Annotated in this window: 217 protein-coding genes, 1 tRNA gene and 2 pseudogenes (2 of these 220 only partly in view); 117 read left to right on the top strand and 103 right to left on the bottom strand. The window is 64.9% G+C overall.

Going from position 1 to position 226,244, the window contains the following annotated elements; genetic code table 11:
- The 3 genes in view from ACOGXH_RS08480 to ACOGXH_RS08470 are tightly spaced (at most 40 nt apart) and all read left to right on the top strand, a layout consistent with a single transcriptional unit that may run on beyond the window.
- Positions 1-314: the 3' portion of a sodium-translocating pyrophosphatase gene (locus tag ACOGXH_RS08480; protein WP_419928674.1), read on the top strand. The gene continues 1,780 nt to the left of window position 1, outside the view; 314 of the gene's 2,094 nt are visible here — the last part of the coding sequence; the start codon falls outside the window, past its left edge; it ends in the stop codon at positions 312-314.
- A 40-nt stretch (positions 315-354) separates the two neighbouring features.
- Positions 355-1,143: an alpha/beta fold hydrolase gene (locus ACOGXH_RS08475; protein ID WP_419928673.1), complete on the top strand. Its 789-nt coding sequence runs from the start codon at positions 355-357 to the stop codon at positions 1,141-1,143.
- Between the two features lie 29 nt (positions 1,144-1,172).
- Entirely contained in the window at positions 1,173-1,703 is a 531-nt protein-coding gene (locus ACOGXH_RS08470; protein WP_419928672.1) for a DnaJ domain-containing protein, read from the top strand.
- Here the strand turns inward: ACOGXH_RS08470 and ACOGXH_RS08465 are convergent.
- The 4 genes from ACOGXH_RS08465 to ACOGXH_RS08450 all read right to left on the bottom strand — a co-directional run bounded on the left by ACOGXH_RS08465 (position 1,690) and on the right by ACOGXH_RS08450 (position 4,940).
- The gene (locus tag ACOGXH_RS08465; RefSeq protein WP_419928671.1) at positions 1,690-2,787 is read right to left on the bottom strand and encodes a Zn-dependent alcohol dehydrogenase; all 1,098 of its coding nucleotides are present in this window, start codon (positions 2,785-2,787) and stop codon (positions 1,690-1,692) included. The genes ACOGXH_RS08470 and ACOGXH_RS08465 overlap by 14 nt on opposite strands.
- 19 nt (positions 2,788-2,806) lie before the next feature.
- Entirely contained in the window at positions 2,807-3,565 is a 759-nt protein-coding gene (locus tag ACOGXH_RS08460) for a 3-hydroxyacyl-CoA dehydrogenase family protein (RefSeq protein ID WP_419928670.1), read from the bottom strand.
- Positions 3,562-4,278 (bottom strand): dienelactone hydrolase family protein, encoded by a 717-nt coding sequence (locus ACOGXH_RS08455; RefSeq protein WP_419928669.1) that lies wholly within the window; start codon positions 4,276-4,278, stop codon positions 3,562-3,564. The genes ACOGXH_RS08460 and ACOGXH_RS08455 overlap by 4 nt, the downstream gene beginning before the upstream one ends.
- 95 nt (positions 4,279-4,373) lie before the next feature.
- Positions 4,374-4,940 (bottom strand): nuclear transport factor 2 family protein, encoded by a 567-nt coding sequence (locus tag ACOGXH_RS08450; RefSeq protein WP_419928668.1) that lies wholly within the window; start codon positions 4,938-4,940, stop codon positions 4,374-4,376.
- A gap of 81 nt (positions 4,941-5,021) precedes the next feature.
- Between ACOGXH_RS08450 and ACOGXH_RS08445 the strand changes: the two genes are divergently transcribed.
- Positions 5,022-5,324: a DUF2510 domain-containing protein gene (locus ACOGXH_RS08445; protein ID WP_419928667.1), complete on the top strand. Its 303-nt coding sequence runs from the start codon at positions 5,022-5,024 to the stop codon at positions 5,322-5,324.
- An 8-nt stretch (positions 5,325-5,332) separates the two neighbouring features.
- On the opposite strand, the gene ACOGXH_RS08440 is transcribed toward ACOGXH_RS08445, so the two are convergent.
- Complete coding sequence (locus ACOGXH_RS08440; protein WP_419928666.1) at positions 5,333-6,616, bottom strand: branched-chain amino acid ABC transporter substrate-binding protein; 1,284 nt, start codon at positions 6,614-6,616, stop codon at positions 5,333-5,335.
- A 131-nt stretch (positions 6,617-6,747) separates the two neighbouring features.
- Between ACOGXH_RS08440 and ACOGXH_RS08435 the strand changes: the two genes are divergently transcribed.
- Complete coding sequence (locus ACOGXH_RS08435; protein WP_419928665.1) at positions 6,748-7,491, top strand: hypothetical protein; 744 nt, start codon at positions 6,748-6,750, stop codon at positions 7,489-7,491.
- Positions 7,492-7,510: 19 nt separating this feature from the next.
- A complete protein-coding gene (locus ACOGXH_RS08430; RefSeq protein ID WP_419928664.1) occupies positions 7,511-8,635 on the top strand; it encodes a zinc-binding dehydrogenase in 1,125 nt (374 codons plus the stop codon).
- Between the two features lie 3 nt (positions 8,636-8,638).
- Here ACOGXH_RS08430 and ACOGXH_RS08425 read toward each other — a convergent pair whose 3' ends face one another.
- The gene (locus tag ACOGXH_RS08425) at positions 8,639-9,805 is read right to left on the bottom strand and encodes an amidohydrolase family protein (RefSeq protein ID WP_419928663.1); all 1,167 of its coding nucleotides are present in this window, start codon (positions 9,803-9,805) and stop codon (positions 8,639-8,641) included.
- Between the two features lie 70 nt (positions 9,806-9,875).
- Here ACOGXH_RS08425 and ACOGXH_RS08420 point away from each other — a divergent pair, with 70 nt between their 5' ends.
- On the top strand, positions 9,876-11,144 hold the full coding sequence (locus ACOGXH_RS08420) for an alpha/beta hydrolase family protein (protein ID WP_419928662.1): 1,269 nt from the start codon (positions 9,876-9,878) through the stop codon (positions 11,142-11,144).
- Positions 11,145-11,170: 26 nt separating this feature from the next.
- Here ACOGXH_RS08420 and ACOGXH_RS08415 read toward each other — a convergent pair whose 3' ends face one another.
- A complete protein-coding gene (locus ACOGXH_RS08415; protein ID WP_419928661.1) occupies positions 11,171-12,130 on the bottom strand; it encodes a hypothetical protein in 960 nt (319 codons plus the stop codon).
- Positions 12,131-12,143: 13 nt separating this feature from the next.
- Here ACOGXH_RS08415 and ACOGXH_RS08410 point away from each other — a divergent pair, with 13 nt between their 5' ends.
- Complete coding sequence (locus tag ACOGXH_RS08410; RefSeq protein WP_419928660.1) at positions 12,144-12,968, top strand: sugar phosphate isomerase/epimerase family protein; 825 nt, start codon at positions 12,144-12,146, stop codon at positions 12,966-12,968.
- Here ACOGXH_RS08410 and ACOGXH_RS08405 read toward each other — a convergent pair.
- From ACOGXH_RS08405 to ACOGXH_RS08395, 3 genes are read right to left on the bottom strand one after another with little or no spacing between them, the layout of a single operon-like run.
- A complete protein-coding gene (locus tag ACOGXH_RS08405) occupies positions 12,965-14,002 on the bottom strand; it encodes a Gfo/Idh/MocA family protein (protein WP_419928659.1) in 1,038 nt (345 codons plus the stop codon). The genes ACOGXH_RS08410 and ACOGXH_RS08405 overlap by 4 nt on opposite strands.
- Positions 14,003-14,015: 13 nt before the next feature.
- Positions 14,016-14,777 carry a 3'(2'),5'-bisphosphate nucleotidase CysQ gene (locus ACOGXH_RS08400; protein ID WP_419928658.1) on the bottom strand — a complete coding sequence of 254 codons (762 nt, stop codon included), beginning with the start codon at positions 14,775-14,777 and terminating at the stop codon, positions 14,016-14,018.
- Positions 14,774-15,760 (bottom strand): acyl dehydratase, encoded by a 987-nt coding sequence (locus ACOGXH_RS08395; protein WP_419928657.1) that lies wholly within the window; start codon positions 15,758-15,760, stop codon positions 14,774-14,776. Before ACOGXH_RS08395 ends, ACOGXH_RS08400 begins: the two co-directional genes overlap by 4 nt.
- Positions 15,761-15,828: 68 nt before the next feature.
- Here ACOGXH_RS08395 and ACOGXH_RS08390 point away from each other — a divergent pair, with 68 nt between their 5' ends.
- Positions 15,829-16,728 carry a 3-keto-5-aminohexanoate cleavage protein gene (locus ACOGXH_RS08390; RefSeq protein ID WP_419928656.1) on the top strand — a complete coding sequence of 300 codons (900 nt, stop codon included), beginning with the start codon at positions 15,829-15,831 and terminating at the stop codon, positions 16,726-16,728.
- 4 nt (positions 16,729-16,732) lie between these two features.
- Here the strand turns inward: ACOGXH_RS08390 and ACOGXH_RS08385 are convergent, their stop codons facing one another.
- Positions 16,733-17,557, bottom strand: a complete 825-nt coding sequence (locus ACOGXH_RS08385; RefSeq protein WP_419928655.1) for a fumarylacetoacetate hydrolase family protein — start codon at positions 17,555-17,557, stop codon at positions 16,733-16,735.
- Positions 17,558-17,573: 16 nt separating this feature from the next.
- Positions 17,574-19,580: an FAD-dependent oxidoreductase gene (locus ACOGXH_RS08380; RefSeq protein ID WP_419928654.1), complete on the bottom strand. Its 2,007-nt coding sequence runs from the start codon at positions 19,578-19,580 to the stop codon at positions 17,574-17,576.
- Between the two features lie 174 nt (positions 19,581-19,754).
- Between ACOGXH_RS08380 and ACOGXH_RS08375 the strand changes: the two genes are divergently transcribed.
- From ACOGXH_RS08375 to ACOGXH_RS08365, 3 genes are read left to right on the top strand one after another with little or no spacing between them, the layout of a single operon-like run.
- Complete coding sequence (locus ACOGXH_RS08375; protein ID WP_419928653.1) at positions 19,755-20,702, top strand: ABC transporter ATP-binding protein; 948 nt, start codon at positions 19,755-19,757, stop codon at positions 20,700-20,702.
- Positions 20,702-21,496: an ABC transporter permease gene (locus ACOGXH_RS08370; RefSeq protein WP_419928652.1), complete on the top strand. Its 795-nt coding sequence runs from the start codon at positions 20,702-20,704 to the stop codon at positions 21,494-21,496. Before ACOGXH_RS08375 ends, ACOGXH_RS08370 begins: the two co-directional genes overlap by 1 nt.
- On the top strand, positions 21,493-22,326 hold the full coding sequence (locus ACOGXH_RS08365) for an ABC transporter permease (protein ID WP_419928651.1): 834 nt from the start codon (positions 21,493-21,495) through the stop codon (positions 22,324-22,326). The genes ACOGXH_RS08370 and ACOGXH_RS08365 overlap by 4 nt, the downstream gene beginning before the upstream one ends.
- Positions 22,327-22,333: 7 nt before the next feature.
- Here the strand turns inward: ACOGXH_RS08365 and ACOGXH_RS08360 are convergent, their stop codons facing one another.
- Complete coding sequence (locus tag ACOGXH_RS08360) at positions 22,334-22,705, bottom strand: hypothetical protein (protein WP_419928650.1); 372 nt, start codon at positions 22,703-22,705, stop codon at positions 22,334-22,336.
- An 18-nt stretch (positions 22,706-22,723) separates the two neighbouring features.
- Here ACOGXH_RS08360 and ACOGXH_RS08355 point away from each other — a divergent pair, with 18 nt between their 5' ends.
- From ACOGXH_RS08355 to ACOGXH_RS08335, 5 genes are all read left to right on the top strand, one after another.
- Complete coding sequence (locus ACOGXH_RS08355) at positions 22,724-23,929, top strand: amidohydrolase family protein (RefSeq protein WP_419928649.1); 1,206 nt, start codon at positions 22,724-22,726, stop codon at positions 23,927-23,929.
- 122 nt (positions 23,930-24,051) lie between these two features.
- Positions 24,052-24,567, top strand: coding sequence for a SigE family RNA polymerase sigma factor (locus ACOGXH_RS08350; protein WP_419928648.1), 516 nt, complete (start codon positions 24,052-24,054; stop codon positions 24,565-24,567).
- Complete coding sequence (locus ACOGXH_RS08345; RefSeq protein WP_419928647.1) at positions 24,564-26,576, top strand: hypothetical protein; 2,013 nt, start codon at positions 24,564-24,566, stop codon at positions 26,574-26,576. Before ACOGXH_RS08350 ends, ACOGXH_RS08345 begins: the two co-directional genes overlap by 4 nt.
- A 169-nt stretch (positions 26,577-26,745) precedes the next feature.
- Entirely contained in the window at positions 26,746-28,443 is a 1,698-nt protein-coding gene (locus tag ACOGXH_RS08340) for a hypothetical protein (RefSeq protein ID WP_419928646.1), read from the top strand.
- Positions 28,444-28,478: 35 nt separating this feature from the next.
- Complete coding sequence (locus ACOGXH_RS08335) at positions 28,479-29,639, top strand: amidohydrolase family protein (RefSeq protein WP_419928645.1); 1,161 nt, start codon at positions 28,479-28,481, stop codon at positions 29,637-29,639.
- A gap of 13 nt (positions 29,640-29,652) precedes the next feature.
- Here the strand turns inward: ACOGXH_RS08335 and ACOGXH_RS08330 are convergent, their stop codons facing one another.
- The 4 genes from ACOGXH_RS08330 to xylA all read right to left on the bottom strand — a co-directional run bounded on the left by ACOGXH_RS08330 (position 29,653) and on the right by xylA (position 33,722).
- Positions 29,653-30,330, bottom strand: a complete 678-nt coding sequence (locus ACOGXH_RS08330) for a hypothetical protein (protein WP_419928644.1) — start codon at positions 30,328-30,330, stop codon at positions 29,653-29,655.
- 24 nt (positions 30,331-30,354) lie between these two features.
- Positions 30,355-30,810 (bottom strand): glycine/sarcosine/betaine reductase selenoprotein B family protein, encoded by a 456-nt coding sequence (locus tag ACOGXH_RS08325; protein WP_419928643.1) that lies wholly within the window; start codon positions 30,808-30,810, stop codon positions 30,355-30,357.
- Between the two features lie 28 nt (positions 30,811-30,838).
- Positions 30,839-32,317 carry a xylulokinase gene (gene xylB / locus ACOGXH_RS08320; RefSeq protein ID WP_419928642.1) on the bottom strand — a complete coding sequence of 493 codons (1,479 nt, stop codon included), beginning with the start codon at positions 32,315-32,317 and terminating at the stop codon, positions 30,839-30,841.
- Between the two features lie 67 nt (positions 32,318-32,384).
- On the bottom strand, positions 32,385-33,722 hold the full coding sequence (xylA, locus tag ACOGXH_RS08315; RefSeq protein WP_419928641.1) for a xylose isomerase: 1,338 nt from the start codon (positions 33,720-33,722) through the stop codon (positions 32,385-32,387).
- Positions 33,723-33,859: 137 nt separating this feature from the next.
- On the opposite strand from xylA, the gene ACOGXH_RS08310 reads away from it, so the two are divergent.
- The 24 genes from ACOGXH_RS08310 (at position 33,860) to ACOGXH_RS08195 (ending at position 60,957) form a co-directional block, all read left to right on the top strand.
- On the top strand, positions 33,860-35,557 hold the full coding sequence (locus ACOGXH_RS08310) for a formate--tetrahydrofolate ligase (RefSeq protein ID WP_419928640.1): 1,698 nt from the start codon (positions 33,860-33,862) through the stop codon (positions 35,555-35,557).
- 71 nt (positions 35,558-35,628) lie between these two features.
- Positions 35,629-37,548 carry a molybdopterin oxidoreductase family protein gene (locus ACOGXH_RS08305; protein WP_419928639.1) on the top strand — a complete coding sequence of 640 codons (1,920 nt, stop codon included), beginning with the start codon at positions 35,629-35,631 and terminating at the stop codon, positions 37,546-37,548.
- Positions 37,541-39,292 carry an NADH-ubiquinone oxidoreductase-F iron-sulfur binding region domain-containing protein gene (locus ACOGXH_RS08300; protein ID WP_419928638.1) on the top strand — a complete coding sequence of 584 codons (1,752 nt, stop codon included), beginning with the start codon at positions 37,541-37,543 and terminating at the stop codon, positions 39,290-39,292. The genes ACOGXH_RS08305 and ACOGXH_RS08300 overlap by 8 nt, the downstream gene beginning before the upstream one ends.
- Complete coding sequence (locus ACOGXH_RS08295) at positions 39,289-40,128, top strand: 2Fe-2S iron-sulfur cluster-binding protein (RefSeq protein ID WP_419928637.1); 840 nt, start codon at positions 39,289-39,291, stop codon at positions 40,126-40,128. The genes ACOGXH_RS08300 and ACOGXH_RS08295 overlap by 4 nt, the downstream gene beginning before the upstream one ends.
- A gap of 53 nt (positions 40,129-40,181) precedes the next feature.
- Positions 40,182-41,783, top strand: a complete 1,602-nt coding sequence (locus ACOGXH_RS08290) for an alpha/beta fold hydrolase (protein WP_419928636.1) — start codon at positions 40,182-40,184, stop codon at positions 41,781-41,783.
- Between the two features lie 139 nt (positions 41,784-41,922).
- Positions 41,923-42,306, top strand: coding sequence for a hypothetical protein (locus ACOGXH_RS08285; protein ID WP_419928635.1), 384 nt, complete (start codon positions 41,923-41,925; stop codon positions 42,304-42,306).
- Between the two features lie 6 nt (positions 42,307-42,312).
- A complete protein-coding gene (locus ACOGXH_RS08280; protein WP_419928634.1) occupies positions 42,313-43,197 on the top strand; it encodes a DUF222 domain-containing protein in 885 nt (294 codons plus the stop codon).
- Between the two features lie 94 nt (positions 43,198-43,291).
- Positions 43,292-44,149, top strand: coding sequence for a bifunctional 5,10-methylenetetrahydrofolate dehydrogenase/5,10-methenyltetrahydrofolate cyclohydrolase (locus tag ACOGXH_RS08275; protein ID WP_419928633.1), 858 nt, complete (start codon positions 43,292-43,294; stop codon positions 44,147-44,149).
- Between the two features lie 63 nt (positions 44,150-44,212).
- On the top strand, positions 44,213-45,367 hold the full coding sequence (locus ACOGXH_RS08270) for an acetyl-CoA C-acetyltransferase (RefSeq protein ID WP_419928632.1): 1,155 nt from the start codon (positions 44,213-44,215) through the stop codon (positions 45,365-45,367).
- A gap of 33 nt (positions 45,368-45,400) precedes the next feature.
- Positions 45,401-45,934: a VOC family protein gene (locus tag ACOGXH_RS08265; RefSeq protein ID WP_419928631.1), complete on the top strand. Its 534-nt coding sequence runs from the start codon at positions 45,401-45,403 to the stop codon at positions 45,932-45,934.
- A gap of 24 nt (positions 45,935-45,958) precedes the next feature.
- Positions 45,959-46,957 carry an LLM class flavin-dependent oxidoreductase gene (locus ACOGXH_RS08260; protein ID WP_419928630.1) on the top strand — a complete coding sequence of 333 codons (999 nt, stop codon included), beginning with the start codon at positions 45,959-45,961 and terminating at the stop codon, positions 46,955-46,957.
- 53 nt (positions 46,958-47,010) lie between these two features.
- Complete coding sequence (locus ACOGXH_RS08255; RefSeq protein ID WP_419928629.1) at positions 47,011-48,396, top strand: phytoene desaturase family protein; 1,386 nt, start codon at positions 47,011-47,013, stop codon at positions 48,394-48,396.
- A gap of 49 nt (positions 48,397-48,445) precedes the next feature.
- Positions 48,446-49,606: an acyl-CoA dehydrogenase family protein gene (locus ACOGXH_RS08250; RefSeq protein WP_419928628.1), complete on the top strand. Its 1,161-nt coding sequence runs from the start codon at positions 48,446-48,448 to the stop codon at positions 49,604-49,606.
- A complete protein-coding gene (locus ACOGXH_RS08245; RefSeq protein WP_419928627.1) occupies positions 49,606-50,409 on the top strand; it encodes an SDR family oxidoreductase in 804 nt (267 codons plus the stop codon). Before ACOGXH_RS08250 ends, ACOGXH_RS08245 begins: the two co-directional genes overlap by 1 nt.
- Entirely contained in the window at positions 50,406-51,296 is an 891-nt protein-coding gene (locus ACOGXH_RS08240) for a CoA transferase subunit A (protein WP_419928626.1), read from the top strand. Before ACOGXH_RS08245 ends, ACOGXH_RS08240 begins: the two co-directional genes overlap by 4 nt.
- A gap of 52 nt (positions 51,297-51,348) precedes the next feature.
- The gene (locus ACOGXH_RS08235; RefSeq protein ID WP_419928625.1) at positions 51,349-52,164 is read left to right on the top strand and encodes a CoA-transferase; all 816 of its coding nucleotides are present in this window, start codon (positions 51,349-51,351) and stop codon (positions 52,162-52,164) included.
- A gap of 55 nt (positions 52,165-52,219) precedes the next feature.
- Entirely contained in the window at positions 52,220-53,326 is a 1,107-nt protein-coding gene (locus ACOGXH_RS08230) for an LLM class flavin-dependent oxidoreductase (protein WP_419928624.1), read from the top strand.
- Positions 53,323-53,694: a nuclear transport factor 2 family protein gene (locus ACOGXH_RS08225; RefSeq protein ID WP_419928623.1), complete on the top strand. Its 372-nt coding sequence runs from the start codon at positions 53,323-53,325 to the stop codon at positions 53,692-53,694. The genes ACOGXH_RS08230 and ACOGXH_RS08225 overlap by 4 nt, the downstream gene beginning before the upstream one ends.
- Before the next feature lie 62 nt (positions 53,695-53,756).
- On the top strand, positions 53,757-54,734 hold the full coding sequence (locus tag ACOGXH_RS08220) for an ABC transporter ATP-binding protein (protein WP_419928622.1): 978 nt from the start codon (positions 53,757-53,759) through the stop codon (positions 54,732-54,734).
- The gene (locus tag ACOGXH_RS08215; RefSeq protein ID WP_419928621.1) at positions 54,731-55,507 is read left to right on the top strand and encodes an ABC transporter permease; all 777 of its coding nucleotides are present in this window, start codon (positions 54,731-54,733) and stop codon (positions 55,505-55,507) included. Before ACOGXH_RS08220 ends, ACOGXH_RS08215 begins: the two co-directional genes overlap by 4 nt.
- A 108-nt stretch (positions 55,508-55,615) precedes the next feature.
- A complete protein-coding gene (locus ACOGXH_RS08210) occupies positions 55,616-57,172 on the top strand; it encodes an FAD-dependent oxidoreductase (protein WP_419928620.1) in 1,557 nt (518 codons plus the stop codon).
- A gap of 331 nt (positions 57,173-57,503) precedes the next feature.
- Positions 57,504-59,144: a YfbK domain-containing protein gene (locus ACOGXH_RS08205; protein WP_419928619.1), complete on the top strand. Its 1,641-nt coding sequence runs from the start codon at positions 57,504-57,506 to the stop codon at positions 59,142-59,144.
- Positions 59,145-59,162: 18 nt separating this feature from the next.
- A complete protein-coding gene (locus ACOGXH_RS08200; protein WP_419928618.1) occupies positions 59,163-59,987 on the top strand; it encodes a class I SAM-dependent methyltransferase in 825 nt (274 codons plus the stop codon).
- A 115-nt stretch (positions 59,988-60,102) separates the two neighbouring features.
- Positions 60,103-60,957: a DNA-methyltransferase gene (locus ACOGXH_RS08195; protein ID WP_419928617.1), complete on the top strand. Its 855-nt coding sequence runs from the start codon at positions 60,103-60,105 to the stop codon at positions 60,955-60,957.
- Positions 60,958-60,975: 18 nt separating this feature from the next.
- On the opposite strand, the gene ACOGXH_RS08190 is transcribed toward ACOGXH_RS08195, so the two are convergent.
- Positions 60,976-61,968: an HNH endonuclease gene (locus ACOGXH_RS08190; RefSeq protein WP_419928616.1), complete on the bottom strand. Its 993-nt coding sequence runs from the start codon at positions 61,966-61,968 to the stop codon at positions 60,976-60,978.
- Between the two features lie 527 nt (positions 61,969-62,495).
- Positions 62,496-62,717, bottom strand: a complete 222-nt coding sequence (locus tag ACOGXH_RS08185) for a hypothetical protein (protein ID WP_419928615.1) — start codon at positions 62,715-62,717, stop codon at positions 62,496-62,498.
- Between the two features lie 430 nt (positions 62,718-63,147).
- On the opposite strand from ACOGXH_RS08185, the gene ACOGXH_RS08180 reads away from it, so the two are divergent.
- Positions 63,148-64,788: an AMP-binding protein gene (locus ACOGXH_RS08180; RefSeq protein ID WP_419928614.1), complete on the top strand. Its 1,641-nt coding sequence runs from the start codon at positions 63,148-63,150 to the stop codon at positions 64,786-64,788.
- 160 nt (positions 64,789-64,948) lie between these two features.
- Here ACOGXH_RS08180 and ACOGXH_RS08175 read toward each other — a convergent pair whose 3' ends face one another.
- Positions 64,949-65,533 (bottom strand): VOC family protein, encoded by a 585-nt coding sequence (locus ACOGXH_RS08175; RefSeq protein WP_419928613.1) that lies wholly within the window; start codon positions 65,531-65,533, stop codon positions 64,949-64,951.
- A 64-nt stretch (positions 65,534-65,597) separates the two neighbouring features.
- Between ACOGXH_RS08175 and ACOGXH_RS08170 the strand changes: the two genes are divergently transcribed.
- On the top strand, positions 65,598-66,380 hold the full coding sequence (locus ACOGXH_RS08170) for a class II aldolase/adducin family protein (protein WP_419928612.1): 783 nt from the start codon (positions 65,598-65,600) through the stop codon (positions 66,378-66,380).
- An 11-nt stretch (positions 66,381-66,391) separates the two neighbouring features.
- Complete coding sequence (locus tag ACOGXH_RS08165; protein ID WP_419928611.1) at positions 66,392-68,005, top strand: AMP-binding protein; 1,614 nt, start codon at positions 66,392-66,394, stop codon at positions 68,003-68,005.
- A gap of 186 nt (positions 68,006-68,191) precedes the next feature.
- On the opposite strand, the gene ACOGXH_RS08160 is transcribed toward ACOGXH_RS08165, so the two are convergent.
- Complete coding sequence (locus ACOGXH_RS08160; RefSeq protein ID WP_419928610.1) at positions 68,192-69,415, bottom strand: cytochrome P450; 1,224 nt, start codon at positions 69,413-69,415, stop codon at positions 68,192-68,194.
- Between the two features lie 67 nt (positions 69,416-69,482).
- Here ACOGXH_RS08160 and ACOGXH_RS08155 point away from each other — a divergent pair, with 67 nt between their 5' ends.
- The 3 genes from ACOGXH_RS08155 to ACOGXH_RS08145 are packed head-to-tail and all read left to right on the top strand — an operon-like array spanning position 69,483 to position 71,920.
- Positions 69,483-70,352: a CoA transferase subunit A gene (locus ACOGXH_RS08155; protein ID WP_419928609.1), complete on the top strand. Its 870-nt coding sequence runs from the start codon at positions 69,483-69,485 to the stop codon at positions 70,350-70,352.
- Positions 70,349-71,146 (top strand): CoA-transferase subunit beta, encoded by a 798-nt coding sequence (locus ACOGXH_RS08150; protein WP_419928608.1) that lies wholly within the window; start codon positions 70,349-70,351, stop codon positions 71,144-71,146. Before ACOGXH_RS08155 ends, ACOGXH_RS08150 begins: the two co-directional genes overlap by 4 nt.
- Positions 71,147-71,149: 3 nt before the next feature.
- A complete protein-coding gene (locus ACOGXH_RS08145; protein ID WP_419928607.1) occupies positions 71,150-71,920 on the top strand; it encodes an SDR family NAD(P)-dependent oxidoreductase in 771 nt (256 codons plus the stop codon).
- Here the strand turns inward: ACOGXH_RS08145 and ACOGXH_RS08140 are convergent.
- Genes ACOGXH_RS08140 through ACOGXH_RS08125 form a run of 4 tightly spaced genes read right to left on the bottom strand, consistent with a single transcriptional unit; the run spans position 71,917 to position 75,284 of the window.
- Entirely contained in the window at positions 71,917-72,675 is a 759-nt protein-coding gene (locus ACOGXH_RS08140) for an SDR family NAD(P)-dependent oxidoreductase (protein WP_419928606.1), read from the bottom strand. The two genes, ACOGXH_RS08145 and ACOGXH_RS08140, sit on opposite strands and share 4 nt — an antisense overlap.
- Positions 72,672-73,898 carry a cytochrome P450 gene (locus ACOGXH_RS08135; RefSeq protein WP_419928605.1) on the bottom strand — a complete coding sequence of 409 codons (1,227 nt, stop codon included), beginning with the start codon at positions 73,896-73,898 and terminating at the stop codon, positions 72,672-72,674. The genes ACOGXH_RS08140 and ACOGXH_RS08135 overlap by 4 nt, the downstream gene beginning before the upstream one ends.
- Before the next feature lie 4 nt (positions 73,899-73,902).
- A complete protein-coding gene (locus tag ACOGXH_RS08130; protein WP_419928604.1) occupies positions 73,903-75,054 on the bottom strand; it encodes a thiolase family protein in 1,152 nt (383 codons plus the stop codon).
- A complete protein-coding gene (locus tag ACOGXH_RS08125) occupies positions 75,051-75,284 on the bottom strand; it encodes an OB-fold domain-containing protein (protein ID WP_419928603.1) in 234 nt (77 codons plus the stop codon). The genes ACOGXH_RS08130 and ACOGXH_RS08125 overlap by 4 nt, the downstream gene beginning before the upstream one ends.
- 285 nt (positions 75,285-75,569) lie before the next feature.
- Between ACOGXH_RS08125 and ACOGXH_RS08120 the strand changes: the two genes are divergently transcribed.
- From ACOGXH_RS08120 to ACOGXH_RS08110, 3 genes are all read left to right on the top strand, one after another.
- Positions 75,570-76,382: an SDR family NAD(P)-dependent oxidoreductase gene (locus tag ACOGXH_RS08120; protein WP_419928602.1), complete on the top strand. Its 813-nt coding sequence runs from the start codon at positions 75,570-75,572 to the stop codon at positions 76,380-76,382.
- Between the two features lie 4 nt (positions 76,383-76,386).
- Positions 76,387-76,794 (top strand): nuclear transport factor 2 family protein, encoded by a 408-nt coding sequence (locus ACOGXH_RS08115; RefSeq protein WP_419928601.1) that lies wholly within the window; start codon positions 76,387-76,389, stop codon positions 76,792-76,794.
- A 71-nt stretch (positions 76,795-76,865) separates the two neighbouring features.
- Positions 76,866-78,425, top strand: a complete 1,560-nt coding sequence (locus ACOGXH_RS08110) for an AMP-binding protein (protein WP_419928600.1) — start codon at positions 76,866-76,868, stop codon at positions 78,423-78,425.
- Positions 78,426-78,472: 47 nt separating this feature from the next.
- On the opposite strand, the gene ACOGXH_RS08105 is transcribed toward ACOGXH_RS08110, so the two are convergent.
- The 8 genes from ACOGXH_RS08105 to ACOGXH_RS08070 form a co-directional block, all read right to left on the bottom strand.
- Positions 78,473-81,469: a M16 family metallopeptidase gene (locus ACOGXH_RS08105; RefSeq protein ID WP_419928599.1), complete on the bottom strand. Its 2,997-nt coding sequence runs from the start codon at positions 81,467-81,469 to the stop codon at positions 78,473-78,475.
- Positions 81,470-81,588: 119 nt separating this feature from the next.
- Positions 81,589-83,133 (bottom strand): sugar ABC transporter ATP-binding protein, encoded by a 1,545-nt coding sequence (locus ACOGXH_RS08100; RefSeq protein WP_419928598.1) that lies wholly within the window; start codon positions 83,131-83,133, stop codon positions 81,589-81,591.
- Entirely contained in the window at positions 83,130-84,155 is a 1,026-nt protein-coding gene (locus tag ACOGXH_RS08095; protein ID WP_419928597.1) for an ABC transporter permease, read from the bottom strand. The genes ACOGXH_RS08100 and ACOGXH_RS08095 overlap by 4 nt, the downstream gene beginning before the upstream one ends.
- A 116-nt stretch (positions 84,156-84,271) precedes the next feature.
- Positions 84,272-85,348, bottom strand: a complete 1,077-nt coding sequence (locus tag ACOGXH_RS08090; protein ID WP_419928596.1) for a sugar ABC transporter substrate-binding protein — start codon at positions 85,346-85,348, stop codon at positions 84,272-84,274.
- Between the two features lie 93 nt (positions 85,349-85,441).
- A complete protein-coding gene (locus tag ACOGXH_RS08085; protein ID WP_419928595.1) occupies positions 85,442-86,659 on the bottom strand; it encodes a cytochrome P450 in 1,218 nt (405 codons plus the stop codon).
- A gap of 54 nt (positions 86,660-86,713) precedes the next feature.
- The gene (locus ACOGXH_RS08080) at positions 86,714-87,904 is read right to left on the bottom strand and encodes a lipid-transfer protein (protein WP_419928594.1); all 1,191 of its coding nucleotides are present in this window, start codon (positions 87,902-87,904) and stop codon (positions 86,714-86,716) included.
- On the bottom strand, positions 87,901-88,353 hold the full coding sequence (locus ACOGXH_RS08075; protein WP_419928593.1) for a Zn-ribbon domain-containing OB-fold protein: 453 nt from the start codon (positions 88,351-88,353) through the stop codon (positions 87,901-87,903). The genes ACOGXH_RS08080 and ACOGXH_RS08075 overlap by 4 nt, the downstream gene beginning before the upstream one ends.
- A gap of 23 nt (positions 88,354-88,376) precedes the next feature.
- Positions 88,377-89,138: an SDR family NAD(P)-dependent oxidoreductase gene (locus ACOGXH_RS08070; RefSeq protein WP_419928592.1), complete on the bottom strand. Its 762-nt coding sequence runs from the start codon at positions 89,136-89,138 to the stop codon at positions 88,377-88,379.
- A gap of 76 nt (positions 89,139-89,214) precedes the next feature.
- On the opposite strand from ACOGXH_RS08070, the gene ACOGXH_RS08065 reads away from it, so the two are divergent.
- From ACOGXH_RS08065 to ACOGXH_RS08030, 8 genes are all read left to right on the top strand, one after another.
- The gene (locus tag ACOGXH_RS08065) at positions 89,215-90,312 is read left to right on the top strand and encodes a hypothetical protein (RefSeq protein WP_419928591.1); all 1,098 of its coding nucleotides are present in this window, start codon (positions 89,215-89,217) and stop codon (positions 90,310-90,312) included.
- A 15-nt stretch (positions 90,313-90,327) separates the two neighbouring features.
- Positions 90,328-93,231 carry an aminomethyl-transferring glycine dehydrogenase gene (gene gcvP, locus ACOGXH_RS08060; RefSeq protein WP_419928590.1) on the top strand — a complete coding sequence of 968 codons (2,904 nt, stop codon included), beginning with the start codon at positions 90,328-90,330 and terminating at the stop codon, positions 93,229-93,231.
- Between the two features lie 86 nt (positions 93,232-93,317).
- A complete protein-coding gene (locus ACOGXH_RS08055) occupies positions 93,318-94,118 on the top strand; it encodes a crotonase/enoyl-CoA hydratase family protein (protein WP_419928589.1) in 801 nt (266 codons plus the stop codon).
- A 2-nt stretch (positions 94,119-94,120) separates the two neighbouring features.
- Positions 94,121-94,960: an amidohydrolase family protein gene (locus ACOGXH_RS08050; protein ID WP_419928588.1), complete on the top strand. Its 840-nt coding sequence runs from the start codon at positions 94,121-94,123 to the stop codon at positions 94,958-94,960.
- Complete coding sequence (locus tag ACOGXH_RS08045) at positions 94,957-96,858, top strand: hypothetical protein (RefSeq protein ID WP_419928587.1); 1,902 nt, start codon at positions 94,957-94,959, stop codon at positions 96,856-96,858. The genes ACOGXH_RS08050 and ACOGXH_RS08045 overlap by 4 nt, the downstream gene beginning before the upstream one ends.
- A gap of 52 nt (positions 96,859-96,910) precedes the next feature.
- Positions 96,911-97,606, top strand: coding sequence for an ABC transporter ATP-binding protein (locus ACOGXH_RS08040; protein WP_419928586.1), 696 nt, complete (start codon positions 96,911-96,913; stop codon positions 97,604-97,606).
- Position 97,607: 1 nt separating this feature from the next.
- Entirely contained in the window at positions 97,608-98,810 is a 1,203-nt protein-coding gene (locus tag ACOGXH_RS08035; RefSeq protein ID WP_419928585.1) for an ABC transporter permease, read from the top strand.
- Positions 98,811-98,864: 54 nt separating this feature from the next.
- On the top strand, positions 98,865-100,067 hold the full coding sequence (locus tag ACOGXH_RS08030) for an acyl-CoA dehydrogenase family protein (RefSeq protein WP_419928584.1): 1,203 nt from the start codon (positions 98,865-98,867) through the stop codon (positions 100,065-100,067).
- Here the strand turns inward: ACOGXH_RS08030 and coaE are convergent.
- Entirely contained in the window at positions 100,064-100,672 is a 609-nt protein-coding gene (coaE, locus tag ACOGXH_RS08025) for a dephospho-CoA kinase (protein ID WP_419928583.1), read from the bottom strand. The genes ACOGXH_RS08030 and coaE overlap by 4 nt on opposite strands.
- A gap of 72 nt (positions 100,673-100,744) precedes the next feature.
- On the opposite strand from coaE, the gene ACOGXH_RS08020 reads away from it, so the two are divergent.
- Both ACOGXH_RS08020 and ACOGXH_RS08015 read left to right on the top strand, forming a co-directional pair.
- Entirely contained in the window at positions 100,745-101,932 is a 1,188-nt protein-coding gene (locus tag ACOGXH_RS08020) for an acyl-CoA dehydrogenase family protein (protein WP_419928582.1), read from the top strand.
- A gap of 18 nt (positions 101,933-101,950) precedes the next feature.
- On the top strand, positions 101,951-103,060 hold the full coding sequence (locus ACOGXH_RS08015) for an acyl-CoA dehydrogenase family protein (protein ID WP_419928581.1): 1,110 nt from the start codon (positions 101,951-101,953) through the stop codon (positions 103,058-103,060).
- A 13-nt stretch (positions 103,061-103,073) separates the two neighbouring features.
- Here ACOGXH_RS08015 and ACOGXH_RS08010 read toward each other — a convergent pair whose 3' ends face one another.
- Together ACOGXH_RS08010 and ACOGXH_RS08005 are read right to left on the bottom strand one after the other, a co-directional pair.
- Positions 103,074-103,976 carry an alpha/beta hydrolase gene (locus ACOGXH_RS08010; protein ID WP_419928580.1) on the bottom strand — a complete coding sequence of 301 codons (903 nt, stop codon included), beginning with the start codon at positions 103,974-103,976 and terminating at the stop codon, positions 103,074-103,076.
- Between the two features lie 36 nt (positions 103,977-104,012).
- Complete coding sequence (locus ACOGXH_RS08005) at positions 104,013-105,053, bottom strand: D-2-hydroxyacid dehydrogenase (protein WP_419928579.1); 1,041 nt, start codon at positions 105,051-105,053, stop codon at positions 104,013-104,015.
- A gap of 76 nt (positions 105,054-105,129) precedes the next feature.
- On the opposite strand from ACOGXH_RS08005, the gene ACOGXH_RS08000 reads away from it, so the two are divergent.
- Together ACOGXH_RS08000 and ACOGXH_RS07995 are read left to right on the top strand one after the other, a co-directional pair.
- A complete protein-coding gene (locus ACOGXH_RS08000) occupies positions 105,130-106,020 on the top strand; it encodes an SDR family NAD(P)-dependent oxidoreductase (protein WP_419928578.1) in 891 nt (296 codons plus the stop codon).
- Positions 106,020-107,378: a mycothione reductase gene (locus ACOGXH_RS07995; protein WP_419928577.1), complete on the top strand. Its 1,359-nt coding sequence runs from the start codon at positions 106,020-106,022 to the stop codon at positions 107,376-107,378. The genes ACOGXH_RS08000 and ACOGXH_RS07995 overlap by 1 nt, the downstream gene beginning before the upstream one ends.
- Before the next feature lie 34 nt (positions 107,379-107,412).
- On the opposite strand, the gene ACOGXH_RS07990 is transcribed toward ACOGXH_RS07995, so the two are convergent.
- Together ACOGXH_RS07990 and ACOGXH_RS07985 are read right to left on the bottom strand one after the other, a co-directional pair.
- Positions 107,413-108,222, bottom strand: a complete 810-nt coding sequence (locus tag ACOGXH_RS07990; protein ID WP_419928576.1) for a TauD/TfdA dioxygenase family protein — start codon at positions 108,220-108,222, stop codon at positions 107,413-107,415.
- A gap of 30 nt (positions 108,223-108,252) precedes the next feature.
- On the bottom strand, positions 108,253-109,872 hold the full coding sequence (locus tag ACOGXH_RS07985) for an acyl-CoA synthetase (RefSeq protein ID WP_419928575.1): 1,620 nt from the start codon (positions 109,870-109,872) through the stop codon (positions 108,253-108,255).
- 23 nt (positions 109,873-109,895) lie between these two features.
- On the opposite strand from ACOGXH_RS07985, the gene ACOGXH_RS07980 reads away from it, so the two are divergent.
- Entirely contained in the window at positions 109,896-111,395 is a 1,500-nt protein-coding gene (locus ACOGXH_RS07980; RefSeq protein ID WP_419928574.1) for an AMP-binding protein, read from the top strand.
- Here ACOGXH_RS07980 and ACOGXH_RS07975 read toward each other — a convergent pair.
- The gene (locus tag ACOGXH_RS07975) at positions 111,392-111,793 is read right to left on the bottom strand and encodes a hypothetical protein (RefSeq protein ID WP_419928573.1); all 402 of its coding nucleotides are present in this window, start codon (positions 111,791-111,793) and stop codon (positions 111,392-111,394) included. The genes ACOGXH_RS07980 and ACOGXH_RS07975 overlap by 4 nt on opposite strands.
- Positions 111,794-111,846: 53 nt before the next feature.
- On the opposite strand from ACOGXH_RS07975, the gene ACOGXH_RS07970 reads away from it, so the two are divergent.
- Positions 111,847-112,983: a CaiB/BaiF CoA transferase family protein gene (locus ACOGXH_RS07970; RefSeq protein ID WP_419928572.1), complete on the top strand. Its 1,137-nt coding sequence runs from the start codon at positions 111,847-111,849 to the stop codon at positions 112,981-112,983.
- Here ACOGXH_RS07970 and ACOGXH_RS07965 read toward each other — a convergent pair.
- Both ACOGXH_RS07965 and ACOGXH_RS07960 read right to left on the bottom strand, forming a co-directional pair.
- Complete coding sequence (locus tag ACOGXH_RS07965; protein ID WP_419928571.1) at positions 112,980-114,497, bottom strand: class I adenylate-forming enzyme family protein; 1,518 nt, start codon at positions 114,495-114,497, stop codon at positions 112,980-112,982. The genes ACOGXH_RS07970 and ACOGXH_RS07965 overlap by 4 nt on opposite strands.
- 30 nt (positions 114,498-114,527) lie before the next feature.
- The gene (locus tag ACOGXH_RS07960) at positions 114,528-115,310 is read right to left on the bottom strand and encodes an SDR family NAD(P)-dependent oxidoreductase (RefSeq protein WP_419928570.1); all 783 of its coding nucleotides are present in this window, start codon (positions 115,308-115,310) and stop codon (positions 114,528-114,530) included.
- 105 nt (positions 115,311-115,415) lie between these two features.
- On the opposite strand from ACOGXH_RS07960, the gene aroC reads away from it, so the two are divergent.
- From aroC to ACOGXH_RS07940, 4 genes are read left to right on the top strand one after another with little or no spacing between them, the layout of a single operon-like run.
- On the top strand, positions 115,416-116,513 hold the full coding sequence (aroC, locus tag ACOGXH_RS07955) for a chorismate synthase (protein WP_419928569.1): 1,098 nt from the start codon (positions 115,416-115,418) through the stop codon (positions 116,511-116,513).
- 11 nt (positions 116,514-116,524) lie between these two features.
- A complete protein-coding gene (locus tag ACOGXH_RS07950; protein ID WP_419928568.1) occupies positions 116,525-117,304 on the top strand; it encodes an enoyl-CoA hydratase in 780 nt (259 codons plus the stop codon).
- Position 117,305: 1 nt separating this feature from the next.
- Positions 117,306-118,190, top strand: a complete 885-nt coding sequence (locus ACOGXH_RS07945) for an LLM class flavin-dependent oxidoreductase (RefSeq protein ID WP_419928567.1) — start codon at positions 117,306-117,308, stop codon at positions 118,188-118,190.
- A gap of 52 nt (positions 118,191-118,242) precedes the next feature.
- On the top strand, positions 118,243-118,953 hold the full coding sequence (locus ACOGXH_RS07940) for an indole-3-glycerol phosphate synthase TrpC (RefSeq protein ID WP_419928566.1): 711 nt from the start codon (positions 118,243-118,245) through the stop codon (positions 118,951-118,953).
- A gap of 6 nt (positions 118,954-118,959) precedes the next feature.
- Here the strand turns inward: ACOGXH_RS07940 and ACOGXH_RS07935 are convergent, their stop codons facing one another.
- Genes ACOGXH_RS07935 through ACOGXH_RS07915 form a run of 5 tightly spaced genes read right to left on the bottom strand, consistent with a single transcriptional unit; the run spans position 118,960 to position 122,400 of the window.
- Positions 118,960-119,358, bottom strand: coding sequence for a MaoC family dehydratase (locus tag ACOGXH_RS07935; protein WP_419928565.1), 399 nt, complete (start codon positions 119,356-119,358; stop codon positions 118,960-118,962).
- Positions 119,355-119,777, bottom strand: coding sequence for an FAS1-like dehydratase domain-containing protein (locus ACOGXH_RS07930; protein ID WP_419928564.1), 423 nt, complete (start codon positions 119,775-119,777; stop codon positions 119,355-119,357). The genes ACOGXH_RS07935 and ACOGXH_RS07930 overlap by 4 nt, the downstream gene beginning before the upstream one ends.
- Positions 119,778-119,790: 13 nt before the next feature.
- Positions 119,791-120,750: a quinone oxidoreductase family protein gene (locus ACOGXH_RS07925; protein WP_419928563.1), complete on the bottom strand. Its 960-nt coding sequence runs from the start codon at positions 120,748-120,750 to the stop codon at positions 119,791-119,793.
- A gap of 1 nt (position 120,751) precedes the next feature.
- A complete protein-coding gene (locus tag ACOGXH_RS07920; RefSeq protein WP_419928562.1) occupies positions 120,752-121,381 on the bottom strand; it encodes a nuclear transport factor 2 family protein in 630 nt (209 codons plus the stop codon).
- Positions 121,382-121,398: 17 nt separating this feature from the next.
- Positions 121,399-122,400 carry a TIGR03617 family F420-dependent LLM class oxidoreductase gene (locus tag ACOGXH_RS07915; protein WP_419928561.1) on the bottom strand — a complete coding sequence of 334 codons (1,002 nt, stop codon included), beginning with the start codon at positions 122,398-122,400 and terminating at the stop codon, positions 121,399-121,401.
- Positions 122,401-122,434: 34 nt separating this feature from the next.
- Between ACOGXH_RS07915 and ACOGXH_RS07910 the strand changes: the two genes are divergently transcribed.
- Together ACOGXH_RS07910 and ACOGXH_RS07905 are read left to right on the top strand one after the other, a co-directional pair.
- Complete coding sequence (locus tag ACOGXH_RS07910; protein ID WP_419928560.1) at positions 122,435-123,133, top strand: alpha/beta hydrolase; 699 nt, start codon at positions 122,435-122,437, stop codon at positions 123,131-123,133.
- A gap of 34 nt (positions 123,134-123,167) precedes the next feature.
- Positions 123,168-124,199, top strand: coding sequence for an aldo/keto reductase (locus ACOGXH_RS07905; protein WP_419928559.1), 1,032 nt, complete (start codon positions 123,168-123,170; stop codon positions 124,197-124,199).
- Here the strand turns inward: ACOGXH_RS07905 and ACOGXH_RS07900 are convergent.
- Both ACOGXH_RS07900 and ACOGXH_RS07895 read right to left on the bottom strand, forming a co-directional pair.
- Positions 124,196-127,054 carry an ABC transporter permease subunit gene (locus tag ACOGXH_RS07900; RefSeq protein ID WP_419928558.1) on the bottom strand — a complete coding sequence of 953 codons (2,859 nt, stop codon included), beginning with the start codon at positions 127,052-127,054 and terminating at the stop codon, positions 124,196-124,198. The two genes, ACOGXH_RS07905 and ACOGXH_RS07900, sit on opposite strands and share 4 nt — an antisense overlap.
- A 50-nt stretch (positions 127,055-127,104) precedes the next feature.
- Positions 127,105-129,339, bottom strand: coding sequence for an ATP-binding protein (locus ACOGXH_RS07895; RefSeq protein WP_419928557.1), 2,235 nt, complete (start codon positions 129,337-129,339; stop codon positions 127,105-127,107).
- 121 nt (positions 129,340-129,460) lie between these two features.
- Between ACOGXH_RS07895 and ACOGXH_RS07890 the strand changes: the two genes are divergently transcribed.
- Complete coding sequence (locus ACOGXH_RS07890) at positions 129,461-131,155, top strand: hypothetical protein (protein ID WP_419928556.1); 1,695 nt, start codon at positions 129,461-129,463, stop codon at positions 131,153-131,155.
- A gap of 207 nt (positions 131,156-131,362) precedes the next feature.
- On the opposite strand, the gene ACOGXH_RS07885 is transcribed toward ACOGXH_RS07890, so the two are convergent.
- Complete coding sequence (locus ACOGXH_RS07885) at positions 131,363-131,599, bottom strand: hypothetical protein (protein ID WP_419928555.1); 237 nt, start codon at positions 131,597-131,599, stop codon at positions 131,363-131,365.
- 322 nt (positions 131,600-131,921) lie between these two features.
- Between ACOGXH_RS07885 and ACOGXH_RS07880 the strand changes: the two genes are divergently transcribed.
- The 3 genes from ACOGXH_RS07880 to ACOGXH_RS07870 are packed head-to-tail and all read left to right on the top strand — an operon-like array spanning position 131,922 to position 132,798.
- Positions 131,922-132,185: a TlpA family protein disulfide reductase gene (locus tag ACOGXH_RS07880; RefSeq protein WP_419928554.1), complete on the top strand. Its 264-nt coding sequence runs from the start codon at positions 131,922-131,924 to the stop codon at positions 132,183-132,185.
- Positions 132,186-132,219: 34 nt separating this feature from the next.
- A complete protein-coding gene (locus tag ACOGXH_RS07875) occupies positions 132,220-132,504 on the top strand; it encodes a hypothetical protein (RefSeq protein ID WP_419928553.1) in 285 nt (94 codons plus the stop codon).
- 3 nt (positions 132,505-132,507) lie between these two features.
- Positions 132,508-132,798, top strand: coding sequence for a TlpA family protein disulfide reductase (locus ACOGXH_RS07870; RefSeq protein WP_419930344.1), 291 nt, complete (start codon positions 132,508-132,510; stop codon positions 132,796-132,798).
- A 4-nt stretch (positions 132,799-132,802) separates the two neighbouring features.
- Here the strand turns inward: ACOGXH_RS07870 and gcvT are convergent, their stop codons facing one another.
- The 9 genes from gcvT to ACOGXH_RS07825 form a co-directional block, all read right to left on the bottom strand.
- Positions 132,803-133,864, bottom strand: a complete 1,062-nt coding sequence (gene gcvT / locus ACOGXH_RS07865) for a glycine cleavage system aminomethyltransferase GcvT (RefSeq protein ID WP_419928552.1) — start codon at positions 133,862-133,864, stop codon at positions 132,803-132,805.
- An 18-nt stretch (positions 133,865-133,882) separates the two neighbouring features.
- Positions 133,883-134,293: a hypothetical protein gene (locus tag ACOGXH_RS07860; protein ID WP_419928551.1), complete on the bottom strand. Its 411-nt coding sequence runs from the start codon at positions 134,291-134,293 to the stop codon at positions 133,883-133,885.
- Positions 134,265-134,762, bottom strand: a complete 498-nt coding sequence (locus ACOGXH_RS07855) for a MerR family transcriptional regulator (protein ID WP_419928550.1) — start codon at positions 134,760-134,762, stop codon at positions 134,265-134,267. The genes ACOGXH_RS07860 and ACOGXH_RS07855 overlap by 29 nt, the downstream gene beginning before the upstream one ends.
- 128 nt (positions 134,763-134,890) lie before the next feature.
- Complete coding sequence (locus ACOGXH_RS07850) at positions 134,891-135,391, bottom strand: bifunctional nuclease family protein (protein WP_419930343.1); 501 nt, start codon at positions 135,389-135,391, stop codon at positions 134,891-134,893.
- A gap of 10 nt (positions 135,392-135,401) precedes the next feature.
- Complete coding sequence (hpt, locus tag ACOGXH_RS07845) at positions 135,402-135,938, bottom strand: hypoxanthine phosphoribosyltransferase (protein ID WP_419928549.1); 537 nt, start codon at positions 135,936-135,938, stop codon at positions 135,402-135,404.
- A 25-nt stretch (positions 135,939-135,963) separates the two neighbouring features.
- On the bottom strand, positions 135,964-136,692 hold the full coding sequence (locus tag ACOGXH_RS07840; protein ID WP_419928548.1) for a MerR family transcriptional regulator: 729 nt from the start codon (positions 136,690-136,692) through the stop codon (positions 135,964-135,966).
- Positions 136,689-137,177: an FHA domain-containing protein gene (locus ACOGXH_RS07835; protein WP_419928547.1), complete on the bottom strand. Its 489-nt coding sequence runs from the start codon at positions 137,175-137,177 to the stop codon at positions 136,689-136,691. The genes ACOGXH_RS07840 and ACOGXH_RS07835 overlap by 4 nt, the downstream gene beginning before the upstream one ends.
- Positions 137,174-137,560 (bottom strand): glycine cleavage system protein GcvH, encoded by a 387-nt coding sequence (gene gcvH / locus ACOGXH_RS07830; protein ID WP_419928546.1) that lies wholly within the window; start codon positions 137,558-137,560, stop codon positions 137,174-137,176. Before gcvH ends, ACOGXH_RS07835 begins: the two co-directional genes overlap by 4 nt.
- 38 nt (positions 137,561-137,598) lie before the next feature.
- On the bottom strand, positions 137,599-138,186 hold the full coding sequence (locus ACOGXH_RS07825; protein ID WP_419928545.1) for a CDP-alcohol phosphatidyltransferase family protein: 588 nt from the start codon (positions 138,184-138,186) through the stop codon (positions 137,599-137,601).
- Between the two features lie 22 nt (positions 138,187-138,208).
- Between ACOGXH_RS07825 and ACOGXH_RS07820 the strand changes: the two genes are divergently transcribed.
- Positions 138,209-138,610 carry an HIT family protein gene (locus ACOGXH_RS07820; protein WP_419928544.1) on the top strand — a complete coding sequence of 134 codons (402 nt, stop codon included), beginning with the start codon at positions 138,209-138,211 and terminating at the stop codon, positions 138,608-138,610.
- Here ACOGXH_RS07820 and ACOGXH_RS07815 read toward each other — a convergent pair.
- Together ACOGXH_RS07815 and ACOGXH_RS07810 are read right to left on the bottom strand one after the other, a co-directional pair.
- Complete coding sequence (locus ACOGXH_RS07815) at positions 138,607-140,136, bottom strand: DUF2079 domain-containing protein (protein ID WP_419928543.1); 1,530 nt, start codon at positions 140,134-140,136, stop codon at positions 138,607-138,609. The two genes, ACOGXH_RS07820 and ACOGXH_RS07815, sit on opposite strands and share 4 nt — an antisense overlap.
- Positions 140,136-141,857, bottom strand: a complete 1,722-nt coding sequence (locus tag ACOGXH_RS07810; RefSeq protein WP_419928542.1) for an N-acyl-D-amino-acid deacylase family protein — start codon at positions 141,855-141,857, stop codon at positions 140,136-140,138. Before ACOGXH_RS07810 ends, ACOGXH_RS07815 begins: the two co-directional genes overlap by 1 nt.
- A 63-nt stretch (positions 141,858-141,920) precedes the next feature.
- Between ACOGXH_RS07810 and ACOGXH_RS07805 the strand changes: the two genes are divergently transcribed.
- A tRNA-Pro gene (locus tag ACOGXH_RS07805) sits at positions 141,921-141,998 on the top strand.
- Between the two features lie 54 nt (positions 141,999-142,052).
- Here ACOGXH_RS07805 and ACOGXH_RS07800 read toward each other — a convergent pair.
- Positions 142,053-142,265 carry a hypothetical protein gene (locus tag ACOGXH_RS07800; protein WP_419928541.1) on the bottom strand — a complete coding sequence of 71 codons (213 nt, stop codon included), beginning with the start codon at positions 142,263-142,265 and terminating at the stop codon, positions 142,053-142,055.
- 276 nt (positions 142,266-142,541) lie between these two features.
- Here ACOGXH_RS07800 and ACOGXH_RS07795 point away from each other — a divergent pair, with 276 nt between their 5' ends.
- On the top strand, positions 142,542-143,933 hold the full coding sequence (locus ACOGXH_RS07795) for a DEAD/DEAH box helicase (RefSeq protein WP_419928540.1): 1,392 nt from the start codon (positions 142,542-142,544) through the stop codon (positions 143,931-143,933).
- Positions 143,934-143,946: 13 nt separating this feature from the next.
- Here ACOGXH_RS07795 and ACOGXH_RS07790 read toward each other — a convergent pair whose 3' ends face one another.
- The 3 genes from ACOGXH_RS07790 to ACOGXH_RS07780 form a co-directional block, all read right to left on the bottom strand.
- Positions 143,947-145,056: a PP2C family protein-serine/threonine phosphatase gene (locus tag ACOGXH_RS07790; protein WP_419928539.1), complete on the bottom strand. Its 1,110-nt coding sequence runs from the start codon at positions 145,054-145,056 to the stop codon at positions 143,947-143,949.
- 61 nt (positions 145,057-145,117) lie between these two features.
- The gene (gene der, locus ACOGXH_RS07785; RefSeq protein ID WP_419928538.1) at positions 145,118-146,464 is read right to left on the bottom strand and encodes a ribosome biogenesis GTPase Der; all 1,347 of its coding nucleotides are present in this window, start codon (positions 146,462-146,464) and stop codon (positions 145,118-145,120) included.
- Positions 146,457-147,818, bottom strand: a complete 1,362-nt coding sequence (locus ACOGXH_RS07780) for a DUF512 domain-containing protein (protein WP_419928537.1) — start codon at positions 147,816-147,818, stop codon at positions 146,457-146,459. The genes der and ACOGXH_RS07780 overlap by 8 nt, the downstream gene beginning before the upstream one ends.
- 53 nt (positions 147,819-147,871) lie before the next feature.
- Here ACOGXH_RS07780 and ispH point away from each other — a divergent pair, with 53 nt between their 5' ends.
- Positions 147,872-148,909 carry a 4-hydroxy-3-methylbut-2-enyl diphosphate reductase gene (gene ispH, locus ACOGXH_RS07775; RefSeq protein ID WP_419928536.1) on the top strand — a complete coding sequence of 346 codons (1,038 nt, stop codon included), beginning with the start codon at positions 147,872-147,874 and terminating at the stop codon, positions 148,907-148,909.
- Between the two features lie 12 nt (positions 148,910-148,921).
- Here the strand turns inward: ispH and ACOGXH_RS07770 are convergent, their stop codons facing one another.
- From ACOGXH_RS07770 to ACOGXH_RS07735, 8 genes are read right to left on the bottom strand one after another with little or no spacing between them, the layout of a single operon-like run.
- Complete coding sequence (locus tag ACOGXH_RS07770; protein ID WP_419928535.1) at positions 148,922-149,641, bottom strand: lysophospholipid acyltransferase family protein; 720 nt, start codon at positions 149,639-149,641, stop codon at positions 148,922-148,924.
- Positions 149,638-150,282 carry a (d)CMP kinase gene (gene cmk / locus ACOGXH_RS07765; protein ID WP_419930342.1) on the bottom strand — a complete coding sequence of 215 codons (645 nt, stop codon included), beginning with the start codon at positions 150,280-150,282 and terminating at the stop codon, positions 149,638-149,640. The genes ACOGXH_RS07770 and cmk overlap by 4 nt, the downstream gene beginning before the upstream one ends.
- A 17-nt stretch (positions 150,283-150,299) precedes the next feature.
- A complete protein-coding gene (gene aroA, locus ACOGXH_RS07760; protein WP_419928534.1) occupies positions 150,300-151,574 on the bottom strand; it encodes a 3-phosphoshikimate 1-carboxyvinyltransferase in 1,275 nt (424 codons plus the stop codon).
- Positions 151,571-152,632, bottom strand: coding sequence for a prephenate dehydrogenase/arogenate dehydrogenase family protein (locus ACOGXH_RS07755; protein ID WP_419928533.1), 1,062 nt, complete (start codon positions 152,630-152,632; stop codon positions 151,571-151,573). The genes aroA and ACOGXH_RS07755 overlap by 4 nt, the downstream gene beginning before the upstream one ends.
- Positions 152,632-153,000 carry a chorismate mutase gene (gene aroH, locus ACOGXH_RS07750; RefSeq protein ID WP_419928532.1) on the bottom strand — a complete coding sequence of 123 codons (369 nt, stop codon included), beginning with the start codon at positions 152,998-153,000 and terminating at the stop codon, positions 152,632-152,634. The genes ACOGXH_RS07755 and aroH overlap by 1 nt, the downstream gene beginning before the upstream one ends.
- Positions 153,001-153,038: 38 nt before the next feature.
- Positions 153,039-153,761: a pseudouridine synthase gene (locus ACOGXH_RS07745; RefSeq protein ID WP_419928531.1), complete on the bottom strand. Its 723-nt coding sequence runs from the start codon at positions 153,759-153,761 to the stop codon at positions 153,039-153,041.
- On the bottom strand, positions 153,758-154,378 hold the full coding sequence (scpB, locus tag ACOGXH_RS07740; protein WP_419928530.1) for an SMC-Scp complex subunit ScpB: 621 nt from the start codon (positions 154,376-154,378) through the stop codon (positions 153,758-153,760). Before scpB ends, ACOGXH_RS07745 begins: the two co-directional genes overlap by 4 nt.
- Positions 154,379-154,408: 30 nt before the next feature.
- Positions 154,409-155,218 carry a segregation and condensation protein A gene (locus ACOGXH_RS07735; RefSeq protein WP_419928529.1) on the bottom strand — a complete coding sequence of 270 codons (810 nt, stop codon included), beginning with the start codon at positions 155,216-155,218 and terminating at the stop codon, positions 154,409-154,411.
- Positions 155,219-155,286: 68 nt separating this feature from the next.
- On the opposite strand from ACOGXH_RS07735, the gene trpS reads away from it, so the two are divergent.
- The 5 genes from trpS to ACOGXH_RS07710 are packed head-to-tail and all read left to right on the top strand — an operon-like array spanning position 155,287 to position 160,528.
- Positions 155,287-156,273, top strand: a complete 987-nt coding sequence (gene trpS, locus ACOGXH_RS07730) for a tryptophan--tRNA ligase (RefSeq protein WP_419928528.1) — start codon at positions 155,287-155,289, stop codon at positions 156,271-156,273.
- Between the two features lie 26 nt (positions 156,274-156,299).
- The gene (locus ACOGXH_RS07725) at positions 156,300-157,430 is read left to right on the top strand and encodes an epoxide hydrolase family protein (RefSeq protein ID WP_419928527.1); all 1,131 of its coding nucleotides are present in this window, start codon (positions 156,300-156,302) and stop codon (positions 157,428-157,430) included.
- Between the two features lie 22 nt (positions 157,431-157,452).
- Complete coding sequence (locus tag ACOGXH_RS07720) at positions 157,453-158,832, top strand: MurT ligase domain-containing protein (RefSeq protein WP_419928526.1); 1,380 nt, start codon at positions 157,453-157,455, stop codon at positions 158,830-158,832.
- Positions 158,829-159,575, top strand: coding sequence for a type 1 glutamine amidotransferase (locus ACOGXH_RS07715; RefSeq protein WP_419928525.1), 747 nt, complete (start codon positions 158,829-158,831; stop codon positions 159,573-159,575). The genes ACOGXH_RS07720 and ACOGXH_RS07715 overlap by 4 nt, the downstream gene beginning before the upstream one ends.
- Positions 159,576-159,583: 8 nt before the next feature.
- Entirely contained in the window at positions 159,584-160,528 is a 945-nt protein-coding gene (locus ACOGXH_RS07710) for a nucleoside hydrolase (RefSeq protein ID WP_419930341.1), read from the top strand.
- 7 nt (positions 160,529-160,535) lie between these two features.
- Here the strand turns inward: ACOGXH_RS07710 and ACOGXH_RS07705 are convergent, their stop codons facing one another.
- On the bottom strand, positions 160,536-161,708 hold the full coding sequence (locus tag ACOGXH_RS07705) for a CaiB/BaiF CoA transferase family protein (protein WP_419928524.1): 1,173 nt from the start codon (positions 161,706-161,708) through the stop codon (positions 160,536-160,538).
- A 17-nt stretch (positions 161,709-161,725) separates the two neighbouring features.
- On the opposite strand from ACOGXH_RS07705, the gene ACOGXH_RS07700 reads away from it, so the two are divergent.
- Genes ACOGXH_RS07700 through ACOGXH_RS07680 form a run of 5 tightly spaced genes read left to right on the top strand, consistent with a single transcriptional unit; the run spans position 161,726 to position 166,605 of the window.
- The gene (locus ACOGXH_RS07700; RefSeq protein WP_419928523.1) at positions 161,726-162,523 is read left to right on the top strand and encodes an enoyl-CoA hydratase-related protein; all 798 of its coding nucleotides are present in this window, start codon (positions 161,726-161,728) and stop codon (positions 162,521-162,523) included.
- Positions 162,524-162,547: 24 nt separating this feature from the next.
- Complete coding sequence (locus ACOGXH_RS07695; protein WP_419928522.1) at positions 162,548-163,171, top strand: hypothetical protein; 624 nt, start codon at positions 162,548-162,550, stop codon at positions 163,169-163,171.
- A 10-nt stretch (positions 163,172-163,181) separates the two neighbouring features.
- Positions 163,182-163,640 carry a hypothetical protein gene (locus ACOGXH_RS07690; protein WP_419928521.1) on the top strand — a complete coding sequence of 153 codons (459 nt, stop codon included), beginning with the start codon at positions 163,182-163,184 and terminating at the stop codon, positions 163,638-163,640.
- 18 nt (positions 163,641-163,658) lie between these two features.
- The gene (locus ACOGXH_RS07685) at positions 163,659-164,915 is read left to right on the top strand and encodes an amidohydrolase family protein (RefSeq protein WP_419928520.1); all 1,257 of its coding nucleotides are present in this window, start codon (positions 163,659-163,661) and stop codon (positions 164,913-164,915) included.
- A gap of 13 nt (positions 164,916-164,928) precedes the next feature.
- The gene (locus tag ACOGXH_RS07680) at positions 164,929-166,605 is read left to right on the top strand and encodes a class I adenylate-forming enzyme family protein (protein ID WP_419928519.1); all 1,677 of its coding nucleotides are present in this window, start codon (positions 164,929-164,931) and stop codon (positions 166,603-166,605) included.
- A gap of 24 nt (positions 166,606-166,629) precedes the next feature.
- Here the strand turns inward: ACOGXH_RS07680 and ACOGXH_RS07675 are convergent, their stop codons facing one another.
- From ACOGXH_RS07675 to ACOGXH_RS07665, 3 genes are read right to left on the bottom strand one after another with little or no spacing between them, the layout of a single operon-like run.
- Entirely contained in the window at positions 166,630-167,112 is a 483-nt protein-coding gene (locus ACOGXH_RS07675; RefSeq protein WP_419928518.1) for a hypothetical protein, read from the bottom strand.
- Entirely contained in the window at positions 167,099-167,635 is a 537-nt protein-coding gene (locus tag ACOGXH_RS07670) for a nuclear transport factor 2 family protein (RefSeq protein WP_419928517.1), read from the bottom strand. Before ACOGXH_RS07670 ends, ACOGXH_RS07675 begins: the two co-directional genes overlap by 14 nt.
- A complete protein-coding gene (locus ACOGXH_RS07665) occupies positions 167,628-168,581 on the bottom strand; it encodes a cupin domain-containing protein (protein ID WP_419928516.1) in 954 nt (317 codons plus the stop codon). The genes ACOGXH_RS07670 and ACOGXH_RS07665 overlap by 8 nt, the downstream gene beginning before the upstream one ends.
- Positions 168,582-168,666: 85 nt before the next feature.
- Here ACOGXH_RS07665 and ACOGXH_RS07660 point away from each other — a divergent pair, with 85 nt between their 5' ends.
- The 3 genes from ACOGXH_RS07660 to ACOGXH_RS07650 all read left to right on the top strand — a co-directional run bounded on the left by ACOGXH_RS07660 (position 168,667) and on the right by ACOGXH_RS07650 (position 171,806).
- Complete coding sequence (locus ACOGXH_RS07660) at positions 168,667-170,505, top strand: FAD-binding protein (RefSeq protein WP_419928515.1); 1,839 nt, start codon at positions 168,667-168,669, stop codon at positions 170,503-170,505.
- An 89-nt stretch (positions 170,506-170,594) separates the two neighbouring features.
- On the top strand, positions 170,595-171,356 hold the full coding sequence (locus ACOGXH_RS07655; RefSeq protein ID WP_419928514.1) for a YhjD/YihY/BrkB family envelope integrity protein: 762 nt from the start codon (positions 170,595-170,597) through the stop codon (positions 171,354-171,356).
- A 105-nt stretch (positions 171,357-171,461) separates the two neighbouring features.
- On the top strand, positions 171,462-171,806 hold the full coding sequence (locus ACOGXH_RS07650; RefSeq protein ID WP_419928513.1) for a carboxymuconolactone decarboxylase family protein: 345 nt from the start codon (positions 171,462-171,464) through the stop codon (positions 171,804-171,806).
- 8 nt (positions 171,807-171,814) lie between these two features.
- On the opposite strand, the gene ACOGXH_RS07645 is transcribed toward ACOGXH_RS07650, so the two are convergent.
- Both ACOGXH_RS07645 and ACOGXH_RS07640 read right to left on the bottom strand, forming a co-directional pair.
- Entirely contained in the window at positions 171,815-172,672 is an 858-nt protein-coding gene (locus tag ACOGXH_RS07645) for an MBL fold metallo-hydrolase (RefSeq protein WP_419928512.1), read from the bottom strand.
- Between the two features lie 2 nt (positions 172,673-172,674).
- On the bottom strand, positions 172,675-173,577 hold the full coding sequence (locus ACOGXH_RS07640) for an LLM class F420-dependent oxidoreductase (RefSeq protein ID WP_419928511.1): 903 nt from the start codon (positions 173,575-173,577) through the stop codon (positions 172,675-172,677).
- A gap of 67 nt (positions 173,578-173,644) precedes the next feature.
- Between ACOGXH_RS07640 and ACOGXH_RS07635 the strand changes: the two genes are divergently transcribed.
- The 4 genes and pseudogenes from ACOGXH_RS07635 to ACOGXH_RS07620 form a co-directional block, all read left to right on the top strand.
- A complete protein-coding gene (locus tag ACOGXH_RS07635; protein ID WP_419928510.1) occupies positions 173,645-174,721 on the top strand; it encodes an amidohydrolase family protein in 1,077 nt (358 codons plus the stop codon).
- Between the two features lie 4 nt (positions 174,722-174,725).
- Entirely contained in the window at positions 174,726-175,766 is a 1,041-nt protein-coding gene (locus ACOGXH_RS07630) for a hypothetical protein (protein WP_419928509.1), read from the top strand.
- 18 nt (positions 175,767-175,784) lie between these two features.
- Complete coding sequence (locus ACOGXH_RS07625; protein WP_419928508.1) at positions 175,785-176,090, top strand: UGSC family (seleno)protein; 306 nt, start codon at positions 175,785-175,787, stop codon at positions 176,088-176,090.
- Positions 176,091-176,102: 12 nt separating this feature from the next.
- Positions 176,103-176,333, top strand: a pseudogene (locus ACOGXH_RS07620) (UGSC family (seleno)protein); the annotation flags it as partial.
- Positions 176,334-176,357: 24 nt separating this feature from the next.
- On the opposite strand, the gene ACOGXH_RS07615 reads toward ACOGXH_RS07620, so the two are convergent.
- Together ACOGXH_RS07615 and ACOGXH_RS07610 are read right to left on the bottom strand one after the other, a co-directional pair.
- Positions 176,358-177,566: a phytanoyl-CoA dioxygenase family protein gene (locus ACOGXH_RS07615; protein ID WP_419928507.1), complete on the bottom strand. Its 1,209-nt coding sequence runs from the start codon at positions 177,564-177,566 to the stop codon at positions 176,358-176,360.
- Positions 177,567-177,623: 57 nt separating this feature from the next.
- Positions 177,624-178,457, bottom strand: a complete 834-nt coding sequence (locus ACOGXH_RS07610; protein ID WP_419928506.1) for an SDR family NAD(P)-dependent oxidoreductase — start codon at positions 178,455-178,457, stop codon at positions 177,624-177,626.
- A gap of 121 nt (positions 178,458-178,578) precedes the next feature.
- Between ACOGXH_RS07610 and ACOGXH_RS07605 the strand changes: the two genes are divergently transcribed.
- The 9 genes from ACOGXH_RS07605 to ACOGXH_RS07565 all read left to right on the top strand — a co-directional run bounded on the left by ACOGXH_RS07605 (position 178,579) and on the right by ACOGXH_RS07565 (position 188,474).
- Complete coding sequence (locus ACOGXH_RS07605; RefSeq protein WP_419928505.1) at positions 178,579-179,418, top strand: SDR family NAD(P)-dependent oxidoreductase; 840 nt, start codon at positions 178,579-178,581, stop codon at positions 179,416-179,418.
- Positions 179,415-180,152, top strand: a complete 738-nt coding sequence (locus ACOGXH_RS07600) for an NUDIX hydrolase (protein WP_419928504.1) — start codon at positions 179,415-179,417, stop codon at positions 180,150-180,152. The genes ACOGXH_RS07605 and ACOGXH_RS07600 overlap by 4 nt, the downstream gene beginning before the upstream one ends.
- Entirely contained in the window at positions 180,149-181,516 is a 1,368-nt protein-coding gene (locus ACOGXH_RS07595; RefSeq protein WP_419928503.1) for a hypothetical protein, read from the top strand. The genes ACOGXH_RS07600 and ACOGXH_RS07595 overlap by 4 nt, the downstream gene beginning before the upstream one ends.
- A 52-nt stretch (positions 181,517-181,568) precedes the next feature.
- Positions 181,569-183,944, top strand: coding sequence for an HAD-IC family P-type ATPase (locus ACOGXH_RS07590; RefSeq protein ID WP_419928502.1), 2,376 nt, complete (start codon positions 181,569-181,571; stop codon positions 183,942-183,944).
- Positions 183,941-184,798: an enoyl-CoA hydratase-related protein gene (locus ACOGXH_RS07585; RefSeq protein WP_419928501.1), complete on the top strand. Its 858-nt coding sequence runs from the start codon at positions 183,941-183,943 to the stop codon at positions 184,796-184,798. Before ACOGXH_RS07590 ends, ACOGXH_RS07585 begins: the two co-directional genes overlap by 4 nt.
- Positions 184,799-184,826: 28 nt before the next feature.
- The gene (locus tag ACOGXH_RS07580) at positions 184,827-185,798 is read left to right on the top strand and encodes an LLM class flavin-dependent oxidoreductase (RefSeq protein ID WP_419928500.1); all 972 of its coding nucleotides are present in this window, start codon (positions 184,827-184,829) and stop codon (positions 185,796-185,798) included.
- Positions 185,795-186,622 (top strand): SDR family NAD(P)-dependent oxidoreductase, encoded by an 828-nt coding sequence (locus ACOGXH_RS07575; RefSeq protein WP_419928499.1) that lies wholly within the window; start codon positions 185,795-185,797, stop codon positions 186,620-186,622. Before ACOGXH_RS07580 ends, ACOGXH_RS07575 begins: the two co-directional genes overlap by 4 nt.
- 67 nt (positions 186,623-186,689) lie before the next feature.
- Positions 186,690-187,493, top strand: coding sequence for an RCC1 domain-containing protein (locus ACOGXH_RS07570; protein WP_419928498.1), 804 nt, complete (start codon positions 186,690-186,692; stop codon positions 187,491-187,493).
- A gap of 39 nt (positions 187,494-187,532) precedes the next feature.
- On the top strand, positions 187,533-188,474 hold the full coding sequence (locus tag ACOGXH_RS07565) for an NADP-dependent oxidoreductase (protein ID WP_419928497.1): 942 nt from the start codon (positions 187,533-187,535) through the stop codon (positions 188,472-188,474).
- 31 nt (positions 188,475-188,505) lie between these two features.
- On the opposite strand, the gene ACOGXH_RS07560 is transcribed toward ACOGXH_RS07565, so the two are convergent.
- Entirely contained in the window at positions 188,506-188,976 is a 471-nt protein-coding gene (locus ACOGXH_RS07560; RefSeq protein ID WP_419928496.1) for a peroxiredoxin, read from the bottom strand.
- A 92-nt stretch (positions 188,977-189,068) separates the two neighbouring features.
- On the opposite strand from ACOGXH_RS07560, the gene ACOGXH_RS07555 reads away from it, so the two are divergent.
- Complete coding sequence (locus ACOGXH_RS07555; RefSeq protein WP_419928495.1) at positions 189,069-189,905, top strand: SDR family NAD(P)-dependent oxidoreductase; 837 nt, start codon at positions 189,069-189,071, stop codon at positions 189,903-189,905.
- 38 nt (positions 189,906-189,943) lie between these two features.
- On the opposite strand, the gene ACOGXH_RS07550 is transcribed toward ACOGXH_RS07555, so the two are convergent.
- On the bottom strand, positions 189,944-190,081 hold the full coding sequence (locus ACOGXH_RS07550; protein ID WP_419928494.1) for a hypothetical protein: 138 nt from the start codon (positions 190,079-190,081) through the stop codon (positions 189,944-189,946).
- A 229-nt stretch (positions 190,082-190,310) separates the two neighbouring features.
- Between ACOGXH_RS07550 and ACOGXH_RS07545 the strand changes: the two genes are divergently transcribed.
- Entirely contained in the window at positions 190,311-190,553 is a 243-nt protein-coding gene (locus ACOGXH_RS07545) for a hypothetical protein (RefSeq protein ID WP_419928493.1), read from the top strand.
- A 48-nt stretch (positions 190,554-190,601) separates the two neighbouring features.
- Here ACOGXH_RS07545 and ACOGXH_RS07540 read toward each other — a convergent pair whose 3' ends face one another.
- The 3 genes from ACOGXH_RS07540 to ACOGXH_RS07530 all read right to left on the bottom strand — a co-directional run bounded on the left by ACOGXH_RS07540 (position 190,602) and on the right by ACOGXH_RS07530 (position 194,230).
- On the bottom strand, positions 190,602-191,138 hold the full coding sequence (locus ACOGXH_RS07540; RefSeq protein ID WP_419928492.1) for a phosphotransferase: 537 nt from the start codon (positions 191,136-191,138) through the stop codon (positions 190,602-190,604).
- A gap of 339 nt (positions 191,139-191,477) precedes the next feature.
- Entirely contained in the window at positions 191,478-192,959 is a 1,482-nt protein-coding gene (locus ACOGXH_RS07535) for an aldehyde dehydrogenase family protein (RefSeq protein WP_419928491.1), read from the bottom strand.
- 50 nt (positions 192,960-193,009) lie between these two features.
- Positions 193,010-194,230 carry an amidohydrolase family protein gene (locus tag ACOGXH_RS07530; protein ID WP_419928490.1) on the bottom strand — a complete coding sequence of 407 codons (1,221 nt, stop codon included), beginning with the start codon at positions 194,228-194,230 and terminating at the stop codon, positions 193,010-193,012.
- A gap of 127 nt (positions 194,231-194,357) precedes the next feature.
- On the opposite strand from ACOGXH_RS07530, the gene ACOGXH_RS07525 reads away from it, so the two are divergent.
- Together ACOGXH_RS07525 and ACOGXH_RS07520 are read left to right on the top strand one after the other, a co-directional pair.
- Positions 194,358-196,076, top strand: coding sequence for an N-acyl-D-amino-acid deacylase family protein (locus tag ACOGXH_RS07525; RefSeq protein WP_419928489.1), 1,719 nt, complete (start codon positions 194,358-194,360; stop codon positions 196,074-196,076).
- A 63-nt stretch (positions 196,077-196,139) separates the two neighbouring features.
- Positions 196,140-197,342, top strand: a complete 1,203-nt coding sequence (locus ACOGXH_RS07520) for an acetyl-CoA C-acetyltransferase (protein ID WP_419928488.1) — start codon at positions 196,140-196,142, stop codon at positions 197,340-197,342.
- Between the two features lie 44 nt (positions 197,343-197,386).
- Here the strand turns inward: ACOGXH_RS07520 and ACOGXH_RS07515 are convergent, their stop codons facing one another.
- Together ACOGXH_RS07515 and ACOGXH_RS07510 are read right to left on the bottom strand one after the other, a co-directional pair.
- A complete protein-coding gene (locus ACOGXH_RS07515; RefSeq protein ID WP_419928487.1) occupies positions 197,387-198,649 on the bottom strand; it encodes a cytochrome P450 in 1,263 nt (420 codons plus the stop codon).
- 44 nt (positions 198,650-198,693) lie between these two features.
- A pseudogene (locus ACOGXH_RS07510) lies at positions 198,694-198,906 on the bottom strand (Rdx family protein); the annotation flags it as partial.
- Between the two features lie 126 nt (positions 198,907-199,032).
- Here ACOGXH_RS07510 and ACOGXH_RS07505 point away from each other — a divergent pair.
- Entirely contained in the window at positions 199,033-199,650 is a 618-nt protein-coding gene (locus ACOGXH_RS07505; RefSeq protein WP_419928486.1) for a nitroreductase family protein, read from the top strand.
- Positions 199,643-200,506 (top strand): enoyl-CoA hydratase/isomerase family protein, encoded by an 864-nt coding sequence (locus ACOGXH_RS07500; RefSeq protein WP_419928485.1) that lies wholly within the window; start codon positions 199,643-199,645, stop codon positions 200,504-200,506. The genes ACOGXH_RS07505 and ACOGXH_RS07500 overlap by 8 nt, the downstream gene beginning before the upstream one ends.
- A gap of 1 nt (position 200,507) precedes the next feature.
- On the opposite strand, the gene ACOGXH_RS07495 is transcribed toward ACOGXH_RS07500, so the two are convergent.
- Positions 200,508-201,272 (bottom strand): amidohydrolase family protein, encoded by a 765-nt coding sequence (locus tag ACOGXH_RS07495; RefSeq protein ID WP_419928484.1) that lies wholly within the window; start codon positions 201,270-201,272, stop codon positions 200,508-200,510.
- 81 nt (positions 201,273-201,353) lie between these two features.
- On the opposite strand from ACOGXH_RS07495, the gene ACOGXH_RS07490 reads away from it, so the two are divergent.
- Complete coding sequence (locus ACOGXH_RS07490; RefSeq protein ID WP_419928483.1) at positions 201,354-202,238, top strand: crotonase/enoyl-CoA hydratase family protein; 885 nt, start codon at positions 201,354-201,356, stop codon at positions 202,236-202,238.
- 32 nt (positions 202,239-202,270) lie between these two features.
- Here the strand turns inward: ACOGXH_RS07490 and ACOGXH_RS07485 are convergent, their stop codons facing one another.
- Positions 202,271-202,696 (bottom strand): DUF1761 domain-containing protein, encoded by a 426-nt coding sequence (locus tag ACOGXH_RS07485; protein ID WP_419928482.1) that lies wholly within the window; start codon positions 202,694-202,696, stop codon positions 202,271-202,273.
- Between the two features lie 63 nt (positions 202,697-202,759).
- Here ACOGXH_RS07485 and ACOGXH_RS07480 point away from each other — a divergent pair, with 63 nt between their 5' ends.
- A complete protein-coding gene (locus ACOGXH_RS07480; protein WP_419928481.1) occupies positions 202,760-203,227 on the top strand; it encodes a PPOX class F420-dependent oxidoreductase in 468 nt (155 codons plus the stop codon).
- A gap of 25 nt (positions 203,228-203,252) precedes the next feature.
- Here the strand turns inward: ACOGXH_RS07480 and ACOGXH_RS07475 are convergent, their stop codons facing one another.
- Genes ACOGXH_RS07475 through ACOGXH_RS07465 form a run of 3 tightly spaced genes read right to left on the bottom strand, consistent with a single transcriptional unit; the run spans position 203,253 to position 206,110 of the window.
- Positions 203,253-204,182: an alpha/beta hydrolase gene (locus ACOGXH_RS07475; protein WP_419928480.1), complete on the bottom strand. Its 930-nt coding sequence runs from the start codon at positions 204,180-204,182 to the stop codon at positions 203,253-203,255.
- Between the two features lie 34 nt (positions 204,183-204,216).
- Complete coding sequence (locus ACOGXH_RS07470) at positions 204,217-205,146, bottom strand: alpha/beta hydrolase (RefSeq protein WP_419928479.1); 930 nt, start codon at positions 205,144-205,146, stop codon at positions 204,217-204,219.
- A 34-nt stretch (positions 205,147-205,180) separates the two neighbouring features.
- Positions 205,181-206,110, bottom strand: coding sequence for an alpha/beta hydrolase (locus ACOGXH_RS07465; RefSeq protein ID WP_419928478.1), 930 nt, complete (start codon positions 206,108-206,110; stop codon positions 205,181-205,183).
- Between the two features lie 158 nt (positions 206,111-206,268).
- On the opposite strand from ACOGXH_RS07465, the gene ACOGXH_RS07460 reads away from it, so the two are divergent.
- Positions 206,269-208,620, top strand: coding sequence for a CaiB/BaiF CoA transferase family protein (locus ACOGXH_RS07460; RefSeq protein WP_419928477.1), 2,352 nt, complete (start codon positions 206,269-206,271; stop codon positions 208,618-208,620).
- 39 nt (positions 208,621-208,659) lie between these two features.
- Positions 208,660-210,105, top strand: a complete 1,446-nt coding sequence (locus ACOGXH_RS07455) for a hypothetical protein (protein ID WP_419928476.1) — start codon at positions 208,660-208,662, stop codon at positions 210,103-210,105.
- Between the two features lie 27 nt (positions 210,106-210,132).
- On the opposite strand, the gene ACOGXH_RS07450 is transcribed toward ACOGXH_RS07455, so the two are convergent.
- From ACOGXH_RS07450 to ilvB, 5 genes are read right to left on the bottom strand one after another with little or no spacing between them, the layout of a single operon-like run.
- A complete protein-coding gene (locus ACOGXH_RS07450; protein WP_419928475.1) occupies positions 210,133-211,707 on the bottom strand; it encodes a hypothetical protein in 1,575 nt (524 codons plus the stop codon).
- 43 nt (positions 211,708-211,750) lie between these two features.
- Complete coding sequence (locus tag ACOGXH_RS07445) at positions 211,751-213,127, bottom strand: bifunctional o-acetylhomoserine/o-acetylserine sulfhydrylase (protein WP_419930340.1); 1,377 nt, start codon at positions 213,125-213,127, stop codon at positions 211,751-211,753.
- Positions 213,128-213,148: 21 nt separating this feature from the next.
- The gene (ilvC, locus tag ACOGXH_RS07440) at positions 213,149-214,186 is read right to left on the bottom strand and encodes a ketol-acid reductoisomerase (RefSeq protein ID WP_419928474.1); all 1,038 of its coding nucleotides are present in this window, start codon (positions 214,184-214,186) and stop codon (positions 213,149-213,151) included.
- 26 nt (positions 214,187-214,212) lie between these two features.
- The gene (ilvN, locus tag ACOGXH_RS07435; RefSeq protein ID WP_419928473.1) at positions 214,213-214,746 is read right to left on the bottom strand and encodes an acetolactate synthase small subunit; all 534 of its coding nucleotides are present in this window, start codon (positions 214,744-214,746) and stop codon (positions 214,213-214,215) included.
- 11 nt (positions 214,747-214,757) lie between these two features.
- Positions 214,758-216,497: a biosynthetic-type acetolactate synthase large subunit gene (gene ilvB, locus ACOGXH_RS07430; RefSeq protein ID WP_419928472.1), complete on the bottom strand. Its 1,740-nt coding sequence runs from the start codon at positions 216,495-216,497 to the stop codon at positions 214,758-214,760.
- Between the two features lie 177 nt (positions 216,498-216,674).
- On the opposite strand from ilvB, the gene ACOGXH_RS07425 reads away from it, so the two are divergent.
- The gene (locus ACOGXH_RS07425; RefSeq protein ID WP_419928471.1) at positions 216,675-217,247 is read left to right on the top strand and encodes a hypothetical protein; all 573 of its coding nucleotides are present in this window, start codon (positions 216,675-216,677) and stop codon (positions 217,245-217,247) included.
- Here the strand turns inward: ACOGXH_RS07425 and ilvD are convergent.
- Positions 217,244-218,920: a dihydroxy-acid dehydratase gene (gene ilvD / locus ACOGXH_RS07420; RefSeq protein WP_419928470.1), complete on the bottom strand. Its 1,677-nt coding sequence runs from the start codon at positions 218,918-218,920 to the stop codon at positions 217,244-217,246. The two genes, ACOGXH_RS07425 and ilvD, sit on opposite strands and share 4 nt — an antisense overlap.
- Positions 218,921-218,962: 42 nt before the next feature.
- On the opposite strand from ilvD, the gene ACOGXH_RS07415 reads away from it, so the two are divergent.
- On the top strand, positions 218,963-220,279 hold the full coding sequence (locus ACOGXH_RS07415) for an MATE family efflux transporter (RefSeq protein ID WP_419928469.1): 1,317 nt from the start codon (positions 218,963-218,965) through the stop codon (positions 220,277-220,279).
- An 11-nt stretch (positions 220,280-220,290) separates the two neighbouring features.
- On the opposite strand, the gene ACOGXH_RS07410 is transcribed toward ACOGXH_RS07415, so the two are convergent.
- Genes ACOGXH_RS07410 through gatC form a run of 5 tightly spaced genes read right to left on the bottom strand, consistent with a single transcriptional unit; the run spans position 220,291 to position 225,904 of the window.
- On the bottom strand, positions 220,291-221,448 hold the full coding sequence (locus tag ACOGXH_RS07410) for a nitroreductase family protein (RefSeq protein WP_419928468.1): 1,158 nt from the start codon (positions 221,446-221,448) through the stop codon (positions 220,291-220,293).
- The gene (locus tag ACOGXH_RS07405; protein ID WP_419928467.1) at positions 221,445-222,686 is read right to left on the bottom strand and encodes an alkyl sulfatase dimerization domain-containing protein; all 1,242 of its coding nucleotides are present in this window, start codon (positions 222,684-222,686) and stop codon (positions 221,445-221,447) included. Before ACOGXH_RS07405 ends, ACOGXH_RS07410 begins: the two co-directional genes overlap by 4 nt.
- A gap of 49 nt (positions 222,687-222,735) precedes the next feature.
- Positions 222,736-224,187, bottom strand: coding sequence for an Asp-tRNA(Asn)/Glu-tRNA(Gln) amidotransferase subunit GatB (gene gatB, locus ACOGXH_RS07400; protein WP_419928466.1), 1,452 nt, complete (start codon positions 224,185-224,187; stop codon positions 222,736-222,738).
- On the bottom strand, positions 224,187-225,602 hold the full coding sequence (gene gatA, locus ACOGXH_RS07395) for an Asp-tRNA(Asn)/Glu-tRNA(Gln) amidotransferase subunit GatA (RefSeq protein ID WP_419928465.1): 1,416 nt from the start codon (positions 225,600-225,602) through the stop codon (positions 224,187-224,189). The genes gatB and gatA overlap by 1 nt, the downstream gene beginning before the upstream one ends.
- Positions 225,599-225,904, bottom strand: a complete 306-nt coding sequence (gene gatC, locus ACOGXH_RS07390) for an Asp-tRNA(Asn)/Glu-tRNA(Gln) amidotransferase subunit GatC (RefSeq protein ID WP_419928464.1) — start codon at positions 225,902-225,904, stop codon at positions 225,599-225,601. The genes gatA and gatC overlap by 4 nt, the downstream gene beginning before the upstream one ends.
- Positions 225,905-225,967: 63 nt before the next feature.
- Here gatC and ACOGXH_RS07385 point away from each other — a divergent pair, with 63 nt between their 5' ends.
- Positions 225,968-226,244 carry the 5' portion of a hypothetical protein gene (locus ACOGXH_RS07385; RefSeq protein ID WP_419928463.1) on the top strand. It continues 149 nt past the right edge of the window, so the window shows 277 of its 426 coding nt (coding positions 1-277); its start codon is at positions 225,968-225,970; the stop codon falls past the right edge of the window.

Genomic DNA, 226,244 nt, shown 5'->3' with positions numbered 1-226,244 from the left:
GAGCCTTGGCCGTGGCTGTGCCTCTGATCCTCGGATTCATCGATGTCGACACGCTGGGCGGCTTCCTGGCCGGGGCTCTGGTGACTGGTTTCGCCCTGGCCATCTTCATGGCCAACGCCGGCGGCGCCTGGGACAACGCCAAGAAATACATCGAGGCCGGCGCCCACGGGGGCAAGGGCTCCGAGCCCCACAAGGCCGCTGTGGTGGGCGACACCGTGGGCGACCCGTTCAAGGACACCTCCGGGCCCTCCATGAACATCCTCATCAAGGTGATGACCATCGTGTCACTGGTATTCGCCTCCGCGTTCGTCTGATCCGACCCCGTGACGGCTTCGGACATGGCAACATGACCCGATGCCGATAGCCAAAGTCCGCGACCTCAACCTCTACTTCGAGCTGCATGGCTCGGGTCCGCCCCTGCTCAATATCAGCGGTAGCGGCGGCGACCTGCGCATGACTGCTCCCGACCTGAACCCGCTCAACGAGGCATTTACCGTGGCCCATTATGACCAGCGGGGCCTGGGCCAGACCTCTACTCCACGGCTGCCGTGGTCTATGGCCGACTACGCCGCCGATGCCATCGCCTTTTTGGACTTCTTGGGCTGGGACTCGGTGCCGGTGGTGGGTACCAGCTTCGGCGGGATGGTGGGCATGAACATGGCTGTGCTCCATCCCGGTCGCATCAGCAAGCTGGTGCTCAACTGCACTTCACCGGGCGGGCCCGACTACAGCTCCTGGCCCCTGCACACCCTGGCCGACCTGGACCCCGACGAGCGAGGCGAGGTAGCGCTGGAGATCATGGACACCCGGTACGAGAGGGGCGGCCCGCTGCCGCCAGGTGTGGAAGTGTTTGTGGCCAACGCCCGCCCCGACGGCCCGGCCCTGCCGCTCGAGACCCCCGGTGCCCTCGGGCAGCTCGAAGCTCGCCGGGGTCACGATGTGGTCGACCGCCTGGGCGAGATCGACGTGCCCACCCTGGTGTGCGCCGGCGTCCATGACGGCATCGCCCCCATGCGCAACAGCGAATTGCTGCGCGACCGCATCCCCCGTGCTCGCCTGGCCACCTTCGACGGCGGTCACATCTTCATGGTGCAAGACCCCACCGCCTACCCAACCATCCTGGAATTCCTCGCCGAAAGCTGAGATTTGCTCCACCACCTACGCTTGCGAAGGTGAACCGGGAGCGGGCGTTGCGGACGCTGGGGCTGGAAAAGGGGGCCCGGGCCGACGACATCAACCGGGCCTACCGCGCCCTGATCCGTCAGGCCCACCCCGATGCCGGGGGCAGCACCGCGGTGGCCGCCCGCATTACCGAGGCCTATCACTGGTTGCAACGGGCCGACACCCAGTCCCCTCCCCCGCCAAGGGCTCCTCAGCCTGATCAACCCTCTCCCGCCCCAACCGACGACAGCATGACGCTGTTGCTCCCTCCCGGTGACGTGTTCATCCGACTAGTGGAAGCCGGGCATCAGCTGGGCGAGGTGAGCTATATCGACCGCGACGCCGGCATCGTCCAGGTGACGTTCACCGCCGATAACGGCGTTGTGTGCCAACTGGCCGCCACCGTTGTGTCCAGCGGCAGAGCTACCTCCCGTGGCGATGCCCGAGTCGAATTCACCCTCGATCCCCTGGCCAGTGGACAAGCACCTCCCATCGAGAGCGTGGTCAACCGACTAGCCAGAATGATGGTCAGCTCAGGTTGAACACCGTGCGGATGCCGATGCTGGCTCGGAGGTCGTCGAGACCGGCGTTGATCTCATCTATGGGGCGGCGGGCGGTGATCATGGGCTCGAGGTCGAGGCGGCCGTTCTGCCACAGGGCCAGCAGGCGGGGAACCTCCCGCTGGGAGTTGCAGCCGCCGAACAGGCAGCCCAGCAGCTTCTTCTCGGCGGTGAGGTACATCACCGCGGGATTGATGGTCACCGTGTGCTCCAGAGCAGGCGCGCCCACCATGACCGTGGTGCCGCCGTTGCGAGTGGCGGCCAAACCAGCCTCCACCAGCGGTCCAGCACCGGCGGCGTCGAAGGCGTAGTCAACCCCGATGCCGCTGGTGGCCTCCTGCACGTGGGCCACTACATCGGCCCCATTCGGATCGAGCAGATCAGTGGCCCCGAACGCCACCGCGGCGTTTCGGCGGTCGGCCACCGGATCGGAGGCAAAGATGCGGGACGCACCGGCTAGGCGGGCACCCTGCACCACCGACATACCGACACCGCCCAGTCCCATTACCAGCACAGTGGCCCCTTCTTCCACCTTGGCGGTGTTGAGCACCGCGCCGACGCCGGTCTGGATGGCACAGCCGATCACTGCGGCCACTTCCAAGGGCACGTCAGGGTCTATCTTCACTGCGGCCGATTCGGCCACCATGGTCAGCTCTCCGAATCCGGCTACCCCCAGGCCTCGGTACACCGGCTGGCCATCCATTGAGAATGGAATCGAGCCGTCGGGCATGGTGCCCATGAACATGGACGAAGCCGCCGCGCACAGAGTCATTTCTCCCCGAACGCACCAGTAGCACGTCCCGCACGGCCCGAACGGCGACAGCATCACATGATCGCCCGGAGCCAGTGTGCCCACTCCAGGGCCCACCGCGTCGACGATTCCGGCTGCCTCGTGGCCCAGGATGATCGGAGTCATCATCTCGGGGGCGTCGATCATGGTCAGATCGGAATGGCACAGGCCGCAGTGGGTGACCTGCACCCGAACCTGCCCTGGTCCGGGGTCGACGCAATGCACATCGGCCATCACCAATGGCGAGGCCGGCGATGCCAGCAGTGCTGCCCTCATGGAAACCTCTCTTCTGGGTCTATTTCTTGCCGGCCTTCCAGCCGGTGGTGGCACCGGAAACCATGCCGTATGGCCCCGAAGGCCACCGGAAGCAATCCACCATGAGCTGGTCGACTTCTTCCCGACTGGCCACCCCATCTGCCACCACTGCGTTGGCCTCCCGGATCATGGCCCCGTACACCCGGTTGGTGACGTAGCCCCAGCTCATCGCCGAGTCTTTGATCACCACCGGGTTCTTGCCCGCGGCGGCGGCGAGGCGGCAGATGGTCTCGGTGGTCTCGTCGGAGGTCTGAGGGGCCCGAACGATCTCCGCCAGCCTCATCACCGGCGGCGGCGACGCCCAGTGCCATCCGATCACCCGATCGGCCCGGTCGGTGGCCACCGCAAGGGCCTGCACCGGATACCCACTGGAGTTGGATGCCAAGATGGTGTGTTCGGGGCACTCCCTGTCAAGGTCTCGGAACAGCTCAATCTTGAGGTCGAGCCGCTCGGGGACCGCCTCAATGACCACATCCACGGCAGCAGCTGCATCCCGATCGGTGGTGAAGTCAATTCGGGCCAACGCCGCCTCGGCCTCATCCTCGGTCATCTTGCCCCGGGCCACCGCCCCTTGGATACCGAATCTGCCCTCGGCCACCAGACCGGGCGCAGCCGCAACAACGTCGGGATCGATATCGAAGGCCACCACCGGATGGCCGGCGATGGCCATCACCTGGGCAATGCCCGAACCCATCACCCCCGAGCCGATGACCCCAACTATCTCTTGGCCGGCGGTCACGACAGGTGCGTGTCGAACCACGCTGTCATCCGGGACCAGCCGTCGGCCGCGGCGTCGGCGTTGTACGACGGGCGCTCGTCGCACAGGAACCCGTGGTCGGCTTCCGCGTAGCGCACAATGTCGGTGGGCTGGGCGTTGCCTTCGAGGTCGGACCGAAGCTGCTCGACACCCTCGACGGGGATCATGCCGTCGAGGTCGCCGAACAGACCCAGCCACGGGCACTGGAGGTCGCCGTGGCGGTCGGCCAGCTTGGGCTGGCCCGGGGTGAATCCGTCGGTGACGATGGCTCCGCCGTAGTAGGTGACCGCGGCGCCCACCGGGCGGCTGATGGCGGTTAGGAACGTCACCCGGCCGCCCATGCAGAACCCGGTGATGCCCACCTTGTCGGAGGAGATTCCCTGGCTGGCCAAGTAGTCGAGGGCGGCGTCCACGTCCATCAGCGAGTGATCATCTAGGAGGCCGCCCATCATCTCGAATATCTTGTCCATCTCGTCGTAGCCGGCCAGGTTGTTCTCATAGCGGTGATACAAGTCGGGGGCCACCGCCAAATAGCCCTCGGCCGCCACCCTGCGGGTCACGTCCTCGATGTGGCCGTTAACCCCGAAGGCCTCCATGATCACGATGACCGCGGCCTGTGGTTCGCCATCGGGCCGGGCCACGTACAGCCTCATTGGGCCGTCAGCGGTGGTGAGCTCTACGTTCTCGGTTTGCATGCCAGCCGATGGTAGCCGTCACTTATATCGGGTGGCCTAGTACTCCAGCCGTCCGCAGCTAAATGAGATCAGTGCCGAGACCAAGGCCGGGTGGCCTAGTGCTCCCGCCTGTCGGCATACAAAGGATCAGTTCGATCACGACTGCCTCGCAGGAACCGCTCGTCGAAGGGCCGAAAATGCTCTTCCCGCACCCACTCGGTGGTGGCTACCCGCCGCGAAATAAGCCAAGGGCCGCCGTTGTGCCGAGACACGTCGTCGATGAACCGAAATCCCACCGACAGGTTCAGCTCCGGCGGGCCGCCTTCGGTCCAGTGGCGGGCGATGCCATGGGCTTCGGAGCGAGCCCACTGCACGGTGCCTCCATCGGCCGCGGTCACCGGTTCCGGGTCAACTTCTACCAGCACGTTCGACACGGTGTGGACCGAGCCGGTGTAGCGACGGAGGAGTCGCTCGCTCCACACCAAATACTCGTCCACGGTGCCCTCAAAGGTGCCGTGGGAATCGGTGGCGTCGGGGTGATAGCACGAGCGGACAAGCTCCATGTCAAGGCGGTCTACTCCCCGGCAATATCGGTAGAGCAGCTCGGTGATCTCTTGCTTGGCCAACAATTCGGCTAGTTGAGGCTCGTTGTCGGGCTCTTCGGCCATATCCACGCCTGCCATTGTGCATCGTGACCGGCCAGGTCCGCGGCTTTGAGGGAGGCCTCCCCCGACTCGCATCTGTCTGGTTAGACTCGGCGCAAGGTGGCTGCGAACCCCGAGCCCGATGCCGCATGGCACACCGACCCATTTGGACGGCACGAGGCCCGTTGGTGGAACGGCACAGAATGGACCGAGAAGGTCCGCGACGGAGAGCAAGCCGGCATCGACCCGCCCGGTATCGCTGTTGCCCCCCAGGGGATTCCTCTCAACGAACCGGCATCCCCTATTCCCGGACGGCGCATGATCCGGCTATTCGGCCGGCGGCTGCCCGGCGCCATGCTGCTGGCCTCAGTTGCCCTCGTCGCGGTCATTGTCCTGGTAATCGTGGTGGCTGTCCTCGGCTGAGAGCGGCTTCAGGGAGAGAACTCGTACACAACGTTGCCTAGAGACGCCTCAGGATTGCCGGGATCCAGATGCTTGATGATTGAGATCTTGGCCGGACTGCAATCCCCGAATTCGTCGCAGTCGATGGTACCGATCACCCCCTCAAGATCCTCCACCTGATTCAGATACTGGCGGACTGCCGCCCGATCGATGGCCAGGACTTGGCCTTCAAGATGCGAAGAGGCCGTGATCGCATCCAAAAGCAAGGTGGTCGCATCGTAGGCATGGGCCCAAAACGCGCCGTCAGGAGACTCCCCGATCCGCGCCAGAAATCGCTGGCTGATCTGTTCGGCATTCGCACCCGTAGCCCAGTTGGCATTCTCGCCGAAACGCAGATCAGGTCCGGCCAAATACATCCCCCTCGTAAAGTCGAGTTCCAGGAACTGGCTGGTGAGCAGCGAGTCAGCCCCGATCAGCGTCAAGTCTTCTAAGCCGTCGAATGCCCGGGCCTGTTCGGCAAGGCTGCGGCCTTCGCTGCTGAAGAGGGGCATGAACAAGGCATCGGGCGATCCGCTCGCTATCTCGGCCAGCACCGGCATCAAGTCGGTTGCTTCGGGGTCAATCTCAATGAAGCTGGTGACAATGCCCCCGTGCTGCTCGAATGCGTCTAGAAAGGCCTGGGCCAAACCCTCGGTATAGGCCTCGCCGATGTGGACCGCGGCGACCCGCCCATGGCCGAGATCCTCGTGGATGAAGTCTGCCACCGCCCTGCCCTGATAGAGGTCGTTGTGGGCGGTGCGGTAGTACCCCGGGTAGTAGTGGTCGCCAGGGACTCCGGCAAGATTGGAGGTCAGGGCAGGCGACGTGTTGGACGATGAGATCAGCACCATGCCCGCCCTGGAAATCAGCGGAGCCGCTTCGGTGGAGGCCACAGAACACGAGGGGCCGATGACTCCCACCACAGAACTGTCAGCCACAACTTCCATGGCCGCGGCCTCTCCACCCTCAGCCGAGCACAGATCATCGAGGGGTTCGCCTAATCCAACGGCAAATCGGCCGTGGATCAGTCCGTAGTCTTCAATCGCGATAGCCACTGCGTGCATGATGGTCATCTGAGTGGGCTCGCCGTTGCGGTCGCTGAGCGTACTTATGGAACGGATTTGCACAGCCTGACCGGGACTGACCCGAACGACATCCACCGAGCCGCTCGCTTCTGAATCGACGTCGCTAGGCGAGTCGCTGCACCCCCCGGCCAGCAGGATGCAGACGACCAGCGCGGCAACTAGACCCGGCGACGTAGAGCTTCGCCTCATGGGTAGGAGGTCTAGCAGATCGCATGATGCTGCAAGTTGAACTTCGTGTCACTTCAACGGATCGCTATCTGCCGCTTGGCGGCCCCACCAGGCTTCCTGCCGCGGCCATATTGGGGAGTAGGGTCCTGCCCGTGGCCAACAGAGAGATCATCCTGCACGAATACGTCGATATCACGGGCCAATCGGCATGGCCGTATATGGAGCACATCAAGATCCAGAACCGCGATGCCCGAGTCGGCTTCGAGTTGCTCGGCACTTGGTACACCATGGGGATAACCGCCCGCTGGCCCCAGGTTGTGAACCTATGGGACTCGGGCGGCTGGGACGGCTGGCTGGAGCGGGTGGACCGCCTCAACCTCAAACGGAAATCCAATGACCTACTCGACGACTGGTGGGAAGAGGCCTACAAGCTCCGCACGGGAGGATATGACCGGGTTCTGGGTTCTGTTCCCGAATCGCCCCCGGTGGCGTCGGTGTTCGCCGGAGAGGTGCGGGGCACGCTGTTCATCCACGAGCTGACTGAGGTACGGCCAGGATCGGCAAGGGACTATCTGGCTGCCATGGCCAGCGACTATCTGCCCGCCGCGGCCGACTACGGCTACACCTGCATGGGGCTTTGGGAGGTGCTGCATCACGACTACGAGGTGTGCACCGTGTGGGCCGCCTCCCCTGAGGCGTATATCAGGCTCAACAAAGCCGCCGACGCGGCCATAGGATTCGATGAGGGCGTCAGCGGCGATGACCGGCTGGTGGCATGGCGGGCCACGGCCCAGCAGTTCACTACCCGTTTTCGCGAGGAGTTGATGACCCCGGCCCCCGGCACGCTCACCGGGCCTGAGGCATACGAAGACGACACCTACATCAATCGGTCATAGCAAGACAGGAGCATCAACTATGCGGGGCATTCTCTTTGATGGCGAAGCAGCGCTGGTAGTCAACGAACTGGGGACAACCGACCTTGAACCCGACCAGGTTCGAGTGCGCATCGGCGCTGCCGGGGTTTGCCACTCCGACGTGTCGGTGATCAACGGGACGTTCGGACAGATGTTCTCTCCTCCATTTGTGATGGGCCACGAGGGCGCCGGCCAGGTGGTGGCCGTCGGCAGCGACGTGACAACCGTCGAGGCCGGGGATCATGTGGTGATCGCCACCATCGACAATTGCGGACGCTGCTCGGTGTGTGCCACTGGACATCCCACCCTGTGCCAGACCTCCAAGCTGGGAGCGGCCATCGCCAAGCGCAACGAGACCGGCGAGGAGCCCGGCCCCGGCGACCTCCCCGCCTATTTCACCTACCAGGGTGAGACGATCATGGGGTTCGCCAACACAGGCGTGTTCGCCGAAGAGGTTGTAGTGGGCCAAGGCCAGGTGGTGGCCATCGACAAGCGAGTGCCGTTCACCAGCGCCTGCCTCATTGGCTGCGGCGTGCTCACTGGCACTGGCGCCATATTCAACCGGGCTCAGGTGTACCGGGGCGACTCGGTGGCGGTGATAGGCGTGGGGGGTATCGGTCTCAATGTGATCCAAGCCGCCCGTATCGCCGGGGCCACAAAAATCATTGCGGTCGACAACAACCCGGCCAAAGAGGGTTTTGCCCGTCAATTCGGCGCCACCCACTTCGTGGACTCGGGAAATGACCCGGCTGTCGATACCGTGCGGGAAATTTCCGGGGGCGGGGTGAACTGCTCAGTGGAATGCGTGGGGAACACATCGCTGATGATCGACGCGGTGGAGATGCTGGGACCCGGCGGCGACATGGTGATCTTGGGGGTAGCTGGAATGGATGCGGTGATGGAACTCGCCCCGTTCAAGCTCTACCAGAACAAGTCGATCATGGGGTGCCGCTACGGATCGTCCCGGCCCGCCTTCGACATTCCCGCTCTGGTGGACCTGTATCTCGACGGTCGACTGCTGCTGGACGAGTTGGTGTCGGCCACCTACGACCTTGCCGAGCTCGACAAGGCATTTGACGATCTCGAGGCCGGGAAGCTGGCCCGAGGGGTGCTCGATTTGAGCTGAGGGTCAGGCCGCCGGCGTCTCGGTGATGTCGGCTTCCAGATCCAAGTCGAAGTATCTTGCCGGGTTCTCCAGCAGCACCTTGCGAGAGATCGTCTCGTCCACCTTGGTGAAGTTCTCCTCGATGAACTCCTGGGAGTCGGGAAACGACCCCACCGAGTGGGGAAAGTCGGTCCCCCACATGATGTTGTCCCACGGGATGATGTCGACCATGTCGAACACCACCGGATCGCGGATCACGCTGAAGTGGAAGTGGTCGAGCACCTGCTCGCTGGGCTTGCGCTCGTACTTCACCTTGAACCAATCGCCGAACAGGTCGTAGTTGTCGTCCATGAAGTAGAGCGTGCCCGGCAGCCAACTGGCGTTGGTCTCGGCAAAATAGAACTTGATTTCCGGGAACCGCTCTAGCACTCCGGCGGCAATGAGCTGGGCCATGCAGTACACCGGGGAGTGATTGCCGGCCCGCTGTACGAGCGCAGTGGCCCACGGGCTGTCAGACGTGCCCTTGGCCGCTGATTGCGGCGGAGCCTGACCTGCACCAAAGCCGAAATGTGGGGCCAGCTTGAGGCCCAGCTCCAGGCTCTTCTCCCAGAATCGGTCGTCCACTGGGTCGGCGTAAGGAGAGCCGTTGGGGAAGTTGTAGAACGCCACCGAAGGCAGGCCGGCCTCGGCTACGAACTCGAGTTCCTCCACCGCGTGGTCGATGCCGGTGATGGGCGTCACCGCGTTCCCGATGAGCCGGTCAGGGGCCACCGAGCAGTAGTCGTGGGCCAAGAATGTGTTGTAGGCCCGGATCATTGAGCGGTACACATCGGGGTCTTTGATGCCCTCGAGGAACCGGCTGGCGAATACCGGCGGGAATAGCACCTCGGCATCGATGCCGTCGAGGTCTTGCTCTCGAAGACGCTGCTCAGCGGGGCCAGCCCCTTCGGCCGGGCTGCCATCGGCGTTGAAGTAGGTGCCACCGGAGAACTTCACCTTGTCGCGCCCGGCAATGTTCTGGCCGTTGCGCAGCAGGGGCTGACCCTCGATCAGCCACCCCTCTCCCCCCTCGGGGAGGTGAATCAGGCGGGGTGCTCGGTCCTTCCACCGCTCGGGGACGTATTTGACGAATACGTCGGGTGGCGTCTCCACATGTCCATCAGCGCTTATTACCTTGTACTTTCGGCCCATGGCCGGAGCTTATTCTTCTCAAGTGGATCCAAGAAAACCTGGGCTATCCGAACACAGAGCGCGCACTGTCTTGATCTCTCTCGGGCTGGTCGTAGCCCTGATCACCGCCGCGTGTTCCTCCAACGACGATGATTCGCAGCCCGTCGCGCCTGCTGTTGAACAGCCCACCGACGCACCGACATCAGCGCCAGAACCTGAAGCCACCGAGGCGCCCACACCAGCACCAGAACCTGAACCCACCGAGGCGCCCACACCAGCACCAGAACCTGAACCCACCGAGGCATCAGCACCGACTGCTGAGCCGACGGCTCAGCCCACCCCGGAACCCACGCCAGCGCCCCCGCAGATCTTCACCGAATTTGGAGAGTTTCCGGTGGGGGTAATGACCTTGGAGTTAGGAGCAGAACCCGGCCAGCAGCCCCTCTCCGTCTGGTATCCCGCTGATTCAGATGCGGTGGCCAGTATGGAAACCGAGATCTACGACTCTTCCCAAGTCATCCCGGAAGCATTTCGATCCCTGATTCCCGACAGCATGCAGGGAGCGGTTGAGACCAATTCCTATCGCGACGCACCGCTGGCCGACGGGAGCGCCTATCCGGTGGTGATCTATAGCCACGGGTTTGGCGGCCACCGGGACGTTGCCATCTTCTTGACCACCCATATGGCATCGCACGGCATCGTGGTCGCATCCCCTGAGCACATCCACAGGAATCTGCCTGCCCAGGCCTTTGGTACCGCAGAGTCCAGTCCTGAGAAAGATCAGGCTGATGTGGCCAACACGTTGGCAGCCCTTGACGCCGCATACGGCGACCGCGCCGACACCGCCAGGGTGGGGATCATCGGCCATTCCGCCGGCGCCAGAACCGCTCTGAACGCATTGGCCAACGAGGCAGTATTGGCCGCCATTCCCCTGGCAGGTGGCGGTACTGCTCCCCCAGAGGCCGCCGACAAACCGATCCTGGTGATAGTGGCTGAATTGGATCTCACCGTGCCCACTGAGAATAGCCTGGCCAGCTATGACGCAGCCCCCGGGCCCCGAGCCTTCGTGAATCTGGCTCAGGCTGGCCACAACAGCTTCACCGACAGCTGTCCCGTCATCCTGGCCGGAGGTGGGCTGGGAGTGCTCGAGCCACTTCTTGGGGCTGAACAGGTGGCCCGGGCTGAAGACGGCTGTATGCCCCAATACGCTGATCCTCTGGCCATGCAGGCGGCGCTCAAACACCTGGCAACATCATTTTTCCTGTCAAACCTGACCGACCGCATCGATGCTGCTGTCACCCCCGAATTCGCCGACCTCATCGAAGGGGTCGAATTGGCCGACTACCGAGAAGCAGGCTGACCAGGCCCAGACCGGCTCAGCCCGGCTCAGTCCAATCCGAGGTGACCTCGGACGAAGCGGCGATATCCGGCGGCGCTCCAGTTGTCATGGTCTTCGCCCCAACCGACCGCGTCGCCGAACGTCCACTCGCTGAGACAGTTCCAGGTCCACAGGTTGGGGTTGAGGTGTACGCCGATCCTGTTCACCGCCTGACTGGTGGCTACCAGCTCACGGCCTGACTCGTCCACCGCTTCGATCCGAACCACGGTAGGAGCGCCAGTGCCGGGGTCCCGCTCCAACACGTCGCGGCGACCCTGGCCGGGCACCAGCCGGGAATATTCGCCGTCGCGCAGGTAGTACCCGTGGATGACCGTGCAATCGGGATCGTCCCCCTCGCCAAAGGCCATGGTCAAGGCATGGAACCCGTTGATGTCCGACGCGGTGGCGTAGCTGTAGCCGCCTCGCGCCGCTCCGTGCAGGGTCGGCCCGAATTGGCTGCGCGGCCCCCACGATCGGTCCCGCATCCCGTAGGCGTCTACTTCGTAGGTCTCGTCGCCTAGCCGGATCGTGCCCTGGTAGCGACCGGGCTGGTCGAGGTGGCCATCACCCAGGTAGTTGGGCGGGCACACCGCGGAGAATGTCAGGTCCACCTCAGCTTCCCCATCGTCTTGGCACAGGAAGCCGATTCGGTATTGCTTCAGGGGCTCGATCGCTCGATAGCGAATGCCGTTGGGCAATTCGATGTCGCTCAGCGGCTGGTCGGGCAGAGGAAGGTGCCAGAAGTTCTTGGCGTAGCGGCAGTTCCAGATCTGGTCGCCGCCCGTGTCCCAAAAGAACGCTCCTCCGGAGGTGACCCCCTGGTTGGGCCGGAAGAACGGGTAGAGCTGGCCCGACAGCTTGTGTTGCGGCGCGGCAAAGGTAAACCAGCAAGTCTCCGTCCAGAAGGGGTCGTCTGACGTCGGCGGGTGGAATTCGTCGTCGGGATGGGTGACGTGGTCGGTAGACATGGGGTGCCATGCTATGGGAGTGACCCTCGGCTCTGACGATCTGGTGCTCAGCTCGGGTTCTTTGGACAATCCCCCGATTGAAGTGCTGGTGGAAGCGGCGGTGCTTGGCGGTTTCACGGGCCTGACACTGTGGCCCGCCGTCTACCCCGCCGACCCGGCCATCGGAGAGCGCATCCGCGACGCCGATCTGGCCGTGGTCGACATGGACGCGGTCATCGTTTGGGTTGGTCCCGATGATCCCGGGGGCCCGTATTACGAGGAGGCGCCCCGAGAGGCGGTCTTCGAGGCCGCTGCCGCCCTGGGGGCCACTGGGGTGAACTCGCTGCTGGTCTGCCCAGGATCAGCGACGAAAGAGCAAGCAGTGGAGGCCATGGCCAGCCTGGCCGATCAGGCTGCCGAGATCGGGGCGGACGTGTACATGGAGTTCAGCCGCAACCGGCCCATCCCCGACCCCGCTACCAGCGCCGAAGTGGTGGCGGCCACGGGACGGGCCAACTGCGGGCTCACCGTGGACTTCTGGCACGTGTTCTACGGTCCCGGAGATTTCGCCGATTTCGCGGCCATTCCCGGTTACCTGATCGGGGCCATCCAACTCAACGACGCCCCCGCTGAGCCCCATGAGGACTTGGGGTGGGCCACCCGATATCTCCGCTGCGTACCCGGCGAAGGGGCAATGGACCTGTCGGGGGCGCTGCGGACCATCCGCGGTGCCGGATGCCAGGCCCCCCTGACCTTGGAGGTTTTCGACTCTGGCCGGTTGGAGGCGTTAGGGCCGGTGGGGTTCGCCCGCCTGCTCGGCGACGCCACCCGGCGGCTGCTGGTTGAACTCGATAGCTAGACGCCCACTCGCACCGGTAGGCCCGCAGCCTCGTAGACCGCGTCGATGAGCTCCATTGTCTTGATCGACTCTGAAGGCGGATACAGGTTGGGACCGCCGTCTTCAACGCAGGTCCGAAAGGCCCGGAGCTGGCAGGTATAGGTTGCCACCGGCTCGGCCGCTTCCTGAAGAACGGTCTCACCATTGGGATCAGTGATCGTCAGGCCCCTCCCCCACATGGGGGCCAGTGGGTTGTCGATGTGCAGTTGCCCTTCAGTGCCGTTCACTACTACCTCGGCCCGGAACTCGAAATCGAATGCGTCTGGGTCAATGTCTTCGGGATCGCCGAGCTCAGCCTTCTGGTCGGTGCCGGTGAACTCCGAGAGCATGGACGCGGTGGCCCCACCGTTGCGATAGCGCAGTTCTGCGGTTGTTCGCCGGTCGACGTCGGGGGCCATCTCCTCGGATTCGGCCCGCACCACGTCGAGCTCACCGAATGCCCGGAGGTTGCTGAGGGCGTAGGAGCCGGTGTCCATGAGGGCGCCACCGGCCAGGTCGTAGCGGAAGCGGATGTCGTCGGGGCCGTGCATCGACGGAAATACCATGGCCGCTTCCACATGGGTCACCTCGCCCACTGCTCCGGAGCTCACTAGTTCGATAGCCCGGTCGGCTTGGGGGTGGAAGCGCCAGTGGTAGGCTTCCATCACCACCAGCCCGGTTTGCTCAGCGGCATCAGCCACTTGGCGGGCTTCGTCGGCGTTGGCGGTGTACGGCTTCTCCAGCAGTACCGGCTTGCCCGCTTCCAACGCGGCGATGGTCCATCGGGCGTGATGGGAGTTGGGCAGCGGGTTGTAAATGGCGTCGACCTCACCGGAGCCCAAGAGATCGTCATAGCTGTCGAACACCATCGGGATGCCGTGCTCAGCGGCATAGGCCCTAGCCCGCTGGGGATCGCGGGCCGCCACCCCGGCCACCTCAACCCCGTCGATCTCATTGGCCGGCTCGATCAAACCCATCGGCCCGATCCACGCCGCTCCCAACATGCCAATTCTCATGGAGGCAGGATAGCTATGCGGCAAAAGCGGCTTTGAGGTCAGAAGCAAACTCAGGTCGGCAGATGAGGATGCCCCATTGGGCCAGATCACGGCGGTTGTAGCGCAGGGGTGAGCCGTCGAGGTGGGAGGTGTGCAGACCTGCGGCCAAGGCGATGGCCGCCGGGGCGCAGGTGTCCCATTCATAGAGGCCTCCGGCATGGACCCAGGCGTCGGCTTCGCCGGTAACCACCGCCATGGCCTTCACCCCAGCCGACCCCACGCCATAGACATCGGCATCCAGGTGCCGGACCAATCGGTGACCGTCCCATCGCACCCGGGAGCGGGACATAACCACCAGTGGCCGACGACGACCGGTGTCGGAGGGCGGTTCGTCCCTACTAGCGGTGCTGAATGTGCGGCCCCAGGGGGGCACCGCCACTGCCCCCGCAGCTGGCTCTCCGTCTACCGACAGACCGACATGCACCGCCCAGGTGTCGCTCCACTGATCGGCGAAGTCCGAAGAGCCGTCCAGCGGATCGACTATCCACACCCTCTCGGCTTCTAGTCGGGCGCCGTCGTCCCGTCCCTCCTCCGAAAGCACGATGTCGTCGGGTCGCAGTTGGGCCAGCGCGCCGGTGAGATAGCGGTGACTGAGCTGATCCCCAGCCAACTCCCGATTGAGATAGCCCGTGTGGGACTCCTCCATTTCCTCACGCAGCGCCAGGAGTTGCTCTCCGGCTTGCTGGGCCAGCCAGTGAGCCAGCTCATGGTCACTCGGTTCCGGGTTATCGGTCACGGAGCCAACACGATCGGGCGCCAGTCCAGAACTTGAACCGGATCGGCACCGCCTCGTTCGGCCTGAACGATCACGGTGAAGGCCAGGAGTCGGCCATTTGCCACCGGATGCACCGCGTCGAGGGTGGCTGACACATCCACCACGTCGTCCTCGAACACCGGGCCGGAGTGATCGCAGAGATGCCACCCCACCACGGTGGCTGCGGTGGGAAGCAGCCGCACCAAGCCGGCCTGGGCCAGACCCACGGTGTGCCCGCCGTACACCAGCCGCTTGCCTCCCTGGCCTAGAGAAGCATCCCGGTGCGGCGGCGCCAGATTCTGGGTGAGCCGCACGAGCGCGGGGGCATCGGTCACTGTGTCCCGCAACGGATCACTCCGTGTCTCTCCGATGGGCCAATCCTGGGGTGCTCCCAGGGGGGTCAGGTCCCAGTCGTCAGGGGCGGCCTCCGCGAACGGAGCAATGTCCAGCTCATCGGGGGTTCCACCGAGTTCGTCATGGTGGCCGGTGGGGGCATCGGAGCGTCGTCGGACCAGAGCGCATCGCTCGAAGTCCAGCACCAACCGGCCCTCGTCATCGTGGGTCTGCATCCCGAGCATCACCAGGCCTCGGGGAGGCCGGTCGGGCCGAGCTGAGGCTTCCCGCAATCCCCGCACCGTGACCGTGGTGGAAAGCGTGTCGCCAATCCGCACGGTGCGCAGTTGGCGCACGCCCCGGTAGAACAGGTTTGCCACCACTTTGCGGGTGGCCACGGTGGACTGGCCGATAGCCACTTGCAGCACCAATGCGGGGTTGACCACTGAACCGGGCTGACCCGTGATGGCCTCAGCCAGCGGAAGGCTCAGGCTGATGGCCAGCGGATCGCCGCAAATGGCCTGGTAGACGGCGGCTTCGCCCGGTCCGACGGTAATGGCCGGAGCAGGGTCGAGCGGCTGCCCTACTGCGAAGTCCTCAAACCAAGGGCCGTCTCCTGCCGGTGCAACCACGCCCCGAAGTAAACCACGCCAGCCGCTGGTCGCCGGAACCGGCCCTCACTGTCCATTAGGTTCAGCCCATGGCAGCAGTTGCAAACGAGGAAATCCCGGTAATCATCGAGGTGGCCATCAACGGCATCACCAGCCCCGAAATCAATCCCAACGTCCCGCTGAGCCCAGAGGCCATCGCCTCAGACGCCCTGGCCTGCCTAGAGGGGGGCGCAGCCATCATCCACACCCACAATCACGACATCAGCCTCACCGGCGATGCCGCGGCCGGCCCCTATATCGAGGCTATGGCCCCGGTGATGGCCGCCCGCCCCGACGCGCTGTGGTATCCCACCCTCACCTCGGGGGATCATCAAGCTAAGTACGCCCACATGGCCATGATCTCCGCTGAGCTGCCTCTGCGAATGGTGGCCGTGGATCCCGGCTCCACCAACATCGGCGGCGCTGGGCCCGACGGCCTGCCGGTGGGCGGCACCTATAAGAACGACTACGCCGAAATCCGAGCCAGCTTTGACCTGTGCCGCGACAACGGATGGGCCCCGGCGATGGCCATCTACGAACCCGGCTTCTTGCAATGCGTGCTCACCTACCACCGGGTTGGCCAATTGCCCGCCGGATCGATGGCCAAGCTCTACTTCGGAGCCGAGTGGGGGCTCTCCCGCCGGTCCAAAGGAGTCACATTCGGTCTTCCTCCCACAAAGCACGCCCTGCTGGCCTATCTGGACATGCTGGAGGGCACTGGAATCCCGTGGTCGGTTTCAGTGTGGGGCGGCGACCTCATGGCCACCCCAGTGGCCCGGCTGGCCCTGGAGCTGGGGGGCCACCTCCACGTGGGCATCGAGGAGTTCTACGACCCCGACCGCTCCCCCACCAACCAGGATCTTTTGGCTGAAGCCGTCGCGCTGTGCAATGAGGTCGGCCGCCCCATCGCCACCTGCGCCGAGACGGCAGAAATGCTGGAACTGCCTTAGCCGTCTAGACGCAAGGATTCTCCATCATGCCGAGACCCTCTATCTCGGAGCGGATCACGTCACCCGGCTTGAGGTAGAGGCCTTGGGCATGGCCGACCCCTCCGGGGGTGCCGGTGAAGATGAGGTCGCCGGGGTACAAGGTGAGGACCGATGAGAGGTAGGCCACCATTTCGGCCACCGGGCGCATGAGGTAGCTGGTGCGGCTGTTCTGGCGCAGCTCGCCATTAACGCGGCATGAGATGGCCAGATCGTCAGGGTTGTCCACCAAGTCGACGCTGACCAGCGCCGGGCCGGTGGGGCCGAAGGATTCTCGGGACTTGCCCAGATTGAATTGGGGCGGGATGGCCGCCGATTGCAATTCCCGATCGGAAATGTCCTGGCCGATCATTATCCCGGCCACCCGGTCCCAAGCCTCTGATTCGTCCACGTCGCGGGTCTCGGTGCCGATCACCGCAACCAGCTCGCATTCGTAGTCGCAGTGGTCGCCCACCAGCTTCACCGGCGCAGCCGGGCCGACCAGACAGGTGGGGAACTTGGTGAACACCACCGGCGCTTCGCTGGCCGCGCTGCCCAATGGGTCTTCTCGGTCGAGTTCTTGGATGTGGTCCATGTAGTTGAGGCCGTAGCCGAACACCTGCATGGGCGTAGGCACCGGCGGTCCCAACTCGGCCCGCGTCACCTGCCCGTCGGGCGCGCCTCGGCCAGCCCAGCGGTCGTGCAATTCCTGAGGGCGGGCGAGGGCGTCCATCGGGTCGGTGCCCAATGCCCAATAGTCCTGCCCGTCCAACAGCACTGCCTGCCCGGCGCGGTTGGCCAGACGAAAGCTCACTGCAACCCCCTTTCCGCTACAGCGTGGCCGCCAGTTCGACCGCGGAGCGCATGGCCCCTTCCAGGTACCCCGGTTGGGCGCAATCGCCTACCGCGTGGACTTCAGCACCAGTAGCCCGCAGCTCGTCGGCCAACGAGGTGTCGGCGGCCAACTCGGAGGTAACCACCACCAGGTCGGCAGGTGTGGTCTGCTCAGTGCCGTTGGTGCGCCACACCACGCCGTCTTCGGTGATGGCCGTGACCTGGGCCCCGGTGACCAGATTCACCCCGGCCTGGCCAAGGTCGTGAACCACCCGCCAGCGACCGGGCAGTCCGAGCGAGAAGCCAAACGCCGGGCCGGACTCGATCAAGGTGACCTCGGCCCCCTGATGATGAGCCGCTTCGGTGACCCCGAGGCCTGGCAAATCGCCACCTAGCACCGCGATCCGGGCCGCATCCAGCGGGTTGCCGTCCAGCAGCCACGGGGCCAGATCGTCCACCCCCCACACGTTGGAGCCGTCGATGCCGTCCACTTCCGGGCGGCCCCACCGTCCGCCTACTGCAACGACCACTGAATCCGGTGACAGAGCGCTGGCCGCGGCCGCGTCGAAGCGGGTGTTGAGCCGTACATCCACCCCGAGTTGGTCGAGCTGGCGTTCGAACCACTCCATCAGCTCGGCGTTCACGTCGCTGGTGGCCGACGCCAGCGCCCACCGGCCGCCCAGGCGATGAGACGCCTCGGCCAGGATCACCTCATGTCCCCGCAAGGCGGCGACCCGGGCAGTCTCCATGCCCGAGGGCCCTCCACCCACCACCAGCACCCGCTTGGCCGCCGGCGCCGATTCGGCAGTGAGCTGATCTTCCCGGCCCAGAAAGCCATTGCCTGCGCACCGGGTGCCCACCCTCAGGAAGATGTTTCCGATGCAGCGGTAGTGGTACACGCAGGGTCGTACGTCTTCAGAATTGCCCGCTGCCAGTTTGTTGGGCAGATCGGGGTCGGCCAGGATCTTGCGGCCCATGGCCACGAAGTCGTACTTGCCCTCAGCGATGTGCCGATCGGCGGCTTCAGGGCTGATCCGGCCCACGGCGATGATCGGCACGTCCACTTCGGCTTTGACCGCGGCCGCATTGGGCACCAGCAGCTCGGGCACATGGGGGCCATAGGAGTCGGTGGGTCCGGTAGCGATGCCGGGGTCGTGGTAGGCCGATACGTGGATGGCATCGGCACCCGCTGCGGCGGCCACTCGGGCGTTGTGGAGGGCATCGTCCAGAACGATGCCGTCGATGCCCACCTCGGTGCTGTTGAGTCGCACCCACACCGGGTAGTCGTCTCCCACCCGACTGCGGATTTCGGTGAGGATCTCCTCCAAGAACCGGGCCCGATTCTCCACCGAACCGCCATATTCGTCGTCGCGGCTGTTGATGGTGGGCGACAAGAAGGCGTCGATGAGATAGCCGTGTCCACCGTGCAATTCCACTGCGTCCACGCCGGCCTCCCGGGCCCTCACGGTGGCCGCGGCGAACTGATCGACCACGGTAGCGATGTCGTCGCGGTCCATCACCCGGTAGTGGACCTTGGAGGTGGGAGCGATGAGGGGCTCGGCCATCATGGCCCCTTCATCTGCGCTCACCATCCCATAGAGCGGGTCGATATTGGCCGGTCCCGGCTCCGACGGCACCCACAGTGGCCGCCCGGCCATGGTGTCTTGCAGGGCGATCTTGCCGGCGTGGGTGAGCTGCATGGCGATCTTGCCGCCGTGTGCGTGGACCCGGTCGGCCGCCCGCTGCCACGACGGGATGAACTTGTCGTCGGAGATGGCCGTTTGACGCTTGTTGGAGCAGCCCACCGGATGGGCTACCCCTACCGATCCCAGCATCACCACGGCCATGCCGCCCTTGGCCCGGGCCTCCAGGTAGGCGGCCTGGTCGTCGGACACCTCCCCGTTCTCGTCCCCCAGCTCTTCCCCCATCGGGGCCATGATCAACCGGTTGCGCAACTCCAGAGTGCCAATGCGACCCGGCGACAGCAGATGCTCATAGCTCATTGGTGCTCCTGGGCGATAGATGCTCATAGCTCATTGGTGCTCCTGGGCGATAGATGCTCATAGCTCATAGCCCCATCATGGCCCAGCGGCCTCGGCTCGGTCAGATTGCCACTGACACAAGAGCACTTGCTCCAAAACTGCTGACCGAACCCTTCACCGCCATAATCTCGCTGCGTGTCTTTGATCGCCGCGTGGGGCCTGACCAAGCAGTTCGGCGACTTCACCGCGGTTGACGGCATCGACTTCGAGGTCGAGCGGGGCGAGGTATTCGGCTTTCTGGGACCCAACGGCGCCGGCAAGTCGTCCACCATGCGGATGATCGGCTGTGTGTCTGACCCCACCGGAGGTGCCCTGCGCATCTTGGGTATGGACCCATCTCGTGAGGGCACCAAGATCCGAACCCGTCTCGGGGTGGTCCCCCAGCAGGACAACCTCGACGAGGAGCTGTCGGTGGCCGAGAACCTGTATGTGTACGGGCGCTATTTCGATCTGCCTCGGTCGTTGCTGCGCTCCCGGATCGCCGAACTGCTCGATTTCGTGCAGCTCACCGAGCGGGCCAACGACCACGTCGAGCCGCTGTCGGGAGGCATGAAGCGGCGTCTCACCATCGCCCGGGCCCTGATCAGCGAGCCCGAAGTGCTGTTGTTGGATGAACCCACCACCGGCCTCGATCCCCAAGCCCGCCATGTGGTGTGGGAGCGGCTGTGGACGCTCAAGCGCCGGGGAGTGACCCAGGTGCTCACCACCCACTACATGGACGAGGCCGAGCAGCTTTGCGATCGCCTCGTGGTAATGGACCGGGGCAAGATCGTGGCCGAGGGTTCACCCCGCCAGCTCATCGAGCGCTACTCCACCCGAGAGGTGGTGGAGGTGCGCACCCACGGGCAAGTGACCGTGATGGCCGACGCCTTGCGCCGCTTAGGGGAGAGCCCTGAGGCCCAAACAAGGGATGAGCTCTATGAGCGAGTAGAGGAGTTGCCGGATCGGGTGCTGCTCTATACCGACCAAGGCGAGCGGCTGGTGGCCCTTCTCGGCGAGGTCGAACATGAGAGCGTGCTGGTGCGACGCAGCACCCTTGAAGACGTGTTCTTGCACCTGACCGGCCGGTCGCTGGTGGACTGATGCCACCGGCCGCAGTCGTTCCCCGCACAAAGTTGGCGGTTGAGTATTGGCTGTTGACCTATCGGCGCAACTGGAAGGGTTCGCTGCTCACCAGCTTCTTGAGTCCGATCCTGTTCCTGGCCGCCATGGGGTTGGGCCTTGGTTCGCTGGTCGACGCCGAGGTCGGTTCGGGCCGGGATCTGGGCGGGCTCGACTACCTGGACTTTCTGGCCCCCGGTCTGTTGGCTGGAAATGCCATGATGCTGGCGGTCAACGAGTCCACGTACCCGGTGCTGGGCGGCTTCAAGTGGTACCGCACCTACATGGCCATGGCCGCTTCCCCGCTGCGGGGCCGCGACATCATGCTGGGCCATTTCACCTACATGGCCTTTCGGGTGACCTTGGCCAGCTTCGTATTCCTAGGAGTGATGGCCGCCTTCGGAGCGGTCTCGTCCCCGCTGGCGGTACTGGCCCCAGTATGCGCCGCCCTGTGCGGCATGGCCTTCGCCACCCCCACTGCGGCCTTTGTCGCCACCCGTATCAACGCCGACAACTTCAGCACCTACACCCGGTTCGTGATCATGCCCATGTTCTTGTTCTCGGGCATCTTCTACCCGGTATCGCAGCTGCCGATCGTCCTCGAGCAGATCGCCTGGCTCACCCCGGTGTGGCACGGAGTGCGGCTGTGCCGGGCGCTTAGCACCGGCAGCGGGGTGAATTGGGAGCTGGCCGGGCATCTCGCCTACCTGGTGGCCCTGATCCTGATCGGCACGCTGCTATCGGCCAGGACTTACACCCGGAGGCTGTACGAATGAGCCCGGCCAATGTGAAGCAGGGACGACGTCCGTCGAGGCTGGGATTGGCCTCGGCGGCGGGCTTGTTGCCGTCGCATCGGTTTGCCCGCGTTGTTGAGCGCAACATCACCGTGTACCGGCGTACCTGGGTCACGCTGTTGTCGGGGTTCTTCGAGCCGGTGTTCTACCTGCTGTCCATCGGCATCGGCATCGGCGAGTTGGTGGGCGACGTGACTGTCGGGGGGCGCACCGTCGACTACCGCACGTTCGTGGCGCCGGGGCTGTTGGCCACTTCGGCCATGAACGGCACCTTCTACGACAGCACCATGAACATGTACTACAAGCTCACCTGGGCCAAGATCTACGACGCCGTGCTGGCCACCCCGGTGGGCGTGGTTGATCTGGCCCTGGGCGAGATGGGTTGGTCGGTGCTGCGGGCCACCCTGTACTCCGGCGGCTTTCTGGGAGTCATGGCCGGGCTGGGGCTGGTGGATTCGTTCTGGGCCATCGCCGCACTGCCGGGGGCCACTCTGATCGGATTCACCTTTGCTGCCTTGGGCATGGCCGCCACCAGCTATATGCGGAGCTGGAACGACCTCGACTTGGTGACCGTGCCGCTCATTGTGCAGTTCCTGTTCTCAGCCACCTTCTTCCCGCTGGACACCTACCCCCGGGCCGTGCAGTTTCTGGTGCAGGCCACCCCCCTTTACCACGGCGTGGCCATGGAGCGAGCCTTCATCGCCGGCGACATCAGCATGGACTTGGTCGTCCACATCGCCTACCTCTTGGCCCTAGCCGCCGCCGGCGCCGCCATAGCCAGCCGCCGCCTCGGGCAATTGCTCACCCCGTGAGGAGTGCCTAGGCAGGCTGGCGGATGGTGGTGCCGGGTTGGATACCGGAGTCGGGACCGATTCCGTCGAGCTTGAGGGCCATGAGCATGTGGAACTCATCGCCGCCGTCTCCGCTGTCGCCTTGCACGGTGTGGTCGATGGAGACAACTTTGGTAGCTACCGCCTGATCGCCGACGTCGACTACCAAAGCGTCGCCCTCTTGGACCCGTCCCGCAGTGGCCCGGCCGACCACGAAGAATTCACCTGCTGACATGGCCTCGGTGCGGACCACCTCGAGCCGGAACAACTCCTTGCTGCGGCGCCACCGTTTGAAGAACGTCCGCCAGTTGCGGGGCTGGTCGTCCCACTCCCCTTCCACGATGCCCGGCGAGTTGCTCACAGTTGGCAAACTAGTGGAATGAGCGACCGGTACACCATCATCTCGGCCGACTGCCACGCCGGGGCCAACCACGAGACCTACCGCGGCTACCTGGAATCCAAGTACCTCGACGACTTCGACGCTTGGCGGGAGAAGTACCGCAACCCGTTCCGCGACCTCCAAGACGGGGGCCGGGTGCGCAATTGGGACAACGAGCGCCGCTTGGGAGACCTGTACACCGACGGCCAGGTGGGCGAGGTGGTATTCCCCAACACCGTGCCCCCGTTCTTTCCCAGCTTCATCCTGTTCGCCCGTCCGCCCCGGGCCGACCAACTCGAACACCGACTGGCAGGAATCCGGGCCCACAACCGCTGGCTGGCCGAATGGTGTGCGGAGTATCCCAATCAACGAGCCGGCATAGGCCAGACCTTCTTGAACAACGTTGATGAGGCAATCAAAGACGTGGAGTTCATCGCGGCCAACAATCTGCGCGGCGGCGTGCTCATCTCGGCTATTCCGCCCGACTGCAAAGACCTCTCCCCTTTGTACGACCCGGCGTACGACCCGTTCTGGGCCGCCTGCGAGGACCTCGGGGTGATCGTCAACAGCCATGGGGGCACCGGCGCCCCCAACTACGGCAAGTACTCGGTGGCCGACCTGCTGTTCATCACCGAGGTGAGCTTCTACTCCCATCGGCCCTTCTACCAGCTATTGCTGTCGGGGGTGTTCGAGCGGTTCCCCAAGCTCAAGTTCGTCATGACCGAGCAGGGCTGCGCCTGGCTGGTGGGCGCTTTGGCCCAAATGGACGAGACATTGGCCAAGATCCGCGACACCGGCCGCATGGGCGAGATGCGCTACGACGACAGCCACATACTGCCCAAGAGCGCCACCGAGTATTTCCAACAGAACTGCTGGGTGGGAACTAGCCAGCCCGGCCACGATGACGCCGCTGCCCGGGAGGTGCTGGGGTCGCACAAATTGATGTGGGGCTCCGACTATCCCCACAACGAGGGCACCGGCCCCTATACCCGCGAGCACCTGCGCCAGGTGTTCTGCGATGCCGATCCGGTAGAGCTCCAGCAGATCCTGGCCGGCAACGCCGCCGACCTGTACGGATTTGACCTCGACGCTCTGGCCCCGCTGGCCGCCCAGCATGGCCCCACTCACGATGAGATCGCCGTGCCCCTCGATCAGCTGCCCGCCGAGCCCAACGAAGCGCTGCTAAAGAACGTCATTGCCGCCTGACAAGTCCGTCAGACAAGAGAGCTAGCTGCATTGGCCTGAGTTGCCCGCGCCTCCCGTCAGCGCAAAGGGAACCAAAGGGCATCACCGGGCGTCGTTGCCAAGTGATGAAGACTATCCCTTGGATGGCTTCGGGAGTTTCAGAGGGCGACCAGCCGATTTGGCACGGGTCCGCGACAGCTGGCGAAGTCCACCAACTGGCCAGCTTCGACGACCTGTACCGAGATGAATACGGGCCGATGGTTCGCCTTGCCCGAGGGCTGGTGGATACCCAGGAGATCGCAGAAGAGATCGTCCAGGACGCCTTCGCAAGGGTGTATGAGCGCTGGAATCGGCTCGACAATCCCGGCGGCTACCTGCGCACCGCGGTGGTGAACGGCGCCCGCAGCGAGCTGAGGAAACGCGAAGTGAGACGGCGCATCGGCATTCGGCCGTTCATTCCCCCCCAACCCGAGGATCGAGACTACCTGCTCGATGCCCTAGACCAGCTCTCCCCCCGACAGAAGACCATCCTGGTTTTGAAGTTCTACGCCGACATGACCGAGAAAGAGATCGCCCAGGCCATGGGGATAAGGCCGGGCACAGTCAAAAGCGCCACTTCCCGAGGATTGGCCGAGTTGCGAAAGGTGGTCGAGCAGTGAGCGACGAGCGCCGCACCCCTGAGAACCAGACCGGAGCAGACGATCAGGCCCTTGGCGAAGCCTTGGGCTCCGCCATCCGAGATCGAGTCGATACCCCGGCTGCTCGCCCGCCGGTGTCCTCGATCGCCGAGCGGGCCGCCGCTCGGGCCAAAGCTCGCAACACCCGCCGGGCGGTTGTGGGTATCGCCGCGTCGGCTGCCCTGGTGGTGGGGGGAATCTCGGCATGGAACGCCTTGGAGAGCGATCAGCCCAATGAAGTGATCGTTGTCGATGATCCCACTGCCTCCCCTGCGCCCCAACCGAGCGCAGAACCGACTCCTGCGCCGACCTCGGAAGCTCCGAGTGAGCCAGAAGACTTCCCCCAGACTGGCTCAGAAGCGAGTACTGAGCCTCCGACGCCGGAGAGCCTGTCTGCCGGGCCAGCACCGGGTTGGACCGGGTTCGAGCCCGAAGCAGTATTCGGTGCCAATCGGGGAGTATTCGAGAACATCGAATCGCTGGGCGACGGCCGGGTGATCGCCCGAGGTTGGACCCTTCCCGGCTCGCCCAATGTCGGCGAAACCTATTCCTCCGAGGGGCGCGTGCTCATCACCGGCAACGGTGCCAATTGGACTGATGTCACCATGCCAACAAGCTTTAGTCCCCAGCGATTCGACATCGCCGGAGACCGCTGGCTGGTAACCGGTTGGGGATTCAACGACACGATGTCAGAACCCCAGGCATTCTTCTCTGACGACCAGGGAACCACGTGGACCGACCTAGCCCTCGACATCGTTTCTCCCGATGAGACTTCCCGGGTTGCCGCCGCGACAGTGTCAGGGCAGAACATGGTGATTGCCACGGAGAACCGCATCCACACCGATATCGCGTCGGTAATCGTGGCCCGGGGACTGGTGCCCGACAAAGAGTCGATAAGGGGCTGGATGGGCGTGGAAGGCAACACGGTGAGCTTCACCCGAGACGAGTCGTCACCGCCTGAGTCATTTGAGCTGACCTCCGAAGAAGAAGATCTGCTCTACGGAGGCGATCGGGACTTTGTCCGCCTCTTCCATAGCGACGGAGGAGATGCGGAACTCGTGGCCGAGTACCAGGGCTGGAATGTTGCCGGATACGGCGCAACCGACGGGTTCCATCTTTTGATGCTGGCCAACGAGGGGGCGCTCAAGCTCGCCTCCCCTGATGGCCGCCAATGGAGCCAAACTCCTTTGGCCACCGGCGACGGCGTTCCCGTCGATCAACTCTCCAACTACTACGGGTCTACCAACCAGACGGTCTGGACATCCGGTGGAACAGCAAGCGACTACCGAGTTGAGCGCCTCGACGGCGTGTACACCGCCCCCCTGGTCGCTGAACTTCCCGAGGGCATCGCCCATGCGAGTCGTTTCTCGGTCGGCCCCGCGGGCGTCGCCATGGTGGCCTTGCCGGGGAGCTTCCCCGATGCGGATCTCGAGCTGAGCTTGCAGGTGGCCAAGGACGGCTACGAATTGCGCTACAACCAGCCCGAGGGCGGCTTTTCCCTTTGGGACTTGACCCAAGACATTGCCGTCTACCAGTTCGACCCCGAGAGTGAACAGGCCAACATGCTCCCCGAGGGCATTCAGGTCGTGGAAGGGGACGACGGCGATACCGAGTTGCTGGTCTTTGAGGATCCCGAGACCGGTGAGCATCTGGTGTCGTTCACCAGAGAAGAACTGGAACCTTGGGCCAACGCTGAGAGCCTGTTGGCCGCACCAGAAATCAGACCCCAACAGGTTGAGGCGTGGGTGGGCTGGTCGGCCAACGGAGTCGATTGGGTATGGCAGACCCTCTCCGAAGCCTTCGGACTCACCGATCTCACCGATGTTGAGAAAGAGCTCACCAACGTTGATCTAGCCGTTGGCACTGACTATCTGATCGCCCGAGTACAGCTTGGCGTTGTCGATCCCTCCGAGACGCCCAGCGACAACGGCGACGGTCCCTACTCCGTCACATATCTACCACCGCGATGGTTCATCGCCACCGTAGAATGAAGGGAGCGTTAGGGCTGTTAACAGCGGCTCTGGCTAGACGGTAGGACGGCTGCGGGCGGTTGGTGCGTCCCCCTCCGCACCAACCGCCCGCAGTGGTCTTTCCGGTGTGTACCTGCTTTCCTCGCAGCTACGCCCCTTATCCAAGTTTTGTGTGTAGCGTGCAGTTGCCATGAGGCTGCTCCAGAGGCTTCTGCCAGCCATCCTCATTCTGACCCCGGCAATCGCTCCAGCGGCCTGCTCGTCATCAGACAGCACCAGAGTGGTCGTAGGCAGCGAATCCCCCTCCCCCGATCCGGTGCAGACGCCGACTCCGGAGATCGCCACACCAGAAGGAGTTGCTTCGACACCAGAGCCCGTCGCCATACCCACAGTCACACCAACTGAAGCCCCTGATGCCGCCGGGCTGGTTTGGACCGAAGTTGATCTCGCCGACGCACTAGGAGCTGACGAAACCTCCACCATCCAACTCCAGTCGGTAGGCGACGGACGGATCCTGGCTATGAGCTTTGTCGACCGCGGCATGGATTCGATTTTGGTCACTGAGAACGGCAGGGAATGGACCCCAATCTCCGTTCCCGCCGGTTTCCTCACCTGGAGTGTCGACATCACCGGCAACCGCTGGTTGATCCAGGGTTGGGACTCAACCCACGAGGCTCCGTCCACTCAGATTCGGTTTTCTGATGACCACGGAGCGAACTGGACCGAGATTGTTGTCGATCTAGCCTCTCTCGACGGTACGGCTTGGATAGCCGACGCCATTGTCGCCGGACAACTCATGGTGGTCGCGGCCATTCATGAACCAGGGGTGCCTCTCATGGAGGGGGGCGGTGAGGGCGACGTGGACTTTGAGCCCAGCGTGGCCAGAGTCCAAGTCCTCTTGAGCGATGGTGGGCCAGCTGAGCCGGTGGCAGATTTCCCGGGTTGGTTTGCCAGCGGCCACGGAGCGTCTGACGGCTTTCGTCTGATTGTGTCCGACTCCGGCCAAAATTACTTGCTGTATTCCTCAGATGGTCGTGAGTGGACCAGTACCCCCGTGGATGTAGAGGTCACTGACAGCGCCCACGAAATGATCTGGACTGCAGATGAGGGCTACACGGAATATCGGATCGAGCGCTTCGAGGGTGTCTACGGTTCCGGACAGGTATTGACCCTGCCCGAAGGCATCGGGTGGGTTCCTGGTCTCGCCGTCGGACCGGCGGGTGTTGCCATGGTCGGAGGGCCGCCATGGCCTGGCGACGAGTCTGATAGGGATTTCACTATGCCCGACATTGTCATCGAAAAGGACGGGTATGAACTCCGGTACAACCAGCCCGAGGGCGGCATCTCCCTGTGGGATCTGGACCAAGACGAAGCCGTGATTGTCTTTGACGCCGAAACTCTCCAACGTGAAGAACCACCAGATGTGGTGCAAGAAGTCGAAAGCGACGACGGTTCCATACTGGTGGTGTTCTACGACCCCACAACCGGAGCAGAATTGGTGGCCTTTTCTGGCGAGAGGTTGGAAGCCGCAGTCATAGAAGCCTCAATCGTGGAAGAGGACTCAGCCGCCTACCTCGAGTACGACCCCCACAATTACATGGTCGGTTGGTCGCGGGAAGGGCTCGCCTGGCAGTGGCAGACCCTTCAAGAGGCCTTTGGCCTTCCCGAACGCAGTGAAGACGCCAACTCCTTCACCGAAGTCCAGGTAGCAGTTGGCCAAGACTTCGTGCTCGCCCAAGTTCAGAACTTCGAGTTCCCCGAAGCTGATATTGACGAGGATTTCAATGTCGGCGTTGACGATGGGCAATCCGGTTCGGTCCCTGCTCCCCTCACCGCCCCCGAAATCTTGGCCTCACCACCACGTTGGTATATCGCCCGAGTCGGCTGAGGGCGTAGGTGCGGGCTGCGACTTAGACTCAGCCCATGATCATCGACGTGGATACCCACTGGGAGATCACGGGGGACTCGGCCGGGGTTGACCCCATGAAGCCGTGGGCCGATCAGATACCCGACAATCGGACGCATCTGGCCAACGCCATCGCCGGCGACCTGCTTCAGGTGCTGCCCGCCGACCGTCTGCCAAGCCCGGCAGAACTGCTGCCCAAGCTCTTTGAGCGGGCCGAGGAATCGGGAGGGCCGGTCATCCTGCATCCCCGCCACGACTCAACCGCCGCTGAGCGGGTGGCGTGGATGGACTCGGTGGGCATCGACCACTGCCTAGTGAATCCCGGCGGCTATTGGCAGAAGCTCGACTATCTGCGGCCCGACGACCGCGTGATCGCCGCCCAGCGCTGTAACGACTTCCTCACCGAGCAGCTTTGGGATCAACAGCACCGGCTTCACACGGTTGCCACTATCGATTTCTCCGATCTGGACCACGCCGTGGCCGAGTTGGAACGCTGCCGGGAGAGGGGCGCCCGGGCCTTCTTCCTCTACACCCTCCGGGGTGCACCCGCTGGCGGCCCACCCGGCCACCCCAACTGGGACAAGGTGTGGGCCGCGGCCACCTCCTTGGGCATGGTGGCGGTGATCCATGTGGGCAACACCGAGGCCGACTTCTCCAAGTGGGCCGACATCGGCTGGGACCTTCCTGACGGAGCTGGCGTCGGCGGGCTGATCCGGCTGGCCAACACCCAGCGGCTGCACGCCGCCCAGAATCTGGTGGCCAGCCTGTTGTTCGGAGGGGTGTTCCATCGGTTCCCCAGCCTCACTGTGCTGATCGAGGAGATGCGGGCCGGGTGGCTTCCCTGGTACGTGGCCACGCTCTCTCGCCAATGCCTGTCGTCGCCCTCATTGGGCGATTGGCCGTGGCCGGTGAGCGGAGAAGAGATGCTCCACCACAACCTGCGGCTCACTCCCCTGCCCGGCTTCGGCGACACCGACGCGCTCGACGTGCTGGCCGCCCTACCCGACATGGTGGTGTTCTCTTCCGACTACCCCCACCAAGAGGGCAACGCCGACCCCATTGAGCTGTACCGCCCCGCTCTCGATGACCTAGACGACGGCGTGAGGTCCGCGTTCATGGGGGCTACCGCCGCCGAGTGTTTCGCTCGAATCGGCGATCCTTTGCCAGCGGTGGGCTGACGCTTCCTAGAAGTCAGCGTCCCACGGGCTGCATGTAGAAGGTGATGCCGCTGGGGGCCTCCTGCTCGGTGAGGGCATCCCGTGCCGCGGCCAGCGTCTTCCCCGCCTCGGTCTCCTCGTAGAACCAGGCCTCCGCCTGCCGTGCCCCTGGAGGCGGGCCACCGGCTAGCTCGAGAGCGGCCTCTTGGTAATAGGCCCGGATGTCGTGGGCGATACCGATGGTGTCCAACCGAGGGCCATAGACCTCTTTCCAGTGTTCTCCGGCGATCAGTCGCTCCAATTCTGCCAGCGCAGCTGGCACGTCGTCGGCGTCAATGGAACGGCCTACTTCGGTGGCTCCCCGACGAGCTACCGCCCGGTCATAGGCGGCTCGCAGTCCCTGGGCCTCGTCCACCGACGGGGCGATATCGGGGTCGAAGCGGGGCGGCAGCGCACAGGCCAGCGGCGTCTCTACAGCCGCCACCACTTCCGGATAGTCCACCAACACGGGACCGGAGGGGGCGTTGAACAGGTCGAGTGCCGCGGCCAGCACGCCGTGTTGGAATTCGGCGTTGTCGGGCATGCCCAACGGGCGTCCCAGAGGAAACTCGCAGTACAGCACTCGGGGAACGTTCATTCGCTCAGCCACTGGCCGCATCGACGCCAGCACCACCGTGGCGATTCCAGCGTCTTCCAGTACGTGGGCCAGCACACACACGGTGCGCGTGCACAGAGGTCAAACCGGCGTCAAGATGGCCACGTCCACTCCGTCGGCTCGCAGTTCGGCCGCGGCAGCGGGGCCTGTGTCGAGGCGCACCTCCGACACCGTGTCGGGCTGGTTGCCGGCAAACGCCACATGCCGAGGGGCCACAGCCCCGATGGTGCCGTCGGCGGCCAGTTCTTCCAAACGGTCAATGGGGTACACCACGTTGTGGTCGGACACATACGCAGCCCGGTCGAAATTGGAGCTCCAGTGGCCCAGGATCAGTTCCCGGTCGCTCCGATCAAGCATCCGATAGCTGGTGTCGCCCCGGCCTTCAAAGCGGTCCTGGTCCGCCCGGTGCAGCCCCGCACTAGTCACGATGGCCACGGTGGCCTGGGCCAGCGGCGGAGGCGACGCCCATGGTGTGGACTCAAACTCTGGTACCGGAAGGTTCGCCATGAGGTCGCGCATTGTCTGGTCACTCGACATGCTCACACTCTCCCACAGGGCAAAGGCGCTACTCGCTGCTGGAGGGAAAGGCTCTCCGCTGCTGCTCGGCGTAGCGGGCACGAATTACCCCTCCATCGATTCCAGGCGGGGGTTCTACAAGCGTTCCTTGACCAAGCGGCCAGTCGGCTGCCACATCGGTCGGATGGCGGCCACTCGCCACCGCGGCGGCCTGCACCGCGGCCCCTAGGGCAACCGTCTCATCGTCGTCAGGCACCATGATCGGCTCGCTGTGCAGCACTGCCGCTCGCACCCGATAAGCGACCGAGCGAGCACCGCCGCCGATGAGGTGCAATCGCCCACTGGATTCCACACCAGCGCTCCGCAAGGCATCGAGACCGTCGAACAGCCCGCAGAGCACGCCATCGTGGGCGGCCAGGGCCAGCTCCTCGCGGGTGGTGTCGTTTCGCAGGGCAGCCAATACTCCGGTGGCATCGGGCAGGTCGGGGGTGCGCTCTCCGTCGAAGTAGGGCACCAGCACCGGTGCGGTCGCATTCTCGGGCGCGGCCAGCGCCAACGCGGCCAGTTCCGCCGCGTCCACCCCCAGCCAGCGGGCCACAGTGTCGGTGACCCGTGTGGCGTTGAGCGTGCACACCAATGGCAGATAGCCACCAGCGGCGTCGGCGAATCCGGCTACCGCGCCTGTCGGGTCGCTGGTCGGCGTGGTGAAAACGGAATAGGCCGTGCCGGAGGTACCCAGCGAGATCACTGTGTCACCGGGCTTCAACCCGAGTCCGAGAGCCGCTCCCATGTTGTCGCCGGTACCGGGGCCGACGACCACTGAGTCGCCCAATCCCAGCGCGGCCGCCGCTTGCGGTGTGATTGGCCCAGCCGCCTGATCAGGCTCGAGCACCCGGGGCAGACGAGGCAGCCAGCCGTTCGGATCGCCCACGGCCAACCCCAGCAGATCTGGGGCCGCCTCATTGGCGGCGGGATCGAACCAACCGGTGCCAGAGGCGTCGCCTCGGTCGGTGACATGGGCGCCGGTCAGCCGCCAAGTGAGCCAGTCATGGGGCAGCATGACTTGAGCGATCTGGTCAGCCAGTTCGGGCTCATGCTTGAGCACCCAGGCCAGCTTGGCAATAGTGAACGACGCCAACGGCACCGAACCGCAGCGCCGAGCCCACTGCTCGCGACCATGGCGGGCTACCAGGTCTCGGGCCTGGGGCGCGGAAGTGGTGTCGTTCCACAGCTTGGCCGGGCGCAGAGCCTCGCCGTCCTCGCCTACCAGCACCAGGCCGTGCTGCTGGCCGGCCACGCTCACTGCCACAACATTGGCTCGGTCGGCATCGGTCAATTGGGCAAAGCAGGCCGACAGCGCTTCCCACCAAGTTGCCGGGTCTTGCTCGCTCACTGGCGGCTCCCAGCGCGAGTGGGTGTGCGGGGCGCTGGTCCGGTCAACCAGCAAACCGGAGTCGAGTTCTCGCAGTTCTACCTTTGCGGACTGAGTGGAAGAATCCACCCCGGCCACCAATGCACGGCCAACCATCAGGTGCCAATCGCAGCAATGCCCGACATCAGCCTGTCAACCTAACACTCGGTTACTTGGCGCCCCATCAGTTCGGCGTGGACCAGATGATGCGGTTGACCTCATTTTCCAGTCGTTCCTGGCGCCCCGACACCGGCTGGGGGTCGAGCCCGTCGGCAACCGCCTGATCGGCAAGCGCGGCAAGGTCCACATCACCCTTCAGGATCTCGGCGCCCAGTCCCGAGTCCCAACGGGCATAGCGGTCGGCCCTGGCCTGCTCGATGGCCCCGTCGGCCAGCATGGCCTCCGCCACCAGCAGAGAGCGGGCCAGTGTGTCGATGCCGCCGATGTGGCCCCAGAACAGGTCATCTCTGGCCATGCTCTGGCGGCGGAGCTTGGTGTCGAAGTTGAATCCGCCGGTGGTGAAACCCCCGCCTCGCAAGATCTCATAGAGAGCCAGCGAGAGCTCGTCCACCGAGTTGGGGAACTGGTCGGTGTCCCAACCGTTCTGGGGATCGCCCCGGTTGGCGTCCACGCTGCCGAAGATGCCGTTGTCCACCGCATAGGCCACCTCGTGGTGGAAGGAGTGGCCCGACAAGGTGGCGTGGTTCACCTCGATGTTCACCTTGAAATCGTCGACTAGGTCGTAGCGGTCAAGGAACCCGTGAACCGAGGCACAGTCGTAGTCGTACTGGTGCTTGGTGGGCTCCTGGGGCTTGGGCTCGATGAGCAGGGTGCCGGTGAAGCCGATCTTGTGCTTGTGCTCGGCCACCATGGTCAGGAAGCGGGCGAGCTGGTCGGCCTCTTGGCGCAGGCGGGTGTTGAGCAGCGTCTCGTAGCCCTCCCGTCCTCCCCACAACACGTAGTTGGCCCCATTGAGGCGGTGGGTGGCCTCCAGCATGTGGCGAACCTGGGCCGCGGCGTGGGTGAACACTTCGGGGTCGGGATTGGTGGCCGCTCCGGCGGCGTAGCGGGGATGGGAGAACAGGTTGGCCGTGCCCCACAGCAGCCGCACACCGGTGGCCTCCATCTTTTCCGCAGCCCGCTCCACCATGGTGTCGAGATTGGCCCGGCTCTCGTTTAGGTCTGCGCCTTCCGGGGCCATGTCCACATCGTGGAAGCAGTAAAACGGCATCCCCAGCTTCTCGAAGAACTCGAACGCGGCATCCTGCTTGGCCCGGGCGGCGGCCATCGGGTCCTGTCCCGGCTCCAGCCAAGGGCGGTCGAACGTGCCGTGGCCGAATATGTCGCTGCCCGGCCAATTGAAGCTGTGCCAGTAGCACACCGCTATCCGCAGGTGGTCCTCCATGCGCCTACCCATGACCTGGCGGTCGGGGTCGTACACCCGGTAAGCCAGCTGGCCAAGCCCCGCTCGGCGGCCGGCGAAACTCACCGGCTCGGAAACGGTGTCGAAGAAGTCAGTCATGGTGAGCCTCCGTCATGGCGCCGTCGCTACCATCGCCCGATTCTAAGGATCGCCCGACTTAGCCGCCCGATCACCGGCTGATTGTCCGTGTACGCTTACGGGGTTGACATCACGTATCAAGCATGAGAGGCGGGTCCATGTCTTTTCCTTCTGACCTTGAGATCGCCCGCGGGGCGAACCTCCGACCACTAACCGAAATCGCCGAAGAAGCCGGCATCCCGGTCGAGATGCTGGAGCCCTACGGGGCAGGGGCGGCCAAGATCAGCCTGGATGCGATTGAGGCTCTGTCTGATCGGCCCCGAGCCCGCTACGTGGTGGTGACCGCCATCACCCCAACGCCATTGGGCGAGGGCAAAACCACCACCACCGTGGGGCTGGGTCAAGGGTTCGGCCACATCAACAAGAAGGCGACTATCGCCATCCGCCAGCCATCACTGGGGCCGACTTTCGGCATCAAGGGCGGTGCCGCCGGCGGCGGCTACAGCCAGGTGGTACCCATGGAGCTGTTCAACCTCCACCTCACCGGCGACATGCACGCGGTGACTGCGGCCCACAACATGTGCTCGGCCATGCTCGATGCCCACATTTACCACGGCAACGAATCGGGCCTGGATCTGCACAACATCACCTGGCGCCGGGTGGTGGACATCAACGACCGGGCGCTGCGCAACATCGTGCTCGGTCTGGGCGGACGGCTCGACGGGATTCCCCGGGAGAGCGGGTTCGACATCACCGCGGCATCTGAGGTGATGGCCACCCTGGCGCTGGCCACTTCTCTATCCGACTTGCGGGCCCGTTTGGGACGCACCGTGGTGGGCTACACCAAAGCTGGCGATCCGGTGACCGCGGAGGACCTGAAGGCCGCCGGGGCCATGGCCGTGCTGTTGAAGGACGCCCTCAAGCCCAACCTCATGCAAACCCTGGAGGGGGGTCCCGCCCTGGTGCACACCGGGCCGTTCGGCAACATCGCCACCGGCAACTCCTCCATCGTGGCCGACCGAATCGCCATCCACACCGGCGACTTCTTGGTGACCGAGGCCGGGTTCGGGGCCGACATGGGAGCCGAGCGGTTCTTCAACATCAAGTGCCGCTATTCGGGCCTGGCACCCGACGCCGCGGTGATGGTGGCCACTGTGCGGGGGCTCAAGGCCCACTCCGGCAACCATCGCATTGTCGCTGGGCGCCCCTTGCCCGAGGCGCTGCTGGCCGAGAACCCCGATGAGGTGCACGCCGGGGGCGACAATCTCCGCAAGCAGCTTTCCAACATGAAGGCTCACGGGGTGACCCCGGTGGTGGCCATCAACGCCTTTCCCGGAGACCACGACGCCGACCTGGCCGCCATCGGCGAGATCGCCGACGAGTACGGCGCCCGCTGTGCGATCACCACCCACTTCTCCGACGGCGGCGCGGGGGCGGCCCAGTTGGCCGAGGCGGTGGCCGAGGCCTGCGAGGAGCCCAGCTCCTTCAAGGTTCTGTACGAGGACGATCTGTCGCTCAAGGACAAGATCGCCGCGGTGGCCACCACGGTGTACGGCGCCGACGACGTGGAGTATTCAGCCACGGCCAACCGCCAGCTCGACACCTATGAGAATGCCGGTTTCGGACACCTCCCGGTGTGCATCGCCAAGACCCATCTGTCCATCTCGTCCGACCCCTCCCTCAAGGGCGCTCCCACCGGCTGGACCCTGCCGGTGCGGGAGGTGCGGGCCTCAGTGGGCGCCGGCTTCGTCTACCCCATCTGCGGCGACATGCGCACCATGCCCGGCCTCGGCCGCCAACCCGCCGCCATGGGCATAGACCTCGATGAGAACGGAGAAATCGTCGGCCTGAGCTAGCAAGGGTCGAGGCCGTGCGGGACAGATAGGCTTAATCGACCTCAGGGTGCCTCTGGGGGAAAGGGGTGTTTATGGCGAGGCGGGAACGTTTGACCGTGCCGATGGTGCAGGACAACGGGAGCCTGCGAGAAGCGACGTGGGATGAGGCCCTGTCACGGGCCGCCACTGGGTTCAACCAGGTGCTCGAACAGCATGGACCACAGGCGTTCGGGATGTTCAGCTGCTCCAAGGCCACCAACGAGATGAACTACATCGCCCAGAAGTTCATCCGCACGGTGGTGGGCTCCAACAACATCGACTCCTGCAATCGAACTTGACACGCTCCTTCGGTCGTCGGTCTGGCGACAGTGTTCGGAGCGGGAGGGGGCACGAGCTCCTATCAGGAAATTGAGGAGGCCGACCTGATCCTCCTATGGGGGTCGAATGCCCGCGAGGCCCATCCCATCTTCTTCCATCACCTGCTCAAGGGCATCGACAACGGTGCCCGCATGTATTGCGTCGACCCCCGCTACACCTCCTCGGCCCAATTCTCCGACGTCTGGGTGGGCATCGACGTAGGCACCGACATCGCCTTGGCCAACGGCATCGGCCGGGAGATCATCCACGCTGGTTTGGCCAACCAAGACTTCATCGACCACTCCACCCAGGGATTCGAGGCCTACGCCGCCTCGGTGGAGCCGTTCACCCCCGACGCGGTGGCCGCCATCTGCGGCATCCCCGCCGAGGTGGTGGTGGAGATGGCCCACGCCTACGCCACCGCTGATACCGCTCAAATCTTGTGGACCCTGGGCATCACCGAGCACCACAACGCGGTGGACAACGTGTTGTCGCTTTGCAATCTGGCCCTGCTCACCGGCCATGTGGGGCGGTGGGGATCAGGGCTGGTGCCGCTGCGGGGTCAGAACAACGTGCAGGGCGGCGGCGACATGGGGGCCATCCCCAACAAATTCCCCGGATTTGCCAGCGTGGACGACCCCGACCATCGGACCCGTTTCGAAGCCGCCTACGGTCGGGAGCTCAACCCGGTGCCCGGTTGGCACCTCACGCTGATGTTCGAAGCCATGGAGCGGGGCGACCTGAGGGCGCTGTATGTGATTGGCGAGAACCCGGCCGATTCCGAGGCCGATGTGGCTCATGCCCGGGCCCAGATGGAAGGCCTGGACATCTTGGTGGTGCAGGACATTCTGATGACCCGCACCGCCGAGATGGCCGATGTGGTGCTGCCCGCCTCGGTGGCCTGGGCGGAGAGTGACGGCACCGTCACATCCAGCGAGCGTCGGGTTCAGCGGGTGCGCCCCGCGGTTTCGCCCCCCGGCCAAGCACGCCACGACATCGACATCTTGTGCGATATGGCCGAGGCCATGGGCGACGAGCTCGGTCCCCGCGACCCAGAGGCCGCCTGGGATGAGCTGCGCTCATTGTCGGCCATGCACGGGGGCATGGCTTGGGAGCGCCTCGAAGCTGCTGGCGGATTGCAATGGCCGTGCCCCGACGAGGACCACCCCGGCAGCACCTTCCTCCACGGCTGGCTGTGGGCCGACGATCTGGAGGGCCGCGACCCGGCTCCGTTCTCGGTGCTGGAACACGAGGGGCCGACTGAGGAGTTGAGCGAGGAATTTCCCCTGCGGCTCACCACCGGGCGGGCGCTGGACTCCTACAACACCGGGGTACAGAGCGGTAACTACGACTCGCCGCTGCGGTTTGCAGGTCTGGATTTGAATCCGACCGACGCCGCTGACCTGGGCATCGCCGACGGTGACCGGGTGCGAGTGTCCTCCCCACGGGGATCAGTGGAGATGAACGTCCGGCTGGTATCGAGCCTGCCGACAGGATTGGCATTCACCACATTGCACCACCCTGAGTTGATCGACGTGAATGTGCTCACCAACCCCGACTGGGACCCGAAATCCGGCACCGCAGAGTTCAAGGCGGCTGCGGTGCGGGTAGAACTGGTCGATGCCCCCGAGACCGCGGGGGCCACCGTTGGCTGACCTCCACTTCGGCGAAGACCAGCCCACCGATGCCGAGTTGGCCGCCATCGACGCCATCGTCTCCCCAGCCGACGCCGCCACTATCACCGAGACCGAACGGGTAGTGCGCGGAGGTCGCAGCCGGCGCCAAGGACTGCGCCACCTACTGCTGCCAGTGCTGCATTCGCTTCAGCATGAGATCGGCTGGATCAGCCCTGGCGGTTTGAACGGCGCGGCCAAGCGGCTGGGGGTACCGCCCGCCGAGGCCTATGGCGTGGCCACGTTCTATGAACTGCTACGCACGACTGACCCCGGACACCGTGATGACGTGGTCCACGTGTGCGTCGACCCGTCGTGTGCTCTGGCCGGCAACAAAGAACTGCGAACCTCACTGGAGGCCAGCGGGGCCAAGGTTCACAACAGCCCGTGCCTTGGTCAGTGCGAACGGGCTCCCGCTTTGTTTGTCCAAGGTGTAGGGCGGCCCGACCGGGTGCCGGCTGACGATGACGAGGACTTCCAATTGCCCCAAGCGGGTGACCCAGGACTGCGGGTGTTGCGCCGGGTTGGCGAAATCGATCCAACCTCCCTGGACTCCTACCGGGAACACGGTGGCTATCAGGCGTTGGCCGCGGCCATTGAAATGGGGCCTGATGCGGTGATCTTGGCCATCTCCGACTCCGGCCTGTCGGGGCGGGGCGGGGCGGCGTTTCCCACAGGCATCAAGTGGCGAGCTGTCGCCGACGAACCCGGTCCGGACAAGCACGTGGTGGCCAACTGCGACGAGTCGGAACCCGGCACCTTCAAAGACCGCATCATCTGCGAGCACGACCCTTTCGCAGTCATCGAGTCGATGACCATCGCCGGGCTGGCTACCGGGTCGCCCCACGGGTGGATCTACATCCGAGGCGAATACCCCCGAGCCACCGCCCGACTGGAGGGAGCTATTGCCCAAGCCCGTGCCGCGGGCCTGTTGGGCGACGACGTGGCCGGCAGCGGTCAGCGATTCGACATCGAGCTTCGCCGGGGGGCGGGGGCCTACATCTGTGGTGAGGAGACGGCGCTTTTCAACTCCATCGAGGGCTTCCGGGGCGAGCCCCGCAACAAGCCCCCCTTCCCCACCACGCATGGTCTTTTCAACCAGCCCACCGCCATCAACAACCCCGAGACTCTCGTCAACGTATTGGACATCGTGGTCGACGGCCCCGACGCCTACCGCTCGGTGGGCACCGAGCGCTCCCCCGGTACCCGGCTGTTCTGTCTTTCGGGGCGGGTGGGAGTACCTGGCCTCTACGAAGTGCCGTTCGGCACCACGCTTGGAGAACTGCTCGAGTTGGCTGGAGGGCCGGTGGGTTCGCTGGCCGCGGTATTGCTGGGGGGCGCGGCCGGAGTGTTCGTCGGTCCTGACGCCCTGGATATGCCCCTTACCTTGGAGGATGCCCGGGAGGCTGGGGCCACTTTGGGGTCAGGCGTGGTCACCGTGTTCGACAACACCGTGGACATGGAGGCGGTAGTCGTCCGCATCGCCGAGTTCTTCCGGGACGAGTCGTGCGGCCAGTGCGTCCCCTGTCGGGTCGGCACCCAGCGCCAGCATGAGGTGCTGGTAGAGCTGCAAGCCTCCGGGCAGGCGCTGGCGCCCCAGCGAGCCGAGCTGATCGACGACATGGCCCTGGCCATGGTGGATGCCTCCATCTGCGGCCTGGGCCACACCGCGGCCTCCGCGGTGCGCTCCGCGATCGACCTGGGCCTGATAGGAAATAGCTCGTGAGCCCTGCTGTCACTGAGACCGCGGTCACCATCCGGGTCGACGGCCAAGAAGTGGCCGTGCCCGAAGGAGCCACCATCCTGGATGCCTGCGATGCCGCCGGCGTGGAGACCCCCACCATCTGCTACGGCCCCACCCTCACCCCGGTAAACGTGTGCCGGGTGTGCGTGGTGGAGTTGGACGGCAGCCGGGCCCTAGTCCCCTCCTGCTCTCGCCCCGTCGAGGAGGGCATGGTGGTGCATACCGACAGCGAACGGGTGCGCCACAGCCGCAAGATGGTGATCGAGTTTCTGGCCACCGGGGTCGACGTGTCCCAGGCCGACGAGCTGGGCCAGTGGGCCGAGCACTACGGCGCCGACCCCGACCGCTACGTCCCCGGCGGCGAGACCATGAACGAGCCGGTGCGGGTGCAGGACAACCTCTACATCCGGGACTACGACAAGTGCGTGCTGTGCTACCGCTGCGTGGAAGCCTGCGGCGACGACGCCCAGCACACCTACGCCATCTCGGTGGCCGGCCGGGGTTTCGGCGCCCGAATCTCCACCGAGTTCGACGTGACCCTCCCCGACTCGGCCTGCGTGTACTGCGGCAACTGCGTGGCCGTGTGCCCCACCAACGCCCTCCAGTTCAAGACCGAGTTCGACCTGCGTGAGGCCGACAACTGGCGCCCCGAGGACCAAACCGTGACCCAAACCGTGTGCTCCTACTGCGGTGTGGGCTGCAACCTGGAACTCCACGTGCAAGACAACCAGATCGTCAAATGCACCTCCCCCGACGACCATGACGTCACCCAAGGCAACCTCTGCATCAAAGGCCGCTTCGGCTGGAACTACGTATAGCCCGGATGACAGGCAAACGGCGGGCTCTCTTTACGGGAGCCTTAGCGGTAGCTGTGGCTGTTGGTTCGTCATGTGGGAGCACTGCCACCTCGCCGAGAGCCCAAGAAGTCGCTCGTGCACTCGTCACTGCCACGCCCGCCGCCACTGCCACCGCCACGCCCGCCGCTCCGGAGGCGACCAGCGGAACGGAGCTCACTCCCCCGGCCACAGCACCAGCCGACCCCGCCGCCACCCCTCCTTCGCCCACGGCAAGGTCCGAGCCCTCCCCTGCCGGCGAGCGGATCGAGTGGACCGGATGCTTTGGCCTCGAGTGCGGCTTCGTGGACGTGCCCGCCGACTACCGGGCCCCCGAAGCCGGAACTATCCGGATCGCGGTCAACGTGCGCCGGGCCGCCAATCCTGATCAGCGAATCGGCTACTTGCTGGTGAACCCCGGCGGTCCCGGTGGGAGCGGCGTGGACTTCGTTGCCCGCGGCGGCGGTTTGTCCATGGCGCTGGTGGAGCGGTTCGACATTGTGGGGTTCGATCCCCGCGGCGTCGGCGCATCCGATCCCGCCTTCGCCTGTGGTGCCCCAGGAGAACAGATCGCTCTCCTCGCCACCATCGACCTGCCCATCGACTCACCGGAAGATGTGGCTGCTGGAGAAGCAGCGGCCAACCTTTGCCTTAAATCAATGGGCCCCATCGCCGGCCTGCTCCACAGCGAATATGTCGCCAGAGACATGGACGAAATCCGCAAGGCTCTGGGCGCCGATCAGATCTCCTATCTGGGATTCTCCTACGGCTCTGTACTGGGAGTTTGGTACGCCACGCTCTTTCCCCAAGCCGTACGGGCCATGGCGGTGGACGGTGCCGATAACCCGGTAGACCCCGCCAGCACCCGGGAGGAACGAATTGAGGAGATCATCGAGGAGATAGCCGCCTTCGCCGAACTGCTGGATCAGGCGTTGGCCGCCTGTTCCGATCCCCAATGCCCGATCTACAACGAGGGAGACCCGGTCGCCTACTTCAGACAGGCTTCTGCGGGGCTGGATCTGGTCAACCAGGCAGCGGACGGCCATCCCCTAGCCGGAGCGCTGGGAGTGCTCACGACGTTGTACAGCCAGGATTACTGGCCCCTCTTGTGGCAGGGGCTGTTTGACCTCCACGAGAATCACGATCCGTCGATCCTGTTGGAGTTCGCCTTGTTGCAATTGGGCGATGATCCCGGTGCGGCAAGCTTCACCGAGCACGTCAATTGTCTGGATGGCCTAGTCCTATATCCGGAGCTTGATCGAGAAACTCGAATCGAGGACATACTGGCTGCCGAGACTGTCTTAGAGGAGCAGTTCCCCCTGCTGGTCCTCATTGACCCCTCGTTTCCCAGCGCGTGCCCCTTCTACGACCAGTTCGCCCCCGATCCCCTACAAGGCCCTCTCAACGCCGGGAACGTGCCCGTCCTGGTGATCGGCAACCACTCCGACCCCGCCACCTCCTTCGGCGAATCCGAAGAACTGGTTACCGAAACCCTGGCCAACGGCTACCTAGTGGAAACCTCCCACATCGCCCACGTTGTCTACCCCCACAACCCCTGCGTAAACGACCACATCCACCGGGCACTGATCGACGTGGTGTACCCCAATGAGCAGCGGGTCGTGTGCGAACCGCAAAAGTGACAAACGACGACACCGGCATCGGCTTCAGCTGCCCAGTCACTGCCTTCTTCATCTGAAGACCTAGGCGGGCTCGTCCCACCGACTCCATGTGTAGAGCCAGCCCCGGGGATACTGTCACTGGCGTCGGTAGACTTGTGGCATGGATTTAGGTGTTCTCACCAGGGTAAACGCCACTCGGGATGGCCTCGGGCAGAAGAGCCGTGGTAGTCGCGGCGTGGAGGTCGAGCTGGCTGATTTCTCGGGCCTGGAGTCGGGTGATTTGGTCAAGTTGATCCTCCAAACTGACTCGGCTCGGCGGCAGCTTGATGGCTATCTGACCGCTTTGTTGGGTCGTCTGGGCGATCTGGAGGGGGAAGACGCAGTTGAAGAGTTGTGCCGGCAGTTTGGGCTCGGGCGTCACCGGGCTCGTCAGCAGGCCAAGGCCGCGGGAGCACTCAAGGCGTTGCCCGACACGCTGGAGGCGGCCAAGCAAGGGTGGATCTCCATTGACCATGCCCGGGTTATGGGTGAGTCGCATGAGTGAGCACCGTTGTCCCAGGCCGAGGAGCTTGAGCTGATTGTCTTGGCCATTTCCGAAGGTCTCGACCAGTTCAAGAAGACCGTGGCACGGGGTGAGGATCAACGCCGGGCTGAGGACGGGTTAACCCGCCATGAGCGGCAGCGGGAGCGTCGTTGCGGCAAGGTGTTCGATGGCGAGAACGAGATGGTCGTTCTGCACGCCGAGTTTGACCGAGTTGCGGGCGATCGGGTCAGGACCGCTGTTCACGACCTGAGTGATCGGCTATTCCGCGACGATGCCAAGTCTGGAAGCGACCGCACCCACGATCAACGCATGGCCGATGCCCTAGTCACGCTCATTACTCAACAACCTGAGAGCTCTGGAACTTCCGAGAGCGAAGACCTTGAGAACGACAGCTCAGAATGCGACGGGATTGTGCCGCAGGCCACCACGCTGATCGTCTCCGTCGACTACGACGCGCTCAGCGGCCAGCTCAAGAATGCCGGGCTGATTGATGGGACGCCGATCGACATCGACGACTTCCGCCACATCGCCTGCGGCGCCGGCGTCGTCCCCGCCATCTTCGCCGCCGACGGCCAGCCGCTCTACCTAGGAAGAAAGCAGCGAGCCGTCACCGCCGCTCAGAAATTGGCGCTGATAGCCCGAGACAAGCAGTGCGTCGGATGCGGCATGCGGGCCAGCGCCTGCGATGCCCACCACATCGTCTGGTGGGACCACGACGGCCCCACCGACATCACCAACCTGGTCTTACTGTGCCCGAAGTGCCACAAGAAGGTCCACAAGCAGGGCTACGCGGTCGCTCGAGGCCCTGACGGAAGACACCAATTGAAATCACCGAAGCGTGGCTCCGCCGGAGCACTCCCCCGAGGACCAACCCGTACCGCCGCGGCCTAGCCCGTCGCCCGAAATACCGGTACTGAGACTTCCTGTCGTAAAGGGCCCAGTTGGTCATTGTGCCCGTCCCATGAATGAGCGAGAATTCCGGGCGATGACTGCTATCAAACTCGACGGCGAAATGCTGTCAGCCGAAATTAAAGAGGGCCTGCGGGAGCGGATCGCTGCGCTGGCCGAAAAAGGCGTAACCCCAGGATTGGGCACGCTGCTGGTGGGCGACGACGGGCCGTCGGCCAACTACGTGGCCATGAAGCACCGCGACAGCGAGGAGTTGGGAATGGGTTCTCGGGAGGTCCACCTCCCTGCTGATGCATCCCAGGAAGAGGTGGACGCCGTGGTGGACGACTTCAACGCCGATCCGGCGGTGGACGCCTACATCATGCAGTACCCGTTTCCGGACCATCTGGACTACGAGACCGCCTTGTTACGGGTGCTGCCGGAGAAAGATGCCGACGGACTGCACCCAGTGAACCTGGGGCGGCTGGTGCAGGGGGTGGACGCTCCGCTGGCCTGTACCCCTCGGGGCATTCAGCTCATGCTGGAGCGCTACGAGATCCCCATTGCCGGCCAGCACGTGGTGATCATCGGCCGGGGCCTCACCATCGGCCGGCCGCTGGCCAACTTGCTGTCGTTGAAGCGTCCCAACGCCAACGCCGCAGTCACCGTGGTCCACACCGGGGCGGGCGACATCTCCCGCTATACCAAGAACGCCGACATCCTCATTGCCGCGGCCGGGGCGCCCCGCATGGTGAAGGCCGACATGGTCAAGCCCGGTGCGGCGGTGGTGGCCGCCGGGGTGAGCTTTGCCGACGGCAAGCTGGTTTCAGACGTGGACGACGATGTAGCCGAGGTGGCGGGCTGGCTGTCGCCTCGAATCGGCGGGGTGGGGCCAATGACCCGTACCATGCTTATGGCCAACACCGTGGCCGCCGCCGAGCGGGCCGTGGGCTGAAAACCCCGGCTCGCCGAAGGACAACCAACAACCACACCAGACAAGCATCCAGAGGACATAGCCATGGCCGACGCCTACATCATCGACGCAGTTCGCTCCCCTATGGGCCGCTTCGGCGGAGGACTTAGCCACCTGCACCCGGCCGACCTCGGCGCCAACATCCTGAGCGGCCTGATTGAGCGCACCGGCGTGGACCCTGGTGCGGTGGACGACTGCATCATGGGCTGCGTGGGCCAGATCGGCGCCCAAGCGTTCAACGTGGCCCGAAACGCCTGGCTGTCGGCTGGACTCCCCGAGCACGTCCCGGCAGTGAGCATCGATCGCCAGTGCGGATCGTCGCAACAGGCGGTGCATTTTGCGGCACAAGGGGTCATGTCGGGCACCCAAGACCTGGTGGTGGCCGGCGGTGTAGAGGTAATGAGCCTCATCACCCTCAACAGCCAGGGCGACGTGGGCCCTGATCTGGGCATGCGCTACCCCTTCGACGGCGACGGCTGGGCCGAGCGTTTCGGCGACGAAGAGGTTCACCAGTTCCGGGGCGGCAACCTGATCGCCGAGCGCTGGGACGTCACCCTGGAGGACATGAACGGCCTGGCCCTGCGCAGCCACCAAAACGCGGCCCGGGCCTGGGAGGAAGGCCGGTTCGAACGCGAGGTGCAGGCGGTTGGCGAATGCAACCGGGACGAGGGCATCCGGCCCGACACCTCGATGGAGAAGATGGCTAAGTTGCGGCCGTTTTCCGAGCATGGCCCGCTGACCGCGGCCAACTCCAGTCAGATCACCGACGGATCGGCCGCGTTGCTTATCGCCTCCGAGAAGGCGGTGGCCGAGCACGGCCTCACTCCCCGGGCCCGAGTCCACACCATGGCGGTGGTGGGCAGCGATCCGGTGCTTATTCTCACCGGCCCGATCCCGGCCACGGCCAAGGTGCTGGAGCGAGCCGGCATGGGGCTCGACGACATCGACCTGTTCGAGTGCAACGAGGCCTTCGCCTCGGTGGTGCTGGCCTGGGCCAAAGAGACCGGCGTTGATATGGACAAGGTGAACGTCAACGGAGGGGCCATCGCCCTTGGTCATCCCCTGGGAGCCAGTGGCGCCCGCATCATGACCACCCTGCTCAATGAATTGGAGCGCTCTGGTGGACGCTACGGCCTCCAGACCATGTGCGAGGGCGGCGGATTGGCAAACGCCACCATCATCGAGAACCTGGCTGCGTAGCCAGGCAAGATCCCCGAGGAGACAGCGAAGACTATGGGCATCCACATCGACCACATTTCATTGCTGGTGAAAGACCTGGTTCAGGCTGAAGAGGACTGGCGCCAGATCCTCGAAGTGCTGGCCCCAGGCCACACCATGAAGGTCACCCGAGGCGCGGGCGCTGACGACATGGACGGCACCCCCATGGCGTGGGTCACGTTCCAGAACCCCGACCCCACCGGCGTGTCTATTCAGCTGTGGTCGCCCGCAGAGCCCGGCCACTGGCCCGACAAAGTGTTGGCCAAGAAGGGCGAGTACGTCCACCACATCGCCTTCTGCTCTGACGATTTCGACACCATGATCGACGGGGTGCGCGACGCCGACATCCCCCTGGTAATGGACGAGCCCAGCAATCCCGACAGCCAGCCGTGGCTGAAGTGGAACTTCATCCCGCCCGACAAGGCCCACGGCCCGCTAATCGAATTGGCCACCCGCTACCTGTCGGTGGGCGAAGAGTGGCTCCCCCACCCCGACAACGCCGAAAACCAGCCTTTAGCCGACGAGCTCCACGACCGATTCGCCGGCTAGCAAGCTCCCCGCTGCGCTCAAGACATGACCAACTCCCCGGTGGCCATCACCATGCCGGTGGAGGACGGGCTACCCATCGGATGGCTCACCGATCTGGTGGTGGATGCCGAACAAGCCGGCATCGACACCGCGCTGGTGGGCGAAGTAGCCGGTCCCGAGGCGTTTGCCACACTGGGGGCCATGGCCGCTCGCACCCAGCGCATCCGGCTCGGCTCGGGCATCGTGGCCGCCTACACCCGCTCCCCCGCCCTCACCGCCATGGGGTTTGCCACTCTGGCCTCGCTAGCCCCAGGCCGGATAGTCGCTGGCATTGGAGCGAGCAGCCCCATCGTGGTGGGTCGCTGGCACGGCGGCGACTTTGAGCAGCCCCTGGCCACCGTGCGGGAGTTCATCGGCCTGCTCCGGGCTGCGCTGGCTGGCGAGAAGCTGAACCACGACGGCCCCCGGTTCCGATCCAAGGGGTTCCGGATCGACCTGCCCCCGGTGGAGGTGCCCATCTGGCTGGGCGCCATCAACCCTCGAATGCTGGCGATGGCCGGAGAGATTGCCGATGCAGTGTTCATGACCTGGTGCCCGCCCTCGGAAGTCGCGCCCAAGCGCAAGTTCGTCGAGTTTGCGGCAGCCGAAGCCGGACGCGACCCCGCTGAAGTTTCCACGGTGCTGTCGTTCTGGGCCTATTCCGGCCCCGAACCGGAACAAGCCATGGAGCGGATGCGCCGCCAAGTGCTGGCCTACGCCATGGTCCCCACCCACCAACCCGCATTCGTCGACACGTTTGAGAACCTCCCTGAGGTCGCCGAAGCCTGGCACAAGGGCGACCGGGCCAAGGCGCTCTCACTGGTGCCCGACGAGGCTGTACTGGCCCAATGCACCCTCGGGCCCGACATGCTGGCCAAACGAATTGACACCTACCGGGCCGCAGGAGTGGACCTGCCCATCGTGCTGCTCACCGGTGCCCACGTGGGCGACGACGTCGGGCCCCAGGCCACAGTGGACGCCCTGAGCCACATCGCCACCCCCTGAGGGGTCGCGTTCATAACGTGCCGCCCATCGGCCCACCCTCTTAGTATCCCCCCATGACCAAATGCGACGTAGTCGTCATTGGCGCCGGTGCGGCCGGGCTGAGCGCCGGGGCCCTTCTGGCCGCGGAAGGCAAATCGGTCACCCTGCTAGAACGCTCGCCCTTCTTGGGTGGTCGGGCGCTGGCCGCAGACGACGATGGCTTCAAGGTCAACCTCGGCGGTCACCTCATCGAGGACCCCGGATCGGGCCTGACCAAGGTGTTCGAGCACGTCGGCAAAGAACTCATCCACGGCGAGGTGTCCCACGACATGCCGATCTGGGACAACGACACCCAAACGTGGGGGTCAATCCGCGACCGTTACCCCGACAAGACCGAAGTCAAAAAGGTCATCAAAGCCATCACAGAGAGCTCATGGGACGAGCTCGAGGAGTGGGACGACCGCCCCATGCGGGAATGGCTGGCCCAATACACCTCTGACCAGGGGGTCTACGACCTCTACGAGTTCATTGCCGTGCTGGAGTGCATGACCGACGAATGGTACGACCATTCGGCCAGCGACAACCTGTGGGTGCGCAAGATGCACTACGAGGAGCGGCACATGGCCGCCTACTCCTGCTGGCCCGGACAGGGCTGGGACGGCATGTGGCAAGACCTGGCCGACGGCTTCACCGAGCACGGCGGCGAGCTGCGGATGCAGACCCCGGCCGGCCGGGTGCTGATCGAGAACGGCGCCGTGGTCGGCGTGTCCATCCCCCACGAGCCCAAGGTGCCCGTCGACTACGACGTCGGCGAGGTAATCGAGTGCGACGCGGTGATCTCCACGCTGCCGGTGTGGAACGTGTTCAACGTGGTGCCCGAGTGGGAGCTGCCCGAGTGGTACACCAGCCAGATCCGCTATCTGGCCCAAGACCAGTATCGGGTGACCATGCTCAACCTCTACTTTGCCACCGAGGAACCGGTGACCATGTTCGACCCCCGGGAGCTGGCTACTTGGCTGGCAACCCCCCACAGCCCGACGCCGGGGTACATGTACGACCAAGCGGCCATGGACCCCAACGGCATTCCCGATGGGCTCCACCTCTACTGCACCGGTGGCATCGTTCCCGGCTCCCGCGGGCGGGACCGGCGCTACATCGAGGACATGTACAACCGCCTCGAACAGGGCCTCTACGTGATGTACCCCGGCCTGGCCGAGCACGTGTGGAAGAGGCGCTTGTACGTGTTCGACCCGGCGTTCGGCGTGGCGCAGAAGCCCATGCTGGTGGGCAAGTTCCGACCTCATTGGCGAGCCCCCACCGTCGACGGCCTGTACTTCGCCAGCGAGACCTTCCGCAGCCGGGGCATCGGCACCGACCGGTCGGCCCGGGCCGCCCTTACCTGCGTTGAGGACATCCTGGGCCGCCGCATCCCCACCTTCGGCGACGGCTGGCGCTATTGAGCACGGCCAACTGACAGACTGATTGAGCAGAGCAAGGAGCGAATAGCAGATGGAGTTCACCCTCACCGACGAGCAGACGATGTTCCAAGAGATGGTCCGCAACTGGGTCGAGAAGGAATGCCCCAAGGACGCGGCCCGCGACTACGAGGCCCAGGAGTTCAAGTACCCGTTCGAGCTGTGGGACAAGATGTCCGAGGCCGGGTTCCACGCCATCGGCCTGCCCCCCGAACTGGGTGGACAGGGCGGCGACGTGGTCACCCAGATGATCCTCACCCGAGAACTGGCCCGCTCGCTGGCCGGGCTGACCTGGATCTTCGGCATCTCGTCGTTTTGCGCCAAGTCGATCAACAAGTTCGCCTCCGACGTGGCCCGCGAGGAGCTGATCCCCCAGTTGGCCGAAGGCAAGCTGCGGGTAGCCATCGCCGTCACCGAGCCGTCGGGGGGCACCGACCTCATGGGGGCCATGCGCACCCGGGCCACCAAGGTGGACGGCGGGTGGAGCATCACCGGCCAGAAGATCTGGTCGACCGCGGCCCACGTGTCCGACTACCTATTCCTGATGGCCCGCACCGAGGACATCGTGGACAAGCCGGCCCGAGGGGTGACGCTGTTCTTGGTGAAACAGCCTTCGGAGGGCTTGGAGTGCCACCAAATCCCCAAGGTGGGCATGAAGTCGGTGGGATCGTGCGAGGTGTTCCTCGACGACGTGTTCGTGCCCGACGAGTACGTGGTGGGCCAGCCGGGCCAGGGCTTCTACCAAATGCTGTCCACCCTCAACAACGAGCGGATCATGGTGGCCGCACTGTGCACCGGAATCATCGACGGCTGCATCGAGGAAGCTATGAGTTATCTGATGGAGCGGGAGGCCTTCGGCAAGAAGATCGGCTCGTTCCAGGTGTGGCACCAGAACCTGGCCGATATGGCCATGATGCAGAAGCAGGCCGAGCTGATGACCTACTACGCGGCCTGGAAGTCGGAGTCGGGCGAGGACTGCGGCCGGGAGGCCAACATGGCCAAGGTGGTGGCCTCGGAGTACGCCGGCAAGTGCTCTGACATTGCCATCCAGGTGCTGGGGGGCATGGGCTACGCCCTGGAGACCCACCCTCAGCGCTACTGGCGAGACAGCCGCCTGTATCGCATTGGGCCCATCACCAACGAGATGGCGAGGAACAGCATCGCCGAGACCTTCGGGCTCCCACGCAGCTTCTAGTGGCTAAGCCATTGGACAATCGGGTGGCGCTGGTCACTGGCGCGGGTCGAGGGATTGGGTTGGCGGTAGCGACCCGTCTTGCTCGTGATGGGGCATTCGTGGTGGTTAATGACTTGGACGGCGATGTCGCCGAGAAGGCAGCAGCCGCGATCGCCGCTGACGGCGGACAGGCGGTAGCTTCCCCCGGCTCGGTGGTCGACCATGACGACATCGCCGCGATGCTGGACACCACCCAAGACTCGTTCGGCGGCTTGGACATCCTGGTGAACAACGCGGGTATCACCGCCGACGCCATGGCCCACAACATGACCGACCAGCAGTGGAACCTCGTCTGCGACGTGGCCCTAACGGGCACATTCAACCTGTGCCGAGCGGCCTTTCCCCAGCTGCGGGGCAGTCGCGACAACCCGCCGGGCCATCACCGCAAGGTGGTGAACATGGCATCCATCAATGGCATCTACGGAATCGCCGGCAACGTCAACTACTCAGCGGCCAAAGGCGGGGTGATCGCGCTCACCAAGTCGCTGGCTCGGGAATGGGCCCGCCACCGGATCAACGTCAACGCAGTGGCACCGGGGTACATCGCCGGCACTCGCCTCACCGGGGCCCGGGACGACAACACCGGCCTGGGTATCCCCGAGGCCATCATCGAGCGCATCGAGGCCCAGATCCCCATTGGACGCGCTGGAACCCCCGAAGACGTGGCCGGGGCCTGCGCTTGGCTGGCATCACCGGACTCCGACTATGCAACTGGGCAGGTGATCGAGCTCCACGGAGGACGAGAGATGGTTGAGCTGCTATGAGCGCCGAGAAGCTGTCCACTCTTGAGAACGCGGCTGCCCTCGTTCGCGACGGAGACACCGTAGCCATTCAGAACATGGCGACGCAGGCCGCGCCCATGGCGCTGGTTAGGGAGCTGATCCGCCAAGGCCGACGTGATCTCGGGGTGGTCTGCCTGGTGGGCGGCATATCAGTGGACTGGCTGGCCGCCGCCGGGGCCATGAACCGCCTCATCGGCGCTGCCGTGTCAATGGAGCAGTTCGGTCTGTGCCAGCGCTACCGCAAAGCAGTGGAGGCTGGCGCGATCCGAGTGGAGGAGCTGTCGGAAACGGCGCTCAATGCCCGGTTGGGGGCAGGGGCTCGCAACCTGCCGTTCTTGCCCACCCGGGGACTGATCGGCACCGATCTGATTGACGTGAACGACAACCTGCTGATGCTGGATGACCCGTTTGGCGGGCCATCGGTGGTGGCCTGCAAGGCGCTGGTGCCCGATGTGGCCCTGGTGCATGCCCACAAGGCCGACCGATTCGGCAACATCGGCTATGAGCCCACCGCGCTGTGGCCTGATCTGGGAATCATGCCCAAGGCCGCCACCACGGTGATCGTCACCGCCGAGGAGATCGTCGACTCCGAAGTGCTGCGGGCCAACCCCGACCGCACCGTGTTGCCGGGCTTCATGGTGGACGCGGTGGTCGAGGCTCCCTTCGGCGCCCACCCAACATCCTTCTCTCCCCGATATGGGTACGACACCGCCATGCATTTGGAATGGATCGGCACAGCCCGCGACGATGAGGCAGTGGCGGCGTTCATGGAGAAATACGTGACCGGTCCCGCCGATCACGCTGCCTATTTGGAAACGGTAGGAGGCGCCGAGCGACAGGCAGCCCTAGAGAACTGGGAGCAGACGTGAGGGTGTTCGTTGGCGGGACCATGTCCGGAAGGAAGACATCGGAGAGAACAGGATGAGCGACTGGCAGAACAGCCCTCCCGCTGACGACTGGACAATCGACGAGTTGATGATCGCCCGTCTGGCTGACTGCTTCGCCGACGGCGACCAGGCCTGCAACGGCATGGCATCGTTCGTGCCGGTCAGCGCCTTCTGGCTGGCCCGACTCACCCATGCCCCCGACCTGGTGTGGTTGGCGGGGGCAGTGGGCCTGGAGCCCCGGCCCGACCGGGTGCCGGCCTCCACCCTGGAAGCCCCCCTGTGGCGCGATTCCATCATGTATGTGGAGCAGTACGGCGACTTCTGGAACTTCGCCCTCAATGGCCGGTGGCTCACCAAGTTCTGCGTGGGGGCCGCTCAGCTCGACCGCTACGGCAACGGCAACAACTCGGTGATCGGCGCTGACTACCACAACCCCCGGGTGCGCCTGCCGGGAACCGCCGGGCTGGGCGACATGGGATCGATCGGCAAGTCGCTCTATTACTGGAACCCCAACCACAACCCCCGCTCGCTGGTGGAGAGCGTGGACTTCATCTCCTGCGCCGGATACCTGGGCGGCGGTTCCGAGCGGGCTGATGCCGGACTTGATGGCGGACCCGAGCTGGTGATCACCAACCTCTGCGTCATGGACTTCCATCCGGAAACCCGCCACATGCAGGTGGCATCTCTCCACCCAGGTGTGACCTTCGAACAGGTGCAGGAGGCCACCGGCTTCGAGCTGCCCGCACCGGAAGGCGCTACCCCCACCACCACGGTGCCCACCGCCGAGCAGGTGCGCCTGATCCGCGACGTCATCGACCCCGACGGGATGCGCCGTCGCGAATTTGGCTGATGAGAGACCACACAGCATCGCGCCGGTTTGTCCGCACGAGGGACAGGAACAGCGGATGAGAGACCTCGAAATCGGCGTTCCGGGCCAGATCATGCCCCCGGCTCACCGGGCGGTGGAACTGGGCCAGCGGGCCGAGGCCGACGGTTACGACGCCCTGTGGTGGCCGTGCCATCTGATGGGCTGGCACCCCGACTCGATCTGGACGCCGGACATGAGTCCGCTGGCCGCCGTCCAGCCCAGCGGCCATGTGTACTTCGATCCGCTGGTGATGATGGGCGCAGTAGGAGCCCAGACCGAAACCATCAAAGTCGGGGCCGTCGTCACCGACCTGATCCGCCGCCACCCGGCCATGGTGGCCAACATGGCCCTCACCCTCGACCACCTGACCCAGGGCCGGGCCATATTGGGTTTGGGCTCGGGCGAGCGAATGAACGTGACCCCCTATGGCATGGACTTCGACCGCCCGGTCGGCCGCCTGGAGGAGGGCATCGAGATCATCCGGGCCCTGTGGGGGGCCGACGGACCCATCGACTACGAGGGCAAGTTCCATCACATGAAGGACGCCGTGCTGGGCCTCTCGCCCTACGGGGACACTCCCCCGCCGATCTGGACGGCGGCCCACGGCCCTCGCATGCTGCGCATCACCGGGAGACTGGCCGACGGCTGGCTACCAACCAAGCTGGCCCCGGATGTCTACGCCGACTCGCTGGCTACCATCCGCCAGGCGTCGGTGGAGGCGGGCCGTGACGCAGAGGCGGTCACCCCCGGACTGCTGGCCTACGTGCTAGCCGCTCCCGACGAGGCCACGCTGCGGCGCATGCAGGAGGCGCCGCTGCTGCGGGCCATCATGGTGATGCTGCCCCCGCAGATCTTCCGTGAACTCGGTGTGGAGCCCCCTGAGGGATTCCACGATCTGATCCCCGCGTCGGTGCCCCGGGAGCAGGCCGAGGCCATCATCGACGGCATCCCCCCCAAGGTGGTGGACTACTACTGCTTCTGCGGCACCCCGGAGCAGATCGCCGAGGAGGTCCGCACCTACTACGACGCTGGCCTGCGCCATCTGATCATGTGGAACGTCACCGCCTTCGGCGACCCCGAACTGGCCGGTTGGTCGTTCAAGGCCATGCGCGAGGTCAAAGACATTTTGCGAGGCGGCGGATGAGCCCCCTCGAGACCGTGAAGGACTACTTCACCGCGCTCAACACCGAGGACTGGGAGCTCATGGCCTCGGTGTTGCATCCCGAGCTCGACCTGATCCCGTCGGGATCGCGGCCCCGCATCGGCTCCGACAAGGCCATCGCCATGTTCGAGAAGATCTTCGAGCGGTTCCCAGTGCACCAGGACAAACCCACCCGATTCTTAGAGTCCGGCAGCACTGTTGTGGTGGAGATCACCTTCAACGGCGCCACGGCCGATGGACGAGAGGTGGCCTTCGATGCCGTAGACATCTTCGACGTGGAAGACGGCCGCATCTGCCGTCTCTCCCAGTGGTTCGACACTGCCGCCTTGGCTGCCATGCTAGAAAGTTGAATCGCTTCGAAGATCCCTTGCCGAAGTAGCTCTGCCCTGCCAAAGCGCCGAGAGTGACAGCGATGCGCAGTCCAGCAATAGAAGTGACCGGCCTGCGCAAGTCCTACGGCGCAATCGAAGCAGTCGCCGGGGTCGACCTCCATGTGGAAGAGGGCGAGATTCTGGCCTTCTTGGGGCCAAACGGCGCGGGCAAGACCACCACGGTCGAAATTCTCGAAGGTTTCCGGACCCGAACTGCCGGAGAAGTCTCTGTTCTTGGCCAAGATCCGGCCAGCGCGGGCTTGGACTGGCGGGAGCGAGTCGGGATCGTATTGCAGGAGTCCCAGCCTGAGGAGTACCTGACGGTCGCCGAAACGGTGATCATGTGGGCTGCGTACTTCCCCGCCCCTAGACCGGTGGCCGAAGTGCTAGAGCTGGTCGGGCTGGCTGGTCACCGCGACCAACGGGTCGGGCGCTTGTCGGGAGGTCAACGTCGCAGGCTTGATCTGGCCTTGGCACTGGTGGGAAACCCCGAGCTGCTGTTCCTCGACGAACCCACTACCGGATTCGACCCGACCGCCCGTCGGGAGGCGTGGGCCATGATCGACGGCCTGCGCGACTTGGGTGTGACCGTTCTGCTCACCACCCACTACATGGACGAGGCCCAGAATCTGGCCGACCGGATCTCGGTGATCGCCGCCGGACAGATCATTGCCAAGGGCACGGCCGCAGACTTGGCTGAGGCGGCGTCGCTGCAGACCCGCATCTCATGGAATGCCCAAGAGGTGCCGTTGAACGAATTGCCCGACCAGCTTCGAGCCGCGGCAACGGTGTTTGAAGTGGCGGGCCAGCCTGGGGACTCAAGCACCAGCGCAGCTGAGGGCCCCACGAGACTTGCCATTCTCACCAACGAGGTCACCGACACTGTTGCCGCATTGTTGCAGGTAGCCGGGCGGCTGGGCCGCAAGGTCGAGTCCCTGGAGGTGCAGACCCCAACCCTGGAAGACACCTATCTGGCGTTGATCGGCGAGGCCGATCGCGCCGGAGGGCTAAACAGATGAACACTCGGGGACTCCAGCAGCTGGCGACTCAGACCCGCTTCGACTTTGTGCTGCTGTGGCGCAACCCATTGGCCAGCTTTTTCACCGTCGTTTTGCCCCTCATCTTCTTGTTCGTGCTCACCGCGCTGTTCGGAAATGACTTGGTCACCCCGGTCGGCCCGAAGCTGGCCAGTCGCTTTGTGCCGGGCATCATCGCGTTGTCGGTGGTCCAAGCCTCCTTTGTGAATCTGGCCATCGTCACGGTCTTTCGCCGAGAGACGAGCATCCTCAAAAGAGTGCGGGGCACCCCAATTCGACCCTGGGTATTCATGGGGGGACTGGTCGCCACCGCTTACGCCGTGATCGCCCTGATGGCAGTGCTGATGGCGTTGATCGGCTGGGCGGTCTACGACGTAGATCTGTTGTGGAAGACGGTCCCCAGCCTGATCGTGACCTTGATCATTGGGGGCGCCGTGTTCTGTGCCCTTGGATTGGCGTTCACCAACCTGGTCCCCAATGAGACGACCGGCCCACCGTTCCTCAACCTGGTCGTCTTGCCGCTTTACTTCGTCTCTGACGTCTATGTGCCAGCCACCGACGAAACACCCCAGGCAATCACCCTGATCGGCGACATATTCCCCATCAGGCATCTGGCGGTGGCCCTGCAAGGGAGTTTCGACCCGCTCAGCGACAAGTCGATTTGGCCCGTAACCAATTGGCTGGTCATGGCGGCGTGGGGCGTCGCCGGGGTCCTCATCGTCACCCGGTGGTTCCGCTGGACTCCCCGAAGCTGACGCGCTGAGACCCCGGTGGTTCCGCTGGACTCCCCGAGACTGACGCGCTGAGATCCCGGTGGTTCCGCTGGACTCCACGAAGCTGACGCGCTGAGAATTAGCCCCATCATGTCTTCGGTAGTGGTTGTCGGGTCGGGGGCTGCCGGATTGACCGCCGCGGTGGCCGCGGCCCAGTCGGGAGCCGAAGTGACCGTGGTGGAGCGAGCGCCGGTGCTGGGCGGGACTACCGCGCTGTCGGGAGGTTTGGCCTGGATGCCGGCCAACCGGCTGATGGCCGCTGAAGGAGTGGACGACTCTCCCGCCGAGGCCCGCGAGTACTTGCAGGCGCTGCGCCTCGGCGATGTGGACGACGAGTTGGTCGACTATTTCGCTGATCAAGCAGCGGCGGTGGCCGATTGGCTGGATTCGACCACCGGGTTGTCGTGGCAAACGGTCCCCTATCCCGACTACCACCCCGAGCTACCGGGCGGAAAGCCAGGCCATCGCCCCCTGGAGCCCCAGCCCCGCGAGGCATCACCAGAGCTCGACCACGGCATCCGCACTGCCCCGAACGTGACTGCGCCCATCACCTATCGGGAGTTGGCCACTGGCGACTTCGACCGAGCTGAGGTGGCCGACCGATCTAGCCGGGGAGTGATCACCATGGGCCGTTCGATGATCGCCTCATTGGTCGAAGCTGCCGAAGCCTTGGGGGCAGCGATACTCACCGGCGTCGGCGCGGACGGTTTGGCGCAGTCGGGCGGCACAGTGAACGGCGTGCGCATTGGCCCTGAAGTGATCACCGGGCGGGTGATCCTGGCCTCCGGCGGCTTCGAACGGGATCCCGCCTTGGTTCGGGCGTTTCTGCGAGGGCCGATGACCGGACCGGTAGGCGCCCCCGGCATGGACGGGACTGCGCTGCGTCTGGCATTGGCCGCCGGGGCAGAGTTGGGCAACATGGCCGAAGCGTGGTGGTGTCCAGCCATGACCGTGCCCGGAGAGGCCATTGACGGCGAGCCGTTCCACCGCTTAGTGCTCACCGAGCGAGCTCGGCCCCGGTCGCTGATGGTGGACTCGCGGGGACGGCGGTTCGCCAACGAGGCCCGCAACTACAACGACGTAGGCCGGGCCATGCAGGCCTTCGACCCCACCGGGTTCCAATACCCGGCGGCCACCGCCTGGCTGGTATTCGACTCCGGCTACCGCCGCCGCTACCACCTGGGGCCACTCCGCAGAGACGGCCCTGATCCGGAGTGGCTGCACCGAGCCGACAGCCTGGACGAACTGGCCACCGCTATCGGCGTAGACCGCGAAGAGCTAGCTGCCTCGGTAGTCCGTTTCAATCAGCTCGTCGGCTCCGGAGACGACCCCGACTTCGGCCGAGGCCGCTCGATCTACGACTGCTTCGTCGGCGACCCGACGGCCCCCCATCCCACGCTCGGCCCGGTAGAGGAGCCGCCGTTCTACGCCGTCCGCCTCCATCCCGGCTGCCTGGGCACCAAGGGCGGCCCCCGAACCGATATCCATGGCCAGGTCCGCCACCAAGAGGGCGGCCTTATCGAGGGGCTCTACGCGGTGGGCAACGCCGCCGCCAGCCCCCTCGGAGCGGCCTATCCCGGTGCGGGCGGCACCATCGGCCCCATGCTCGTCGCCGCCCACGCCGCCGGCACCGCGGCAGCTAGCTAACCGCTGACCAGGAAATTTCCATCCTCGGGGAACCAGAGCAGCCACCGCGTCGTCAGATACCCCCAAGAAGATGCCGCGGGCATTTGAGCTCAAGGGGGTACAGATGGAAAACGCAATCGGGTCCAGGCAGAAAAGACACTCACTTCGAATCGGGTTGGTTGCCATGGTTGTGGCCATGGGACTTCTGGCCTTCTCATGCAGCAGTGAGGACGGTGCCGACGGCCCCGCACTGGGGATCTCAGGTGCATCAGCGCCGACATCAGTCAGCTCGGCTCCTGATTCTGGTGGGACATCGCCGGTTCCAGAAGCGCCTGAGGAAGCTCCGAGTGAAATGTCGGATGAACCCGCTGACCGCGTAACCGTGATTCCGACTGAGGGCGAGGCATCATACGAAGACCAAGGCGAAGTTGCGGTCGAACTCAGCGGCCCGGCCGACGACGAAATGGCCGAATACGAGATGGCTGAAGAATCGATGGCCGCGGACGCGATGGACTCGGCTCCAGCCAGCGGAAGGCCGCAGCCGGCGGCTGCCGAAGAACCCATGGCAGACGACGGCATCGCCTGGCGACCCTCCCGATTGCGCGAGCCGAACAACTTTCAGGACTACGGCGTCAATCCGTTTGTCGACACGTGGGAGGATCCGCTGTCGACCTTCGCCCTCGATGTGGACACCGCGTCCTACACGGTGGCCCGCAACTTCCTGGAGAGCGGACAGCTGCCACCGATCGAAGCGGTGCGAACCGAGGAGTTCGTGAACTATTTCGACGGGGGCTACGAGGCGATACGCGACGAGTTCACGGTCAGTCTCGAAGCGTCCCCTTCTCCTTTCGCCGATCCTGATCATGTGCTGCTGAGGGTGGGCATTCAGGCGCCGCGGGACCTGTCGCAGGGTGCCGGCCCTGAGAGTGTGGTGCTGGTGATGGATCGCTCGGGCTCTATGGGCGAGCCGACCGGCTACGGATCAGAGTCGATGCGACGGATCACCCTCGCCCATCGGTCCGTGGAGCTCCTGCTCTCGGGATTGCCTCGGGAGACTCGAGTGGGCGTGGTCGCCTACGAGAGCACGTCGGCGACCGTGCTCGAGCCAACGGTGATCGACGGCAACGCCAAGTGGATCATGGACACGATTCGTTCGGAAGTGACTCCTGGTGGCTCCACCAACGCCGAGTCGGGCTTGGTCCGGGGCTACAACATGGCCCTGCGCGAAGCTGATGCCGGACGCCAAGTGCTGGTGCTGTTGCTGTCCGACGGAGTGGCCAATGTGGGGGCCACCCGCACCGACGACATCTTGGAGTCGATCGGCGAGCGAGCTGACATCGGCTTGTCCACTATCGGCGTGGGTCTCGGGCCGCTCAACGACGAGCTCATGGAGCAGCTGGCCAATCGAGCCGACGGCACCTACCACTACATCGATACTCCCTCCGAAGCAGTCAGGGTCTTCGTTGATGATCTGGATGGGCTTCTGGCCTATGCCGCCCGCGACGCAAAGGTCCAGGTGGAGTTCAACCCTGATGTGGTCCTTTCCTACCGCCTGCTGGGCTTCGAGAACCGAGACGTCGAGGACGAGGCATTCCGCGACGACACCCAAGATGCCGGTGAGATCGGTATCGGGCACAGCTCCACTGCGCTCTACGAGGTGGAGTTGGCCCGCAGAACACGGGACGAGCGCAGCACCATCGCAACAGTCCGGATGCGCTATGAGCGACCGACCACTGGAACCATTGTCGAGTTGGCAACCCACCTTCCCCGCTCTGCCATTGAACGGTCATTCGACTCGGCCAGTCCTCATTTCCGGCTCGCCGCCGTGGCTGCCGAATTCGCCGAGATCCTGCGGGCCAGTCCCTACGCCCCCAGCGACATCTCAAGGGAGTTGCAGCACCAAGCCGATGCCGTAGCCGACGACCTGCTCCGCGACGCCGATGCCGCTGAGCTAGCGTCCCTGATCGCGACCGCCCGCCGACTCCTCCGCTAGCTAAGGAGAGCCCTCTCCGTGTCCAACGGTGACGATCAACAACACGCTGCCGAGCATGACCAGCGGGTGAAAGACGATTGGAACGTACTGGCCCACTACTACGACAGCCGCCACGGGGATGCTGGCAATGACTGGCACCGGAACCTGGTGCTGCCAACCACCCTGAAGCTGTTGGGCGATGTCCAAGGCAAGCGAGGCATCGACCTCTGCTGCGGCAGCGGCGTCCTGGCTCGCCAGCTCGTCGAACTCGGAGCTCAAGTCACCGGAGCCGACCAGTCGAAGACTTTCCTAGAGCATGCCGAGCCGTATGACCGCAGCGCAGAAATCGAGTGGCTCTGCTTCCCGCTGGCTGAAACAGCCGACCATGTCGAGCCGAGCTCGTTTGACTTTGTGACATGCACCATGGCACTCATGGACATCCCGGCCAGCGAAGACCTCTTCGCCGCCATCGTCCACTGCTTGAAGTCTGGCGGCGTGGCAGTGGTGGTCACCATGCATCCGGTGTTCAAGAACCCCAGCAACCTGCAATTCACCGTCGAAGGAGAACTGGCGGGCGGGGATCAACGCGAGGGAATCATCATCTCCCACTACCTCACACCAATGGCCCAAGAAGTCGTCGGCATGCCCGGTCAACCCCAAGAGCAGCTCAACTTCCATCGGTCCATCTCCCACGAGCTGAACCGCGCTTTCGACGTAGGCCTAGTCGTGGACGGCTTTGCCGAAGTCACCAAGAGCGCCCTAGAAGAACCGCCCACTCAACACACCGACTTCTACATCCCGCCAAGTCTCGAAGACGAGATCCCCGTCCTGCTAGGCCTCCGCTTCAGACCGGCACCCTGGTAGGCAGGTTCGAAGTCTCAAGTTCTGTGGATATGTGGAAATAGCTGTGGATTCCAGTTATTTCGATCTATTTCCATATACCCAGTAGCTCGCAGCCTGACCACTAGGATTGTCTGGGATGGGGAAGATCGTCTTTGGCGACAACCTACCGGTCTTGCAGGGCTTGCCCGACGCCAGCGTCGACCTCATTTACGTTGACCCGCCGTTTAACACCGGCAAGCGGCAAGAGCGCGAGCGGATCAAGACCGTTCACGACGAGATCAACGGCGACCGGACCGGTTTCGCCGGCCGCCGCTACCAGACGATCCGCCTCGGCAAATCAGGCTATGACGACGCCTTCGACGACTACATGGAGTTCCTCGCCCCCCGTTTCGAGGAGGCTCACCGGGTGCTCGCCGACACCGGCAGTTTCTTCCTCCACATCGACTACCGAGAGGTCCACTACTGCAAGGTGCTGCTCGATCAGATCTTCGGCCGGGACTCGTTCATGAACGAGATCATCTGGGCCTACGACTACGGGGCCCGCTCCAAGAAGAAGTGGTCGGCCAAGCACGACAGCATCCTGTGGTACGCCAAAGACCCCGCTGACTACACGTTCAACTTCGACGAGATGGATCGAATCCCCTACATGGCGCCTGGGTTAGTCGGCAAAGAGAAGGCAGCGCGGGGCAAGACTCCCACCGACGTCTGGTGGCACACCATCGTGAGCCCCAACGGCAAAGAGAAAACCGGTTACGCCACCCAAAAGCCCCTCGGCGTCCTCGAACGCCTAGTGAAGGTCCACTCAAGACCCGGCGATCTCCTGCTCGACTTCTTCGCCGGCAGCGGCACCCTCGGCGAAGCCGCCGCTAAGCACGGCCGCGACTACATCCTCATCGACAACAACCCCGAGGCCATCCAAGTAATGATCCGCCGCCTCGCCCCCTCCAACCCTGAACTCATCGGATGCGACGCGCTCCTCGAAACGCCCTAGTCCACCAAGAGCTCAGCGTCAGGTCGCGACAACCCCCTGAAAGACATGCTCCATATGCCAAGCCAGGTAGGAATCCCCCGGTCGCTGACCCTGTTTAGGAACAACTAGCTGGGATCTGAGGACTTCACCGAAGTACTGATCAACACCGGGATCAGCACGGGTACTGGTCTCAAGTTTCTGGGACAGGTGAACTTTGAGACCACCGTTCACGGTTATCAGCCCTGAGTCAAAAGCAGCGTCATGAGTCGGACATGCTGCTACCCCGTTCAGCACATCGAGGCGCTCTCTGTTGTCACAATCAGACCATGGCTTGATGTGTGAGGCCACTAGCAGCTTGTTGCCCGGAAGGGTCTTGGGAGCAAACCCACAGAATCCACATGTGTTGCTGAAATTTTCAAGCACTCTCGATGCGAAACCGTGCTGGCCGATGCGGACCTTCTTCTCAATCATCCTTTCCGTGTCAACAGGGTTACCGAGACGATGGGTCCTCTGCTGTGCGGCCAGACTTGTCACTACTTTGGACAGGTCGGCGTGCTCAAGTTCCTCTTGTCCGAGAAGGTTGGAGTAGTCAAACCCCTCCAGCGATAGAAAGTCTGCTAGCCGATCAGGGCCAATTTTCGTGTCGCGAGCGGCAGCCAAGACCAGGTTGTAGAGATAAGTAAACAGATTTGGGTTGATTCTCATCTCGGCGTAAAAGTCCGGCTCAAATTTTCCGCCTCGATTCCTAGCCCCTCCTTCCAAATTCATCATCTTGTGAGTGATTGAAGTTGGTGGCCGGGCAAACAGTCGTGCTAGCTCATGCACCAATGGCGGCGCATTGCGAATGGACTCACTCCCATACCTGTGAGGATCGTCAACAATCTGAAAGAGCCCGTAACACAAGATGACTTCTACCGGGGTGAAGTTCTCTTGGCGCTCTCCTTGACTCTTCTTCTCTCGGCGCTCTATCTGATCCCATTGCGATCGAGCTTGGTCGACGGTGAGGTCGAGGTAGTCGCTCAGCGATCGCACGCTGCCAACGTAGCCGGCCACTGATCCGAGGCACACGAACCAATGAACCTAGATGCCAACCGGCACCAAATTGCCTGCTCAGCCGGCGCGTTGTCCTCAGCCAGCCGTAGGATTACCCAGTGCCCGCGGTCATACCAGAGTCGATCGAAGAGCGAGCCTTCGGCCCGGTGGAGTTAACGGAGGTAGCAGGAGAGCGATCGGAATCGATATCGACGGTCGAAGTGGACCTGGCCGATGCCGAGGGCATGTTCTGGTGGACCTCCGTGGTCGATTGCCCGACGGACACGCTGGCCAACGCGGCGCGACTGGGCTTCCTCACTCAGGAAGGGGCTAAGGAAGAACTTGCAGGGTTGTTGGGAGAGTATTGCGGGGCTCGCGTTGCCGACTTGTTCGTCAACCGGGGAGCCCACGTGGAATCTGAGGCCTTACTCGCGCCGGATGGCTCCTGGGCTGGCGCACGCGTCACCGTGTCAGGCGAGGTCGAAACCTCCTCCTCCGCAGTGGTTCGGCGCACAGTCGTGGACATCTCATTGGGTGATGTTGAGTGGGCTGCTGCGGCAACTCTCGTAGGTGCAGCCGCACATGTTGGGGAACGGGGAAGTACACCACTCGATGCCGACCTCCTCAATGTTGTGGTACCAGCTTTGGCGCAAGTGGGTGACTTCGCCGGACACGCAGTCTTCACGCCCACCGAACACGATGGGCTGGGTGGCTTGTGCCTGGCTCGTGAAGTTCTGCGAAGGGGCCATGGCCAGGATTCTCTGCACGGCTTGGCCCTGTTAGACGACTTCTTGGGTGAACCTGCAGAGGACTACTGCAATGGCGTGGGTACTCGCAATCTTCATCAATTGAGAGCCCGCCTGAGCTGGGTGTACAAGGAAACGCCTGATGCGGGCGAATTGGGGCACCGCCTTCAGACAGAGTTCGACGATCTGTTTTCCGGTCCCCCGACACCTTGGAGCCCCTTCGCGGTATATGCAGCGACTCCAAGAGAAGATGGGAGTGCAGCGTCAATAGATGTCGCTTGGTGGGATCCATCAGTCGATGGATGCGTTTCCAGAGCCACAGCAATGTTGCCATCCCTCGATTTTGCAGGTTCATCTACTTGACACCTTTCGGCGAAAAGTGACGACGGGGTGCGCATTTTTCGATGGCGACGGAGCGCGCGAAGCTACGGGGATGAGCACTTGGGTTGACGTGACCACGTATGGCGATCTGGTGGTGCGGGGGGCTGCGCTGTACGGAGACCAGGACGCGGTGGTGTTTCCCGATACGCGGCACAGCTTCAACTCGTTGGAGGCCGCGGCTCGGCGGTCGGCTCGGTCGCTTTTGGGGCTGGGAGTTCGGCCTCAGGATCGGGTGGGGATCCTCATGCCCAACTGCATGGACTTCATCGAGGTGATGTTCGGGGTTGCCCTCATCGGCGCCGTTCCGGTTCCCATCAATGCCCGCTTCAAGGGGCGGGAACTGGCCTATGTCACCGAGAACGCCGACCTGAAGGTGCTGGTCACCAGCGACATCATCGACCAGTTCACCGACTACGTGGTGATCCTCCACGACTGCCTCCCCGGCCTGGCTGAGGCTGCTGATCCAGCCAACCTTGACCTGGACGTAGCCCCCGAGCTGAAGGCAGTGGTGCTGTTGGGCAGTACGTCCCCGGCCGGGATGGTGGACCGGGCCGCATTCGAGACCTTGGCTGATGACGCCACCGACGACGAGGTGGAGTTGCTCCGCAGCCAAGTGGCCATTCGCAACGAAGCCCTCATGATCTACACCTCGGGCACCACGGCTGAGCCCAAGGGCTGCCCCTTGAACCACGAGTCGCTGGTGCGCACCGCGGTCACCGCCTGTCGGACCCGCTTCGAGCTGACTGACAACGACGTGTTCTGGGACCCGCTCCCCCTGTTCCACATGAGTTCGATTCTCCCCCTCATCGGCTGCCTGGACGCGGGGTCGTCCTACGTGACCATCACTCACTTCGACCCAGCCGAGGCCATCGCGCAGATGCGGGATGAGAAGGCCACGGTGTGCTTCTCCACCTTCCCACCGGTCACCCAGGCCATGATCAACCACCCCGACTGGGACTCCGATGAGTTCCAGCGCATCCGGCTGATGAACAACGTGGCACCGCCCGATGCCCTGCGGGCCATCCACGCCCTGCTCCCCTGGGCCCGCCACGTGAATGCCTACGGACTTACCGAGTGCGGCGGCGTGGTGTCCTTCTCCGGCCCAGACGACCCGCCGGAAACCTGGGCGGTGTCGTCGGGCCGCCCGTTCAGGGGCATTGAGGTCAAGATCAAGGACCTCGAGACCCGGGAGACACTGACCGAACCCAACCAACCGGGAGAAATCTGGGTGCGGGGCTACAACGTATTCGAGGGTTACTACAAAGACCCAGAGAAGAATGCCGAGTGCTTCGACGAGGACGGCTGGTTCTTCACCGGTGACATCGGCTCACTCGACCCCGACGGGCGCATCAGCTATCTGGGCCGCACTAAGGACATGCTCAAGGTAGGCGGCGAGAACGTGGCCGCAGTGGAGATCGAGAGCTACCTCCAAACCCACCCGGCGGTGGCCATCGCCCAAGTGGTCCCGCTGCCCGACGAGAAGTACGTCGAGGTTCCCGCGGCCTTCGTCGAGCTCAAGCCCGACGCCGAGGCCACCGAGGAAGAGCTGATCGAGTTCTGCCGAGGCCAGATCGCCAGCTTCAAGATCCCCCGCCACGTCCAGTTCGTCGCCCCCAACGAATGGCCCATGTCCGCCACCAAGATTCAGAAGTTCCGCCTAGCCGACAAACTCCAAGCCGAACTGGGCCTTTAGGGCACCCGCCCCCCAGCTAAGAGCCCAAACGGCACGCACTGACCATTTGCCCGACGGCGGAAGTACCACGTAGGTGGGCGGGGGGTGGCGCCGGAGGCGGACCTGGCCGCTCCGACGGCCAGGCCGCCGTAGGTGACAGGACCCGCCGTCCACCGGGGGATCATTCCACATACCCGTCGGGCAGTTGGTCGACGTGCCAGATTTGGCTCCTCCACCAGCGCCACTTGCCGGCGATCACATCCTCAACGGTGCAGTGAGGATGGGGCTCCAGCCAGTCGATCTCGGAGTCGACGATCTGGAACAGGCAGCCGTGCCCTGACTTGGGCCGCACATAGGTCTCCCGCCAGTGGGGCTCGCTCAGGTCGGTGTCCACCACCTCATAGCCGGCGGCCTCCAGGTCCACGATGGCCGTCTCCACGTCGTCCACGAAGATGGTCACGTGGTGGAACCCCTCTCCGTGCTTGTCGATGAAGCGGCGCAGGTAGCTCTGCTCGTTCAGCGGCTCCATCAGCTCCACCTTCACGGTGTCGGGCAGCTTGAACATGGCGGTGCGGATGTCGAGCGGCACATCGTCGCCCCCCATCACGAACTGCCCACCGAACACCTCCCGAAACAGCGGCACGGCAGCCTCGATGGAGCGCACTGCGATCCCGATGTGATCCCACCGTTGAATGCGGGGCGATACCGCCGGATTCGAGTCCAAACCGGCCGGATATCCGGCATCGCCCATTGTTCTCCAGCCCATAGCCCGCCCCTCCCAGTGTTCTCACATTCTTTGAGCAGCTTCCAAGTGTGCTATCTAGCAGGGTATGGGCAAGCTTGACGAAGCCATCGCCGGACAAAGCGGATTTCCCCGGGTGATGCCCGGACTCGACCAGCCGCTCACTGTGCCCCAGAAGATCGCCTGCGCCGCCCGCATCCTCGACGCCGAGGGGTATGCGTTGGATGTGGCCGGGCACATCACCGTGGTGAGAGACGACGCCGACGACGGCTCCATGTGGTGTACCCCCTATGGGCTGTGGTGGAACGAGATCACCGCCTCCGACATCCTGGCCATCGACGCCGATGGCGAGGTGCTGGAGGGCCGCTGGGATGTCACTCCGGCGGTGTTCATCCACACCGAGATGCACCGGGCTCGCCCCGATGCCCGAGTGGTGATCCACAACCACCCCTACTACGGCAGCCTGCTGTCCACCATGCACAAGCTGCCCGAGATCACCGATCAGCAGGCCTGCATGTTCGACGGCGACATCGCTTTGTTCGGCACCTACACCGGAGGGGTGGACGACGCCGCCGGGGGTCAGCACATGGCTGATGCAGTGGGCAGCGCCACCGCGGTGATCCTGGCCAACCACGGGGTGCTCATCGCCGGGGAGACCACTGAGCAGGCCGTCTACCGGGCCTCGAACTTCGAGCGGGTGTGCCGGCTCAACTACGACGCCATGCAGGTTGGCCAAACCCCGGTGCCGGTGCCCCCCGAACAACGCCCCACCCTGAAGGCCGCGGTCAACAGCCATCACATGACGGTGCGGTACTACTGGGAAGGGGCGGTGCGGCGACTGCTGCGCGAGGCCCCCGAAGTGCTGAACTGACAGAGGCAGCAATGAACTCTCCTTCGAACCTCATTAAACCGCGCACCATCGGGGCCTGGATCGGCCACAAGGCCGAGGCCAACGGCGACAGACTGGCATTGACTGTTGAAGGGCGAGACAAGACCTATGCCGGAGTCCACCAGGACTCCGACCGACTGGCCGCCGGCTTGGCTTCGCTGGGCCTAAGAGCAGGCGACCGTTCCTGCTTGATGATGCAGAACTCGCTGGAGTGCATCGACGCCTGGTTCGCCATGAACAAGGCCGGGGTGGTGGAGGTGCCTATCAACCAGGCATATAGGGGCCACCTGCTGGAGTATCTGGTCAGCCAGTCCCGCTCCTCGGCCGTGGTGTGCGATGCCGACTACCTGGACCGCATCGCCGAGGCGGCCACAAGTTTGCCCGGCCTCGAGCACGTAGTGGTCAATCGGGCTGTGGGGACAGAAGATGCAGGCACCCCGGAATTCCCCGGCCACATTACCGTCCATGAACTGGCCGACCTGTACCTCGACTCCCCCGCTCCTCAGCCCGACGTGGACTACCGGGATACCGCGGTCATCTTGTACACCTCGGGCACTACTGGGCCCTCCAAAGGCGTCATGCTGTGCCACGAGGCCAACCTGAACCTGGCCCGTCACACTGTGGATTTGGTGGGCTACGACGCCGACGACGTGCTCTACACCGCGTTTCCGCTATTCCATATCAACGCCAAGTACACCAGCGTTATGTGCGCCATGGAAGCCGACGCCCGCCTCATCATGGACCGGCGGTTCTCGGCCAGCCGCTTCTGGGACCGCTGCCGGGCCGAGGGGATTACCGCCTTCAACTACCAGGGCGGTCTGATCATGATGCTGTGGAAGCAGCCCGAGCGCCCCGACGATGCCGACAACCCGGTGCGCAACGGCTTCGGCGCTCCCTGCCCGGTGGAAATATGGGAGCAATTCGAGGAACGCTTCGGGGTCCACCTCAGCGAGGTGTACGGCATGACCGAGGTGGCCATCACCACCGAGAACCGCCGGGGCATGCGCAAGATCGGCACCGCAGGCCGGGAGTCGGCCCTCTATCACGTGCAGGTGGTAGACACCGAAGATCAACCGGTGCCCCCCGGAACCGCGGGCGAGATCGTGGTGCGGCCCAAGAAGCCCCACATCATGATCGACAACTACTTCGACATGCCCGATGCCACGGTGAAAGCGTTCCGCAACCTGTGGTTCCACACCGGCGACCGAGGCCGAATGGATGAGGACGGCTACCTGACCTTCATCGACCGCATGAAGGATTGCGTGCGCCGCCGGGGCGAGAACATCTCCTCTTACGAAGTTGAAGCAGTGATCAACACCTGCGATGCGGTGTTGGAGTCAGCGGTGATCGGCGTGCCCTCCGAGCTGGGTGAGGAAGAGGTCATGGCCGTGGTGGTGCTCAAGCCCGATCACGAGCTCTCCGAGACCGAGCTGCTGGACTTCTGCGTGCCCCGCATGGCCCATTTCGCCGTACCCCGCTACGTGCGCTGGTGTGAAGACTTGCCCAAGACCCCCTCAGAGCGGGTCCAAAAGTTCAAGCTCCGCGAAGACGGCATCACCGCCGACACTTGGGACCGCGACGACGCTGGCTACGTAGTCCCTCGCTGACAGCCCATCCAAGCAAAGAACGTTCCACCGCGTTCTAGTGATTTTCGACCACTTTCGAAAGCCCAGCGGTTAGAGTCCCAGTCGGGTCGGAGCGTGGTTACACTTCGTAAGAGGTTCTACCACCCACGCTCCGGCCCAACCTGGTTCGGTCTAAAAGACCGCCATCAGTATAAGACGGAGTTGTCCTCACCCGGCAACAAAATCCGGATTGGGCGTAAACGTCAGCGGCAGCGAGGTCAAACCCCGGGTGTAGACGCCGGTCTCGACCTGCTCATAGCCGTCGGCGTAGGCGATGTCGTCCATGGCGTCCAGCAAGGCGTCCATTGCCACGGTCAGCTCAGCCCGGGCCAGCATCGACCCCACGCAGAAGTGGCGGCCCAGGGCGAACGCGGTGTGGTCGGCCGCCGCGGTGAACGCCTTGTCGAACTCCATGTCAGTGCGGTGGATGTTGAACCGGTCGGGCTCGTCAAAGGCCTCCGGATCCCGGTTGGCGGCTCCCAACAGCAACTCCAGGGTGTAGCCCGCCTCTACCTTGCCCCCGGAGAACTCAACCGGCTCATCAGTGTGGCGCATGATCATCTGCACCGGCCCGGTGAATCGCAGCGTCTCGGCAAAAGCACTGCCGATGAGCTGACGGTCGGCCCGCACCTCGGCCATCTGCTCGGGATTGTCCAAGAGATTCCGCATGGTCAGCGTGATGGCCTTCTCAGTGGTCTCCCCGCCCGCGGTCAACAGCAGGCTGCAAAAGCCCCGGATGTCGTCGTCGCTCATCTGCACGCCGTCGAACTCCTTGGTCACCATGGCGGTGAGCAGGTCGTCACCGGGGTCAGCCCGCCGTTCGGAGATCTTGGGCATGAGGTACTCCCCCATCTCCACCCGGGCGGCCATGCCCCGGCGGTTTTTCTCCTCGTCGCCGGTGATGTTGGACACGAAGTCCATGATCATCGTGTACCACTCGTAGAACTGGGGCACGTCTTCCATGGGGAGGTCGAGGAGCTGCACGATGACCCCGATCGGATAGTAGGTGCTGAACCGCTTGCACAGATCCACCTCGCCGTCGGCCAGGAATTCGCCAATCTGTTGGCGGGCTGCTTTGGTGATGGCCGGCACGATGCTCTGCTCTAGGTAGCTGCCCCGGAAGATTGGGTTGACGATGCCCCGATAGGACGAGTGCTCTTTCCCCTCCATTTGCAAAATGGTGCGTCCGTGCACCGGCTCGGTCTGCCATTCGTAGTTGCGACTGGAGATCTGGGGGTTGCGAAACGCCCCGGCCACATCCTCATATCGGCTGATCACGTAGGCCTGGGTGCCCTCGTGCCACATCACCGGATGCTCGTTGCGTAGCACCTCGTAAAACGGGTAGGGGTTGGCGTCGTACTCGGGCGAGAGGATGTCTGGAGCGGCACTCATGGGCCGTATAGTACGGCGGGCTGCAAGAACGGCAAGAACAGTGGCACGAGGGGGACCAGAAGACTCGATGAGCAAGATAACGACTCTGGAACAAGCGGCATCGTCCATTCCCGACGGTTCAACCGTGGCCATCGGCGGCATGTCTATGAATAGCGCCCCCATGGCCCTGGTGCGCGAGCTGGTCCGCCAGGAGAAGAAGGACCTCGAGCTGGTGGCCATCGTGTCGGGCATGGCGGTGGACTGGTTGGTGGCCGGGGGATGCGTGCGCCGGGTCATCGCGGGCCTGGTCAGCTTCGAGGGGCTGGGGCTGGCCCCCAACTTCAGAGCCGCGGTGCAGTCGGGCCAAGTAGCCATCGAGGAATACAGCGAGCACCTGTTGGTTTGCCGCCTCCAGGCCCAGAGCCACGACTTGCCGTTCATACCCACCAAGGCGGGGCTGGGCACCGACGTGCTGGGATTGCACGCCGCCACGGGCACGGTTCGCGAGGAGAAGGACGGCCCCACCGGAGAGCACTATGTGGCCTGTACTCGCCTGCCGGTGGACGTGGCCTTGGTCCACGCCCATGAGGCCGACGACCAGGGCAACACCAGGGTCAACCCCAAGTTGGTGTGGTTGGACAACGAAGTCGTGAACGCCGCCGGCCGCACGGTGGTGTCGGTGGAGCGGACCGTGGAGACTGCGACGTTCACCGCTAAACCGGAGCGGACGACCTATCCAGGATTCATGATCGATGCGGTGGCTCCGGCCCCGCGGGGCACCTACCCGTGTTCGTGCTTTCCTTACTACGGCCACGATTCGGAGTTCTTCACGGCATATTCCCACGCTGCCCGTGACCGGGACACGTTCACCCAGTTCTTCCGGGAGCGGGTGGTAGGGCCGGATACCTGGGAGGACTTCCTGGCCGTGAACAGCGTTACCGCAGGGGCCTCCACATGAGCACTCCGGTTCCTGGCTACGACTGCACCATGGACGAGCTCATGGTGGTGACTTTTTCCCGGGCCATGGCCAACGACACCCGGGCCTTCAACGGCGCGGTGTCGTTCATCCCGGTGAGCGGCTATCTGCTGGCCCGACGCACCCACGCCCCGGAGTTGGTGTGGGCGGCCAGCTCCATCGCCATCGATGCCGACCCCGATGAGATCGGCGACTCCACCTTGTCGGACTCGCTGTGGGGCGGGGCCTCTATGCTGAGCAACTCCACTTTCGATTTCTGGGCCTTCGCCCAGGGTGCCCGTTACAACACGTTCGCCTTTCGAGGCGCGCAGATGGACGCCTACGGCAACGTGAACAACACGGTGATCGGCCCTTATGAAGCACCCAAGGTGCGGCTGCCCGGCGGCGGTGGTATGGCCGACCTCGGCGCCATGATCCCCCGCATCTATCTGTGGTCGTCCACCCACGACCCCCGCACTTTTGTGGACCAGCTCCACTTCCGATCTGGTATGGGCTGGGGCGACGGTGGCGATCACCGGGAGCGTTTGGGCATGCCCGGAGGACCGCAGCTGTGCATCACCAACCTGTGCGTGTTCGACTTCGAGCCGGTCAGCAAGCGGATGCGTCTGGCGTCACTCCATCCAGAGGTGACCGCCGAACAGGTACAGGAAGCCACCGGGTTCGAAGTGTTGATGCCCGATGGGGAGATTCCAGTCACGGCCGAACCCACCGCCGAGGAACTGCACATTCTGCGCACCGAGGTGGACCCCACCAGCGCCCGCCTACGTGAGTTCTGAGTCATGCGCGTAGCTGAATCTGTTGCCCTGGTCACTGGCGGCGCCTCAGGTTTGGGTGCCGGCGTGGTCAAGACGCTGCTCGACGGAGGCGGCAAGGCAGTGATCTTGGACCTCCCCTCGTCGGCCGGACAAGCCATGGTCGACGAACTGGGCGACAGCGCAGCCTTCGTACCGGTGGATGTCACCGACTCCAATGATGTTTCACAAGCCGTGGCCGCCGCGGCTCAAGCATTTGGGAGAGTGGACTTACTGGTGAGCTGCGCGGGAATCAGCTCCGGGCAGCGGGTGGTGTCCCGTGATGGCACCCCCAACGACCTAGACCACTTCCGAAAGCACATCGAGGTGAACCTGATTGGGCTGTTCGACGTGGCCCGCCACGCGGTGTCGGCCATGTCGGCCAACGAGCCCAATGCCGACGGCGAGCGGGGCTTGATCGTGAACATCGCCTCCATCGCCGGCTACGAGGGCCAAGTCGGCCAATCGGCCTATGGATCGTCCAAGGCCGGGGTGATCGGTCTCACCCTTCCCATGGCCCGCGACCTAGCGGTGTGGGGCATCCGGGTGATGACCATCGCTCCGGGCACCATGGACACCCCCATGCTCGCCACCCTGAATCAGGAGTTCATCGCCAAGCTGGTGGAAGACAACGTGTTCCCCCATCGCCTGGGCACCCCCGCCGACGTGGGCAACCTGGTGGTTCACTTCATGGAGAACACATTCCTCAACGGCGAAGTGGTGCGGTTGGACGCCGGACTCCGCCTGACCAGTAACTAGGCCAACATTCCGCCGTCGATGACCAAAACCGCTCCAGTTATATAGGAAGCGGCCGGAGAAGCCAGGAACGCCACCGGAAGGGCCACTTCCTCAGCGGTAGCCCACCGGCCCAGCGGGATACCGATGCCAGCCTCGGCTACAACGGCGTCTTTGTCGTAGCTGTCCCAGCCGCTGGTGTCCACGAAACCAGGAGCCACCGCGTTCACCCGCACCCCATGAGGCGCCCACTCCCGGGCCAGAGCCTTGGTCTGCTGGAACAGTCCGCCCTTGGCCGCCGAGTAGGCCGCCATCCCCGGCAGGTGGCGCAGACCTGACAGCGACCCGACATTGACGATGCTGCCCTGTCCCCGCTCGATCATTGCGCGGCCAAACGCCTGCGATACCAGGAACGGCGCGGTCAGATTGAGGGCCACGGTCTTGGACCATCCCGACTCGGCGATATCGAGCACCGGAGCGGTGAACCGGGCACCGCCCGCGTTGTTGATAAGGATGTCGACAGGGCCAATGGCATCGCTGATCGTCTCAGCGGCGGCGGTCACGGCCTCGGGATCGGTCACATCGCAAGGGGCGACGGAGATCTGAGCACCGCCATCTCCCAACTCGCCAGCCAATTCCTCCAGCACTTCGGCCCGCCGGGCGATGAGGCCGACTCGGGCACCCTGGTTGGCAAGAACCCGGGCGATAGCGCCGCCGATGTCACCGGTGGCTCCAGTAACCACTGCGGCCATGCCCTCCAAAGGCCGGGTCGGATTCACGACAGGCTCACCGGAAGATGCTCCAAGCCCCGGCTCAACATGGTGGGCACCCACACTTCGGGCTCAGGGCCCAGCACCAAGTTCGGGAGGCGGCGCACCAGAGCTTCGAGGGCAATAGTGCCCTCCAAACGGGCCACCGATGCCCCCAGACAGAAATGCAGCCCGAATCCGAACCCGATGTGATTGATGGGATCGCGGGCAATGTGGAATTGATCGGGCTGATCGAACGCGTCGGGGTCTCGGTTGGCGGCGTGCTGTACCAAGTACACCATGTCACCCGCCGGCAGCGTCTTGCCCCCCATCTCCACCTGGTCGGCCAGCGTGCGGACCTCCATCTTGGAGGGCCCATCAAACCGGAGGATCTCCTCTACGGCCGGCTTGATCAGCGAGAGGTCTTCACGCAGCTTCTGGAGCTGGTCGGGATGATTGAGCAGCACTCGAATGCCGTTGCCGATCAGATTGGTGGTGGTCTCGTGGCCGCCGAACAGAAACAGCACGCAGTTGGCCACAATCTCAGGGTCTTCCAAGCTGTCGTCGCCCTCGGATACCTCCACCAGGTTGGAGATGATGTTGTCGGCTGGACGCTGGCGATAGTGGGCCACCAAGTCGCCCAGATAGGCGGCCAGCTCGACCAGCCCTTGTTGGGCCCGGGCACGACGGTCGCCCACTCCCCGGGCCCCGAACACCAGGATCATCACGTCATCGGACCAGTCCTTGAACCGGTCGCGGTCGTTGGGGGGCACCCCCATCATCTCGGCAATCACCACTGCGGGGATGGGATAGGCGAAGTCTTCGATCAGGTCGAAGTGATCCCGCGCCGACAGACCGTCGATCAACTCGTCGACCACCCCGGTGATCCGATCCCGCCAGGCCTCCACCGCTCGAGGAGTGAAGGCCCGGCTCACCAGTCTCCGCAGCCGAGTGTGGTCGGGGGGATCCCGGAACACCAGCCAGTCCATCAAGATGTCGTAGGTGGGCTGGCGCTCGGCTTTCTGCTCCTCAGTCAGGCGGTCATAGGCCGCGCCGATGCGCTCCGAGGAGAAACGGGGATCCCGCAGGGCGTCAAGCACGTCGTCGTAGCGGTGGATGAACCACGCCCGGTACTTCTCATTCCAATGAACCGGATCGTGCTCTCGGAGAACGGAGAAATAGGAATGGGGATCCGCGATCCGCTCCGGCGACAGAACCTCGTCGTCAATCACCGCTGTTGGCTGGTCGCTCATGGGGTCATCCCACTTGCTCCAGCACGGTCACCACGCAGGCGTTGCCGTCGATTCCCGCGGTGCCGCCGCCCATGGTCTCCACCGCGCCGAGGCGGGCATCGGGCACCTGCCGTTCAGCGGCCATACCCCGAAGCTGCCAGACGATCTCGGCGATCTGAGCCAGGCCGGTGGCCCCCAGGGGATGGCCCCGAGACAAGAGTCCGCCCGACGGGTTCACCGGCTGAGCCCCACCCAATGCGGTGTGGCCCGACTTCACCAGCCGCCCGCCTTCACCCAGGCCGCAAAGTCCCAGGGCTTCGGTGGTGATGATCTCACCGATGGTGAAGGCATCGTGGACTTCAAATACGTCGACATCGTCCGGCCCTACCCCGGCGGATTCGTAGGCCTGGGCCGCGGTGTCGGCCACGATGTCCCAACCCCACACCTTGTCGGTGGTGTGGTCCCAAAGCCCGCCGGAGCGCAGCGCGCTGGATCGGATAGCCACCTCCTGGGTGGGATCTTGGGAGCCGCCCAGTGGCCCAATCACCGCGGCGGCAGCCGCATCGGCAATCGAACAGCACTGGAACAAGGTGATCGGATCGGCAACCATTCGGCTGCCTAGCACCTGCTGGACGGAAACAGTCTTGCGGTGCTGGGCCCGGGAATTGCTCACCGCATGGCGGCGATTCTTCACCGCCACCGCGGCCATTTGCTCGTCGGTAACCCCAAACTCGTATTTGTACCGGGTGGCCGACATGCCGTAGATGCTGGGCATGGCATAGCCCTGGGCTCCGTCAGGGTCGGAGGCAATCGGGCTGATGGCACCGTCGAAATGGGCGGTCATGGTCTCGATGCCAAACGCCAAAACCCGTTCATATCGGCCGGTTTCCACCGCCACCCGGGCCTCATGGAAGGCCGATGTGCCGCTGGCACAGGCGTTCTCGATGGTGATCACCGGCACTTCCACAATCCCGATCTGCTGAAGAGTGCGAGTGACGGTGCCGGGGTCGCCGAACACCGAACCGGCGTACACGGCATCGATGTCAGACGCCTTCAACCCGGCATCGTCCAAGGCTTCCACCGTGGCCTGCCAGGCCAAGCGGGGGCCGCCCAGCGAAGTCTGCTTGCCGAACGCCGAGGTCCCCACCCCCCAAATGGCCGTACCGGTACCGCTCATGGGCCGGTTCCCTGCACCACTGGATCGCCGTGCTCGCTCCATCCGGCCAGTGCAACACGGCTACCCGGAACCAAGGGCTCGTCGGGCCCGTCGACGTGGGCAAGAATGCGAGGGCCATCGTCCACGTCCACATAGGCCAGAGTGAACGGCGGGGTGCGCCCCGGCACCGGAATCCGCAGCACCGTGGAGCTGAACACGGTTGCTCCCGGGCCGAACGTGGCCGATGTCATTGACGCACTGGCACAAATCGGACAACGGGGAGGTGAGACCACCATCGGGTGCTGGCAATCACCGCACCGGCTCCCCGCCAATAGAACTCGACCATCTCGCAAGACGAGCTCCGGCCGGGGATCGCCACCCGATCGGTCCGGCGGCACCATGGTCAGCGTGGGCACCGGCTAAACCTACCAAGAGACCCTTGCCGCCCTGCGATTCGATGTGGTTGGCGGCTTTGTTTTACAGCCGCCAACCAAGCCGCCTACGCTGCGGGCCGTATCTCGCACAAGGGGGCATAAATGGGCATCGAAGGACTGCGATTCGTCATCACCGGATCTGCGACCGGAATCGGGGCGGCCACCGCCCGGGTCGCAGCCAGCAAGGGTGCCAAGGTGATGGTGTCCGATCTCAGCGATGAACAAGGACAGGCAGTGGCCGATGAGATCAATGCATCGGGAGGCACCGCGGCATACACCCACTGCGACGTGACCGATACCGACCAAGTTGAGGCGCTGATGGCTGCTACTGCCGAGGCCTACGGCGGCATCGACGTGCTCCACAACAATGCCGGCATCCACGAGAGCGGGCTGGCCGCAGCCGACCAATGCAATCTGGAGCAAATGCCCCTCGACGTGTTCAGAAAGGTAGTGGAGGTCAATGCGGTAGCACCCTGGATCTGCTCGAAGGCGGCGCTCCCCTACCTCAAGGAGAGCGACTGGCCGTCAATCGTCAACGCGGCATCCACCGGCGCGCAATCGGCCTACCCGAACAACTCGGCCTACGGCACATCCAAAGGCGGCATCCGGCTGCAAACCCAGAACCTGGCGGTGGACTTGGCCCCACTGGGAATCAGGGTGAATTGCTATGGCCCTACCGCCATCGCCACCGACATGGTCACCGACTTCGTGAAGCAGGCGGACGACCCGGCGGCGTTCGAGAAGGCGCTCATCAACACCTCTCTCATCCCCCGGTTGGGATTGCCCTCTGAGGTGGGCGAGCTGGTGTGCTTTTTGGCCAGCCGAGAGGCGGGCTTCATCAACGGCGCGTACATATTGATCGACGGTGGTTCGCTCGCGTGGCGAGGCACGGTTGAACAACTGGGAATGGAGTGATCCAATGGCAGACAAACAAGCAGTAACCGAGCTTTTGAACCACGCTGGGGTGGCCTACGACGTGGGCGACAGCGACTTCCTCATCGGGATGTTCGCCCCCGACAACCCGGTTTTCGGCATGACCATCGCCGGCGGCGACCCGATCACCTTCGAGGGGTCGGAGGCCATCGCCGGACTGTTCAGCGGGGCGATGGAAGAGCAAACCGACCAGCGCCGCCACGTGGTGACCAACCTCTATTTCGAGAACGAGACCGAGGACTCGATCACTGCCATCAGCTATCTGGTGCTCATCACCGTGGAGAACGGCCAGCTCTCCGTTCTGTCCAGCGGCGTGTACACCGATGACTGCGTGCGCGTTGGCAGCGACTGGAAGATCCAAAAGCGGTTCTTGGCTCTCGACCTGCCCTACTAGGGCAAGACCGGCCAACCAGGGCCATGAACATCGCACTAGCTCTTTAGGAACTCTCTAGAAAGGAGCCGCAGATGAACATCGGCCAGATTCCTGCCAAATGGGCCCGGCAAACGCCGGACCGCGAGGCGATCATCGATTCCACTACCGGCCAGCGGGTCACGTTCGCGGCCTTCGACGAGCACATCCGCCGCCTGGCCAACGGGCTGGTTGGCTTGGGCCTGGACAAGGGCGACCGGGTTGGCATCTTGAGCCAGAACTCGGTGGAGTACGCCGCCCTGTACTTCGCGTGCGGGCGTTCTGGTCTAGTGGCCCAACCCATGAACTGGCGCCTGTCGGCTCCCGAGCTGGCCAAGATCGTCAACAACGGAGAACCCCGGGCGTACATCACCCAAGGGATGTACGCCGCCGAGTCAGCTGAGCTGTCCGGCCTGGTGAGCTCGGTCGAGCACTGGCTCCAATACGGCGAAGGCGGAGACGGCTCCTATGAGGAGTTGGTGGCCTCTTCATCGGATGCCGAGCCCGAGGCATCAGCCGAGGTGGGCGACAACGACCCGCTTTTCATCCTCTACACCGGGGGCACCACCGGGGAATCCAAGGGCGCCCTGCACAGTCACCGCAGCGTCTATTTCGGAATGCTCAACCAAACGGTGGCCGAGCGCATCGTCCCCAGCGACGTGTACATGCTCACCGGGCAGATGTTCCACATTCCGGTGGTGCTGGCCATGAACTATCTGGCTCACGGCTGTCCGCTGGTACTGATGAATTTCGACGCCACCTTGGCCATGGAGCTGATCCAAGAAGAGAAGGTGTCAGCATTCTTGGGCGTAACCACCATGTTGAATTGGATGATGGCGGTGGAGGGGTTCGACAACTACGACATCTCCAGCCTGCGCAACATCCAGTACGGCGGCGGTCCCATGCCATCCCGGGTCATCACTGAGGCTATGGACAAATTCCCCTGCACCCTCATTCAGGGCTACGGCCAGACTGAGGGCACCACCATGTGCTTCCTGTCGCAGGAGGACCACATCCGGGCCATCCGCGACGACCACCGCCCCGAGAGGCTGCGGTCATGCGGCCGAGAAGGGTTCGTGACCTCTGTTCGGGTGGTGGACCCCGACGGCGTGGACGTGCCCTGCGACGGAAAGACGCCGGGACAGATAATCGTTCGTTCCGAGGCCAACATGCTGGGCTATTTCCGGCGTCCCGACCTCACCGCCGACACCATCAAGGACGGCTGGATGTGGACCGGAGACATCGCCACTTGGGACGACGAGCGGTACGTGTTCATCGTCGACCGGGCCAAAGACATGATCATCTCCGGCGGGGAGAACATCTACTCGGTTCAGGTGGAAGAAGCCATCGCCACCCATCAGGCCGTGCTGGAGACCGCGGTAATCGGCGTGCCCGACGACACCTGGGGCGAGTCAGTAATGGCTTATGTGGTGCTCAAACCGGGCATGACTGCCACCGAGGACGAGATCATCGACGCCGCCCGCCAGAACCTCGCCTCCTACCAGAAGCCGAGGTCAGTGGCCTTTGTCGACGAACTGCCCAAGGCCCCCACCGGCAAGATCCTCAAGCGGGAACTACGCGACCCCCACTGGGCCGACCAAGAGCGCCGAGTCTGATTCTCTGATCAAACTCTGATTCGGTGCCCAAGGCACCAGGCTGACGATTAGGGCAGCACCCGCACGATCTGGATGTGCTGTTCGGGATCGAATAGCGATGCTGCCAGATCCTGCACACCCCTCAGCTCTAGGGCTTCTAACTCCTCAATCAGCCGCTCGGGCGTGGGGAGCTCGTCGTCGTTGGCGTAGGCCCGACGAAGAAGCACGTTGGTGAGGTCGGAATTGCCGATCAGCTCGTAGTTGTCGCCGACCACGGCCTTGGCCTGCTCGAATTCCTCATCGGTGATCTCACCCGCGTGCACCTCGACCAAGATGCGAGTCATCTCCGCCTCGATGGTCGCCATCTGCTCAGGGTCGCCGGTAGCGAAGACTTCGCCGCTGATTCTGGGTTCCGGCGTAATGCTCATTCCGATCGATGCCGCAACAACATAGGTATCGCCGAGATCCTCCCGGACGTCTTCCACCAATCGACTGTCGAGGATCACTTGGAGCACGTCTACAGCCACCTCCGATGCCGGGTTCACGTCGGATAAGAATTCGTAGAAGTAGGTCGCAGAGGTGGATTGGATGTCTGGCCCAAGCACTACTTCGCGCCGGACAATCCCTTCAGGCTCAGGTGCGCGGCGATTCGCGTAGCTGTCGGCCTGCCCCTCGGGCAAAGTGCCCACATAGGTGCGAGCCATCTGCTCGACAACATCGCGGTCCACGTCACCCACGACAACCACCACAAGGTCGTTCACCCCGCCAAAACGCCGCTGGTAAATGTCGAAGAGCGATTCAGGGGTTAGGGAGTCCAAAGTCTCCGGGGGGGCGACCAAGTTGAACCAACCGAATGCCTCACCGTGACGAGCCTCGAGATAAGCCAACGCCTGCTGCCAATCGGGATCAGACACCGACAGCGAGGCGATGATCTCGCCAATGTTGACGGCCTCACCAAAGGCCTGCTCGTCAACTCGCGCCGCGGTCATGTACAGGTGCATGAGCTGGAACATCGTCTCGACGCCTTCGGTGTCAGACGCTCCCGAAATTCCTTCGGTGGTTTCGGCAATGTAGGGCTGCACTTGGGCATTGCGATCATCCAGATAGCGGGATATCTGCGCTGGACTCAGGTCGCCCAACCCGCTGTTGCCCACTGCCCGGGTCGCCAGGTACTGGGCTAAGGGGCGGTCCCCCTCTTCGAGGGCTGACCAGCCGCCCCATGAGATGGCCTGAAGACTGACCTCATTCTCGGCGATGTCGGAATAGGCGTACATGACCCGGGCCCCATTGACGAACTCCCACTCATAGGCATCATCCAACTCATCGGTGATGGCCTCAATCGAACCTTCGCTCACTGGGTCGACCGGATCAGGCACAGAGAGAAGCTCAGACGCTTCTCCGATCATTTCGGGAAGCTCTCCCGGTACGGCAGCATCAACCGCAGCCTGCATCTCCTCGACCGTGGGCACCTCGGAGGGATCGGGTCCTACCGCGATCAGGATCAGCCCACTATCAGCCAAGATCTCGCGGTAGCGGTCGCTGAGATCGTCGACCTCAAGTTCATCGAGCAGAGCGTCAACCCGCGCCGCAGTGTCCTTTAGCCGTCCGATATCGGTGCCGCCCAGGAAGTGCGCCGCATATTGATCGGCGCGTTGGCGATCCTGGATCGTGGGTTCTGCATCTATCGCCGATTCCAAATCAGCCCTGATCGCCTTTGCCGCCCGTTCCAGATCAGCATCGCTGAAGCCATGCTGTTCAAGGCTCAACAGCAAAGACCAATAGTCGGTGAGGGCGGCTGAGAAGTCGTCGGCTCGGAGGTTGGTGCCGTAGAAGCGCAAGCCTCGGGTATGGGAAAACGTCAACCAGTGGGTTGGATCGATCTGCGACAAGAAGCCTTGCTCGTAGCCGTCTTGTAGGCGATTCTCCACCATGATGCTGATGATCTCTTCGATCCATAGTTGGCGATCGCCTTCAAGGGTGTTGGGATCCCACGACGGCAGGCGGATGTCCAGCGAGAGATAGGAATATGACTGTTCCGGAGAAGTGGCAGTATCGAAGGTCGCCTCCGGGTTCAATGCCGACCAGTTGTCAACGACGGGCGGATCATCCCCAGCCGCAATGTCGCAGAAATACTCCTCAACCAAGCTTTCCAGCGTGTCGAGGGGAAGGTCGCCTACTGCGACCACCGCCATATTGGAAGGCACGTACCACGTCTCGTAGAAATCCCGCAGGTCTTCGGCGGTGGTCGCCTCGATGTTTTCTGCCGTTCCACTGGGGGCGCGCCCCTCATAGGGCGTGCCTTGCCCATACATCCGGTCGAATACGTCGAAAATTATGCCCTGACCAGACTCGTCTCTAAGACGGTATTCGTCACGCACAATCCCCCGCTCTTCTTCTACATCCTCGGGGCCGATTGTGGCGGCATGGGCCCACTGCGAGAGGACGTCGAATGCGGTTCCCACGGAATCTTCTTCCTCGTCTATGACCAGGTCGAGCATGTACACGGTCTCGTCGTAGGAGGTGTAGGCGTTGATGTCAGGGCCAAACTCCACCCCGATGCTCTCCAGCGCATCAATAATCTCGTTGCCGGGATACTTCTCTGTGCCGTTGAACAGCATGTGCTCGAGAAAGTGGGCGTAGTTGGCGCCTGCGAATGGCTCGTTGAATGAACCGGCATTGACCACAAGACGTAGTGACAACGCGCCGCCGGGGCTGTCGTTCGACCGGATGTAGTAGGTGAACCCGTTGTCCAGCGTGCCAATCTTCACCGTGGAATCGACCGGCAGCAGACCCTCGCCCGCCAAGACATCGGGAATGCCATCGGCAACTTGACAAGTGATCTCCTCTTCAACCGAATGATCAGGTTGTGCGACTTCGCCGTCTTTGTCCTCAGTCTCCGGGTCAGTCGAGGCGGCAGCGGTGGACTGGGGCGTGGCAGTAGCTTCTTCAGTCGTTGTTGCTGCACCCGGTTCGACCTGTCCGGTGACCGGCACATGGGTTTCGCTATCCGAGCAAGCGGCCACTATCAGGGCCGCGCTGAGCAACAGGATCAGGAGCTTCTTCATTCCCGCCTCGTGGATTCGATAGATGTCTCGGCTCTACAGAGCCCGTGTTTGATCACAGTACTGATTATCGGTGACGCAGCCCACACCACAACCCGAGAAACCCCAGCGCAACAGGGTGATCAGTGCTGGCTGTAGCAGATCTCAACGATGGCCGGCTCAGTAACGGCATCACCCTCTAGCTCGCCGACGATGCGGCCCTCATGGAGCACGAGCACTCGATGGCATACACCGACCAGCTCGGAGAATTCGGAGGAGATGAACACCACCGCCTTCCCCTCGGCAGCCAGCTCCTCCATGATGTCGTAGATCTCTTCTTTGCCGTCCACATCGACCCCGATGGTGGGCTCGTCGAAGATCAGCACATCGGCCCCCTGATCCAGCCACTTGGCAATGACTACCTTTTGCTGATTGCCACCCGACAGGAGACGAACTAGCTGCCGGTCGTGAGGGGTGGCGATACTCAAGCGGTCGATCCGACGGTCGGCTGCTTGCTTTTCTGATCGCCCTAATGGGGCCGGCACGCGCGGTCGCACCCGGTGGCGATCCAGGGAAGCCAGCGTGATGTTGTTGCGCACGCTGAAGTCCATGATGTTGCCCTGGGTCTTGCGGTCTTCGGGCAGCAGCGCCAGGCCCGCCGACATGGACTCTGACGGGTGGTTGCCGCTGATCTCTCGTCCGTGGACCCGCACCGTGCCCTCCTGACGTTGATCGGCGCCAAAGACCGCCCGGACCAGCTCCGTGCGCCCGCTGCCCATCAGCCCGCCCAAACCCAGAATCTCGCCCTTGCGCACATCGAAGGAGCAATTGTTTACCCCAGTGTCGGCGGAAACCCCCTCCACTTCTAACACCACCTCAGCATCGGGACGACCGTCTACTCCCCGGCTGGCCCTCCGTTCGGCGGCAGTCTGGGCGTGCTCGTGACCGGTGATATGGGAGATCAACGAGGACCGATTCAGCGACGCGGTGGGCTCGTCGGCCACAAGCTGGCCGTTGCGCATCACAACTACTCGCTCGGTGAGCTCAAATATCTCCTCCAGCCGGTGCGACACGTAGACCACAGATATTCCATCGTCCCGCAGTCGCCGTACCACGGCGAAGAGGTGGTCGATCTCCTCATCAGTGAGCGAGGCGCTGGGCTCGTCCAACACCAAGAGTTGGGCCTGCTGAGCCAAACCGCGAGCGATCATCACCAGGCGCTGCTTGGCCACACTCAATTCCCCAACCGGCTCACGGGGATCGATATCGGCCTCCAACCGGGCAATGGGCTCAGCGGCCCGGCGGTACAACTCGGCCCAGTCCACAAATAGTCCCATCTTGCGGGGATAGCCCAAGCCCAGCATCACGTTCTCGGCCACTGACAGGTCGCCAACGTCTTGCAGGTCTTGGTGGACAAAGGCCAGCCCGGCGTCGGTGGCATCGTGGGGTCGGTGCAGTTCGAGAGGCTCTCCATTCAGATGCAAATGGCCTTCGTCGGCGTGCTCGGCCCCGGCGATGATCTTGATCAGCGTGCTCTTGCCCGCTCCGTTCTTGCCTACCAGCCCGATGATCTGGCCGGTATCCAGTGATAGGGACACATCGTCGACCGCCAAGACGCCCGGATAGCGCTTGGTCACACCGGAGACTTCGAGCAGCGGGGCTGTAGCTGCTGCTGCGGTCGCGGTCATCGCCGCTTCGCTCCTAGCGCAGTGAGCAGCATTGCCAACACCAAGATGGAGCCCCGCGAGATATCCAAGATGTCACGGTCGTAGCCCAAAATGGTGAGACCCGATTGCACCGCCTGCAAGAAGATAACGCCAAGTACGGTGCCGGGCACGTTGAACAGTCCCTTGCGAGATGCCGCCGCTCCTAGGAATGCGGCCGCATAGGCCGACAGCAGCAACGAGATGCCCACCCGGGGTATCGATGATGCCGTCCTAGCCGTCTGCGACACGGCGGCGATGACGGCTACGAAGCCGACGATCACAAACCCCAGCGCCCGCAGCGCCTTAACGTTGATGCCAGAAAGCCGGGCCGCTTCGGGGTTGCCGCCGATGGCGTACATGTACCGCCCCAACTCGGTTTTGGCCATCAGCAACCACAGGATGATGGCGAGGCCGGCGGCAATCCAGACCGGCGACGTGAATTCGGTCCACGGTTCCGGCTTGCCGATGCCGAGATCTCGGTAGAGATCGGGCATGTCGGCCGCACCAGTGATGTTTCGGCCGTCGCTGATCGTGTATTCAACACCCAGCAAGATCAAAAAGGTGGCCAGCGTGGTGATGAACGAAGGCATCTCCACATACGAAACCAGCAGGCCATTGATGGCTCCGATGCCCAGGCCGAAGGCGATTCCTACCAGCACCGCCAAGCCCCAAGGCCAGTCGTGGTTCACGATCAACACGACGATGGCGGCGGCGCTGGCCGAGAGTGAACCGGCGATGGACAAGTCGAAATCGCCCATAGCCAGCACCACCGTCAGGCCCAGCGAGAGCATCAGGAGCGGTGCTGCCAACCCGAGCTGGGTTCGCAGGTTATCGACCTCTATGAAGTCGCTGTCAAGCACCGAGAAGATCACGATGCAGGCCAACAGAGTGATAAAGACCCCGTAGGTCGAGATGAACGAAAGAACGTCATATCTCGATCTCGAGCCTCCTGATCCTGTCTTGGCCGACTCTGGCGGCACAGGGACAGTGTTTGTATCAGCCATTCGTTACCTCCCCTCGTTAGAAATTAGCCGCTAGACGCGATTGAGCCGGTGACGGATGCTCCCGCCACCGGCTCAATCATGTTCAGACCTGCACCCGAGGGTGCGCGTTCACTGCCTCAGCAGTTGGGCAGACCGTCGTACTCGTCGCACCACTTGTTGCGGAAGTACTCTTCGTAATCTCCTGGCGGATTCGGGGCGGGAACCTCGGTGCTGTCAGCCGGCATGGCATTCACCGTGTCGATGGTGACCACCTGGCGGACTGAGAAGTTCCTGCCGTCGTACGTCGGGGCCCGCTCCTGGCTCGGCTCCGTGCCGTTCTCTAGCCACGCGGCAACCGCGTCAACCTGGGCCCAGCTCTGCCACTCCAGCTTCTCGTCCACTGCGGCATCCACCCGTCCGGTTCGGATGTCATTCACGGTAGTGGGATTGGCGTAGAAGGTCAGAAGTTGCGGGCGATTCGGGTCGTCGGCCTCATAGAGAGCACCGATGGCTTGGGCAGCGCCGATGGATGCCACCGAGAAGTTGATCCACACTGCGTCGATGTCGTCGAACTGCTGGAGCTTCGTGGTCACATCTGCTTCGGTTCCGGCCACCAGGTCGGCGAAGTCGCCCTCCCACTGGTCGACGATCTCGATGTTGTTGCCCTGAATGACCGAATTCAGGCCCTCAATGCGCTTGTCGCTCCACGCCGTGGGAACCGACTGAACAATGATGCGGGCACCACCGGGGAACTGATCCACTAGGTAATTGGCCAATTGCACACCGAGGTCGGTGTCGTCGGAGGCAAAGCTGGCGATATAGAAGTCGCGGGGCTCAACCTCGCCACCGGCGGAGAGCACGGGTACCCCCTCGGCCTCGGCCCGCTCGAGAACATCGGTGATGAATGCCTCGGGAATGCCGTCGGTGAGCATCACGTCGATGTCCTTGTCCAACAGCTGGTTCCCGCAGACCGGCATCTGGGCTGGGTCGCCCGCCGCATCGCAGGTCTCGTAGCTCCATCCGAAGAACTCAACGGCCTCCTTGGCCGCATCTTCGATCCTCTTGCCAGCCTCGTCAGCGTAGATCCACTGGAGGTAGCCGATGGTGATGTCGGAACCTGCAGCTACTTCGCTGTCGTCATCGTTGCCGCACGCAGCGGCAACCAACGTCAACACCAGCAGGGCTGCCAGCAGCTTCCACAAGGAGCGTTTCATAGTTGTCCCCTCTCCGGACGATTCACTATCGATCCAACGCTTGAAGCCCAAATAGTAGGAAATCCGTGTATCCAGAACCAATCGCCCCTGAAGCTAACTGCTCCCTACCGGATCGAACTCCACTTGGAGCTCAGCGGGGGCCCGGAGAAATACGCCGACCTCCTTGGCCTCGAATCCATCGGCGAACCGGAGGTTCTCGGTGCTATCGAGCACCATGTTCAGCGCTGTCTCGATCTCGGCTTTGGCCAAATAGGAGCCCACACAGTGGTGGCGGCCGAAACAGAAGGTGGTGTGCTCGGCATTGGCGGCAAAAGCGCTGGTCGCCGGTAGATCCCTGCGGTTGATGTCGAACAGCTCGGGGTCGGTGTGGGTGTACTTGCGCTCGTCCCGGTTAGCCGCCCCGATAATGCCGGTCACGGTGGCCCCAGCAGGAATGGTGCCGGTGCCCGATGGCAGCTCGGCCTGCTCGTGGGGCAGACGCTGGATCCAGTGGGCCGGCGGGCTATAGCGCAGGGTCTCGGCCACCGCCATGGTGACCATAGAGCGGTCATTGCGCACTTGCTCAAGCTGGTCGGGGTGCTCAAGCAAGTTCTTGAACAGACTGGCGATGGCCTTGTCGGTGGTCTCTCCCCCAGCGGTCAAAAGCAGGCTGGTGAACGACTTGACCTCGATGTCAGACAGTCCACTCCCGTCGATCTCGGCGGTGACCAAGTTGGACAGCAGGTCGTCGCCGGGATTGCGGCGGCGCTCGGCTATAACCGGCATCAGGTAGTCCTGGAACTCTACTCGGGTCCTCTCCCCCTCGGCGATGATGTCCGGATCCTGGTTGATGTTCGACACGAACCGGTTAATCGACTCGTACCAGTCCTGGAACTTGGGGTGGTCCTCATCGGGCAGCCCCAGCATGGCCACGATCACCTTAATGGGCAGGTAGCGCGACAGCCCCTCCACCAGATCGCACCCCCCAACTTCGAGCCATTGGTCGATCATGGATTTGGCCTGAGCCTCGATCATGGGCATGAAGTCAGCTTCCAGCAATGCCCCTCGGAAGAAAGGGGCTACCAGGTTGCGGTAGCGGGAGTGCTCGGCACCGTGCTTGGACAGCAGCGTCGGCCCGTGGGCCGGCTCGATCATCCACTCGTACATGTCGGTGCTGAATTCCGGGTTCTTGAACACATGCTCCACGTCGGCGTAGCGGCTTACGAACCACGTGTCGGACGCCTCGTCGTGAAAGCACGGGTAATCGTCCCGGTAAACCCGGTACACCTCATAGCGGTCTTCGTCGGAGCTGAGCAGGTCAGGGGGCGCCATGGCGGGCACTTTAGCGATTGAACGCCGATGCGCCCCCAGAACAGAGATTCTGGCTCAGCGAGTACAGATCACCGAAGAGCCATGGCCGAACATGCCGTGGTTGATGGACAGGCCCACTTTGGCCCCATCCACCTGGCGGTGGCCGGCCTCGCCTCGAAGCTGCCACACCATCTCGCACACCTGGGCGATGGCCTGGGCGGGAACCGCCTCACCGAAGGCCCCCAGCCCGCCCGAGGGATTCACCGGGATGCGGCCGCCCAGCGAGGTGTCGCCGGACCGCAGGAGCTTGGCGGCGTCGCCCCGCTCGCACAGCCCTATGTGCTCGTACCAATCGAGTTCGTAGGCCGAGGACAGGTCATAGACCTCGGCGAAATCGAGGTCATCGGGGGATACCGATGCCTCCTCGTAGGCCCGGGACGCGATGTTGTCCTTGAAGGTCATGGTCTCGTCGCCCACTGCGGCCCACGAGTCCGACGCCAGATAGGGCAGCTCGATCACACTGTTGGGGTAGGTGGGGCTGACCGTGGAGATGCCCGAGACTCGAACCGGGTCGTCCACGCCCCGGCTGGCCGCCCACTCCAGGCTGGACACCACCAGCGCAGCGCCTCCATCAGAGGTAGCGCAGATCTCCAACAGGCGCAGCGGGTCGGCCACCATCGGGGAGTTGGCAATGTCGTCTACGTCGTACTCCTTGGTGTAGCGGGCGTTGGGGTTGAACACCCCGTGGCGGGAGTTCTTGACCTTGACAGCGGCGAAGTCCTCGGAGGTATCGCCGTACAATTCCATGCGCCGCCGGGCATACAGGGCGAAGTACGTTGGATTGGTGGCCCCAACCAGGTGAAAGCGGAGCCAATCGGGGTCTTCGTGGCGCTCCCCGGCGTTGGGAGCGAAGAAACCCTTAGGCGTGGACTCAGCCCCCACCACCAAGGCCACGTCGCACACTCCCGACAGGATCTGGGCCCGGGCGATGCTCAGCGCGGTGGCCCCCGAGGCGCAGGCCGCGTACGAACTGGCCAACTGGCAACCGGTGAATCCCAGAGCGTTGGCAAAGGTCGAAGCCGACACATAGCCGGGATAGCCGCAACGAACGCTGTTGGCCCCGGACACGAATTGGACCTCGTCCCAGCCCACCTCGGCGTCGGCAAGGGCGTCGCGGGCGGCCTTCTCCCCGTACTCCACGAAATTGCGGCCCCACTTGCCCCACGGGTGCATCCCCACCCCAAGAATGGCGATTTCGTCCATCACTCTTCTCCGTTCTTGCTCATCCCCACTGGAGCCCACTTCCAAACCAAGTAGTCGTGCTCATCGTCGGAATAGAGCACATCCAGTGCCAATTCCATCTCCATGCCCACCGACAGATCGTCTACCGAGACACCGAAAACCACTTGTCCCAGCACCACCAAGTTCTCCTCAGCGAGCCGCACCGCGGCTACTACGTAGGGTTCGAACTCGTCGCCGGGGATCACGTAGGGCGCGGGCGGAGCGTACTCACCGGTGGTGAAGGACCAAAGCTCGCCAGTGCGGCTTAGCAGCACTTCGTCGATCTCGTCTCCCAAACAAGCAGGGTCAGAGCCCGCCAGAGACTTGGGAAAGAAGTAGGAGCCCCGGCTACGAGCTCTCCCACCGATCAACCGCGGCTCATCAGCATCAAGGGTAAAAAACCCCTCCACCGCGGCCACCGAGGTCCTAGTCATGGCCGCAGCTTATGTCTCTGTCACTAGCGGTTAAGCATCCCGCCATCAACCAGCATGGTGTCGCCGGATACCCAACGAGCCTCGTCGCTGCACAGCCACACCGCGGCTTCAGCCACTTCTTCCGGCAACCCCAAACGCCCACCGGGCATCATCTGGATAACGGCCTCGGCCATCTCAGGGCTCGACTCCCGCCACGAAGCCACCATCGGGGTATCGATCATGCCCGGGCAAATGGCATTGACTCGAATGCCCTTATTGTTGAGCTCATCGGCGGCATATGTCGTCAGACCCAACACCCCCCGTTTGGCCGCGGTGTAGTGGGGCTGTCCGGGCGCAGGAATGATTGCCGCTCCCGACGCAGTGTTGACGATCGCTCCGCCGCCTTGGGCCAGCATCTGGATGATCTCGTGTTTCATGCACAGAAACACCGAGGTCAGATTCACGGCAATCATCTCATTCCACTGCTCCAGCGTTAGCTCGTGGAACAGCCGGGAAGGATGGGTGATGCCCGCGTTGTTGAAGGCGTAGTCGAGTTGGCCGAATGCTGACACCGTTGATGCCACCAAGGCAGCCACTTGGTCTTCATCGGTTACGTCCGTGGCAAAGAACTCCCCTTGGCCTCCCTCAGCCTCGATCCGGGCTACCGTCTCGGCCCCGCCTTCCGCATTGCGGTCGGCCACCGCGACCCTGGCCCCTCTCCGGGCAAACAGCACCGCGGCCTCTTGGCCGATCCCGCTGGCACCACCGGTCACCAGTGCCACCCTGCCTTCCATCGCATTGCTCATGGACTTCTGCTTTCTATCGCCGCTACTACGACGACATAAGGTAGGCCACCGCGCAACGGCTACCGAAAGGACAGCAATGGCCATCTCCTCTTGGGACGAGTTCCCGGTTCACCAGTCCCCTGATTGGATCCGGAATGTCGCCACCTCCGACCGCAACTTCTACGACCGCAACTACTTCTGCATGCACGGCTCCAGCGACGAGCTATTTGCCATCTTCGGCATGGGCCAATATCCCAATCTGGGCGTTCACGACGCCTTCTGCTGCGTGCGTCGGGGCGACGAGCATCATGTGATTCGAGGCTCCCGGCCCCTCACCGACCGCATGGACATGTCGGTTGGCCCTATGAGGATCGAGGTCATCGAACCCCTCCAAAAGGTGCGCTTCATCGTGGAGCCCAACGAGCACACCATCGCCATGGACGTGACTTGGGATGCGTCGATTCGAGCTATCGAGGAACCCAACCAGTTCATCCGCAGCGAAGGGCGGGTGGTGTTCAACACCCAGCGCTTCGCCCAGCTTGGCCGGTGGGAGGGCACCCTTTCAGTGGGCGGCCAGGACTTCGCGGTCACCCCTGACCGTTGGGGCGGCGCCCGCGACCGTTCGTGGGGTATCCGCCCGGTGGGCGAGCCTGAGACCGACGGCATCCGCCAGGGCGTCAACGTCATGGCTGGCATGTGGAACTACTTTCCGATGATGTTCGACGACCACGCCGTGCTCTACATGAACAACGAGGAGGACGACGGAAGTCGGCGATTGGTGGAAGGCAAGAGGGTCTGGGCCGACGGCCGCCCTGACGAGGACTTGGGCCGCCCCGAGCACGAACACACGTTCGAATCGGGCACCCGGGTGCTTACCCATTCCACGATCTCCTTTCCCGAGACTGGCATTGAAATCGACTGCCAGCCCCTGCTGGTAAACTTTGTCTCGATGGGCACCGGATACGGCATGGACGCCGATTGGCGCCACGGCATGTACCAGGGGCCCGAACTGGTAGTGCAGGGCAAGGTGTTGAGCGTGGAGAAGGAAGTCAAGCCGATCGGACAGTACGGCGTGGTGGACCACGTGGCTCGCTACACCTACGACGGCAACGTGGGCTACGGCCTGTATGAACATGGCTTTTTCGGGCCGTTCAACCGCTACGGACTGACCGATGGAGCCGCGTTAGCTCCCTAGTTCCTAGAACCTGCCATGTCATCCCCGCCAGACACTCCATACATCCTGGCTGCGCTGGAGAACCCTGATGAGTTCCAAGCCCGCCACATCGGCCCCAGCGCCGACGACCAAGCGGCGATGCTGGAAGAGTTGGGCTACGACAGCCTCGCTGATCTGGTGGACGCAGCCGTACCGCCCAACATCCGCTCCGATTCCCCATTGGAGCTACCGCCAGGCCTGACGGAGGCAGCTACCACCGAGGCCCTGCGGGCACTGGCCGACCGCAACGAGGTGGTCACTTCTCTGATCGGCATGGGCTACTACGACACCATCACCCCGCCGGTGATTCGCCGCAATGTGCTGGAGAATCCGGCCTGGTACACCGCCTACACCCCTTACCAGCCGGAGATATCCCAAGGCCGGCTGGAGGCGCTGGTCAACTTCCAGACCCTGGTCAGCGACCTGAGCGCCATGGGGATGGCCAACGCCTCGCTGCTGGATGAGGGCACCGCGGCGGCCGAGGCCATGACGCTCCTGCGCCGGCTCAATCGCAAGGCGCCCGACGACCGGTTCATCGTTGATGCCGACACCCACCCTCAGACCATCGACGTTGTGGCCACTCGCGCGGAGCCTCTGGGCATCGAGGTCGTCATCGCCGACTTGGACCAGGCCAATATCGAGGAGCTCGCCGACGGGGCGTTCGGAGTCCTGGTGTCGTATCCCGGAAGTTCGGGACGCATCGGCGACCTGAGCGGAATCATCGCCGCCGCCCACAACGTCAACGCCCTGGTGGCGGTGGCCACCGACTTGCTGGCGCTGTGCCTGCTGACTCCCCCAGGAGAGCTGGGAGCCGACGCGGTGGTGGGCTCATCACAGCGGTTCGGGGTTCCGCTGGGATTCGGCGGACCCCACGCCGGGTTCATCGCGGTACAGGAATCGGCTATGCGGTCGTTGCCCGGCCGGTTAGCGGGGGTATCGATCGACGATGCCGGGACTGTGGCTTACCGGCTCACCCTGCAAACCCGGGAACAGCACATCCGCCGAGAGCGGGCCACCAGCAACATCTGCACCGCTCAGGTGCTCTTGGCTGTGATGGCCGCCATGTACGCCGTGTACCACGGCCCCGAAGGACTAGATCGCATCGCCCGACGGGTCCACCGACTGACCGCCATCGCCGCCGCGGGGCTGCGCCAAGCCGGTTTCGAGTTGGCCAATGACCACTTCTTCGACACTGTCACCATCCGAGTGCCGGGCCGGGCATCGGAGTTCATGGCCGCCGCACTGGCGGAAGGGCTGAATCTGCGGCCGGTGGACGACGACACCGTGGCGTTCTCGCTGGACGAAACCACCACCAGGAACACGGTCATCGCCCTGTGGCGGGCGTTTGGAATCGACGACGACGCTCAGAGCATTGACGATTTGGACGCCGATACCCCCGACGCGCTTCCACCCGAATACGTTCGGAACAGCGAGTACCTGGCCCACCCCACATTCCACCGCTACCACAGCGAGACCGAGATGCTGCGCTATCTGCGCCACCTCGCTTCCAAAGACCTGGCCCTCGACCGCACCATGATCCCGTTGGGATCTTGCACCATGAAACTCAACGCCACCACCCAGATGGAGCCGGTGAGCTGGCCCGAATTCGCCGCCATGCACCCATTCGCCCCGTCGGATCAGACCGAGGGCTACCGGGCGATGATCCACGAACTGGAGCAGATGCTGGTAACCATCACCGGTTACGCAGCGGTCTCGCTCCAGCCCAACGCCGGCTCCCAGGGCGAACTCGCTGGGCTACTGGCCATCCGGGGCTATCACGCGGCCCGGGGCGAGACTCAGCGTGATATCTGCTTGATTCCTGCTTCTGCCCACGGCACCAATGCGGCCAGCGCAGTCATGGCCGGTATGAAGGTCGTGGTGGTCAAGTGCGACGACGACGGCAACGTGGACTTGGAAGACCTCAAGGCCAATGTCGAGGAGCACGACGACCGCCTCAGCGCACTGATGATCACCTACCCGTCCACCCACGGGGTGTACGAGTCCACCGTGACCGAGGTGTGCGACTTGATTCACGACCACGGCGGGCAGGTGTACCTCGACGGGGCCAACCTCAACGCCCTGGTGGGGGTGGCCCAGCCCGGCCAGTTCGGCGCCGACGTATCCCATCTGAACCTCCACAAGACCTTCTGCATCCCCCACGGCGGCGGCGGACCCGGCGTCGGGCCGGTGGCGGTTGGCCCACATTTGGCCCCCTTCCTACCCAACCACCCGGTGGTAGCCGAAGCCGGCCCGTCCACTGGAGTGGGGGCGGTGTCCGCCGCCCCCTGGGGATCAGCGGGGATTCTGCCCATCTCCTGGGCCTATATCATCGCCATGGGAGGCGAGGGACTAACCGATGCCACCGGAGTGGCCCTGCTCAGCGCCAACTACCTGGCCAAGCGCCTCGACGACCTGTTTCCGGTGCTCTACACCGGCGAGAACGGCCTGGTGGCTCACGAGTGCATCATCGACCTGCGCCCCCTCCACGCCCAGACCGGCGTCACCGTGGAGGATGTGGCCAAACGGCTCATCGACTTCGGCTTCCACGCCCCCACGGTGTCGTTCCCAGTGGCAGGCACGCTGATGGTCGAGCCCACCGAGTCGGAGTCAAAGGTCGAGCTCGACCGCTTCGTGGCGGCCATGACTGCCATCAGAGCCGAGATCGACCACGTGGCCGACGGGATGATCGACATGGAAGACAGTCCGCTTCGCCGGGCCCCCCACACCGCAGCGGTGATCGCCGACGACCATTGGGACCGGCCTTACTCCCGGGAACAAGCTGCCTTCGCCCTTCCGGAGATCCGTGAGCGCAAGTACTGGTGCCCTGTCGGACGCATCGACGGGGCCCACGGTGACAAGAACGTCTTCTGCGCCTGCCCGCCCATCGAGGACTTTCAGTAGTCCAAGCCGTTTCGCCCCAGAACCTACCGGCCCACTAGTTTTCGGGGGCTGCCAGATAGGCGGCCTCGAACAAAGGAGACCAGCCGGTGCCCGATGCCATCGTGGAACGAGACGGTCAATCAATCATCATCACCATGAACCGTCCTGAGCGCTACAACGCCTTGTCGGGGGCCATGATGGTGCGAATGTTGGACGCCTACTACGAGGCGGACAACAACGACGACATCCGCTGCATCATTGTGACCGGCGCCGGGGGGAACTTCAGCTCGGGCGCAGATCTCAAGGCCATGAGCGGCGACGCCGGCAACGCCGACCCGGAGATCGACGTGGCCGCCCGTCAAGCGGCCGACCCCGAACTGCACTGGAAGGCGCTGTTGCGCAGCTACCGGCCCACCAAGCCGATCATCGCCGCAGTGGAAGGAGTGGCCATCGCCGGGGGTACCGAGATCCTTCAGGCCATGGACATCCGGGTAGCCGGGGAGAGCGCCCGGTTCGGGGTGTCAGAGGCCCGGTGGTCGCTCTATCCCATGGGCGGCTCCGCAGTGCGCTTGCGCCGCCAGATCCCCTACACCGTCGCCGCTGAGATTTTGCTCACCGGAAAGCACATCACCGCAGCCGAGGCCAAGGACATCGGCCTGGTCGGCCATGTGGTGCCCGATGGCCAGGCCTTGGACAAGGCCAAGGAAATCGCGGCCACCATCTGTGAGAACGGACCGCTGGCGGTGGAGGCAATTCTGCGCACGCTGCATGAGACCGATGGCATGACCGAAGAAGAAGCCCTGGCCCACGAGTTCGAATACGGCTGGAAGGTGTTCCAAAGCGAGGACGCCAAAGAAGGGCCGCTGGCGTTCAGCCAGAAGCGAAAGCCGAATTTCAAACGGAGATAGCGGTGGGCAGCTCGGCGGGTATATCGGTCTTCGACGTCCACCACCACGTGGGCGACGCCTCGGGTGCGTTGGGTCTGCCCCCCGAGGAGACACCTGACCCCGAGGCCTACGCTGCTCTGGAGCTGACCAAGCGAATCGAGATCATGGATGGTGGAGGCATTGACCAGGCCGCCGTCATCCCCGGCCACGGCTACCTGCGGCCCAACGGCCATGCCGATACCCAAGCGGTGAACGACAAGATCGCCGCCTACCGAGACGCCACTCCCGATCGCTTTCCGGTGGCCATAGGCATTGTGGAGCCCCGCGACGGCGAGGTCAGCCTCGGGGAATTGGAGCGAGCTGCCGGGCCGCTGAGCCTGGCGGGCATGAGCTTTCACACCCGCTTCCAAGGGGTGAGCATCGACAATCACTGGGTAAGCACATACGTGGGGGCCATGGGCGAGTTGGGCCTGCTGCCGGTGGTCCACGCATTGGACGAAACCGCGGAGGAGTCGCTGTGGAAGGTGGGTCAGCTGGCCTCCCGCCACTCCGATCTCACCATGTTGGTGCTGGACGGATACTCCACCCACGAGGGCACCAAGCACTGCGGCCATCTGGCCGCCACCTACCCCAATCTGGTGTTTGATTGCAGTCTTTCGTACAATTTCGATTTCATCGCTAACCATGTGCGCCAGCACGGCGCCCACCGTTATGTGTACGGAACCGATCTCTACTCCTGGCCCTTGGGTCAACGCATTAGCCATATCTTGGGCCAGCTTCTGGAATCTGACCTGTCTGACGAGGACAAGGTTGCGATAGCAGGAGGCAACGCCCGCCGGTTATTTGGACTGGACACAACATGAAGCATTCGAAACGGATACGACACCAGAGGTTGATCGCCGGCGCCCTGCTAGCCGTCGCGTTGACGGCGACCGCCTGCGGCACCGCCCCAGGTAGCGAAACCGACAATGTGGTGACCACCGATCTCAGCGAAGTGCTACCCGACGGCCTGTTCGAAGCACTGGACCGCATTGCCAATCCCCCCGCAGTTCCAGACCCCGCTCCAGAATCAGAAAACGAGCAGATCGCCAACCCTCCGGCCGAGCCAGACCAAGACCAGGAGTTTGAGACACTGGTGCCCGCCCAGGCCGACTCCGAGGAAGAGCTCTCTGAAGAAGAGCTTCTGAGGCTGCGCGATGAGGCATTCGTGGATTTCTCCCGCTGCATCCGTGAGGAGGGATTCCCCGACTTCCCCGATATCGACAGCTCCCAGATCGTCGACCAGGCTTCATTCCTCCGAGCCATGCAAGAGGCAGGGGTCAGCTTCACCCAACCTGGCTTGGCCCCGGCCCTCCAGACATGTGCCAGCGTCTTCAGCGAACTGATTGCTCTCGCGCCCCAGCAGGACACCAACGTGCAGCAGGTAGAACAGGAAGAAAACGCGGTGGCGTTCGCCCAGTGCATGCGAGACCAGGGTGTAGACGAATTCCCCGACCCCGATTTCGGCCAGTACCCCAATTCCGGCTTCCCCGGACAGGGCGACGGCTCCGGCGTGACTCCGGAAATCCAAGCAGCGTTGAGGGTGTGCCTACCGGTCTTTGGAGGGGGGGAGCCCAACGAAGCCGCCGCTCCCTCAACACCTGACGACCCGACCCCATCGGCTCAAGCCACAGTCGCCAGCCCGCAGAGTACCTCCAGCGCACCCACCTCGAGTGCCAGCACTCAGGCCTCAGAATCCGCCTCCACTTCAGAAGCCGCGTCCCCGGCCCCATTGATAACCGAGGACATTCTCCGCGAGACAGAGGAGTTGAACACCGCGGAGGTGGTTCGACGCGATCTGGTCGAAACCGAGGAATTCTCCGGAACCTTGGGCTTCGGCGATCCCGAGCCGCTCTACACCAACACCTCAGGGATCGTCACCGGTCGCCTCCCTGAGGAAGGGGACATTCTCGATATCGGCGACACCCTCTTCGAGGTCAACAGCTATCCAGTGGTGCTGTTGCGGGGCAATCGCCCGATGTATCGCCCTTACACGCGTTTTATGGAAGACGGACCCGATGTCGAGCAGCTCGAGCAAGCCTTGTACGACATGGACCTACCCAATATCGAGAACATGACTGTTGACGAGAATTTCACCATTGCCACCGAGCGGGTAGTGGAGGAATGGCAGAACCGCTTGGGGGTCGAGGAGACCGGTGAGATCGCCATGGGTTTCATCGTGTTCATCGAGGAGCCCTTCAGAATTTCTGCTGTGAATGCAGCCGTGGGTCAACCGGTGGCCGCCCAAGCCGCGGCATTTACCTTCACCGGTCAACACCAGCAGATTGTAAGCAATATCGATCCCGGCGACGCCGAAATTGTGAACCGGTTAGACCGGGTGGAGGTAGAACTACCCGATGGCCGAATCTCCCCCGGCGTAGTCTCGGAGGTGGCCAGGGTGGCCACCCGGCTGCTCAATCCGCAGACCGGGGCGCCCGGCGATCCCACCATCGAGGTCATCATCATCTTGCTGGACGATGAGGCCTCGTCCCGCTTCGACGCTGCCCCCGTCACTTGGACCATCACCAAAGAGGTAACCCCGAATGCCTTGGTGGTGCCCGCCTCAGCGTTGATCGCCACCGTGGCCGGGGGGTTCTCGGTGGAGGTGGTCCACGAAGGATCGACCACCTTGGTTCCAGTTGAGGTCGGCACATTCGTAGACGCCTTCGTCGAGATCACCAGCGGCGACCTCGAAGTAGGCGACCACGTGCGCATCCCCTAGTGGCGCGGCCTCCAGCCGAACCGAGTCTGGGACGCTCTCAAAGAGCACTCTGATGTTGACCGAGCCCCGGAAAGTGCTAGAGCTGCACCAGGTGGTCAAGCACTACCCAGGCACTCCCCCGGTGAGAGCCCTCGATGGCGTGGATTTGGTGATTCGCGCCGGCGAGTTAGTGGCAGTAGTCGGACCCTCAGGATCGGGCAAGAGCACCATGTTGAACATCATGGGTGCGCTGGACCGCCCCAGCTCAGGCGATGTCATTGTCGACGGCCAGGCCTTATCGCGGATGCGAGATCGAGAGGTGGCCGCAGTCCGAGGACGACGCATCGGATTCGTGTTCCAGCAATTTCACCTATTGGAGGGGTTGTCGGCGCTCGACAATGTGTCCACCGGCAACCTCTACCAGGGAGTCAGTCTGCGTTGGAGGCGTCAGATGGCCCGCGAAGTGCTGGAGCGAGTCGGGCTCGGCCACCGAATGGGCCAAAGGCCGGGAAAGCTCTCCGGCGGTGAGCGCCAGCGAGTAGCCATCGCCCGGGCGCTGCTGGGCGATCCGGCTATCGTGCTGGCCGACGAGCCCACCGGCAATCTCGACTCTCAGACCACCGAGGAGATCGTTGAGCTCTTCTTGGAGCTCAATCGAGCGGGTTCCACCATCGTGATCATCACCCACGACCGAGATCTGGCCGCCAGGATGCCCCGATCGGTCTCCATCCTCGACGGCCGCATCAGTCACGACTCGGCGGAAGTCTGATATGGCGCGCAGCAAATTGCGATTCCGCGACGCCCTTTCACTGGGAACGCTGGGACTCCGAACTCGAAAGGGCCGCACGGCCATGGCCGCCATCGGGATCGCCATCGGCGTGGCCTCCCTGGTGGCCCTAGTGGGCATCATTAACTCTGGGGAAGCCGACGCCCAAAGAGACCTCCTGGAGCAGGGTATCGACGTGCTGGAGTTGACGCCCGGGACCTCCTTTGCCGACGAACCCGAGTTGCTGCCTGGGGCCGCCGCAGCCATCGACACCCACATGCGAGACCTCGTGGATGTGGTTGCCTCCATCCGCCGGGTGCCAGCCACGATGCGCAAGACCGATTTCATCCCCTCCGTGGAGACGGGAGGCATTCGCATCTTCGCAGTGAACGAGGACGATTTGGATCTTCTGATGCCACTGAGGGGCGGAGTGGCATACGGTCGATTTCACGATGCGGCCACTGTGCAGGTCCCCACGGTGGTCCTCGGGTCCGACACCGCCGGGGTTTTGGGCTTCGACGAGCTCTATGCCAACCCAACTGTCCACATCTCTGGACATGAGTTTGCAGTAATAGGTGTTCTCGACCCGTTCACGATCAGCCAAGGGCTTACTTTGAATCGGGCTGCGCTGATTGGCTTCCCTGTAGCCGAAGAGCTCTACGACGCCGACGACAATCCTGAGCGCATCTGGGTGCAGGCCGACTTGGACGTAATCGAACAAGTCCGGGAGCTGCTCCCCCGCCAGGCCAACCCTGAAGCTCCCGGCGAGGTGGCAGTGTCTTCACTGGATCTCGAAGCCCGGGAGATTATCAGCGAGAACTTCGAGTCGCTGCTCAGCCTGCTGGTGGTGGTCATCATCGTGGTAGGGGCCATCGGTGTGGGCAACATCATGCTGATCTCGGTGCTGGAACGTCGGGGCGAAATCGGGGTGCGCCGGGCACTCGGTGCCCGGAAGATCCACATCGCTGTGCAATTTCTCATCGAGTCGATGCTGTTGACCTTGCTCGGAGGACTTGTGGGAATTGCGCTCGGGCTTGCAGTAGTGGCCATGGCCACGCAAGTACTGGACTGGCCAATGACGGTGGAGTTGTCGTTTATCGGCATCGGATTGGGAGTGACGCTGGGAGTGGGGTTGGTGGCTGGGATGTACCCATCATGGCGGGCTTCCCGCATGGATCCCGCCGAAGCTGTTCGCCCCGCGGCATAGTGGCGTGACTTTCGGCTACGTGATTTCCATTAGCCACGAAATAGTGTCTGAGCCATGACCGCGACCCTTGAAGAGTTTCGCCAGCGAGCTCAAGAGTTCCTCGCAGAAAACGCAGTTCCCCGCAGTGAGCCGCCGGTGGAGTGGACCGAAGAAACGCTGGTGGCCGAGTGCCGCAGGTTCCACCAATCGTTGGCCGACGCCGGGTTGGGGGGCATCACCTACCCAGAGGAGTACGGCGGGCAGGGTCTCGACAAGAGCTATCTGGAGGCGTTCAACCAGGAACAGTCCCAATACCAGGCGCCGCTCGTGCCCGCCTCCATCTCCCATGGGATGTGCCTGCCGGTGATGAATGAATTCGGCACCCCCGAACAGCGGGCCCGCCATCAGGCTGCCATCATCCGATGCGACGAACTTTGGTGCCAGATGTTTTCTGAGCCCGGCGCTGGCTCCGACGTGGCCTCGCTGGCCACCCGGGCGGTACGCGACGGCGATCAATGGGTGCTGAACGGCCAGAAGGTGTGGACCTCGGGCGCCCAGTACTGCGACTACGGGTTGTGCGTGGCCCGCACCGATCCGACCCAGCCCAAGCACCGGGGGCTGTCCATGTTCATCGTCGATTTGTCGCTGCCCGGCGTCGACATACGGCCGCTGCGCCAGATCAACGGGAGCTCGCATTTCAACGAGGTCTACTTCACCGACGTGAGTGTGGGCCACGATTGCCTGGTCGGGGGCGAGGGCAACGGCTGGAACGTGGCCGTGGCCATGCTGATGTACGAACGGGTGGCCATCGGCGCAGGCGGATCGGGGGACATGAGCGGCCGGATGACCAGCGCGAAGCTCACTACCGAAGCTCGAAAGCAGGGTCGCAGCGGCGACCCAGTGGTGCGTAATGCGATAGCCGACCTCTACATTAGCGAGCGCATCCAGAGCTTCATCGGGATGCGGATTCGCCAGGCCGCTGAATCGGGCCGAGCACCGGGGCCAGAGGGCTCCATCGCCAAGCTGAACGCGGCTTTGCTGAGCCGGCAGTCGTCCGACGTGGCCATCGAATTGGCTGGACCGGCTGGCCAGGCTTGGGATGCCACCGAAGACGACGCCGACGAATGGGCCAGCGCCGTCATGACTGCGCCGGCCATGTCCATTGCCGGGGGCACCAACGAAGTTCAGCGCAACATTATCGGCGAGCGGGTGCTGGGCCTGCCCAAGGAGCCCGACCCCTACAAGGGCCAGCCGTGGGAGGCAGTCCCCCGCTCCTAGCCGGTCAGCTCAGCCCATACCAGATCGACAGCACCAGCGAGTTCCTCGGGTGTGCCGTCGTTCACGATCACATGGTCGGCAATCGCCCGCCGCTGCTCGTCGCTGGCCTGGCTGGCCATGCGAGCCCGGGCCTGTTCCTCGGTGAGTCCCCGCTCGATCAGCCGGGGCAAGCGCACTGCTTCAGGAGCCTCCACCACCAAAACCTTGGTATAGCCCCGTCCTGACTCCAATTGACCGAGACGGCTCTCGGTCAACACCGCCATATCGAGCACCACTGCCTGCACCTTTCCCCCATCTGCCAAGCTCCGAAGCTTGATGTCCAGTTCGGCGTTGATAGCTGGATGGCTGACGGCCTCCAGAGCGGTCAATCGATCGGGGCGTCCGAATACTTCGGCGGCCACTTTCGACCGGTCAATATTGCCGTTGTCGTCGGTGATTCCCGGTCCGAAGGCGTCGATCACTCCCTGCTCGGCCCGCCCTCCCGGTGCCAGCACATCCCGCCCAATGGCATCCACGTCGATCACCACCGCCCCCAGCTCGGCAAACCGAGCCGCCGCGGTGGATTTCCCGGCCCCGATCCCTCCGGTGAGCCCCACGACCAACATTGCCGAGAGGCTATCGGCCTAGTGGGCAACCCTGGATAGCCCTGCTCTTGCCGGGGCTGTCAGAATTGGGTTATGCGCGTCGAGTTGACCGATGACCAGATAGAGCTTCAACAGGAGCTGCGAACGTATTTCGCCAACCTCATGACCAATGAGGTGCGCGAAAAGATTCGCCACACCGAGACCGAAGCCAATGAGGACTATAAGGATCTGATCCGCCAGATCGGCAGCGACGGATGGCTGGGCGTGGGCTGGCCGGTGGAGTACGGCGGCAAGGGATTCACCCCCATCGAGCAGTACATCTTCTTCAACGAGTCGTGGGCCGCTCAGGTGCCGGTGCCGTTCCTCACCATCAACACAGTCGGCCCGACCATTCGGGACTACGGCACCGACCGCCAGAAGGACTTCTTCTTGAAGAAGATCCTGGCCGGGGAGATGCACTTCTCCATCGGCTATTCCGAGCCCACTGCGGGCACCGACCTGGCCGCCCTCAAGACCAAGGCGGTGCGCGACGGAGACGAGTGGGTGGTCAACGGTCAGAAGATGTTCACCAGCCTGGCCTACGACGCCGACTACGTCTGGCTGGCCGCCCGTACCGACCCCGATGCCCCCGCCCACAAGGGCATCACCATGTTCTTGGTGCCCACCGACGACCCCGGCTTCGATATCCAGCCTTTCGTCACCATGGGCAACAGCCACACCACAGCCACCTTCTACGACAACGTGCGGGTGCCCGACTGGCTGCGGGTGGGCGAGGTGAACGGTGGCTGGGGCCTCATCACCAACCAGCTCAACCACGAGCGGGTGTCGCTGTGCGCCTCGGGGGGCATAGCCAATCTGGTTGACCAAGGAGTGGAATGGGCCAAAGAGGCCAAGCTGCCCGACGGCCGCCGGGTGATCGACCAAGAGTGGGTGCAGGTCAAGCTGGCCGAGTGCCGGGCCCGGGTGGAGTTCTTGGACCTGTTGAACTGGAAGGTGGCCTACGAGTCCACCGTGGGCACCAATCTGAACCCGGCGCTGGCATCCACCATCAAGGTGTGGGGCTCGGAGTCTATGCACCTCATCTATTCCGGGTTGACTGAGGTGGTGGGCGCCACCGGACACCTGAAGAAGGGCTCACCCCATGCCGATTTCTCCCACCGAATGGAGGAGTCGTATCGGGGCTGTTGGGTTCTGACCTTCGGCGGCGGCACCAACGAGATCCAGCGAGACATCATCGGCATGGCCGGCCTCGGTCTGCCTCGCGAGAAGCGCCGCAAGTAGCCGGCAGGAGGCAAGACAATGGACTTCACCCTCAATGAAGAACAGCAGGCGGTAGCCGACCTGGCCAACCGGATCATGGGCGACCGCCTCGACATGGAGCGGCTCATGGAGGTCGAGGCCGCCGACGAGTGGTTCGATCGGGACCTTTATGCCGAGCTGGCCGCCGCGGGTCTGGTGGGCATCGCTCTGGGCGAGGACGTAGGCGGAGGCGGTCTGGACTTGATCGCCGTCGGCCAGGTGCTGGAAGCCCAGGGGCGCCATGTGGCCCCGCTGCCCCTGTGGAGCGGGATTCTGGCTGCACTGGCGGTTGACGCCTTCGGCTCCGACGAGCAGCGCCGGCGAGAGCTCCCCGGCTGCGCCGACGGGTCCAACGTGTTGACCCTGGGCCTTCAGGAATATCTGAACGACGACGTCTCCAGTCCAACGGCCCGTGTGGTGGACGGAAAGCTGGTGGGCACCAAAGAGGTGGTCGAGTTCGCCGCCGAATCCTCCAAGATCGTGGTGGTGGCCGGGCTCGACGACGGCTCCGACAACGGCATCATCAGCGGCACCGGGCTGTTTCTGGCCGACTTGTCCGACCCGGCGGTGAATTTGGAGCCAGGGGTGTCCACTCGGCTCCAGCCTGTGCATCAGGTGAGCTTCTACGGGGCACAGTGCGAGCCCTTGGGTCCGGCCGACGGGGCATCGGTGGCGTGGCTGGCCGATCATGCGGTGGCCCTGTTGTGCGCCACCCAGGTGGGTGTGGTTGATCGGGCGCTGCGCCTAGCCTCCGAGTACACCTCCGAACGGGAGCAGTTCGGCCGTCCGGTGGCCACCTTCCAAGCAGTCACCCAGCGCCTGGCCGACCAGTTCATGCACGTGGAGGCGGTGCGGCTGTGTACTTACGCCACCCTGTACGACCTGGCCGAGGGCAACGACGCCTCAATGCGGCTGCCTATCGCCAAGTGGTACGCCTCCCATTGGGCCCACGACGTGGCCCACGCCACTCAACACGTGCACGGCGGCATGGGGGTGAGCATCGACTACCCCCTCCACCGCTACACCCTGTGGAACAAGCACATTGAATGCTCCCTGGGCGCCGGCACCCAGCAGCTGCGCACCTTGGGGGCGCGCTTAGCCGCCAGCTGATCCGGCGGGACGGCTACGTCCGCTCGGAAATGTAGGCAGCCAGCTCGGCGATGCCCTCTTCTGCTTCGGGGGCGACGCCGGCGAGCAAGTGCCAAACGTGCATCATGTCTTGCCAGGGGCGGAACTCCACGGAGCCGCTGGCGCTCTCGATGCCCTCAACAACGCGAGTGCTGTCGTCGTAGAGCACCTCCTCAGTGCCCACCTGGATCATCATGGGGGGCAGGTCTTCGAACTTGCCGAACACCGGCGAGATGTAGGGGTCAGCAGCGTCCACGCTTTGCGCGTAAGCCATGACCATGCCATGCAGGGCGTCGCCGCCCGACAGCATGGGATCGCGCTCAGCCCGCTCGGTCATTGAGTCGCCCGAGAACGTCAAGTCGGTCCACGGCGAGATGGGAGCCGCGCAGGCGGGCTGCTCCAAGCCCTCGTCCCGCAGCTTCATGCACAGCGCGATGGTCAGTCCCCCACCGGCGGAATCGCCGCTGATAGCAGTGTGGGCCGCCTCTCCTCCGTTGGCCAGGTGCCATTGCCACGCCGCCATGGCGTCGTCCAGCGCGGCCGGGTAGGGATTTTCGGGAGCGAGGCGGTAGTCCACATTCAACAGCCGGGCCTTGGCCTCGACCGCCAATCGGCTCACCACATGGCGGTGGGTGTTGAGGTTGCCCACTACATAGCCGCCGCCGTGCAGATAGATGATGGTCCGGTTTCCCTCCACTTCGGGGGGTGTCACCCATTCAGCAGGCACTCCACCGGCGTCTACCGGAGTGACACTCACCCTATCGGGAATGGGCCTTGAGCTGTACGACGCCTCAAATCCAGCCCGAGTCGTCTCCAGGTCAGGCGGCGGTCCGGCGTTCGCCTTTTGCATCTGCTCCTTGATGGCGGCGACCGCGGCGTTATAGGCGTCTGACGGCATCAGTTTTCTCCTCGACGGTTTGGCTATGACGCATTCCTAATAGACCCGGTCGGGATCCACCACGTTGCGCAGCGGTTCGTCGGCCAGAAAGCGTTCCAGGTTGTCGCAGAACAGCTCCATCAGGGCCTCGTTGTATCCCTCTCGGGCGGTGGAGCAGTGGGGAGACAAGTACATGTTGGGGGCATCCCACAGCGGGCTGTTCGCTGGCAGCGGCTCCTCCCGGGTCACGTCTAGGACCGCGGCCCCTACCTGCCCCGACTCCAACGCAGCCACCAGCGCGGGCTCGTCGATGATCGTTCCCCGACCCACATTCACCAGCACTACCCCGGGCTTGAGCTGCCCGAGGCGTTCGGCGTCGAACAGGTCAATGGTCTCTGGTGTATGGGGTGCGCTCAAAACCACCGCATCGCAGCGGGCCAGCATCTGATCCAGTCCATCAGGGCCGAACAGCCCGTCGACGTCGGGATCGGTGTCGCCGGTCCGGGCCGAACGGCGGTTGCCCAGCACGGTGGTCTCGAAGGCTTTGGCCCGGCGGGCCACATCCCGGCCGATGGCTCCCAGGCCAACGATGCCGATGGTCTTCCCCTTCATCAACAAGCCCTGGTGCATCTGCCAGTGATGGTCCTTTTGCTGGCGTTCCAGCACCCGGATGTCCTTCCACACCTCTAACAGGCGGCCGATGGCGAACTCGGCAATCGGAACCGACGCCACCCCTGCAGCATTGGTCAACTCGATGCCCTTGGCCTTGAATTTGGCCGGCTCCAACTGGCCGATGCCCGCCCCGATGGCCTGCACCCAGCGCAGCCGGGTCGCCCGATCCCAGATCCCATGGGGCAGGTCGAGAACCATCATCACGTCGGCCTCGGCGATCGTTGCCCGCTCCGAATCCGACAGTGGCGGTGCGGTGGCCAGCAGCTCCTCGGTAACCCGGCCCTTGGCTTTGGCGTCCCGCAGCCCGTGGGGTTCGAAATAGGGAATGTTGTGGAACTGCACTGAGGGAAACCGGCGGTGAAGGTCGTCGAGCTCCGACTCATCCATGGCCAGCGGGTACATCACTACGGCGTTTACCTTGTTCACGGCGGGAACCCTAGTGGTCTTGCTTTCCTCCCCGCCGACATCGGCTCGGCCTCCAGGCAAGCGGTAGCGTCGGCCCATGGACACTCTTGAGGGCAAAGCAGCAGTCATCACCGGCGGGGCCAGCGGTATGGGCCGGGCCATGGCCGATCGATTTGGGGCGGCTGGGGCCCGCCTCATGATCGCTGACGTGGAGGGGCCGGCTATGGACGCCGCGGTGGCCGAGTTGAACGACGCCGGCGTGGACGCCGTGGGTGTGCTCACCGACGTGAGCTCGGAGGGGGACATGGACGATCTGGCCGAAGCGGCCTTCTCCCGGTTCGGGCAGGTCAACGTGGTGTGCAACAACGCTGGAGTAGGTTCCGGCGGGTTGATGCACACCCTGACCACTGCCGATTGGCAGTGGATTCTGGGGGTGAACCTTTGGGGGGTGATCCACGGTATCCGAGCGTTCTTGCCCCACCTGATGGAGCACGGCGACGGCCACATCGTGAACACCGGGTCGGTCGCCGGGCACACCTCCTACCCCAACATCGGCCCCTACAACGCATCCAAGCATGCGGTGGTGACCATTTCCGAGACGCTCTACCACGAACTCCAGGAGAGCGGATCGTCGGTAGGGGTGTCTGTGTTGTGTCCTGGATTGGTGACCACCAACATCATCAACTCCGAGCGCAACCGCCCCGAGACGCTGCGCTCGCCGATCATCCCGCCCGATCCCACCGCCGAAGACGAGGAGCGGATCCAGATGATGATGGCCATGTACGAGGACGCTGTAAAACCGCCCGAGGTGGCCGAGTTGGTGTATCAGGCCGTACTCGACAACCAGTTCTACATCTGGACCGACTACGTGTACGCCCCGGCCATTATGAACCGCCATGAGGACATTCAGTTGGGCCGCAACCCCAGCTTCCGGGGCCAGCTCATCGACGAGGACCAAACCGCCAAAGGGCCTCCTCAGGGCGGCTGATGTCTCAATCACCCGAGCAATTCGACCTGGTGGTGGTGGGCACCGGGTCGGGCAACAGTGTCCTGACCCCGGATTTCGACGACTGGCGAGTGGCACTGATCGAACGGGATGTGTTCGGCGGCACCTGCCTCAACCGGGGCTGCATACCCTCCAAGATGTTCGTGTACGCCGCCGACATGGCCCATCAGGCCGGCCGCACCGGGCACTTGGGGGTGGACAGCACGCTCGACGGTGTGCGCTGGCCCGAGATCGTGGGGCGGGTGTTCGGGCGCATCGACCCCATCGCCCAGGGCGGGGAAGACTACCGCCACAGCTTGGACAACGTTACCGTTTTCAACGGTGACGCCCGCTTTGTCGGCCACAAGGTGCTAGAGGTGAATGGGCACCAGCTCACCGGCGACCACATCGTGCTAGCCGCCGGGGCCCGGCCGTTCATCCCCCCGATCTCTGGTCTAGACGAGGTTCCCTACCACACCTCCGACACCGTCATGCGCCTGGAGTCGCTGCCCGAGCGGCTGGTGATCTTGGGCGGCGGCTACATCGCCGCCGAGCTGGGCCACGTATTTGACGCCATGGGGGTGTCGGTGTCGATCGTGAACCGCTCAGACCGGTTGCTGCGGGCCGAGGACGAGGAGGTGTCGGCCGCGTTCACCAAAATCGTGGCTCAACGGATGGACTGCGCCCTCGGCTCCCCCATCATCGGGGTGTCCCAGAGTGGGTCGCAGATCACAGTGCACACCGAGGCTCGGGATGTGACCGGCGATGTGCTGTTGCTAGCCACTGGCCGAGTGCCCAATGGCGAACAGCTGGGGGTAACTCGTTCCGGGGTGTCGCTCGACGACCGCGGCTATGTGGTGACCGATGAGTTTCTCCGCACCAATGTTGAAAGGGTGTGGGCGCTGGGCGACATCTGCCATGCGGCCCAGCTCAAACACACCGCCAACGAGGACACCCGCGCAGTAGCCCACAACATCGCCCACCCCGACGACCTGCGGGCACCTGATCATTCCGGCATTCCCCACGCGGTGTTCGCCTATCCGCAGGTGGCCGCGGTCGGGGCCACCGAACAGGCCCTGCGTGCTAAGGGGCGACCCTACCTGAAGGCCGTTCGGCCCTACAGCGATACCGCCTATGGCTGGGCCATGGAGGACACCACCAGCTTCGCCAAGGTGCTGGCCGATCCCAAGACCCGGCGACTGCTAGGCGCCCACATCATCGGCCCTCAGGCCCCCACTCTCATCCAGCAGCTCATCCAGGGATTCCAGTTCGGCCTCACTGTGGACGAGATGGCTCGAGGCCAGCTCTACATCCACCCCGCGCTCACCGAAGTGGTGGAACAGGCTCTTTTGGAGCTCTAGCAGAGATCTCGAAAAGGCGTTCTTGGCGCTATAGCTAGGCCGCGGGCGCGGCTGCTACCGGGCCGGCGCCGGAGGGGTCGTAGATGGTGACGCGGTGGATACGCCGGTGGTCGGCGCCATAGTCGTTGATGGCGTAGTGCATGGTGCAGCGGTTGTCCCACAGGGCGGCATCGCCGTCGCTCCATCGCCATCTCACGACGTACTCGGGCTGCTCCATGTGATCGCACAACAGCGCCAGCAGGGACCTGCTCTCCAAGTGGCTCATCCCTTGGAGCGACGACGTCCACCCCCGGTTCACAAACAGGATCCGTTGGCCGGTCTCGGGATGGACGGTTATAGCCGGGTGGTCGGTGAATTCGGTGAGCCCAGCCCGGCCGTGTCGGGCGATGACACCCTCAAGAGCCGCCTTGATTGGATCGGACAGGCCCTCGTAGGCGGCCTGGGTGTTGGCCCACATGGTGTCACCGCCAGAGGGTGGAGACTCCTTCATGGACAGCAGCGATCCCAGCGGAGGCTGGCGGGCAAAGGTCACGTCGGTGTGCCAGAAGTTGGCCCGCGAATAAGCATTCGAGCTGTCCAGGACCAGGATTTTGCCCTCGTCGTCCACCGTGTGGTGTTCTCGATGGTCGGTGTCGTCGTTGCTCACCGCGGCCAGATCGCCGAACAGCGACCCCAGGGCCACGTGCTCCTCGTCGGTCAGGTGGATCTGGGGGAAGAACAGCACCTTGTGGGCCCAGAAGGCCTCCCGCAGTTCGGCCGCCACCTCGTCGTCGAGGCGATCGGCATCCAGCCCTTCCACTGTGGCTCCCAAAGCCGCCGGCAGCGCAGTCACTTTGATGCTCATGGCTCTATGTTTCCAGAGTTGCGAGAAAAATCAATCGACGCCCAAGGATTCGAGAGCGAATTGCTTGGCCCACTGGTAGTCGGGCTTGCCGTTGGCCCCCCGCTGGACGGCCTTGGCCCTGATGAGCGACTTGGGGAGCTTGTAGGCCGCCAAACGGGTGCGAGCATCGGCAATGACCTCTTCGTCGGTGGCCACGTCGGCCATCTGCACCACGGCGGTCACCGCCTCGCCCCATTTGGGGTCGGGCACCCCTACCACCAGGCAGTCGGCCACCGCGGGATGGGCCTTCACCGCCTCTTCCACTTCCTCGGGGTAGATCTTCTCCCCCGCGCTGTTGATGCACGCAGAGCCTCGGCCTAGCAATGTGATGGTGCCGTCGGCCTCCACGGTGGCCCAGTCGCCGGGCACCGACCAACGCCGCCCGCCGATGGTCCGGAACGTGGCCGCCGTTTTTTCCGGATCCTTGTAGTAACCGATGGGAATGGGCCCGCCCACGGCCACCATTCCCTGCTGTCCCGAGCCGGGCTCCACCGAATGGCCGTCCTCGTCGAACACCGCGGCGTTCTCCCCCAGGGTGAACCGGGCGGTGGCCGAACCGCCCTCGCGGTCGCTGATCCTCATGCCCGTGCCGGTGCCTTCGCTGGAACCGAGGGAGTCCACCAGCTTCATGTTCTTGTGTACCAACAAGGCTTCTTTGGCGGGCTGGCTCCAGATCACCCCCGAGGACATGATCATGAACACCGACGACAGATCGTAGGGCTCCCCTCGGGCTGCGGCCGCGTCCAGGGCCTCAGCCATGGGCCGCCCAAAGGCGTCGCCCACAATGGTGAGCACGGTGGCCCGGTCACGCTGCACGCACCGCCACAAGGCATCGGCGTCAAAGCGGCGCTCGGGCATGGTGATCACCGCCCCGCCCTGAGTGAAGGTGGCCAGGGCAGAAATGCTGGCCGTACCGTGCATGAGCGGTGAGGCGGCAAGCTGCCGGGTGACCCGATTGCTGTCGTAGATGGCCGCGATGTTGGACTTCACCAACTCGATGGTCTCCGGGAGGGGCAACGTCAGCGCCCGAAATGGACTGGCCATGGTGCCAATCACCGAGCTGTGGGGCCACATGACCCCCTTGGGCTTGCCGGTGGTGCCGCCGGTGTAGAGGATCCACAGGTCGTCAGGGCTGCGGCCGATGGGAGGAGCCGGGTCGCTCTCGGCGATGAGCGTCTCGTAGTCCAGCGCCCAGTCGGGCACTGGATCGCCCGGCTCGCCCACGCAGATGGCCGCCCGCAGCAGCGGCAGGTGCGCTCGGGCCTCGTCCACCCGGTCGGCCAGCTCCGGTGAGAAGAACACTGCCTTGGCGTCGGCGTCCTCCAGCAAGTGCTGCAACTCACCGGCCAGATAGCGATAGTTCACGTTGCATGGAGCCGCTCGGGTCTTGAACGCCCCAAAGGTGACCTCGCTGTAGGGGTTGCCGTTGTAGAGGTAGAGCCCAACGTTGTCGCCCTCGCCGATGCCGAATTCTCCCAGCGCGGCAGCCAGCCGGGAGGCCCGGTCTTCGAACTCCCGCCAGGTTCGGCTGACCGGTTGACACACCACTGCATCGGCATCCGGCACAACTTCGGCAGCCGCCTCCCAGGCGGTGGCCAGATTCAAGGGCACGGAGAGTGACAATATCGTGGGTTGTGACCACCCCCCGAGCCGATGCTGTTCACTTTCCCGCCGGGGTAGAGCCCGGCGATGTGGACTTGCTGGAAGAAGTCAGCCTGCCCGCGGCTTGGGCCAAGCGCTGGGCTGTCGAGCCGTCGAAGCCGACTCTTTGGGACGCTAGTGGAGGCTGGGCTACCAGGGGCGACTTGGGCCGGCGCACGAAGGCCGCGGCCGGGCGGCTCTATGGCGCGGGGCTACGCAAGGGCGACCGGGTCATCTTGTCGGCGGCAGCGTCGGTCGACTTGGTCGTAGCTCATGTGGCCGCGTTGCGGCTGGGTCTCATCGTGGTTCCAGTGAACGGGGCCTACCAGAAGGCCGAATTAGCCCACATCGTGAGCGACGCTGAGCCTCGGGCTGCGGTGGTGGACAAGCCCGAGTGGGTGCGATGGCTGGCCGAGCTTGCTCCCGAGATGACGGTGGTCTCCCCCCGACTCAACCTCGACGACGCAACCGCACCCAGCCTGGATCAATTGGGCAGCGGCGACCCCGCGCTGTTGGGCTACACCTCGGGCACTACCGGCGTACCCAAGGGAGCAGTGCTGACCCACGGAAATCTGCTCGCCGGTGCCGAATCAGTTCGCATCGCCTGGCGGTGGGAGCCCGAGGATCGCCTGGTGCTGGCCTTGCCCCTGTTCCACATGCACGGCCTGGGCGTGGGGCTGCACGGCACGCTGTTGACCGGCGCTTCGGCGGTGTTGCTCAACGAATTCACTCCCGATGCCGTGCTGGACGCGGCCAATACTCACGACGCCACCCAGTTCTTCGGCGTGCCCACCATGTACACCCGACTGGCCCAGTCACCCAAGGTCGGGGAACTCTCCCGTTTGCGTTTGTGCGTGGCTGGTTCCGCACCTCTGTCTGCTGATCTGCACCGCCGCCTGGAAGATGCTGCCGGGGTGAGAGTATTGGAACGCTACGGCATGACCGAGACCATCATGTTGGTGTCCAACCCCCACGACGCCGAGCGCCGAGCGGGCACCGTGGGTTTTCCTCTCCCCGGGGTGGAATTGCGACTCGACCCCGACAACGGCGAGGTGCTGGTGCGGGGGCCGAATGTGTTTGCCGGCTACTGGCGCCGCCCTGAGGCCACTGAAGAGGCGTTCGACGACGAGGGCTGGTTCCGAACTGGTGACCTTGGCGAATTCGACGAGGCTGGCTACCTGAGGCTTCGAGGCCGGGCCAAGGAGTTGGTGATCTCCGGAGGATTGAACGTCTATCCCCGCGAGGTGGAAGACGCCATACGCACCCACTCCGATGTCGACGATGTGGCAATCACCGGCACCCCCGACGAAGAGTGGGGCGAGCTGGTCACCGCCTGGGTCGTGCCCACCACCGAAAAGAAACCGACGCTCGAAAGCCTGCGGTCTCACCTAGACGGAGTATGCGCCGACTTCAAACACCCCCGGCTGCTGCATCTCGTTGACGAACTCCCCCGCAACGCCCTCGGCAAGGTGCAAAAGCACCTGTTGAGTTAGAGCGGCTTCAGATGCACGGTTAGGGGTCCGAGCAGTGCCTCCACGAAGGCCTCGCCGCAATACAGCTTCTCTCCTGCTAGAAGGTCGCCCTCCACCGGCATCATGGACATGACCATGTGGCGGGTCTCCCCGTCGGTCTCCACCCAGTACTCCTGAATGCCGCAAAAGTCGTTAGTCCACTCCCCCAGCACCCCGTAGTTGGTAACCCGTTGGGCGAACTCTGGATACTGCTCCAGGTAGAAGGTCCGGGCCAGATCGCCGCCGGTGAAGCCCACGCCCATCGGCCAGAACTCATAGGTCGGCTCATCGACCAGCGTGGCCAGGGTCCGCTCGGCGTCGTTCTCTGCTTCGGCCGCTGCATGCTCGCGGACCAAATCCAAGATCTCGTCTGGTGTCATTGCCGCAGCTTAGTGGTGTGTCGTCTCGGCCAATGCAGGAGTACGTTGCTGGCGTGAGCTCGGCAAAGCCGCTGGACGGTGTGCTCGTCGTCTCTATCGAACAAGCAGTGGCGGGACCACTGGCATCTTGTCGACTGGCCGACGCCGGGGCCCGTGTCATCAAGATCGAGCGGGCCGAGGGCGACTTCTCCCGGGGATACGACGCCGCCGCCGATGGGCTGGCCAGCTACTTCGCCTGGCTGAACCGGGGCAAGGAGTCGATCGTCCTCGACCTAAAGGGCTTCGAAGACCAAGCACTGCTGGGTCGGATGATCGAGCGGGCCGACGTCTACATCCAGAACCTGGCCGTGGGCGCGGCCGAGCGACTGGGATTCGGCTCAGCAACCCTTCGCAAGACGCACCCCCGACTGGTGACCTGCGACATCTCGGGCTATGGACCCATCGGGCCGTATGCCCAGATGAAGGCCTACGATCTGCTGGTGCAGGCTGAGAGCGGTTTGGTGTCCGTATCAGGGGCACCGGGGCCTCTGGGCCGGGTCGGGGTTTCGGTGGCCGACATCGCCACCGGCGAGGCGGCGGCTAGAGCCATCAGCCAAGCGCTGATCCGCCAAGCCCGCACCGGCGAGGGCGCCAATATCGAGGTCTCGCTGTTCTCCACTATGGCCGAGTGGATGACCGTTCCCCTGCTCCACTATGACTACCTCGGCCAGGCCCCTGAACGCGTTGGCTTAGCCCACCCGTCGATCGCCCCCTACGGCGGCTTCGCCACCGCCGACGGCACCACCCTGCTCATCGCGGTGCAGTCCGACCGGGAGTGGGTCACCCTGTGCGAGACAGTGCTCGATCGGCCGGAGCTGGCCCACGATCCCCGCTTCGCCACCAACAAGGCCCGTGTCACAAACCGGGCGGAGACCGACGATGCCGTTGGCGAGGTCTTTGCCCGCCTGAGCACCGACGAACTGCACCGCAAGCTCGCCGAGAGCCGTATGGCCTTCGGCGCTGTCAACGACGTAGCCGGGCTCTCGGCTCACCCCCAACTGAACCGGATCACTGTCACCCACCCCGACGGCACCGTCGACCTGCCCGCCCCCGCCACCACCGCCGACTGGGACCAGGCCACCAGCGAAACTGCCCCCACCCTCCCCGCCCTCAATCAGCACGGCCCCCAACTCCGAGCCGAGTTTGTTTAGGCAAACTGCTGGCGGAGGCGGAACTTCTCGACTTTGCCGTTGCCGGTGCGGGGGAGTTCGTCGATGGACTGAATGGTGGTGGGCACTTTGTAGGGGGCCAGGGTTCCCTCGGTGTGAGACCGCAGGTCGTCTTCGGAGGGGAGATCGCAGCCGTCGGCCACCACGATGAAGGCGGCCACTGTCTCGCCCAGCACCGGGTCGGGGCGGGCCACCACGGCGATGTCGCCTATTGCGGGATGGGTGCGCAGCGCAGACTCCACCTCAATGGTGGACAGGTTCACCCCGCCCCGGCGCACGATGTCCTTCTGGCGGTCCACGAAGTAGAGGTACCCCTCGTCGTCCACATAGCCCAGGTCGCCGGTGTGGAACCTGTCATCCGACGTGGCCGCCTCGGTGGCCTCCGGGTCTTCGATGTAGCCGTTGAACCCAATTGCGGACTGGAGAAAGCAGATCTCCCCGGTCTCTCCTGTCGGCGCCTCTGAGCCATCGGGCAAGAAGATCCGCAGCTCCGACCCCTCGAACGGCTTGCCCACCGAGCCAGGCCGGCGGGGCTCGTCTAGCCGGGTATAGGTGCCCATCCCGGCCTCGGTCATGCCGTACCAGTCCATGCACGGAACCCCGTAGCGCTCCTCGACTTGCTCGATGATCGGCGCACAGCCCAGCGGAATCATCACCCTCAGCGAGTGTGACTTCTCATGGGGACCCGGGGGCTGGGCCATCAAAATGTTGATGATGGGCACCAGGGTGAGGAAGTAGGTCGGGCGGTACAGGTCGACCAGTGACCAAAATCTTGACGCCGAGAACTTTCGGGGCATGACCACGCTGGCCCCCCGGCTTAGTGCCGAAATGGCCCCGCCCATCGCATTGCCATGGAACAACGGGGTCACCACCAGCGAGCGGTCGGTGTGGGTCAGACCGAACATCTCCTCGTAGGGAATCACTCCCCCAGCAGAAAGTTCAGCGCGCGCGGGCACTCCCTTGGGCCGGCCGGTGGTCGTCCCCGATGTGTACATCACTTGGCCCTCTACAAATCCCTCTACAGAAGACAGCCCGAGTCCGGCGCCCTCAGGGGCCTCAGCGATGAGTTCTCCTAGAAAAACGGCACCGTCTACCGGCTCATCCACGCTCACCACCGCCTCCACCGAGTCGATTCCCGCGGCCAGAGCCACCGCCCTTTCAGCCCGCTCGGCCTCGGTGAAAACCACCCGGCACCGGGAGTGGTTGAGCACAAACTCCAGTTCCGTATCGGTCCACTCTGGGTTTAGGGGAACGCTCGCCATGCCGATGGCCTGCATTCCCAACAGGCACTCCAAGTACTCGGGGCGGTTCTGCATCAAGAGGCAGGCCCGATCGCCCAGACCAAGACCGAAGCGAGTGTGGAATTGGTGGGCCAGCGCCCCGCTGTGGGCGACCAGTTCCTGGTAGGTGCGGTGGCCGTCCTGCTCGGTGAGCACGGCCAGCTTGTCGGGCCAGGTGTTGCTGAAGTCTCGAACAACATCGTACAGGGTCGGCATCGCCGGGCAGCCTAGTTCTATGTCAGCGGATCATGTCACCACGTCGGCCGCGCCTCCGTCGATCCGAAGATGGGCGCCGTGGATCTGGCGGGCCCTTTCGCTGCACACGAAGGCCACCAGCTCTCCCACGTCAGACACGGTGGCGATGCGCCCGGTCAGCGTGGGCATCTGCACCGTGGTGACGTGGCGCTCGATGTCGTCCCAATCGGTGGAGCGGCCCTCCCGCTCCGCCTGGCGGGTCCACATCTCCACCAGTTCCGGAGTGGCGATGGCCCCGGGGCTCACGCAGTTCACCGTCACGCCGGTGCCGGCCAATTCCCGGGCCAGGCTCACCGTCATTGCCGGAAGAGCGCCCTTGGCCGCGTAGTAGCCCGGTATCCGATCCCCGGGGCGGGTCGCTCCCACGGTGGAAACCAGCACGATCCGCCCCCAATCCCGCTCCACCATGGCGGGAACCATCAGACGGGTCATCCGCACTGCGCTGAGCACGTTGCGGTTGTAGGCGTCGACCCACACGTCGGTACCGTCGTCCCCCCAGGTGCCGCCCACGGCTACCCCGTAGTTGTTGACCAAGATGTCGACCGGGCCGCACTGTTCGGCCACCGCCTCCGCCCCCTCATCAGTGCAAATGTCCCCCCACACCGCCCGGACCGGTGATCCCAGCTCATCGGCCAACCAGTCGGCCTGCCCCTCTTCAAAGCCATGAACCACCACCTCAGCGCCTTCCTCGACCAGCACCCGGGCGATCCCACTCCCCGTCCCCCGATAGCTCCCCGTAACCAGTGCAACCTTGCCCGATAGTCCCAAATCCATGTCCCGACACTGCCACAGGAGCGCTGATCAACGCATGACCGCCACTATCGGCGGGCCAATATGACCCCCAGATCGACACAGCCCGGTCTGTAGTGTTGAGGGGCAATGAGCAGTTCGACGGGGCAGTTGTTCCGGGTCACGACGTTTGGGGAGTCCCATGGCGGCGGCATCGGCGCGGTGGTGGACGGCTGCCCGCCTCGGCTGCCGCTAGACGAGGAGATGATCCAGCACGACCTCGACCGGAGGCGCCCTGGACAGAGCCGGCTCACCACCTTGCGGGACGAGGCCGACAAAGTGACGATCCTCTCGGGGTTGTTCGAGGGCCGAACGCTGGGGTCGCCCATCGCCATGCTGGTGGGCAACACCGATGCCCGGCCCAACGCCTACGAAGACTTCAAGGACATGTACCGCCCCTCCCACGCCGACTACACCACCGAGGCCAAGTACGGCATCCGCAACTGGCAGGGCGGCGGGCGGGCCAGCGCCCGAGAGACCATCGGCCGCGTGGCAGCCGGCGCCATCGCCCGCCAGCTCTTGTCCACTGCGGCCAACATCGAAGTGTTGGCCTGGGTCTGCCAGGTGGGCACCATCACTGCTGATGTCGACCTCGCGGCGGTGACCTTGGCTGATGTGGAGGCCGACGCCACTCGCTGCCCGTCTCCTGAGCATGCGGAGGCCATGACCGAGGCCATCGAGGCGGCTCGCCGCGACGGCAACTCCCTGGGCGGGATTGTCGAATGCGTGGCCCGAAGGGTGCCCCCCGGCCTGGGCGAGCCGGTGTTCGACAAGCTGGATGCCGATTTGGCCAAGGCCGCCCTGTCATTGCCCGCGGCCAAGGGGTTCGAGATCGGCTCAGGCTTCGCCGGAGTGACCATGACCGGCCGGGAGCACAACGATTCTTTCACCCCTGGCCCCGATGGCCAGCCCCGCACCGCCACCAACCGATCCGGCGGCGTGCAGGGTGGCATCAGCAACGGCGAGGATATCGTGATCCGAGTGGGATTCAAGCCCACAGCCACCATCGCGTCGGCCCAGGAGACGGTGGACCGCGACAACAACCCGGTCACCCTGGCCGCCCGAGGCCGCCACGATCCATGCGTACTGCCCCGGGCAGTGCCCATGGTGGAGGCCCAGGTGCTATTGGTGCTGGCCGATCACTGGCTGCGCCAGCAGTCCGTGGACGTGGTCGACTGCGAAGGCTGACAGTCGAACACATGGCCGAAAAAGCCATTACCCCCGAAGACCAGCGCCTGCTCATCGAAGTCAGTGATCGCATTGCCACCATCACTTTGAACCGGCCCGAGGCCCGCAATGCCATGACCAAGCGGATGCGCAACGACTTGTGCGCTGCGCTGCGGGCTTGCGACGCCGATGACGGGGTCGACGCCATCATCTTGACCGGGGCCGACCCAGTGTTCACCGGCGGCGTCGACCTCCGGGAGGTGGCCGCTGACGGCGTCACGGAGTCCCCTGGCGGGAATAAACGCCAGGCTGAGGACCCGGCCCAGGCCTGTCGGGACACCGCCAAGCCACTGATTGGCGCGGTGAACGGAACCTGCGTCACCGGCGGCTTGGAGATCGCCCTGAGCTGCGACTTCATCGTGGCCTCTGAGTTAGCCCGATTCGCCGACACCCACGCCAAGATCGGGGTGATCGCCGCCTGGGGCATGACCGCGCTATTGCCCCGAGCGGTGGGCAAGCGCATGGCCAAGGAAATGACCGCCACCGCCCGCTTCGTCTACGCCGAAGAAGCCCTGCGCATCGGACTGGTCAACCACGTGGTCCCCCATGACGAGCTGCTACCCCATGCTCGGGTTCTCGCCGCCCAAATCGTGGCCGCCACCACCCCCGCCACCGCGGCCACCATGCGGATCTACGACGACACCGACGGTTTGAGCTTCTCCGAGGCCAAAGACCTAGAAGAAGTGGCCATGCGCAACTGGACCGTGGACACCGACGACATGCAACGCCGCGGCCTGGGCAAAGGATCCTGAGATGACCAGCCCACCGCAGTTCAGCGTGTTCATGCCTCAGATGCGGATGGACATGGGCACCATTGAGGAGCGGGTGCGGGCGGCGGAGGCCAGTGGGTTTCACAAGATCGACCTGATGGATCATCTCAACCCGCCCATGCTGCCCGCGGCCCCGATGTACGACGCCTTCGTGATGGCGACTGCGGTAGCCGCATGGACCGAGCAGGTGCGCATCGGCCACATGGTTCTGTGCGGTCAGTTCCGCCATCCGGCGCTGTTGGCCAAGATGATCGTGAGTCTCGACCATTTCAGCGGCGGGCGCTTCGACCTGGGCATTGGCTGGGGTTCGGTTCCCGACGAGATGGAGCGTTTTGGACTCGGCGATGAGCCGCCCGCAGTGCGGGCCGCCCGCCTGCGGGAGACCTTGGAAGTAGTGCAGGCTCTGCTCACCGGCGAGCCGGTGAACCACCAGGGTCGGTTCTTCCAGATGGAGAACGCCCAACAGCAGCCCACCCCGGTGAACGGGCATATCCCGATTGTGATCGGCGGAGCGGGTCGCAAACTCACCATGCCGCTGGTGAGGGACTTCGCCGACTGGTGGAACTGCCCGGTGTATGGAATGCACGAGCTCGACGAATTGATCCCCATGGCCGGCAACGCCCGCCTGTCGGTGCAGCGGGCCATTGGCCTGGCCCCGTCGTCGGTGGCCCGCGAAGAAGTTGTGGCCACCGCCCAGCGCCGGTTTGGCGATTGGGCCCTCGTTGCGGGAACCCCAGATGAGGTCGCAGAGGGCCTGCAAGCTGACCGGGAGATGGGCGCCGAGCAGTTCGTGCTCCAGTTCTCCGACTTCGCCACTCCAGAGACGCTCGAGCTATTCGCCGCCGAAGTCATGCCCGCAGTCACCTAGCCGCCCGTTTCTGCTTTCTCCGGGGACGGAACTCCCCCGTATCATCCGACGCATGGGATCCGATGAGCGGGCCAGCCGGGCCGGGCGCTTCAAGCAGTCCCTTTTGGCGGGCGACGACCTAGCCGTCATCGCCGAGATCAAGCGTCGGTCCCCATCACGGGGCAACCTCAACGCCAACCTCGACCCCGCTGAGATGGCCGCGGCCTATCGCGACGGCGGGGCGGCCTGCCTGTCGGTGCTCACCAATGAAGCCATGTTCGGCGGCAGCGGCGACGACTTGGCCGCCGCAGCCAAGGCCTCGGGCTTGCCCGTTCTGCGGAAAGACTTCATCACAACCATCGACGACGTACACGAATCCCACGACATGGGGGCCGATGCGCTGCTGCTGATCGTGGCCGACCTCACCGGTGCCCAGCTGGCCGAGCTGCATGCGCTGGCCTTGTCGCTGGGCATGGATGTGCTCACCGAGGTGAAGTCGGAGAGCGAGCTAGAGGTAGCCCTTGAAGCCGGGGCCGACGTGATCGGCGTCAACCAGCGTGAGAAGCCCAAGAGCCAGACGTTCACCATGGACTACCAACGGGCGGTGCGGTTGGCGCCGCTGTTGCCCGACCATGTGGTGAAAGTGGCCGAGTCGGGCATCGCCGTTCCCGGCGGCACGACCATGGCCGCGGTGCGAGACGCCGGCTATGACGCTGCCCTGGTAGGCGAGGCTCTGGTCACCTCCGGCAACCCGGTAGAGAGGCTCAAAGAGCTGTTGGCCTGATCCCGCTTACTTCCCGGCCAGCCTCCCAGCAGCAGTGCCCCTCAGCACCTGAGTGCCGTGCTGATCGACGGTGGATATGTCCACCTCCACGCTGCCGTCGGCATGGGCTGCGGTCACCTTCAGTTCGGCGGTGAGGGTGTCCCCCGGCCACACCGGCTTTAGAAAATCCGCGGCGTAGCGGTCCAGCCCCTCAGGGCCGAACACCTCTACTAGCGCCTGTCCGGTGATGCCCATAGTGAGCATCCCGTGGGCGAAGATCCGGTCGAAACCATGGGCAGTGGCGTAGGTCTCGTCGTGGTGGAAGGGATGGAAGTCGCCGGAGGCTCCGGCGTACGCCACCAACTGCGTGCGGGTCAGCCCCTCGGCAACTACCTGTCGGTGTTGAGCACCGACCTCGGGCTTCACTCCCGCACCTCGTTGGCCGCTCGCACGTTGATCCACCGAGCGGTGACGCACGGCTGCCCGTCGGCATCAGTGAAGGTGGTGACGATTTCCCGAAACCGCAAGTCGCCGCCCCGGCGGCCCTGCTTGGTCCACTCCTCGCCATCGGCCACCGTGGCGGTGAGCACCTCGCCGGCCCGGGGATGGCGGTGGTATTCGAACACCATCCCAGCGTGGAATCCGGAGCCCGTCTCGGGGGCCACGGGGGGCCACTCACGGTCGGATCGCAATCGACGGTCGTAGTCGGGGTCATAGCGGTCGGCGGCCACCATGAACGTGGGCGGGGCTGCCGCGTCGGGATCGAACGCCGCGTCGTGATCGCCCACCGACCGCTTGAACTCCTGGATGTGGCCCGCCTCGATAGGGAACTCGAATGAGCGCATAAGCCTCTCTCTACTAGGGAACGAGAACGATCTTGCCGAAGAAGTCCGAGCTCTCCATGAGCTGGTGGGCCTGGGCAATCTCATCCAAGCTGAACGACGCGGCGATCACCGGCGTGACCTGGCCTTGGGAGATCATGGCCAGCAAACCCCTCATGGTGGCGGCGATCCGCTCGTTGTCAGGGCGCCCCACCCCCATGAGGGTGATGCCCTTCACGAACAGCTGGCCCAAATGCAACTCCCCCATGTGCCCGGCGGTGACTCCACAGGTCACGAATCGGCCCTCGGGCGCCAGCGACCGCACCGCGGCGGCGAACACCGGAGTGCCCACATGGTCGAGCACCACGTCCACACCTCTGCCGTCGGTGTCCTCTCGCGCCGCGGTAACGATGTCGTCGGCGTAGTGATCGATGGCCAGCTCGGCCCCCAATGCCACCGCCTGAGCCCGTTTGTCGGCGGAACCCGCGGTGGCGATGACCCGACAGCCCATGGCCCGGGCAATCTGAATTCCGAAGCTGCCCACCCCTGATCCGGCGGCCATCACCAGCACGGTCTCACCCGACTGGATCTGAGCCTTCTCGATGAGGGCCTGATGGGCTGAGCGGCCCGCAGTGGGAGTGGCCCCTCCGGCCTCAAAGCTAATTCCGTCGGGCAACGGAAACGTCAGCTCCGCGGGCGCCAGCGCCAGCGTGGCGTGGGTCCGCTCCCCTGATGCCACCACCCGGTCGCCTGCCGCCACCGCCGTCACCTGCTCGCCGACCGCCTCCACAACCCCGGCGATGTCCCGTCCGCCCACGTGCTGGGGCCAGCGCAATTTCATGCCATGCGACCCCTCCCGCCAATACACGTCCACCCGATCCATCGATGTGGCCTTGACCTGGATCAGCACGTCATGTGGGCCGGGCTCGGGATCGGGCAGCTCCCCCACCCGCAGCACCTCTAGCCCGCCCTGGGACTCGTGGAAGGCAGCCCGCACGTCAGCGCACCCGCACGCTGGGCAGTTCCTCGGCGCCATCGCGCAGCCAGGTTAAGAACTCCCCCACCGGCGCCGGCTCGGCCACATCGGCGGACTCGTCCAAGCGGGTCTCCCAAAACTCCTGATAGGTGGGCCAGAACTCGTGCCACGCCCCCTCGTAGGGCTCCTCGTCGGGCCAGCGCATCTTGTTTTCCCCGATCGGCGGGGAGTTCAAGTCGGTGGCGTACCAATACAGGGGCAGGCGCCGCCGGAAGTACCACCGTCCGTCGATGCGCTCGTAGTCGTCCCAGTACATCATGGTCATGATCACCCACTCGTCGCCGGTCTCGTGCTCGTTGCGGGAATACACCACCCCTCGAGCCCGGTCGGGTCCGTCGAATTCGATGATGTGGTTGCCGGTCACATGGGCCGTGCCGGTGAATTGGGCACCCATCGTCTCGCGGAACCACTCGGCCAGCGCGTCCCGCCCGGAACGACCCTTCCCCACCCGCACATCAGCGGGAAAGAGGCTGACCCAGGCATCGGTGGCCCGCATGTCCAGCGCCAGGCAGTAGCGGGCGGCCAGACCCCGGATCTCCTCTATGGACTCCAGCCGCTCCAGCCGCTCCTCCAGCGACCCCCCGTTCTCCATTGGCGGCAACCTACCCGCTACCCGGCTTGCAAGGCTCGGATGATCTCGGCCACTGCCCCGTCCTCAGCCGGATCGTCGGGCGGATTGATGCCGATGGAGCTGGTTAGCCCTCCGTACGCAGCCAACAGCACACCGGCTATCTCGTCGTAGGTGCCCTGGGGCACCAGGGCATCCAACATGTCGTCGGTTATCACCTCGGCCATGTCGTCCCAGCGTCCCGACCGAGCCAAAGCCCGGAGGCGATCACCCACGTCGTCCCAGCCATACAGCTCCAGGCTCGGACCGTAGGCCGGGGTGGAGTACAAGAACCCCAGCTTTCGGCGCTGGTGCTCTCGGGCTCGGTCCAATGCCCGCTGGTCCGGTCCCGTGATCAACGGTGGGCTGACGATCAGCTCCACCTCCCGGCCGGCCGAGTCCAAGCCCGGCTTGATCCGCTCGGCCACAAATCGTGCCGAGGCGTTGGTGGGATGGGTGATAAACCCGTCGGCCACCCTCCCCGCCAATTCGCAAATGCGGGGATTGACCCCGCCCATCAGCACCGGGATGTCGGGATCGTCGATGGGGCCAGGGTTGAAGAAGGGCTGGAGCCGGCTGAACCGGTAGTGCTCCCCTTGGAAATCCAACGGCCCACCCTCGCCAAACGCCTGCCAGATGGCCCGCACCGCAGCGACGTACTCCTCCATCCGCTTGATGGGCGCCTCCCACGGCACCGAGAACCGGCCCTCGATGTTCTGTTTGATCTGGGTACCGAGGCCCAGCCCGAACCGGCCTCCCGACAAGGCCTGCAAGTCCCAGGCCGCAATGGCGGTGATCATCGGGCTGCGGGGAAAGGCCACCACCACCGCGGTGGACACCCGCAGGCTGGAGGTGTGGTCTAGGGCCAGACCGGCCAGCAGCATCCCGTCGTGGACCGTCTCGGCCACCCGCAAACCGTCGTAGCCCAGCCCTTCAACTCGCTGGGCGTAGCCAGCCACCTGCGAAATCGGGATCTCAGCCGCCATTCCCGAGTACACCTTCATGCGAAGAAACTAGTTACTACTAAGGTGCGGCCCCATGACCGCAGGAGTTGTTTTGGCCCACGGGGCATTTCACGGACCATGGTGCTGGGAGCGGGTTCAGGCCCACTTGGAGGCCGAGGACATGGCCGTCCACGCCTCTGATCTCTGCCGCCCCACCACCGCAGAAGACATCGCGGCCTTCCAGGCCGATGTCAATGACATGCGGGCCCGGATGGGCAGCGACGCCACCGTCATAGCCGTGGGCCACTCGCTGGGAGGCCTGTCCATCTCAGGGCTGGACCCGGCCACGGTTGACCACCTGGTGTATCTGGCTGCCATTCTGCCCGGCGACGAGAGCGATGAGGCCAACCCGCCCGATGTGGCCGAAGCGGTGATCGCCGAGAACTTCTTTCCCGCTCTTGAGCACGGCGAAGACGGCTACAGCTCGGTGAAGCCGGGGGCGGCGGGCGACCTCTTCTACCACGACTGCACTGCTGAAGATATTGCCTGGGCCGAGTCGCAACTCCGCCCTCAGCCGCTGGGCCAAGCGCCGTTCACTTTTGCCCGAGCGGCGTGGCGGGATGTGGAATCCACCTACATCGTGTGCGCCGACGACCGCACCCTGACCGCTGACTTCCAGCAGATCTGCGCGGGGCTGGTCGCCAACTCCATCGTCATGGAGGGCAGCCACTCCCCCATGCTGGCCCAGCCCGAGGCAGTGGTCGCCGTGATCACCGAGATCGCCGGCCAATAGGGTCAGTTCTTCGAATCACCTGAGAGGAAATCCAATGGAATACCGCACCCTGGGAGGCTCCGGAGTCCAGGTAAGCACGCTGTGCCTGGGCGCCATGATGTACGGCCCCGCAGGCAACAACGACGAGGCCGAGTGCGCGGCCATGACCCACAAGGCCCTTGACGCCGGGATCAACTTCATCGACACCGCCGACCGCTACAGCATGGGCATCTCCGAGGAGATCGTCGGACGGGCCATCAACGGGCGGCGCGACAACGTGGTGGTGGCCACCAAGTTCTACGGCCCGATGGGTGATGACATCAACATGCAGGGCGGCTCCCGCCGGTGGGTGACCCAGGCGGTGGAAGACAGCCTGCGCCGGCTCGACACCGACTACATCGACCTGTACCAGATGCACCGCCCCGACCCCCGAACCGACTTCGGCGACACCTTGGCCGCCCTCACCGATCTGGTGCGAGCGGGCAAGATCCGCATGATCGGCACTTCCACTTTCCCCGCCGAGCTCATCGTGGAGGGCCAGTGGGCCGCCGAGCGCCGCGGCCTGGAGCGGGTCCGCTGCGAGCAGCCCCCGTACTCCATCTTCACCCGGGAGATCGAGCGGTCGGTGCTGCCCACTTGTCAGAGCTACGACATGGGGGTGATCGTGTGGAGCCCCCTCAACGGCGGCTGGCTCACCGGCAAGTACCGAAAAGACACCGACTGGCCGGAAAACTCAAGGGCCACCCGCAACATCGTCAGCGCCAAGCGCTGGGACCGGGAGAACCCGGTGGTTGCACACAAGCTCGATTTGGTGGAGGAGCTAGACGCCCTGGCCGCCGAGGTCGGTTGCTCCATGGCCACCCTTGCCTACGCATTCACCCTGGCCCACCCCGCGGTCACCTCCACCATCATCGGCCCCCGCACCCCCCAACAACTCGATGCCGCCCTCGAAGACCCCGACCTGCGGCTCAGCGCCGACGTGCTCGACCGCATCGACGAGCTGGTACCGCCGGGAACCGACCTCAACCCCGACGACGCCTTCTACATCCCCCCGACAGTCTCCAACCCCGCTCTACGGAGGATCTAGGAAGACCGCTCCCCGGAGCGCTCGATGGCCCGCACATCGGTGCCCAGGTATGAGGCGATCACCAGCGGATCGTTCCGCACCTCGTCCGGCGAACCCTCTGAGATCACTGAACCTGCCTCCAGGCAATACACCCGGTCGCTGATGCTCATGACCAGCGGCATGTCGTGCTCGATCACCACCACCGCGGCGCCCAGCTCGGCTTGGATGCGGCGGATGAGCGGCCCGAACGCCTCGCTCTCCCGCTGGGCTACCCCGCCGGTGGGCTCGTCTAGAAGCAGCACCTTGGCGTCCACCGCCAGCAGGCTGGCCAGCTCAACGATGCGGCGAGTGCCGGTGGACAGGTTGGAGATGAAGTGGTCGGCGTAGCGCCCCAACCCCACAAAGTCCATGAGACTGTCCACATCGGCCCGCTTGCGCCGCTCTTGGCCCGGCGACGGCGGAATTCCCAATAGCGAAGGAACCAACAGCGAACGGTCGCGAGCCTCCATCGCCACCATCAGCGCTTCCCGAACGGTGAGATCGGGATAGATCTTGGCGTGTTGGAACCCCCGCCCCAGGCCGCCCCGGTGGCGACGGTATGACGGCATTCGGGAGATATCGCGTCCCAGCACCTCTACCTGGCCGTTGAACGGCACGAAGCCGCTGATGGCATTCATCAAAGTGGATTTCCCCGCCCCGTTGGAGCCGATCAGACCGACCAACTCCCCATGGTGAACCTCGATGGACACCTCGTCCACCGCCACCTTTCCGCCGAAGTGCACGTGTACGTCTTGAACTGCCAACCACGGGAGTCCCGGCTCCATGTCCAAAGTGCGCTCGCTGGTGATGGGCACCGGCTTGTCCAGCGCCGGCACCGGTTCGGGAATGTTCCGGGCCGCCATCCGCTCATCGGCCATTCCCAGCAAGAAGTCGCGCAGCTTGTAGAGGAGTTGCATGATCCCGCCGGGGAAGTACATCAACAGCAACAGCAGGCCCACGCCAGAGGTGAGCAGCCTCACCTCGTCGCTGGCCCCAAATATGGCCGGGATGCCCTTCACCCACAGCACGCCCAAGAGCGGCCCAGCTATCGACCCCAGCCCGCCGATAATGGCGATGGCGATGACGTTTATCGACTCGTTGGCGTTGAACAGCACCTGTGGGTTGATGGTGGGCTCGCCCGTGATGATCAGCCCGCCGCCCAATGCAGCCAATCCCCCGGCCAGCGTGAACGAGATGAGTTTGATCCTGCTGCCCGACACGGTGGACGCCGCGGCCATATCCTCGTTGTCGCGCACCGCGATCATCATCCGTCCGATGCCGGTCTTGCGCAGGTGGGCCACCATCCACACGGCTAGGGCCAACAGCACCAACACCATGAAGAAGAACGACTTTCGGGAGGCGGTGAAGTCGAACGGGCCCCACACCGGCGGCACCACCTTGGGGGTATTGGTGGCCCCCTGGGTGAACACGTCCTGCCCGAATATCCACGACATGGCAGCAATGGCAAACGCCAGCGTGGTCACCGCCAGCATCAAGCCCTTCACTCGCAGCGCGGGCACCCCGATGATGAAGGCGGTGACCATACCCGCCGCTACCGCGATCACCATGGCCACTCCCCACGGCAGGTCGAACGACCAGTCCCACCAGTCGAACGGGATGGGGATGTCACCCCCCTCGGTCAGCGCCACGACGGTGAGGCCGCCCACTCCGGCAAAGGCGAACTGACCCAGCGAGAGCTGGCCGGCCCAGCCGGTGAGCATCGACACCGACAAGGCAATCAACGCAAAGCCCAAGATGCGAGTCCAGGTGTACAGGTTGGAGTTCTTGGTGAGGAACAGCCCCAGCAGCGCAAGACCGCCGAACAGGGCCACGAACCCGAATCGGGACAGGTTTCGGATGTACCACAGGCCGCGGAGCCGTTCGGGAATGGCCTTCACCTTGGGCGAGAGCGACCACTCCCCCTCATCCTCAGTGCCCCGGCGGGCGAACATCACCGTGATCACCAGGATGGCGATGAAGAAGATCACGTCCACCGCCTCGCGGATTTCCCGGTCGACGTTGCCCTGGAACAGGCGCTGGAAGATGCCCAGGCCAATGCCGGCGATCAGCGTGACCCACAGCGACCGCATTCGAGCGATGAGCGCAACCAACAGCACTCGCAGCAACAGGCCGGGACCGAGGCTGGCGGTACCCGCATCGGCGGCGCTCACCCGGAACGGCGCCAACAGGATGAGCGTGATCCCCGCCAGCGCCCCGCCGATGGTCCACACCATGGTGGACACCCGCCGCACACTGATGCCGAACAGCCGTCCGGTGTCGGCGTTGTCGGCCGATGCTCGGATGGCGAGCCCGAATCGAGTGCGGCCCAAGAACAGCGCCAGGATCGTGATCACCAGCGGCACCATGATCACCACGATGAGTTCGCGCCCTCCGATGCGCAGGTGATCGGTCACCTCCCAGCGGAATTCTTGGGCGGTGAGCTTGGGGGGCAGCGGAAACGGCCCCGGCCGGGACACGTCGGGAAGCTGGATGGCGGCGAAGATGGCCAGCTGGGCCACCCCCAGAGTGGCGATGAACAGCACCAGGCGGGGTGAGTCGAACAGCCGCCGCACCACCACCAGCTCGGTGACCATGGCAAAGCCGGCCGCCGCCCCAACTGACAAGAAGAAGGCCAGCCAATAAGGCACGTCGTAGCGGAACGTCAACATGGCCATCAGAGCCACGCCGAAACTGCCGATCTCAGCGTGGGCGAAGTTCAGCACCCCAGTCGACCGATAGATGAGCACGAAGCCAGCAGCCAGTGCGGCCACGATGAGACCCTGCACGCTGCCCGAGAACAAGTCCTGCTGAGAGATCTCCCAGCCGATATCGATCACAGCACGCCCGCCTGGTCTACGCCCCGGCCTTCGTCAACCTGCCTCACCGCTTAGCCGCCCTCCGCGCCCAAGAACACCGCCCGAACCAGGTCGTCCCGCTCGGCCAGTTCCTGAGCCGGACCCTCAAATCGAACCCGACCCTTCTCCATGAACACCGCCCGCTCGGCCACACTCAAAGCCACGTTGAGCGACTGTTCCACGATGATCATGGTCAGTCCTGTCTCCTTCAGCTGCTCCACCACTTCCAGCAGTTCCTGCACCACCACCGGGGCCAAGCCCAGCGACAGCTCGTCGATGAGCAGCACCTCGGGCTCGTGCATCAGCCCCATGCCGAAGGCCAACATCTGCTGCTGGCCTCCTGAGAGGTCGCCCGCGGCCTGGTTGCGCTTCTCCCTCAGCACCCCGAATACGTCGTACACCCGCTCAACCCGCCGATAGATCTCGTCCTTCTCCTCCTTGGTGCTCAACATGGTGGCCAGGAGGTTCTCTTCCACAGACAGCCCGGGGAACACACCGGCACCGCCCCGCACCTGCACGATTCCCTGTTTGAAGCGCAGCTCGGCATCGGCGTAGGTGATGGTGCGCCCGTTAAGCCGGATGGCCCCTCGGTCAGGCACGCCTAGGCCGCTAACAGCCCGCAGCAGGGTGGACTTGCCCGCGCCGTTGGTGCCCAGCAGGGCCAGCGTCTCGCCCCGGCGAACCTCTAAACCGCAGTCGAACAGCACCTGCACCGGGCCGTAGCTGTAGTCCAGTCCCCGCACCTGGAGCACCGGGATGTCGTCGGGATGCTCCGACATGCGGCGCATCTCCTCCTGCTCTTCCACCAGCTCGCTCACTGCCAGCGAGATATCTCGTTTGATGTACCGGGAGCCGTAGGCCACCAGCAGTCCGCCGATGATCGACGCCGGCGGGGCCACGATGCTGATGGCCAGGCGTTCTCCGTGGGCGTCGCTGATCGACCCGGCGATGATGCTGCCCATGAAGCCGCCCATCAAGAATATGAACACCGGCAGCAGGGCAAAGGCCTGGGCCCGCATCCGGTAGGGGGCCACTGCGCCGATAGTGGGGGCGGCAGCCACAAATGAGGCCGAAGTGCAGGCGTTGGCCAGGCTTATGCCGAAGATCATGATGGCGGGCTGGTGGAATCGCATGGCGACAAGCACCAGAACGCCCGACATGATGATGAGGGTGCCCGCGGTCCTCACCATCTTGCTGGGATCCTCCCGGAACATCCCGTCGAACTTGAATCCTGAGATCGGGATGGCCACTAAACTGGCCAGCCACACCAGCGACGTCACCCATCCCCGCTGGAACGCCTCGTAGCCGTACTCGTCCTTCAGCATGAGGTTGAGCTGACTGGGCAGCGTCACCAGCGCAAAGCCGAGGGTGCCAACGCCCACGGCCAAGAAGTAGAAAGTCTTGACCTTCTTGAGCCGGGCGAAGGCGGTGGACATCGACACGGGAAGGTCCGAGCCGATGGGGGGCATATCGTACTGCTCGCCCAAGATGGCCTGCTGTTCGTTCCCCGCGCGAGGGGGTTCCTTGAGCAGCAGCGACACCAGCGCGAGGACAATCGGTGGAATGGCGAAGATATAGAACGCCCACCGCCACCCGTCGTCGCCACCGGCGATCGAGGCGATGGCTCCGGCCAGCACTGGGCCGATGAGCAAGCCGATGGGCCGGCCCATGCCCTCGAAAGCGAAAATCCGGGCTCGGGCGGGAATGGGATAGGTGTCGGTGAGCAGCGAGGAGTGAACCGGCAGACGGTTGGCCTGGCCCGCCCCGGTGAGTACCCGGGTCCAGAAATACTGGAACGGGTTCCTCACCAACCCGGTCAAAAACACGCTCACCGCCCACCCTGCGGTGGCGATGGGCACGATTAGAGTGCGCTTCACCCGGTCGGCCAGCCAGGCCAACGGCACTGCTCCCAGCACTAGGGCCACGCCGCCGAATGAGGAGATACCCAGGATTACCGTGTCCGACACCCCGAAGGCCTCCTGGAGGTCGGGGAGGAGTACGGCGATCGCCACCCGATCGAATTCGTCGATCACGTTGAGCAGGAACAGCACCACCAGCATGCTGGCCCCGCCAGCCCGGATGCCCTGCTTGAGGGTCATGGGCTCCTCGCCCACGCCGGGCAACAAGTCGTCGGGGAGCACTATGACCTCCGACTTGGCCTCTTGTTCGGCTAGGCGCTTGGACTCCTCCTCAAAGACCGCCGAGGCCAGACTGGCCGGATCATCCAGCTGAGAGTCTTCGACTTCCGGTTCTACCGAGTCGTCCATTGATCCCCCATCGGGGCGCGACACTAGGCCATCAGCTAGGCGCAGCGCACGGTATCAGCCGGTTCACAGCCATTCATTCATCGGCTAGGGTTCACCGTTCAAACGCACGTAGGGGGTAACCGTGTCTCACAAGATGCTCAAGATTCTCGGAGCGCTGCTGGCGCTGGCGCTCATCGCTGCGGCATGCGGAGGCGATAACGACGATGACGGGGGTGCCGAACCAGCCCCCGCCGAGCAGACCGCCGCTCCGGCCCCCGATGAGCCGGATGAGCCCGCCGAAACCGGCGACGGGGACGAGCCCGCACCTGAAGAAGAGACGACAGCTCCCGCTCCCGACGAACCCGAGGCGCCTGCCGACACCGGCGACGGGGACGAGCCCGCCCCCGAAGAGCCGGTGGAGATTGGTTTCGACGAGCCCCGGGGAGACATGTTCATTGAGTTCCACCGGACCTTCGACCGGACTCACCCGTTCCAGCCGCTGGACGTGTTCTGCACGGCAACGCCTGACCCCGACTCGCCGCCGCAGGCTACCGATAGGGGAATCACCGAAGACTCGATAACCATCGTCCATCTCCGCACCAAGCTGGAGGAGTTGGAGGGCATCGGCTTTGCCATCCCTGTCGGCGACGTCATCAACCAGTTCGACACCTTCACCAAGGTGATAAACGAGCAGTGCAACGGCATCTGGGGCCGCAAGATCGACCTCCAGCTCGTCGAAGTGTCCGCTCTGGGCGGCGGCGGTGAGGACATCGACACCCTCCGCAACCAGGCCTGCATCGAGGCCACTGAAGACAAGAACGCGGTGATCGTGGTCAACACCTCCGGATTCCAAGGCACCGCCATCTTGTGCATTGCCGAACACGACACCCTGTTCCTCACCACCCAGGGCAACCCCCGCAACTTCCACGAGCAAGCCAATGGCCTGCTGTATTCGCTCAGCCCGGTGGCCGAAGACTCAGTGGTCAACATGACCAAGGCCATCATCGCCACCGGCGCCCTCGAAGGCAAGACCATCGCCGTGGTCTGGCCCGACACCCCCGGCCAGCCCGAAACCGTGCAGGCCGGGATCATCGACGTTCTAGAAGACGCTGGCTACGAGATCGCGGTCGCCGAGCAGATCGGCTGCGGTGGGGCTACCCAATGCACTCTCGGCAACGACATCACGGTAGAGCAGATGATTGAGGAAGGCGTCGACGTGCTATTCCCCGCGCTCAACGTGCTCAGCTTGCCCCAGTTCATCAATGAGATGGTCAGCCAGGGATTCGCCCCCGGCGACGTGCAGTTCTACAACTCCGACTTCAATAGCCAGGCCGGCGATCTGGTGTCGGGCAAGGTGGCCCAGTTCGGCGGTGACGCTGCGGCCGAACTCTACAACGGCACCATCATCATCGACGATGCCCCCACCGGGAATTTCCGGGTCTCCGACCCCGTGCTCAGCTTCAATGCGCCGCTGAACATCATGTGCAACGAGACCTACGCCAACAACAACGACATTGGCGCCGCCAACATCCGGGATGTGTACGGGAGCTACGACAGCGCCTACGGCATGACCAACACGGTGTGTAGCGAGATGCGCATGGTGGCTCGGGCCCTGTATGACGCCGGTCCCAACCCCACCCGCGAAGACATCTTCAACGCCTTTAGGAATATGGGCTCGGTCGACATCCAGCACCAGCTTCCTGCCACCTTCGGTCCCGACAAGTTCGGCGCTCCCGATGTGGTGACCGAGCTGGTGTTCAACTTCCCGTGCCCCAACGACCCCGACATTCCCACCTGCATCGAGCAGACGGCACCATACCGACGCATCGGGGAGTGATTCTGGCCGCTACCCCGGTAACATCGGGAGGGTGAGAACTCGGTCTCTCTGGTACGGCAACCGGACCAGGGGGCTAGCCGCGGCCCTAGGGCTCGCGCTGACATTGAGCTTGGTCGCGGTCGCCTGCGGGGGTTCCGAGACGCCTGACACCGGCAGCGCCGAGGTGGCGGACGCGCCCACCGCAGAATCCACGGGCGCCGAATCGGCTCAGGACCCGACAGCCACCGAGGCCGCGTCCGCAGAGGCGACGCCTACCGCAGCGTCCACGGTGTCGAGTTCCGACCAAGACAGCGTGGAAACTTCCACCGACTCGCCCGAGCCGGACGAAGCTCCAACGCCGGAGCCGACTGATGCAGGGCCAACCATTGCTCCCAGTGAGCCGGCGACCACTTCCGAGCCGACTTCTGCTCCTACGCCAGCCTCCACTCCCGCTCCCGCCGCCACTTCGGCTCCTCAGCCGGCCCCACGAGCGACTCCCGCCCCCACTCCGGCTACTCCGCGGCCCACACCAGCACCTACCCCCGAGCCGACGCCACGACCCACTCCGCGGCCCACACCAGCGCAAACGCCGGAACCGACACCAGAACCGACCCCTGAGCCGACGCCGGTTCCCCCATCGGATCTGCCTTCGGTGCAGATGGTGAACGTGGCCACCGGCGCCTCCGTTAATCTGGCCAGCTTCGCCCCGTCCAACCGGCCCATCGTGTTGTGGTTCTGGGCCCCCCATTGACCCACCTGCCGCCGGGAAGCCCCCGGCCTCGACCAGTTGGCTCGAGACAACACCGACAAATTCACTCTCATCGGCGTGGGTGCCCGCGACAGCCTCGGACAGGCTGAGGACTTCGTGAACAGAACCGGGGCCACCTTCACCATGTTGTGGGATTCATCCAGTGCCTCCTGGAACGGACTGGGAATCACCAGCCAGCACCGAATAATCGTGCTCAATCGGTTCGGCCAGGAGGTCGATCGGCGGGCCAACCCCTCGCACAGCTGGATCCTGGACAAGGTGGCCGGCATTGGAACAACCTGACGTGGGTGCGCTGACGAAGTCGAAGGTACTCGCCATGGGTTTCTGCTTGGCCCTAGGCGCAGCTGCTTGCGGAGACAGCGTCGACAGTCCTGCGACTGCTCCCACCGAGGCACCGGCCCCGGCCGAAGCCCCCGCCACGCAAACCCCCGCCACGCAGGCCCCCGCACCCGAACCGGCCACAGAGAGCGCCGCCCCTGCCCCAGAATCTGATCTGCCCTCGGTTGAATTGGTGGACATTGCCACCGGGGCCAACGTGAACCTGGCCAGTTTCGCTCCGTCGGATCGGCCCCTCGTGCTTTGGTTCTGGGCGCCCCATTGAACCATCTGCCGCCGGGAAGCCCCCAGCGTCGAGCAGTTCGCTCGAAGCAACTCTGACAAGGTCACCGTCATCGGAGTCGGAACCCAAGACAGCCTCGGACTGGCCGAGAGCTTCGTGGAGTCCACCGGAACCACCTTCACCATGCTCTGGGATCCGACCTTCGAATCTTGGCGTCAGTTGGGAATCTCCGGCCAGCCCGCGGGAATGCTGCTGGACGCCAACGGCAAAATCCTGACCTCGTGGCGGGGCGGCATCCCCCAAAGCCGAGTGCTCGAGGCCGTCGACGCCGCGTAGACCGTTAGACGAACGGGAGCTTGACCACGGTGGCCGGCGTGGGGGTGCCTCGCATGTCCACGGCCAGCTCGTCGCCGATATCGGCATCAGGGGGCACAAAGGCCAAGGCGATACCCATCTCCAGCATGGGCGAGAAGTTCCCCGACGTGACTTCCCCCACCACTTCGTCGCCCCGCAGCACAGCCTGACCCTCCCGGGGCGGACGACGGCCTTCCACCCGCAATCCCCGCAGTCGCCGGTGGACGCCCCGCTCCCGCTCCGCGGCCAGCGCCTCCCGACCCCGAAACGACGTCTTGTCCCAGCGCACCACCCAGCCCAGCCCGGCTTGCAGCGGGGTGATGCCCGGGCCGAGCTCATGGCCGTGCAGCGGCAGGCCCTTCTCCAGGCGCAGCGTGTCGCGAGCTCCCAGCCCGGCGGGAATGATTCCCGCCGCAGTCACCGCATCCCAAAGCTGATCGACTGCTTCGGCGGGCACGGCAATCTCCACCCCGTCCTCACCGGTGTAGCCAGTGCCGGCCACGGTCAGCGCGGTGCCCTCCCACTGCACCGAGGCCACGCAGTTGCGGGCCACCTCCGACGCCCCGGGCGACACCTCGGCCAGTCGACAACGGGCCTCAGGACCCTGCACCGCCAGCACCGCCCGACTGGCGGTCACATCAGCGGCCTGAAACCCGGTATCGGTCCCTGCGCTGCCCAGGGCTTCGGCCACCCGGTCGGTGTTGGAGGCATTGGGCATCACGTCAAAGCTCTCCGGTGCCACCCACCACACGATGATGTCGTCCAGCACCGAACCGTCCTCGTCCAACAGATGGGTGTACTGGGTGCGTCCCGGTTCTATCCGAGCCAGATCGTTGGTGAACGCCTGCTGAAGCCGCTCGTAGGCATCGTCACCAGACACCCGAAGAGTGCCCAGATGGCTCACGTCGAAGACCACCGCGTCGGTCCGACAGGCCCGATGCTCGGCCAGCGTGCCCGACGGGTAAGAAAGCGGCATATCCCAGCCGCCGAACGGAACCAGCTTGGCCCCCAGCGCCCGATGCCTGCCCTCCAAAGGGGAGGAACGCATGTGGAATTCCCTGCTCGGCTAGCCGGTCCCGGCGCCGGCGCCAGTGTGGGTCAGATCACCGTCCATTCCGGTGACGTCGTCGAAGCCGTACTTGCTCAACAGGCTGTGATAGTCCCGCTGGCAAAGCACAACGACATCGATGTCGGGATAGCACTCCCGCAGCCGGCGAACCTTGCCGTTCTTGCGGGTGATGTACTTCTGGCGCGCGGTGGTGATCTCCACATAGCGGTCGAATTGGGGAAGGTAGAAATCGGGGGTGAACGCCTCGGTCACTTCGCCTGAATCGTTGCGGGAGAGCACGAAGGTCTCGGGCTCATATCGCCACTCGACGCCATAAAAGTCGAGCAACTCGGCGAATTGCCGCTCGGAATCGTGGGCGAACACGCTGTTGGCGGCCTCCTTAAGAGCCGGTTTGGGCAGTGCTGGCACTTTCTTGAGGCTCAGCAGTATCCACAGGCTGGGGCTCTTCGACGGGCAGTTCACTCACGGCGGCCTGTACCTCTTCGATTAGCCCTTCCATGCGAAGATAGAGAGCGCCCTGACCTTGGCGCAGCGCATCGAGAATTTGCTCGTCGGTGCGAACCAGCAGCGATTGGTTGCCGTTGATCACCAGATCGGCGCTGGCCACGTTCTCACCCAGTTCATCGCGCAGGTAGTCGAATACCTCGCGCACCCGCTGGAGGGCGATTCCCTCGTCCAAAAGCCGCTTGATCAGCTTTAACTCCAGCAAATCGTTGTAGGAATAGCGGCGGCGGCTGCCGCTTCCCTCGGCAATCTGCGCGGTGGAGGTCACCAACCCGGTGCGCGTCCAGTAGTCCAGTTGGCGGTAGGTGATACCGACAATCTCGATGGTCTGGGGGGAACTGAAGTCGCTGGCTACTTGTCCGTGCTCGCTCATCTGACTCTCCAGTGCCGGGGCGCGTTCCCAATTCGGCATATTACACCGGGGAAACTACGCCAATGAACTTCCACAGGGTAAACCTGGATCTGTGGATTGTCAAGAAGGAAGTTTGAGGCTAGAAAGCGTCAGCCGTTGAAATCGTCCGGGGTCACCTGGTCCAAAAACTCCCGAAATTGGTCCAGGACTTCCTCGGCCGGAGGCTCTTCCCCTTCGGGCTCGTCAGGCTCCACTGTGTGCCCGGCGGCCTCAAGAACCGACTCGTCGGCGAATATCGGGGCACCGGTGCGCACCGCCAAAGCCACCGCGTCGGAGGGGCGGCTTGAGATTCGGCGGGCCCCGTTTCCTCCCGCCAACTCCAACTCGGCATAGAAGGTCCGATCCCGCAGTTCGGTGACCACGATCCGCTCGATCCGCACTCCCAAGTCGTCGAGCACGTTTTTGAACAGGTCGTGAGTCATAGGGCGAGGAGTCTCCACCTCCTCCATGGCCAGGGCGATGGCCTGGGCCTCCGCTCCTCCGATGAAGATGGGCAAGAGCCGACAGTCGCCGTCGGTTTCCCGCAGCAACACGATCGGGGCATTGGACGGAAGTTCTATCCGAACTCCGATCAGCTCCATCTCCTTCATCGACTCCACGTTAGTAGAGGATAGAGACATAGGCGTCGGGATCGTCGGCCAATACACCAGGATCTCCGATAACCAATCGGTCCAGGTTCCGGTACCGGCCGTCCCAGTCGAGGCCGTAGCCCAAGAAGAACTCGTCGGGGGCCTCAAACCCCACATAATCGGGCTCCAGCGGCAGGATACGGCGAGCGTTCCGGTTCAACAGCGCGGCCACCGCCACCGAGGCGGCCGACCGGCGGCGCAGCTCTCCCATCAAATAGCCGAGGCTCAAACCGGTGTCCACGATGTCCTCCACCAGCACTACCTCGCGCCCACCCACATCGCAGTCCAGATCCTTGACCAGCCGGACGCGGCCCGAGTCAGCGGCGAATCGGGACAACGCCAAGAAGTCCACCTGCACCTCGATGTCCACCGCCCGCACCAGGTCGGCAAGGAAGGGCAAACTCCCCTTCAACACCGACACGAGCACCGCGCCATCGGAGCACTGCTGCGAGATCTCAGCTGCGACGCGCTCAACAGCCTGCTCGATGGCCTCCCGGCTGGCGAACAACTCGGGGTCGGCGCGGTTCCCGCCGTTAATTGCGATTCCCGGTGTGGTTGGCCAAGGCGCCCCGCAGAAGCGAGAGTCGCAGCTCGGAGCCGAGGTTGATCAGCTCCACCAGCACGTCTTGGGACTGCTTGCGGGACTTGGGGGTGCGCTGCATCACCAGCGGCATGATCCGCTGCTCCAGCAGGCCTGCCTCCCGCTCGGCGGCCGACTTGTAGGCCCGTAGGTGGCGGGGCTCCAGCCCATGGGCCAAGAACCCAGCGGCCACCTTGGCCACGATGACCGCTTCGGCGCCGTAGTGCGACAGCGCTCCGTCGTCCAGGGGCTCAATGAGGCCGAATTTCTCCAGCTCGACAATCTTGGACTGGCTCAACCCACTGGCCGATGCCAGCTCGTCGAGGGTTAGCGACACCGAAACCGCCCCGGTGTCCAATGGGTTCGGACGCCCGGACCTCGGGGAACGAGGGTCGGCTTCGCCCTCGGTGGAATCCCCGCGTCCGTCCTCCACCTCGAAGTCCTCGCCGTCAATGCGCGCTTTGATGACCTTGAGGGGTAGGAAGTGGTCCCGCTGCTGTTCCAGAATCCACCGCAGTCGGTTGATGTCGGCCTCGGTGAACTTACGGTAGCCCGACTGGTTGCGCTCGGGGTCGATCAGGCCCTGGCTTTCCAGAAAGCGGATCTTGGAGATGCTTATGTCGGAAAACTCGTCCTTCAGCAGGTCCAAGACCTGGCCGATCGACCGGTGCTGGGCGGTCATTCGCTGGTCCCGTCGTAGTACACCAGCTTGAATCGGCCCACCTGGAGTTCGTCGCCGTTCTTCAAACCGGCATCCTCCACTCGCCGACTGTTCAGGTAGGTGCCGTTCAGCGAGCCCATGTCCTTGACGTGCTGCACCAAGCCGTCCCGATAAACCTCGGCGTGCCGCCGGGACACTGTGATGTCGTCCAAGAAGATGTCCGAGTCGGAATGGCGCCCCACTGTCACCCGGGCATCGGACAGCTCGAATCGGCTGCCCGCAGTCGGCCCCTGGGTCACCACCAGCACTGCGGGGTGGCGGATCAGGCCGGCTTCGATCTCCAACTCGGTGGTGGGCTCGTCCACCGAGCCACCTACGTCAGAGTCACCAGTCGGTTGGAGGAAAAAGCCGCACGAGGCGCAGAAGTTGGCCCCAGCCTCGCTGACATAGCCGCATTGCGGGCAGACGACCCCTTGGGCCTCTCCATCATCAGGTCGGGAGGTCAATCGACGCTCTCCGTCAGCTCGGTGTAGGCCGCCGCGTCCAAAAGGCTGTCCAGCTCCGACAGATCGGAGGCCTCGATCACGCATATCCACCCCTCGCCGTAGGGATCCTCATTGAGCCGTTCGGGGTGGTCGATCAGATCGGTGTTCACTTCGACGATGGTGCCGCTCACCGGCGCGTAGATCTCTGACACCGACTTGGTGGACTCGACCTCGCTGAACGGATTGCCGCTGGCCACGTCGGTCCCCACCGGAGGAAGATCGATGAAAACGACGTCGCCCAGGGCATCCTGGGCGTAATCGGTGATGCCCAGGCAAACCCGGTTGCCATCAACCCTGGTCCATTCGTGGTCTTCGGAATAGCGGAGCTCGGCCGGTACGTTCATTGCCGACACCGTACCGGCTAACGGCAAAACTCTCAACCTCAGCTTGAGGCTGCGGTTCGGTCCGCTCTCCCATCGGCAAGGGCCTGGCGGGCCCGGGGGATGTACTCCACCGCGGCGTAGTAGCTGAGCGCCAGCGACGGGATGCCCAGGCCCCAGCCGACGCCCCGCAGCGCGGTGCCCCCTCCCACGCTCGAGTCGCCGAGCAGCAAGAACGGCAGAGCGAACATGAGGCCGAACGTGGACGTCTTGCCGGTCCAAGTCACATCGATCCTGCGAGCCCCCATTGCCGCCAGCACCACTGTGGCCAGCGATACCGCGACCTCCCTGGCCAGCATGGTCACCCCGAATGCCGCATGGAGGGAGCCGTCCACCATCATCACCACCACCGCGGCCAAAAACATCAGGCGGTCGGCTGTGGGGTCCAGGATCTTCCCCAACTCGGAGCCCTGGTCGAATCGCCGTGCGATATAACCGTCAACCCAGTCGGTGGCCCCCAGCACTCCCAGCAAGATGGCCGCCCCAGCCCGGTTGCCCATGCCCAGGAGCAGCACGCAGAACACCGGCACGCACCCCAGCCGCAGCACCGATATGAAGTTAGGAACCGTCAGCACCTGCCGCCCCGACATAGCCAGGTCATACTATGAGCAGATGCCCAGCGTGTTCACGATGATCATCAACCGCGACCTACCCGGACACTTTGTATGGGAAGACGATGACTGCGTCGCCATCTTGTCCATCAACCCCATTCAGACCGGCCACGCGCTCGTCGTGCCCCGGGCCGAGATCGATCACTGGCTGGATGTGCCTCCCGAGTTGGCCGCCCATCTGATGGTCGTGGCCCAAGAGGTGGGTGCTGCCCAAATGGCCGCATTCGGACCGCCCCGAGTCGGCCTTATCATCGCCGGCCACGAGGTGCCCCACACCCACTTGCACGTCATCCCGATGTTCGACATCGGCGATCTGAGCTTCGCCAACGCCAAAGCCTCGGTTCCCCCCGAAGAGCTGGCCCAGGCCGCCGAGGCCCTGCGCTCCCACATCTCCGGGAGCTAGCTCTGGATCACGTTGCGGAGCCGATAGACCCGCAGCCCCGCCACTTCCTCTTCCAATTCCAGCCGCTCGAAACCGGTTCGCCGCACGTCGAGATCGAAGCTCTCGATGTCCAGGGGACTCCATTCGGGGGCGGACTCGGCGTCGAACACGATCCATTCCACCTTGGGGGTGGCCGCCACCGCGGCGCTGTCGGGGTCGTCGCCGGCGTGCAGTTGGTACAGCCGAGTGCGGTCCGACAGAAGGGGAAGGACCTGCTCTGAGGCCCTCACTGATGCATCGGGGGGAATCAGGTCGGCGGCCTCTTGTCGGGCGATGTCCATGGTGTCGCGCTGGCCCCAGTTCCACGGCCTCTCGTACAGCGAGCTCGGAGCATCACGCAAGAAGAAGAGGCTGGCCGTCAGAACCAGGGCGGTGAGCAGGCGGCGGTCCACGTTGACTCGCTCCACTAGCACTCGACCCGATCGGGCCAGGGCAAACACCGTGGCCGCAAAGACGAACGGGATCATCGGCACCGTCTGGGAGGCCTCCGCCAACTGGCCGGAGGGCACGTCGGCCACCAGGTACACCGCGAACAGGGGAAGCACCGGGAGCACGTAGCGGGGCGCCACCAACGGCAGCAGCATGACCGGAGCCAACAGGAAGACGATCATCTGGAAGTTGGCCTGTGACACCGTGTCGGCCACTACCTGGTGGGGGGCGGAAATGAAGCCCCACAGCACCGAACCCGGATGGTTGCTGCCGAAGTCGGAGAATGCCTCGATGTGGGGGAATCGCCCTCCGTTGAATCGAGGCTGGATGGCCGTCATCGCCACCAGTCCATAGGCCAGGCCGCCGAGAGAAATGGCGGTTCCGGGGCGGCGGCGGCCCTCCAGCAGCACCAGCAGGCCCAGTCCCGAGAGGGCGAAGGCCAGGTCGGACCGGCAGGTCACCGCCACCAGCGCAAACACCGCGAACCAGTTCCACCGCCCCTTTAGGGCAGTGAGCACCGCGGCGAACAGCGCGGGCACGGCTAGGGCCTCCGGGTGGAAGTCGGAGAGGTTGATCGAGTGGACCGCCGGGTAGGCGCAGTAGGCGAAGACCACGGCAAACGCCGCTCCCGACTTGAGGCCTCCCACGTCGCGGGCGATGCGCCACAGCGGCACTACGGCCAGGCCCAACGCCGCGGCTTGCAAGCACAAGAGGGTGGGCTGGTCGGGAAACAGGGCAATCAGCCCGGCCACCGGATAGAGAATGAACGCGGCCTGCTCCCACAGCAGATTGTGGCCGGCCACGCTGGAGCGCGGCTCGTAGCCCTCTCCAATGAGCCACAGCCCTTGGAGGTGGGCCGACAAGTCGGCCCCGCCATCCAGCTGATGGGCCCGAGTCAATGCCAGACCCGAGAGAGCCGCACCCAGCAGCACCGCGATGATCCAGGGGACGGCCTGATCCAACCGCTGAGTGTCGAGACGGGCCTGCCAGCGCAGCGAGAAGATCTCCAGCCGGCGCCGCGATTGGGCCAGCGTGACCTTGGTCTGCTCTAAGTCCACTACCCGACCAGCACGGTCTCGGTGTCACGCCCCGACCGCAGCAGGGTGCCAGGCCGAGCATTGGTCGCCTGCCCATCGCTCACGATGAGCTCGCCGTTGACCAGAACATGGTCGACGCCAACCGAGTCGGCAAACAGGCGGGGCGAGCCGCCCGGCAGGTCTTCCACCATGCGCACGGCACCGGAGTCGATTGTGTCGGGGTCGAATACCACGAGATCGGCGCGCCATCCCTGCTGGATGCGGCCTCGCTCCCGCAGGCCGAACAGCCGGGCCGGGGCATCGGTCAACATGTGTATGGCCGTCTCCAGCGAAGCCAGCCGCCGACCCCGAAGGCAGTCGCCCAGAAAGGCGGTGGTATAGGGAGCACCGCACATTCGGTCAAGGTGAGCACCGGCGTCGGAGCCACCCAAGAGGGTGTGCTCGCTCTGCCACGCTTCAGCCCGCAGCCGCCAGCTCTCGTCATCGTCGTCGGTGGGCGCTGGCCACAGCACGGTGCGCAGCTCGTCGGCCAGCACGACGTCTACCAGGGTGTCGAAGAGCTCAGTTCCCCGCTCCGCGCCGATTTCCGCCACGGTGCGCCCGGTAAGTCCATCGTTGGCCGAGCTGAAGGTGTCGCCGATCCGGTAGCCGCCCCACCCGGTGAGCCGACTGAACACCCCAGCGTCGGGCGAAGCAGCCCGCTCAACCAAATGCGCTCTGGTTTGGGGATCGGCCAGCTTGGCCATTCGGTCGGCCACCGGCAGGCCCAGGACATCCCCCCAGTCGGGCAGCATGTTGAGGGCGCAGTAGTTGAGGAAGCTCATGTTCATGCCCACCAGCACCGGCATGGTCAGCGCCACCACCCGGGCCCCTTGCTCGGCAGCCCGCACCGAGGCGCCGAGCTGTTCCCGGTAGCGGTCGGGGTCGGCCGAGTCGATGGTGAGCACGTTCCAGTTGAGCGGCCGCCGGGCCGCTCGACTCATGGACACCATCAGGTCGAGCTCCTCTTCGGTGAAGCCCTGCATGCAGCCGTCGGTGACGTACTCCAGGGTGGTGCCCTCGTGCTCGGAAACCACCGAGCACAGTGCAACAACCTCGTCGTTGCTGGCGAAGCGGGAGGCCACCGGTGCGCCGTCGCCGTCGTTGTGAGTGTAGGACAGCGAGGTAGAAAAACCCAGGCCGCCCGCGGCGATGCCCTCAGCCAACATAGCCCTCATGGCCTCGAGCTGGTCGGGGGCGGCCTCGTTGCCAGTGGCGTCGGCGCCCATTACCGCCCGACGGATGGCGCAGTGGCCCACCAGGAACCCGGCGTTCACGCCTAGATTGCCGTCCAAGCGAGCCAGGTAGTCGGAAAAAGAACGCCACAACCAGTCCAGCCCGGTCTCCAGGGCAGTGAGCGGCATGCCTTCTACTTTGGCCATCATCCGCTGGAGATAGGGGGCGTCGCCGGGATTGAGGGGCGCCAGGGTGAAGCCGCAGTTGCCTCCGATCACGGTGGTAACGCCGTGCAGGTTGGAAGGAGAGGCGGCTGGATCCCAGAACAACTGGGCGTCGTAGTGAGTGTGGGGGTCCACAAATCCGGGGCAAACCACCCGGCCAGTGGCATCTATCTCGCGGCGCCCGGAGTCAGCCACCTCGCCGATGCCGACAATCCGTCCGCCCTCGATGCCGACGTCGCCCGAATAGCCCGGACTGCCCAAGCCGTCGACGATCGTGCCCCCGCGGATAACCAGGTCCAACACGGCCCCAATCCTACTTATCCGCATGGGGCTCCCCCAGACAGCCGCACTATGCTCTCCCCGTTACGGGCTGTGGCGCAGCTTGGTTAGCGCGTCGGTCTGGGGGACCGAAGGTCCCGGGTTCAAATCCCGGCAGCCCGACCAGCGATTGGAACGAATCACCAGTGCAGAGCGATGCCAATTGGCAGCCGCATCCCCTCAGAACAGCAGGGCGATGCCGTCGATGGCCCGCCAGGCGAGGTAGACGCCGGCGGCGGTGATGGCTAGCCAGAAGTGCCAGGGGACTCTCTGAGGGGTCGGGGCATCTACCTCCGACGGGGCTTCGACCGCGGCGCCGCAGGTGGGGCACTCCCCTGCCCTGGTTACCGAGCCGGGGTTCCAGAAGCGCTCGCAGGGCTCGCACCAAGGCATGGCATTAGCTTGCCACCGCAAGATAATTAAATCCCTGCCGCCAATAACCAGAGCCGCTTTTCGCAGCCCCGCGGTCGGCCGCGCTGGAGAAAGATAATGGTTTTGCACTGAGCGGTGGTAGCCTTTGCTTGTTTGGCCGAAGGTTTCGGCCGGTGGGCTGACAGCCGGGCTTCTTCTCTGATCCCGGGCAAGCTGCCCGAATTGCGTTGCGCCTCGCTGACGATTTCAGGCGCCAACAATCCCCAGAGCGCCCGCCACACGCGGGCAAGGAGCCCCATGTCCCCCACTTTCGCCCAGCTGGGCGTGCCCGAACATGTCTGCCGCGCGCTCGAGCGCGGTGGCATCCTCAAGCCATTCGAAATCCAAGCCGCAGTCATTGCCGATGCTCTAGAGGGCCGCGACATCTGCGGACGAGCGCCCACCGGATCGGGCAAGACCCTCGCTTTCGGTATCCCCCTGGTGGTCAATGTCGACCAAGCCAAGCCCCGCCGGCCCCGAGCGCTGGTTTTGTCCCCGACCCGTGAGCTCGCCGACCAGATCGCGTCTGAACTGCGCTCTTTTGCCGGCCAGACCAAGATTGGCGCCGTATACGGCGGCGTGGGCTACGGCGTCCAGCAAAAGCAGCTTCAGCGGGGGATAGACATCCTGGTGGCCTGCCCCGGTCGGCTGGAAGACCTCATGGCCCAAAATGCGGTGAGCCTTAACGAAGTCGACCAAGTTGTCATCGACGAAGCCGACCGTATGGCCGACATGGGTTTTCTCCCCGCGGTTCGGCGCATCCTCGATCAAACCGCCACCGACCGCCAGACCGTCATGTTCTCGGCCACTCTCGACCGCGACGCAGCCAAGATCACCCGGGACTACCAACACCGCCCAGTCACCCACGAAGTTGGCGAAGTAAAACCTGACATAGAGGCGGCTGATCACCGGTTCTGGTCGGTGGACAAGACCGAGCGGATCGCCGCCTGTGTCGATGTAATTTCGACTACTGGATCGGCCATCGTGTTCTGCCGAACCCGCCACGGATCAGACCGGCTGGCCCGCCAGCTTGTCCAAAGAGGAGTAAACGCTTCCGCGATACACGGTGGCCACGCTCAGAACCGGCGCAGGCGCACTCTCCAAGAGTTCATCGACGGCCGGGTCCAAGCCCTCGTCGCCACCGATGTCGCCGCCCGCGGAATTCACGTGGACAGCGTGGCGTCTGTCATCCACTTCGATCCGCCCGAAGACCAAAAGGCGTACCTACACCGCTCGGGGCGCACTGCCCGAGCGGGCCAGAAAGGCCTCGTAGTGTCGCTCGTCCAGTCCAATCAGGTTGGCGACACAAAACAGATGCAGCGCCAACTCGGCCTGAAACAGCCCATCACCAGCCCCGATCTAAGCGACGATCACACAGTGCCACCCCGTCCCCGCAAGCAATCCGACCAGCAGAGCAAGAACCGCAACAGCCACGAGCCAAGGGGCCGATCCCAAGACGGCCGCAACCGGTCAGGCCCAAAGAACAAGAACCGCAACGGACAAGGGCCAAAACGGCAATCCCAAGACGGCCGCAACCGGTCAGGCCCAAAGAACAAGAACCGCAACGGACAAGGGCCAAGAGGACAGTCCCAGGGTCGCCCCCATCGGCAGAACCGGAACAAGCCCAGGAGCGGGGCCTCTTCTCGCTAGCGCGGCCTAAGACTCAGGCCCGGCGGACGGCGAGAATGGCCACATCGTCGGTGATGGTGCCGTCGGCGAAATCCCGGGCGGCCTCCAGCAGCGACTTGCAGAGCACATCTGGCGAAACGGTGGGATCGCGGCGCAGGTGCTGGGCGATGCGGTCCTCTCCGAATTGGGCGTCGCCGTAGCGCACCTCGGCCAAGCCGTCGGTGTACATGAGCACCATATCGCCCGAATCCAGGGGGATCTCCCGGCTGAAGTAGGTGCTATCGGGGTCGAGCATCAACAGGGCGCCGGTGGCCCGCAGCGGCTGCACCTCCCGTTCGTGCCACAGCCAGGCGGCTGGGTGACCGGCGGAGGCGTAGCGCATGGACTGGGCCTCGGTGTCGAACACCACGATTACTACCGAGATGAACTCTTCGGCACGTTCGATGGAGGACATCTGGGCGTTCAGCTCCTCGAGGGCCTGGGCCGGGTCGCGGAACTGACGCAGGAACACCCGGAGCAAGTACTTGGCCTGAAACGCGGTGATGGACGACTCAATGCCCCGACCGGCCACATCGCCGATAACGGCAGCCACCCGGGTGGGACCGACTCGGAACACGTCGAAGAAGTCGCCAGCCATCACCCCTTCACCGGCCTGGTACACCCGTCCCATCTCGTAGCCGGCGAAGTCGGGCAGGTCGTCGGGGGCCAGGCGACCGGCCCATGCCCGGGGGGCGAGGTCGCCCTGACTCAGGGTCTCCTCGGCCCGGCGCTCCATCTCAAACCGCTCCTGGGTGAGCCGGGCCTCGGCCACTGAGCGACGCCCCCACCACAGCGGGAAGAGAGCGGGCACCACCACCAGGGCCAAAACGGCGGCCACCGCCCGGGACTCCAGCACCGCAGTCAATGCCGCCACCACGGTCAAGGCTGCATACAAGAGAGCGGAGTGGGCGTCCCGGCGAAAGCTGGACTGGGCCAGGGTGTGGGCCGCCTCATAGGCAGACTCGCCCTCTTCGTCGTATCCCTCCCCCGCGTGGGTGTGCTCAACCCGGAGCAGGAACCGGTGGCGGTGTCGGGCTGCTCGGGTGAAGACGCCGGCGGCAAATGCGCACACACCCGCGGTCAGCACGAGCAGGAGGGTTTCCATCGCAGAAGATTACCCCGCAAAATTGCCAGATTCTTGCCGCATTTGAGGCAATTGCCGGGGATTACTCGCCCGATCGACGGCGAACCCGCAGCTTGACCGGTACTGATCCGAGATCGAATGCCTCCCGAAAACGGCGCTCCAAATAGCGCAGATAGGTGCGGGGAAGGGTTCGGTTGGCGAACAGCGTGAAAGTGGGGGGATCGGCCGCCCCCTGGGTGGCATAGAGCACCCGGGCGCCGTCAGGAGCGGGATGGGCGGCCTGCGCGTCGCGCAGCACCCGGTTCACCGCCTGGGTGGGGATTCGCCGCCGGTACTCGGCAATCACGCCCCGAAGCTCGGGCAAAAGCCGGTTCAGCCCCTTGCCCGACAGGGCACTCACCCTCAACACCGCGGCGTCGCCCAAAAAGTGCAGGCGGTGGTCGATGTCGAGGGCGATCGCCTCCCGGGCTTCGGTGTCGAGCAGGTCCCACTTGTTGAGCAGCACCACGATGGGACAGCCCGCCCCGTCGATGCGCTCGGCCAGGCGCTGGTCTTGGTGAGTGACCCCCACCGTGGCATCGACCACCAACAGGGCGATGTCGGATCGGTCGACCGCGGCCAGCGCCCGCAGCAGCGAGTAGTACTCGGTGGCCTGGTCGATACGGGCCCGGCGGCGCATGCCCGCGGTGTCCACAAACCGGATCGGGCCCAACTCGGTTTCCACCACGGTGTCGATGGCGTCGCGGGTGGTGCCCGGCTGGTCGTGGACCACCGACCGGTCGTCGCCGATCAGGCGGTTGAACAGGGTGGACTTGCCCGCATTGGGCCGACCCACAATGGAAACAGAAACCATTTGAGCGTCGGCGTCGGACTCGGTAGCAGTCTCGGCGCCAGCCTCAGCTCCCTCCGCCGTTCCCTCTGGAAGCTCAGCCATCACCGCATCCAGCAGGTCGCCCACTCCCCGTCCGTGCAGCGCGCTTACCGGGAACGGATCGCCCAGCCCCAGGCCGATGAACTCCCAGATGAGGTTCTCATGAATCTCGTCGTCCACCTTGTTGACCGCCACCAACACCGGTCCGGCCCGGCCCCGCAGCCGTCCTGCCACTCCCTCGTCATCGCCGGTGATGCCCGCCTGGGAGTCCACCACCATCACCACCACATCGGCGTCTTCCATCGACCTCTCGCTCTGGGCGGAGACCTTGGCGTCCATCGAAGCAATGTCGCCCGCGCTCTGGGGCAGCCAGCCACCGGTGTCCACCACCGTGAACTCCCGCCCCTGCCAGCTAGCGGGCATCTCCTTGCGGTCGCGGGTCACACCGGGCTGTTCGGCCACGATGGCCTCCCGACGGCCCAGAATCCGGTTCATCAGCGTGGACTTGCCCACGTTGGGCCGCCCCACGATCGCCACCTTGGGCAGATACCTACCCATCGAGGGCTCGTCTCAGCGAGGCCCCGTCAGTGGGAACCACTTCCACAGGGCGGGGCAGATCGCCAGGGCGGGTTCCGTCCAAGAACATGCCCTGCGACAGGCACACGTCGGGCAGCAGGTAGCGGTGGCCCTCGGGCTGTTCGGCCAGCGTGCGGGAGATATCGGCGCCCACCAGCAGACCGGCCACCGCGGTGGTGCCGCCGAAAAACCGGTTCTCCACCGGCACCACCCGCACATCGTCGCGATCCAGCGAAGCGACCAGCGGCCCCAGCACCTCGGCCCCGTACTCCCCGGTGACCACCCCGACCGGAGAGCCCTTGCGGGGCCGCAGGCCAATTGGCGTGGAGCCATCGGTTCTCGGCGCCCGATAGCCCTCGGCGGGCGCCCCCTCCACCCAGGCGAAGAACCCAGGCCGGGTTCCGGTCACCCCTTCAGTGTGTCCTGAGAACTCCATCTCCAGCGTGGCCGCCATCCCCACACCGTCTTCGTGCATGGGAAATCCCTCGTAGGCCTCCTGGTCGGGAAACTCGATTCCGGCCAGCAGGTAATACTCGTCGGCTGCGAACACCAGTCGGCGGCCCAGAATCTGCCGGTTGATCTCCTGCCACTGGTGGACTGCATTAACCACCGCAGCCGCCTCAGCCTGGGTGTGGGGCCTCAGCCGGGGCTCAGAGGTGTGCCGCGACACCCCCAGGGGCACAACGCACACGCTGGCCAGCTCTGGGTACTCGTCGGCCACTCCGGCCAGGGTGTCCTCCAGCACATCGCCGTCATTCACGTCGGGGCACACCACCACTTGGCCGTGTACCTCGATGCCGTGGTCCAACAGCGCCCGCAGCCAGCGCAGGCTGGTGGCCCCCCGGCGATTCCGCAGCATGTCGGCCCTTACGTCGGGGTCGGTGGCGTGGATGCTCACGTTCAACGGCGAGAGCCGCTCGGTGACCACCCGCTCCAGGTCAGCCTCGGTGAAGCGGGTCAGGGTGGTGAAGTTGCCGTACAGAAACGAGAGCCGGTAGTCGTCGTCCTTCAAATACAGGCTGGGACGCAGCCCCGGCGGAAGCTGGTAGATGAAGCAGAACTCGCAGTGGTTGTCGCAGGTCCGCACCCGGTCGAACAGCGCCGAGTCCACCTGGGCCCCCAACGGCTCGCCGGCCCGCTTGTGCACCTCGAGCTCCAGCACCACCCCGTCGCGGCGCACGTCGAGGCTCAGCTCGGGCTCGTCCACTAGCTGCTGGTACTCGATGACGTCTTTGGGGACGCAGCCATTCACGGAAAGAAGCTCGTCGCCGGCCCTCAGGCCGAAATTCTGAGCCACCGACCCGTCGGCGACCGCTGTCACCCGGGGAGCGGACATGCCTGAAATGATACGAGCCAGGGAATGCAGGAGCCGACCGCTAAATTAGGATCGTGGACGTCGACAAGGTGATTTTGGCCGCTCCCCGGGGGTTCTGCGCTGGCGTGGAGATGGCCATCAAGGCGCTGGCCTGGCTGGTTCGCACCTTCGACGCGCCGGTGTACTGCTACCACGAGATCGTGCACAACAAGCTGGTGGTCCGCCGCTTCGAAAAACTCGGCGTGGTGTTTGTGGACGACATCTCCGAAGTGCCCGCGGGCCATCCCATCATGCTGTCGGCCCACGGCTCGGCCCCCGAGGTTGTGGAGGCGGCCACCGAGCAGGCCAGCTATATGGTGGATGCAGTTTGCCCGCTGGTGACCAAGGTCCACCACGAGGTCAAGGTGCGGGCCGGCAAGGGATACCGCATCGTGTACGTGGGCCACGAAGACCATGAGGAGGCGGTGGGCACCATGGCGGTGGCCCCGGAGGCCATCCACCCAGTAGAGAGCATCGACGATGTGGAGGCGCTCCCCGATTTCGACGATCCGGTTGCCCTGCTGGCCCAGACCACGCTGTCGCACCGCGACTGGGAGGGGGTGCTGCACGCGGCCCGCGACCGATTCCCCGACATGTGGACCCCGGGGCGAAGCGATCTGTGCTTTGCCACCACCAATCGGCAGGCCGCGCTTACCGGCATTGCCGAACAGTGCGGCACCGTGGTGATCGTGGGTTCGGCCAACTCCTCCAACACCATGGCGCTGGAGAAGCTCGCCCGGGAACTGGGCTGCGAGCGGGTGTTCCGGGTGAACCGGGCCTCAGAGCTGCCCGACGACATCTCAGGAGTGGTGGGGCTCACCGCCGGGGCCTCGGCCCCCGAGGAGCTGATCAACGAGGTGCTCGACCGGCTCGCCCCGGCCAACGGCATCGAAGAGGTTTCCATCACCGATGAGGACGAGTACTTTCCCCCGCCCCGCAACCTGCGCGATCTGATTGAGGCCTCCGGTTCGCTGGCCTCCTTCAGCCTGGGAGGACCCCCCTCGCCCGTCGCGATGGTGGACCGCAAGGTCGCAGCCAGCGACGTGCTCGACGGGCTCATTGCCAGCCGCTAGAGGCCAGCAGGACTACTCAGACTCGTCGCGATCCCAGACGGGGATGCCCAGCTCCTGTTGGACTCCGTCGAACATGTCTTGGAGGATCTCCCGCAGCTCGTCGGAATATTGGGTAAGAGCATCACGGCTAACCCGGCCCCGGGGGTCGTTCTCGGGTGGGGCTAGCGGCTCGCCCCACACGAGCCGCGCCGTGCGGGGCCGGGGCATCCGCACACCGATGCCCATGGCCCGCTCGGTGCCCCCGATGGCCACCGGCACCACCGGCACCTGGGCTTTGGCCGCCAGCCAGGCCACCCCGTCAAGCAGCGGGTGGATGCGAGTGCCCGATTTGCGCTCCCCCTCGGGGAACACCACCAGCGGCTGCCCGGCTTCCAGCACCACTAGGGCGGCCTTGAGGGCGCTGCGGTCGATGGTGTCGCGCCGGACCGGAAATGCGCCCATGGTCACCATCATCCACGTAGTTATCGGACCCTTGAACAAGCCGCTCTTGGCGAAGTAGCGCAGCGGGCGCCCCGCTGATGCCCCGATCATCGGGGTGTCCAGGTTGGATCGGTGGGTGGGGGCGATGATCACGCCGCCCTCCCGGGGCATGTTGCGCCGCCCCCGGGTGTAGCAGCGGAAATACGCCCCGAAAACCGCTCGGGCCAGCCGCTGCACGAAGAAGTGGAAAATCACTCCAGCTATTCGCCCCCTGGCCTCCAGTTCCTCGGGGTGGAGCTCGACCTGGTTCATCCCAATCGGGCGATCAGCTCGTCCACTACCTGGTCGACGGTGAGGTCGGTGGTGTCGATGTGTACAGCGTCGGGGGCCTGGGTCAGCGGGTCGTGCTGGCGGCTGGAGTCGGCCGCATCTCGGGCAGCCAGGTCGGCGGCCACCGTCTCATAGTCGAGGGCGCTTACCTCGCCGGCCCGCCGCTCAGCCCGCACTGAGACCGACGCACTCAAGTACACCTTGAGTTCGGCGTCGGGAAATACCACCGTGCCGATGTCGCGGCCCTCCAAGACCCCTCCGCCCCGTTCCACCGCCCAGGCTCGCTGGCGCACCCGCAGCACCTCTCGCACCCCGGAGATGGCCGCCACCGTGCTCACCGACCGGGTCACTTCCGGGCCTCTGATCTGGGTGGTGGCGTCCACCCCGTCGACGACCACAGTGGTGTCGTTGATTCGGATGTCGCTGGTTCGGGCCAGCTCGACGATGGCTTCGGCATCGGCCAAGTCGACTTCCCGGGCCATTGCCGCGAAGGCCACCGAGCGGTACATCGCCCCGGTGTCCAGATACTCCAGTCCCAACCGCTCGGCCATCCGCCGGGCCACGGTGGACTTTCCCGATCCGGCCGGACCGTCGATGGCGATCACCCGCACGCCCTCGCCCATCGCCTCGGCGGGATCGCTCACGGCGTCCGTCCCGTGCTGGCGTCCAGATCGCGGGCAAAGCCCGGATAGCTGGTGTGGGTGGCCTCGAAGCCCTCGACCGTCATCGAGCCGTTGCCCACTGCTCCGGCGATGGCCGCCGCCATGGCCATCCGGTGGTCTCCACGGGAATCCACAGTACCGCTGCCCAAAGCCTCGGCGCGACCGACTCCGGTGATGGCCAGGTTGTCGCCGTCGACCTGGCACTCTGCCCCCAAGACAGCCAGCATCTTGGCGACGGCCGCCACCCGGTCGGTCTCTTTGATCCGTAGCTCGCCGACGTCCTCGAAGACGGTTGTGCCCTCGGCGGCCGCCGCGGCCACGGCCAAAATGGGGACCTCGTCTATGCAGCCCGGCATCTCTTGGGCCGTCACCCGGGTTCCCTTGAGCTCGCTGGTACGAGCCCGGATGTCTCCCGATTCCGAGTCGATCGAAATGTCGGCGCCCATGCGCTGCAACACGTCGACGAAGCCGCCCCGGGCTGGGCCGAGGTAGACGTTTTCCACTGTGAGGTCGCTGTCGGGAGCCGTGCAGGCGCCCACCACCCAGAAGGCAGCCTGCGAGGGATCGCCGGGCACGTCGACATCGGGGGGATCCACCTCACCAGGCCACACGGTCACCGAGCAGTCTCCCCGCTCCAGCCTCACTCCGGCCGCGGCCAGCATCTCCTCGGTGTGGGCTCGGGTGGGAACCGCCTCGTGAACCGTGGTCGGCCCCTCGGCCCTCAGCGCGGCCAGCAGCACCGCGCTCTTCACCTGCGCCGAAGCCACCGGCAAGGTGTACTCGATGCCCCGCAGCGGGCGGCCCTCGATGGTGAGAGGGGCCAACGAGCCGCTGTCGCCACGGCCGTTGATTGACGCTCCCATCTCGGTCAGCGGGGCGATGATCCGGTCCATCGGGCGCTGGCGGATGGAAGCGTCACCATCCAGGGTGGTGGTGAAATCGAAGCCGGCCACCAGCCCGGCCATCAGCCGGATGCCGGTGCCCGAGTTCCCCAAGTCGATGGGTTTGCGGGTGCCGCTCATTCCCCCAGTGACGGTCACCTCGCCAGATTCGGCCACCTCTACTCGTGCGCCCAGCGCCTCAACGGCGAGGCGAGTGCGGACCACGTCGTCGCCGTCGGAGAGGCCCCTTATGGTGCACGGCCGCTGGCCCAAAGCAGCGATCATCAGCGCCCGGTGGGAGATCGACTTGTCGCCCGGCACCCGCAGGCACCCGGTGAATCGACGGTTCCCGTCAATGGAGATGGCGGTCACGACAGAACTCGCGACGATGGGGCGTAGCCCTGCTCTCTGAGGGCCCCTAACAGGCTCTCGGACGCTTCGGCATTGACCACCAGGATGGCCACGCCTTGGCCGCCCTCCACCGAGTGGGCGATCTCCAAATCGAAGATGTTCACCCCAATGTCGGTGGTGAGGCTGGTGATTCGGGCCAGCTCGCCGGGACGGTCGAACACCGGCACCCTCACCTCGGTCAGCGATACGTCTCGGTCCAAGCCATAGGGCAGGTGGGAACGGGCGCTGCGAGCCTGTTCCAGCAGCTCCAACAACCCGCCCCGGTTGCCGTCGGCCACTAGCGAGCGAACATCGGCCAGGGCCTCGATGAACCGGTCGAGAACCGAGCAGATGGCCTCGGAGTTCTCGTCGCAGATGTCGGGCCAGATGCCGGGATGCCCCGAGGCGATGCGGGTCATGTCCCGGAAACCGCCGGCGGCCAGCCGCAACATCACCTGGTGCTCCTCAGAGCGCTCGTCGGCCAACGCCATGAGCGTGGCGGCGGTGAGATGGGGGACGTGCGACACCACCGCCACCAAAGCGTCGTGGCGCTCCGGGGCCAGCGATACGACGTCGGCCCCGAGAGAGGCCACCACCGAGCGGATCCGAACCAGGGAATCGTCGTCGGTTTCGTTGGTGGGGGTGAGCACCCACACCGCGTTCTGGAACAGGTCGGCCCGAGCCCCGCCCACCCCCTCCTGCTCGCTGCCGGCCATGGGATGGCCACCCACAAAGCGGGGGCTGTCCACCGCCGACACGATCGGGGCCTTCACGCTGCCCACGTCGGTGACCGGGCCTCGGCCCGCCTCAAGGGCCTTGCGGGCCTCGGGGGCGGTCGATCCCACCGGAGTGGCCACAAAAGTGATGTCGGCGTCGGTGGGCGGCCCCACCTCGTCGATAGCGCCACGGCTCAGCGCCTCGGCGGCCACCGCCACGTCTTGATCGGTTCCGGTGACCCACCAGCCCCGCTCTCGCAGGGCCAGCCCGATGGAGCCGCCGATCAGCCCGGTGCCGATGATGGCGGCCCGCTGTGCTGCCATCACTCGGGAAGGTCGTCGCGCAGCCCTCGTGCGCCTTCCAGGTAGATATGGTGCAGTTCGTCGCGCCCCCGCTCAGTGGTCAGATGGATCAGCACCCGCAGGCACTGCGGGGTCCCGTCCACGATGTCCAGCTCTTGGGCGCAAAGCAGCGGCACGTCGCCGAGGCCGAATTTCCGAGCCGCGGCCGCGGGGAAGGCCGAGTTGATGTCGGAAGTAGCGGTGAATACCACGCTGATCAGGTCGCTGTGGTCGATGTCGTTTCGTTCGAACATCTCGGACAACAGCGCGACGATCCGCTCCTCCATATGCTCGGCGGTGTCGATATCGATGGTGGTGGCGCCCCGCAGGGCGCGCACGGCGCTGCTCACGGCCGAAATTGTACCGACCCCTGGATGCGGCTCTGAACTCAGTTGCCGGTGAGTTCGATCCCTTGGCGCTCGAGTTCCCGGACTTCGCTGAGTTTGAGCACCCGCCACTGGCCGGGCGGTAGCTTTCGATCGGCCAGCGGGCCGATGCGGGTGCGGACCAGTCGGATAACGGGATGGCCGACTGCCTCGCACATCCGCCGCACCAGGCGGTTGCGGCCCTCGTGGACCACGATGCGGATCACCGACGGCTCCGGTAGCGACACCGCCACTGCCTTGGCGGCGCCGTCTTCCAGTTCTACTCCGTCGCGCAGCTTTCTCAGCGCCCCGCGGCTGGGTCGGCCCTCCACATGGGCCAGGTATTCCTTGGGCACCCCGAAAGAGGGATGGGTCAGCCGGTGGGTCAGCCCCCCGTCGTTGGTGAGCAACAACAGCCCCTCGCTATCGGCGTCCAGGCGGCCCACCGGGAACACCCGCGGCTCTTCGGGCACCATGTCCACCACGGTGGGGCGGCCCTGGGGGTCGGACGCGGTGGTTACCACTCCGGACGGCTTGTTCAGCAGGTAATACACCAGGTCGGTCCGCAACCCCACGGGGACGCCGTCCACCTCCACGGCGTCGTGATCGGGATCGACCCGCTGGCCGAGCCGGGCGGGCTGTCCATTGACCGTGATGCGGCCCTCGGCCACCATCTCCTCCACTGCCCGGCGACTGGCCACCCCGGCGGCGGCCAAGACCTTCTGGATCCGCTCAGGCTCGCTCACACTTCCAGCGCATCGCTGTTGCCGCTCTCGGGCAGCGGCGCAGGGCGGCTGTCGGCCATCAGACTGGTCTCCAGAGCCTCGATCACCTCGGCGCCGGGCACGAAGTCGACCAGAGGAGGCAACTCTTCGAGGGAGTCGAGCCCCAGCCGCTCCAAAAAGGCCGGGGTGGTGGCGAAGAGGCGGGCCTGGCCCGGGCCGGGGTCGCGGCCCACTTCCTGCACCAGTCCCCGGTGCTGGAGGGTGCGCATAGCCCCCTCGGCGTTCACCCCCCGGATGGCCGACACCTGGGCCCGCGACAGGGGCTGCTTGTAGGCCACGATGGCCAGGGTTTCCAGCGCAGCCGACGACAGGCGGGAGCTCTGGCCGCTGACCACGAATCGCTTGACGTACGACTCGGCATCGGGGTGGCTGCGGAACCGATAGCCACCGGCCACCCGGACCAGCTCGAATCCCCGGCCCTCGGCCCGGTACTCCTCGGCCAGCTGGTCGCAGATGGCCTCCACCTGCCCGGTGGGGATTTCGATGAGCTGGGCCATCAGCCCCGGTGGGACCGGCTCCTCGGCGACCATCACGATGGCCTCCACCGCCCGTCGGGCCTCAAGGCTGTCATCGGTCATGGGCTTTTGCTTCCCCGCTCGGCTCGATGCTCATCCGTCATAGGAGTCCACCCCGACCAGCGGCTCGTCGAATTCGCCCTCGCCGGTCCAGGTGATGGCGATGCGGCCGAACGTCGAGGCCTGCAACACGTCCACCATGCCCCGCTTGTAGAGCTCCAGCACGGCCAAGAAGTACACCACCACCTCAATGCCGGACTCCAGATCCTCGGTCAGCTCCCGGAATCCCACCGTCCCGATATCGGGCAGCCGCTTCATGAGATCGGCGGCCACCTCGTCCACGCTGATGGGGATGTCGGTGATGTGCTGCACGTTCACCCGGGGGGTGGGCCTAGCCACGGTGGCCCGCAGGAAGGCGGCTCGGAGATCGTCGGGGCCGATTCCCTCCAAGAAGTCGGGCACCAGGTCTACGTAGCGCTCGTCGGGTCCCGCCGTGCGGGGCAGGGCGCGCCCAGCCACCGCGGCCAATTGCTCGAGGGCTTGGGACACCCCTTTGAAGGTCTGGCACTCCAGCAAGCGGGCCAGCAACAGGTCGCGCTCCGACCACAGGGCCAGCTCCTCGTCGAGGTCGAGCGAGTCGCCGTCTGGCAGCAGGCGGCTGCTCTTGAGCTGGACCAGCGTGGCCGCGATCAGGAGGAACTCGGTGGCCACACCCAGGTTGAGCTGCTCCATGCGGTTCAACTCGGCCAGGTAGGCGTCGACGATGTCGCCCACCCTCACTTCGTAGAGATCGACCTCGTCGCGCAAGATGAGGTGCAGCAGCAGGTCGAAGGGGCCCTCGAAGACCTCGGTTCGCACTTCGAACGGCCCTTCGGACACCTCCGTTCTCACCTGTGCGACCACCCGCCAAGTGTAGAACTCGCCCTTTACCGCTTCGGGGTTTTCGGATCCAGGCGGGTAGTTTGACCGGCGTGGCTCGAGTGTTCTCTGGCATCCAGCCGTCCGGCGGCATGCACCTGGGCAATCTGCTGGGCGCGCTGCGCAACTGGGTGGCCTACCAGCACGATCACGACGCGGTGTACTGCGTGGTGGATCTCCACGCTTTGACCACCGCCCCCGACCCGGCCGAGCTGCGGGACAACACCATGGCTGCGGCGGCCATGCTCCTGTCGGTGGGCATCGACTCCGATCGGTCCACCCTGTTCGTGCAGAGCTCGGTGGGCGAGCACGCTGAGCTGGCCTGGATGATGGAGTGCACCGTGGGCTTCGGAGAGCTGCGCCGCATGACCCAGTTCAAGGACAAGTCCGACCGGTCTGAATTCGTATCGGCCGGACTGTTCACCTACCCCGCCCTTCAGGCGTCGGACATCTTGCTGTACGACACCGACCTGGTGCCGGTGGGCGACGACCAGCGCCAGCACATCGAGCTGTGCCGAGATATCGCCGAGCGCTTCAACCGGCGCTACGGCGAGACCTTTGTGGTGCCCGCCCACGTGATCCCCGAGGCGGGGGCCCGGGTAATGGACCTCCAGAATCCGGGCGACAAGATGTCCAAGTCGCTGGAGTCGGCTGGAACTGTCGGCGTGCTGGAGGAGCCCGACAGCGTGACCCGCAAGTTCAAGCGAGCGGTGACCGACAGCGACAACGAGGTCCACTACAACCCCGACACCAAGCCAGGGGTGTCCAACCTGCTGGGCATCCTGGCATCGGCCACCGGGCGGACCCCCGAATCGGTAGCCGACGACTACGCCCAGTACGGGCCGCTCAAAGCCGACACCGCCGAGGCGGTGAACGAGTTGCTCTCTCCCATTCGGGAGCGATACGCCGAGCTGTCGTCGGACCCCGGTGAGATCGCCCGGGTACTGGCCGCCGGGGCTGACAAAGCCCGGACGGTGGCGGCGGCCACCCTGAATAGAGCCCGCGACAACGCGGGCCTCATCCCTCGCTCCCCCGCATAACGACAAGCATCCACTTGAGGAGACCCGTGTCCGAGATCACCCCGTTCACCGTCGAAATTTCCGATGCCGCGCTGGAAGACCTTCGGCGCCGCCTGAAGGAGGCCCGCTGGCCCGACCAGATTCCCGGCGTCGGCTGGGACTACGGCGCGGATATGGCTTACATCCAGGATCTGGCCCGGTACTGGGCCGATGAGTACGACTGGCGGGCGGCGGAGGCCGAGCTGAACGAGCTCGACCACTTCACCACCACCATCGACGGCCAGAACATACACTTCATCCACCAACGCTCCCCCCATCCCGACGCCTATCCCCTGGTCATCAGCCATGGATGGCCGGGATCGGTGGTGGAGTTCCTCGACATGATCGGGCCGCTTACCCACCCCGAAGACCCGGCCGACGCCTTCCATGTGGTGGCCCCCTCGCTTCCCGGATACGGCTTCTCGGGGCCGACCGCCGACCGGGGATGGGACACCGCCCGCACCGCCAAGGCGTTCGCCGAGCTGATGGCGCGGTTGGGATACGGGCGCTATGGAGCCCAGGGGGGTGACTGGGGCTCGATGATTTCCCAGAACATCGGACGATTCGACCCCGACCACTGCGAAGCCGTACATGTGAACTTCCTTTTCGCCACCGCCCCCGAGGGCGGGCCCGGCGACCTCAACGAGGCCGAGCAGGCCGGTCTGGCCCGGGCCAACCTCTACTTCACCGAGGGGGCGGGCTACATGCAGATCCAGAGCACCAAGCCCCAGACACTGGCCTACGGCCTGACCGACTCCGCCGTGGGCCAGCTGGCGTGGATCGCCGAGAAGTTCCTGGCCTGGACCGACAACAACGGCACCATCGAATCGGCGGTGAGCCGCGACCGCCTGCTCACCAACATCTCGCTGTACTGGTTCACAGCCACTGCGGGATCTTCGGCCCGGATGTACTACGAGACGCTGCGCCCCGGCGGGGCCGGTTTGGGCGACCCCCTCGAAACCCCCCTGGGTATGGCCAGCTTTCCTATGGAGATTATGCAGGCCCCCCGGCACTGGCTGGACGACAACTACAACATCGTTCACTGGTCAGACATGGATGAGGGAGGCCACTTCGCGGCCATGGAGGAGCCCGAGGCCCTGGCCGCCGACATCCGCGAGTTCTTCCGCCGTTTCCGGTAGTAAGCAATAGCTCACTATGAGGATGCCGTCGCTGCCTCAGAAATTGGCCGCCAATGCGGCTCGGGGGACAGGGCGGTTGTCGCAGCGGCTGGGGCGGGGCGGTGGCACGACGTTGCCCGGCCTGGTGCTCACCCGTTTGCGGCCCGAGGCCACCGCGGAGATGGCCCGAGCCGTTCCCGACGGCGTGATCCTGTTGTCGGGGACCAACGGCAAGACCACCACCGCCCGACTGGTGCGGGCCGCACTCGACGCCAGCGGCGCCCGCGTAGTGGCCAACACCGCCGGCTCCAATCTGGAGCGGGGCGTGGCCACTGCGCTGCTCAACGCCGACGGGGCCGAGGTAGCCCTGTTCGAGGTGGACGAAGCGGCCCTGCCGGGGCTGATGGCCCAAACCAAGCCGCGGGTGGTCACCCTGATGAACCTCTTCCGGGACCAGCTCGACCGCTATGGGGAGCTGGAACACCTGGCGGATCGATGGCGGGACGCGGTGGCCGCGATCGACCCGGCCACAACCGTGATCTACAACGCCGACGATCCCGCGGTGGCCGAGATTGCCGCCCGGCACTCCAACACCTTGTCCTACGGCATCGAAGACCCCCGCGTGGGCCGCGACCGCCTGCCGCACGCGGCCGACACCACCGAGTGCCGCCACTGCGGTGCTTCGCTGCACTACGAGATGGTCACCATCGCCCACCTCGGCCGGTGGTCCTGTTCGGAGTGCGGCCTAGTCCGGCCCCAGCCCGACGTGGGGGCCACTCGGGTGGAATTGCACGGGCTGGACGGCCAGCGGCTGGCCATCGACACTCCCCGGGGTCCCATCGAGCTGTCGCTGCGGCTGCCGGGTATGCACAACTCCTACAACGCCCTGGCCGCCACCGCAACCTCCGTGGCCCTCGACCTAGGCCCGGAGGCCATCGGCCCGTCGCTGGCCAAGCGGGAGGCGGCGTTCGGGCGGGCCGAGCGCACCCAGATCGGCCCGGTCAGGGTGACCACGCTGCTGGCCAAGAATCCGGCGGGGGCCAACGAGAACATCCGCACCATGCTGCTGGAGGACCATCCCTTGCACCTGTTGGTGCTGCTCAACGACCGCACCGCCGACGGCCAGGACGTCTCTTGGATATGGGACGTGGACTACGAGCTGCTGCTGGACAGCGGCCAGCTGGCGTCGCTCACGGTTGGCGGCGACCGGGGCTACGACATGGCGCTGCGGTTCCGCTACGCCGGGTTGGAACCCGATCAGCTCTCGGTTTTCCCTTCGGTGTCGGCCGCGCTGGATGCCGCGCTGGGGGCCGGCGGGGCCGGAGGCGAACTCTACGTGCTGCCCACCTACACCGCGCTGCTGGAGTTCCAGGCGGTGCTGGCCGAACGAGGCCTGGTGCCCGCCTTCTGGGAGGACCGATGAGCGCTGGGAACCCCTCAGTCAAGCTGTGTCATCTTTATCCGGATCACATGAACATCTACGCCGACCGGGGGAACATCGCGGTGTTCCGGCGCCGCCTGGAGTGGCGGGGATTGTCTCTGGCAGTAGCGGAAGTCGGGCTCGGCGACCCCATCGGTGCCGACTGCCACCTCTACTACCTGGGCGGTGGCCAAGACCGCGACCAGATACTGGTGGCTGAGGACTTGGCCCAAAAGGCCGATCCGCTGCTTGAAGCCGCCCGCGACGGCGCGGTGGTGCTCGGGGTGTGCGGCGGCTACCAGCTCTTGGGCCACAGCTATATGGCCGCTGACGGCCGACCGATGCCAGGGATCGGGCTGCTGGATGTGGAGACCACCGCAGGAGCCAGCCGCCTCATCGGCGATGTGGTGCTGGAGGTGACCCTCAACGGCCTGACCCGCACGGTGGTCGGCTATGAGAACCACGCCGGGCGAACCCACCTGGGCGGGGGATGTACTCCGCTGGGCCGCCTGCGCCGAGGGCACGGCAACAACGGGGACGACCGCTGCGAGGGGGCGGTGGCCGGGCGTCGAGTGGGCACGTACCTGCACGGACCGCTTCTGCCCAAGAATCCCTGGCTGGCCGATATTCTCCTGGGCTGGGCCCTGGACTACGCCGGACGCCCCGTGGAGTTGGAGCCGCTGGAAGACGACCTCGAGAAGTCCGCCCACGCGGTTGCCGCCACTAGAGCAGGAAAGCGCAGATGACCGAACAGATTACTAGCCCCCGGCCGATCATCATCGACACCGACCCCGGCCAGGACGACGCCATAGCCATTCTGGCCGCATTGGCGTCGGACGAATTGGAGGTGCTGGGCATCACCGCGGTGGCCGGCAATGTGCCCCTGGAGCTGACCGCCCGCAACGCCCTCATCCTCGTCGAGCTGGCCGGCCGCACCGATGTCCCCGTGTTCGCGGGCTGCGACCGTCCGCTGCGCCGGGACCTGGTCACCGCCGAGCACGTTCACGGCAAGACCGGCATCGACGGCGCCGACCTTCCCGATCCGACAATTGCCCTGCAGCCCCAATCCGCAATGGACTGGATGATCGAAACCCTGCTGGCCGCGGGCGAGCGGGAGATCACCATCTGCCCGGTGGGGCCGATGACCAATGTGGCCACCGTGCTGGAGACTGCCCCTGAGGCGGCCCGCAACATCCGGGAGATCGCCTGCATGGGGGGCGGGTTCTTCGACGGGGGCAATACCACCCCCACCGCGGAGTTCAACGTGTTCGTGGATCCCGAAGCGGCCCAGATAGTGCTTCACTGCGGCGCCCCGGTCACCATGCTCCCCCTCGACGTGACCCACAAGGCGCTGATGACCGACGCCTGGATCAACCAGGTTCGGGATCTGGGCACCCGCACCGGGGCGGCCGCAGCCGGGATGCTGAACTTCTACGAGCGATTCGACGTGGACAAGTACGGCACCTTCGGCGGTCCCCTCCACGATCCCAACGTCATCGCCTATCTGCTGCGCCCCGACCTCTATAGCGGTCGCCACTGCAATGTGGAGGTAGAGACTGAATCCCCCCTCACCACGGGCATGACCGTGGTGGACTGGTGGGACGTCACCGATCGGCCGGCCAATTGCCAGTACATCACCGAGGTGGACTCCGACGGCTTCTACGAGCTGTTGTTGGACCTGCTGGCCCGCCTGCCCTGATCCAGAGTCAGTCGGCGCTGGCTGCCAGCGCTTCGATCTCGGCGTCGTCGTAGCCCAGCTCGGTCAGGATCTCGCGGGTGTGGTGGTTGGGTCGAACAGGGCCGGTTCCCACCGCGGCGGGGGTTTCGGAGAAGGTGAGGGGCAGCCGGAGCACGGCGATTTCGCCGCCGTCGGGGTCGGGAACCGTTGAGTAGATGTTGAGGTGCTCCACCTGGGGATCGGCGAACGTCTCGTCCACCGCCAATACCGGCCCGCACGGGCAACCCGCCGCGTTGAGCCGCTCCACCCACTCGGCGGTGGTGGCGGTAGCCATGCGCTGCTCGATGACCTCGTCCAATTCCCTGCGGTGGGCAGTGCGGGTATCACGATCGGCGAAACGGGGATCGTTTGCCAGCTCGGGGGCGCCCAGCGCTTCGGCAAAGGTCTCCCACCGCGCCATCGGGGCAACGTTGACGTGCCCGTCGGCGGTGGCGAACAAGCCCATCGGCACCACCGTTGGGTGGTTGTTGCCCTCTTGGGGAGGAACATCCCCGTCGGTCAGCCAGCGCACCGCCTGGAAGTCCATGAAGTTGATGGCCGCTTCCAGAAGCGAGGTGTGGACCCACTGGCCCCGTCCGGTGCGCTCCCGGGCCACCAGCGCGGCCAGAACCCCCTGGGTGAGAAAGGTGCCAGCCGCGGTGTCGGAGACGGCGATGCCCACCCGCCAAGGCCCGCTCCCCGGCGGTCCGGTCACGCTCATCAGCCCGCTCAACCCCTGGGCTATCTGGTCCACCCCGGGACGGTTGGCGTACGGCCCCTCCTGGCCGAAGCCCGAAATGCTGGCGTACACCAGCCGAGGGTTGCGGGCGCACAGCACGTCGTAGCCAATGCCCAGGCGATCTTTGACGGCGGGCCGATAGTTCTCCACCACCACGTCGGACCGATCGGCCAGCCGGTAGAAGGCCTCCCGTGCTCGGTCATCGGTCAGATCGAGCTGCATCGATCGCTTGTTGCGCTGGAGGTTGTGATAGTCGGACCCGGTCAGCAGCTGGCGCTGGGGATCGACCACGCAGATCACATCGGCCCCCATGTCGGCAAGTTGACGGGTGCAGGTGGGGCCGGCCCGAGCCCGGGTGAGGTCGATCACCCGCAGGCCGGCCAGCGGCCCGTTTCCCGGATCGGCGCGGTCGTACATCGACATCGTGCTACTACTAACCGATGGTCCAGACAGTGGAAACCGGCACCGACAAGCTGATCGCCGAGGTTGAGGGCGCGGTGGGCCGCATCGTGTTCAACAATCCCGAGCGGCACAACGCCATCACCACCGACATGTTCGCGGCGCTGGCCACCGTTGTCGACGCCTACGAGCAAGACGCGAAGATCCGGGTGGTGGTTGTCTCCGGTGCCGGGGGTCGGGCGTTCGCCTCCGGCGCCGACATCGGAAACCTGGACTCGGCTCGGGGCCCGAGCCGCAACCCCTCCCCCGATGATGCCCGCACCAGCCGAGGACCGGCCGCCCTAGGCCGCCTCACCAAGCCGCTGATCGCCGCGGTGGACGGCTACTGCCTTGGGGGTGGGCTGCTGGTGGCCCTGCACGCCGACCTGCTGGTGGCCACCGACCGCTCGAAATTCGGCATCCCCGCGGCCCGCTTGGGGGTGGGCTACCCCATCGAGGGAGTGGAGCAGCTGGTGGGCCGGGTGGGCGACGCCAACGCGGCACGCATCTTGATGACCGGGGACCAGGTCGGCGCCGAGGAGGCCGCCAGCATGGGCTTGGCCCACAAGGTTGTGCCTGTCGACGAACTCGACGACGAGGTCGAGCAGCTCTGCTCCCGCCTGGTGGCCAATGCCCCCCTCACACTGCGGGCCGTCAAGCTCTCTATCGCCTCGGCCGCCGGCCGGGGAGATCGACAGGCAGCCCTGGACGCCATCGCCGACTGCTGGGCCAGCGAGGACTTCGCCGAGGGCCGGGCTGCCTTCTCCGAGCACCGCGAACCCCGCTTTCAGGGGCGCTGAGCGTAAAATCCAACCCCTAGAGCTATGTCCTCGGTTGCCGTTTTCTTCGTCTTTCTGCTGATCATGCTGGCGCTGGCCACCCTGGCCATCATCTTGGACTGGATGGGCAAGCCGATCCGCCGCTCATTCCGCCCCCGCACTACCGGTACCCCCGCCTGGGTGATGGTCGACGCCCCTGTGCCGCCGGAGAGCTCCGACACCGCCACAATGCCGAGTGCGGGCCGCGACTTGCTGGAACTGCCCGCCGAATCGGCAGCCATCGAACAGCCGGAGGCCGCCTCGGAGCCTTCCGCCGAGTACCCCGCTCTCAACCCGGCTCCCCAGCCAGAGGAACCATCCTCGTCGGGGCCCTGGCAGGCGGGCGACTCCATCTTCAAGCTCACCCCCCGGGGAACTCCTCCATCGATCACCGCCGTGCGCCGCCGCTATTGGAAGAACCTGTCCGAGCGCCCCTCCTCTGCGGTGTTCGGCGAGGACAATCGGACGCTGATGGCCGTGGGCCAAGCACCCCAGCGTTTCAACCCCCGGACCGGCGCCATTGAGGAATTGAGCCTGCCCGAGTCCATGCTGCGCTACTGCTGGGCGGCCAAGCGAAGGCCCACCCCCACATGGGACGACCAAGGCCTCGACCCCTTTGCCCGGCCATGACGGAGAGACCGTGACGGCCACTCCCACCCTCAGCGACCTGTTTGCCGATGGAGCTGAAACCGTTGAACACCGCGGGCGCGACGTCCGGCCGATTCTTCGCTTGGCGGTGTCGGAGGGCACCAAGGTGCGGGTGGTGCGGATGGCCGCCCGGCCTGATCGCCGCCAAGCCCTCAAGCTGGCCGCGGTGAACGGGCTCCTCGAGGTGAACGGGGCCACCTCCGAGGTCATCTCGCTCTGGTCTGACACCAGCCCGGCCGAGGTAGAGCTGACCGTGCTCGGCGCCAAAGCCCGGCGTTTGGAGGTGTGGAACGCGTGGGATCTGGGCGGCCTGGAGACGGCCTGGCTGGGCAACGCCGGCATGATCATCGAACAGGCCGAGCGCCACCTGGCCCTGCATTGCAGCGACGGCCTCGGTCCCCCCAGCTTCACCGACCTCCAAGTGCGCCTTTCGGTGGCCCAGCCGGGCTGATTCGGGGCAAGCTTGAGCATGGCCATATCGCTGGACGACCTCACCGCCGATACCTCCTTCACCCAACACGTCAAGGGCCAGGTGACGTTCTTGCCCGAGCCCGAGCGGGCCGACCGGTGGACGCCGATGATCTCAGTGGACGACCACATCGTGGAGCCCCCGAAGGCCTTCGCCGATCGGTTCCCGGCCAAGTACGCCGAAGACGCCCCCCGGGTGGCCACCCTCGACGACGGATCGGAGACTTGGCTGTATGCCGGGCACTCGCTGCCCAACGTGGGCTTCAACGCCGTGGTGGGCCGGCCAGTCAGCGAATACAGCTTTGAACCCACCCGCTTCGAGGACATGCGCCGGGGCTCATGGGACATTGATGCCCGGATTTCTGACATGGACCTCAACGGGGTCTACGCCTCGCTGTGTTTCCCGTCGTTTCTGCCCGGCTTCTGCGGACAGCGATTCCAACAGCTCACCGACGACCCCGACCTGGCCCTGGCCGCGGTGCGGGCTTGGAACGACTGGAACATCGAGGAATGGTCGGGGGCCTATCCCGATCGCATGATCCCGTGCCAGATCACCTACTTCCTCGACCCTGAGGTGGGCGCGGCCGAGGTGTACCGCAACGCCGAACGGGGCTACAAGGCCATCAGCTTCTCCGAGGCTCCTCATTCTTTGGGGTTCCCTTCGCTGCACTCCGGCCACTGGGACCCGATCATGGCCGCCTGCCAGGAGACCGAGACGGTGGTGTGCCTGCATGTCGGCTCCTCGGGCACCTCGCCGGCCACCGCCCCCGACGCCCCCTCCGACACCGTGGGGGTGCTGTTCTTCGGCTACGCCATGTTCGCCGCGGTCGACTGGCTGTACTCCAAAATCCCGGTCCGCTTCCCCGACATCAAGATCGCCCTCAGCGAAGGGGGCCTCGGCTGGGTTGCCGGGCTGTTGGACCGCTTGGAGCACGTCCGCAAGTACGACTCCATGTACGGCACCTGGAACGATGTGGAGCTCTCCCCCGCCGACACCCTGCGCCGCAACTTCTGGTTCTGCGCTATCGACGACCCCTCGGCCTTCGACCAACGCCACTACATGGGCCTGGAGAACCTGATGGTGGAATCCGACTACCCCCACGCCGACTCCACCTGGCCCAATACCCAGGAATTGCTCCGCCAACAGCTCAGCGGCATCCCCGCCGACGAGGTGGCCCGCATCTGCTGGGCCAACGCCAGCGACCTCTTCCGCCACCCCGTCCCCGACTCCGTAATCGCCGACCCCAACAGCTTCTGAAACCGTTCGAGCGATGCCAATTGCCGCTGATCCGGAGGTGGCTGCCGCGTATGTGGCCGCGGGGTGGTGGGGGCATGACACGCCCACCGACCTGATTCGGCGCAACGCGGCCGAGCGGCCTGATGACATTGCTTATGTCTCGTGGAGCCGACCGGCCGGTGCGGCAGGAGACGCGCTGGGCAGGATCGATCGGATCACCTGGGCAGGCTATGACCGGTTGTCTGATCGGGTGGCGGCTGCGCTGTTGGCGGCAGGGCTGGATCGGGGCGATCGGGCGGCGGTGATATTGCCCGACGGAGCTGCGGTTCACGCGGCGTTCACCGGGGCCGACAAGGCCGGCGTGGTGGTGATGGGCATCGGCCACCGGGCCGGGCCGGCGGAGATTACCCATCTGGTTGAGAAATCCGAGGCCCGGGCCATCATTACCGGCACCGTGCACCGGGGGCGACCAACAGTCGACGCCATTGCCGAATTGCGGCGTGATCTGCCTGAGCTCGCCCACCACATCACCATCGATGGCCCCGGCCAGGATGCCGCCCTGTTCCTGAACGGCGATACCGCTCCTATACCGGAGTCGGTGCTCGAGTTTGCCGAATCCGTGGAGACTCGCCGTCTGGGAGCCTCGGAGCTCTGCCTACTTAACTCCACCTCGGGAACAACCGGCCTGCCCAAGTGCGTGATGCAGACCCACAACCGCTGGTTCTACTTCCACCAGAAGGCAGTGGAGTACAGCGGTCTGGGGTCCGACGAGATGTTCTGCGTGCCGGTACCCGCTCCGTTCGGCTTCGGGCTGTGGACTGCCCACTACACCCCCACCATCTTGGGCGTGCCCACCGTGGTGATGGCCGACTTCGACGCCGCAACGCTGCTGCGCCTCATCGAGGCCGAACGGGTGACCGTGCTGTGTGCCGTCACCACCCAATTCATCATGATGCTCAACTCCCCCGCATTCGACGACCACGATCTGTCGTCGCTGCGGCTGATGTTCACCGGCGGCGAGGCCATTCCCTATCAGCGGGCCGCCGAGTTCGAGGACCGCACCGGCTGCACGGTGCTGAACTTCTACGGCTCCAACGAGACCGGGATGCTGAGCGGGACCCGCTTGAGCGATCCGCGGTCGGCCCGGCTGCGCACCGGAGGCAAGTGCGAGCCTGAGATGGACTGTGCGCTGTACGACCCCGACGACGGGCAGCGGCTTCCCGAGCTGCGGGGCCGGGGCCAGCCCGCCTGTCGGGGGCCGGCCACCGCCTTGGGCTACTACGACGACGCCAAGGCCAATACCGAGCTGATGACCGACGACGGCCGGATGCTGATGGGCGACATCGTGGAGATCGACGACGACGGCTACCTGCGGGTGGTGGGCCGCACCTCAGACTTCATAATCCGAGGAGGCAAGAACATCAGCGCCCCCGCGGTGGAGGACGAGGTGATGACCCACCCTGCGGTGGCCATGGTGGCTGCCGTGGCCGCCCCCGATCCGGTATTCGGCGAGCGAGTGGCCGCCTACGTGGAGCTGGTTCCCGGCACCAACCTGGATTTGGACGAGCTCCGGGAGCACCTGGCCCAGCGCGGCGTGTCCCGGGAGTGGTGGCCCGAGCACCTCTTCGTGGTCGATGCCCTGCCCCGGTCATCGGGGGGCAAGGTGGCCAAGGGCCAGCTCAAGAAGGACGCCGCCGTCCGGCTGGCCTAGGGGGCCGACAGCTAGCGCACACCACTAGCGCTGAGTCAAGACGATTGCCAGCCAGCGCCCGCTGAGGGGCAAGGCCGCGAGCTGAGACATGGCGTCCAGCAGGAACTCCACGGCCACTCTTGGGTCTTGGCCCTCGGGCAGCTCGTAGACCAGGCCCCGCTTGATGTGGTCTTGGCGCCGGTTCCACCCGTCGGGCTCGGTCACGCCCCGCTCCTCCAGCAGCTTCGCGGCGTGTCGGCCGCCGGCGTGCTGCAACCCCACCGAAGCGGGCTGCCACTTGTCCCTATGGTGGTGGCCCGGCACCCAAGTGCCCAGCGGGATGGGCGGCCCCTTGGCGGTGAACAGCTTGAAGATGGGTGACTCGGGGGGCCGGTTTTCGTCGGCCACCAGCGGCTGCACGTTCATCCATCCCTTGCCGTCGCCCCGGGCGGCCAGGGTCAGCATCTCGTGGACCACTTCCTCCATGTTCAACCGCTCGAACCGGATGTGGCGTTTATCGAGGGCCACCCAGCAGTCCCTTCCGGGTGTAGGTGATGTCGGATCGGTCCCGGTGGCCGATGGTGAAGTCGTCGTCGTAGGGGAACGAGTAATTCAGCGTGAGGGTGTAGCGCCACTCGAAAGCGCAGATGCGAGTAGCGATCAGCCAAGGGCCGCCGTCGCGGCGCTCGAACCGGTCCACATAGCGCAGACCCATGCGCATGTCGGACCCCGGTCCGTCGGTGGTGGGGTGCACCACATGGTGGGCATTGCAGTAGGTCTCCACGAATGCCACATCACCCTCGAGTTCGATGCGGGACTGGCCCAACAGGTGCTGGGTGTAGTCGAAGTGGGCCAGCACCTCCAACACCCAGTCGGCGAACTCAACCGGGCTGCCCCGGAAATTGTTGTGGTCGTCGAAGCCGTCGGGGTGATAGCCGGAGACGATCAGCTCCTTGTCGAGCCGATCAGTGCCCCGGGCCACTCGGTGGATGGTGTCGGTGATCTCATCCTTGTCGAGCAGCGCTTGGAGCCGAGGGTCGAGATCAGCCATCCCCAACCCCGATCATCACCGCCGAGAGGGTGAACGGGCCGTCGCCGGTGTTGCGCCAGGCGTGCTCGGTGCCCCGCTGGATCACACAGTCGCCAGCGACAAGGTGCGTGGGGGGCTGGCCGGGCAGCTCCAGGTCCACCGTGCCCTGGGCGATCCGCACGAAGTCGATGGTGGGGGTTTTGTGCATCAACGCGGCCTGGTCGGCCATCGACGCCGGGATGGTCACCTGCTTCCAGGTCACTCCCCCGCCCGGCGGGTTGAGCTGCATCTCTGACACTGCGCCATCGCCGCCCTGAAGCTCGCTGGCCACCGGGGCGAAGGTGTGCCATAGCTCGGCGGTCACCACCCCTCCGTCGGACTGCGATGCGGTGGCCGGCGGACCGTCGGCGCACACCCCGTAGCCGTCGGTCACCACCCGGCGGGGCCCCAATGCGCCGGTTGACGCGCCGGCGAACCCGGGGTCATTGCCGTCGCCCACTCCCAGCATGGTGGCGCTGAAGGTGCAGGGCTCATCGCCCAGGACGATCCACCGGTGCCAAGTGCCCCGCTGGATGACGCAGGATCCGGCGTCGAGCTCGACGGTGTGATCGTTCAGCTCCAGGCGAATACGACCTGAGATGACCTCGATGAAGTCGATGGTGGGAGTGGCGTGGAAGCCCACGCGCCTCTGGTCGAATCGGGGGTCGTCGGTAGGGCCGATCGCCTTGCCGCCCGAGGGCTTCAGGGTGAAGATCCGCCACGAGATCCCTCCGGGCGGGGGAACGAAATCCTTGCGGTCGGCCGGTTCGTCGCCGCCGTCGTCCACGGTGACCGGAGGCTGGCCGACGTACCACAGGCTGGCCGTGGTCCTTCCCAGGAAACTCGGCTCCGCCAGCCCGTCGGAGATGATCACCGGTGCTCCTGTGTCGTCGTGCCCGGTTACGATTCGCCGCTTCGTGAATGCCATCCGGCAACCGTAGCGGCCCACTACGGCCTCAGCGCACGTTGCCCAACCCGAAGAAGAACCATTCGGCTGGGTAGCCTCGGAGCAGATGTTCGACCCCCCTGCCGACGTGATCGCGCCGGATCGCCCCTTGCGAGTGGCCGTTTTGGTCAAGCAGATCCCGGTGTTCGAGGACATGGTGTTGGGACCCGACGGCCGCATGGTGCGAGACGGCATCGACATGCACATGAACGACTACTGCCGCCGGGCGGTGGCCAAAGGCACCGAGGTGGCTCGGGCCAGCGGGGGCACGGTAACGGTGTTCACCCTGGGGCCTCCGTCGGCTGAGAATGTGTGCCGGGAGGCCCTCTTGTTCGGGGTCGACGCCGGAGTTCACATTTGCGACCCGGAGTTTGCCGGGTCGGACACTTGGGCCACCGCCAAGGCCCTGGCCGCCGCCCTAGAGAAGCTGGGGCCATTCGACCTGGTGATGATGGGACGCAACTCAGTGGACTCCGATACCGGCCAAGTGCCGCCGCAACTGGCCGAGCTGTTGGGACTGCCGTTTGCCACCGGAGTGCGCCATTTCTCCCTCCACGGCGACCGCCTCGAGCTGCGGCTGGAACACGACGACGAGTGGGTGGATGTGGCGGTGGGGCTTCCTGCGGTGGTGTCGTGTGCCGAGCGCTTATGCGACCCGTGCAAGATCAAGGACCCCGAGGCCTGGGCCACCGCAGACGGCTCGCTGATCGAGACAGTGTCCGCCACCGATCTGGGTCCTGGCCCGTGGGGCCAGGAGGCCAGCCCCACCTCGGTCGGTCCGGTTCAGATGATCGACGTGGAGCGCCGCCGCCAGATGATGACCGGCACGCTCGACGAGCAGGTCGAACAGGCTGTGGCGATATTGGCCGAGAAGGGGGCGTTGGCCACCGGCTCGATGCCCGAGCCGGAAATAGTTGCCGGGCGCTCTGGAGGCGGGTCAGGAGCGTCCACCATCGCCGTACTGGTGGAACCCGGCCGAGAGCGGGTAACCCGAGAGCTATTGGGAGCGGCTGCCGAGTTGGCCGCGGAGATCGGCGGGAAGGTGGCCGCCCTCGGTCCCGGCCTGGACGATCCCGACGAAGAATTGGGCCCGTGGGGGGCCGATGAGCAGATAGATATCGGCGGCGGCGATGGCGCCACCCCGCTGGTCGAGGAAGACCTGGCGTCGGCCATGTCGGCTTGGGCCGCCGAGACCCAGCCGTGGGCGGTACTGGCACCGGGCACCGCTTGGGGCCGTGAGGTGGCCTCCCGGATGGCCGCGGCGCTGGGCGCAGGCCTAACCGGCGATGCCGTGGGGCTGAAGGTGGACGACCACGGGAAGCTGATCGCCATGAAACCGGCCTTCGGGGGATGGCTGGTGGCCGAGATCCTCTGCTCGTCTCCGATCCAGATGGCCACGGTTCGCCCGGGGGTGCTGTCCTTCCCCCGGCCCAATCCCGAGCGCCCGCTGGCCCTCCGGTCATCGCTGGGCTCTATGGGCCACAGCCGCCTCGAAGTCATCCGGCGCTATCGGGACGACGACAGCGACGAGCTGGCCAACGCCTCGGTGGTGATCGGCGTGGGCCAGGGAGTGGATCCGACCGACTATCCCAAGCTGGAGAAACATCAGGCCGCCATCGGCGCCGCCCTGTGCGCCACCCGCAAGGTGACCGACTACGGGTGGATGCCGCGAGCCCGCCAGGTGGGCATCACCGGCCACAGCATCAGCCCGCAGCTTTATTTCGCCATCGGCATGAGCGGAAAGTTCAACCACACCGTGGGAGTCCGCAACGCCGGAACGGTGGTGGGGATCAACCCCGACCCCGAAGCTCCCTTGTGGGAGATCGTGGACATCGGCTTTGTGGGCGACTGGGCCGAGGTGTTGGACGCCCTGATCCCCCGTCTGGCCGAGGCCCAGGCGGGCTAGCCATCGATTTTCCGATGGGCGCTGACCAGACTCCGCCCGCAAATTCGGATAGTTGGTTTTCCAAGATCGTCGCCCTCACCAGGCAGTCCGTGTCGTGTTGGCGGGAGGGAGAGGGCGGTACCGGGGCAGCAGAGATCGCCTTCTGGTCGGCGGTGTCGCTATTTCCGGCCGCGGTGGCCGCCGCCGCCATCGCCTCCACGGTTCGAGCGGTGTCAGACCGGATCGCCGACCGGTTCAACGAGTGGCTGGCCGACGCCGGCCAGACTGCGCTCAGCGATGTGAACAGCAACATCGGCGAGGAGTTCGCCGATGTTGTCTCCGCTCCCCCGGCAGCTACGTCCATAGCCGCGGTAGTAGCGGTGTGGGGCACCATGAGGGCCGCCGCCGCAGCCTGTCGGGCTGTCCGACGAGTGCGGGGCGCCCCCCGCCGTTCTTGGTGGATGGAGCGTTTCACCGGATTTTGGCTCCTGGTCGGAGCTCTTCCCCTCATCGCCGGGCCCACTGCCATTGCGGTGTGGGTGGAACCACGGCTGGCCCCGGTGGTCGGCTTCGTGTCGGCGGTGGCCGTGTTCTCCCTGGTGCAGAAGATGTCCTGCCCTCGGCGTCCCCTGCGCCACGACCTGATCGGCGGTCTGGTATCGGCCGTCTGGTTCTCCGTGGTTTCAGCCGCCGCCGCGGTAGCGGTGAACTGGACCTTGGGCGGCACTGCCATCACGGTGGCCACCGCCGGAACCCTGGCCGCCCTGAGCTGGCTATGGGCCGCGGCCTGCGGCGTCACCGCCGGCGCCGCCGTCGCCGGCGCCCTCGACCAGCGCAACGGGACTACCTCATCTCCCCCGGTTGACGCCTAGTTACCCAACTCCACCGCCGCGGTCTGAAACCGCTCCAATCCACTGACCATCGGTGTCACCTTATGAGATGGTCCTCTCCCGACAAGGGTGAGATACGGTCGGGTTATGACCGAACCTCGTCAGCCCGATGTGCTCAGCCGCCTGCCAATCCCTGAGGAAGTCCGCGATGACGTAATGGAGATGTTGAGGGTCGGCCCCTCGGCGGTGTGGGGTCGTCCTGTGCTGAGCCGCCGGGAGCGCAGCCTGGCCACCATTGCCATGATGACTGCGCTGGGCAACGAGTTCGCCATCCGCGAGCACGTCATCATGGGCTTGGACTCCTTCGGCCTGAACCGGGAGGAGATCTGCGAGGTCATGATCCAAGCCGCCATCTACGCCGGCTTCCCGGCCGCCATGAAGGCCTTTGAGATCGCCACTGACATATTCGCCGAGCGCGACGCCGCCGAATAGAGACCTCGCTACAACTTGGCGGTGAACACCCAGCGGCCGTCGGTGTGGGAGAGGTGGCCGCAGCTGGGGCCGGCGAAGTGGGTGCCGAAGATGAGAATGCCGGAGTCGGCGTAGCGGTCGCGGAACTCCACCCGGGTGGCCGAGGCTCTCGGCGGGTCGTCGTCGGCGGTCATCACCCATTCGGGGGCGGTGAACTGCACAGGGTGATGAACCAAATCGCCAGTGATCACGGCCTCTTCGCCCGCCGACGAGATCCTCACGCTGACGTGGCCGGGGGTGTGGCCGGGTGAGGGCTCCAAGTGGATCTCGTCGGTGACGGCATGGTCGCTGTCCACCAGGTCGGCCAGGCCAGCCTCAAGCACTGGGCGCACGGCGTCGCCAAAGGTGATGGCTGCTCCCTCAGCCCCCGAGTCCCAGTACTCGTACTCGGTGCGGCCGAACAGGTAACGGGCGTTGGGGAAGGTGGGCACCCACTCCCCGTCCACCAGGATGGTGTTCCAGCCCACGTGGTCGAAGTGCAGGTGGGTACACAGCACGATGTCGATGTCTTCAGGCTCGTAGCCCGCCGCGGCCAGCTCGTCGAGGAACCCGTTGCCCAGGTGGCCCATCTCCGGAATCATCTCGATGGGCCGGTTGCCGATGCAGGTGTCCACCATGATGGTCTGGCCCTGTGACTCCAGCACCAGGGCGTGGATGGACAGGGCCAGATCGCCAGAGTCATCCAAGAAGTGGGGCATCAACCAGTCGGCGTTGTCCTCGAACACCGCCATGTCGGAATCCACATACATGCCCTCGGGCGAAACTGGTTGCAGGATCTCCCGAACCAGCATGACCTTTACGTTGCCGATATGGGTGGTCAGGGCCATGGCTATCCTCCGAGTTTGTCCAAGACTTCGGTCTGGTAGCGCCCGACGAAACGGCGGATGTCGTCGATGTCGGCGCTGCCCGACTCGGCGGCCGAGACGATGAGCCGATCAAGGCCCGTCTCGGCATACTTCTCGATGAGTCCCAGGTCGAACGAGCCGCCCTGCTGGTAGCTGCCCGGCCATACCGTCATCTCGATGGCGTCGGGATCACGGCCGTGTTCAATCGCCGTGGCCCGGATGACGGCCACCCGGTCGGCGTAGTCCTCGGGCGAGATCACATAGGGGTAGAACCCATCGCCCAGCCGCCCGGCCCGCCGAGCGGCCCGGCCGGTACTGCCGCCTATCACGATGGGCGGGCCACCGGGCTGAGCCGGGTTGGGCAAGCTTTCGCATTCATAGAAGCTGGCCGCATTGCTCTCGTAGGTGCGATAGCCCGGCGCCCACAGCTCCCGCATGGCACCGATGCACTCATCCAGCCGCTCGCCCCGACCCTCATAGGGCACCCCGCAGGCGGCGTATTCCTCGACCTGCCAACCGCTGCCCACCCCGAGGATCACCCTCCCGCCGCTGAGGGCATCCAGGGTGGCCACCCGCTTGGCCATCACCGCCGGCGGGTGCAGGGGCAGCACCACCACCCCGGTGCCCAGCCGCACCCGCTCGGTTACCGAGGCCATGAAGGTCAGCAACTCCAGCGGATCGGGCATCACCACACCGGGGGCGCCGGGCATGCGCCCCGACTCCGAGTAGGAGTAGCGGGGCTCGTAGTTGTTGGCCACCACCACGTGCTCCACCGTCCAGATCGACTCCACTCCCTCTTCATCCATCGCCTGGGCAAACTGGGTGACCCAACGGGGATCGGTGATCACCGACTCGTGCATGTGGGGAAGGACTCCAAGGCTGACCATGGGCTGAACATTACGCACTGGCCGCCCGGCGCGGGCCACTGCATGTCCGAGGGGTTAGCGTGCGGGCATGCCGGAGCATCTGGTGATCGACGTGGACGGCCATGTATTCGAACCCGACGAGCTATGGGAGCAATACCTGCCAGCCCGGTTCCATGAGCGTCGCCCCCGGCTGATCACCGATGAGCGGGGCACTACGCGATATGCGATAGAGGGCAGGGCCGGTCCCCCGGGCACCGGCGTGGGGGCTTGGGCCCCCGAGGGCATCCGGGAGTCCACCACCCACCGGGAAGGCGGGGTGGACTCCGGGCTACGACTGGCCGACATGGACACCGAGGGCATCGACATCGCTGTGCTGTACGGCGCCATTTCGCTGGGCCTTTACGCCGGAACCGACCAGGACCTGACCGTGGCCTGCTGTCGGGCCTACAACAACTGGCTGGCCGACTGGTGCTCGGCCGACCCCAAGCGGCTGCGGGGCACCCCGGCGCTACCGCTCAAGTGGATGGACGATGCGGTGGCCGAGGCCGAGCGGTGCGTGAGCGAATTGGGATTCGTGTCGCTGACCGTGCCCTGCGCGGTGGGCGACCGCAACCCCGACCACCCCGACAACGACCCGCTCTACGACCTGGCCGAACAGCTGGACGTGCCCTTGGGATTCCACGCCGGCGGCTGCCGGTTTGCCCACAGTCGATTCACCGATGCCTATGCCCAGCTTCATGTGATCGAATTCCCGTTCAACCTGATGTTCGCGGCCACCACCTTGATCTGCGGTGGGGTGTTCGAACGGTTCCAGCGGCTCCGGGTGGCGCTATTGGAAGGCGGAGTGGGCTGGGTGCCCCACACCCTGGAGCGGCTTGACGAGCACTACGAGTACCGGGCCCACGAATTCGACGCCATCACCAGGCCGCCCGGCGAATACCTGGCCGAAGGGCGGCTGTTCGTGTCCACCGAAGGCGAGCACGGTCTGCCGCAGGTCATAGAGCAGATCGGCTGCGACATCATCGTGTGGGCCTCGGACTATCCCCACTGGGACAGCGACTTTCCCACCAGCGTGACCGGGGTGACTGATCGCTCTGATCTGGCCGACCACCACAAGCAGGCGATATTCGAGACCAACCCCAAGCGGCTCTTCGGATGGGATTGAGCCCATGAGCGCGATCACCACCGCCAACACCATCGAAGAGTGGGTGGAGTTGGCCCACACCGAAGGGCTGACCGACGGACTGCCGGTGTATCCCCCCACTCGCGCTGCGGTAGACGAGCTGGTGGAGGCGTCGGGCCGAGACCCTGGGCTGCTGCTGGGGGCTATCCCGCCGAGGGGCGGAGCGGCCACCGTCGAAGTGGTGGCCGCCAACGCGGCAATGGCCGGCTGCAAGCCTGAGCACTTCGAGGTGGTACTGGTGGCCGTGGAGGCCATGTTGGAGGATCGCTTCAACCTGCGGGGGGTGGTCACCACCACCCATCCGTGCTGGCCCCTGGTCATTGTGTCGGGGCCGGTGGTCGAACAGCTCGACATGGCCCACACCGAGTCGGTGTTCAGCGGCGGCGGCGCCCACGCCAACGCGGCCATCGGACGGGCCATCAAGCTGCTGCTGTGGAACGCCGGCGGGGCTACGCCCGGTGAGCCGGTCAAAGAGGTGTTTGGCCACCCCGGTCGCTACGCCTTCTGCGTGGCCGAGTCCCCGGCCAGCCCCTGGCCCCCACTGCACCGGGCTCGGGGCATCGAATCCGACAGCGGGATCACGGTGTTCGCCTGCGAATCCCCCACCAGCGTGGCCATGTGGGGGGCCGACGACACTCCGGTGAATCGCCTGGCGCAGTTGGCCGACGCCATGGCCATCAAGGGGTGCAACAACACCCACACCATGGGCGAGACCCTGGTGGTTCTAACCCCGAACGAGGCCCGGCACATGGCCGAGAACGGCTATGACCGGGCGTCGGTGCAAGAACAACTCTGGCAGCAGGCCCGCCGGAGGATCGGCGACCTCCTTTCCCCTGGCGTTCCCCCCTACGCCTGGTGGCCCGACTGGGTGGACGCTGAGAACCCCGATGAGTTGGTGCCGGTGACTGAGCGACCCGAGGACATCCATGTGATGGTCACCGGCGCCGAGTCCATTCCCTGGATGGCGGTGTGCGCCGGCTGGGGCAACCTGGGCGGCTACGCAGTGAGCCGGGCGTTGGTTGGCTAGAACTGGCAGGATTGGGGCGTGAAGTTGGTCGGCGAACTGGTTGATCCCCGGGGCGAGGTTGTGGTCAGCGATGAGGCGCTGGCTCCCCGGCGGGGCCACACCCAGGGTCCGCTGACCATCGGCTTCCTGGTCAACGAGTACAACCCCTCGTCGGGTCCCGACTTCACCCGCTACACCGAGGTGTTGGAGCAGGAATTCCGCCACCGCTTGGATGTGACCGCCGTGGTCCGCCAGCACAAGCCGGTGCTCAGCCGCCCGGCGGGCGACGAGATGCTGGCCTCCTTCCGGGCCTGTGCCGGGGTGGTCAACGGCCTGGCCAAATGAGGCTCATGCACGTCGGGCAGTGTGCTCGACGCCGTGAACATGGAGAGGCTGGGCATCCCCACCGTCACTGTGGTGACTGAGCCCTTCACCGTGGCTGCCGACACCGTGGCCCGCTCTCTGGGCATGCCCGACGTCCCTAGAGTAGTTATCCCCCACGACTACCTCAGCGAAGACGCCGATGCCATCGCCAAGAAGCTCGAACCCCTTTTCGACGAGATCCTCGACCGGCTGTTGATTCGCTGAGCAGGCTGGCGTCTTGCCTGCTGGCTAGCTGCTCTGCTCTTGGAATTCCTCGGGGCTGAGGATGCGGCCGCCGTCTTTGAACAGGATGTCGTTGTAGCCCTGACCAGGGGGAATGAACTCGGCCCAGATGGGCTGGTGGTAGCCCACGTAGATGGTGCGTCGGCCGCCGGACGTGGGGGCGTCGGTGGGGGGCGGAGCACCGTGCATGGTGTGGCCGTAGTGGACGGTGACGTCGCCGGGCGAGGCGCTGATAGCCACTGTGGGCCAGCCATCGCGCACCTCGCGTGCCCGGTTGGACGACTTATTCGAACCGGCCAAGTAATGGAGTTGGCCGTTGGCCTCGGTGCACTCGTCGAGCTGAATGCCGATGCTCACCGTGGGACAAGTGATGGAGTGGCCGCCAGTACCGCAGTCCCGGTGCCAAGGAAGATCAGCCAAGCCCTCCACGATGCTGGGCAGCTTGATGACCACCGAGACGCCGTCTCCCCGCTCGGGATAGGCGGCGAAGTCGTCCCCGCCCAGCGCGCCGATGGCGTCCAGTCGGCGATCACCGATCAATCCGAGCATCAGCTCACTGCGGTCGTCCATGTGGGTCACCCGGCAGCACACCTCATCACCGTCGGAGTTGGTGGCCCACCAAGAGCGGTGATCGTCGGGGGTGGCCTCACTGCGCTGACGCTCCACCTCGGCCCGTAGAGCCTCAATCTCCTCGGTGCTGAACACTCCTCTGATGTGGAGGAACCCAGCCTCATCGAGGAACCGGCTCATTTCCTCATGGTCGTCGTCGAGAGTGAAGCTGCAGGACAGGTCCACCGTGGGCTCCCAACCCTCGTACAGGGGTCGGCCGTGGTACATGGCCAACAACACCGGCTCGAAGTCCTCGAACAGCCCGAATTCGCCCCGAACCATCTCGGCGGCCTCGGCGTACATCAAGCCAACCCAGGTCCAAAGCTCGGCCACGTAGTTGAACCAGTCCTGCTCGCTGACTTCCACCACCAACTCGGCGTCATCGCCGGGCCGGATGAGGATGCCGTTGTCATCGACCACGTAGGTCACCGACCGGCCGTCACTCAGCCGCCAGGCGAAACTCTTGATCAGGGCGCCGGCCGCGATGTCAGCAGCCAACTCTCCATTGCCCGCCGCCAGCCGCCGGGGCAGTTCCTCAGCATGGAAATCGTCGAAGTCCAGGTTGTCGAACTGGGGAAGACGGGGAGCATGATCCACTACAGCCATGACGAGAATTTAGCCCACTGGTACCGAGAGACCCCGAAGCGGCAGGCAGGGGCCACTCTAGAACTCCATACCCTCATAGGGGTCGGTCGGGTTGCGGCGAGCATCGATATCGGTGAAGCGAACGGCTGCCGCCTCGGGGGTGATGTCATGGGTGAACACCCAGAACCGGTCCTCCACGATGGCGTTCACCACGTTGTCGGCTACCTCTGAAGGTGTGATTCCCCGGGCGCTGAGCGTCTCCCGCAATGGGGTCATGATGGCGTTCTGGGTAGCAGTCAGCTCGGCGCCGTAGGGGCGGTTGCGCTCAGAGTTGAAAATCTGGGTGTTCACCAGGTTGGGGCACAAACACGACACCCCCACACCCTGGGGATGCACCTCTCTCCACAGTGACTCGCTCAATCCCACCACCGCGTGCTTGGTGGCGCAGTACATGCCCAGCACGCTGTTGGTGACCAACCCAGCCTCCGACGCGGTGTTCACGATATGGCCCTCGCCGGCTTCCACCATGAGCGGGGCAAACGTGATCACACCGTGGGCCACGCCCATGACGTTTACCCCCACGATCCAATCCCATTCCTCGGGCGTGGTCTCCAGCATCAGCCCGGCAGGTCCCACCCCGGCGTTGTTGCACACCACATGTACGCCGCCGTAGGCCGACAGCGTCTGCTCGGCCAGATCCCTCACCGCCGCGGCATCACTCACATCGCACAGCACACCCAGCACATCGGCGCCATCGGCCTCAAGCTGGGTGGCCGACCGGGCCAGCGCTTCTTCCTCCACGTCGGCCATCACCACCTGCATCCCCTCGGCGACGAACCGCTTGCTCAAGCCGTATCCGATCCCGCTGGCCGCCCCGGTAACCACCGCAACCTTGCCGTTGAGCTCCTTCATGGCCCGAACTCCTCTGTCCGACGATCCGACGCCTCATCTTGCCAGGGATAATTCCCAGCCGATGATTTCTGGAGTGCCGAGTGACTAAGCAGGAAGGGTGACACCCCGTAGGGTGATAGGAATGGTTGCGCCAGTTGCCGATCTCAACGGGGCCATTGTGGTCGTGGCCGGGGCCGGAGGAGGAGGAATCGGCACCTATTCCTGTGAAGCCGCGCTGGCAGCCGGGGCCGAGGTCGTGGCGGTGGAACGGTCTCCAGAGGAACTGGACAAGCTCGACGCACTTCCCCGCCCGGTGGTCAAAGTTCAGGCCGACCTCACCGCACCCGATGCACCGGCGGCCGTCGTTCAAACCGCACTCGACGCCCATGGCCGCATCGACGGGCTGATCAACGTGGCCGGTGGAACCAGCATCGACGACTTCGGTCCCCTGGTGGACATCGACAGCCAGGGCTGGGACCGGGTAATGGCCAACAACCTCCGCTATGTGGCCTTCCTCAACCGCGCGGTGGCGCGAGCCATGATCGATGCCGGCACCGGCGGGGCCATGGTCAACATCTCCTCGGTGAGCAGCCTGGCCTCCCAGCCCTTTCTGGCTGCCTACGGTGCAGCCAAGGCTGGGATCAACTCGCTAACCCGCACCATGGCCGTTGAATGGGGCGGCCACGGAATCAGGGTCAACGCCATCGCTCCCGGCACCATCACCACCCCTCGGGCCGGCGACGAAGAGTCTCCCGACGCGGCAAAACGCGCCATCCCCCTGGGCCGCCGAGGCCATGCTGCGGAAATCGCCGCCGCCGCGGTGTTCCTGCTCAGCCCCCAGGCCAGCTACGTCACCGGACAGGTGCTGGCCGTGGACGGCGGAATGTCGGTGAAGCTGGCCATGCTGGGCGACGACAATGCCCCGGTGTTCGTAACCAAGCCCGAAGTTCGTACCCGGATGCTCGGGACCGAATCACCATGAGCGAATCGCCGAGCGACGGCAAGCGCCATCGGTTCGCCGATTGGGCTGGAGAGGACGAAGAAGCGCCGGAACTCGTGGCCGCGGCCACCGTGGTGCTCTTGCGCGACGCCCCCGAAGGGCTGGAAACCCTGATGATGCGGCGGAGCTCCAAGCTCAGCTTCGTCGGAGGAATGTGGGTGTTCCCCGGCGGACGGGTGGACGACGACGACTACCCCACCGGGCGGCCCGGCGACACATTCGCCGCCAGCCGGGTTGCCGCGGTAAGGGAGGCCGCGGAGGAGGCCGACCTGGTTATCGCGGTTGATGATCTGGTGCCTTACTCCCACTGGGTGCCCCCCACCACCATCAACAAGCGCTTCGCCACTTGGTTCTTCCTCGCCCCCGCTCCCGCCGGCACGGTCACCGTGGACGGCGGGGAGATCAAAGAGCACGCCTGGTGGCGCCCGGCCGAAACCATGGCCCGACATGCCGCGGGCGAGATAGAGATGGTCCCACCCACATTCATCACGCTGATGGAGCTGGGCGAACACCAATCTGTCGACGACGCCCTGGTCGCAGCCCGAGACCGGTCCGACGACATCCCCCACTATGAGACCCATATCGCCCTCGACGGCAAAGTCCCGGTGTCGCTTTGGCATGGCGACGCCGGGTACGACACCCATGACGCCAGCGCGCCCGGCCCCCGGCACCGCCTCACCCTGAAGGAGGGCGGCTGGCGGTTCGAGCGGACATGAACCAACACGCCTCCCGCCGAATGACGGCATCACATAGGGCTCTGGCCGTGATGGCCGCGCTCATCGTGGTTGCCGTCAGCGCCTGCGGTTCGGATTCGGCTACCCAGACCACCCCCACCGCCACCACCGCCGTTACTCAGCCACCGGCCACCGCCACTTCGCCTCCAGACCGCGGCCCGGTGACCTATGTGGATCCGGTCTTCCAGCCCAATGGCAACCGATTGGCCATCGGCTCTGGGCTGGGCACCGGGTTCATCCAGCAAATCACCACCAAGGACATCAACCTGGGCGACGTCCCCACCTGGGTCACCGGCACCAGCACTCCCGATGGGGATGTCTGGGTGGTGGCTTTGGCCGACGGAACGGTGTACGGCTACCTGATCCCCGTTGGGGGGCAGCCAATTCCTGTCGAGATACCCGGCGGACGGCTGGCTCCGGGCCAGCCTCCGGTGCTCGCCGTACAGGGCAATTCGGTGCGTCTGGCCACTACCCCGGCCAACGCTTCGCCCAACAGCGTGCCGGTGTATTTGACCGGCAATCGAGCCGCCTATGTGGACAATCTCCAGCGGCTCACCGTGCTGGAGCCCGACGGCACGCTGTGGCGACCCGATCTCAAGGTGCTTCCCGACACTCGGGTCGTTCAGGTCAGCCCCGAGAAGGTGCTGGTTCTGGCTGAGCCCACCGATCGATTCCCCCATTCGGCCTTGGGCGACAATCTGGAGGCCACGGCGGTTGTGTTGGTCACCGTTGGAGTGAACGAAGCGGAGAATATCTACCGGTCAGGGGACGACGTGATCGAGTCCATCGCCCCCCTATTGGCCGATGCCGACGGCGACGGAGTCCACGATGTGGTGCTCACCGTCAGCAATGACAGCCAAATCTGGTTGGTGGTGGCGTCCAGTACCGGGGGCGGTGTGGTGGCGATCAGCGATCCAGTGGATCGATTGCTGGGTTGGCGCCACTTGGTAGCGGTTGGGCCGCTCGGTCCTACCGGCCAAACTGAGATTGTCGAAGTGCTGTACCCCGACGCTCAGGGCTCGGTCAGGTTCTTGAGCTTGAGTGGTGGCAAGTTGGGGGTTGTGGCGACACGGACGGGATACAGGTCCCACGAATTCGGCGCCCGTAACCTCGAACAGGCCGTGGCCGCCGACATCGATCGGGACAACTATGTCGAACTGGTCGTCCCAACGCTGGACCGCCAGCACATCGCCGGCGTGCGCCATGGCCCCGACGGGGCGGTGGACATGTGGAGCCGCCCGCTCGGGGGCACGCTTGCCTCGAACATCGCGCTGCTCACCCGACCTGATGGCACCATGTCGGTGGCCGTCGCCACGCTCGAGGGCTCGCTGCGCATTTGGCAGTGAAGAAATGGCGAGTCCTCCCGTGTTCATGTCGAGCCGGTAACTTCAAGGCCTGATGGATTCTGACTCCGCGCCCAACCAGGCCACCGAGGTTGAACCGGCGCGGGGGCTCTCCAGCGAGCAAGTGGCCGAACGGGTGGCTGCGGGACGCACCAACCAGGTGCCCGACGCCCCTGTGCGCACGCTGCCCCAGATATTGCGGGCCAACGTCTTCTCCCCCGTCAACGGGATCATGCTGGCGCTGTTCGCCGCCATTCTGGTGGCCGGCTTCCCCCGCGACGGCCTGTTCGTCGGGGTGGTGGTGTCCAATGCCGTCATCGGCGTGGCCCAAGAGCTCCGGGCCAAGAGAGAGCTGGACAGACTAGCGGTGCTCAGCGCCCCCAAGGCCCGGGTGGTGCGCGACGGGGAGGTCTCCGAAGTCGGGGTCAGCGAGGTGGTAGCCGACGAGGTGCTGGAGCTGACCCCCGGCGACCAAGTGGTGGTGGATGGAGCGGTGCTCACCTCCTCCGGCTTGGAGGCCGACGAGTCGCTGCTCACCGGCGAGGCCGATCCGATTGAGAAGGAGCCGGGTGACGAGCTGCTGTCGGGCAGCTTTGTCGCGGCGGGTAGCGGCCACTACCAGGCCACCCGTATCGGCGCCGAGTCCTACGCCAGCTCCCTTTCGGAGGAGGCCCGTCGATTTACCTTGGTCAACAGCGAGCTGCGTCGGGGCATCGACACCGTGCTGCGCTGGCTCATCGTGATCATCCCCCCCGCTTCCGCCCTGCTCATCTTGGTACTGCTCGACACCGAGGACCGCTGGCAGAACGCCCTTCAGGGCACGGTAGCCGCCGCAGTGGCCATGGTGCCCGACGGCCTGGTGCTGCTAACCAGCCTCTCCTTCGTGGCCGGGGTGATCGCCCTGGCTCGCCGGAGAGCGCTGGCCAAGGAGCTGGCCACAGTGGAGCTGTTGGCCCGCACTGACGTGCTGTGCTTGGACAAGACCGGCACCATCACCACCGGCCACATCAGCTTCGGCGAGGTGGAGTGCCTGCCCGGCGTCGATCCCGGGTTGGTCTCCACCGCCCTGGGCGCCATGGCCCACGCCGACGAGGCTCCCAACGCCACCATGCTGGCGGTGCGCGACGCCTATCCTGCCCCCGCAGGCGATGACGGCGGCGGTTGGGGCCCGGTGGGCGCTACCCCGTTCTCCAGCGCCCGCAAGTGGTCGGCCATGGAGTTCCGCAGCCACGGCGCCTTCTACTTCGGGGCTCCCGACGTGATCGCCGGGGACTTGCCCGACGTGATGAACCGGGTGACCGGCCACGCTGAAGCGGGCCGGCGCACCCTGTTGCTGGCCCGAAGCCCCGAGCCTCTGGCCAACGAGACGCTGCCTGAGAGCCGGACCCCGTTGGCCCTGATCCTGCTGGAGGACACCATCCGCCCTGACGCCCCCGAGATCCTGGCCTTCTTCCGAGAGCAGGGGGTGAATCTCAAGGTGATCTCCGGCGACCACACCGCCACGGTGGCCGCGGTAGCCCAGCGGGCCGGCATCCCCAACGCCCACCAACACATGGATGCCCGGGAGCTGCCCGACGACACCGAGGGGATGGCCGCTGCATTGTCTGAGAACGCGGTGTTCGGGCGAGTGACCCCCCAGCAGAAGCGGACCATGGTTGATGCCCTCCAGTCCAGGGGCCACACCGTGGCCATGACCGGCGACGGTGTGAACGACGTGCTGGCCCTCAAGAATGCCGACATGGGGATTGCCATGGGCAGCGGATCGGCCTCCACTCGGGCGGTGGCCCAGTTGGTGCTGCTGGACAACTCATTTGCCACCCTGCCCGAGGTGCTGGCCCAGGGGCGCAAGGTGATCAACAACGTGGAGCGGGTGGCCAATCTGTTCGTTACCAAGGCGGCCTACGCCGTGCTGCTCACCGTGCTCGTAGGGATTTTCACCGTGGAATACCCGTTCCTGCCTCGTCATCTCACTCTGGTAGGCACCTTTTCCATTGGCGTGCCCGGCATTTTCCTGGCTCTAGCCCCCAGCACCGAGCTGATCCGACCCGGCTTTCTGTCCCGAGTGCTGCGATTCTCGGTCCCTGCCGGAGTGCTGGCCGCGGTGGCGTCCTTCTTCGTCTACGAGATCGCCCGACGCCACGAAGAGGTCACCCTGCCCGAGGCCCGCACCGTGGCCACGTTCACTCTGCTGGGCGTCGGTCTGGTGATTTTGGTGGTGATCAGCCGTCCGCTGCGTCCGTGGAAGATCGGTCTGGCCGCGGCTATGGGTGGGTCGTACCTGATCGTGATGGTGTGGCCGTGGGCCCGGAACTTCTTCGAGTTGGACGTCCCCCCGGGCTGGATGTGGATTCCCACCATCGCCGCAGTGGTCATCGCCGGCGCGTGCGTGCTCACCATCCCCCGAGCGTTGAGGAGATACCAGGACCAGTGACTGACGACCCAGACGGCCACGATCCCAACAGCTTTCAGGACATCGCCTATTCGGTGGACGACCGGGTGGCGGTGATCACGTTGAACCGACCCGAGAAGCTCAACGCCTTCAGCACCCTGATGGGCACTGAGCTGGCCGATGCACTGAGGCGTTGCGACGCCGACGAGGATGTGCGGGCGGTGGTGATCACAGGCGCGGGACGGGCCTTTTGCGCAGGGGCCGACTTCTCCGGCGGCCCCGGCGTGTTCGGCACTCCCAAGGCCGACGGTTTTCGGTCCGACCCCCTCGAGTTCCACCCCTGGGACGTTCGCAAGCCGGTCATTGCCGCCATCAACGGCCACGCCGTGGGCCTGGGCATGACCATGGCCCTGCAATGCGACATCCGCTATATCGCCGCCGATGCCCGTTGGGGCATCGTGCAGAATCGCCGGGGCGTGCTTCCCGACTTGCGCTCCCACTGGACACTGCCCCGCACCGTGGGCCACGCCAAGGCAATCGAGATTCTCCTCACCGGCAAGATGTACACCGGCCAAGAGGCCGCGGAGATGGGTTTGGCCACCGCCGCCCTGCCGGCCGAGCAAGTTCTGCCCGCCGCCATGGAAACGGCCAAAGACATCGCCGTCAACGTCGCCCCAGTATCGGTGGCGCTCAGCAAGCGCCTGCTGTGGACTACCTCGCCCGGCGACCAAGGGGTCATCAACGAACTGGAACGCCGCATCCACCTCCACGTCATGGGCCAGCCTGACGCCACCGAAGGGGTCATGGCCTTCTTGGAGAAGCGCCCCCCGGAATGGTCCCTCACCCTGGCCGACCACTGGCCCGATTGGATGCCCCCGGCCACCCAGGACGAGTAGTCCCAATTCAGGGGGTTAGGGTCACAGCATGCGCATCGGCATCTACCTGGACCTGCGGAACCCGCCGGAGTGGCAAAAGCCCTGGCCCGACTTCTACCGGCAGTCGCTAGAGCTGGCCGTCCAAGCCGAGAAATGGGGGGCCGACTCGGTGTGGCTCAGCGAACACCACTTCTTCGAGGACGGCTATCTGCCCCAGCCCCTCACTTTCGCCGCCGCAGTAGCAGCACGAACCCAGCGGGTCAGGATCGGCACCGCAGTGCTGTTGGCCCCGCTGCGTTTGGCCCCCCAGATCGCCGAAGAGGCCGCGGTGGCCGATCAGATCAGCAACGGCCGGATCGACCTAGGGCTGGGCGCGGGCTATGTGTTCGACGAGTTCGAGGCCTACGGCGCCGATCTGTCCAAGCGCTACACCATCACCGACCAGCGGGTTCGGGAGGTGCGCGAGCTGCTGGACGGGGGCGTCGTCACCCCGCCAGCGGTACAGAATCCCTTCCCCATCTGGCTGGGCTACAACGGCCTACAGGGCGCCCGCCGGGCCGGTCGGCTGGGCTGCGGGCTTTTGTCTATCAATCAGGCATCGCTGGAGCCTTACACCGAGGGGCTGGCCGAGGGCGGCCACGACCCAAGTGTGGCCCGGATGGCCGGAGTAGTGAGCATGGTGGTGGCTGACGACCCCGAGAAGGCCTACGAGCGCATCCTCCCCCACCTGGCCTGGCAGCTGAACACCTATCGGGCCGCGGGGGCATCGGGATCCGGCAAGACGCCCAGCCCGCTCACGGTGGAGAAACTGCGGGAGCGGCGCAGCACCATGGGGGTCATCTCCCCGATGGAAGTGCTGACCCCCGACGAGGCCATCGAGCACTTGCGCAGCCTGTCCGAGGGCATCCCCATGGTGGAGGCTTACTGCTGGGCCAGCATCGCCGGCATGCCCGACGACTTGGCCCATCGCCATGCCGAACTGCTGTGTACCGTCGTTCGCGAAGGAGCAGCCGAGATATGAGCGACTTGTCTGAGAGTCGGCCGCTAGCTGGTATGGCCGCCCTGGTGACCGGGGGTGCGGGCGGGATCGGCCGATCCACGGCCCGGCTGTTGGTGGCCGACGGGGCCCACGTGGTTATCGCCAGCCGCAGCGCGGGCCATCTCCAAGAGGTTGCCGACGAACTCGGGGCGCTTGCTGCCGACACCGGCGGCTCGATCCGCTGGACAGCCTGCGATGCCACCGACAGCGACCAGGTCCAGGCCGCGGTGGCGCTGGCCGCCGAGCCCACCGGACGCCTCGACATGGCGATCTCGGTGCCCGGCGGTGGCGCAATGGCCGCCATCCTCGACTACGAGCCCGAGCAAGTCGCCGAGACGGTCAGCTTCAACGTGGTGGTTCCGTTCATCATGATCAAGCACGCCGGGCGCCACATGGTCGATGCTGGAGGCGGTTCCATCGTGGCGGTGTCGTCCACCTCGGCCATCCAGTCATGTCGTTTCTTGGCCCCCTACTGCGCGGGCAAGGCCGGCGTGGATGCCCTGGTCAGGGTGGCCGCCGACGAGTTGGGGGGCCTCGGCGTCCGGGTCAATGCGGTGCGCCCGGGGTTGACCGCAACCGACACCACCCAAGGCTTGGTGAACAACGACTCGGTGGTAACCCAATACCTCGACCAGCAGCCCCTCCAACGCATCGGCCGGCCTGACGATGTCGCCTGGGCCATCCGTTATCTGGCCGGGCCGGAGTCGAGCTTCACCACCGGCCAGTTCATCACCGTGGACGGCGGCCACACGCTTCGCTCATTCGTCGACTTCGCCGATGTGGTGGCCGCCCGCTCGGCCTCCTAGTGGTGTGTCGCTGAGGCAGGCGCTGCTCCGAGGAGCCACAATTGGTCGTCTAGCGCTGACCCTTGCAGTGATCGCGGTCTCGTTGGCAGCCTGCTCCATTGAGGAACCCGACGCCTCTGGGGGACGATTCACCGCCGTGGCCGCCGGTGAAGATCATTCGTGCGGCATCCGAGAAGAAGGCACCGCTCAATGCTGGCAGGGCAGCGAGAACAACCCTGGCTGGGCTGTGTACCTCAGCGGCAAATTCACGGCCATCTCCGCAGGGAGCGGCTACTCGTGCGGCATTCGCGATACCGGTGGTGCCGAATGCTGGGAGGACAACTACAAAGCGGGTGCTGATCCGCCTGAGGGGGCCTTCACTGCTATTTCTGTGGGCGCGAGCCAGTCGTGCGGCATACGCAACAGCGGCTCCCTTCAGTGCTGGGGCAATGTCATGGGAGGCCCCGATCCTCCACCGCCCCCCGAAGGCGCTTTCGCCGCCGTCTCCGTGGGCTGGGGTCCGGCCTCTTGCGGGCTGCGAGGCGACGGCACTGCGGTGTGCTGGGGCGGAGACGGCTGGGAGACTCCTCCTGAGAACCTTTTCAGCGCGATCACGGTCGGCTCTTCCCACGCGTGCGGCCTGGGCAACGACGGCATCGCCCAATGCTGGGGCGACAACAGCGATGGGCAGGCCGATCCCCCGCTCAGCATCTACACCGCCATCGCTGCCGGTGCCGGCTTCACCTGCGGCATCCGCGACGACCAGACCGTTCGGTGTTGGGGCCGCGGCGGAGTTGTCGATCCTCCCGGCGACCGCTTTATCGCTCTTTCCGCCGGGCTCAATCATGCGTGTGGACTTCGCGATGACAACAAAGGCCGTTGCTGGGACTGAGTCACGCGGCCTGATGATCAGTAGATAGTCTCTCGGCCCATGCGAGCAGTTGGAGTCATTGAGTACGGCGGGCCGGAGGCACTGGAGGTGGTGGAGCTACCCACTCCAGAAGCCGGCCCCGGCCAAGTGCGGATCCGGGTGCGGGCCACCGCGGTCAGCCCCACCGACACCCATGTGCGGGCCGGTACCAGAGCCGAGCAGCAGGCCAAGACCGGCCCGCCGCCCTATGTGCCGGGCATGGACGTGGCCGGCGTGCTGGACCAGATTGGAGAGGGCGCCGACACCGATCTGCAAGAGGGCGACCAGGTGATGGCCATGGTGTTGCCCCGCGGCTCTCACGGGGCCTATTCGGAGTATGTGGCCTTGCCGGCGGAGTCGGTGGCCCGGATGCCAGCGGGATCGTCGTTCGCCGAGGCCAGCACGCTGCCAATGAACGGCCTCACCGCTCGCCTGAGCTTGGATCAGCTCGCCCTTCAGCCCGGCCAGACCCTGGCCGTGACCGGGGCGGCCGGATGCTACGGCGGCTACATGGTGGAGCTGGCCAAAGCCGACGGCCTGCGGGTGATCGCCGACTCCTCCGAGGCCGACGAGGAGTTGGTGGCCTCGTTTGGCGCTGATGTGATCGTGCGGCGGGGCGACGACGTGGCCGACCGCATCCGAAAGCACGCTCCCGACGGGGTGGACGGTCTGGCCGATGGATCGGTGCAGATGGATCCGCTGGTGGCCGCAGTGCGCGACGGCGGAGGCTTCGCCTCAGTGCGGGGATGGCCGGGCAGCGGCGAGCGGGGCATCCAGTTCCACGCCACGTGGGTGTTCGACTACGCCAAGGAGCAAGCCAAGCTCGACCGCTTGCGCCAGCAAGCCGAAGACGGGCAAGTCTCTCTGCGGGTGGCTGGCACCGTACCTATGGAGAACGCCTCCGAAGCCCACGCCCGCCTGGAAGCCGGCGGCACCCGAGGCCGCTGGGTCATCGAGTTCTAGCTACCACTAGGGAACCCCAGAGAGGCAACCCCTAGCTCAACGCCTTGATATCCGCGATGATCTCGGCAGCGTGCTGGCCCAGGTCTTGGCCCTCAAGGTCATAAGCCTTGGCCACGGTGCCATCAGGTGAAATCAGATAGCTGATCCGGCGGGGCAAACCGTGCTCGTAGTAGGCCTCACCCTCGGCCCGCTCGGCGTCGTAGGCCCGCCCCACGGCTCGGTCGGGATCGGAAATCAGGGCAAACGGAAAGCTCTCGCCGTCCACAAAGCCCCTCTGATCCTCAACTGAGTCGAACGACGCCCCCACTACCACAGCCCCAAGAGCCTCAAACTCGGAGATTCGATCACGGAATCCCCTTCCCTGGATGGTTCAACCCTTGGTGGACGCCTTGGGGTACCACCAAAAGGCCACCCAATTGCCCCTCAAATCGGCCAGCGACAGATCATTGCCGTCCTGGTCGGGGGCGGTGAACTCCGGAGCATTCGTGCCTTCGCTGAGCATGGGTGGTGACCCTAGTTCCGACACCATTGGAGGGAGCAGTTGTAGGTGTCTGGCTGAGGGAAGGGAACGCCTGTGAACTTAGGATGCGGGCCATGAAGCGATTTGAGGGCAAGAACGCCATCGTCACTGGAGCCAGCCGAGGCATCGGTAGGGGTATCGCGCAGCGGTTGGCCGCCGAGGGGGCCAACGTGGCCATCACCGCCCGCACCCTGGACGCCCACCCCACCCTGCCCGGCTCGCTCAATGAAACCCTGGCTGAGCTCAATGCCTACTCGGGCACCCACCTCGCCATCCAGGCCGATCTGGGCGACGCCGACAGCCGGGCGGCCATTGTTCCCCAGGCTCGGGAAGCGCTTGGACCTATCGACATCTTGGTCAACAACGCCGCCGCGGCCATCTACCAGTCGATGAACGGCTACCCATTGAAGCGGCGTCGTCTAATGCTGGAGATCAACCTGCTCGCCCCTCACGACCTCATCGAGGCGGTTTTGCCCGATATGGAGTCCGCCGGCGAGGGATGGATCGTCAACCTGTCCAGCGCCACCTCCAACTTGGCCGTCGGCCCTCCCTTCCCCGCTGACGGGGTCAAGGGTGTCTTCGGGTTCTACGGCACCACGAAGGCGGCCCTCAACCGTATGACCAGCGCATGGGCGGTGGAACTGCACCCCCGCAATATCCGCATCAACACCATCGAACCCCTGGCCGCTGTGTTGTCCGAGGGTGCCGACGAGCTGGTGGGCGGCATGCTGCAACCCGATCAGATCGAGTCGATGGAGGCCATGGTGGAGGCCGCCGTAGCCCTCTGTGTCTGCCCCATCGACCGCTGCGGCCAGATCCTGTCCAGCCTCCCCCTCCTTGACGAGCTGGGCCTCACCGTCATGACCCTCGACGCCACCGCCCCCTACCCCGGCGGCCACCGCCCGGCCTAAGGAACAGCCCAGCGCACAATTCATACCGATATCAAACATCAGCAATAGATGATCTCGTCGTCCAAGATCAGGCGCTTAGGGTCGGGTCGCCCTGATCCTCCTATCGTGCCGTCGGGCAGCAAGTATTGGTGAACGAGAGCAAGCTCTTGGCCGTCAGGACCGAGATACCAGACCATCTGGCTCCTCGTCCCCTCGGGTAACCCCACTTCAGGCTGGACCGGACGGTCAACCAGAAAAATTGATTTCAATTCGCCGCGAATGATTCGCTCGAGCAAATCCAACTTGTTGAATCGCTCCCTGATCTCACTGGGCTCGACACGTCGTACAGGCGCGTCCTCCTGCTTTCCACCCAATTTCGACTAATTCCCGGTGGTCTATGACACACGGCCGCGTAGGATTGCTCTCGTGGAAGCAATCGATGCTGAGATCATAGAGAAGCTGAAGCTGCTTGAAAATGGCCAATTGTCCGTGGATCAGTTCGAAAAGTGGCATATAGGCCGAACATGGGGCAAAAGCTCAGAGCTGATCACTGAGATCGATTTCACCTTGGTCGAGAAGTCCTTACTGACCAAGGAGCAACTGATCAGTGAACTCCTCTCCCATGCAAAGGATGTGGCCATAGGACCTACATCCACCGCATCGGGCTAGGGCCCTGGAGGTAGAAGGCAGTAGGCGGATAGCCCGCTTAAAGGATCCCTATCGCAGGGCGGCAACGAAGAGATGGTGGTTGTCGTTCCACCAGCGGCGTCGGCGGTGATAGCGCTCAGCACCGTCAGTCCGGTTCCACATCTCGACGAAGTTGGGGTCGCCCGATTCCACTCTGCGCCAGATGAACTCTTCGGCGCGGGTGAGGGCGACTTCCATGATGGCCAGCAGATCCTTCCGGCCGTCCCGGTCCAGGCCGTAGGCGTCGGCTACCAACCGCAGCCGCTCCAGCCGGTCAGCCGGCTGCCACCCGAGGCGGGCTTGGTCGAAGTCGTTGTCGATCGGCACGCATAAGCGGGCCAGGCAGGCCAGGTCGTAGATGGGTCGTCCCGGTGCCGCGAATTCGAAATCGAGCAGTGCAACGGCAACGCCATCACGAAAGACAACGTTTTCCGGGCACACGTCGTTGTGGCATACCACTGCTCCGCCCGCAGGATCAGCCAGACCGTCGTTCCACGCGAGATCTCGAGGGTCGAACCCGTTGGCGGCGTCATGCAGGCTGCGCAACAGTTCGGCCGTAGAAGCCAAGGCGACATCGGACTGGCTCCACTCCGGATAAGGCGGTATTGGAACCTCGCCTTCGATGAAGACCAAGCGCTCGCGGCCATCGTCGTCAATGCCAATCGGTTCGGGAGCACCCTCAAATCCGGCCTGTCTAACCGCCCGAAGAAATGCATGAATCGAATCCGAGTGCGGACCGGACGGACGAAGAACATGCGGACCTACTCGGACCACCCGCCCAGCGTTCGCAATCCCCCCGCCGAGGGGCTCCTCAACCACGCCGACCAGCGTGCCACACCCCAATGGCCCTCATGACCCTCGAGACCACCGCCTGCTCCTATTGGGTGGAAGCCGCCCAAGGCGCGGCTAGCTGGACATCCAGCTGAGGGCTTGGATCTCGCTATAGGCGTGGAGGCCGTAGACGCCCCGGTCGCGGCCCACGCCGCTCATCTTGAAGCCGCCGAAGGGGGCGTGAATGTGGGGCGCCATTGAGTTGAGACCGACATTGCCCGACTCGATGCGCTTGCCGACTTCGAAGGCCCGGGCGGTGGTGCCCGCGAAGACGTAGCTGAACAGCCCGTAGTCGCTGTCGTTGGCCAGCTCCACCGCGTGGTCGTCGTCGTCATGGGCCAGCACCACGACGACCGGGCCAAAGATCTCCCGCTGCACGACGCGCATGTCTGAAGTGCAATCGGCCAGCAAGGTGGGTTCCACGAAGTAGCCGGGCAGGTCGGGACGCCTCCCGCCGCACAGCAGAGTGGCGCCGTCGGCTACGCCGCTGGCGATGAAATGTTCCACCCGGTCGCGATGAAGCTCGGTGATAACCGGGCCGACAATCGTCTCTCGATCGAGGGGATCGCCCAACTTGAGCAATCCGGCCACCGCGGTCAGCTTGTCTACCAGCTCGTCGTAGCGGGAGCGGTGCACGATCACCCGAGTGGGCGCGGTGCAGATCTGGCCGCTGTGAAATCCCCACACCGAGGCGATGGCCCCGACCGCGCCGTCCACGTTGCAGTCGTCAGTCAGCACGCAGGCGCCCTTGCCTCCCAGCTCCATGAGTAGGCGCTTCATGGTTGATCCGCCGGACTGCATGATCTTGGCCCCCACCGCGGAGGAGCCGGTGAAGCTGATCATGTTCACGTCTCGAGACTCAACCAGGGCAGCCCCGGCCACGGCGCCCGATCCGGTAATGATGTTGATGACCCCCGGCGGGAAACCGGCTTCTTCGATGATCTCGCCCATCTTGATCACCGCCAGCGGGTCTTGCGGCGCCGGCTTGATCACCAAGGTGTTGCCCATGGCCAGCGCGGGGGCGATCTTGCCCGACATGTTGACCAGCGGGAAGTTGTAGGAGGTGATGCAGGCCACCACCCCCACCGGCTGGCGTATCACGTGGGCACACGACAGCCCTCCCGGCCCCAGCGGGTTTTCTGCCACCGGGTACGGCTCGATGGGATCGTCCACGTTCACCGGTGTTTCGTAGTGGCGGAACCGGTCGGCACAAGAGGGAATCTGGATCGACTCGGACACATTGATGGTGGCCCCCGTCTCTCCTTGGACCAGGCCCACCAGGCCGCCGAGCTTCTGTTCCAGCAGATCGGCGGCCCGGCCGATCATGGCGCACCGCTCGGCCATCGGGGTGTCCCGCCAGCCGGGCAGGGCCGCCTTGGCCGCGGCAGCAGCATCGTTAACCTGGGAAATCGACGCCTCGGGAGCGTGGCCGATCACCTGGGTGGTGTTCGGGTTGACGATCTCATAGGTGCCCGACTCGGCGGCGACCCATTCACCACCGATGAGCAGGCGATACTCCTCGTCGACGTTCAACGGCTCCAACTCGGCCAGTGCCATGACGAATCCCCCTTTGCCAAAATGCTCGTTACCCCAAACGGCCGGCCGAGCTAGGCGGCGATGCCGTACCTCTCCAGCCCGTACAGCTCGATGGCGTTGCCCCGGAGCAGCTTGTAGGCCTCCTCCTCGTTGAGCTCGGCCTGGGTCACGATCCTGGTGGCCACTTCCTTGGTGTGGGGGAACGTGGAGTCGGCGTGGGGATAGTCCACCTCGAAGGTGATCTGGTCCATGCCGATGAGGTCGCGGTTCCGCAGTCCCACCTCGTCGTCGAACATGCAGCCCCAGACGTGGCCAGCAATGTAAGACGACGGCGGGTTGGGCAGATTCACGCCGAAATCGCCGTTGTCGTCGTTGATCCGCTCCTCCCACAGCTTGTCCATGCGCTCGATCACGTAGGGCATCCACCCCACCTGGCCCTCGCTATAGGCCACCCGGAGGCCGGGGTACCGCACGAATACGCCCGACAGGATGTAGTCGCACATCGAGCCCATGGCGTTGCTGAAGGTGATGGTGGAGCTGACCGCAAACGGCGCGTCGGGCGAAGTGGTCGGCATCTTCGACGACGAGCCGATGTGCATGTTCACCACCGTCCCGGTCTCCTCGCAGGCAGCGAAGAACGGCTCCCAGAACCCGCTGGGGTCGTGGATAGACGGCAATCCCAGGTGGTAGGGGTTCTCCGAGAAGGCCACCGAGAAACTGCCCTTGTCGGCGCAGCGGTGGATCTCCTCGGCGGCCAGATTGGCATCCCACAGCGGGATGATGGTGAGCGGAATGAGGCGCCCCGCACCGTCGCCCGCGCACCACTCGTCGATCATCCAGTCGTTGTAGGCCTTGACGCACAGCAGGGCCAGATCCTTGTCATCCCGCTCGTAGAAGGCCTGGCCGCAGAACCGGGGCAGCACGTTGGGGAAGCAGATCGACGCATCCACGTGGTTGGCATCCATGTCTTGGAGGCGCTCTTTCTGCTTCCAGCATCCGGGCAGGATCTCGTCGAATGTCACCGGGGTGTTGGTGAGCGGCTCAAACCCGATGGCGGCCGAGAGCTTGGGGAACGGGTAGATCAGGTCGTCGTAGAGCCACCAGTCGCCCCATGTACCGTCGGGCACCCCCTTCTCGTAGCTGAACACCCCGCCTTCGAAGTGGAACTTGGCCTTGTCGCGCTCAACCCGAGGGCAGCGATCGTGGTACTTGCGGGGCAAACGCTCGGTCCACAGGTCGGGGGGCTCGACCACGTGGTCGTCCACGGAGATGATGCGGGGGATCTCTGCCATGGGCAGAGAGCTTATCGGGGCTCTGGGACGGGCCATTCACCCAACGCCCAGTTCTTCGCCAACGAGCCCAGGCATGACCTAGATTGTTCACAAAGCGTGCCGAAGGGGCACGCACAAGGGGCGAACCATGTTTGACACCATCATCAACGGCGGAGACATTGTCGACGGCACCGGCACCCCTCGCTACCGGGCCGATCTGGGACTGCAAGGAGGCCGGATCGCCGCCATCGGTGATCTGAGCGCCGCCGAGGCGGCCAATACCGTGGATGCCACCGGCAAGGCGGTGTGCCCGGGCTTCATCGACGTGCACACCCACCTCGACGCCCAGGTGTTCTGGGACACCACCCTGAGCCCTTCCCCTCTGCACGGCGTGACCAGCGTGATCGGAGGCAACTGCGGCTTCACGATTGCGCCGCTGACCGACGACCCCGCCGACGGCGAGTACCTGATGCAGATGCTGGCCCGGGTGGAGGGCATGCCCCTGGAGTCGCTCCAAACAGGAGTTCCGTGGAATTGGCGATCTACCGCTGAGTACTTCGACGCCTTCGACGGCACGCTGTCGATCAATACCGCCTTCAAGGTGGGTCACTCCGCCCTGCGCCGGGTGGTCATGGGACCCGAATGCGTGAAACGGGAGGCCACCCCCGAAGAACTGGCCCAAATGCAGGATCTGCTCCGGGCCGGGTTGGAGGCCGGGGCCCTGGGGTTCTCCTCCTCCTACGCCCGCACCCACAACGACCCCTTCGGCAACATGGTGCCCAGCCGCTACGCCAGCCGCGAAGAGCTGGTGGAGCTGGCCCGGGTGTGCTCGGAGTTCGAGGGTACCTCTCTGGAGCTGATCCCCTGCGTCGGCCCGTTCGACGATGCCGCCACCAACCTCATGACCGACATGTCGGTGGCCGCCCAGACCCAGCTCAACTGGAACGTGATGACCGTGATGGCCGGCAACCTCGACGAGTGCTACGGCAAGCTGGAGGCCAGCGACTACGCCAAGGCCAACGGCGGCAAAGTGGTGGCCCTCACTATCCCCATGGCCTTCTCGGTTCGCCTGAGCATGGCCGGCGGCTTCGTGCTCGACGCCCTGCCCGACTGGGAGGGCGCCATGCTGGCCCCGCCCGCCGAGAAAATGGCGCTCTTGTCGGATCAGGCCGAGCGGGACCGCCTCGACGAGCTGGCCCAGCAGCCCGGACCCCTTAAGGGTCTGGCCGACTGGTCCACCAAGATCATCTTTGACACCTTCGCCCCCGAGAACCAGCAGTATCGGAATCGCACCGTGGGCCAGATTGCCGAGGACGAGGGCAAGAAGCCCTTCGATGCCCTGTGCGACATCGTGGTGGCCGACGAGCTGAAGACCTCCTTTGGCACCCCGCCCCCGGTGTCCTCCGATGAGGACTGGAAAGCCCGCATGGAGATCTGGCGGGATGGCCGGGCGGTGATCGGCGCTTCTGATGCCGGCGCCCATCTGGATCTGTTCATGACGGCCAACTACGCCACCTCGATGCTCGGCCAGTGCATGCGGAAGCGGGGACTCATCTCGATGGAAGAAGCCGTCCACCTGATGACCGACGTGCAGGCCCAGCTTTATGGGCTCAAGGAGCGGGGCCAGCTCCAAGAGGGCTGGCACGGCGACGTGGTTGTGATCGACGAAGCCCGGGTGGGGGCCAAGCCCCTCACCGTGGTGGCCGACCTGCCCGCCGGCGCTCCCCGCCTGTACGGTGAGGCCGACGGCATCGACCACGTGTTCTGCAACGGCGAAGAGATCGTTCGAGACGGGCAGTTCACCGACGCCCGGCCCGGCAAGCACCTTCGCAGCGGAACCGACACCGAACGGGTCGGTCTGTCTTAGGCCGATCAGCCCCCGCTTACCCCAACCAATTCCAAACTCGACCCAACCAATTCAGGAGCCACCATGCCCGAAGCAGTAATCGTCGCCACCTCCCGCACCCCAATCGGGCGAGCGATCAAGGGATCGCTGGTCGATGTCCGCCCCGACGACATGTCGGCGTTCATCATCGACGACGTGCTCGGCAAGGTCCCCCAGATCGACGGCGCCGACGTCGAGGACGTGATGTGGGGCTGCGCCCAGCCCGCGGGCGAGGCCGGCTACAACATCGCCCGGCTGTCGGGGCTGTTGGCTGGGCTAGATGTGCCTGGCGTGACCGTCAACCGCTACTGCTCCTCGTCGCTTCAGACCATCCGCATGGCTGCCCACGCGGTTCGAGCCGGGGAGGGTGATGTGTTCGTGTCCGGCGGGGTGGAGTGCGTGAGCCGCTTTGCGTCCGGCGCTTCCGATCGGGGCGGCAAGAACGACAAGTTCGCTGAGGCCGAGGCCCGTTCGGTGGAGCGCAGTGGGGAGGGCACCCCGGTATGGTCGCCCCCCGAGGGACTGCCCGACATCTACATCGCCATGGGCCAGACCGCTGAGAACGTGGCCCAAGCCTGGAACGTGAGCCGCGAGCGCCAGGACGAGTTCGGCGTCATGTCCCAGAATCGGGCCGAAGCCGCCCAGGAGCGGGGTTTCTTCGAGCGGGAGATCACCCCCTATCCCCTGGCCGATGGCACGTTGGTGAGCAAGGACGACGGAATCCGGGCCGGCACCGTGATCGAGAAGGTGTCACAGCTCAACCCAGTTTTCCGGCCTGATGGCACGGTGACCGCGGGCAACGCCTGCCCCCTCAACGACGGGGCCGCGGCAGTGGTGGTGATGAGCGACACCAAGGCCGCCGAGCTGGGCGTCCAGCCGCTGGCCCGGATCGTGGCCTCAGGGGTGGCCGCAGTGAACCCCGAGATCATGGGTCTCGGCCCCATTCCGGCCATCACCCAGGTGCTGGACCGAGCCGGCATGACCATCGACGACGTCGATTTGGTAGAGATCAACGAGGCTTTCGCCGCCCAGGTCATCCCCAGCGCCGACGAGCTGGGCATCAGCTACGACAAGCTCAACGTGAACGGCGGGGCCATTGCTTTGGGCCATCCCTTCGGCATGACCGGGGCCCGCATCATGGGGACCCTGCTCAACGGTCTGGAAGACGCCGACAAGACCATCGGCGTGGAGAGCATGTGCGTGGGCGGCGGCCAGGGCATGGCCATGATCGTGGAGCGGCTGAGCTGAGCCCAGATACTCATTTGGCCAGCCACAAGGGGTTCAGGCAGCCGTTAGGCGAACGGGTCGGCTGCCCCTGAGCGCGTGCCAGGCGTGAAGGTGGCCGGCATCGACACCACGCCGGTCAATAGCAGGTTGCCGGGATAGGGCATAAATCCGTAGGGGTCGATCTCGTAGTCGCCCATGCGGGCCAACACGTCCCTCAGCATCAGCTCCGACTCGATGCGGGCGATCGACGAACCGATACAGCGGTGGCCGCCCAGCCCGAATGCCAAATGCTTGTTGGCCGCGCGGTCGATGCGAATCTTGCCGGGGTCGTCGAACACGGCCGGATCGTGGTTGGCCGTCACCCAGCTGATGAGCACAATGTCGCCTTGGCGGATCTTGCGGCCGCCCAGCTCAACATCGCGGGAGGCGGTACGGGTGAGGGTTTCGCTAGGACTGTAGAAGCGGAGGAACTCCTCCACCGCGACGGGAATAAGGCTGGGATCTTCGATGAGCCGGGCACGGTCCTCGGGGTGGGATCCCAGGTGGTGCAGGCCCCACGACACCAGCGCCGTCGTGGTGTCGAGGCCTCCGGCCACCAGGTTCCACATGATGGCGGTGACCTCGTCGTCGCTCAACATCCGCCCGTCGAGTGGGGACGAAACCAAGGCAGTGGTGACGTCGTCGGCCGGGTTCTCCCGGCGGAACCCGGCGAAGTCCCTGAGCTCAGCCCACATCTCCGGTTGGTGGGTGATCGCGCTCCGGTACCGCTCGTCGGTGGGCTCATACGACGACGTGGCGTGGAAGAAGTCGGCGTAGTGCTGCCAGTTGGATGACACCATGCCCATCATCTCGAGCGTCAACACGGCGGGCACCGGGGTGGTGTAGTCGAGCACCAAGTCGGCTTTACCCGACTCGATGATCTCGTCGATAAACCAGGCCGACACCGCTTCCATGCGGGGGCGATTGCTCTCGACCGCGTTGATGGTCATAAGGGGGTTCAGCACCCGCCGCAGGTCGGCATGTTCGGGCCCGTCGATCTCGGATACTCCCTGGCGGGGGATATAACCGGGTCGGGGAACGCCGCAGATGCCTTGGTAGGAGATGCCGTCGGGGGCATCGGGCTCGTACTTGTGGGCGAACGTCTCGTTGTCTCGGGCTACTTGGGCCACCGACTCGTAGTCGGTGACCATCCAGAACCCGCCGTAGTGCTCGTTGAACACCACCGGGCAGCGCTCTCGCAGCTCGTGGTAGCGGCTGTGGCGATTGGCGACGAACTCCGGGGTTTGGTGGTCGATATCTACAGTGACATCTGCTGGCTCGGGATCCACCCCCGTAGCGTAGGCAATCAAGCCTGCCTAGATTGGCTCAGCGGTTATGAGCCGTAGACAAGCACTCCTTGGGCGTATTGCTCGGCAAACAGCTTGAGCACCTCGCCGGTGTCGGCGTGGCAGTCGGTGGCGTACTTGGAATAGAGCATCTCACCGTCGACTTCCACGTCGAATATGCCCGACGCACCAGTCACCAGGGTCAGATCCTCAATGATGTGCTGGTAGTTCTGAAGAAGGTCCTTGGCAGCGCTCACGGCGTGCTCGGAATAGTCTCAAGGAACTCAATAGGTGATGGTGATGCGGTGCTTTTGCGCCATGGGTGCAGGCTACCGCCGAGAGCATGGGCAGCCTATTCATTTCAGCGCCCGCTACTCTCTGCGCCCATGAACCAAGCAACCGCCGAAGTCGGCGTGTTCGAGGCCATGCACACCCAACGGGCAATCCGGCGCTATCGGACCGACCCGGTGCCCGACGAGTTGGTCACCCAGGTGCTGGATGCCGCTATCCGGGCCCCCAGCGCCATCAATGGCCAGTTCGCCCGCTTCGTGGTGGTCACCGATCCTGAGAAGCGCCGTCGGTTGGGCGAGCTGTACCTCGATGCCCAGGAAGAGGCCTACAACAACCCAGCCGCGGCCGGCACAGAGTGGCTGCGTAACCAAGAGGCCGCGATCGTCGAGAAAGCGGCCAAGTTTGCCCGCGAGATTGGCGACGTGCCGGTGCTCATCATCGTGTGCTCCACACAGCGGGGAGTGAGCCACTCGATTTTCCCCGCGGTGCAGAATCTCCTGGTGGCGGCTCGCAGCCTGGGATTGGGCACGGTTCTGACCACGCTGCACACCTTCCGGGCCGACGAGGTGCGAGAGGTACTCGGCATACCAAACGACATCCGCATCGTGTGCGGCATCCCCATGGGCTGGCCCGCGGTGCCCTTCGGCCCGGTTCGCCGCCGGCCAGTCTCTGAAGTTGCCTATTGGAACCAGTGGGAGGACCAACATGACTGAACAGGCGAGTGAGCAGAGCTTTGGACCCTTCACGATGACCGTTGACAACGGCATCGGCTGGGTGGTGATCGACCATCCACCCAAGCAACTCGTGGACGGAGCGTTGATTGGCGGGTTGATCGGCTTGCTGAACGCGGTCGAAGCTGCCAACGAAGTAGGCGATCAGGTCAGCGTGCTGGTGTTTGAGAGCGCTGATTCAGAGTTTTTCTTGATGCACGGAGACGTAGAGCAGATCCTGGCCATGGAGGCTCCAGCCGATGTGCCGGCCGAGCCCAATGTGGCCGCGGCCACCTTTGACCGGTGTCGCACCATGGCGGTGGCCACCATCGGCATGATCGATGGCGTCGCCCGGGGTGGCGGATCGGAGTTCCTGCTGTCGCTCGACATGCGTTTCGCTGGACCTCGCACTGTGTTGGGCCAGCCAGAGGTGGCCATGGGCATCATTCCCGGGGCCAGCGGTACCCAGCGCTTGGCCCGCCTCGTGGGTCGCAGCCGGGCTCTGGAGATTGTGCTATCAGGCAACGACGTGACCGCCGAGGAGGCTGCGGCCATCGGCTACGTCAACCGGGTGCTGCCCTCCGATGAGCTTCGGGCCCACACCGCCCAGGTGGCCCGCCGCATCGCCGCATCGCCGCGGTTGTCCATTGCCAAGGCCAAGCAAGCCGTGGATGCTGCCCTCGGACCAGTGGAGCCCGGACTTCTGACCGAGACCCAGGCAATGATGGCCTGCTCCGCTACCGGACAGCACGTGCCGCTGATGCAGCGCTTCCTCGACGCCGGTGGCCAGACCCGGGAGGTCGAGCGCGACGCTTCTGCTATGGCCGCGGTTGTCGACCAGATGCTGGAACTGGACTAGCTCAAGCCAACTCCGGCCACAGAGCCAGCGCAGTACCGCCCAGGAACTGAGCCTGCTCGCTGGGAGACATCGCCGCGCAAGCCGCCCGAGCCTGGTCGGCCAACTCGGTGTAGGGCCGATCGTGGGTCTGGGAATAGTCCGACCCCCACATAAGCCGGTTAAGGCCGAACTGCTCGGCCAGCCGCTCCAGCATGGCCGCCGATTCGCCGGCATCCAGCACATGAGGGGTGACCTTCAGGTACAAGTTCTCCAGATGGGCGTAATTGCCAATCGACTCGGGAGCGAATCCGCAGTGATCCAGAGCCAAGATCACGTCAGGATGGGCCGCCACCGCTTCGACCAGCGCGGGCAGGTGCTCGGGCACGGTGGCCGCGCTGACCCGGAGCCCCAGTCGCCGCGCTGTATCCCATGTGGCCTCATCTTGCAGCGGGCCTCCCCCGCCGACGGCGTAAAACCGCACGCCGCCAACCCCGGCCGCCACCAATGCGTCAAGCTCAGCCGGATCGTCCACAATGGCCACCGCGCTGAATGAATTGGGATAGGCCGCCCGGGCATCTACGACATAGGAGTTGTCCGTGCCGTAGCCTCCGAGGGCCTGTACCAACACCGCCCGGTCCACATCGGCGGCTGCCATCTCGGCCAACAGCTCCTCAGCGGTGACCGGTGCCTCGTACACCCACTCCACCCCCGGATAGTCGGCCACCTGGAGCGGATATCTCTCTAAGTCATCAGAAATCACGTGGGTATGGGTGTCGACGACGAGCACCCGGCTAGTTTGCTCGGCAGCGCCCCGGAACGCCGACCTGAAGTCACTTGGTCCAACGAGGGCTCGAGAGGAGGCCTAGACATGGCTGGTTCATCCCAGAAGTACACCTGCTTTGAGATCGCGCTTGAAGAAGGAGTCGCCCACTTACAGCTCAGCCGACCAGAAGCCAGAAACTCAATGATCCCGGAGTTCTGGTCTGAGCTGCCCACTGCGGTGAACGACCTGTCCGACTCCGGGGTGGCCCGGGCGCTGGTGATCTCCTCCACCGGACGCCATTTCACCGCAGGAATGGACCTGTCGGTGTTCACCCAGCCGGACTCGCTGTTCTCGGGTGGCTCGGATGCCGATACAGGGACAGCAGAGGTTCCGGAGTTCGGCCGAATCCGAGCAGAGACCCGAAACTTGGCCCTGACCCTTCAAGAATCATTCAGCTGCCTGGAAAAGGCCCGCATGCCGGTGTTGGCCGCGGTTCAGGGAGGCTGTGTCGGCGGCGGGGTGGACATGGTCAGCGCTGCCGACATGCGGTATTGCACAGCCGATGCGTTCTTCTGCATACAGGAGATCAACATCGGTCTGACCGCTGATCTGGGCACCCTGCAACGGCTGCCCCGGATCATTCCCGACGGACTGGCCCGCGAGCTGGCCTACACCGGCCGCCGACTCACTGCTGATGAAGCAAAGACCGCGGGATTGGTCAATCAGGTGTACTCCGACCAAGACGCAATGATCGAAGGCGTCTTTGAGATTGCCCGGGAGATCGCCGCCCGATCGCCGCTGGCCATTTGGGGATCAAAGGAGATGCTCAACTACACCCGCGACCACAGCGTGGACGACGGACTCAACTATGTGGCCACCTGGCAATCCGGCATGTTCCACCCCGACGATATGGCTGAGGTCTTCGCGGCGAGAGCCGAGGGCCGCGACCCAGTCTTTCAGAACCTCCTTCCCACCCGACGCAAGCTATAGAGCCTCCAGCAGCTGATGCCGTGCGGTGGTGCCTAGTCCCAGACGGCAAGGAGCAGACCGATAAGGGCATAGGAGATCAGGGGGTATCCGACGTTGATGGCGAGCAGCTTTAGGCTCCGGCCTTCAAAGGCGTAATTCACCCCGTGGGACGTAAGCACAAAGCCGACTGCGGCTAGCACGCCCAATCCGAGACCCTCCCCCGCGTTGTCAGCTCCCATGCCCTGCACCAACAGCGCCAAGCCCAGGGTGAAGACGATGGCCAATACGATGGCCACCACATAGGGCACCCACTGACGCGACGTGCCCTTCATGACGTCTATGTCCTCCTGAGTCATGCCAGTCTCGGCCATCCATGGCCGAGACAAAGCCCCATACCACGCGGCACCCAACACCTGATTGAACACCACTGCCACCAGAACAGCCAGATAGTTCAGATCACCGAAATCAATGTTGTCCATAGTCCCATTCTGCCCCGTCTTACCCGCACGTGGTGTGTATCGCGAAGCGTGTAGGTTCAGCACATGCCTTCAATTGCTACTGATCGCTATGTCGACCGGACCGAGATGGAGGAATTCGTCCGCCCCCGCCACCGGGGTGTGCTGCTCACCACTCGCCGCGACGGTCGCCCCCAAAGCTCGCTGGTGACGCTGGGGCTCGACACCAGCGGCCGAGTGGTGGTGTCCAGCTATCCCGAGCGGGCCAAGTCGATAAACGCCAAGCGCAGCCCCGCGGCCTCGATGGTGGTGATGTCGGACGAGTTCGGCGGCGAGTGGATACAGCTCGACGGAACCGCCGAAGTCCTCGATATGCCCGAAGCCCTCGACGGCCTGGTGGAATACTTCCGCGTCATCTCCGGCGAGCACCCCGACTGGGACGAATACCGCGAAGCCATGGCCCACCAGGGCAAGTGCCTCATCCGCCTCACCATCGACCAATGGGGCCCCATCTCCAAAGGCGGATTCCCCGCCCGCCTCGTCGAAGACTCCTAAGACCGTCCTGGGTCTGGAATCGCCTTCACCCCAGCCGCGCCAGTTTGCGGCGGAGCCAGTCTTCTCGGTCGGAGGCGTAGCGTTGGGCAATCTTGGTGTTTGGGAAGAGGCCGACGCCGTGGGGGCCGCCGGGGTAGACGTGGAGCTCGGTGGGGACGCCGGCGCCATAGAGGCGCATCGCGTAGGTGATGTCCTCGTCGCGAAAGCCGTCGGCGCCGCCGACGCAGACGTAGGCGTCGGGCAGGCCAGAAAGGTCTTCGGCTCGGGCCGCAGCCGCGGTGTAGGGCACATCCTCAGAGCCGTAGAGGTCGCCCAGATAGCACCTCCATCCGAATGCGTTTGTCTGCTTGGTCCAAATCACCAGGTCATCGAGCTGGCTCGACGGGGTGATCTGCCGGTCGTCGAGCATCGGGCAGTCGAGCAGCTGGAACTGCAACGGCACCTCGTCCCGGTCTCGGGCCAACAGCGCCAAGGCCGCGCACAACCCTCCCCCAGCGCTGACCCCGGTAATCCCGATCTTGTCACGGTCGATGCCAAGCTCATCGGCATTCTCATACGTCCACTTCAAGCCCGCGTAGCAGTCCTCCAAGGGCCCGGGATACGAAGTCTCCGGGGCTAGCCGGTACTCCACTGATACGCCGACGATGCCGTAGGTCGGACACCACCGGTCGAATTTGGCGTCGTCCATGTCGTAGGTACCCCGGATATAGCCCCCGCCGTGAATCGAATAAACACACGGCACGGAGCCCTCAATCCCTCGCGGGCGGTGTACCCGCACCACCACCCCGTTGGCCGCATCCACCATATGATCCGACCGCTCCACCGCATCACTCAGCTCGGGGAACTGAACCGGCAATGTGGCTCTAATCTCAGGCAGCAGCTCAACACTAAGATCACGGGTTGGCACCGTGTGCTTTAGCCGCTCGATCTCGGGATCCAGCGGAATTGTTGTCATTTCAACTCCGAAGTGTTTGCCGCAATTCCGATGCTCACCCAAGCCGCGCTAGTTGGCGGCGGAGCCAGTCTTCTTGGTCGGCTATGTAGCGCTGGGCAATCTCGAGTTGGGTGAAGACTTGAACGCCGTGGGGAGCACCGGGGTAGACGTGGAGCTCGGTGGGCACACCGGCACCGTAGAGACGCATGGCGTAGGTGATGTCCTCATCGCGGAAGCCGTCGGCACCGCCTACGCAGACGTATGCCTCGGGCAGGCCTGACAGGTCCTCGGCCCGAGCCGGCGCCGCGGTGTAGGGCACATCGTCGGATCCGTAGAGATCACCCAAGTAGCACTGCCAGCCGAAGGCATTCGACTCCCTGTTCCAGACCACCAAGTTTTCGATCTGGCTGGAAGGGGTGATCTGGCGGTCGTCGAGCATCGGACTATCCAAGATCTGGAACTGCAACGGCACCTCGCCCCGATCCCGGGCCAGCAGCGCCAGCGCGGCGCACAACCCTCCCCCGGCACTGGCCCCCGTGATGCCGATCTTGTCCCGGTCGACGCCCAAATCTTCGGCATGGTCGTACGTCCACTTCAAACCGGCGTAGCAGTCCTCCAACGGCCCGGGATAGCGCGTCTCCGGGGCCAGCCGATACTCCACAGAAACCCCGACAATTCCGTACTTGGGGCACCACCGGTCGAATATGGCGTCATCCATGTCGTAGCTGCCCCCGATATAACCCCCACCGTGGATCGAGTACACGCAAGGCAAGGCCCCTTCCGACCCCACCTCTCGGTGCACCCGCACCACCACGCCGTTGGCCTCATCCACCACATGATCGGTGCGCTTCACCGCGTCGCTGAGCTCAGGAGGTTCAAAGAACGGCACCCCCCGCATCTCGGCAAGTCTCTCCGCATTCATCTCCCCGCGCCATAGCATGGGTATGAGCGCCTCGATCTCCTCAATTACCGCCACTGTGGCCATGTCAACTCCTTGGTAGATGTCGTACTTCAGATACTCAGCCGAGCCGTTCTATCTGACGGCGGAGCCAGTCTTCTTGGTCGGCTGTGTAGCGCTGGGCAATCTCGAGGTGGGCGAACAAAGCCACACCGTGGGGGGCACCGGGGTAGACGTGGAGCTCGGTGGGAACGCCCGCGCCGTACAAGCGCATGGCGTAGGCGATGTCCTCATCGCGGAAGCCGTCGGCCCCGCCGACGCACACATAGGCCTCGGGCAGGCCCGACAAATCCTCAGCCCGAGCGGCCGCCGCGGTGTAGGGCACATCATTGGAGCCGTAGAGATCACCGAGGTAGCTCTGCCAACCGAAGGAGTTTGACTCCCTGGTCCAGATGATCAAGTCGTTGAGCTTGCTCGATGGGGTGATCTGGCGGTCATCCAGCATGGGGCAGTCCAGCAGCTGGAATTGCAGTGGCACCTCGCCCCGGTCCCGGGCCAACAGCGCCAGCGCAGCGCACAGCCCTCCCCCGGCACTGACTCCGGTTATGCCGATCTTGTCCCGGTCGATGCCGAGCTCATCGGCATTGTCGTAGGCCCACTTCAATCCCGTGTAGCAGTCTTCCAGTGCCCCGGGATAAGGCGTCTCCGGGGCCAGCCGATACTCCACCGACGCCCCGACAATGCTGTACTTGGGGCACCACTGATCGAATTTGGCGTCATCTATGTCGCGACTGCCCAGGATGTAGCCCCCGCCGTGAATCGAGTACACGCACGGTAGATCGCCTTCCGATCCCACCTCTCGATGCACCCGCACCACCACGCCGTTGGCCTCATCCACCACATGATCGGTGCGCTCGACCGCGTCGCTGAGCTCAGGAGGCTCGCCAAATTGCATTCCCCGCAACTCGGGCAAGTTCTCCGCATTGATCACATCAAGGGGCACCATGTCCTTGAGCGGCTCGATCTCCTCATGCAGCGCAACCGTGGCCATGTCAACTCCTTCTCTCTGCTCGTCGGATACCCGACCGGTATGAAGCAGCCCGAATACTAGTAGTGAATCGCCGGGACCCAACCCGCAGGCGTGGGTAACCATTGCCCTTGCTGAGTAACCTGCCGGGCGATGTCTTTTGTCGACGCCCCTAGCCCTCAATGATTCTCCAGCACCTGCGAGTCATCGAGGTGGGCGGAGGGATTGCCGCCTCCTATGCGGGAAAGCTGCTGGCTGACGCCGGCGCCGACGTCATCAAGATCGAGCCTCCCGGCGGGGAGCCTCTACGGCGGTGGTCGGCGTCGGGAGCAGAGCTGGGCGACAGAGACGGCCCTCTGTTTCAGTTCCTCAACACCTCCAAGCGCTCGGTGGTCGGCGATCCCAGCGATCCAGCCATGGCCGATCTGCTGGCTAGCGCTGACATCCTCATCGACTCCACAGACCAGGGTCTTGCCCCGTCAATCATCGACGCCGCCCGCCAGGCCAACCCCGCGCTGGTGCTGGTGTCGATCTCCCCGTGGGGGCGCACCGGACCCTATGCCCATCGGCCAGCCACCGAGTTCACTTTGCAGGCCGAGTGCGGGGGCATCGGCAAGCGGGGCAACCCGGAGCGACCCCCGGTGCAGGCCGGCGGCGTTATCGGCGAGTGGACCGCGGCCATCTACGCCGGGGTGGGGGCGCTGGCCGCGGCCCGAGCCGCCGGGCGCAGCGGTCGAGGCGACCATGTGGACGTGTCCATGTTCGAGACCATGGTCATGACCATGAACACCTACGCGTGGATCGCCGCCGAGCTGAGTGGCGACACCAACCCCGAGCGTCCCAGCCGAAACGTTGAGCTTCCTTCGATCGAGCCCACCGCCGACGGCCACGTGGGTTTCTGCACGGTGGCCCGCCAGCAATTCCTGGACTTTCTGGTGATGATCGGCCGTTCCGATTGGCTGGAGGACGAGGAGATGTGCGGCTACGGCGGCCGCTGGAAGCGGAGGGACGAGTTCCGAGCCGCCATGCACGCCTGGACCACCCAGCGCACCACCGCCGAGGTGATCGCCGAGGCCTCGGCCCGGCGCATCCCGGTGGCCCCCATCGGAAGCGGGGCGACCGTGCCCACCTTGGAGGCGTTCTCCGGCCGGGACGCCTTCACCACCAACCCCTCGGGCGGGTTCACCCAGCCCGCCGTCCCCTACCAACTGCACGGCGCCGCCACCCGGCCCTTCGAACCCGTCCCCGGCGCCGGTGAGCACACCGGTCAGATCGAAGCCCACACCCCCCAACCCAACCGGGGGGAGCCCAATGCGCTCCCTCTAGCCGGAATACGAGTGATCGACTTCACCGCCTGGTGGGCCGGGCCCATCGCCAGCCACTCCTTGGCTCTGCTCGGCGCCGACGTGGTCAAAATCGAGTCCATCCAACGAGCCGACGGAATGCGCTTCGCCTCCGCCCGCCCGCCCTCGGCGGACCAGTGGTGGGAGTGGGGCATGGTCTTCCACGGGGCTAACACCAACAAGCGGGACATCACCCTCGACCTCCGCTCCCCCGAAGGGGTGGCGGTGGCCGAGCGGTTGATCGCCGACGCCGATGTGGTGATCGAGAACTTCACCCCCCGAGTGATGGACGGCTTCGGCCTCACCTGGGAGCGGCTGTCAGAAATCAACCCCAAGCTGATCATGGCCCGGATGCCCGCCTTCGGCCTCAGCGGCGCTTGGCGAAACAACACCGGTTTCGCCCAGACCATGGAACAGCTAACCGGGATGGCCAACATCACCGGATACCCGGACGAGGATCCCCAAATCCCCCGAGGCCCGTGCGACCCGCTGGCCGGCATGCACGCGGTGTTCGCCACCCTCACCGCCCTCGAGGAACGGGACCGCACCGGCCAAGGGCGTCTAGTGGAGGTGACCATGGTGGCCGCCGCCCTCAACGCCGCGGCTGAGCAATTGGTGGAGTATTCCGCCCTCGGCCGCCAACTCCCCCGCGAGGGCAATCGGGGCCCGCGGGCCGCTCCCCAGGGGGTTTACCTCGCCGCCGGGCATGAGCGCTGGGTGGCCGTGTCAGTAGCCGACGACCACCAGTGGAAGAGCCTCTGCGACCTTCTAGACCGCCCCGATTGGGCTAACTACGACACCGTTGACAAGCGCCGGGCCGCGGCCGACTCCATCGATGCCGGAATAGCCGAATGGGTGGCCCCTCAAACTGACGCCGACGCGGTGGCGCAACTGCTCGACGCCGGAGTCCCGGCCAGCATGGTGGTGCTGCCCGCCGAAATCAGCAACCACCCCCAACTGCGGACCCGCTCATTCATTGAGCCAATCGACCACCCGGTGTGCGGGGAAGTATCAGCGGCCAGCCTGCCCTTCCGGTTCGAATCGTCCCCCGGCCCCTGGACCAAGACCCCGGCTCCCCTCCTTGGCCAGCACAACCACGAGATACTGGGCGGCGAACTGGGCTTGACCGATAACGAGCTGGCTGAATTGGAGGCCAAGGGCGTCAGCGGCACACGGCCTGTCGGGCTCTAGTTGACTACCCTATGCTCAGGATTTTTTGGGGGCACGATAATGCGGCGATGGATTCTGGCTTTGCTTCTCGCATTGGCGCTGGTAGCAGCAGCTTGCGGGGGCAACGACGATGACGGTTCGGGAGGCGATGCCCCACCGGCAATCGCCGAAGAAGCGGAACCCGAAGCACCTGCACCCCAAGCTGCTGAACCGGAAGCAACAGAACCTGAAGAGGTTGAGCAGGTAGAGCCCGAGCCTGAAGACGCCGAGCCTCAGGCCGCCGAACCCGAAGACACCGGGCCAGAAGAGGCTGCGCCTGAAGAGGCAGCCCCCGAGGAGCCCAAGCCCGAGCCAGTGGTGCTCACCGCGTCGTACCGCGGGGTCACCGAGACTGAGATCAAGATCGGCGTCGGATTCGTCGACGTCACCGAATTCGGCATCGACAACGGCGACCACGAGGCCCAGTGGCAGGCGGCCATTGACAGGGCCAACGACGCGGGAGGCGTCAACGGACGACTGTTGGTACCGGTGTTCGGGGAATACTCGCCAGTCGACGATGCGGCCATCGAGGGAGTGTGCGTGCGGTTCGTCGAAGACGAGGAGGTCTTTGCGTTTGTGGGCTTCGTCCTCTGGGACGGAGTGCTCTGCTACACCGAGCTGTACGGGGCCCTGGCCGTGAACACAGCAGAAATGGCACCCGACGTCATCGGGCGAAGCGGCGGGTTGCTCTTTACCACACAGGGAGGCCTCATCGAGAGGATCAACAGTCTCATCACTGCTGCCGCAACCGATGGGCAGATCGAGGGCAAGAGGATCCAGATCCATGCGTCGGCGGCGGAAGACGAGATCCTTCTCGAGCCAGTAAAGGAGCTGGTTGAAGCCGCTGGCGGCACCGTGACTCGGACGCTAGTTACGACTACTCCTCCAGGCGATGTCCCCGCGGGAGAAGCACAAGCCGACGTCTGGATCGAACGCGCCGAAGCTGACGATGTCGACGTCATCTTGACCTTCAATGGCGGCTACGGAACGGTTGGGGCGGTGGAGCGGGCCGGGAGCGATCTGGTGGTCGTTACGGACGCGGTCGCCCCATCTGCATATGTCGAATTTGGCTACAACCCGGGGCAAGTCAACCTATTTGCCTATGGCGTCCCAACACTCCAGGACTATTACAACGCTGGCGAAGCCGGTGTTCAAGAGTGCGTCGAGAACTATGAAACCCGCAGCGGGAACATAGTCAACGTCAATGTCCCCAGCCCGAGGCCCAACAACCTCCCCCCGACAATCCGGTCATGTCGTGGTATTGAGCTCTTCGTTGCCATCGCCACCGCCGCTGGTCCGGTGCTCACCCAAGATTCGTTCATCGAGGCCGCCCGTGGCCTGGGATCATTTGATCTCACCGGCACCACCTCCGCCTCTCTCAGCGAAGGAAAGTACAGCGCTGACAACGCACCGCTTGTCCGGCTCTACTGGGACTCCGAGAACAGCGAATTCGTCAGCGGGAACTGAGATCAGTCAGCTCCTGGGGGCACACCGCTAGGACGACGCCTCGTCCGTGTTGGGCTGGCTGGGATCGACACCCAAGGTCGCCGATTCCACTAGCTCCACCAAGTTGTCAGGGTCGCAATCCATCGTGCCCGGGGTGGCAGGGTGGCGCCGGATCCAGCCGCTGGGGGTGGGGCTCATCAGCAGGAAGCACGGCGATGGGATTCCCTCCGCAGGGTTTGTCGGCCCGTGCAGTCCTCGGCCGTCCCATTCGGTGATGGTGCGGGCCGACTCAATCACCAACTCCCGGGTCAGTCCCCCACCGCTGGTGAACATGGCCCGGTTGACTGCTTCTTCGAACAAGAGCGCAGACGCCCAGCTGGAAAGGCCGATCAGGTCAACCTCGGCCTCCTCGTCCACTTCCTCCCTCAAGAAGAGCACGTACCTCACCAACTCGACGTTGTCGCCCGGCTCCTCAAAGGGGAGCACCCCTATGCTCACCCACAGATCCGAGCCCAGTTCAGCGACTTCGGCCGCCCAACTCTGCGAATAGCAGTCGGCGCCGCAGAGGACGAAGGTCGGCCCGTCCGCGGGCTCCTCCACTGCCTCCCCTTCCTGGGGCTCTACTTCAGGATCAGCAGTGGGCTCTCCTTCGCCCGTCTCATCAGAGCCCGCTTCGGAAGTGTCGTCAGGCTCCTCTTCGGGCAGGGTGGTGGGCTCCTCCTCGGGCGCAGGGAAATCGAAGGTAGGCAGCTGCTCAAAAAGGTCGGCCCGGGCCTGGAGCAGTTCCATCAGCCGATTCCTGTCGGCCGACCAGGTGATCCCCAGAACCTGGGCTTCCAACATGGCTGAGGCCAGCGCGTCGTAGTCCTCGTCGATCACGTCGGCCGTGGCCTGAAAGGCAAAGTTGAGTCCTCCAGCAGTGGCCGCCTCGATATCCCGCTGGGCCCGGTAGAACGCCACCGGCATGTCCAGCACAACCGTGCCCACGGCGGCCGCGGCGACCGGGAAACGCTCGCTCATGAACTGGGCTGGACCGGCCTGCCAAACGGTATTGGATGTTGGATTGGAGACAAACGTCACCGGCGACGACCGCCGAGCCGGGCTCAGTGCGGCGGCCGGGAAGTCGGGCAGGAGGCAGGACTGGTCGTTCAAGAGGTCCACGCCATCGCCGTCGAATAGGGCATAAGACCCCACTAGAGCGAAGATGTCACTCTCGCAGGCTTCCTCAATGGCGGCTCGGTGGTCGAATACGTTGGCGTCGAAAAGGACGACCTCCACGTCCCGGCCCCCCAGGCCGCCGCTGCTGTTCACCGCTTGGGCCCAGGCTCGCATGGCCAGCCAAGCCGCTTCGCTGCCTCCCGTAACGGGGTTGCCGGTGCTGCTGTCGGCGATCACCCCTATGCGAATCACTGCATCGCTGACCCCGGAACGAATCGGCTCGGCTGTCGGTCCGGGCACCACCGTGTCCTGAGGCTCGGGGGTGGGAGTGGGGGTGGCCAGCTCGGGCGACGACACCACCGGTCCCTGGAGATCGGGGGTCTTGCAGGCTGTGACCACCAAGGCCAAGGCCACCGTCAGCACGAACGGCGCAATTGCAAGCTTGAGGAAGCGGGCGAGCCGCACGCCTTTATCGTCGCACGAAGTAGAGGTTGCGCGGGCGGCGGGGTCAGCCCCGGGCAGCTGCGAAGCCCTGCTCCAAGTCGGCGATGATGTCGTCCACCGTCTCCAAACCGACCGAGAGCCGCACCAGTCCGGGGTACACCCCAGTGCTGATCTGCTCTTCCTCGGTGAGCTGGGAGTGGGTGGTGGACGCCGGGTGGATCACCAGGCTGCGCACATCGCCGATGTTGGCCACATGGCTGTGCAGGGTTAGAGCGTTCACAAACTTCTCACCGGCTTCGCGTCCACCCTCGATGTGGAAGGCGGGCACCGAGCCGTAGCCCTTGCCGTCGGTGTAGTGATTCATCCGCTCGTGCCACGGACTGGACGACAGGCCGCCGAATTGCACCGACTCAACCTGGTCGTGACCTTCCAGGTAGTCGACCACCGCGTTGGCGTTGGAGCAGTGCCGCTCCATGCGCATGCTGAGCGTCTCCAACCCTTGGAGGAAGTAGAAGGCATTCTGCGGGGAGATGGCCGCACCGATGTCCCGAAGCAGTTGCACCCGGGCCTTGATGATGAAGGAACCGTTGCCCAATGCCGGCCAGAAAGCCAGGCCGTGGTAGCTGGGGTCGGGCTCGGTGAAGTTGGGGAAGCGACCGCTGGCCCCGTAGTCGAAGGTGCCGCCGTCGATGATGACTCCACCAATGGAGTTGCCGTGGCCTCCGATGAACTTGGTCATTGAGTGGACCACGATGTCGGCCCCGTGCTCCAGCGGGCGGATCAGATAGGGAGACGGCACCGTGTTGTCCACCATCAGGGGTATTCCCTCGGCGTGGCCCACCGCGGCGACGCCCTCGATGTCGAGGCAGTCGTTCTTGGGGTTTCCGATGGTCTCGGCGTAGAGCACCTTGGTGTTCTCCTGGATGGCGTTCTTCCAAGCACCCAGGTCGTCGGGATCCTCGATGAACGACACCTCGATGCCCATCTTGGGCAGGGTGTAGTGCAGCAGGTTGTAGGTGCCGCCGTACAGCGACGCGGAGGAAATCACGTGGTCGCCCGACTCGGCCAGGTTCAAGATGGCCAGCGTCTCCGCGGCCTGGCCCGAGGCCATGGCCAGCGCCCCGGGGATCCCGATTGCGGTCTCAGTCCCGCCTTCCAGCGCGGAAAGCCGGGCCTCCAGCACCATCTGGGTGGGATTCATGATCCGGGTGTAGATGTTGCCCACCTCGGCCAGCCCGAACAGCGCAGCAGCGTGCTCGGTGTCGCGGAACACATAGGAGGTGGTCTGGTAGATGGGCACGGCCCGCGATCCGGTGGCCGGATCGGGCTCCTGCCCGGAGTGGATCTGCTTGGTCTCAAAACCCCAGTTTTCGCTCACGGCTCTTCTCTCTTCCTTTCGGAGTTGCCGGGTAGATACTAATGAATTGCTGCCGTTTGGCAGCTATCGAAGGCTGGCCGGGGACTATTCCTTCCCCTGGCCCCCGGACACTGCTTGCACACTCTGGCGGCCTTCGGAGATCCAGGGCATCATGGCCCGCAGCTCAGCCCCTACCTGCTCGATGGGGTGCTGTTGGCCCTCGGCTTCCAGACGCAGGAAGTTGGGCCGGCCGCTGCGGCTCTCGCTCATCCACTCATCGGCGAACGACCCGCTCTGGATCTCACTCAAGATCCTCTTCATCTCAGCCCGAGTGTCCTCGTTGATGATGCGGTCGCCCCGGCTCAGATCCCCGTACTCAGCGGTGTCGGAGATTGAGTAGCGCATCCCGCCGATTCCCTCCTCGTACATGAGGTCGACGATGAGCTTCAGCTCGTGGAGGCACTCGAAGTAGGCCACCTCGGGCTGGTATCCGGCCTCGCACAGCGTTTCGAACGCCGCGGTCACCAGCGAGGTGAGTCCGCCGCACAGCACCACTTGCTCGCCGAACAGGTCGGTCTCGCACTCTTCGGCAAAGGTGGTCTCGATCACCCCGGCGCGGGCGCCGCCGATGGCATCGGCATAGGCCAAGGCCAGGTCCCGGGCACTGCCGGAGGCGTCCTGGCCGACGGCGATGAGGCAGGGCACGCCGCCGCCCTCCACATAGGTGCGCCGCACCAAATGACCGGGGCCCTTGGGGGCCACCATGGCCACGTCCACGCCCTCGGGAGCTGATATCAGGTCAAACCGCACGTTAAAGCCGTGGGCGAAGAACAGCGCATCGCCGGACTGGAGGTGGGGCTCGATGTGGTCCTTGTAGATGTCTCCCTGCTCAGTGTCGGGCAGCAGCAACATGATGACGTCGGCCTCGCCCGATGCCTCCGCCATCGACATCACTCGCAGGCCGGCCTCGGCGGCTTTGGCAGCCGACGACGAACCCTCCCGCAGCCCGACCCGGACGTCGATCCCCGAGTCCTTCAGGTTTAGGGCGTGGGCGTGGCCCTGCGACCCGTATCCCAGTATCGCCACCTTGCGATCGGCGATTTGGGAGCGGTCGACGTCTTTCTCATACAACACGGTTGCCATTGGCTGTCCTTGGTTGGTAGGGGCCGTTAGGGGGCCAGCGGGTCGGGGGTGGATTTCACCAGCTTGGGCAGCGCTACTTTGCCGGTGCGCTGTACCTCCACGATCCCATAGGGTCGCAGAAGGTCTTCGAAGTCATCCACTCGGCTGGGCGATCCGGTAAGCGACACCATGATCTCGTCGTAACCCACATTGAGCACGGTGGCCTGGAAGATGCGCACCAGATCCAGGATCTGGCCCCGAATCTCGGAATCGGCCCGGACGGTGACCATCATCAGCTCCCGCTCCACGCTGGCGGCGGGATTCAGCTCCTGGATGTCCACCACGTTGACCAGCTTGTCGAGCTGTTTCACCACCTGCTCCATGGGCGCGGCGTCCACCCCGACCACGATGGTGAGGCGGCTGAACCGCTCGTCGTCAGTGGGGGCCACGGCCAGCGACTCGATATTGAAACCCCGGCGGGCGAACAGGCCAGCCACCCGGGCCAGCACGCCAGCCTTGTTCTCTACCCGAACCACCAGCGTGGTGGTCCCCCCGACCTCGGAACCTGGCGCTGAACTCATCGGAGCAGCACTCATCGGGGTCGATCTCGCTGTGATGGGTCGACCACAACGTCGCTGTTGGACATGCCCGCTGGAACCATCGGAAAGACGTTCTCCTCGGCCTCGCAGCGAAACTCAACAACCACGGGCTGGTCATTTATGTCGTTAGCCTGGGCGATGGCTGGGCCGACCTCCTCGGGCGACTCCACCCGAAGTCCGACGCAGCCCAGCGCCTCGGCCCACATCTTGTAGTCGGGCACGTCGCGGGTCAGGTAAACCTCGGAATAGCGCTCTTCGTAGAACATCTCCTGCCACTGGCGGACCATCCCCAAATAGGCGTTGTTGATGAGGGCCACCTTGATGGGGAAGCCCTCGGTGGCCGCGGTGACCAGCTCTTGTGCGGTCATCTGGAAGCAGCCGTCGCCGTCCACGGCCCACACCATTCGGTCCGGTCGGCCCGCCTTGGCTCCGATGGCCGCGGGGATGGCGAACCCCATCGTGCCCAAGCCGCCCGAGTTCACCCAGGTGTAGGGGTGGTTGAACTTCCAATACTGACTGGTCCACATCTGGTGCTGACCCACTCCCGAGGCCACAATGGTGTCGTCGGGCGTAGAATCTCGGAGCTGCTCCAGCACGTACTGGGGCTTCAGCAGCTCGTCGCCCTTGGACTGCTCATAGGTCAACGGGAACCGCTCCTGCCAGCCGCTAATGCGGGACCGCCAAGCATTGCGGTCGGGTTGGGCCTCGCTTCCCCCCATCTCCTTGAGTGCTTTGACCAGTTCTTCGGTGACCACCCGGCAATCGCCCTGGATTGCGACATCAGGACGGCGCACCTTGCCCAACTCGGCGCTGTCGATGTCCACATGGATGACCTTGGCCAAGGGGGCGAACTCGCCCACCTTGCCGGTGACCCGGTCGTCGAATCGGGCGCCCAGCGCAATGAGCAGGTCGGCCTCCTGCATAGCGGTGACCGCGGTGTAGTTGCCGTGCATTCCGGGCATGCCCAAACACAGCGGATGGTCGTCGGGGAATCCGCCCCGATTCATCAAGGTGGTGACCACGTGGATGCCGGTCATCTCAGCCAGCTCCAACAGGGCCTCCGCACCCCGCGACTTCAAGATGCCGCCCCCGGTGTAGAGGATCGGGCGCTCGGCCTCGCAGATAAGTTTGGCCGCCTGGCGGATCAGCTCGGCGTCGCCCGCGATGTTGGGGAGGTAGCCGGGCAGGTCGTGGCTGTCGGGGGTGTACCACTCCATCGCCGAACGGGGGTTGTTGGGGTCGACAATGTCTTTGGGGATGTCCACCAGCACCGGTCCGGGACGGCCGGTGGTGGCGATGTAGAAGGCGTCGTGGATCACCTGGGGGATGTCGGCCGCCTCGGTCACCAGGTAGTTGTGCTTGGTCACCGACATGGTGATGCCGGTGGTGTCGCACTCCTGAAAGGCGTCGGTGCCGATGGCCGCATAGGGAACCTGGCCGGTCACCACCACCATGGGGATGGAGTCCATGTAGGCATCGCACAGCGGGGTGACGATGTTGGTGGCCGCCGGACCCGAGGTGACCATGGCCACACCGGGGCGGCCGGTGGCGTGGGCGTACCCCTCGGCCATGTGGCCTGCGCCCTGCTCATGGCGCACCAGCACATGGCGGATGGAAGAGTCGATCAGCGGGTCATACACGGGCAGGATGGCCCCGCCGGGCAGCCCGAACAAGATGTCCACGCCCTCGTTCTCGAGGGCCTTCATAAGGGCTTGTCCGCCGTTCATTTTCATGTTGGATCAACCTTTCGGGCTTCTCCCAAATGGAAAGACCTCCCGGTGTGGGAGGTCGGTAGCGCCCGGTCCCCGGGCCGAGCCGGGACCGCGCGCTAAAGGCGTACTACGAGAATCGCTCCGGTGTGGGGATGGCGCTTCATAGGATGCCACCAGTATGAACGCTAGGGACTGCTTGTGACAAGACGGTTTGGGGTGTATCCCGGTTCGTTCAATCCGCCCACCATCGGCCACCTGGCCATCGCCCAGGCGGCGGCGCGGCAACGAGGACTTGAGCGGGTGGACTTGGCGGTGTCGCAGGTGGCGCTGGGCAAGGAGCCGGCGGTGGTCCCCTCATTCGAGGACCGCATTGCAGTGCTGGAGGCTTCGGTGGCTGACATCGACAGCGTGGAGGTCGTCGTCACCGACCAGCAGCTCCTCGTCGACATCGCCCAGGGATACCACGTGGTGGTGATGGGCGCCGACAAGTGGGCCCAAGTGCAAGACCCGGCGTTCTACGGGAACTCGGTCGAGGCCCGCGACCGGGCAGTGGAGTCCCTGCTTGGGTTGGAACTGGCCGTCGCTCCTCGGCCCCCGTTCGCGGTGCCAAGCGGCGCGGAGTTGGACATCGCCCCAGAGATGGTCGAAGTGTCATCCAGCGGCGCCCGCCAAGGTCGGTTGGAGTGGATGACCCCTGAGGCCCGGGCCTTCGACGAGGCCACCGGGGCCTGGTCTGACCCCGATCTCTACGACAGGAACAGAATGGACTAAGCCTCGGTGATGGCACCCTTCTCGGCTCCCTGGGCCAGGCGGGCGTATTTGGCCAGCACGCCTTTGGTGTAGCGGGGTTCAGGCGGCTTCCAGTTGGCCTGGCGCTCGGCCAGGGTGGCCTCGTCTACCAGCAGGTCGATGGAATGGTCCCGAACGTCTATTCGAATCCGGTCGCCCTCGGCCACCAGGGCAATTGGCCCGCCTTCGGTGGCCTCAGGGGCCACGTGGCCCACGCAGAACCCGTGGGTGCCTCCCGAGAATCGGCCGTCGGTAACCAGAGCAGCGTCTCCGCCGCGGCCCGCGCCCTTCATAGCGCCGGTAATGGCCAGCATCTCCCTCATGCCGGGACCGCCCTTGGGGCCTTCGTAGCGGATCACCACGATGTCGCCAGCCTCGATACGCCCGTTCAGCACCGCGTCCATGGCCGTGTCCTCCCCATCGAACACTCGGGCCCGGCCCTCGAAATGGTCGAAGTCGATGCCGGCCACCTTCAGCACTGCTCCGTTGGGGGCCAGCGACCCGGTTAGCACTGCAATTCCTCCCACGTCGTGAAGCGGGTCGTCCAGACCATGAATCACATCTCCGTCCGGTCCGGGCGGGTCCAGCAGGGCAAGGTTCTCGGCCATGGTCTTGCCCGTGACGGTGATCTCATCGCCGTGCAGCAGGCCCTCTTCCAGCAGCATCTTCATCACCACGGGGACCCCGCCGATGCGGTCGATGTCGGCCATGTGGTACTGCCCATGGGGCTTGGTGTCGGCCAAATGGGGAACCCGGGCCGCCACCCTGTTGAAGTCGTCGAGCTCCAGCTCCACACCGGCCTCCCAGGCGATGGCCAGCAGGTGTAGTACCGCGTTGGTCGATCCGCCCAAGGCCATGGTCACCGCGATGGCGTTCTCGAACGCTCCCTTGGACATGATTGTGCGGGGACGGATGTTCTCCCGCAGGAGTCCGATTACCGCGGTGCCGCTGGCGTAGCTGTAGTCGTCGCGACGGCGGTCGACGGCGGCGGCCGAAGCGCTACCCGGCAGGGACATGCCCAGCGCCTCCCCGATCGACGCCATGGTGTTGGCCGTGAACATCCCCGCGCAGGAGCCCTCGGTGGGGCACGCATTGCGCTCGATGGCGTCGAGCTCCTCATCGTCGATGTCGCCCACCGCGTGAGCGCCCACCGCCTCGAACACGCTCACGATATCGAGCACCTTGCCGTTGTGCTGTCCGGGGAGGATGGACCCGCCATAGACGAACACCGACGGCAGGTTGAGCCGGGCGGCAGCCATAAGCATGCCAGGAAGCGACTTGTCGCAACCCGCGAAGCTGACGAAGGCGTCCAGGCGCTCGGCGTGCATAACTGCCTCCACCGAGTCGGTAATGATCTCCCGGCTCACCAACGAGGCCCGCATCCCCTCGTGGCCCATGGAGATGCCGTCGGACACCGCAATGGTGTTGAACTCGATGGGGAATCCGCCGGCGTCGCGCACGCCCTGCTTGGCCCGCTTGGCCAGGCGGTCCAGCGGCAGATTGCAAGGGGTCACCTCGTTCCACGACGACGCCACCCCCACCTGGGGCTTGTCCCAGTCGTCGTCGGTCATGCCCACCGCCCGCAGCATGGCCCTCGCCGGGGCCCGCTCAGCCCCGGAAGTGACCTCATGTGAACGTGGCTTCATGTCGCTCATAGCGACAGGCTACCTAGTGGGATGGCGCAGATTAGAGGGCAAATGGGTTTGCGAAAGTCGCCCTATGACCGGGAGATCGCCCAGTTGGCGATTCCCGCTCTGGGCGCGCTGATCGCCGAGCCGCTCTACACCCTGGCCGACACTGCAGTGGTAGGGCACCTGGGCACTCCTCATTTGGGCGGGCTGGCGGTGGCCTCGCAGGTGCTGTTGGGGGCACTGTCGCTGTTCATTTTCTTGGCCTACGGAACCACTGCCGCGGTGGGGCGGCTGATCGGCGCGGGAGACCACTACCGGGCCGCCCAGCAGGCGGTGCAGGGCCTGTGGCTGGCCGCTGCGGTGGGGACGGCATTGGCCGCCGCGGCCTTTGTGTTCGCCGATCCCCTGCTGAAAGTCCTCGGAGCAGACGGCGAGGTGCTGGCCCAAGGCCGGATCTACCTGCGTATCAGCCTTTTCGGCCTGCCTGGAATGCTCATCACCCTGGCCGGAGTGGGCTACCTGAGAGGGCTGCAAGATACCCTGCGCCCGCTCAAGGTGGCGGTATTCACCGCCGGGCTGAACCTCGCGCTGGAGTTGGTGCTGATCTATGGACTTGGCTTCGGCATCGGCGCCTCAGCCCTGTCCACCGTCGTCGCCCAATGGCTCGCCGCCGGGGCCTACGTGTGGTGGATCCGGGAGGCCGTGACCGCCCATGGGGTGACCATGGCTCCTGACCGCTCGATGATCGCCCGCCTCGCCGTCGTCGGTTTGGATCTGTTCCTGCGGACCGCGGCTCTGCGGGCCTCGTTCACCATGTCGGTGGCCGTGGCCGCCCGGTTGGGCGATATCGAACTGGCCGCCCATGAGGTGATCTACCAGCTCATGTTCTTCTTGGCCTTGGTTCTGGACGCGGTGGCCATCGCCGGGCAGGCCATGATCGGCCGCTATCTGGGGGCCAACGAGTTGCCCCAGGCCCGAGCCGCCGGCCGCCGCATGATCGAGTGGGGGTTGGCGACCGGGTTGGCCGCCACCATCTTGCTTCTGATCTCCAGGCCATGGCTCCCGCTGGTGTTCTCCAGCGATGAGGCGGTGCTGTCCCTGGTCGGATTCCTGATGCTGCATTTGGCGTTCATCCAGCCAGTGAACGGGGTGGTGTTCGCACTCGACGGCGTGCTGATCGGCGCCGGCGACATGCGATTCCTGGCCGTGGCCATGGCTGGCGCGGCGGCGGTGTTCATCCCCTTGGCTCTGTGGGTGATGGCCGCCGACGCGGGCATCGGCTGGCTGTGGGGGGCCATGTGGGCCCTCATGGGCGCCCGCCTGGTCACCCTGCTCTGGCGCTTCGCCGGCTCCCGCTGGCTGGTCCCCGGCGCTGTCCGCTGAGCTGTTTTGAACTAGCCGGCGGCCGTTTCGACGTGGGCTTTGATGCCGTCTACCACCCGCTGCATGTTGGCCCGGTGGACTCGGAGGCGGTTGGCGATGATCCGGTGCTCTTTGTCGGGGTTTTGTTCGATGAACATGTTGAGGCCCGAAGGGCCGGGGCCGAGCAGCAGTCGGTACAGCAGCCGGGTGCCGCCTCCCATTAGCGGTTGGATCTCGAAGCGCCATCGGGCCCCGGGGTTGTCGGGGTCGGATGTACACCAGCCGAAGGCCACCGGTGCTTCGCATACATCCACGAAACAAGGTACTTCCCAGTCGCCCATCACTTCGAGGTGGTTGCGGCCAGTGAAGGTCGCTCCCAGGGCCGGGCCGTCGAAACCCTCGTCCCAGGTTGCCCCGGTGAACTCGACGGAGAACTGAGCCGGCAGGTCGATGTCGGTGACCGCGGCCCACACGTCGTGCACCTCGGCCGCGATGTCGGTCTCCACCACCATGCCGGGACCGTCGGCCATCGTCACCGATGTTCCCGGACCTGACTCGTAGATCCGGCCGTAACCGTCGAAGAAGGTGATATCCCGGGCCGGAATCCGGCGAGCGGGTCGGAAGTCGGTGCCCTTGGTCCAGGCCACCGGGAACATGGCGATCTCGGTGATCTCGTCGGGGATGCCAAGCAGCTCCTTCATTTCGGGGGCTTTGGCCAGGACGGCCGTGGTCCAAGCGGTGCCCAATCCCCGGGCCCGCAGGGCCACGCAGAAGCTCCACCCGCTCTGAATGACCGAGTCGAAAAGGCCGGGTGCGCCGCTGCCGTCGTGGCGGCCCACGATGGTGGGTATGACGATCACCGGCACCTCTGCCAGGTGTTCCACCAGGTAGGCAGACGAGCTCGCCGTCCGAGCCCGAGGGTGGTCGGTGCCCTCCAAGCGGTCGCGAGCCTCGAGCATGAAGCCGCCCACCACTTCGCGATAAAGCCGGGCCAGCTCCTGCTTGATCTCGGGATCGCGAACCACAATCCACCGGCGACTGGTCTGGTTCCCGCCGGTGGGGGCCTGCTCGGCGATGTCGATGCAGTCGAGGATGACCTGGTCGTCCACCGGCCGCTCCAGATCCAGCCGTTTCCGCACCGCCCTGGTCGTGGTCAGGGCCAGATCCACCGCTTCAGTGTCGATGTTCATGATTGGCTGGCGTCGTTGTAGATGCCGCGGGACATAAGCGACTGCTCTTGGTCTCGCCGTTGGCGGTAAATGTCGGCTCGCACCTCGAGAACATCGGGATCATCAGGGGCGGCTTGGGCAGCCCACTCGGCGAGGTGGCAGGCCAGCCGTAGATTGCCGGCCTTGCCCAGTTCGCTAGCCCTGGCAGCCACAGCCGCCGCGCCTCCGGCCAACAGGGCCACCTCAGCGGCCAGCGCCTGGTCGGGGGCGGGCTTGAGGCGAGCAGGGTTGCCGTCGTACCAGCCTCCGTAGAGCCGCCAGATATTGCGAACCACGAACTCGGGTTCGTCGTAGGCGGCTCGTAGGTAGGGCTTGGCCATCAGGTCGTCGGGAACCCGCACCTGATGGATGATGTCGTCGAGGCGCGCTCCGGCGTTCATCATCTCCAGCGTGTCGGCCACCAGTCCTTCCAACGCAGTGGCCACATCGTTTAGCACCATGGCAATGCGTTCCTCTCCGGCAATGGGCAGACCATGGGCCGGAAGCAGGAACTTCGGGCGCAACTCGATCATTCGCCGCAAGGCGGCGGCCCACTCGGAGGGGTAGCGCTGCACTTTCTGGGGGTTGCCCGCGTTGGGGAAGAACCAGATGAACAGGTCACCCACAAACAGCGCCCGTTCTTGGGGCATCCATACCATGGTGTGGTCGTCGGTTTCTCCTTGGGCGTGGATGAGCTGGAGAGACACCCCGCCCACCTCCAGATCGAGGGCATCGGCATAGGTGGTGCTCGGGTACACCCAGTCGTCGGCGAACAGGTCCAACATGTCGTTGGCGCTGAACTGGCGGCGGTTGATCGTTTGGTTGTAGCCGTGGGTGAGGTTGTATCGGTCGAAACGGGGTCCCACTGCCTCATGGGCGACCACCTGGGGGGCCGGACCTCCTCGCTCCTTGGCATCTTCCACAAAGGCCGGGGCGCCGCCGACGTGGTCGGCGTGGCCGTGGGTGTAGACGATGGTGTGAACCGGCTGGCTCCTCCACTTATGAAGGTGCCTCAGCACGCCGGGAGCGAACATCGGCAGCGACGTGTCGATTGCCACTAGCCCCTCGTCGGTGGCCAGCGACCAGACGTGGGAGAAGGCGCACACCACGGCAATGCCATCGGTGATCTCATGGAATGAGCCGTCCATGGGCTGGACCGACCGCGGTCCCTCGTAGACCGACTCGTCGATCAAACGGGCCGACTGTTCCAAGAGCGTCATATCGTCCCGCACCCTATCTGCTTTCCTCCGAAGGGCATTCTCCAGACTGCTAGCCGCGGCGGGCGTTGAGGAGCTGGGTGACTGCGTTTCCGTCGGCCCGGCCTTGGGTGGCCTTCATGACTTGGCCGACGAAGAACCCGGTGAGCTTGTTGTCGCCGTCGCAGAAGCGGGACCACTCGTCGGGGTGCTCGCTGATGAGCCCATCCACCAGGGTCTCCAGCTCGCCGGAGTCCATGGCCTCAAACCCCAGTGACTGGGCCGCTTCTTGGGGCGATCCCCCGCTCTCCACCAGCACAGCCAGCACCTTTTTGGCTTGGGTTGCGGTCAGCTCGCCCGCCGCCTCCATGGCCACCAAGCCGGCTAGGGATTCCGGGGAGAGCATTCCAACTCCGTCGGCCAGGTTTTGGACCACATGGGTCATCACCCGATCGGATGGACCTCCCCTGCTGATGGCGGCCAGCGCCAGCTCGTCCATCGAGCGCTCGACGGCCAGTGCAATGTGGTCGGCGTCGACTGTGGGGGCTGCCTCCGCCAATGACAGCCGGCGGTCTCGGGGCAATGCCGGCAGCGCCTGGCGGATCTGCTCCACCCACTCGGCGCTGGGGTCGAGCGGCAGTAGATCGGGCTCGGGAAAGTAGCGGTAGTCGTAGTCCTCCTCCTTAGAGCGCAGGGCGTGGGTGCGCCCGTCGTCCTCGTTCCAATGCCGGGTCTGCTGCTCTATCGGATGGCCGCTGATCAACTGGTCGATCTGACGGCGTGACTCATACTCGATGGCCCGGCCCAGCGAGCGCAACGAGTTCACGTTCTTGATCTCGCACCGGGTGCCCAGCCGGTCGCTGCCAAGCGGCCTCACTGACACATTGCAGTCCACCCGCAGCGAACCCTCCTCCATCTTGCCGTCCGACGCCCCCACCGCTACCAAGATGGATCGCAATTCCGTCACGTATTGGCGGGCTTCCTCAGCCGATCGCAGCTCCGGGTGGCCCACGATCTCAATGAGCGGCACCCCGGCCCGGTTGTAGTCAACTAGCGAGTAACCGGCCTCGTGGATACGCCCTCCCCCGCCGATGTGGACGGTCTTGCCGGTGTCCTCCTCCAGATGGGCCCGCTCGATTCCGATCCGCTTGCCTGAGGGCAGCTCCAGCCAGCCGTCGACGTTGATCGGCTGGTCGTACTGGCTGATCTGAAAGTCCTTGGGCATGTCGGGATAGAAGTAGTTCTTGCGGGCGAAAATCGATGGCTGGACCCGGCAGTTGAGGGACAGTCCCACCCGGATGGCCAGCTCCACCGCTTTCTCGTTGAGGACGGGCAGCGAACCCGGCAATCCAAGAGACACCGGGTCGATGTGGGTGTTGGGTTCGCCGCCGAACCGGTTGGGACTGGCACTGAACAGCTTGGTCTCGGTGGCCAGCTCGGCGTGGACCTCTAACCCCACCACCGTCTCCCACTCGGTGTCGGCCGGGGCTCCCAATCCGGGAACGTCGAGGGTGTCCGCGCTCATCACAGGCTCGCTTCCAGAACCGCAGCGGCCCGGAACATGACCGATTCTCCCAAGGCGGGGGCCATGACCTGCACGCCCACCGGCAGGCCGTCGTCGCCGACGCCGTAGGGCACCGACATGGCGGTCTGTCCGGTGAGGTTCACCGGAACGGTGCATACGTCGCTCATGTACATGGCCATGGGGTCGGCGGTGCGCTCGCCCAGCGAGAATGCGGTGGTGGGCGAGGTGGGGCTCACCAGTAGGTCGAACTGCTCCCACACCGAGGCGAAGTCGTTGATGATCAGTGTGCGGACCTTCTGCGCTTTGCCGTAGTAGGCGTCGTAGTACCCGGCCGACAGGGCGTAGGTGCCGATCATGATGCGGCGCTTGACCTCATCGCCGAAGCCGGCAGAGCGGCTGGCGGTGTTCATGTCAGGCGTGTTGGAAGCGTCCATCCGCAATCCATAGCGGACCCCGTCGTAACGGGCCAGATTGCTGGACGCTTCAGCGGGGGCGATCAGGTAGTAGGCCGACAGCCCGAAAACCGCCGCGGGGACGCTGGCCTCTTCTACTCGGGCCCCAGCCGATTCCAGGGCGCCAACCGCGGCCTGTAATCGGGCGGACACGTCGGGAGAGATGCCGTCGCCGCTCAGCTCGGCCAGCACCCCCACCCGGAGCCCGTCCACCCCATCGTCCAGTGAGGCTGATACCGGTGGCTGGAGTTCGCCGATGCTGGTGGAATCCCGAGGATCGGGGCCGCTGATCACATCCAGTACCGCCGCCGAATCGGCCACCGTGGTGGTGAACGGGCCTATTTGGTCCAAAGACGAGGCGAAGGCCACCAGGCCGTAGCGGGACACCAGGCCGTAGGTAGGTTTGACGCCAACCACCCCGCACAGCCCGGCGGGCTGGCGGATTGACCCGCCGGTGTCGCTGCCCAGCGCCACCGGGGCGAAACCGGCGGCCACCGCGGCCGCACTGCCCCCCGACGAGCCTCCCGGCACCCGACTAGGGTCGCACGGGTTACGGGTGGGGCCGAAAGCCGAGTTCTCGGTGGAGCTGCCCATGGCGAACTCGTCCATATTGGTCTTGCCCACAAATACTGCACCCGCATCTCGCAGTGATTCCACGACCGTGGCGTCATAAGGCGGCGCCCAGCCTTCCAGAATGCGGGAGGAGCAGGTGGTGGCCAGCCCGCGGGTACACAGGTTGTCTTTGAGGGCCACCGGAACCCCGGCCAGTGGGCCGGGGTCTTGGCCGGCGACCACCGCGGCGTCGATCTCGTCAGCCCAAGCACGAGCCTGCGCCGCGGTCACCAGGTTGAAAGCGTGGATGTCATCATCGCCCTCGGCTATAGCGCCTAGGCATTCGTCCACCACCGATCGGGCCGACCGCTCGCCCGATCGTACGGCCGCGGCGATTTCCAATGCAGTCATGGGGCTTCTCCCAAGACCGGGGGCACCCGGAACTGACCGTCCTCGGGATGAGGAGCCTGAGCCATGACTTCGTCGCGGTCCAGCACCTCGCCTGGCTGATCGGGACGAAGCCGGTTGAATATCGCCAGCGGATGCATTGTCGGGGACAGGTTGTCGATGTTGAGAGCTTCCACCTCGGCCACATGGTCCAACAGCTCGTCGAGCTGGCCGGTGAAACGGTCCAGCTCCTCATCGGTCAGCTCCAGGCGGGCCAACGCGGCCACATGGGCGCACTCGGCCCGAGTTATGCGTTGCTTCCCCATACCAAATCGACATCGTACCGCCCATTCCCACGCCGGAGTCGCTCCGTGGCCTACGTTGCCTAGATGGGGTCGCACCGGTTTCTCAGCCCCGAATGGATCGATGCGGCAATGGCGCTGCGGGAGGAGCTTGCGTCAACCGCGCCAGCGACAGGGCAAAGGGCCAGAGTCAACCTGATGGTCACCGGAACCCCCTTCGGTGACGGCCGGTTCATGGCCTACATCGACACCGAAGCGGGGGGGCCGCTGCCCGTTCCCGGCAACCTGGAAGACCCTGATGCCACCGTGATCCTCGACTATCCCGCAGCCCTGGCCGCATTCGTTACTGACGACCCCGACATCG

This window comes from Candidatus Poriferisocius sp., from assembly GCF_965208355.1.
Lineage (GTDB): Bacteria > Actinomycetota > Acidimicrobiia > Acidimicrobiales > Bin134 > Poriferisocius.
This window is presented reverse-complemented; position numbering and strand designations above follow the sequence as displayed.

Bases quoted from the DNA above. Each gene is read 5' to 3' on its own strand.
- ACOGXH_RS08475 (WP_419928673.1), top strand. From the start codon at position 355: ATGCCGATAGCCAAAGTCCGCGACCTCAACCTCTACTTCGAGCTGCAT.
- ACOGXH_RS08465 (WP_419928671.1), bottom strand. From the start codon at position 2,787: ATGAGGGCAGCACTGCTGGCATCGCCGGCCTCGCCATTGGTGATGGCC.
- ACOGXH_RS08455 (WP_419928669.1), bottom strand. From the start codon at position 4,278: ATGCAAACCGAGAACGTAGAGCTCACCACCGCTGACGGCCCAATGAGG.
- ACOGXH_RS08450 (WP_419928668.1), bottom strand. From the start codon at position 4,940: ATGGCAGGCGTGGATATGGCCGAAGAGCCCGACAACGAGCCTCAACTA.
- ACOGXH_RS08440 (WP_419928666.1), bottom strand. From the start codon at position 6,616: ATGAGGCGAAGCTCTACGTCGCCGGGTCTAGTTGCCGCGCTGGTCGTC.
- ACOGXH_RS08430 (WP_419928664.1), top strand. From the start codon at position 7,511: ATGCGGGGCATTCTCTTTGATGGCGAAGCAGCGCTGGTAGTCAACGAA.
- ACOGXH_RS08425 (WP_419928663.1), bottom strand. From the start codon at position 9,805: ATGGGCCGAAAGTACAAGGTAATAAGCGCTGATGGACATGTGGAGACG.
- ACOGXH_RS08415 (WP_419928661.1), bottom strand. From the start codon at position 12,130: ATGTCTACCGACCACGTCACCCATCCCGACGACGAATTCCACCCGCCG.
- ACOGXH_RS08410 (WP_419928660.1), top strand. From the start codon at position 12,144: ATGGGAGTGACCCTCGGCTCTGACGATCTGGTGCTCAGCTCGGGTTCT.
- ACOGXH_RS08405 (WP_419928659.1), bottom strand. From the start codon at position 14,002: ATGAGAATTGGCATGTTGGGAGCGGCGTGGATCGGGCCGATGGGTTTG.
- ACOGXH_RS08390 (WP_419928656.1), top strand. From the start codon at position 15,829: ATGGCAGCAGTTGCAAACGAGGAAATCCCGGTAATCATCGAGGTGGCC.
- ACOGXH_RS08380 (WP_419928654.1), bottom strand. From the start codon at position 19,580: ATGAGCTATGAGCATCTGCTGTCGCCGGGTCGCATTGGCACTCTGGAG.
- ACOGXH_RS08370 (WP_419928652.1), top strand. From the start codon at position 20,702: ATGCCACCGGCCGCAGTCGTTCCCCGCACAAAGTTGGCGGTTGAGTAT.
- ACOGXH_RS08365 (WP_419928651.1), top strand. From the start codon at position 21,493: ATGAGCCCGGCCAATGTGAAGCAGGGACGACGTCCGTCGAGGCTGGGA.
- ACOGXH_RS08355 (WP_419928649.1), top strand. From the start codon at position 22,724: ATGAGCGACCGGTACACCATCATCTCGGCCGACTGCCACGCCGGGGCC.
- ACOGXH_RS08350 (WP_419928648.1), top strand. From the start codon at position 24,052: ATGGCTTCGGGAGTTTCAGAGGGCGACCAGCCGATTTGGCACGGGTCC.
- ACOGXH_RS08340 (WP_419928646.1), top strand. From the start codon at position 26,746: ATGAGGCTGCTCCAGAGGCTTCTGCCAGCCATCCTCATTCTGACCCCG.
- ACOGXH_RS08335 (WP_419928645.1), top strand. From the start codon at position 28,479: ATGATCATCGACGTGGATACCCACTGGGAGATCACGGGGGACTCGGCC.
- ACOGXH_RS08325 (WP_419928643.1), bottom strand. From the start codon at position 30,810: ATGTCGAGTGACCAGACAATGCGCGACCTCATGGCGAACCTTCCGGTA.
- xylB (WP_419928642.1), bottom strand. From the start codon at position 32,317: ATGGTTGGCCGTGCATTGGTGGCCGGGGTGGATTCTTCCACTCAGTCC.
- xylA (WP_419928641.1), bottom strand. From the start codon at position 33,722: ATGACTGACTTCTTCGACACCGTTTCCGAGCCGGTGAGTTTCGCCGGC.
- ACOGXH_RS08310 (WP_419928640.1), top strand. From the start codon at position 33,860: ATGTCTTTTCCTTCTGACCTTGAGATCGCCCGCGGGGCGAACCTCCGA.
- ACOGXH_RS08285 (WP_419928635.1), top strand. From the start codon at position 41,923: ATGGATTTAGGTGTTCTCACCAGGGTAAACGCCACTCGGGATGGCCTC.
- ACOGXH_RS08275 (WP_419928633.1), top strand. From the start codon at position 43,292: ATGACTGCTATCAAACTCGACGGCGAAATGCTGTCAGCCGAAATTAAA.
- ACOGXH_RS08270 (WP_419928632.1), top strand. From the start codon at position 44,213: ATGGCCGACGCCTACATCATCGACGCAGTTCGCTCCCCTATGGGCCGC.
- ACOGXH_RS08265 (WP_419928631.1), top strand. From the start codon at position 45,401: ATGGGCATCCACATCGACCACATTTCATTGCTGGTGAAAGACCTGGTT.
- ACOGXH_RS08260 (WP_419928630.1), top strand. From the start codon at position 45,959: ATGACCAACTCCCCGGTGGCCATCACCATGCCGGTGGAGGACGGGCTA.
- ACOGXH_RS08255 (WP_419928629.1), top strand. From the start codon at position 47,011: ATGACCAAATGCGACGTAGTCGTCATTGGCGCCGGTGCGGCCGGGCTG.
- ACOGXH_RS08250 (WP_419928628.1), top strand. From the start codon at position 48,446: ATGGAGTTCACCCTCACCGACGAGCAGACGATGTTCCAAGAGATGGTC.
- ACOGXH_RS08240 (WP_419928626.1), top strand. From the start codon at position 50,406: ATGAGCGCCGAGAAGCTGTCCACTCTTGAGAACGCGGCTGCCCTCGTT.
- ACOGXH_RS08235 (WP_419928625.1), top strand. From the start codon at position 51,349: ATGAGCGACTGGCAGAACAGCCCTCCCGCTGACGACTGGACAATCGAC.
- ACOGXH_RS08230 (WP_419928624.1), top strand. From the start codon at position 52,220: ATGAGAGACCTCGAAATCGGCGTTCCGGGCCAGATCATGCCCCCGGCT.
- ACOGXH_RS08225 (WP_419928623.1), top strand. From the start codon at position 53,323: ATGAGCCCCCTCGAGACCGTGAAGGACTACTTCACCGCGCTCAACACC.
- ACOGXH_RS08220 (WP_419928622.1), top strand. From the start codon at position 53,757: ATGCGCAGTCCAGCAATAGAAGTGACCGGCCTGCGCAAGTCCTACGGC.
- ACOGXH_RS08215 (WP_419928621.1), top strand. From the start codon at position 54,731: ATGAACACTCGGGGACTCCAGCAGCTGGCGACTCAGACCCGCTTCGAC.
- ACOGXH_RS08210 (WP_419928620.1), top strand. From the start codon at position 55,616: ATGTCTTCGGTAGTGGTTGTCGGGTCGGGGGCTGCCGGATTGACCGCC.
- ACOGXH_RS08205 (WP_419928619.1), top strand. From the start codon at position 57,504: ATGTCGGATGAACCCGCTGACCGCGTAACCGTGATTCCGACTGAGGGC.
- ACOGXH_RS08195 (WP_419928617.1), top strand. From the start codon at position 60,103: ATGGGGAAGATCGTCTTTGGCGACAACCTACCGGTCTTGCAGGGCTTG.
- ACOGXH_RS08185 (WP_419928615.1), bottom strand. From the start codon at position 62,717: ATGGCCCCTTCGCAGAACTTCACGAGCCAGGCACAAGCCACCCAGCCC.
- ACOGXH_RS08180 (WP_419928614.1), top strand. From the start codon at position 63,148: ATGAGCACTTGGGTTGACGTGACCACGTATGGCGATCTGGTGGTGCGG.
- ACOGXH_RS08175 (WP_419928613.1), bottom strand. From the start codon at position 65,533: ATGGGCTGGAGAACAATGGGCGATGCCGGATATCCGGCCGGTTTGGAC.
- ACOGXH_RS08170 (WP_419928612.1), top strand. From the start codon at position 65,598: ATGGGCAAGCTTGACGAAGCCATCGCCGGACAAAGCGGATTTCCCCGG.
- ACOGXH_RS08165 (WP_419928611.1), top strand. From the start codon at position 66,392: ATGAACTCTCCTTCGAACCTCATTAAACCGCGCACCATCGGGGCCTGG.
- ACOGXH_RS08160 (WP_419928610.1), bottom strand. From the start codon at position 69,415: ATGAGTGCCGCTCCAGACATCCTCTCGCCCGAGTACGACGCCAACCCC.
- ACOGXH_RS08155 (WP_419928609.1), top strand. From the start codon at position 69,483: ATGAGCAAGATAACGACTCTGGAACAAGCGGCATCGTCCATTCCCGAC.
- ACOGXH_RS08150 (WP_419928608.1), top strand. From the start codon at position 70,349: ATGAGCACTCCGGTTCCTGGCTACGACTGCACCATGGACGAGCTCATG.
- ACOGXH_RS08145 (WP_419928607.1), top strand. From the start codon at position 71,150: ATGCGCGTAGCTGAATCTGTTGCCCTGGTCACTGGCGGCGCCTCAGGT.
- ACOGXH_RS08135 (WP_419928605.1), bottom strand. From the start codon at position 73,898: ATGAGCGACCAGCCAACAGCGGTGATTGACGACGAGGTTCTGTCGCCG.
- ACOGXH_RS08130 (WP_419928604.1), bottom strand. From the start codon at position 75,054: ATGAGCGGTACCGGTACGGCCATTTGGGGGGTGGGGACCTCGGCGTTC.
- ACOGXH_RS08125 (WP_419928603.1), bottom strand. From the start codon at position 75,284: ATGACATCGGCCACGTTCGGCCCGGGAGCAACCGTGTTCAGCTCCACG.
- ACOGXH_RS08120 (WP_419928602.1), top strand. From the start codon at position 75,570: ATGGGCATCGAAGGACTGCGATTCGTCATCACCGGATCTGCGACCGGA.
- ACOGXH_RS08115 (WP_419928601.1), top strand. From the start codon at position 76,387: ATGGCAGACAAACAAGCAGTAACCGAGCTTTTGAACCACGCTGGGGTG.
- ACOGXH_RS08110 (WP_419928600.1), top strand. From the start codon at position 76,866: ATGAACATCGGCCAGATTCCTGCCAAATGGGCCCGGCAAACGCCGGAC.
- ACOGXH_RS08105 (WP_419928599.1), bottom strand. From the start codon at position 81,469: ATGAAGAAGCTCCTGATCCTGTTGCTCAGCGCGGCCCTGATAGTGGCC.
- ACOGXH_RS08100 (WP_419928598.1), bottom strand. From the start codon at position 83,133: ATGACCGCGACCGCAGCAGCAGCTACAGCCCCGCTGCTCGAAGTCTCC.
- ACOGXH_RS08095 (WP_419928597.1), bottom strand. From the start codon at position 84,155: ATGGCTGATACAAACACTGTCCCTGTGCCGCCAGAGTCGGCCAAGACA.
- ACOGXH_RS08090 (WP_419928596.1), bottom strand. From the start codon at position 85,348: ATGAAACGCTCCTTGTGGAAGCTGCTGGCAGCCCTGCTGGTGTTGACG.
- ACOGXH_RS08085 (WP_419928595.1), bottom strand. From the start codon at position 86,659: ATGGCGCCCCCTGACCTGCTCAGCTCCGACGAAGACCGCTATGAGGTG.
- ACOGXH_RS08075 (WP_419928593.1), bottom strand. From the start codon at position 88,353: ATGACTAGGACCTCGGTGGCCGCGGTGGAGGGGTTTTTTACCCTTGAT.
- ACOGXH_RS08070 (WP_419928592.1), bottom strand. From the start codon at position 89,138: ATGAGCAATGCGATGGAAGGCAGGGTGGCACTGGTGACCGGTGGTGCC.
- ACOGXH_RS08065 (WP_419928591.1), top strand. From the start codon at position 89,215: ATGGCCATCTCCTCTTGGGACGAGTTCCCGGTTCACCAGTCCCCTGAT.
- gcvP (WP_419928590.1), top strand. From the start codon at position 90,328: ATGTCATCCCCGCCAGACACTCCATACATCCTGGCTGCGCTGGAGAAC.
- ACOGXH_RS08045 (WP_419928587.1), top strand. From the start codon at position 94,957: ATGAAGCATTCGAAACGGATACGACACCAGAGGTTGATCGCCGGCGCC.
- ACOGXH_RS08040 (WP_419928586.1), top strand. From the start codon at position 96,911: ATGTTGACCGAGCCCCGGAAAGTGCTAGAGCTGCACCAGGTGGTCAAG.
- ACOGXH_RS08035 (WP_419928585.1), top strand. From the start codon at position 97,608: ATGGCGCGCAGCAAATTGCGATTCCGCGACGCCCTTTCACTGGGAACG.
- ACOGXH_RS08030 (WP_419928584.1), top strand. From the start codon at position 98,865: ATGACCGCGACCCTTGAAGAGTTTCGCCAGCGAGCTCAAGAGTTCCTC.
- coaE (WP_419928583.1), bottom strand. From the start codon at position 100,672: ATGTTGGTCGTGGGGCTCACCGGAGGGATCGGGGCCGGGAAATCCACC.
- ACOGXH_RS08020 (WP_419928582.1), top strand. From the start codon at position 100,745: ATGCGCGTCGAGTTGACCGATGACCAGATAGAGCTTCAACAGGAGCTG.
- ACOGXH_RS08015 (WP_419928581.1), top strand. From the start codon at position 101,951: ATGGACTTCACCCTCAATGAAGAACAGCAGGCGGTAGCCGACCTGGCC.
- ACOGXH_RS08010 (WP_419928580.1), bottom strand. From the start codon at position 103,976: ATGCCGTCAGACGCCTATAACGCCGCGGTCGCCGCCATCAAGGAGCAG.
- ACOGXH_RS08000 (WP_419928578.1), top strand. From the start codon at position 105,130: ATGGACACTCTTGAGGGCAAAGCAGCAGTCATCACCGGCGGGGCCAGC.
- ACOGXH_RS07995 (WP_419928577.1), top strand. From the start codon at position 106,020: ATGTCTCAATCACCCGAGCAATTCGACCTGGTGGTGGTGGGCACCGGG.
- ACOGXH_RS07990 (WP_419928576.1), bottom strand. From the start codon at position 108,222: ATGAGCATCAAAGTGACTGCGCTGCCGGCGGCTTTGGGAGCCACAGTG.
- ACOGXH_RS07975 (WP_419928573.1), bottom strand. From the start codon at position 111,793: ATGACACCAGACGAGATCTTGGATTTGGTCCGCGAGCATGCAGCGGCC.
- ACOGXH_RS07965 (WP_419928571.1), bottom strand. From the start codon at position 114,497: ATGCCGACCCTGTACGATGTTGTTCGAGACTTCAGCAACACCTGGCCC.
- ACOGXH_RS07960 (WP_419928570.1), bottom strand. From the start codon at position 115,310: ATGGATTTGGGACTATCGGGCAAGGTTGCACTGGTTACGGGGAGCTAT.
- aroC (WP_419928569.1), top strand. From the start codon at position 115,416: ATGAGCAGTTCGACGGGGCAGTTGTTCCGGGTCACGACGTTTGGGGAG.
- ACOGXH_RS07950 (WP_419928568.1), top strand. From the start codon at position 116,525: ATGGCCGAAAAAGCCATTACCCCCGAAGACCAGCGCCTGCTCATCGAA.
- ACOGXH_RS07945 (WP_419928567.1), top strand. From the start codon at position 117,306: ATGACCAGCCCACCGCAGTTCAGCGTGTTCATGCCTCAGATGCGGATG.
- ACOGXH_RS07940 (WP_419928566.1), top strand. From the start codon at position 118,243: ATGGGATCCGATGAGCGGGCCAGCCGGGCCGGGCGCTTCAAGCAGTCC.
- ACOGXH_RS07930 (WP_419928564.1), bottom strand. From the start codon at position 119,777: ATGCGCTCATTCGAGTTCCCTATCGAGGCGGGCCACATCCAGGAGTTC.
- ACOGXH_RS07920 (WP_419928562.1), bottom strand. From the start codon at position 121,381: ATGGAGAACGGGGGGTCGCTGGAGGAGCGGCTGGAGCGGCTGGAGTCC.
- ACOGXH_RS07915 (WP_419928561.1), bottom strand. From the start codon at position 122,400: ATGAAGGTGTACTCGGGAATGGCGGCTGAGATCCCGATTTCGCAGGTG.
- ACOGXH_RS07910 (WP_419928560.1), top strand. From the start codon at position 122,435: ATGACCGCAGGAGTTGTTTTGGCCCACGGGGCATTTCACGGACCATGG.
- ACOGXH_RS07905 (WP_419928559.1), top strand. From the start codon at position 123,168: ATGGAATACCGCACCCTGGGAGGCTCCGGAGTCCAGGTAAGCACGCTG.
- ACOGXH_RS07895 (WP_419928557.1), bottom strand. From the start codon at position 129,339: ATGGACGACTCGGTAGAACCGGAAGTCGAAGACTCTCAGCTGGATGAT.
- ACOGXH_RS07875 (WP_419928553.1), top strand. From the start codon at position 132,220: ATGGGTTTCTGCTTGGCCCTAGGCGCAGCTGCTTGCGGAGACAGCGTC.
- gcvT (WP_419928552.1), bottom strand. From the start codon at position 133,864: ATGCGTTCCTCCCCTTTGGAGGGCAGGCATCGGGCGCTGGGGGCCAAG.
- ACOGXH_RS07855 (WP_419928550.1), bottom strand. From the start codon at position 134,762: ATGAGCGAGCACGGACAAGTAGCCAGCGACTTCAGTTCCCCCCAGACC.
- ACOGXH_RS07850 (WP_419930343.1), bottom strand. From the start codon at position 135,391: ATGAAGGAGATGGAGCTGATCGGAGTTCGGATAGAACTTCCGTCCAAT.
- ACOGXH_RS07840 (WP_419928548.1), bottom strand. From the start codon at position 136,692: ATGACCGCCCAGCACCGGTCGATCGGCCAGGTCTTGGACCTGCTGAAG.
- gcvH (WP_419928546.1), bottom strand. From the start codon at position 137,560: ATGAACGTACCGGCCGAGCTCCGCTATTCCGAAGACCACGAATGGACC.
- ACOGXH_RS07825 (WP_419928545.1), bottom strand. From the start codon at position 138,186: ATGTCGGGGCGGCAGGTGCTGACGGTTCCTAACTTCATATCGGTGCTG.
- ACOGXH_RS07820 (WP_419928544.1), top strand. From the start codon at position 138,209: ATGCCCAGCGTGTTCACGATGATCATCAACCGCGACCTACCCGGACAC.
- ACOGXH_RS07800 (WP_419928541.1), bottom strand. From the start codon at position 142,265: ATGCCTTGGTGCGAGCCCTGCGAGCGCTTCTGGAACCCCGGCTCGGTA.
- ACOGXH_RS07795 (WP_419928540.1), top strand. From the start codon at position 142,542: ATGTCCCCCACTTTCGCCCAGCTGGGCGTGCCCGAACATGTCTGCCGC.
- ACOGXH_RS07790 (WP_419928539.1), bottom strand. From the start codon at position 145,056: ATGGAAACCCTCCTGCTCGTGCTGACCGCGGGTGTGTGCGCATTTGCC.
- der (WP_419928538.1), bottom strand. From the start codon at position 146,464: ATGGGTAGGTATCTGCCCAAGGTGGCGATCGTGGGGCGGCCCAACGTG.
- ACOGXH_RS07780 (WP_419928537.1), bottom strand. From the start codon at position 147,818: ATGTCCGCTCCCCGGGTGACAGCGGTCGCCGACGGGTCGGTGGCTCAG.
- ACOGXH_RS07770 (WP_419928535.1), bottom strand. From the start codon at position 149,641: ATGAACCAGGTCGAGCTCCACCCCGAGGAACTGGAGGCCAGGGGGCGA.
- cmk (WP_419930342.1), bottom strand. From the start codon at position 150,282: ATGGGCGAGGGCGTGCGGGTGATCGCCATCGACGGTCCGGCCGGATCG.
- ACOGXH_RS07755 (WP_419928533.1), bottom strand. From the start codon at position 152,632: ATGGCAGCACAGCGGGCCGCCATCATCGGCACCGGGCTGATCGGCGGC.
- scpB (WP_419928530.1), bottom strand. From the start codon at position 154,378: ATGACCGATGACAGCCTTGAGGCCCGACGGGCGGTGGAGGCCATCGTG.
- ACOGXH_RS07720 (WP_419928526.1), top strand. From the start codon at position 157,453: ATGCCGTCGCTGCCTCAGAAATTGGCCGCCAATGCGGCTCGGGGGACA.
- ACOGXH_RS07715 (WP_419928525.1), top strand. From the start codon at position 158,829: ATGAGCGCTGGGAACCCCTCAGTCAAGCTGTGTCATCTTTATCCGGAT.
- ACOGXH_RS07705 (WP_419928524.1), bottom strand. From the start codon at position 161,708: ATGTCGATGTACGACCGCGCCGATCCGGGAAACGGGCCGCTGGCCGGC.
- ACOGXH_RS07700 (WP_419928523.1), top strand. From the start codon at position 161,726: ATGGTCCAGACAGTGGAAACCGGCACCGACAAGCTGATCGCCGAGGTT.
- ACOGXH_RS07695 (WP_419928522.1), top strand. From the start codon at position 162,548: ATGTCCTCGGTTGCCGTTTTCTTCGTCTTTCTGCTGATCATGCTGGCG.
- ACOGXH_RS07685 (WP_419928520.1), top strand. From the start codon at position 163,659: ATGGCCATATCGCTGGACGACCTCACCGCCGATACCTCCTTCACCCAA.
- ACOGXH_RS07680 (WP_419928519.1), top strand. From the start codon at position 164,929: ATGCCAATTGCCGCTGATCCGGAGGTGGCTGCCGCGTATGTGGCCGCG.
- ACOGXH_RS07670 (WP_419928517.1), bottom strand. From the start codon at position 167,635: ATGGCTGATCTCGACCCTCGGCTCCAAGCGCTGCTCGACAAGGATGAG.
- ACOGXH_RS07665 (WP_419928516.1), bottom strand. From the start codon at position 168,581: ATGGCATTCACGAAGCGGCGAATCGTAACCGGGCACGACGACACAGGA.
- ACOGXH_RS07660 (WP_419928515.1), top strand. From the start codon at position 168,667: ATGTTCGACCCCCCTGCCGACGTGATCGCGCCGGATCGCCCCTTGCGA.
- ACOGXH_RS07650 (WP_419928513.1), top strand. From the start codon at position 171,462: ATGACCGAACCTCGTCAGCCCGATGTGCTCAGCCGCCTGCCAATCCCT.
- ACOGXH_RS07645 (WP_419928512.1), bottom strand. From the start codon at position 172,672: ATGGCCCTGACCACCCATATCGGCAACGTAAAGGTCATGCTGGTTCGG.
- ACOGXH_RS07640 (WP_419928511.1), bottom strand. From the start codon at position 173,577: ATGGTCAGCCTTGGAGTCCTTCCCCACATGCACGAGTCGGTGATCACC.
- ACOGXH_RS07635 (WP_419928510.1), top strand. From the start codon at position 173,645: ATGCCGGAGCATCTGGTGATCGACGTGGACGGCCATGTATTCGAACCC.
- ACOGXH_RS07630 (WP_419928509.1), top strand. From the start codon at position 174,726: ATGAGCGCGATCACCACCGCCAACACCATCGAAGAGTGGGTGGAGTTG.
- ACOGXH_RS07615 (WP_419928507.1), bottom strand. From the start codon at position 177,566: ATGGCTGTAGTGGATCATGCTCCCCGTCTTCCCCAGTTCGACAACCTG.
- ACOGXH_RS07610 (WP_419928506.1), bottom strand. From the start codon at position 178,457: ATGAAGGAGCTCAACGGCAAGGTTGCGGTGGTTACCGGGGCGGCCAGC.
- ACOGXH_RS07605 (WP_419928505.1), top strand. From the start codon at position 178,579: ATGGTTGCGCCAGTTGCCGATCTCAACGGGGCCATTGTGGTCGTGGCC.
- ACOGXH_RS07600 (WP_419928504.1), top strand. From the start codon at position 179,415: ATGAGCGAATCGCCGAGCGACGGCAAGCGCCATCGGTTCGCCGATTGG.
- ACOGXH_RS07595 (WP_419928503.1), top strand. From the start codon at position 180,149: ATGAACCAACACGCCTCCCGCCGAATGACGGCATCACATAGGGCTCTG.
- ACOGXH_RS07590 (WP_419928502.1), top strand. From the start codon at position 181,569: ATGGATTCTGACTCCGCGCCCAACCAGGCCACCGAGGTTGAACCGGCG.
- ACOGXH_RS07580 (WP_419928500.1), top strand. From the start codon at position 184,827: ATGCGCATCGGCATCTACCTGGACCTGCGGAACCCGCCGGAGTGGCAA.
- ACOGXH_RS07575 (WP_419928499.1), top strand. From the start codon at position 185,795: ATGAGCGACTTGTCTGAGAGTCGGCCGCTAGCTGGTATGGCCGCCCTG.
- ACOGXH_RS07565 (WP_419928497.1), top strand. From the start codon at position 187,533: ATGCGAGCAGTTGGAGTCATTGAGTACGGCGGGCCGGAGGCACTGGAG.
- ACOGXH_RS07555 (WP_419928495.1), top strand. From the start codon at position 189,069: ATGAAGCGATTTGAGGGCAAGAACGCCATCGTCACTGGAGCCAGCCGA.
- ACOGXH_RS07550 (WP_419928494.1), bottom strand. From the start codon at position 190,081: ATGGTCTGGTATCTCGGTCCTGACGGCCAAGAGCTTGCTCTCGTTCAC.
- ACOGXH_RS07535 (WP_419928491.1), bottom strand. From the start codon at position 192,959: ATGGCACTGGCCGAGTTGGAGCCGTTGAACGTCGACGAGGAGTATCGC.
- ACOGXH_RS07530 (WP_419928490.1), bottom strand. From the start codon at position 194,230: ATGGCAGAGATCCCCCGCATCATCTCCGTGGACGACCACGTGGTCGAG.
- ACOGXH_RS07525 (WP_419928489.1), top strand. From the start codon at position 194,358: ATGTTTGACACCATCATCAACGGCGGAGACATTGTCGACGGCACCGGC.
- ACOGXH_RS07520 (WP_419928488.1), top strand. From the start codon at position 196,140: ATGCCCGAAGCAGTAATCGTCGCCACCTCCCGCACCCCAATCGGGCGA.
- ACOGXH_RS07505 (WP_419928486.1), top strand. From the start codon at position 199,033: ATGAACCAAGCAACCGCCGAAGTCGGCGTGTTCGAGGCCATGCACACC.
- ACOGXH_RS07500 (WP_419928485.1), top strand. From the start codon at position 199,643: ATGACTGAACAGGCGAGTGAGCAGAGCTTTGGACCCTTCACGATGACC.
- ACOGXH_RS07490 (WP_419928483.1), top strand. From the start codon at position 201,354: ATGGCTGGTTCATCCCAGAAGTACACCTGCTTTGAGATCGCGCTTGAA.
- ACOGXH_RS07485 (WP_419928482.1), bottom strand. From the start codon at position 202,696: ATGGACAACATTGATTTCGGTGATCTGAACTATCTGGCTGTTCTGGTG.
- ACOGXH_RS07480 (WP_419928481.1), top strand. From the start codon at position 202,760: ATGCCTTCAATTGCTACTGATCGCTATGTCGACCGGACCGAGATGGAG.
- ACOGXH_RS07475 (WP_419928480.1), bottom strand. From the start codon at position 204,182: ATGACAACAATTCCGCTGGATCCCGAGATCGAGCGGCTAAAGCACACG.
- ACOGXH_RS07470 (WP_419928479.1), bottom strand. From the start codon at position 205,146: ATGGCCACAGTGGCGGTAATTGAGGAGATCGAGGCGCTCATACCCATG.
- ACOGXH_RS07465 (WP_419928478.1), bottom strand. From the start codon at position 206,110: ATGGCCACGGTTGCGCTGCATGAGGAGATCGAGCCGCTCAAGGACATG.
- ACOGXH_RS07460 (WP_419928477.1), top strand. From the start codon at position 206,269: ATGATTCTCCAGCACCTGCGAGTCATCGAGGTGGGCGGAGGGATTGCC.
- ACOGXH_RS07455 (WP_419928476.1), top strand. From the start codon at position 208,660: ATGCGGCGATGGATTCTGGCTTTGCTTCTCGCATTGGCGCTGGTAGCA.
- ilvC (WP_419928474.1), bottom strand. From the start codon at position 214,186: ATGGCAACCGTGTTGTATGAGAAAGACGTCGACCGCTCCCAAATCGCC.
- ilvN (WP_419928473.1), bottom strand. From the start codon at position 214,746: ATGAGTTCAGCGCCAGGTTCCGAGGTCGGGGGGACCACCACGCTGGTG.
- ilvB (WP_419928472.1), bottom strand. From the start codon at position 216,497: ATGAAAATGAACGGCGGACAAGCCCTTATGAAGGCCCTCGAGAACGAG.
- ilvD (WP_419928470.1), bottom strand. From the start codon at position 218,920: ATGAGCGACATGAAGCCACGTTCACATGAGGTCACTTCCGGGGCTGAG.
- ACOGXH_RS07415 (WP_419928469.1), top strand. From the start codon at position 218,963: ATGGGTTTGCGAAAGTCGCCCTATGACCGGGAGATCGCCCAGTTGGCG.
- ACOGXH_RS07410 (WP_419928468.1), bottom strand. From the start codon at position 221,448: ATGAACATCGACACTGAAGCGGTGGATCTGGCCCTGACCACGACCAGG.
- ACOGXH_RS07405 (WP_419928467.1), bottom strand. From the start codon at position 222,686: ATGACGCTCTTGGAACAGTCGGCCCGTTTGATCGACGAGTCGGTCTAC.
- gatB (WP_419928466.1), bottom strand. From the start codon at position 224,187: ATGAGCGCGGACACCCTCGACGTTCCCGGATTGGGAGCCCCGGCCGAC.
- gatA (WP_419928465.1), bottom strand. From the start codon at position 225,602: ATGACTGCATTGGAAATCGCCGCGGCCGTACGATCGGGCGAGCGGTCG.
- gatC (WP_419928464.1), bottom strand. From the start codon at position 225,904: ATGGGGAAGCAACGCATAACTCGGGCCGAGTGCGCCCATGTGGCCGCG.